This window comes from Salmonella sp. 2020_1395 (assembly GCF_043848115.1).
GTDB lineage: Bacteria > Pseudomonadota > Gammaproteobacteria > Enterobacterales > Enterobacteriaceae > Salmonella > Salmonella enterica.
In genome coordinates this window covers 112,925-340,342 of sequence record NZ_JBCMFH010000001.1, presented here as the reverse complement: position 1 = coordinate 340,342, position 227,418 = coordinate 112,925, and the positions used below count along the sequence as shown (strand labels likewise).

General features: G+C 50.7%; 232 protein-coding genes, 3 tRNA genes, 1 other RNA gene, 4 pseudogenes and 1 other annotated feature (2 of these 241 only partly in view). Of the genes and pseudogenes, 107 read left to right on the top strand and 133 right to left on the bottom strand.

The genetic code is table 11. The annotated features are described in order from the left end of the window. A protein-coding gene (locus tag ACH0WD_RS01800) for an MFS transporter (protein WP_000091785.1) crosses the window boundary here: on the top strand, positions 1-935 show its 3' portion. 319 nt of this gene lie to the left of the window's left edge; 935 of the gene's 1,254 nt are visible here — the last part of the coding sequence; the start codon falls outside the window, past its left edge; the stop codon is at positions 933-935. A 66-nt stretch (positions 936-1,001) separates the two neighbouring features. Here the strand turns inward: ACH0WD_RS01800 and ACH0WD_RS01795 are convergent, their stop codons facing one another. Further along, positions 1,002-1,094, bottom strand: coding sequence for a KPN_01571 family protein (locus tag ACH0WD_RS01795; RefSeq protein WP_001068154.1), 93 nt, complete (start codon positions 1,092-1,094; stop codon positions 1,002-1,004). Between the two features lie 235 nt (positions 1,095-1,329). On the opposite strand from ACH0WD_RS01795, the gene asr reads away from it, so the two are divergent. Both asr and ACH0WD_RS01785 read left to right on the top strand, forming a co-directional pair. Beyond that, a complete protein-coding gene (asr, locus tag ACH0WD_RS01790) occupies positions 1,330-1,578 on the top strand; it encodes an acid resistance repetitive basic protein Asr (protein ID WP_000756317.1) in 249 nt (82 codons plus the stop codon). A gap of 268 nt (positions 1,579-1,846) precedes the next feature. Continuing rightward, positions 1,847-2,668: a serine protease gene (locus ACH0WD_RS01785; protein WP_000549647.1), complete on the top strand. Its 822-nt coding sequence runs from the start codon at positions 1,847-1,849 to the stop codon at positions 2,666-2,668. Between the two features lie 34 nt (positions 2,669-2,702). Here ACH0WD_RS01785 and mdtI read toward each other — a convergent pair whose 3' ends face one another. Next, on the bottom strand, positions 2,703-3,032 hold the full coding sequence (gene mdtI / locus ACH0WD_RS01780) for a multidrug/spermidine efflux SMR transporter subunit MdtI (protein ID WP_001183821.1): 330 nt from the start codon (positions 3,030-3,032) through the stop codon (positions 2,703-2,705). Next, positions 3,019-3,381, bottom strand: coding sequence for a multidrug/spermidine efflux SMR transporter subunit MdtJ (mdtJ, locus tag ACH0WD_RS01775; RefSeq protein WP_000500277.1), 363 nt, complete (start codon positions 3,379-3,381; stop codon positions 3,019-3,021). Before mdtJ ends, mdtI begins: the two co-directional genes overlap by 14 nt. Before the next feature lie 417 nt (positions 3,382-3,798). On the opposite strand from mdtJ, the gene ACH0WD_RS01770 reads away from it, so the two are divergent. Next, positions 3,799-4,833, top strand: coding sequence for an AI-2E family transporter (locus ACH0WD_RS01770; RefSeq protein WP_001118267.1), 1,035 nt, complete (start codon positions 3,799-3,801; stop codon positions 4,831-4,833). Between the two features lie 174 nt (positions 4,834-5,007). Here the strand turns inward: ACH0WD_RS01770 and pntB are convergent, their stop codons facing one another. Together pntB and pntA are read right to left on the bottom strand one after the other, a co-directional pair. Continuing rightward, positions 5,008-6,396 carry a Re/Si-specific NAD(P)(+) transhydrogenase subunit beta gene (pntB, locus tag ACH0WD_RS01765; protein WP_000014056.1) on the bottom strand — a complete coding sequence of 463 codons (1,389 nt, stop codon included), beginning with the start codon at positions 6,394-6,396 and terminating at the stop codon, positions 5,008-5,010. A 10-nt stretch (positions 6,397-6,406) separates the two neighbouring features. Further along, the gene (gene pntA, locus ACH0WD_RS01760) at positions 6,407-7,936 is read right to left on the bottom strand and encodes a Re/Si-specific NAD(P)(+) transhydrogenase subunit alpha (protein ID WP_001219354.1); all 1,530 of its coding nucleotides are present in this window, start codon (positions 7,934-7,936) and stop codon (positions 6,407-6,409) included. 526 nt (positions 7,937-8,462) lie between these two features. Between pntA and ydgH the strand changes: the two genes are divergently transcribed. Continuing rightward, positions 8,463-9,407: a DUF1471 family protein YdgH gene (gene ydgH, locus ACH0WD_RS01755; RefSeq protein ID WP_000769294.1), complete on the top strand. Its 945-nt coding sequence runs from the start codon at positions 8,463-8,465 to the stop codon at positions 9,405-9,407. 298 nt (positions 9,408-9,705) lie between these two features. Further along, positions 9,706-11,088, top strand: coding sequence for an amino acid permease (locus ACH0WD_RS01750; protein ID WP_000412353.1), 1,383 nt, complete (start codon positions 9,706-9,708; stop codon positions 11,086-11,088). Positions 11,089-11,149: 61 nt separating this feature from the next. Here the strand turns inward: ACH0WD_RS01750 and ACH0WD_RS01745 are convergent, their stop codons facing one another. Then, positions 11,150-11,485 (bottom strand): GlpM family protein, encoded by a 336-nt coding sequence (locus tag ACH0WD_RS01745; RefSeq protein WP_000524877.1) that lies wholly within the window; start codon positions 11,483-11,485, stop codon positions 11,150-11,152. Positions 11,486-11,611: 126 nt separating this feature from the next. Between ACH0WD_RS01745 and rstA the strand changes: the two genes are divergently transcribed. The 5 genes from rstA to tus all read left to right on the top strand — a co-directional run bounded on the left by rstA (position 11,612) and on the right by tus (position 18,265). Beyond that, a complete protein-coding gene (gene rstA, locus ACH0WD_RS01740) occupies positions 11,612-12,343 on the top strand; it encodes a two-component system response regulator RstA (RefSeq protein ID WP_001080048.1) in 732 nt (243 codons plus the stop codon). A 479-nt stretch (positions 12,344-12,822) separates the two neighbouring features. Beyond that, a complete protein-coding gene (gene ompS2 / locus ACH0WD_RS01735) occupies positions 12,823-13,989 on the top strand; it encodes a porin OmpS2 (RefSeq protein WP_000824318.1) in 1,167 nt (388 codons plus the stop codon). 152 nt (positions 13,990-14,141) lie between these two features. Continuing rightward, the gene (locus ACH0WD_RS01730; protein WP_000928661.1) at positions 14,142-15,848 is read left to right on the top strand and encodes an amidohydrolase; all 1,707 of its coding nucleotides are present in this window, start codon (positions 14,142-14,144) and stop codon (positions 15,846-15,848) included. Between the two features lie 110 nt (positions 15,849-15,958). Continuing rightward, positions 15,959-17,260: a two-component system sensor histidine kinase RstB gene (gene rstB / locus ACH0WD_RS01725; protein ID WP_000732942.1), complete on the top strand. Its 1,302-nt coding sequence runs from the start codon at positions 15,959-15,961 to the stop codon at positions 17,258-17,260. A gap of 75 nt (positions 17,261-17,335) precedes the next feature. Then, complete coding sequence (tus, locus tag ACH0WD_RS01720) at positions 17,336-18,265, top strand: DNA replication terminus site-binding protein (protein ID WP_000092487.1); 930 nt, start codon at positions 17,336-17,338, stop codon at positions 18,263-18,265. On the opposite strand, the gene fumC is transcribed toward tus, so the two are convergent. After that, a complete protein-coding gene (fumC, locus tag ACH0WD_RS01715) occupies positions 18,262-19,665 on the bottom strand; it encodes a class II fumarate hydratase (RefSeq protein WP_000259121.1) in 1,404 nt (467 codons plus the stop codon). The genes tus and fumC overlap by 4 nt on opposite strands. Before the next feature lie 167 nt (positions 19,666-19,832). Next, complete coding sequence (gene fumB, locus ACH0WD_RS01710; RefSeq protein WP_000066597.1) at positions 19,833-21,479, bottom strand: class I fumarate hydratase; 1,647 nt, start codon at positions 21,477-21,479, stop codon at positions 19,833-19,835. A gap of 199 nt (positions 21,480-21,678) precedes the next feature. Here fumB and manA point away from each other — a divergent pair, with 199 nt between their 5' ends. Together manA and ACH0WD_RS01700 are read left to right on the top strand one after the other, a co-directional pair. Next, positions 21,679-22,854 carry a mannose-6-phosphate isomerase gene (gene manA / locus ACH0WD_RS01705; protein ID WP_001170625.1) on the top strand — a complete coding sequence of 392 codons (1,176 nt, stop codon included), beginning with the start codon at positions 21,679-21,681 and terminating at the stop codon, positions 22,852-22,854. Positions 22,855-22,956: 102 nt separating this feature from the next. Beyond that, positions 22,957-24,465, top strand: a complete 1,509-nt coding sequence (locus tag ACH0WD_RS01700) for a YdgA family protein (protein ID WP_000753334.1) — start codon at positions 22,957-22,959, stop codon at positions 24,463-24,465. Positions 24,466-24,522: 57 nt separating this feature from the next. Here ACH0WD_RS01700 and malI read toward each other — a convergent pair. Beyond that, positions 24,523-25,125 (bottom strand): annotated as a pseudogene (malI, locus tag ACH0WD_RS01695) (Mal regulon transcriptional regulator MalI); the annotation flags it as partial. Positions 25,126-25,143: 18 nt separating this feature from the next. Between malI and ACH0WD_RS01690 the strand changes: the two are divergent. Further along, a pseudogene (locus tag ACH0WD_RS01690) lies at positions 25,144-25,518 on the top strand (aminotransferase class I/II-fold pyridoxal phosphate-dependent enzyme); the annotation flags it as partial. A gap of 217 nt (positions 25,519-25,735) precedes the next feature. After that, the gene (gene add / locus ACH0WD_RS01685) at positions 25,736-26,737 is read left to right on the top strand and encodes an adenosine deaminase (RefSeq protein ID WP_000565565.1); all 1,002 of its coding nucleotides are present in this window, start codon (positions 25,736-25,738) and stop codon (positions 26,735-26,737) included. Positions 26,738-26,811: 74 nt separating this feature from the next. Here the strand turns inward: add and ACH0WD_RS01680 are convergent, their stop codons facing one another. Beyond that, positions 26,812-27,852, bottom strand: coding sequence for an oxidoreductase (locus ACH0WD_RS01680; protein WP_000998242.1), 1,041 nt, complete (start codon positions 27,850-27,852; stop codon positions 26,812-26,814). A 207-nt stretch (positions 27,853-28,059) separates the two neighbouring features. Between ACH0WD_RS01680 and blr the strand changes: the two genes are divergently transcribed. The 12 genes from blr to gstA all read left to right on the top strand — a co-directional run bounded on the left by blr (position 28,060) and on the right by gstA (position 38,492). Then, a complete protein-coding gene (blr, locus tag ACH0WD_RS01675; RefSeq protein ID WP_001708800.1) occupies positions 28,060-28,185 on the top strand; it encodes a division septum protein Blr in 126 nt (41 codons plus the stop codon). 296 nt (positions 28,186-28,481) lie between these two features. Then, positions 28,482-28,697 carry a transcription modulator YdgT gene (gene ydgT / locus ACH0WD_RS01670; RefSeq protein ID WP_000217946.1) on the top strand — a complete coding sequence of 72 codons (216 nt, stop codon included), beginning with the start codon at positions 28,482-28,484 and terminating at the stop codon, positions 28,695-28,697. 88 nt (positions 28,698-28,785) lie between these two features. After that, complete coding sequence (locus ACH0WD_RS01665) at positions 28,786-29,226, top strand: DUF2569 domain-containing protein (RefSeq protein ID WP_000214061.1); 441 nt, start codon at positions 28,786-28,788, stop codon at positions 29,224-29,226. 76 nt (positions 29,227-29,302) lie between these two features. Then, positions 29,303-29,884, top strand: a complete 582-nt coding sequence (gene rsxA / locus ACH0WD_RS01660) for an electron transport complex subunit RsxA (protein WP_000133179.1) — start codon at positions 29,303-29,305, stop codon at positions 29,882-29,884. Continuing rightward, the gene (rsxB, locus tag ACH0WD_RS01655; RefSeq protein ID WP_001092600.1) at positions 29,884-30,462 is read left to right on the top strand and encodes an electron transport complex subunit RsxB; all 579 of its coding nucleotides are present in this window, start codon (positions 29,884-29,886) and stop codon (positions 30,460-30,462) included. The genes rsxA and rsxB overlap by 1 nt, the downstream gene beginning before the upstream one ends. Further along, complete coding sequence (rsxC, locus tag ACH0WD_RS01650; protein ID WP_000915659.1) at positions 30,455-32,662, top strand: electron transport complex subunit RsxC; 2,208 nt, start codon at positions 30,455-30,457, stop codon at positions 32,660-32,662. The genes rsxB and rsxC overlap by 8 nt, the downstream gene beginning before the upstream one ends. Continuing rightward, positions 32,663-33,721, top strand: coding sequence for an electron transport complex subunit RsxD (gene rsxD / locus ACH0WD_RS01645; protein WP_000231963.1), 1,059 nt, complete (start codon positions 32,663-32,665; stop codon positions 33,719-33,721). A gap of 3 nt (positions 33,722-33,724) precedes the next feature. After that, on the top strand, positions 33,725-34,345 hold the full coding sequence (gene rsxG / locus ACH0WD_RS01640) for an electron transport complex subunit RsxG (RefSeq protein WP_000920822.1): 621 nt from the start codon (positions 33,725-33,727) through the stop codon (positions 34,343-34,345). Positions 34,346-34,347: 2 nt separating this feature from the next. After that, positions 34,348-35,040 (top strand): electron transport complex subunit E, encoded by a 693-nt coding sequence (locus ACH0WD_RS01635; RefSeq protein ID WP_001289628.1) that lies wholly within the window; start codon positions 34,348-34,350, stop codon positions 35,038-35,040. Then, positions 35,040-35,675 carry an endonuclease III gene (gene nth / locus ACH0WD_RS01630; RefSeq protein WP_001030318.1) on the top strand — a complete coding sequence of 212 codons (636 nt, stop codon included), beginning with the start codon at positions 35,040-35,042 and terminating at the stop codon, positions 35,673-35,675. The genes ACH0WD_RS01635 and nth overlap by 1 nt, the downstream gene beginning before the upstream one ends. Before the next feature lie 601 nt (positions 35,676-36,276). Next, positions 36,277-37,782 (top strand): dipeptide/tripeptide permease DtpA, encoded by a 1,506-nt coding sequence (dtpA, locus tag ACH0WD_RS01625; protein ID WP_000100911.1) that lies wholly within the window; start codon positions 36,277-36,279, stop codon positions 37,780-37,782. Positions 37,783-37,886: 104 nt separating this feature from the next. Continuing rightward, positions 37,887-38,492 carry a glutathione transferase GstA gene (gstA, locus tag ACH0WD_RS01620; RefSeq protein ID WP_000765727.1) on the top strand — a complete coding sequence of 202 codons (606 nt, stop codon included), beginning with the start codon at positions 37,887-37,889 and terminating at the stop codon, positions 38,490-38,492. 58 nt (positions 38,493-38,550) lie between these two features. Here gstA and pdxY read toward each other — a convergent pair whose 3' ends face one another. From pdxY to anmK, 5 genes are all read right to left on the bottom strand, one after another. Further along, positions 38,551-39,411, bottom strand: coding sequence for a pyridoxal kinase PdxY (pdxY, locus tag ACH0WD_RS01615; protein ID WP_000789736.1), 861 nt, complete (start codon positions 39,409-39,411; stop codon positions 38,551-38,553). A 59-nt stretch (positions 39,412-39,470) separates the two neighbouring features. After that, the gene (gene tyrS / locus ACH0WD_RS01610; RefSeq protein WP_000168626.1) at positions 39,471-40,745 is read right to left on the bottom strand and encodes a tyrosine--tRNA ligase; all 1,275 of its coding nucleotides are present in this window, start codon (positions 40,743-40,745) and stop codon (positions 39,471-39,473) included. A gap of 126 nt (positions 40,746-40,871) precedes the next feature. Continuing rightward, positions 40,872-41,528: a pyridoxamine 5'-phosphate oxidase gene (gene pdxH, locus ACH0WD_RS01605; protein ID WP_001282334.1), complete on the bottom strand. Its 657-nt coding sequence runs from the start codon at positions 41,526-41,528 to the stop codon at positions 40,872-40,874. A 58-nt stretch (positions 41,529-41,586) separates the two neighbouring features. Beyond that, positions 41,587-41,916, bottom strand: coding sequence for a C-type lysozyme inhibitor (gene mliC / locus ACH0WD_RS01600; RefSeq protein WP_001132086.1), 330 nt, complete (start codon positions 41,914-41,916; stop codon positions 41,587-41,589). Positions 41,917-42,003: 87 nt separating this feature from the next. Further along, entirely contained in the window at positions 42,004-43,125 is a 1,122-nt protein-coding gene (anmK, locus tag ACH0WD_RS01595; RefSeq protein WP_000835021.1) for an anhydro-N-acetylmuramic acid kinase, read from the bottom strand. Positions 43,126-43,397: 272 nt separating this feature from the next. Between anmK and slyB the strand changes: the two genes are divergently transcribed. Then, positions 43,398-43,865 carry an outer membrane lipoprotein SlyB gene (gene slyB, locus ACH0WD_RS01590; RefSeq protein WP_000597179.1) on the top strand — a complete coding sequence of 156 codons (468 nt, stop codon included), beginning with the start codon at positions 43,398-43,400 and terminating at the stop codon, positions 43,863-43,865. Positions 43,866-43,912: 47 nt separating this feature from the next. Here slyB and slyA read toward each other — a convergent pair whose 3' ends face one another. Continuing rightward, positions 43,913-44,353, bottom strand: a complete 441-nt coding sequence (gene slyA / locus ACH0WD_RS01585; RefSeq protein WP_000764554.1) for a transcriptional regulator SlyA — start codon at positions 44,351-44,353, stop codon at positions 43,913-43,915. Between the two features lie 194 nt (positions 44,354-44,547). On the opposite strand from slyA, the gene ACH0WD_RS01580 reads away from it, so the two are divergent. Genes ACH0WD_RS01580 through ACH0WD_RS01570 form a run of 3 tightly spaced genes read left to right on the top strand, consistent with a single transcriptional unit; the run spans position 44,548 to position 47,686 of the window. After that, a complete protein-coding gene (locus ACH0WD_RS01580; RefSeq protein ID WP_000649755.1) occupies positions 44,548-44,784 on the top strand; it encodes a DUF1656 domain-containing protein in 237 nt (78 codons plus the stop codon). 2 nt (positions 44,785-44,786) lie between these two features. Beyond that, positions 44,787-45,647: an HlyD family secretion protein gene (locus ACH0WD_RS01575; protein WP_001538147.1), complete on the top strand. Its 861-nt coding sequence runs from the start codon at positions 44,787-44,789 to the stop codon at positions 45,645-45,647. Further along, the gene (locus tag ACH0WD_RS01570; protein WP_000777633.1) at positions 45,647-47,686 is read left to right on the top strand and encodes an FUSC family protein; all 2,040 of its coding nucleotides are present in this window, start codon (positions 45,647-45,649) and stop codon (positions 47,684-47,686) included. The genes ACH0WD_RS01575 and ACH0WD_RS01570 overlap by 1 nt, the downstream gene beginning before the upstream one ends. Here ACH0WD_RS01570 and sodC2 read toward each other — a convergent pair. From sodC2 to ACH0WD_RS01555, 3 genes are all read right to left on the bottom strand, one after another. Further along, positions 47,662-48,183 carry a superoxide dismutase [Cu-Zn] SodC2 gene (gene sodC2, locus ACH0WD_RS01565; protein ID WP_000826828.1) on the bottom strand — a complete coding sequence of 174 codons (522 nt, stop codon included), beginning with the start codon at positions 48,181-48,183 and terminating at the stop codon, positions 47,662-47,664. The genes ACH0WD_RS01570 and sodC2 overlap by 25 nt on opposite strands. 79 nt (positions 48,184-48,262) lie before the next feature. Further along, complete coding sequence (locus ACH0WD_RS01560; protein ID WP_000250721.1) at positions 48,263-49,159, bottom strand: aldo/keto reductase family oxidoreductase; 897 nt, start codon at positions 49,157-49,159, stop codon at positions 48,263-48,265. A 50-nt stretch (positions 49,160-49,209) separates the two neighbouring features. Then, positions 49,210-49,449: a DUF1289 domain-containing protein gene (locus ACH0WD_RS01555; protein WP_001538148.1), complete on the bottom strand. Its 240-nt coding sequence runs from the start codon at positions 49,447-49,449 to the stop codon at positions 49,210-49,212. A 102-nt stretch (positions 49,450-49,551) separates the two neighbouring features. Here ACH0WD_RS01555 and ACH0WD_RS01550 point away from each other — a divergent pair, with 102 nt between their 5' ends. The 4 genes from ACH0WD_RS01550 to rnt all read left to right on the top strand — a co-directional run bounded on the left by ACH0WD_RS01550 (position 49,552) and on the right by rnt (position 52,531). After that, positions 49,552-50,151 carry a TetR/AcrR family transcriptional regulator gene (locus tag ACH0WD_RS01550; RefSeq protein ID WP_001041825.1) on the top strand — a complete coding sequence of 200 codons (600 nt, stop codon included), beginning with the start codon at positions 49,552-49,554 and terminating at the stop codon, positions 50,149-50,151. 58 nt (positions 50,152-50,209) lie between these two features. After that, positions 50,210-51,307: an alkene reductase gene (locus ACH0WD_RS01545; RefSeq protein WP_000092927.1), complete on the top strand. Its 1,098-nt coding sequence runs from the start codon at positions 50,210-50,212 to the stop codon at positions 51,305-51,307. 68 nt (positions 51,308-51,375) lie between these two features. Next, positions 51,376-51,783, top strand: a complete 408-nt coding sequence (gene gloA / locus ACH0WD_RS01540) for a lactoylglutathione lyase (RefSeq protein ID WP_001237787.1) — start codon at positions 51,376-51,378, stop codon at positions 51,781-51,783. Between the two features lie 100 nt (positions 51,784-51,883). Continuing rightward, a complete protein-coding gene (gene rnt / locus ACH0WD_RS01535; protein ID WP_001282267.1) occupies positions 51,884-52,531 on the top strand; it encodes a ribonuclease T in 648 nt (215 codons plus the stop codon). A gap of 76 nt (positions 52,532-52,607) precedes the next feature. On the opposite strand, the gene grxD is transcribed toward rnt, so the two are convergent. Next, positions 52,608-52,955 carry a monothiol glutaredoxin 4 gene (grxD, locus tag ACH0WD_RS01530; protein ID WP_000108176.1) on the bottom strand — a complete coding sequence of 116 codons (348 nt, stop codon included), beginning with the start codon at positions 52,953-52,955 and terminating at the stop codon, positions 52,608-52,610. Between the two features lie 334 nt (positions 52,956-53,289). On the opposite strand from grxD, the gene ACH0WD_RS01525 reads away from it, so the two are divergent. Together ACH0WD_RS01525 and sodB are read left to right on the top strand one after the other, a co-directional pair. Further along, complete coding sequence (locus ACH0WD_RS01525; RefSeq protein ID WP_001747632.1) at positions 53,290-54,111, top strand: C40 family peptidase; 822 nt, start codon at positions 53,290-53,292, stop codon at positions 54,109-54,111. 126 nt (positions 54,112-54,237) lie between these two features. After that, positions 54,238-54,819, top strand: coding sequence for a superoxide dismutase [Fe] (gene sodB / locus ACH0WD_RS01520; protein ID WP_000007294.1), 582 nt, complete (start codon positions 54,238-54,240; stop codon positions 54,817-54,819). 82 nt (positions 54,820-54,901) lie between these two features. Here sodB and ACH0WD_RS01515 read toward each other — a convergent pair whose 3' ends face one another. Next, positions 54,902-54,991 (bottom strand): YnhF family membrane protein, encoded by a 90-nt coding sequence (locus tag ACH0WD_RS01515; protein WP_000102277.1) that lies wholly within the window; start codon positions 54,989-54,991, stop codon positions 54,902-54,904. A 295-nt stretch (positions 54,992-55,286) separates the two neighbouring features. Between ACH0WD_RS01515 and purR the strand changes: the two genes are divergently transcribed. Then, a complete protein-coding gene (purR, locus tag ACH0WD_RS01510; RefSeq protein ID WP_000190992.1) occupies positions 55,287-56,312 on the top strand; it encodes an HTH-type transcriptional repressor PurR in 1,026 nt (341 codons plus the stop codon). Here the strand turns inward: purR and punR are convergent. Then, positions 56,309-57,241, bottom strand: a complete 933-nt coding sequence (gene punR, locus ACH0WD_RS01505; RefSeq protein ID WP_000269523.1) for a DNA-binding transcriptional activator PunR — start codon at positions 57,239-57,241, stop codon at positions 56,309-56,311. The two genes, purR and punR, sit on opposite strands and share 4 nt — an antisense overlap. 112 nt (positions 57,242-57,353) lie before the next feature. Here punR and punC point away from each other — a divergent pair, with 112 nt between their 5' ends. Further along, on the top strand, positions 57,354-58,559 hold the full coding sequence (punC, locus tag ACH0WD_RS01500; protein WP_001182319.1) for a purine nucleoside transporter PunC: 1,206 nt from the start codon (positions 57,354-57,356) through the stop codon (positions 58,557-58,559). A 289-nt stretch (positions 58,560-58,848) separates the two neighbouring features. Then, positions 58,849-59,997 carry a cyclopropane fatty acyl phospholipid synthase gene (cfa, locus tag ACH0WD_RS01495; protein ID WP_000098879.1) on the top strand — a complete coding sequence of 383 codons (1,149 nt, stop codon included), beginning with the start codon at positions 58,849-58,851 and terminating at the stop codon, positions 59,995-59,997. A 41-nt stretch (positions 59,998-60,038) separates the two neighbouring features. Here cfa and ACH0WD_RS01490 read toward each other — a convergent pair whose 3' ends face one another. Next, a complete protein-coding gene (locus ACH0WD_RS01490; RefSeq protein ID WP_000493971.1) occupies positions 60,039-60,680 on the bottom strand; it encodes a riboflavin synthase in 642 nt (213 codons plus the stop codon). Between the two features lie 216 nt (positions 60,681-60,896). On the opposite strand from ACH0WD_RS01490, the gene mdtK reads away from it, so the two are divergent. The 3 genes from mdtK (at position 60,897) to ACH0WD_RS01475 (ending at position 62,585) form a co-directional block, all read left to right on the top strand. Further along, a complete protein-coding gene (gene mdtK, locus ACH0WD_RS01485; protein ID WP_001175081.1) occupies positions 60,897-62,270 on the top strand; it encodes a multidrug efflux MATE transporter MdtK in 1,374 nt (457 codons plus the stop codon). Between the two features lie 151 nt (positions 62,271-62,421). Next, positions 62,422-62,498: transfer RNA gene (locus ACH0WD_RS01480), tRNA-Val, on the top strand. Positions 62,499-62,508: 10 nt separating this feature from the next. Further along, positions 62,509-62,585, top strand: a tRNA-Val gene (locus ACH0WD_RS01475). 157 nt (positions 62,586-62,742) lie between these two features. On the opposite strand, the gene ssaU is transcribed toward ACH0WD_RS01475, so the two are convergent. From ssaU to spiC, 30 genes are all read right to left on the bottom strand, one after another. Next, on the bottom strand, positions 62,743-63,801 hold the full coding sequence (gene ssaU / locus ACH0WD_RS01470) for an SPI-2 type III secretion system apparatus protein SsaU (RefSeq protein WP_001291715.1): 1,059 nt from the start codon (positions 63,799-63,801) through the stop codon (positions 62,743-62,745). Then, a complete protein-coding gene (ssaT, locus tag ACH0WD_RS01465; RefSeq protein ID WP_000068763.1) occupies positions 63,798-64,577 on the bottom strand; it encodes an SPI-2 type III secretion system apparatus protein SsaT in 780 nt (259 codons plus the stop codon). The genes ssaU and ssaT overlap by 4 nt, the downstream gene beginning before the upstream one ends. After that, positions 64,578-64,844 carry an SPI-2 type III secretion system apparatus protein SsaS gene (gene ssas / locus ACH0WD_RS01460; protein ID WP_000999982.1) on the bottom strand — a complete coding sequence of 89 codons (267 nt, stop codon included), beginning with the start codon at positions 64,842-64,844 and terminating at the stop codon, positions 64,578-64,580. Continuing rightward, entirely contained in the window at positions 64,841-65,488 is a 648-nt protein-coding gene (gene ssaR, locus ACH0WD_RS01455; protein ID WP_000056366.1) for an SPI-2 type III secretion system export apparatus protein SsaR, read from the bottom strand. The genes ssas and ssaR overlap by 4 nt, the downstream gene beginning before the upstream one ends. 67 nt (positions 65,489-65,555) lie before the next feature. Continuing rightward, complete coding sequence (gene ssaQ, locus ACH0WD_RS01450) at positions 65,556-66,524, bottom strand: SPI-2 type III secretion system cytoplasmic ring protein SsaQ (RefSeq protein ID WP_000944180.1); 969 nt, start codon at positions 66,522-66,524, stop codon at positions 65,556-65,558. Then, positions 66,505-66,879, bottom strand: a complete 375-nt coding sequence (gene ssaP, locus ACH0WD_RS01445) for an SPI-2 type III secretion system apparatus protein SsaP (protein WP_001223311.1) — start codon at positions 66,877-66,879, stop codon at positions 66,505-66,507. Before ssaP ends, ssaQ begins: the two co-directional genes overlap by 20 nt. After that, entirely contained in the window at positions 66,860-67,237 is a 378-nt protein-coding gene (gene ssaO, locus ACH0WD_RS01440) for an SPI-2 type III secretion system apparatus protein SsaO (RefSeq protein ID WP_000449089.1), read from the bottom strand. The genes ssaP and ssaO overlap by 20 nt, the downstream gene beginning before the upstream one ends. 2 nt (positions 67,238-67,239) lie before the next feature. After that, a complete protein-coding gene (gene ssaN / locus ACH0WD_RS01435) occupies positions 67,240-68,541 on the bottom strand; it encodes a SctN family type III secretion system ATPase SsaN (protein WP_000787210.1) in 1,302 nt (433 codons plus the stop codon). Next, the gene (gene ssaV, locus ACH0WD_RS01430; RefSeq protein ID WP_001258219.1) at positions 68,531-70,576 is read right to left on the bottom strand and encodes an SPI-2 type III secretion system apparatus protein SsaV; all 2,046 of its coding nucleotides are present in this window, start codon (positions 70,574-70,576) and stop codon (positions 68,531-68,533) included. The genes ssaN and ssaV overlap by 11 nt, the downstream gene beginning before the upstream one ends. Continuing rightward, the gene (ssaM, locus tag ACH0WD_RS01425; RefSeq protein WP_000383700.1) at positions 70,561-70,929 is read right to left on the bottom strand and encodes an SPI-2 type III secretion system apparatus protein SsaM; all 369 of its coding nucleotides are present in this window, start codon (positions 70,927-70,929) and stop codon (positions 70,561-70,563) included. The genes ssaV and ssaM overlap by 16 nt, the downstream gene beginning before the upstream one ends. Positions 70,930-70,986: 57 nt before the next feature. Next, positions 70,987-72,003 carry an SPI-2 type III secretion system apparatus protein SsaL gene (gene ssaL / locus ACH0WD_RS01420; RefSeq protein WP_000238886.1) on the bottom strand — a complete coding sequence of 339 codons (1,017 nt, stop codon included), beginning with the start codon at positions 72,001-72,003 and terminating at the stop codon, positions 70,987-70,989. Then, positions 71,969-72,643, bottom strand: a complete 675-nt coding sequence (gene ssaK, locus ACH0WD_RS01415) for an SPI-2 type III secretion system apparatus protein SsaK (protein WP_006684004.1) — start codon at positions 72,641-72,643, stop codon at positions 71,969-71,971. Before ssaK ends, ssaL begins: the two co-directional genes overlap by 35 nt. Beyond that, positions 72,640-73,188: a type III secretion system domain-containing protein gene (locus ACH0WD_RS01410; protein ID WP_001531605.1), complete on the bottom strand. Its 549-nt coding sequence runs from the start codon at positions 73,186-73,188 to the stop codon at positions 72,640-72,642. The genes ssaK and ACH0WD_RS01410 overlap by 4 nt, the downstream gene beginning before the upstream one ends. Positions 73,189-73,205: 17 nt before the next feature. Next, complete coding sequence (ssaJ, locus tag ACH0WD_RS01405) at positions 73,206-73,955, bottom strand: SPI-2 type III secretion system apparatus lipoprotein SsaJ (protein ID WP_000868145.1); 750 nt, start codon at positions 73,953-73,955, stop codon at positions 73,206-73,208. Next, on the bottom strand, positions 73,952-74,200 hold the full coding sequence (ssaI, locus tag ACH0WD_RS01400) for a SctI family type III secretion system inner rod subunit SsaI (protein ID WP_001747633.1): 249 nt from the start codon (positions 74,198-74,200) through the stop codon (positions 73,952-73,954). The genes ssaJ and ssaI overlap by 4 nt, the downstream gene beginning before the upstream one ends. An 11-nt stretch (positions 74,201-74,211) precedes the next feature. Further along, entirely contained in the window at positions 74,212-74,502 is a 291-nt protein-coding gene (locus tag ACH0WD_RS01395; RefSeq protein WP_000444713.1) for an EscG/YscG/SsaH family type III secretion system needle protein co-chaperone, read from the bottom strand. Continuing rightward, positions 74,480-74,695, bottom strand: coding sequence for a type III secretion system needle filament protein SsaG (gene ssaG, locus ACH0WD_RS01390; protein ID WP_000350226.1), 216 nt, complete (start codon positions 74,693-74,695; stop codon positions 74,480-74,482). The genes ACH0WD_RS01395 and ssaG overlap by 23 nt, the downstream gene beginning before the upstream one ends. Before the next feature lie 93 nt (positions 74,696-74,788). Continuing rightward, positions 74,789-75,478, bottom strand: a complete 690-nt coding sequence (sseG, locus tag ACH0WD_RS01385) for a pathogenicity island 2 effector protein SseG (RefSeq protein WP_000805832.1) — start codon at positions 75,476-75,478, stop codon at positions 74,789-74,791. Then, complete coding sequence (gene sseF, locus ACH0WD_RS01380) at positions 75,475-76,257, bottom strand: type III secretion systems effector SseF (RefSeq protein ID WP_000690709.1); 783 nt, start codon at positions 76,255-76,257, stop codon at positions 75,475-75,477. The genes sseG and sseF overlap by 4 nt, the downstream gene beginning before the upstream one ends. 15 nt (positions 76,258-76,272) lie before the next feature. After that, entirely contained in the window at positions 76,273-76,707 is a 435-nt protein-coding gene (gene sscB, locus ACH0WD_RS01375) for a SycD/LcrH family type III secretion system chaperone SscB (protein ID WP_000979963.1), read from the bottom strand. A gap of 51 nt (positions 76,708-76,758) precedes the next feature. Further along, complete coding sequence (gene sseE, locus ACH0WD_RS01370; protein WP_000249608.1) at positions 76,759-77,175, bottom strand: LcrR family type III secretion system chaperone SseE; 417 nt, start codon at positions 77,173-77,175, stop codon at positions 76,759-76,761. Between the two features lie 2 nt (positions 77,176-77,177). Beyond that, positions 77,178-77,765 (bottom strand): SPI-2 type III secretion system translocon protein SseD, encoded by a 588-nt coding sequence (gene sseD, locus ACH0WD_RS01365; protein ID WP_000388333.1) that lies wholly within the window; start codon positions 77,763-77,765, stop codon positions 77,178-77,180. A 15-nt stretch (positions 77,766-77,780) separates the two neighbouring features. Beyond that, a complete protein-coding gene (sseC, locus tag ACH0WD_RS01360) occupies positions 77,781-79,235 on the bottom strand; it encodes an SPI-2 type III secretion system translocon protein SseC (RefSeq protein ID WP_001079745.1) in 1,455 nt (484 codons plus the stop codon). 2 nt (positions 79,236-79,237) lie between these two features. Next, positions 79,238-79,711: a SycD/LcrH family type III secretion system chaperone SscA gene (gene sscA, locus ACH0WD_RS01355; protein WP_000711023.1), complete on the bottom strand. Its 474-nt coding sequence runs from the start codon at positions 79,709-79,711 to the stop codon at positions 79,238-79,240. Then, on the bottom strand, positions 79,708-80,298 hold the full coding sequence (gene sseB / locus ACH0WD_RS01350) for an SPI-2 type III secretion system translocon protein SseB (RefSeq protein ID WP_000094419.1): 591 nt from the start codon (positions 80,296-80,298) through the stop codon (positions 79,708-79,710). Before sseB ends, sscA begins: the two co-directional genes overlap by 4 nt. A gap of 6 nt (positions 80,299-80,304) precedes the next feature. Next, the gene (gene sseA, locus ACH0WD_RS01345) at positions 80,305-80,631 is read right to left on the bottom strand and encodes an SPI-2 type III secretion system chaperone SseA (RefSeq protein WP_000972855.1); all 327 of its coding nucleotides are present in this window, start codon (positions 80,629-80,631) and stop codon (positions 80,305-80,307) included. A 262-nt stretch (positions 80,632-80,893) separates the two neighbouring features. Next, positions 80,894-81,136 carry a YscE family type III secretion system co-chaperone SsaE gene (ssaE, locus tag ACH0WD_RS01340; protein ID WP_000210204.1) on the bottom strand — a complete coding sequence of 81 codons (243 nt, stop codon included), beginning with the start codon at positions 81,134-81,136 and terminating at the stop codon, positions 80,894-80,896. A gap of 7 nt (positions 81,137-81,143) precedes the next feature. Beyond that, positions 81,144-82,355, bottom strand: coding sequence for a SctD family type III secretion system inner membrane ring subunit SsaD (gene ssaD, locus ACH0WD_RS01335; RefSeq protein ID WP_172480763.1), 1,212 nt, complete (start codon positions 82,353-82,355; stop codon positions 81,144-81,146). Further along, positions 82,336-83,829 (bottom strand): SPI-2 type III secretion system protein SpiA, encoded by a 1,494-nt coding sequence (gene spiA / locus ACH0WD_RS01330; RefSeq protein ID WP_000636797.1) that lies wholly within the window; start codon positions 83,827-83,829, stop codon positions 82,336-82,338. Before spiA ends, ssaD begins: the two co-directional genes overlap by 20 nt. Position 83,830: 1 nt before the next feature. After that, a complete protein-coding gene (spiC, locus tag ACH0WD_RS01325) occupies positions 83,831-84,232 on the bottom strand; it encodes an SPI-2 type III secretion system protein SpiC (RefSeq protein WP_001747634.1) in 402 nt (133 codons plus the stop codon). A 400-nt stretch (positions 84,233-84,632) separates the two neighbouring features. Here spiC and ACH0WD_RS01320 point away from each other — a divergent pair, with 400 nt between their 5' ends. The 4 genes from ACH0WD_RS01320 to mlrB all read left to right on the top strand — a co-directional run bounded on the left by ACH0WD_RS01320 (position 84,633) and on the right by mlrB (position 90,102). Continuing rightward, positions 84,633-87,395, top strand: a complete 2,763-nt coding sequence (locus tag ACH0WD_RS01320) for a two component system sensor kinase (RefSeq protein WP_001050767.1) — start codon at positions 84,633-84,635, stop codon at positions 87,393-87,395. A gap of 30 nt (positions 87,396-87,425) precedes the next feature. After that, positions 87,426-88,064, top strand: a complete 639-nt coding sequence (locus ACH0WD_RS01315; protein WP_000666334.1) for a two component system response regulator — start codon at positions 87,426-87,428, stop codon at positions 88,062-88,064. Positions 88,065-88,242: 178 nt separating this feature from the next. Next, positions 88,243-88,971, top strand: coding sequence for a MerR family transcriptional regulator (locus ACH0WD_RS01310; protein WP_000122320.1), 729 nt, complete (start codon positions 88,243-88,245; stop codon positions 88,969-88,971). Between the two features lie 171 nt (positions 88,972-89,142). After that, positions 89,143-90,102 carry a transcriptional regulator MlrB gene (mlrB, locus tag ACH0WD_RS01305; RefSeq protein ID WP_001060717.1) on the top strand — a complete coding sequence of 320 codons (960 nt, stop codon included), beginning with the start codon at positions 89,143-89,145 and terminating at the stop codon, positions 90,100-90,102. 95 nt (positions 90,103-90,197) lie between these two features. On the opposite strand, the gene fumD is transcribed toward mlrB, so the two are convergent. The 3 genes from fumD to ttrS all read right to left on the bottom strand — a co-directional run bounded on the left by fumD (position 90,198) and on the right by ttrS (position 92,881). Further along, complete coding sequence (gene fumD, locus ACH0WD_RS01300; RefSeq protein ID WP_000165779.1) at positions 90,198-90,410, bottom strand: fumarate hydratase FumD; 213 nt, start codon at positions 90,408-90,410, stop codon at positions 90,198-90,200. A 97-nt stretch (positions 90,411-90,507) separates the two neighbouring features. Then, entirely contained in the window at positions 90,508-91,128 is a 621-nt protein-coding gene (ttrR, locus tag ACH0WD_RS01295; RefSeq protein ID WP_000190927.1) for a tetrathionate respiration response regulator TtrR, read from the bottom strand. Further along, the gene (gene ttrS / locus ACH0WD_RS01290; protein WP_001214406.1) at positions 91,103-92,881 is read right to left on the bottom strand and encodes a tetrathionate respiration histidine kinase TtrS; all 1,779 of its coding nucleotides are present in this window, start codon (positions 92,879-92,881) and stop codon (positions 91,103-91,105) included. Before ttrS ends, ttrR begins: the two co-directional genes overlap by 26 nt. Before the next feature lie 181 nt (positions 92,882-93,062). Here ttrS and ttrB point away from each other — a divergent pair, with 181 nt between their 5' ends. From ttrB to ACH0WD_RS01240, 10 genes are all read left to right on the top strand, one after another. Beyond that, positions 93,063-93,797 (top strand): tetrathionate reductase subunit TtrB, encoded by a 735-nt coding sequence (ttrB, locus tag ACH0WD_RS01285; protein WP_001527654.1) that lies wholly within the window; start codon positions 93,063-93,065, stop codon positions 93,795-93,797. Then, on the top strand, positions 93,798-94,820 hold the full coding sequence (gene ttrC / locus ACH0WD_RS01280) for a tetrathionate reductase subunit TtrC (RefSeq protein WP_000149757.1): 1,023 nt from the start codon (positions 93,798-93,800) through the stop codon (positions 94,818-94,820). After that, positions 94,813-97,875 carry a tetrathionate reductase subunit TtrA gene (gene ttrA / locus ACH0WD_RS01275; protein WP_000002369.1) on the top strand — a complete coding sequence of 1,021 codons (3,063 nt, stop codon included), beginning with the start codon at positions 94,813-94,815 and terminating at the stop codon, positions 97,873-97,875. Before ttrC ends, ttrA begins: the two co-directional genes overlap by 8 nt. 322 nt (positions 97,876-98,197) lie before the next feature. Then, a complete protein-coding gene (locus ACH0WD_RS01270) occupies positions 98,198-99,424 on the top strand; it encodes a PfkB family carbohydrate kinase (RefSeq protein ID WP_000471815.1) in 1,227 nt (408 codons plus the stop codon). Positions 99,425-99,435: 11 nt separating this feature from the next. Continuing rightward, positions 99,436-100,173, top strand: a complete 738-nt coding sequence (locus tag ACH0WD_RS01265) for a glutamine amidotransferase (RefSeq protein WP_000697187.1) — start codon at positions 99,436-99,438, stop codon at positions 100,171-100,173. A 58-nt stretch (positions 100,174-100,231) separates the two neighbouring features. Next, positions 100,232-101,125 carry a proline iminopeptidase-family hydrolase gene (locus ACH0WD_RS01260; RefSeq protein ID WP_001000508.1) on the top strand — a complete coding sequence of 298 codons (894 nt, stop codon included), beginning with the start codon at positions 100,232-100,234 and terminating at the stop codon, positions 101,123-101,125. A gap of 21 nt (positions 101,126-101,146) precedes the next feature. Further along, positions 101,147-102,490, top strand: coding sequence for an APC family permease (locus tag ACH0WD_RS01255; RefSeq protein WP_000756089.1), 1,344 nt, complete (start codon positions 101,147-101,149; stop codon positions 102,488-102,490). Between the two features lie 401 nt (positions 102,491-102,891). After that, the gene (gene pykF / locus ACH0WD_RS01250) at positions 102,892-104,304 is read left to right on the top strand and encodes a pyruvate kinase PykF (RefSeq protein WP_000751447.1); all 1,413 of its coding nucleotides are present in this window, start codon (positions 102,892-102,894) and stop codon (positions 104,302-104,304) included. 310 nt (positions 104,305-104,614) lie between these two features. After that, positions 104,615-104,851: a murein lipoprotein Lpp gene (gene lpp, locus ACH0WD_RS01245; RefSeq protein ID WP_001082307.1), complete on the top strand. Its 237-nt coding sequence runs from the start codon at positions 104,615-104,617 to the stop codon at positions 104,849-104,851. Positions 104,852-104,933: 82 nt separating this feature from the next. Further along, positions 104,934-105,173 (top strand): major outer membrane lipoprotein, encoded by a 240-nt coding sequence (locus tag ACH0WD_RS01240; protein WP_001082327.1) that lies wholly within the window; start codon positions 104,934-104,936, stop codon positions 105,171-105,173. A 66-nt stretch (positions 105,174-105,239) separates the two neighbouring features. Here ACH0WD_RS01240 and ACH0WD_RS01235 read toward each other — a convergent pair whose 3' ends face one another. From ACH0WD_RS01235 to sufA, 7 genes are all read right to left on the bottom strand, one after another. Beyond that, positions 105,240-106,241, bottom strand: coding sequence for a L,D-transpeptidase family protein (locus ACH0WD_RS01235; protein ID WP_000817060.1), 1,002 nt, complete (start codon positions 106,239-106,241; stop codon positions 105,240-105,242). A 154-nt stretch (positions 106,242-106,395) separates the two neighbouring features. After that, complete coding sequence (gene sufE, locus ACH0WD_RS01230) at positions 106,396-106,812, bottom strand: cysteine desulfuration protein SufE (RefSeq protein ID WP_000729470.1); 417 nt, start codon at positions 106,810-106,812, stop codon at positions 106,396-106,398. A gap of 12 nt (positions 106,813-106,824) precedes the next feature. Further along, on the bottom strand, positions 106,825-108,045 hold the full coding sequence (gene sufS, locus ACH0WD_RS01225; protein WP_000143862.1) for a cysteine desulfurase SufS: 1,221 nt from the start codon (positions 108,043-108,045) through the stop codon (positions 106,825-106,827). After that, positions 108,042-109,313: a Fe-S cluster assembly protein SufD gene (gene sufD, locus ACH0WD_RS01220; RefSeq protein ID WP_000907922.1), complete on the bottom strand. Its 1,272-nt coding sequence runs from the start codon at positions 109,311-109,313 to the stop codon at positions 108,042-108,044. Before sufD ends, sufS begins: the two co-directional genes overlap by 4 nt. Continuing rightward, complete coding sequence (gene sufC / locus ACH0WD_RS01215; RefSeq protein ID WP_000948902.1) at positions 109,288-110,034, bottom strand: Fe-S cluster assembly ATPase SufC; 747 nt, start codon at positions 110,032-110,034, stop codon at positions 109,288-109,290. Before sufC ends, sufD begins: the two co-directional genes overlap by 26 nt. Before the next feature lie 16 nt (positions 110,035-110,050). Beyond that, on the bottom strand, positions 110,051-111,538 hold the full coding sequence (sufB, locus tag ACH0WD_RS01210) for a Fe-S cluster assembly protein SufB (protein WP_000089383.1): 1,488 nt from the start codon (positions 111,536-111,538) through the stop codon (positions 110,051-110,053). An 8-nt stretch (positions 111,539-111,546) separates the two neighbouring features. Continuing rightward, positions 111,547-111,915 (bottom strand): Fe-S cluster assembly scaffold SufA, encoded by a 369-nt coding sequence (gene sufA / locus ACH0WD_RS01205; RefSeq protein WP_000418973.1) that lies wholly within the window; start codon positions 111,913-111,915, stop codon positions 111,547-111,549. Between the two features lie 427 nt (positions 111,916-112,342). Between sufA and ACH0WD_RS01200 the strand changes: the two genes are divergently transcribed. Continuing rightward, the gene (locus tag ACH0WD_RS01200) at positions 112,343-113,689 is read left to right on the top strand and encodes an L-cystine transporter (RefSeq protein ID WP_000261864.1); all 1,347 of its coding nucleotides are present in this window, start codon (positions 112,343-112,345) and stop codon (positions 113,687-113,689) included. A 287-nt stretch (positions 113,690-113,976) separates the two neighbouring features. On the opposite strand, the gene ACH0WD_RS01195 is transcribed toward ACH0WD_RS01200, so the two are convergent. The 3 genes from ACH0WD_RS01195 to ACH0WD_RS01185 all read right to left on the bottom strand — a co-directional run bounded on the left by ACH0WD_RS01195 (position 113,977) and on the right by ACH0WD_RS01185 (position 117,727). Continuing rightward, positions 113,977-114,165 carry a YdiH family protein gene (locus ACH0WD_RS01195; protein ID WP_001537749.1) on the bottom strand — a complete coding sequence of 63 codons (189 nt, stop codon included), beginning with the start codon at positions 114,163-114,165 and terminating at the stop codon, positions 113,977-113,979. 98 nt (positions 114,166-114,263) lie between these two features. Continuing rightward, entirely contained in the window at positions 114,264-114,674 is a 411-nt protein-coding gene (menI, locus tag ACH0WD_RS01190) for a 1,4-dihydroxy-2-naphthoyl-CoA hydrolase (RefSeq protein ID WP_000637930.1), read from the bottom strand. After that, positions 114,671-117,727, bottom strand: a complete 3,057-nt coding sequence (locus ACH0WD_RS01185) for an FAD-binding and (Fe-S)-binding domain-containing protein (protein ID WP_000612912.1) — start codon at positions 117,725-117,727, stop codon at positions 114,671-114,673. The genes menI and ACH0WD_RS01185 overlap by 4 nt, the downstream gene beginning before the upstream one ends. A gap of 264 nt (positions 117,728-117,991) precedes the next feature. Between ACH0WD_RS01185 and ydiK the strand changes: the two genes are divergently transcribed. The 9 genes from ydiK to ACH0WD_RS01140 all read left to right on the top strand — a co-directional run bounded on the left by ydiK (position 117,992) and on the right by ACH0WD_RS01140 (position 127,528). Then, a complete protein-coding gene (gene ydiK / locus ACH0WD_RS01180) occupies positions 117,992-119,110 on the top strand; it encodes an AI-2E family transporter YdiK (RefSeq protein ID WP_000248613.1) in 1,119 nt (372 codons plus the stop codon). Positions 119,111-119,292: 182 nt separating this feature from the next. Continuing rightward, positions 119,293-119,400, top strand: an RNA gene (rprA, locus tag ACH0WD_RS01175) — antisense sRNA RprA. 167 nt (positions 119,401-119,567) lie between these two features. Next, a complete protein-coding gene (locus ACH0WD_RS01170) occupies positions 119,568-119,927 on the top strand; it encodes a YdiL family protein (RefSeq protein WP_000980455.1) in 360 nt (119 codons plus the stop codon). A 140-nt stretch (positions 119,928-120,067) separates the two neighbouring features. After that, a complete protein-coding gene (locus ACH0WD_RS01165) occupies positions 120,068-121,279 on the top strand; it encodes an MFS transporter (RefSeq protein WP_000797668.1) in 1,212 nt (403 codons plus the stop codon). Between the two features lie 363 nt (positions 121,280-121,642). Continuing rightward, positions 121,643-122,878 (top strand): MFS transporter, encoded by a 1,236-nt coding sequence (locus ACH0WD_RS01160; RefSeq protein WP_000081209.1) that lies wholly within the window; start codon positions 121,643-121,645, stop codon positions 122,876-122,878. 66 nt (positions 122,879-122,944) lie between these two features. Then, positions 122,945-123,811 carry a quinate/shikimate dehydrogenase gene (ydiB, locus tag ACH0WD_RS01155; protein ID WP_000383488.1) on the top strand — a complete coding sequence of 289 codons (867 nt, stop codon included), beginning with the start codon at positions 122,945-122,947 and terminating at the stop codon, positions 123,809-123,811. 44 nt (positions 123,812-123,855) lie between these two features. After that, complete coding sequence (gene aroD / locus ACH0WD_RS01150) at positions 123,856-124,614, top strand: type I 3-dehydroquinate dehydratase (protein WP_000860221.1); 759 nt, start codon at positions 123,856-123,858, stop codon at positions 124,612-124,614. Between the two features lie 153 nt (positions 124,615-124,767). Continuing rightward, a complete protein-coding gene (locus ACH0WD_RS01145; RefSeq protein WP_000773595.1) occupies positions 124,768-126,363 on the top strand; it encodes an acyl CoA:acetate/3-ketoacid CoA transferase in 1,596 nt (531 codons plus the stop codon). A gap of 13 nt (positions 126,364-126,376) precedes the next feature. Beyond that, positions 126,377-127,528 carry an acyl-CoA dehydrogenase gene (locus ACH0WD_RS01140; RefSeq protein ID WP_000347819.1) on the top strand — a complete coding sequence of 384 codons (1,152 nt, stop codon included), beginning with the start codon at positions 126,377-126,379 and terminating at the stop codon, positions 127,526-127,528. 75 nt (positions 127,529-127,603) lie between these two features. On the opposite strand, the gene ACH0WD_RS01135 is transcribed toward ACH0WD_RS01140, so the two are convergent. Beyond that, positions 127,604-128,494, bottom strand: coding sequence for an AraC family transcriptional regulator (locus ACH0WD_RS01135; protein WP_000284832.1), 891 nt, complete (start codon positions 128,492-128,494; stop codon positions 127,604-127,606). 462 nt (positions 128,495-128,956) lie between these two features. Between ACH0WD_RS01135 and ACH0WD_RS01130 the strand changes: the two genes are divergently transcribed. The 5 genes from ACH0WD_RS01130 (at position 128,957) to fadK (ending at position 134,041) form a co-directional block, all read left to right on the top strand. Next, positions 128,957-129,721: an electron transfer flavoprotein gene (locus ACH0WD_RS01130; RefSeq protein ID WP_000692096.1), complete on the top strand. Its 765-nt coding sequence runs from the start codon at positions 128,957-128,959 to the stop codon at positions 129,719-129,721. A 21-nt stretch (positions 129,722-129,742) separates the two neighbouring features. Beyond that, positions 129,743-130,678 (top strand): electron transfer flavoprotein subunit alpha, encoded by a 936-nt coding sequence (locus tag ACH0WD_RS01125; protein ID WP_001015886.1) that lies wholly within the window; start codon positions 129,743-129,745, stop codon positions 130,676-130,678. Between the two features lie 56 nt (positions 130,679-130,734). Further along, on the top strand, positions 130,735-132,021 hold the full coding sequence (locus ACH0WD_RS01120; RefSeq protein ID WP_001278555.1) for an FAD-dependent oxidoreductase: 1,287 nt from the start codon (positions 130,735-130,737) through the stop codon (positions 132,019-132,021). After that, on the top strand, positions 132,018-132,311 hold the full coding sequence (locus ACH0WD_RS01115) for a ferredoxin family protein (RefSeq protein WP_000093362.1): 294 nt from the start codon (positions 132,018-132,020) through the stop codon (positions 132,309-132,311). Before ACH0WD_RS01120 ends, ACH0WD_RS01115 begins: the two co-directional genes overlap by 4 nt. An 89-nt stretch (positions 132,312-132,400) precedes the next feature. Next, positions 132,401-134,041, top strand: coding sequence for a medium-chain fatty-acid--CoA ligase (gene fadK, locus ACH0WD_RS01110; RefSeq protein WP_000117492.1), 1,641 nt, complete (start codon positions 132,401-132,403; stop codon positions 134,039-134,041). Between the two features lie 41 nt (positions 134,042-134,082). Here fadK and ppsA read toward each other — a convergent pair whose 3' ends face one another. After that, on the bottom strand, positions 134,083-136,461 hold the full coding sequence (gene ppsA / locus ACH0WD_RS01105) for a phosphoenolpyruvate synthase (protein ID WP_000069335.1): 2,379 nt from the start codon (positions 136,459-136,461) through the stop codon (positions 134,083-134,085). A 336-nt stretch (positions 136,462-136,797) separates the two neighbouring features. Here ppsA and ppsR point away from each other — a divergent pair, with 336 nt between their 5' ends. From ppsR to hemP, 3 genes are all read left to right on the top strand, one after another. After that, positions 136,798-137,631 (top strand): posphoenolpyruvate synthetase regulatory kinase/phosphorylase PpsR, encoded by an 834-nt coding sequence (gene ppsR / locus ACH0WD_RS01100; protein ID WP_000370992.1) that lies wholly within the window; start codon positions 136,798-136,800, stop codon positions 137,629-137,631. Positions 137,632-137,786: 155 nt separating this feature from the next. Beyond that, a complete protein-coding gene (gene aroH / locus ACH0WD_RS01095; protein ID WP_001082196.1) occupies positions 137,787-138,833 on the top strand; it encodes a 3-deoxy-7-phosphoheptulonate synthase AroH in 1,047 nt (348 codons plus the stop codon). 156 nt (positions 138,834-138,989) lie between these two features. Then, on the top strand, positions 138,990-139,181 hold the full coding sequence (hemP, locus tag ACH0WD_RS01090) for a hemin uptake protein HemP (protein ID WP_000089118.1): 192 nt from the start codon (positions 138,990-138,992) through the stop codon (positions 139,179-139,181). Positions 139,182-139,216: 35 nt separating this feature from the next. Here the strand turns inward: hemP and selO are convergent, their stop codons facing one another. The 14 genes from selO to thrS all read right to left on the bottom strand — a co-directional run bounded on the left by selO (position 139,217) and on the right by thrS (position 152,030). Further along, entirely contained in the window at positions 139,217-140,659 is a 1,443-nt protein-coding gene (selO, locus tag ACH0WD_RS01085; protein ID WP_000175661.1) for a protein adenylyltransferase SelO, read from the bottom strand. Between the two features lie 61 nt (positions 140,660-140,720). Further along, on the bottom strand, positions 140,721-141,434 hold the full coding sequence (ydiV, locus tag ACH0WD_RS01080; RefSeq protein WP_000562015.1) for an anti-FlhDC factor YdiV: 714 nt from the start codon (positions 141,432-141,434) through the stop codon (positions 140,721-140,723). A 313-nt stretch (positions 141,435-141,747) separates the two neighbouring features. After that, positions 141,748-142,212: a C40 family peptidase gene (locus ACH0WD_RS01075; RefSeq protein WP_001213256.1), complete on the bottom strand. Its 465-nt coding sequence runs from the start codon at positions 142,210-142,212 to the stop codon at positions 141,748-141,750. A 76-nt stretch (positions 142,213-142,288) separates the two neighbouring features. Beyond that, positions 142,289-143,038: a vitamin B12 ABC transporter ATP-binding protein BtuD gene (gene btuD / locus ACH0WD_RS01070; protein ID WP_000080613.1), complete on the bottom strand. Its 750-nt coding sequence runs from the start codon at positions 143,036-143,038 to the stop codon at positions 142,289-142,291. Then, positions 143,038-143,589: a glutathione peroxidase gene (locus tag ACH0WD_RS01065; protein ID WP_001181566.1), complete on the bottom strand. Its 552-nt coding sequence runs from the start codon at positions 143,587-143,589 to the stop codon at positions 143,038-143,040. Before ACH0WD_RS01065 ends, btuD begins: the two co-directional genes overlap by 1 nt. Positions 143,590-143,680: 91 nt before the next feature. Further along, complete coding sequence (gene btuC / locus ACH0WD_RS01060; RefSeq protein ID WP_000954984.1) at positions 143,681-144,661, bottom strand: vitamin B12 ABC transporter permease BtuC; 981 nt, start codon at positions 144,659-144,661, stop codon at positions 143,681-143,683. A gap of 202 nt (positions 144,662-144,863) precedes the next feature. Then, a complete protein-coding gene (ihfA, locus tag ACH0WD_RS01055; protein ID WP_001229266.1) occupies positions 144,864-145,163 on the bottom strand; it encodes an integration host factor subunit alpha in 300 nt (99 codons plus the stop codon). 4 nt (positions 145,164-145,167) lie between these two features. Next, on the bottom strand, positions 145,168-147,555 hold the full coding sequence (gene pheT / locus ACH0WD_RS01050) for a phenylalanine--tRNA ligase subunit beta (protein WP_000672402.1): 2,388 nt from the start codon (positions 147,553-147,555) through the stop codon (positions 145,168-145,170). A 15-nt stretch (positions 147,556-147,570) separates the two neighbouring features. Beyond that, complete coding sequence (gene pheS, locus ACH0WD_RS01045) at positions 147,571-148,554, bottom strand: phenylalanine--tRNA ligase subunit alpha (protein WP_000018570.1); 984 nt, start codon at positions 148,552-148,554, stop codon at positions 147,571-147,573. A gap of 62 nt (positions 148,555-148,616) precedes the next feature. Next, positions 148,617-148,740 (bottom strand) — a sequence feature (Phe leader region). Beyond that, positions 148,691-148,735, bottom strand: a complete 45-nt coding sequence (pheM, locus tag ACH0WD_RS01040) for a pheST operon leader peptide PheM (protein WP_001386830.1) — start codon at positions 148,733-148,735, stop codon at positions 148,691-148,693. It overlaps the preceding feature by 45 nt. Positions 148,741-148,855: 115 nt before the next feature. Then, a complete protein-coding gene (gene rplT / locus ACH0WD_RS01035; RefSeq protein WP_000124850.1) occupies positions 148,856-149,212 on the bottom strand; it encodes a 50S ribosomal protein L20 in 357 nt (118 codons plus the stop codon). 50 nt (positions 149,213-149,262) lie between these two features. Continuing rightward, positions 149,263-149,460, bottom strand: a complete 198-nt coding sequence (gene rpmI / locus ACH0WD_RS01030) for a 50S ribosomal protein L35 (RefSeq protein WP_001124225.1) — start codon at positions 149,458-149,460, stop codon at positions 149,263-149,265. A 95-nt stretch (positions 149,461-149,555) separates the two neighbouring features. Then, the gene (infC, locus tag ACH0WD_RS01025) at positions 149,556-150,098 is read right to left on the bottom strand and encodes a translation initiation factor IF-3 (protein ID WP_001574431.1); all 543 of its coding nucleotides are present in this window, start codon (positions 150,096-150,098) and stop codon (positions 149,556-149,558) included. A gap of 3 nt (positions 150,099-150,101) precedes the next feature. Beyond that, positions 150,102-152,030, bottom strand: coding sequence for a threonine--tRNA ligase (thrS, locus tag ACH0WD_RS01020; protein ID WP_001144226.1), 1,929 nt, complete (start codon positions 152,028-152,030; stop codon positions 150,102-150,104). 897 nt (positions 152,031-152,927) lie between these two features. Here thrS and ACH0WD_RS01015 point away from each other — a divergent pair. Continuing rightward, positions 152,928-154,151 carry an O-antigen polymerase gene (locus tag ACH0WD_RS01015; RefSeq protein ID WP_001747716.1) on the top strand — a complete coding sequence of 408 codons (1,224 nt, stop codon included), beginning with the start codon at positions 152,928-152,930 and terminating at the stop codon, positions 154,149-154,151. Positions 154,152-154,457: 306 nt separating this feature from the next. On the opposite strand, the pseudogene ACH0WD_RS01010 reads toward ACH0WD_RS01015, so the two are convergent. The 3 genes and pseudogenes from ACH0WD_RS01010 to ACH0WD_RS01000 all read right to left on the bottom strand — a co-directional run bounded on the left by ACH0WD_RS01010 (position 154,458) and on the right by ACH0WD_RS01000 (position 156,001). After that, positions 154,458-154,663 (bottom strand): annotated as a pseudogene (locus ACH0WD_RS01010) (hypothetical protein). Positions 154,664-154,835: 172 nt separating this feature from the next. After that, positions 154,836-155,690, bottom strand: a complete 855-nt coding sequence (locus ACH0WD_RS01005) for a DNA/RNA non-specific endonuclease (RefSeq protein ID WP_001033542.1) — start codon at positions 155,688-155,690, stop codon at positions 154,836-154,838. Continuing rightward, positions 155,687-156,001: a hypothetical protein gene (locus ACH0WD_RS01000; protein WP_000916615.1), complete on the bottom strand. Its 315-nt coding sequence runs from the start codon at positions 155,999-156,001 to the stop codon at positions 155,687-155,689. The genes ACH0WD_RS01005 and ACH0WD_RS01000 overlap by 4 nt, the downstream gene beginning before the upstream one ends. A 142-nt stretch (positions 156,002-156,143) precedes the next feature. Here ACH0WD_RS01000 and ACH0WD_RS00995 point away from each other — a divergent pair, with 142 nt between their 5' ends. Continuing rightward, complete coding sequence (locus tag ACH0WD_RS00995; protein ID WP_001046434.1) at positions 156,144-157,103, top strand: lipid A deacylase LpxR family protein; 960 nt, start codon at positions 156,144-156,146, stop codon at positions 157,101-157,103. 48 nt (positions 157,104-157,151) lie between these two features. On the opposite strand, the gene ACH0WD_RS00990 is transcribed toward ACH0WD_RS00995, so the two are convergent. After that, positions 157,152-157,910 (bottom strand): YdiY family protein, encoded by a 759-nt coding sequence (locus ACH0WD_RS00990; RefSeq protein ID WP_000770984.1) that lies wholly within the window; start codon positions 157,908-157,910, stop codon positions 157,152-157,154. Between the two features lie 288 nt (positions 157,911-158,198). Between ACH0WD_RS00990 and pfkB the strand changes: the two genes are divergently transcribed. The 3 genes from pfkB to ACH0WD_RS00975 all read left to right on the top strand — a co-directional run bounded on the left by pfkB (position 158,199) and on the right by ACH0WD_RS00975 (position 160,485). Next, complete coding sequence (pfkB, locus tag ACH0WD_RS00985) at positions 158,199-159,131, top strand: 6-phosphofructokinase II (RefSeq protein ID WP_000251707.1); 933 nt, start codon at positions 158,199-158,201, stop codon at positions 159,129-159,131. A gap of 96 nt (positions 159,132-159,227) precedes the next feature. Continuing rightward, complete coding sequence (gene ghoS, locus ACH0WD_RS00980; RefSeq protein ID WP_000146133.1) at positions 159,228-159,518, top strand: type V toxin-antitoxin system endoribonuclease antitoxin GhoS; 291 nt, start codon at positions 159,228-159,230, stop codon at positions 159,516-159,518. Positions 159,519-159,624: 106 nt separating this feature from the next. Next, a complete protein-coding gene (locus ACH0WD_RS00975) occupies positions 159,625-160,485 on the top strand; it encodes a fructosamine kinase family protein (RefSeq protein ID WP_000267686.1) in 861 nt (286 codons plus the stop codon). Positions 160,486-160,527: 42 nt separating this feature from the next. Here ACH0WD_RS00975 and ACH0WD_RS00970 read toward each other — a convergent pair whose 3' ends face one another. Continuing rightward, a complete protein-coding gene (locus ACH0WD_RS00970; protein ID WP_000222158.1) occupies positions 160,528-161,064 on the bottom strand; it encodes a YniB family protein in 537 nt (178 codons plus the stop codon). A gap of 148 nt (positions 161,065-161,212) precedes the next feature. Here ACH0WD_RS00970 and hxpB point away from each other — a divergent pair, with 148 nt between their 5' ends. From hxpB to tcyP, 3 genes are all read left to right on the top strand, one after another. Then, positions 161,213-161,881: a hexitol phosphatase HxpB gene (gene hxpB, locus ACH0WD_RS00965; RefSeq protein ID WP_000106854.1), complete on the top strand. Its 669-nt coding sequence runs from the start codon at positions 161,213-161,215 to the stop codon at positions 161,879-161,881. A 137-nt stretch (positions 161,882-162,018) separates the two neighbouring features. After that, complete coding sequence (locus ACH0WD_RS00960) at positions 162,019-162,618, top strand: metal-dependent hydrolase (RefSeq protein WP_000505804.1); 600 nt, start codon at positions 162,019-162,021, stop codon at positions 162,616-162,618. A gap of 136 nt (positions 162,619-162,754) precedes the next feature. After that, positions 162,755-164,146 carry a cystine/sulfocysteine:cation symporter gene (tcyP, locus tag ACH0WD_RS00955; protein WP_001010654.1) on the top strand — a complete coding sequence of 464 codons (1,392 nt, stop codon included), beginning with the start codon at positions 162,755-162,757 and terminating at the stop codon, positions 164,144-164,146. Positions 164,147-164,248: 102 nt separating this feature from the next. On the opposite strand, the gene cedA is transcribed toward tcyP, so the two are convergent. Beyond that, positions 164,249-164,491, bottom strand: coding sequence for a cell division activator CedA (gene cedA, locus ACH0WD_RS00950; RefSeq protein WP_000977510.1), 243 nt, complete (start codon positions 164,489-164,491; stop codon positions 164,249-164,251). Between the two features lie 216 nt (positions 164,492-164,707). Here cedA and katE point away from each other — a divergent pair, with 216 nt between their 5' ends. Then, a complete protein-coding gene (gene katE / locus ACH0WD_RS00945; protein WP_000019105.1) occupies positions 164,708-166,960 on the top strand; it encodes a catalase HPII in 2,253 nt (750 codons plus the stop codon). A gap of 43 nt (positions 166,961-167,003) precedes the next feature. Here the strand turns inward: katE and chbG are convergent, their stop codons facing one another. From chbG to osmE, 7 genes are all read right to left on the bottom strand, one after another. After that, on the bottom strand, positions 167,004-167,762 hold the full coding sequence (chbG, locus tag ACH0WD_RS00940) for a chitin disaccharide deacetylase (protein ID WP_000442730.1): 759 nt from the start codon (positions 167,760-167,762) through the stop codon (positions 167,004-167,006). Positions 167,763-167,774: 12 nt separating this feature from the next. After that, on the bottom strand, positions 167,775-169,130 hold the full coding sequence (locus ACH0WD_RS00935; protein WP_000078778.1) for a 6-phospho-beta-glucosidase: 1,356 nt from the start codon (positions 169,128-169,130) through the stop codon (positions 167,775-167,777). Between the two features lie 124 nt (positions 169,131-169,254). After that, positions 169,255-170,097, bottom strand: coding sequence for a transcriptional regulator ChbR (chbR, locus tag ACH0WD_RS00930; RefSeq protein ID WP_000983393.1), 843 nt, complete (start codon positions 170,095-170,097; stop codon positions 169,255-169,257). Between the two features lie 10 nt (positions 170,098-170,107). Then, positions 170,108-170,455, bottom strand: a complete 348-nt coding sequence (gene chbA / locus ACH0WD_RS00925) for a PTS N,N'-diacetylchitobiose transporter subunit IIA (RefSeq protein WP_000459883.1) — start codon at positions 170,453-170,455, stop codon at positions 170,108-170,110. A 50-nt stretch (positions 170,456-170,505) separates the two neighbouring features. Continuing rightward, complete coding sequence (gene chbC, locus ACH0WD_RS00920; RefSeq protein ID WP_000073063.1) at positions 170,506-171,864, bottom strand: PTS N,N'-diacetylchitobiose transporter subunit IIC; 1,359 nt, start codon at positions 171,862-171,864, stop codon at positions 170,506-170,508. A gap of 82 nt (positions 171,865-171,946) precedes the next feature. After that, on the bottom strand, positions 171,947-172,267 hold the full coding sequence (gene chbB / locus ACH0WD_RS00915; RefSeq protein ID WP_000412161.1) for a PTS N,N'-diacetylchitobiose transporter subunit IIB: 321 nt from the start codon (positions 172,265-172,267) through the stop codon (positions 171,947-171,949). A gap of 300 nt (positions 172,268-172,567) precedes the next feature. Continuing rightward, entirely contained in the window at positions 172,568-172,909 is a 342-nt protein-coding gene (osmE, locus tag ACH0WD_RS00910; protein ID WP_001039301.1) for an osmotically-inducible lipoprotein OsmE, read from the bottom strand. A 218-nt stretch (positions 172,910-173,127) separates the two neighbouring features. Between osmE and nadE the strand changes: the two genes are divergently transcribed. Further along, positions 173,128-173,955 carry an ammonia-dependent NAD(+) synthetase gene (gene nadE / locus ACH0WD_RS00905; protein ID WP_000174979.1) on the top strand — a complete coding sequence of 276 codons (828 nt, stop codon included), beginning with the start codon at positions 173,128-173,130 and terminating at the stop codon, positions 173,953-173,955. Positions 173,956-174,075: 120 nt separating this feature from the next. Beyond that, complete coding sequence (cho, locus tag ACH0WD_RS00900; RefSeq protein ID WP_001747715.1) at positions 174,076-174,957, top strand: excinuclease Cho; 882 nt, start codon at positions 174,076-174,078, stop codon at positions 174,955-174,957. A 74-nt stretch (positions 174,958-175,031) separates the two neighbouring features. Here cho and spy read toward each other — a convergent pair whose 3' ends face one another. The 6 genes from spy to ACH0WD_RS00870 all read right to left on the bottom strand — a co-directional run bounded on the left by spy (position 175,032) and on the right by ACH0WD_RS00870 (position 181,880). Further along, positions 175,032-175,517, bottom strand: coding sequence for an ATP-independent periplasmic protein-refolding chaperone Spy (gene spy, locus ACH0WD_RS00895; protein WP_001229001.1), 486 nt, complete (start codon positions 175,515-175,517; stop codon positions 175,032-175,034). A 335-nt stretch (positions 175,518-175,852) separates the two neighbouring features. Then, the gene (gene astE / locus ACH0WD_RS00890) at positions 175,853-176,821 is read right to left on the bottom strand and encodes a succinylglutamate desuccinylase (protein ID WP_000368450.1); all 969 of its coding nucleotides are present in this window, start codon (positions 176,819-176,821) and stop codon (positions 175,853-175,855) included. After that, positions 176,814-178,157: an N-succinylarginine dihydrolase gene (astB, locus tag ACH0WD_RS00885; protein WP_000123949.1), complete on the bottom strand. Its 1,344-nt coding sequence runs from the start codon at positions 178,155-178,157 to the stop codon at positions 176,814-176,816. Before astB ends, astE begins: the two co-directional genes overlap by 8 nt. Beyond that, complete coding sequence (gene astD / locus ACH0WD_RS00880) at positions 178,154-179,632, bottom strand: succinylglutamate-semialdehyde dehydrogenase (protein WP_000177283.1); 1,479 nt, start codon at positions 179,630-179,632, stop codon at positions 178,154-178,156. Before astD ends, astB begins: the two co-directional genes overlap by 4 nt. Further along, complete coding sequence (gene astA, locus ACH0WD_RS00875) at positions 179,629-180,663, bottom strand: arginine N-succinyltransferase (RefSeq protein WP_001263885.1); 1,035 nt, start codon at positions 180,661-180,663, stop codon at positions 179,629-179,631. The genes astD and astA overlap by 4 nt, the downstream gene beginning before the upstream one ends. Further along, complete coding sequence (locus ACH0WD_RS00870; protein WP_000059490.1) at positions 180,654-181,880, bottom strand: aspartate aminotransferase family protein; 1,227 nt, start codon at positions 181,878-181,880, stop codon at positions 180,654-180,656. Before ACH0WD_RS00870 ends, astA begins: the two co-directional genes overlap by 10 nt. Before the next feature lie 445 nt (positions 181,881-182,325). Here ACH0WD_RS00870 and xthA point away from each other — a divergent pair, with 445 nt between their 5' ends. Beyond that, on the top strand, positions 182,326-183,132 hold the full coding sequence (gene xthA / locus ACH0WD_RS00865) for an exodeoxyribonuclease III (protein WP_000673954.1): 807 nt from the start codon (positions 182,326-182,328) through the stop codon (positions 183,130-183,132). Between the two features lie 72 nt (positions 183,133-183,204). Further along, a complete protein-coding gene (locus ACH0WD_RS00860; protein WP_000592136.1) occupies positions 183,205-183,621 on the top strand; it encodes a pyrimidine (deoxy)nucleoside triphosphate diphosphatase in 417 nt (138 codons plus the stop codon). Here ACH0WD_RS00860 and ACH0WD_RS00855 read toward each other — a convergent pair. Beyond that, entirely contained in the window at positions 183,581-183,856 is a 276-nt protein-coding gene (locus ACH0WD_RS00855; RefSeq protein WP_000336847.1) for a YnjH family protein, read from the bottom strand. The two genes, ACH0WD_RS00860 and ACH0WD_RS00855, sit on opposite strands and share 41 nt — an antisense overlap. A gap of 238 nt (positions 183,857-184,094) precedes the next feature. On the opposite strand from ACH0WD_RS00855, the gene gdhA reads away from it, so the two are divergent. Further along, positions 184,095-185,438 carry an NADP-specific glutamate dehydrogenase gene (gdhA, locus tag ACH0WD_RS00850; RefSeq protein WP_000372865.1) on the top strand — a complete coding sequence of 448 codons (1,344 nt, stop codon included), beginning with the start codon at positions 184,095-184,097 and terminating at the stop codon, positions 185,436-185,438. Between the two features lie 29 nt (positions 185,439-185,467). Here the strand turns inward: gdhA and topB are convergent, their stop codons facing one another. The 3 genes from topB to ACH0WD_RS00835 all read right to left on the bottom strand — a co-directional run bounded on the left by topB (position 185,468) and on the right by ACH0WD_RS00835 (position 189,134). Beyond that, on the bottom strand, positions 185,468-187,417 hold the full coding sequence (gene topB, locus ACH0WD_RS00845; protein WP_001235860.1) for a DNA topoisomerase III: 1,950 nt from the start codon (positions 187,415-187,417) through the stop codon (positions 185,468-185,470). Between the two features lie 4 nt (positions 187,418-187,421). Further along, positions 187,422-188,465 carry a selenide, water dikinase SelD gene (gene selD / locus ACH0WD_RS00840; protein WP_001294888.1) on the bottom strand — a complete coding sequence of 348 codons (1,044 nt, stop codon included), beginning with the start codon at positions 188,463-188,465 and terminating at the stop codon, positions 187,422-187,424. Positions 188,466-188,582: 117 nt separating this feature from the next. Further along, positions 188,583-189,134, bottom strand: coding sequence for an NAD(P)H nitroreductase (locus tag ACH0WD_RS00835; RefSeq protein WP_000339309.1), 552 nt, complete (start codon positions 189,132-189,134; stop codon positions 188,583-188,585). A gap of 173 nt (positions 189,135-189,307) precedes the next feature. Between ACH0WD_RS00835 and sppA the strand changes: the two genes are divergently transcribed. The 3 genes from sppA (at position 189,308) to pncA (ending at position 192,959) form a co-directional block, all read left to right on the top strand. Beyond that, positions 189,308-191,164, top strand: a complete 1,857-nt coding sequence (gene sppA, locus ACH0WD_RS00830) for a signal peptide peptidase SppA (protein ID WP_001259874.1) — start codon at positions 189,308-189,310, stop codon at positions 191,162-191,164. A gap of 95 nt (positions 191,165-191,259) precedes the next feature. Further along, positions 191,260-192,276 (top strand): asparaginase, encoded by a 1,017-nt coding sequence (gene ansA / locus ACH0WD_RS00825; RefSeq protein WP_001170134.1) that lies wholly within the window; start codon positions 191,260-191,262, stop codon positions 192,274-192,276. 26 nt (positions 192,277-192,302) lie between these two features. Further along, positions 192,303-192,959, top strand: coding sequence for a bifunctional nicotinamidase/pyrazinamidase (gene pncA, locus ACH0WD_RS00820; RefSeq protein ID WP_000184707.1), 657 nt, complete (start codon positions 192,303-192,305; stop codon positions 192,957-192,959). A 350-nt stretch (positions 192,960-193,309) separates the two neighbouring features. Here pncA and ACH0WD_RS00815 read toward each other — a convergent pair whose 3' ends face one another. Together ACH0WD_RS00815 and msrB are read right to left on the bottom strand one after the other, a co-directional pair. After that, on the bottom strand, positions 193,310-193,588 hold the full coding sequence (locus ACH0WD_RS00815; RefSeq protein ID WP_001046864.1) for a YeaC family protein: 279 nt from the start codon (positions 193,586-193,588) through the stop codon (positions 193,310-193,312). A gap of 41 nt (positions 193,589-193,629) precedes the next feature. Next, on the bottom strand, positions 193,630-194,043 hold the full coding sequence (msrB, locus tag ACH0WD_RS00810) for a peptide-methionine (R)-S-oxide reductase MsrB (RefSeq protein ID WP_001537757.1): 414 nt from the start codon (positions 194,041-194,043) through the stop codon (positions 193,630-193,632). A gap of 341 nt (positions 194,044-194,384) precedes the next feature. Here msrB and gapA point away from each other — a divergent pair, with 341 nt between their 5' ends. Then, positions 194,385-195,380 carry a glyceraldehyde-3-phosphate dehydrogenase gene (gene gapA, locus ACH0WD_RS00805; protein ID WP_000153505.1) on the top strand — a complete coding sequence of 332 codons (996 nt, stop codon included), beginning with the start codon at positions 194,385-194,387 and terminating at the stop codon, positions 195,378-195,380. A 334-nt stretch (positions 195,381-195,714) separates the two neighbouring features. After that, positions 195,715-196,599 (top strand): D-hexose-6-phosphate mutarotase, encoded by an 885-nt coding sequence (locus ACH0WD_RS00800; protein WP_000608659.1) that lies wholly within the window; start codon positions 195,715-195,717, stop codon positions 196,597-196,599. 98 nt (positions 196,600-196,697) lie between these two features. On the opposite strand, the gene ACH0WD_RS00795 is transcribed toward ACH0WD_RS00800, so the two are convergent. The 3 genes from ACH0WD_RS00795 to ACH0WD_RS00785 all read right to left on the bottom strand — a co-directional run bounded on the left by ACH0WD_RS00795 (position 196,698) and on the right by ACH0WD_RS00785 (position 199,884). Further along, a complete protein-coding gene (locus ACH0WD_RS00795; protein WP_000843751.1) occupies positions 196,698-197,555 on the bottom strand; it encodes an aldo/keto reductase in 858 nt (285 codons plus the stop codon). A 96-nt stretch (positions 197,556-197,651) separates the two neighbouring features. Continuing rightward, a complete protein-coding gene (locus ACH0WD_RS00790) occupies positions 197,652-198,848 on the bottom strand; it encodes an anaerobic sulfatase maturase (protein ID WP_000029242.1) in 1,197 nt (398 codons plus the stop codon). A 289-nt stretch (positions 198,849-199,137) separates the two neighbouring features. Continuing rightward, positions 199,138-199,884 (bottom strand): MipA/OmpV family protein, encoded by a 747-nt coding sequence (locus tag ACH0WD_RS00785; RefSeq protein ID WP_000163762.1) that lies wholly within the window; start codon positions 199,882-199,884, stop codon positions 199,138-199,140. A gap of 426 nt (positions 199,885-200,310) precedes the next feature. Here ACH0WD_RS00785 and yeaG point away from each other — a divergent pair, with 426 nt between their 5' ends. Together yeaG and ACH0WD_RS00775 are read left to right on the top strand one after the other, a co-directional pair. After that, positions 200,311-202,245, top strand: a complete 1,935-nt coding sequence (yeaG, locus tag ACH0WD_RS00780) for a protein kinase YeaG (RefSeq protein ID WP_001518010.1) — start codon at positions 200,311-200,313, stop codon at positions 202,243-202,245. A 122-nt stretch (positions 202,246-202,367) separates the two neighbouring features. Further along, on the top strand, positions 202,368-203,654 hold the full coding sequence (locus ACH0WD_RS00775) for a YeaH/YhbH family protein (RefSeq protein ID WP_000219714.1): 1,287 nt from the start codon (positions 202,368-202,370) through the stop codon (positions 203,652-203,654). A 153-nt stretch (positions 203,655-203,807) separates the two neighbouring features. Here the strand turns inward: ACH0WD_RS00775 and ACH0WD_RS00770 are convergent, their stop codons facing one another. Continuing rightward, a complete protein-coding gene (locus ACH0WD_RS00770) occupies positions 203,808-204,026 on the bottom strand; it encodes a hypothetical protein (RefSeq protein WP_000976278.1) in 219 nt (72 codons plus the stop codon). Between the two features lie 299 nt (positions 204,027-204,325). Between ACH0WD_RS00770 and dgcJ the strand changes: the two genes are divergently transcribed. Next, positions 204,326-205,819, top strand: a complete 1,494-nt coding sequence (gene dgcJ / locus ACH0WD_RS00765; protein WP_001048656.1) for a diguanylate cyclase DgcJ — start codon at positions 204,326-204,328, stop codon at positions 205,817-205,819. Positions 205,820-205,868: 49 nt separating this feature from the next. Beyond that, entirely contained in the window at positions 205,869-206,387 is a 519-nt protein-coding gene (locus ACH0WD_RS00760; protein ID WP_161976081.1) for a YbaK/prolyl-tRNA synthetase associated domain-containing protein, read from the top strand. Between the two features lie 128 nt (positions 206,388-206,515). Here ACH0WD_RS00760 and yoaI read toward each other — a convergent pair whose 3' ends face one another. Next, positions 206,516-206,638 (bottom strand): small membrane protein YoaI, encoded by a 123-nt coding sequence (gene yoaI / locus ACH0WD_RS00755; RefSeq protein WP_000272240.1) that lies wholly within the window; start codon positions 206,636-206,638, stop codon positions 206,516-206,518. 205 nt (positions 206,639-206,843) lie between these two features. Here yoaI and ACH0WD_RS00750 point away from each other — a divergent pair, with 205 nt between their 5' ends. Then, positions 206,844-207,290, top strand: coding sequence for a DUF441 domain-containing protein (locus ACH0WD_RS00750; RefSeq protein ID WP_000460698.1), 447 nt, complete (start codon positions 206,844-206,846; stop codon positions 207,288-207,290). Here the strand turns inward: ACH0WD_RS00750 and ACH0WD_RS00745 are convergent. Further along, positions 207,270-208,064, bottom strand: a complete 795-nt coding sequence (locus ACH0WD_RS00745; RefSeq protein WP_000579791.1) for a helix-turn-helix transcriptional regulator — start codon at positions 208,062-208,064, stop codon at positions 207,270-207,272. The two genes, ACH0WD_RS00750 and ACH0WD_RS00745, sit on opposite strands and share 21 nt — an antisense overlap. A 100-nt stretch (positions 208,065-208,164) precedes the next feature. Between ACH0WD_RS00745 and ACH0WD_RS00740 the strand changes: the two genes are divergently transcribed. Both ACH0WD_RS00740 and ACH0WD_RS00735 read left to right on the top strand, forming a co-directional pair. Further along, positions 208,165-209,349, top strand: a complete 1,185-nt coding sequence (locus ACH0WD_RS00740) for a CynX/NimT family MFS transporter (protein ID WP_000205342.1) — start codon at positions 208,165-208,167, stop codon at positions 209,347-209,349. A gap of 118 nt (positions 209,350-209,467) precedes the next feature. After that, on the top strand, positions 209,468-209,815 hold the full coding sequence (locus tag ACH0WD_RS00735) for a DUF488 domain-containing protein (RefSeq protein ID WP_001222532.1): 348 nt from the start codon (positions 209,468-209,470) through the stop codon (positions 209,813-209,815). On the opposite strand, the gene ACH0WD_RS00730 is transcribed toward ACH0WD_RS00735, so the two are convergent. Then, positions 209,801-210,112: a hypothetical protein gene (locus tag ACH0WD_RS00730; protein ID WP_000487131.1), complete on the bottom strand. Its 312-nt coding sequence runs from the start codon at positions 210,110-210,112 to the stop codon at positions 209,801-209,803. The two genes, ACH0WD_RS00735 and ACH0WD_RS00730, sit on opposite strands and share 15 nt — an antisense overlap. Positions 210,113-210,180: 68 nt before the next feature. After that, positions 210,181-210,432 carry a DUF333 domain-containing protein gene (locus ACH0WD_RS00725; protein ID WP_000673492.1) on the bottom strand — a complete coding sequence of 84 codons (252 nt, stop codon included), beginning with the start codon at positions 210,430-210,432 and terminating at the stop codon, positions 210,181-210,183. A gap of 195 nt (positions 210,433-210,627) precedes the next feature. Here ACH0WD_RS00725 and ACH0WD_RS00720 point away from each other — a divergent pair, with 195 nt between their 5' ends. After that, positions 210,628-210,726, top strand: coding sequence for a YoaK family small membrane protein (locus tag ACH0WD_RS00720; RefSeq protein WP_001589065.1), 99 nt, complete (start codon positions 210,628-210,630; stop codon positions 210,724-210,726). Between the two features lie 138 nt (positions 210,727-210,864). Here ACH0WD_RS00720 and ACH0WD_RS00715 read toward each other — a convergent pair whose 3' ends face one another. The 6 genes from ACH0WD_RS00715 to ACH0WD_RS00690 form a co-directional block, all read right to left on the bottom strand. After that, positions 210,865-211,113 carry a GlsB/YeaQ/YmgE family stress response membrane protein gene (locus ACH0WD_RS00715; RefSeq protein ID WP_000512149.1) on the bottom strand — a complete coding sequence of 83 codons (249 nt, stop codon included), beginning with the start codon at positions 211,111-211,113 and terminating at the stop codon, positions 210,865-210,867. A gap of 313 nt (positions 211,114-211,426) precedes the next feature. Further along, positions 211,427-212,068 (bottom strand): hypothetical protein, encoded by a 642-nt coding sequence (locus tag ACH0WD_RS00710; RefSeq protein WP_001669273.1) that lies wholly within the window; start codon positions 212,066-212,068, stop codon positions 211,427-211,429. A gap of 229 nt (positions 212,069-212,297) precedes the next feature. Continuing rightward, entirely contained in the window at positions 212,298-212,480 is a 183-nt protein-coding gene (locus ACH0WD_RS00705) for a DUF1869 domain-containing protein (RefSeq protein ID WP_000513733.1), read from the bottom strand. 2 nt (positions 212,481-212,482) lie between these two features. Further along, positions 212,483-212,845 carry a DUF1971 domain-containing protein YeaR gene (gene yeaR / locus ACH0WD_RS00700; RefSeq protein WP_001248993.1) on the bottom strand — a complete coding sequence of 121 codons (363 nt, stop codon included), beginning with the start codon at positions 212,843-212,845 and terminating at the stop codon, positions 212,483-212,485. Positions 212,846-213,017: 172 nt separating this feature from the next. Then, on the bottom strand, positions 213,018-213,656 hold the full coding sequence (gene leuE, locus ACH0WD_RS00695; RefSeq protein ID WP_000457190.1) for a leucine efflux protein LeuE: 639 nt from the start codon (positions 213,654-213,656) through the stop codon (positions 213,018-213,020). Positions 213,657-213,853: 197 nt separating this feature from the next. Then, a complete protein-coding gene (locus ACH0WD_RS00690) occupies positions 213,854-214,399 on the bottom strand; it encodes a chorismate mutase (RefSeq protein ID WP_000617976.1) in 546 nt (181 codons plus the stop codon). An 82-nt stretch (positions 214,400-214,481) separates the two neighbouring features. Between ACH0WD_RS00690 and ACH0WD_RS00685 the strand changes: the two are divergent. Together ACH0WD_RS00685 and ACH0WD_RS00680 are read left to right on the top strand one after the other, a co-directional pair. Then, positions 214,482-214,636: pseudogene (locus ACH0WD_RS00685) on the top strand (hypothetical protein). 79 nt (positions 214,637-214,715) lie between these two features. Continuing rightward, a complete protein-coding gene (locus ACH0WD_RS00680) occupies positions 214,716-214,964 on the top strand; it encodes a biofilm/acid-resistance regulator YmgB/AriR (RefSeq protein WP_000208086.1) in 249 nt (82 codons plus the stop codon). 254 nt (positions 214,965-215,218) lie between these two features. Here the strand turns inward: ACH0WD_RS00680 and ACH0WD_RS00675 are convergent, their stop codons facing one another. The 6 genes from ACH0WD_RS00675 to ACH0WD_RS00650 all read right to left on the bottom strand — a co-directional run bounded on the left by ACH0WD_RS00675 (position 215,219) and on the right by ACH0WD_RS00650 (position 218,941). Further along, entirely contained in the window at positions 215,219-216,067 is an 849-nt protein-coding gene (locus tag ACH0WD_RS00675) for a MerR family transcriptional regulator (RefSeq protein WP_000190266.1), read from the bottom strand. Between the two features lie 68 nt (positions 216,068-216,135). Then, entirely contained in the window at positions 216,136-216,729 is a 594-nt protein-coding gene (locus ACH0WD_RS00670) for a helix-turn-helix transcriptional regulator (protein ID WP_001738208.1), read from the bottom strand. Positions 216,730-216,873: 144 nt separating this feature from the next. Then, entirely contained in the window at positions 216,874-217,662 is a 789-nt protein-coding gene (gene aadA, locus ACH0WD_RS00665) for a cryptic aminoglycoside nucleotidyltransferase ANT(3'')/ANT(9) (RefSeq protein WP_000175801.1), read from the bottom strand. 108 nt (positions 217,663-217,770) lie between these two features. Further along, the gene (gene zinT / locus ACH0WD_RS00660) at positions 217,771-218,418 is read right to left on the bottom strand and encodes a metal-binding protein ZinT (protein ID WP_001537483.1); all 648 of its coding nucleotides are present in this window, start codon (positions 218,416-218,418) and stop codon (positions 217,771-217,773) included. 111 nt (positions 218,419-218,529) lie between these two features. Next, positions 218,530-218,606: transfer RNA gene (locus ACH0WD_RS00655), tRNA-Arg, on the bottom strand. Positions 218,607-218,614: 8 nt separating this feature from the next. Beyond that, positions 218,615-218,941, bottom strand: coding sequence for a four-helix bundle copper-binding protein (locus ACH0WD_RS00650; RefSeq protein ID WP_001183699.1), 327 nt, complete (start codon positions 218,939-218,941; stop codon positions 218,615-218,617). 193 nt (positions 218,942-219,134) lie between these two features. Here ACH0WD_RS00650 and ACH0WD_RS00645 point away from each other — a divergent pair, with 193 nt between their 5' ends. Next, complete coding sequence (locus ACH0WD_RS00645; protein WP_000456065.1) at positions 219,135-220,268, top strand: mechanosensitive ion channel family protein; 1,134 nt, start codon at positions 219,135-219,137, stop codon at positions 220,266-220,268. 81 nt (positions 220,269-220,349) lie between these two features. On the opposite strand, the gene ACH0WD_RS00640 is transcribed toward ACH0WD_RS00645, so the two are convergent. Genes ACH0WD_RS00640 through ACH0WD_RS00620 form a run of 5 tightly spaced genes read right to left on the bottom strand, consistent with a single transcriptional unit; the run spans position 220,350 to position 225,135 of the window. Next, complete coding sequence (locus ACH0WD_RS00640; protein ID WP_000947454.1) at positions 220,350-220,940, bottom strand: ATP-binding cassette domain-containing protein; 591 nt, start codon at positions 220,938-220,940, stop codon at positions 220,350-220,352. Then, positions 220,934-221,731 carry an ATP-binding cassette domain-containing protein gene (locus ACH0WD_RS00635; protein ID WP_000950205.1) on the bottom strand — a complete coding sequence of 266 codons (798 nt, stop codon included), beginning with the start codon at positions 221,729-221,731 and terminating at the stop codon, positions 220,934-220,936. The genes ACH0WD_RS00640 and ACH0WD_RS00635 overlap by 7 nt, the downstream gene beginning before the upstream one ends. Then, positions 221,725-222,537: an ABC transporter permease gene (locus tag ACH0WD_RS00630; RefSeq protein WP_000966636.1), complete on the bottom strand. Its 813-nt coding sequence runs from the start codon at positions 222,535-222,537 to the stop codon at positions 221,725-221,727. Before ACH0WD_RS00630 ends, ACH0WD_RS00635 begins: the two co-directional genes overlap by 7 nt. Next, positions 222,527-223,501 carry an ABC transporter permease gene (locus tag ACH0WD_RS00625; protein ID WP_001520270.1) on the bottom strand — a complete coding sequence of 325 codons (975 nt, stop codon included), beginning with the start codon at positions 223,499-223,501 and terminating at the stop codon, positions 222,527-222,529. The genes ACH0WD_RS00630 and ACH0WD_RS00625 overlap by 11 nt, the downstream gene beginning before the upstream one ends. Beyond that, positions 223,501-225,135: an ABC transporter substrate-binding protein gene (locus ACH0WD_RS00620; RefSeq protein ID WP_000946099.1), complete on the bottom strand. Its 1,635-nt coding sequence runs from the start codon at positions 225,133-225,135 to the stop codon at positions 223,501-223,503. The genes ACH0WD_RS00625 and ACH0WD_RS00620 overlap by 1 nt, the downstream gene beginning before the upstream one ends. 681 nt (positions 225,136-225,816) lie before the next feature. Between ACH0WD_RS00620 and ACH0WD_RS00615 the strand changes: the two genes are divergently transcribed. Further along, the gene (locus ACH0WD_RS00615; protein WP_000182479.1) at positions 225,817-226,131 is read left to right on the top strand and encodes a TRL-like family protein; all 315 of its coding nucleotides are present in this window, start codon (positions 225,817-225,819) and stop codon (positions 226,129-226,131) included. A gap of 148 nt (positions 226,132-226,279) precedes the next feature. Then, on the top strand, positions 226,280-226,810 hold the full coding sequence (locus ACH0WD_RS00610) for a cytochrome b (protein ID WP_000929972.1): 531 nt from the start codon (positions 226,280-226,282) through the stop codon (positions 226,808-226,810). An 82-nt stretch (positions 226,811-226,892) separates the two neighbouring features. Here ACH0WD_RS00610 and ACH0WD_RS00605 read toward each other — a convergent pair whose 3' ends face one another. Further along, positions 226,893-227,418, bottom strand: partial view of an exo-alpha-sialidase gene (locus tag ACH0WD_RS00605; protein WP_000780158.1) — the 3' portion only. It continues 518 nt past the right edge of the window; 526 of the gene's 1,044 nt are visible here — the last part of the coding sequence; its start codon lies beyond the right edge, outside the window; it ends in the stop codon at positions 226,893-226,895.

Here is a 227,418-nt window from a genome sequence, read left to right as displayed (position 1 = left end):
CCTTGTTATTAGCCTCCTGCTGCACATTGTTATCAACCATGATGACCAGCTGGCATGGTATTCTGATTATGCGTGCGCTGATCGGTCTGTCGTTAAGCGGCGTCGCCGCGGTGGGAATGACCTACCTGAGCGAAGAAATCCATCCCAGCTTTGTCGCTTTCTCCATGGGGCTCTATATTAGCGGTAATTCCATCGGCGGGATGAGCGGGCGTTTATTAAGCGGCGTCATGACCGACTTTTTTAACTGGCGCATCGCGCTGGCGGCCATCGGATGCTTTGCGCTGGCGTCCGCGCTGATGTTCTGGAAGATTTTACCCGCCTCGCAACATTTCCGTCCCACGTCGCTACGGCCTAAAACGCTATTTATTAATTTCCGTCTCCACTGGCGCGATCGGGGGTTACCTCTGCTGTTTGCAGAAGGTTTTTTACTGATGGGCGCGTTCGTCACCCTGTTTAACTACATTGGTTATCGCCTGATGCTCTCCCCCTGGGAATTAAGCCAGGCCGTGGTCGGACTGTTATCCGTAGCCTATCTCACCGGCACGTGGAGCTCGCCGAAAGCTGGCGCAATGACCTCACGCTATGGCCGGGGGCCGGTGATGCTGTTCTCTATCGCAGTAATGCTGGGCGGGCTTTTACTGACGCTTTTTACCTCGCTTTGGCTGATTTTTGCCGGGATGCTGCTTTTTTCCGCCGGCTTTTTCGCCGCGCACTCCGTGGCCAGTAGTTGGATTGGCCCGCGTGCGCGCCGGGCGAAGGGACAGGCCTCGTCACTTTATCTTTTCAGCTATTATCTGGGGTCCAGTATCGCCGGGACGCTAGGCGGCGTATTCTGGCATAGTTACGGCTGGAACGGCGTAGGCGGTTTTATCGCGCTAATGCTGGTGCTGGCCATCATGGTCGGGACGCGGTTACATCATCGTCTTCACGCCTGAAAAGAAATAATCCGGCGATAGCAACGTGCGCTATCGCCGGGCTGGTTTCACGCCACGACTCACTGTTTACCACAGACCTGTCAAGCTTGATACTCCCATGACTTCTCTGATTGCATCCAGCGCCAGAAGCGTAAATACCACCCAGATTATCGGATTCATATACGGTGTACTTGTTATTCTGGAGAGCGAATATTACCGACTCTGCGACCAAAAATAACGGCCGGTAACGTAAAGCTACCTATTATGGTGGGGGCTGACATCGCGTTACCGGGGGATTGTACATAGCGTTACATGCCGAAACCAATCACTCACGGAAGCCTTTTGATAACAGCGATATAGTCATTTCACCGGCCCCGCAGTGGGGTTGAATGAAAACCAAATCGAGGGTATCAAAATGAAAAAAGTATTAGCTCTGGTTGTTGCCGCTGCAATGGGTCTCTCTTCCGCAGCATTCGCGGCTGAGACTGCAACGCCTGCGAAAACCGCAACGCCTGCCAAAACAACCCAGACCACCCAGCACCACAAAAAGCAGCATAAGAAAACCGTTGAGCAAAAAGCGCAGGCGGCTAAAAAGCACCAGAAAAAAGGTGGTAAAGCGCCAGCCAAAACCACGTCAAAACCAACTACTCAACCGGCTGCGTAAGTCGTAACATGCTGCGGCGCGCCCCCGCGCCCGTTTTTACGGCGCTAAATTGTTCTGGTTTAGCGCCGCCTTCCGGGAGGGCAAAAAAGTGTCTCGCTACCGCTTTGAGCTCATTCTTATCGTGCTTATTTTATGCGCCGTTATTGCCACGCATTTCTATCTTTCCTGAGTGTAGTTATCTGATTTTACTCCCACTTTCTTACCGTCACGTCTATAGTAGTACTGAGGGTTTGTTGTTAATAATCATAATTACCCACCAGAGTGTGATATGCATAAAACCATTGCTGTATTACTGGGCATAGTGTGTTTTTTACCGGTTATGGCGAAAGCCAGGGGGGCTGAAACAGACGCCACGGATGCCAGCGACGTCAAAACGCTTTTTTTTAACCATGACGATCGGGTGCCCGTCGCCGATCCTACCCAATCGCCGTGGGATGCCATCGGGCAACTAGAGACCGCCAGCGGTAATTTGTGTACGGCAACACTTATCTCCCCGCATATCGCCCTGACAGCAGGTCACTGCCTGCTAACGCCACCGAAAGGAAAACCAGACAAGGCGGTTGCGCTGCGTTTTGTGGCGCGAAAAGGAGTATGGCGCTATGAAATCCACGGCATTGAAGGCCGCGTTGAACCGTCGCTGGGCCGACGCCTGAAAGCGGATGGCGATGGCTGGATTGTGCCGCCTGCCGCGGCAAGCTGGGATTTTGGTCTGATAATATTGCGCTACCCACCTTCCGGTATCACGCCAGTGCCTTTATTTACCGGCGATAAAGCGGCGCTCACTGCGGCGTTGAAAGCCGCAGACCGAAAAGTCACGCAGTCTGGTTATCCGGAAGATCATCTGAATGCGCTCTATTCCCATCAGGATTGCGTCGTGACCGGCTGGGCGCAGAATGCCGTACTCTCACACCAGTGCGACACGTTACCTGGCGACAGCGGCTCGCCGCTCTTATTGCACACGGATAGCGGATGGCAGCTTATTGGCGTACAAAGCTCCGCCCCTGCGGCTAAAGATCGCTGGCGCGCCGATAACCGCGCCATATCCGTCACCGGCTTTCGCGATAAGCTGAAAGCTCTGGCGCAGGATTAATGCGGGAATCGCTGCCTGACCGGCAGCGATCGTCTCAGGCAAATTTGATCATGACCATTCCGGCGAGCAGCAATATCACGCCAACCCAGCCTTTGGGATTTAAGCGCTGGCCGAAGAGCACCCAGCCCGCCGCCAGCGTGGCGGCAATACCAAAACCGCCCCATAGCGCATACGCCACCGACAGGTCTATCCCTTTAACCGCCTGGGAAAGCGCGCTGAAGGCGGCCAGAACAGCGGCAAGCGATAAGATGCCATAGCATTTACGGCGAAAGCCGTCCGAAAATTTCAACAGTACGTTAGCCGCGATTTCCAGCATTATTGCCAGCCCAAGCCAGGCGCCGTGTATCCATTCAAATTGTTGCACGAGCCGCCTCCTTCACCGGTTTGCCGGGTTTACGCGTCCCTGATTTGATCAATACGATGCCGGCGACCAGCGTCAGCAAGCCGGCAATCTTCATGGTTGATAATGCTTCATCAAATAGCAGCACGCTAAAAATGGTAATAAATAAAATGCCGATCCCTTCCCATAAGGCATACGCTACACCCAGGGCAATCTTTTTTACCGCAAAAGAAAGAAATATATATGACAGCGTGATCATCACCAGCATTAAAATAAAACCCGCATTGCCATTACCCACGCTAGCCCATTTCATTGAGAGCGTGCCGGTAATTTCAGTCGCGATAGCCAGAGCTAATAAAATCCAGTAAAACATGACACTTCTCCTGCATGAGAATATACTCTTTCGAGTCTGCTGCACGCAGCAAACTAAAAAATAAAATCAGTTAGCACAGCGCATTGCGCCAGCTCAGGCAGAAGTGAGAGACTAAAGTGCGTTACGCCAGTGCTGCTCGCCGATAAGCAGGAAAAAGGAGGTAGAGTGAAGATGCGTTTGCGTGGAGAAAAAAGCGCTGAACATATTGTCCATAATATTACAATTATCCGCAGTGTTGCTTCTCGTCATCGCGGATGATAATTGTCCTCGGTAGTTGAACACGCCTGATTTGTATCATAAGCCAGGAATTAACTCAAAATATTTTCACTTCTTTACCTGAAGTGTTTGATTTTAACCAGAACAGGTCGACCGACATCACATTATTATTCGTGTCGGCATCAGAAAACAGGGACTGATATGGCAAAACCGATCATCACGCTCAATGGTCTAAAAATCGTCATTATGCTGGGAATGCTGGTAGTTATTCTGAGCGGTATCCGCTTCGCCGCAGATATCATTGTTCCCTTTATTTTGGCGTTATTTATTGCAGTCGTTCTCAATCCCGTTGTGCAACGGATGACCCGATGCCGAATTCCGCGCGTTATCGCCGTATCATTGCTCATTGTGATTATTGTTATGTTAATGGTACTGCTACTGGCCTATTTGGGGACATCATTAAATGAACTGGCTCGTACCCTACCGCAATATCGCTCCTCATTGGTGATACCGTTGCAACGTATTGAACCGTGGTTACAGCGAGCAGGCATTGGCGTGTCGGTTGATGAGCTGGCGAAATATATCGATCCAAACGCCGCCATGACTCTGGTAACGAACCTGCTCACCCAACTGTCCAATGCCATGTCGTCCATCTTTTTATTGTTATTGACCGTGGTATTTATGCTGCTGGAGGTTCCACAATTGCCTGAAAAACTGCAGCAGATGATGAGCCGTCCGGCGGAAGGCATGGCGGCAATTCAACGCGCGCTTGATAGCGTTTCCCATTATCTGGTGTTAAAAACAGCGATCAGTATCGTGACGGGGCTGGTCGCATGGGGAATGCTGGCCGCGCTGGATGTTCGCTTCGCCTTTGTCTGGGGTCTACTGGCCTTCGCGCTGAACTATATCCCTAATATTGGATCTGTGCTCGCTGCCCTGCCGCCCATTATTCAGGTGCTGGTATTTAACGGGTTTTATGATGCGCTGCTGGTGCTGGCAGGCTATCTGCTGATTAATCTGGTCTTCGGCAATATCCTTGAGCCACGTATCATGGGACGTGGTTTAGGCCTTTCAACCTTAGTGGTATTTTTGTCGTTAATTTTCTGGGGCTGGCTATTAGGTCCGGTGGGCATGTTGCTCTCCGTTCCGTTAACCATCATTGTCAAAATCGCCCTCGAACAGACCACCGGCGGGCAGAGTATCGCCGTTCTGCTTAGCGATTTAAACAAAAGATAAAATGCAATACATACACAAAATCATTCAAGATGCATCGCGTCGGCAAGGGAAGAAATCCCCGGGAGCATAGATAACGATGTGACCGGGGTTTCTGAGCGCAGCCAACAAAGAGGCAGCTTAAAGGATGAAGTTTATAAAAACGGCCTCCGAAGAGGCCGCCGCACGTTTAAAAGATTAAAGCGCTTTCAGAATTGCATCCACGCTGGCTTTGGCATCGCCAAACAGCATTTGCGTATTCTCTTTAAAGAACAGTGGGTTCTGCACACCAGCATAACCGGTATTCATTGAACGCTTAAAGACCACGACATTCTGTGCTTTCCACACTTCGAGAACCGGCATACCGGCGATCGGGCTGCGGGGATCGTCTTGCGCCGCCGGGTTCACCGTATCGTTCGCGCCAATCACCAGCACGGTATCGGTATCGGCGAAATCATCGTTGATCTCGTCCATTTCCAGCACGATGTCATAAGGCACTTTCGCCTCCGCCAACAGCACGTTCATATGCCCCGGCAGGCGACCCGCCACCGGATGAATGCCGAAACGCACGTTGATACCGCGTGCACGCAGTTTTTCGGTGATTTCCGCCACCGGATACTGCGCCTGCGCCACCGCCATCCCGTACCCCGGCGTAATAATGACGGAGTGGGAGTTTTTCAGCATCTCAGCGGTCTCTTCCGCCGTAATTTCGCGATGTTCGCCAGCTTCCTGATCGTCGCCCGTTGAGGAGCCGTCGGTACCGAACCCACCAGCAATAACGCTGATGAAAGAGCGGTTCATCGCTTTACACATAATGTAAGACAGGATCGCGCCTGACGAACCGACCAGCGCGCCGGTCACAATCAGCAAATCGTTGCTCAACATGAAGCCAGCCGCCGCGGCAGCCCAACCGGAATAGGAGTTCAGCATTGAAACAACCACCGGCATGTCCGCCCCGCCGATAGAAGCGACCAGATGCCAACCAAACGCCAGCGCGATAATGGTCATCAGCAGCAGCGCCAGAACCTGTAGACCCACGCTTTCGGTACGAACAAAAACCAGCAGCAACAGGAAAGAAACAACCAGCGCCGCCAGGTTCATTTTGTGACGGTTAGGCAACATCAACGGCTTAGAAGAGATTTTGCCGCGCAGTTTACCAAACGCTACGATCGATCCAGTGAAAGTGACTGCGCCAATAAAGATACCGAGGAAGACTTCGGTCAGATGGATATTCACCAGCACCGGCGCCAGACTGGCGTCATGGTACAGATAGCTGTTAAAGCCAACCAGTACCGCCGCCAGGCCCACGAAACTGTGCAGAATCGCGACCAGCTCCGGCATCTCGGTCATCTCAACTTTTTTCGCCATGCGGATGCCAATCGCGCCGCCAATAATCATGGCGACCAGAATCCATGCCACGTTGCCGGTATCCGGCCCGAAAATGGTCGCCAGCAACGCGATCGCCATCCCGGCAATACCGAAGTTATTCCCCTGGCGGGACGTTTCATGCTTTGAAAGCCCGGCAAGACTGAAAATAAACAGGATCGCGGCAACAATGTATGCAGCTGTAACTAATCCTCCAGACATGTGTTACCCCTTAGTTTTTCCGGAACATTTTCAGCATACGCTGAGTCACGGTGAAGCCACCGAAAATATTAATGCTGGCGATAAGCACCGCGATAAAGCTCAGGAAGCTGACCCAGCCGCCCTGACCAATTTGCAATAATGCCCCGACAACAATAATCCCTGAAATTGCGTTGGTCACCGACATTAATGGCGTATGAAGCGCATGAGACACGTTCCACACCACGTAATAACCAACCACGCAGGCGAGCGCAAACACGGTAAAATGGCCGAGGAACTCTTTTGGCGCGACATCGGCCAGCCAGCCAAAAAGAATGATCGCCAGCGCCATTAACGCATACTTCCGCCAGGGTGAAGCGGGCTTTTCCGGCTCTTTTGGTGCAGGTGCTGCTTTAGGCGCGGCCTGTGGCTGCGCGGAAACCTGGATTGGCGGCGCAGGCCAGGTAATGTCGCCGTCGCGAATCACCGTCACGCCACGGATCACGACATCGTCAAAATCCACGTCAATATTGCCGTCTTTCTCTTTGCACAGCAGCTTCAGCAGGTTAACCAGGTTGGTGCCATAAAGCTGGGATGACTGCGTCGGCAAACGCCCCGGTAGATCGGTGTAGCCAATCACTTTTACGCCATTGTCCGTCGTCACAACCTGATTGGCGACGGTATATTCGCAGTTACCGCCATTCTGCGCGGCCAGGTCGACAATCACGCTGCCGGCCTTCATAGAATCGACCATATCGCGGGTAATCAGCTTCGGCGCTGGTTTGCCCGGAATCAACGCGGTGGTAACGATGATATCGACCTCTTTGGCCTGGGCGGCAAAGAGCGCCATTTCCGCTTTGATAAACGCCTCGGACATCACTTTGGCGTAACCATCGCCGCTACCGGCTTCCTCTTTAAAATCCAGTTCGAGGAACTCAGCCCCCATACTCTGGACCTGCTCTTTGACTTCAGGACGAGTGTCAAACGCGCGGACAATCGCCCCCAGGCTGTTTGCCGCGCCGATAGCCGCAAGACCGGCAACGCCCGCGCCAATCACCATCACCTTCGCCGGCGGCACTTTCCCGGCGGCGGTGATTTGGCCGGTAAAGAAGCGCCCAAATTCATGCGCGGCCTCTACAATGGCGCGATAACCCGCGATATTCGCCATTGAGCTTAACGCGTCGAGCGACTGCGCGCGGGAAATACGCGGCACGGAGTCCATCGCCATCACCGTGACCTTACGTTCGGCAAGTTTCTCCATTAACCCAGGATTTTGCGCAGGCCAGATAAAACTGACCAGCGTAGTCCCGGGGTTCAGTAAAGCGATTTCATCTTCTTCAGGCGCATTAACCTTGAGAATAATTTCCGACTGCCAGATAGCATTGCCGTCTACAATATCCGCGCCAGCCTGCGCAAACGCTTTGTCGTCAAAACTTGCCAGTTGACCCGCCCCGCTTTCGATAGCGACGCTAAACCCCAGCTTCAGTAGCTGCTCTACCGTTTTCGGCGTCGCAGCGACACGGGTTTCATTGGGTAACCGCTCTTTTGGTATGCCAATTCGCATAAATGTTCCCTTCCATCGGTATTTTTGATGATGGTTTGTCAGTAAGCGCGAGAAGCGTACGCCTGCCCGCGTTTGAGGTAAATGTTACCCCAGCAGAATAAAACCGTTACAAACTCTCTATAACCTACTGAAAATAACGCCTGTGATCTAGCGCCAAAAAACAGAATTTTTTATCAAATTTGCAAAACATGAACGATTCAGCCGCTAAGCAGCCATAATGCCTTGAAAATGGCCTGCGAGGGCTGATAATTCGCTCAAATTTGACAGCAAAACATCATTAAACCCCTGGTGAGATCAAGAAATTAACATTAAATTAACTTATTAAATTTATGCGCTTCATTAGCTTAGCCGCCCGGACGCCGTTTTTTTCGACATATCGGCAAATGTTATCATCAAAGATAGGATACATGACACGATGCGTGAAAAATCCCGCAGACATCCATATGGTTTAAATGCAATAATCAGCCACGTTTCTAGTCAATAACAATACCAGTACCTGGTTTGCGCAAGGCGAAGGATTATTTTTATGAAGCTTAAGAACACTCTCCTGGCGTCGGCTCTGCTTTCTGCGGCTGCTTTTTCTGTCCATGCAGCAACAGAACTGACGCCGGAGCAAGCGGCTGCACTAAAACCTTATGACCGCATCGTTATTACCGGTCGTTTTAATGCTATTGGCGATGCGGTCTCCGCCGTGTCCCGCCGCGCAGATAAAGAAGGCGCAGCCTCCTTCTATGTTGTCGACACCTCGGAGTTCGGCAACAGTGGTAACTGGCGTGTTGTGGCGGACGTGTATAAAGCCGACGCGCCGAAAGCCGACGCGCCCAAAAATCGTGTCATTAATGGCATCGTGGAATTACCGAAAGACCAGGCCGTACAATTAGAACCGTATGACACCGTCACCGTTCAGGGCTTCTACCGTAGCCAGCCGGAAGTTAACGATGCCATTACGAAAGCGGCGAAACAAAAAGGCGCATACGCTTTCTATATTGTTCGTCAGATAGATGCGAATCAGGGCGGAAACCAGCGCATCACTGCATTTATCTATAAACAAGATGCGAAAAAACGCATCGTCCAGAGCCCGGACGCTATTCCGGCAGACTCTGAAGCTGGCCGCGCCGCGCTGGCTCAGGGCGGCGAAGCTGCGAAGAAAGTCGAAATTCCAGGCGTCGCCACGTCAGCCTCGCCGAGCGCCGAAGTAGGCCGTTTCTTCGAAACGCAATCCTCCAAAGGCGGGCGTTACACTGTCACACTACCGGATGGCACAAAAGTTGAGGAGCTGAATAAAGCGACGGCTGCGATGATGGTGCCTTTCGACAGCGTTAAGTTCACCGGCAACTACGGCAATATGACAGAAATCTCCTACCAGGTCGCCAAACGCGCGGCGAAGAAAGGCGCTAAGTATTATCATATTACGCGTCAGTGGCAGGAGCGCGGCAATAACATCACCATCAGCGCCGACCTCTATAAATAAGGCGCGCGTCGCCATCAGGCTTTCTCGCCGGATGGCGGCATACCTGCCTTATCAGGCCTACACAATCGTTCAACGGCAGGCCTGATAAGCCGCCATCCGGCACTTTCTCGCGGGATGCCAGTTCCGTCAAATATCGCGATGAATCTCACTTTTCGCTTTTTTGGCGATAAATCTTATCCAGGCCGTTGCATGCGGTCCCTTCTCTCCGTAAAATCCCGCGCCTTAGTGGCTTTCACCATTTTTATGCGTTTTGCCATAATAATTATTCTTCCAATTTCATTTTTATAGCTGGATACCAATGGAAAAAAAACTGGGACTGAGCGCGCTGACCGCGCTGGTTTTAAGCTCAATGCTTGGCGCAGGTGTTTTCAGCCTGCCCCAGAATATGGCCGCCGTTGCCAGTCCGGCTGCGTTGTTAATTGGCTGGGCCATTACCGGCGTGGGGATACTCTTACTGGCATTCGCCATGTTAATCCTCACGCGCATTCGCTCCGAGCTTGACGGCGGTATCTTTACTTACGCCCGCGAAGGCTTCGGCGAACTGATTGGCTTTTGTTCTGCCTGGGGCTATTGGCTGTGCGCGGTCATCGCCAACGTATCCTATTTGGTTATCGTTTTTTCAGCGCTGAGTTTCTTTACCGATACGCCTGCCCTGCGTCTGTTTGGCGACGGTAATACCTGGCAGGCTATTGTCGGCGCTTCAGTCCTGCTCTGGATTGTCCATTTCCTCATCCTGCGCGGCGTACAAACGGCAGCCAGCATCAATCTGGTTGCGACTCTGGCGAAACTGTTGCCGCTCGGCGCGTTTATTGTGCTGGCTATCATGATGTTCAAACTGGATACCTTCACACTGGACTTCACTGGTGTTGAACTCGGTATTCCCGTATGGGAACAGGTCAAGAACACCATGCTTATTACGCTGTGGGTGTTTATTGGCGTTGAAGGCGCCGTCGTCGTCTCGGCCCGAGCGAAAAATAAACGCGATGTAGGCCGCGCCACGCTACTGGCGGTACTCGCAGCGCTGGGAATATATCTCCTGGTCACGCTGCTTTCTCTTGGCGTTCTTGCGCGTCCGGAACTGGCGGAGATGCGCAACCCGTCGATGGCCGGTCTGATGGTGAAAATGATGGGGCCGTGGGGAGAAATTATTATTGCAGCGGGACTGATTGTGTCTGTCTGCGGGGCTTATCTAAGCTGGACTATCATGGCGGCGGAGGTGCCGTTTCTGGCGGCAGCCTATAAATCCTTCCCGGGCATCTTCGCGCGACAAAATGCGCAAGGCGCGCCTTCTGCGTCGTTATGGCTCACCAATATCTGTGTGCAAATCTGTCTGGTGCTGATCTGGCTGACCGGTTCGGACTACAACACACTATTGACGATTGCGTCAGAAATGATTCTGGTGCCCTACTTTCTGGTCGGCGCATTTCTGCTGAAGATTGCAACACGTCCCCTCCATCGGGCGGTCGGTATCGGAGCCTGTATTTATGGCTTATGGTTATTATATGCGTCGGGTCCCATGCACCTGCTGTTGTCCGTCGTGCTGTACGCGCCTGGATTACTGGTTTTCCTGTATGCGCGTCGGACGCACAAGCATGACAACGTGTTAAATCGTCAGGAAGTCGTGCTGATTGGTTTATTGCTGGTCGCAGCGGTTCCGGCTACGTGGATGCTGGTGGGTTAACGACCACCCCATCGTAATACATACGGATATTACGATGGGGAAACCACTGCCTTTGCCAATACTAATGCCATTTAATCCAGCAAAAAATCAGCAGCCACGCGCTTAGCCCCCAGCAGACCACCGCACCGCCAAGCGCGACGGGCAGGCGCATCACGCCGCTGAAATACCATAGCGTTGCAAGATAAATGAAATAAGGAATGATCGACCACATGCTAAAGACGATGGTGGTACGCATCGCGTCGATGCCCCGCTCGCTGGCCACGATATAGTGCGCGATAAGCGCAAACGTTGGAAACAGAGGAATTAATCCGGCGATATAATAATTTTTCGTTTTTGACAGCAGACCAATCAATACGACGACCAGCGCCCCCAGGGCAGCTTTAATCACGAGTCCCATTACCTTGCCTTAACACGCTAATAACAACAGCGTGTAGCATAACGGAACCGCTCTCGTTTAGAAAAGATTTATGGAAGGGAAAACAGAGGCGGTGTATGTTGGCGTTTTCTATTCTCCATTTATAATATGAACCGCATTGTATTTGTTGAAGACGACGCTGAAGTGGGTTCTCTCATTGCCGCTTATCTGGCGAAACATGATATTGATGTCATTGTTGAGCCGCGTGGTGACCGGGCGGAGGATCTTATCCTCACCACTCAGCCCGACCTGGTTTTACTGGATATTATGCTTCCAGGTAAAGATGGCATGACGATATGCCGCGATTTACGCCACCGCTGGCAAGGCCCGATTGTCCTGCTCACCTCGCTGGACAGTGATATGAATCATATTCTGGCGCTGGAGATGGGCGCCTGCGACTACATCCTCAAAACCACGCCTCCGGCCGTTTTGCTGGCGCGTCTGCGCTTACACCTGCGGCAAAGCGAACAAACGCAACAGGCAAAAAGTCTTCAGGAGAGCGCGCTTACGCCGCATAAAGCGCTGCGTTTTGGCGCGTTAACCATCGATCCCCTTAACCGGGCGGTCCAGCTCAATGGCGATTTCATATCGCTCTCCACCGCCGATTTTGAATTGCTCTGGGAACTGGCGACACACGCCGGACAAATTATGGATCGCGACGCGTTGCTAAAAACGCTGCGCGGCGTCAATTATGATGGTCTGGATCGCAGCGTGGATGTGGCGATTTCCCGCCTGCGTAAGAAACTGCTGGATAGCGCTGCTGAGCCCTATCGTATAAAGACCATTCGCAATAAAGGCTATCTTTTTGCCCCTCATGCCTGGGACGAAACGACGGGATAAGTTAGCCGACAGATTTTACCTGCCTTTATCAAGTCATAGTGGCGATGCTCATCACCGCCACTGTTCAAAAAACAGACATTGTATAAATGGATGCTATTTTTATTAGTCGGAACAGCCCCTTTATTACCGTTTTCTCTGCGTTGCGGTTCATGATTACGTCTTTTTCGCTCAAGAAAATTAAATTAAAAAAACTCGAAGCCAGTTCACAAAATTGATAACAGAATGTCTGCCCGCCGCTATATTGCCATCTTTTTTCGCAAATTGTGAAATAAAACAAATCACAACCATGAATATATAATAACAAATATATTCACCATAAATATATGCGTTTCCGATAGTAACTTTTGTATTAATTAATAACATATAAGAAAAGTTAGCATTTGCTGAAATAATATTATTCAGATTAGGATGCCTTTGATTCAACGAATCTGTAGAAGTTCAATCTTTTGCAAATAAGTTAAGTTTTTAAGGATAAAAAAATGAAAAGAAAAGTATTGGCACTTGTCATCCCGGCTCTGCTGGCTGCTGGCGCAGCACACGCCGCTGAAATTTATAACAAAGACGGCAACAAACTGGACCTTTACGGGAAAGTAGACGGCCTGCACTATTTCTCTGATGACTCTTCTAAAGATGGCGATCAGACCTATATGCGTGTAGGCTTTAAAGGCGAAACGCAGATTAACGACCAACTGACCGGTTACGGCCAGTGGGAATATAACGTTCAGGCTAACACTACCGAAGGCGAAGGCGCTAATTCCTGGACTCGTCTGGCATTCGCCGGCCTGAAATTCGGCGACTACGGCTCATTCGACTATGGTCGTAACTACGGCGTCCTGTACGACGTGGAAGGCTGGACCGATATGCTGCCTGAGTTCGGCGGCGACTCCTATACTTACGCTGACAACTACATGACCGGTCGTGCTAACGGCGTGGCCACCTACCGTAACACTGATTTCTTCGGTCTGGTAGACGGTCTGAACTTCGCGTTGCAATATCAGGGTAAAAATGAAAGACAAAGCGCTGACGATGTAAATATCGGTACCAATAACCGTAATGATAGCGACGATATTCGTTACGATAACGGTGATGGCTTCGGTATTTCTACTACCTATGATATTGGTATGGGCTTCAGCGCAGGCGCTGCATATACCACTTCCGATCGTACTAATGAGCAAGTCAATGCTAGCAGCACGATTGCTGGCCGCACGATTGCTGGCGGCGACAAAGCGGATGCATGGACAGCTGGCTTGAAATATGATGCCAACAACATCTATTTAGCGACTATGTATTCTGAAACCCGTAATATGACGCCTTATGGTAAAACGGACAAGGGTTATGATGGCGGCGTAGCAAACAAAACGCAAAACTTCGAAGTTACAGCCCAATATCAATTTGATTTCGGTCTGCGCCCGGCGGTTTCTTTCCTGATGTCTAAAGGTAAAGATCTGACCTATAACAACGTTAATGGCGATGATAAAGACCTGGTTAAATATGCTGATGTAGGTGCTACCTACTATTTCAACAAAAACTTCTCCACCTATGTTGATTATAAAATCAACCTGCTGGATGACGACGACCCGTTCTATAAAGATGCCGGTATCAGCACTGATGATATCGTCGCGCTGGGTATGGTTTACCAGTTCTAATTATTCATTAACTCTTCTCAAGCCCGCCGTTTCGGCGGGCTTTTCTTTTTTCATTACCACCGTTCTAAAAACAGAACGCACTGTTCCCTGGGCACAGATTGAACAATTCTTGTTCGCTCTCTATGGTTTGCTTATCGCCCGACAAAAGGAACATGCTAATGATCAGTCTCGTCCCGCCTCTGCTTTCCAGAACCGCGCTTCTCTTTCTGCTCATGGCCACAGGCGCAGCCACCGCCGCCCGCCCGGCAGCGGATATTATTTTGCATAACGGTAATATCATCACTCTGAATGATGCCCAGCCGCAGGCCAGCGCGCTGGCGATTTCCGGCTCGCGGATTGTGGCGATTGGCGATGATACGGCGACAAATGAATGGCGCGGCGACCATACCCGTACCATCGATTTACAGGGTAAAACCGTGATACCCGGCCTGACCGATACCCATATCCACGCCATTCGCGGCGGACAAACCTGGACATTCGAAACCTACTGGTACGACAGCCCTTCGCTTAAAGACGCGCTGGATAAATTACGCGCCGACGCTAACCGTCGTCCCCACGATCAATGGGTAGCCGTAGTGGGATCGTGGATACCGGCGCAATTTGCAGAAAACCGGGCGCCGACGGTAGCCGAATTGAGCCACGCCCTTCCCGATCATCCGGCTTATATTCAGTATCTGTACGACTATGCGTTAGTGAATCAGCGCGGTATAGACGTACTTGGCCTTAACGACACCCCTCCTCCTGATTTAGCGGGAATCCGCGTAGAGCGCGACGCAAAAGGTAGCGCCACGGGGAAATTATTTGCTGACATCGCCGCGTTCAATCAGCTTTTTGCCAGCATAAGTAGTAACGCCGATCGTGAGGGTGGTCTGCGGCAATTTTTCGCTGATATGAACGCTCGCGGCGTGACCGGCATCATTGACCCCTCTGCCGGGCCTGCCGCCGCTTATGAGCCTTTATTTGCAATGCGAAACCAGGGGGATTTACCGCTGCGCGTGGGGTATCGCATTCCGGTACAGCCAGAAGCGAAAGGTCATGAAGCGCAGTGGTTCAGCAACCTGATGGCCTTTCGCCCGGCGCGTGCCGATGACGGGCAACTGGCTTTTCTTGGCCTGGGGGAAAGCCTGGTGGCCGGAATGAATGACGGCGTGCGGATGGCCCCAGGGTTTTCTTCCTCAGAACAGGACAAAACCGCGCTTCGCCAGGTCGCGACGTTTGCGGCAAAACGGGGAATACCGCTTGAGATCCACGCCTATACCGATGACAGCGCCGACGCGATATTGACGATTTTTGAGCAGGTAGCGCAGCAGTACGATCTGCGCCCTCTCCGCTGGTCTATTGCGCACCTGAATACCGGTTCGCCACAGACGCTTGAGCGAATGCGTAAGCTGGGTCTGGCATACACTGTGCAAATGGGGCCTTACTTTGAGGGGCTTGCCATCCGTGACGCCAATCCACCCGGCGCGACGGACAATTCGCCGCCGGTTCGACTGGCGCTGGATAAAGGGCTTGTCGTGGCTGGCGGCACCGATTCGACGCGTATTGGCATTGCCGGTGTCTGGCACGCTATCGAATATCATATCACCGGTATAGCGTCAGGCGGTTCCGTGCGTAAACCCGCCAGCGAGCGGCTCACGCGTCTGGAAGCGCTAGCGTTATATACACGTCATGCCGCCTGGCTCGCCTTTGCCGAACAACACCGGGGCCAGCTTAGCGTCGGAAAACAGGCCGATCTGGCGGTACTCAATCAGCCATTTATGACGATGCCCGAAGACAGAATTGATACCATTCGCGCTGTTTTGACGCTTGTCGATGGACGCATTGTTCACGAAAGTCCGGACCTTAACGCCGGACAATGAGGTTGTCAGTTGACGCAAAGCCTGCTTTTATAACCCACCAGCGGCGCTGACGAGAAATCTTTTCCGCCAGCGCCGCGATAGAGTTAATGTGTTGATATCCGGTGGCGTTGATGAAAAAGCTGTTTGTGCAGTTTTACCTTTTGCTGTTCGTCTGTTTTCTGGTCATGACCTTATTGGTCGGACTGGTGTACAAATTCACCGCCGAACGCGCGGGCAGACAATCGCTCGACGATCTGATGAAAAGTTCGCTCTATCTGATGCGCAGCGAACTGCGGGAAATTCCGCCGCGTGAATGGGGGAAAACGTTAAAAGAGATGGACCTGAACCTCTCTTTCGATTTACGCGTTGAACCGTTAAATCACTATAAGCTTGATGCCGCCACCACGCAGCGGCTGCGTGAAGGCGATATTGTCGCGCTTGACGATCAATACACCTTTATTCAGCGTATCCCACGCAGCCATTACGTCCTGGCGGTCGGCCCGGTTCCCTACCTCTATTTCCTGCATCAAATGCGACTGCTGGATATCGCCTTAATGGCGCTCATTGCCTTTTCTCTCGCCTTTCCTGTGTTTATCTGGATGCGCCCGCACTGGCAAGAAATGCTCAGGCTCGAATCCGCCGCGCAGCGCTTTGGCGAGGGTCATTTGACTGAACGCCTGCACTTCGATAATGGCTCCAGTTTCGAACGTCTGGGCGTCGCGTTCAACCAGATGGCGGATAACATTAATGCCCTGATCGCCAGTAAAAAACAGCTGATTGACGGTATCGCCCATGAGCTTCGCACGCCGCTGGTACGTTTACGCTATCGGCTTGAAATGAGTGAAAATCTGACACCGCCGGAATCACAGGCGCTCAATCGCGATATTGGTCAACTGGAAGCGCTGATTGAAGAACTGCTCACCTATGCGCGCCTTGACCGACCACAAAATGAACTGATGTTGACCGAACCCGACCTCCCCGCCTGGTTGCTCGCGCATTTGCAGGATGTGCAGAGCGTGACCCCGGAACGCGCCGTAAACCTTCTCACATGTGTAATCGGCGATTATGGCGCGCTTGATATGCGGTTAATGTCGCGAGTGCTGGATAACCTGCTGAATAATGCGTTGCGCTACAGTCATACCACCGTTCAGGTCAGTCTGTTACTCGACGGCAGTCAGGCAACGCTGATAGTCGAAGATGATGGCCCCGGCATTGAAGCGGATGCGCGTGAGCGCATATTTGAACCTTTTGTCAGACTCGACCCCAGTAGAGACCGGGCGACAGGCGGCTGCGGGCTTGGACTCGCCATCGTACACTCTATCGCCCTGGCGATGGGCGGTAGCGTCGTCTGTGACGAGAGCGAACTGGGCGGCGCAAAATTTAGCTTTCGCTGGCCGGTCTGGCACGCGATGCCCGACATGACCGCTGCCTGACGCATTTTGCACGCTGGTTGAGCGGCGGGAACTGTGCTATACAGATAGTATGTTGTAACTAAAGTGAGTGATACCATGTCCCGCTACGATCTCGTTGAACGCCTGAATGGCACTTTTCGCCAGATAGAACAACACCTGGCGGCGCTGACGGATAATCTACAGCAGCATTCGCTACTTATCGCCCGTGTCTTTTCACTGCCGCAGGTGACCAAAGAGGCGGAACATGCGCCGCTGGATACTATCGAGGTAACGCAACATCTGGGGAAAGAGGCCGAAGCGCTGGCGCTACGTCACTATCGCCATTTGTTTATTCAACAGCAGTCCGAAAACCGCAGCAGTAAAGCCGCCGTCCGCCTGCCTGGCGTCTTATGCTATCAAGTGGATAATGCGATACAGTTAGATCTGGAAAATCAGATACAGCGCATTAACCAGTTGAAAACCACCTTCGAGCAGATGGTTACGGTAGAGTCCGGTCTTCCCTCAGCGGCACGTTTTGAGTGGGTGCATCGGCATCTCCCCGGCTTAATTACGCTGAACGCTTACCGCACGCTGACGCTTATCAATAACCCCGCCACCATACGTTTCGGCTGGGCAAATAAACATATTATTAAAAATTTAAGCCGGGATGAGGTTCTGAGCCAGTTGAAAAAAAGCCTCGCGTCGCCGCGCAGCGTCCCGCCGTGGACGCGCGAACAATGGCAATTCAAGCTGGAACGGGAATATCAGGATATCGCTGCCTTACCACAGCAGGCCCGACTCAAGATTAAGCGTCCGGTTAAAGTACAGCCGATCGCCCGCATCTGGTATAAAGGCCAGCAGAAACAGGTGCAACACGCCTGCCCCACGCCGATTATCGCGTTAATCAACACGGACAACGGCGCTGGCGTGCCGGATATTGGCGGGCTGGAAAACTATGACGCCGACAATATTCAGCACCGTTTTAAACCACAGGCGCAGCCGCTGCGACTGATTATTCCGCGACTGCACCTGTATGTGGCGGATTAACGTCCCGGCGTCATACTGCCAACCATCAACTCCGGACGTACCCAGGCGTCGAACTCCTCGTCGCTAAGGTATCCTAATGCCACGGCTGAGGCTTTGAGCGTCAGCCCTTCTTTATGCGCCTTCTTCGCAATCTCCGCCGCTTTATCGTAACCGATGTGCGTATTGAGCGCAGTGACCAGCATCAGCGACTCATTCAGCAACTGCGTAATACGCTCGCGGTTTGGCTCGATTCCTGACGCACAGTGTTTATTAAAACTCTCCATGCCATCGGCCAGCAGGCGCACCGTTTGCAGAAAATTATGAATAACCATCGGACGATAGACGTTGAGCTCAAAGTTGCCCGATGCGCCCCCCATATTGATGGCCACATCGTTACCCATTACCTGGCAACATAGCATCGTTACCGCTTCACACTGGGTCGGGTTCACTTTACCAGGCATAATGGAACTGCCTGGCTCATTCTCCGGGATAGCAATCTCGCCAATGCCGCAGCGCGGGCCGGACGCCAGCCAGCGAACATCGTTGGCGATTTTCATCAGCGAGGCCGCCAGTCCTTTTAATGCGCCATGCGCCTGTACCAACGCGTCACAGGTCGCCAGCGCTTCGAATTTATTCGGGGCGGTAACAAACGGCGCCGCGGTAATCGTCGCCAGTTCCTCGGCCACGCGCCGGGCATATTCCGGGTGGGTATTAAGCCCTGTCCCTACTGCGGTTCCGCCGAGCGCCAGTTCCGCGACGTGCGGTAAACTGTGCTCAATGTGTCTGAGGTTATGTTCCAGCATGGCTACCCAACCGGAAATCTCCTGGCCTAAGGTGAGCGGCGTCGCGTCCTGCAGGTGAGTACGGCCAATTTTGACAATATCGGCGAAAGCGTGGGATTTATCGCGAAGCGTATCCGTTAATGCGGATAATTGCGGGATGAGGTGTTCGCGTAACGCCAGTAACGCCGCCACGTGCATGGCGGTTGGGAACACATCGTTTGAGCTTTGACTCTTATTGACGTCATCATTGGGATGCACCTTGCGTTCCATACCGCGAACGCCGCCCAAAATCTCACTGGCGCGGTTCGCTAACACCTCATTCATATTCATGTTGCTTTGCGTACCGGACCCGGTCTGCCAAATCGCCAGCGGAAACTCATCAGCATGTTTTCCCGCCAGCACTTCATCAGCCGCCTGGATAATCGCGCTGGCTTTTTCCGCCGCCAACAACCCTAAGTCCTGGTTGACCTTCGCAGCAGCGCGCTTGGTCAACGCCAGAGCGTGAATGAGCGAGACAGGCATTTTCTCCGTGGAAATCCGAAAATGCTCCAGCGAACGTTGAGTCTGCGCTCCCCACAGTTTATCTGCCGGGACTTCAATCGCGCCCATTGAATCTTTCTCGCGGCGTACCGTTACCATTACCTGCTCCTTACTCAAGTTGATGAGATCATGTGTCGACATTGCTCACATGTTTGCGGTCTTATGAGTATTAACGATAACAACACAACGGTGTAGACCGGATAAGGCGCTTGCGCCGTTCTCCGGCAAAATAGCGAATCATGTTACCGCCCCGCAGGGCGGCGACATTACTTAACGCAGCGCGCGCACTGCGATGACTGAATCTGCTGGAAGAAATCGTTACCTTTATCATCCACCAGAATGAAGGCCGGAAAATCCTCCACTTCAATTTTCCAGATAGCCTCCATACCCAGTTCAGGATATTCCACGCACTCCAGGCGCTTGATACTACCCTGCGCCAGAACGGCTGCCGGGCCGCCGATACTGCCCAGGTAGAAGCCGCCATGTTTCTTACAGGCATCGGTCACCTGCTGGCTGCGGTTGCCTTTCGCCAGCATGATCATACTGCCGCCCTGCGACTGGAGCTGATCAACATAAGAGTCCATCCGTCCTGCGGTAGTCGGCCCAAGCGACCCGGAGGCGTACCCTTCCGGCGTTTTTGCCGGCCCCGCATAATAGATAGGATGATCTTTGATGTACTGCGGCAAACCTTCGCCTCTGTCCATCCGTTCTTTCAGTTTAGCGTGCGCGATGTCGCGGCCCACAATAATCGTGCCGTTCAGCGACAGGCGCGTTGATACCGGATACTGCGACAGTTGTTGCAGTATCTCGCTCATGGGACGGTTAAGATCAACGCGCACCGCCTCGCCCTCTCCCGCCTGGCGCAACGCCTCAGGAATATATTTACCGGGATTGCGCTCCAGCTTCTCGATCCAGATCCCGTCCCGGTTGATCTTCGCTTTAATGTTTCGATCCGCGGAGCAGGACACGCCCATACCTACCGGACACGATGCCCCGTGGCGCGGCAATCGGATGACACGAATATCGTGAGCGAAATATTTGCCGCCGAACTGCGCGCCTAAGCCAAGATTTTGCGCCTCAAACAACAATTCTTTTTCCAGCTCAATATCGCGGAAGGCCTGCCCGTGTTCATTGCCTTCGGTCGGTAGCGCATCATAGTATTTTGCCGAGGCCAGCTTAACGGTCTTCAGGTTCGCTTCCGCCGAGGTGCCGCCAATGACAAACGCGATGTGATACGGCGGACAAGCGGCGGTGCCCAGCGTACGCATCTTATCAACGAGATAATTTTTGAGCTTACCCGGCGTCAGAAGCGCTTTTGTCTCCTGATAGAGGTAGGTTTTATTCGCCGATCCGCCGCCTTTAGCGATACAGAGGAATTTATATTCATCGCCATCGACGCTGTAGAGATCGATCTGCGCCGGCAGATTAGTACCGGTATTGACCTCTTTGTACATATCCAGCGCCGCGTTTTGCGAATAGCGCAGGTTATCTTCGATATAGGTGTTATATACGCCGCGAGCCAGCGCCGCTTCATCACCTCCGCCAGTCCAGACGCGTTGGCCTTTTTTGCCGACAATAATGGCCGTACCGGTATCCTGGCAGGTGGGCAACACGCCCTTGGCCGCAATATCGGAGTTTCGCAGGAATTGCAGCGCGACATATTTGTCGTTTTCACTGGCCTGCGGATCGCGCAGAATATCCGCCACCTGCTGCTGATGCGCGGGACGTAACATAAAAGACGCATCGTGGAAGGCCTGACGCGCCAACAGCGTTAGCGCTTCCGGCGCGACTTTCAGGATCTCTTGTCCTTCAAATTCGGCGACGGAAACATGTTCGCTGGTCAACAAGTAGTACTCGGTATCGTCCTTTTTGAGGGGAAAAGGGTCTTGATAAAAGAAGGGTTTGTTTGACATTGTGCTCTCACTTACCGCTCGGTATGGTTATTCTCTGGGCAGGTGTTCCATTGCCCGACTCAAAGCGAGTAACACTATCCTACACAATTTTTTAACAAAAACTGAGACAAGTACGACTTTTTACGCCCGGAGGTTACTTCATGCGGGTTTCTTGGTTTAATACCTCCCATTGATCTCCACATTGAAACAGGGCTTGATAATGCAAAAACTCATTAACTCAGTGCAAAACTATGCCTGGGGAAGTAAAACTGCGTTAACGGAACTTTATGGCATCGCCAATCCGCAGCAGCAGCCAATGGCTGAACTCTGGATGGGCGCGCATCCCAAAAGCAGCTCGCGAATCACCACCGCCAACGGCGAAACCGTCTCCCTGCGTGACGCCATCGAAAAGAATAAAACCGCCATGCTGGGCGAAGCGGTAGCCAACCGTTTCGGCGAACTGCCGTTTCTGTTTAAAGTACTGTGCGCCGCGCAGCCGCTCTCTATTCAAGTGCACCCGAATAAGCGCAATTCCGAAATCGGTTTCGCGAAAGAAAATGCGGCGGGTATCCCCATGGATGCCGCAGAGCGGAACTATAAAGATCCTAACCATAAACCAGAGCTGGTTTTTGCCCTGACGCCTTTCCTGGCGATGAACGCGTTCCGCGAATTTTCTGACATTGTCTCTTTACTGCAACCTGTCGCCGGCGCGCATTCCGCTATCGCCCACTTTTTGCAGGCGCCGAATGCTGAACGTCTGAGCCAGCTTTTCGCCAGCCTGTTGAATATGCAAGGCGAAGAAAAATCCCGCGCGTTAGCCGTACTCAAAGCGGCGCTTAACAGCCAGCAAGGCGAACCGTGGCAAACGATCCGCGTGATTTCAGAGTATTATCCTGACGACAGCGGGCTTTTCTCTCCTTTGTTGCTGAATGTGGTCAAACTGAATCCCGGCGAGGCGATGTTCCTGTTTGCCGAAACGCCTCATGCTTATCTGCAGGGCGTTGCGCTGGAAGTCATGGCGAACTCCGATAACGTTCTGCGCGCTGGCCTTACGCCAAAATATATCGACATCCCTGAGCTGGTCGCGAACGTGAAGTTCGAACCTAAACCTGCCAGCGAGTTGCTGACTGCCCCGGTGAAAAGCGGCGCGGAGCTGGACTTCCCAATTCCGGTTGACGATTTTGCTTTTTCACTGCACGACCTGGCGCTTCAGGAGACGAGCATCGGCCAACACAGCGCCGCGATTCTGTTCTGCGTTGAGGGTGAGGCGGTGTTACGTAAAGATGAACAGCGTCTGGTACTGAAGCCGGGTGAATCGGCCTTTATCGGCGCGGATGAGTCTCCGGTTAACGCCAGCGGCACGGGCCGTTTAGCGCGTGTTTATAACAAGCTGTAGCAACGTACTGAATTTTTTAACAACTCTTGCTAAGCTTATAACAGACGTAAAACTCCTCCAGGCGGTTTAATCCGCCTGGTTTCATTTTTATGGACAATTGATATGAAAAAAACACTGGTAGCTGCAGGTGTAGTAATTGCACTTGGCATCGTCTGGACAGGCGGCGCCTGGTATACGGGGAAAAAGCTGGAGAACCATCTTGCAGAAATGGTGACTCAGGCCAATGAACAGCTCAAGCGTACTGCGCCGGAGGCCGGTGTCGAATTAAGTTATCAAAACTACCAGCGTGGCGTGTTCAGTAGCCATCTGCAACTGGTTGTCAAACCGGTTGCCGGCGCAGACACTACCTGGTTGAAGCCCGGGCAAAGCATTGTGCTGGACGAGTCCGTTTCACATGGCCCCTTCCCGCTCGCCCAGCTCAAAACGCTCAATCTGATCCCTTCTATGGCGTCGGTAAAAACCACCCTGGTGAATAACGATGCGGCAAAACCCCTCTTTGATATCGCGAAAGGCGACACGCCCTTTGTTATCAATACCCGCATTGGTTATGGCGGCGATACCCGCTCCGATATCTCTCTCAAGCCGTTAAACTACGAGAATGCCGGTGAAAAGGTCGCCTTTAGCGGCGGCGAGTTCCAGCTTAACGCCGATAAAGACGGTAATGTGGTTTCGCTGTCAGGCGAAGCGCAGAGCGGCCTGGTCGATGCCGTTAACGAATATAATCAGAAGGTCCAACTCACCTTTAATAATTTGAAAACCGACGGTACCAGTAAACTGGCAAGCTTTGGCGAACGTGTGGGCGACCAAAAGTTAACGCTGGATAAACTGTCCATCGCCATTGAGGGTAAAGAGATGGCGGTGCTGGAAGGGATGGAAATTGCCGGCAAGTCCGATCTCGTCAACGACGGAAAAACCATTAACAGCCAGTTGGATTACTCGCTTAACAGCCTGAAAGTGCAGAATCAGGATTTGGGCAGCGGTAAATTAACGCTGAAAGTCGGTCAAATCGACGGCGAAGCCTGGCACCAGTTTAGTCAGCAATATCATGCGCAAACGCAGGCGCTGCTGAATCAGCCGGACGTAGCGCAGAATCCTGAGCTTTATCAGCAAAAAGTCACCGAAGCGTTCTTTAGCGCTCTCCCCGTGCTGTTAAAAGGCGATCCGGTACTGACTCTGGCGCCGCTTAGCTGGAAAAACGCCAAAGGGGAAACCACGCTGAATCTGTCGCTGTTCCTCAAAGATCCGGCAACCACAACGGCACAACCACAAACGCTGGCGCAGGAAGTCGACCGCTCCGTGAAATCGCTGGATGCGAAACTGGCAATTCCGATGGACATGGCGGTCGAGTTTATGACGCAGATAGCAAAACTGGAAGGCTATCAGCAGGATGATGCGGAAAAACTGGCAAAACAGCAGGTGCAGGGGCTGTCCGCAATGGGTCAGATGTTCCGACTGACAACGCTGAAGGATAATACTATCGCCTCCAGTTTGCAGTACGCCAATGGCCAGATCACGCTCAACGGACAAAAAATGCCGTTGGAAGACTTTGTCGGCCTGTTTGGAATGCCGGCGCTTTCCGTACCGGACGTTCCGGCGCTGCCTCAACAATAATCGCCTTGCCGGGTGTCGCGACGCTGCACCCGGTCTGCGCCGAACGACGCGCAGCCTCTACTTTTGCGTTACCAGGCGAGCGGCTATCGTTTGACTCCGCACATGGTGCTCGTCGTGAGCAATACGCTGCAATATTCGTTCGGCCAGGGTATAGCCTATTTCTCGCGCCGGCGTACTGGCCCAGATAATCGGCAGGTCGTCGAGGGCGTTCTCCGCCACATCAGCAAACGCCGCCAGCGACACCTGCTGCTCGAAATAACGATCGACACCGCTCTCGCCACTCTGTCGTCCGGCTCTCAGCAGGCCAAACCACGCCCCCATCGCAATGGTTTCGTTGTAACAAACGACAGCGCTAATGGTCGGATTGTATCGCAACAGCGCGGTAATGCTTTCTGCTGCCTGTTTCTGACTGGAAGCGCATTCCACGACCCACTCGCTGTGAAACGGTAGACCGTATTTTAACAACGTCGCGCAATAGCCGCCCACGCGCTCCGCGCGGGTTAAAGATGCGCTTTGTCCTCCCAGCCAGGCGATGCGCTGATGGCCCTGACGAATAAGGTACTCCGTCAGGAGTTGCGCCGCCTGCATGTTGTCAGGCCGAACGGTATCCGCATCATCAAGATAGCTGGCGCGTGACGCAAACACCACCGGAATTCCTTGTGCGTCGGCCTGCGCTCTTCTTCGCCAGCGGTGCTCTCGCTCACGGCGCATATTGCCGCGTATCAGCACGGCGCGCCGTGGCTGGATGCGTTACGCGCCTCGCTGGCGGCTAATATGCGCTATATTGAGCAGGCGCTGAATGGCGCCTTTCCGACGTTGAACTGGCAAGCGCCGCCATCGACCTATCTGGCCTGGATTGATCTCCGTCCACTCGGCATTGACGATCAAAAATTACAGCACACGCTCATTCATCAGGAGAAAGTCGCCATTATGCCCGGCGATACCTATGGCGCAGAAGGCCGGGGATTTGTGCGTCTGAATGCCGGATGCCCTCGCCTGAAACTTGAAAAAGGCGTCAACGGATTGATTAACGCTATCCGCACCGTTCGCTGATACTGTCTACAGGCGGGGGGTTGACCCTTTATCCTGAGAGGCGATAACAGAGACGCCCCCCGTGAGCTGACCGGGGGCGCGTTAAAGAGAATGATACAAAATTTCTTCCGCGCTCTCGCGAAGTTGCAACGTAATGACTCCGTTTTTGCAAAATTTCCAGAGCATTATCAATCTGTAGTATAATGGTGCGCACTTTTATTAAAAATTGAGTGCGCCCATGATTGATATTACGCTTCCTTTGACTGACATCCACCGCCACCTTGATGGCAACATTCGCGCCCAAACAATTCTGGATCTTGGTCGGCAGTTCAACATCGCCCTTCCCGCCCAAACGCTGGAAACGCTGATTCCGCATGTCCAGGTCACCTCAACCGAACCCGATTTAGTGAGCTTTCTCACGAAGCTCGATTGGGGGGTAAAAGTCCTGGCATCGCTTGACGCCTGCCGCCGTGTGGCCTTTGAAAATATTGAAGATGCCGCACGTAACGGCCTGCATTACGTCGAGCTTCGCTTTTCGCCCGGCTATATGGCGATGGCGCATCAGTTACCGATCGCAGGCGTGGTTGAAGCCGTTATCGACGGTGTACGCGACGGCTGTAACACGTTTGGCGTCGAGGCACGACTCATTGGCATTATGAGCCGTACCTTCGGCGAGGCGGCATGTTTACAGGAGCTTGATGCGCTGCTGGCGCACAGAGAGAAAATCACCGCGCTGGATTTAGCCGGTGATGAGCTGGGCTTTCCCGGCAGTCTGTTTTTGTCGCACTTTAATCGGGCGCGCGATGCGGGCTGGCATATTACCGTTCACGCTGGCGAAGCCGCAGGGCCGGAAAGTATCTGGCAGGCGATTCGCGAACTGGGGGCCGAACGTATCGGACATGGCGTAAAAGCTGTCGAAGATCGCGCGTTAATGGATTTTCTTGCACAGCAGCGTATCGGTATTGAATCCTGTCTGACCTCGAATATTCAGACCAGTACCGTCGCATCGCTGGCAGATCATCCGCTCAAAACCTTCCTTGAGCATGGCGTTCTCGCCAGTCTTAATACGGACGATCCGGCTGTTCAGGGCGTAGATATTATCCATGAATATCACGTCGCCGCGCCAGCGGCAGGATTGAGCCGCGAACAGATTCGCCAGGCGCAGATTAACGGTCTGGAAATCGCCTTTCTGAGCGATGGCGAAAAACGTGCGCTGCGCGAAAAAGTGGCCGCGGCGTAAAATTGCTTTATTGATGCTAACGCCCTCTCTCCGCCTGCGGTTTAATGCTATCCCAGGCGGAGAAATGCGACATCTCAGGCAAGACACAGCGTCGCGCGATGTTTTGCCGATTCCATGCCCAGTTCAATCAACTCCATAATTTGAATCGCCTGGCTTGCCGGCACGGGATTTTCACCGTTACCGTTTAACGCATCGCGGATAGCGGCATAATATGCCGGATAGTTACCCGGCAACGTAAGCCAGTTCTCTTCTTTGCGCGTCTCTCCCTCAACCAGGGTCAATACGCCGTCACGCATGTCATATCCCCAGTCTTCCTGCGGTAAACGCTCGCCGTTTTTTAACCGTTCTTCCTGGGGATCGAGGCCATATTTTACATAGCTACCGCGCGAACCATGAACGATGTATCGCGCGGATTCCGCCGCGGCCAGCATCGTACCGTGCAAAATCACGCGGCGCTGGGGGTAGGATAAAATCGCGTGGAAATAATCTGTAGACTGCGCGCCCGGACGCAGTTGCGCTAAATCCACCGTCATGCTGACCGGCAGGCCAAAAAGTTGAATGGCCTGATCCAACAAGTGCGGCGCCAGATCGTACCAGATACCACTTCCCGGCCCGCCTTGTTCGCGCCAGCGGTCGCGCACCTGGGGACGGAAGCGATCAAAGTGGGATTCAAACAAGGACACCTCGCCGAGCACGCCATCCGCCAGCAAGGCCTTCAGCGTCAAAAAATCGCTGTCCCAGCGTCGGTTGTGGAAGACGGAAAGTACCCGGCCAGTGCTCCGCGCAAGCGCATCCAACTCTCGCGCCTGTGACAGTGTCACGGTAAAGGGTTTATCAACCACCACATGCTTACCGGCTTCCAGCGCAGCTTTCGCCAGCGGGAAATGGGTATCGTTGGGCGTCGGGATCACGATCAGGTCGATATGCGGATCGTTAAATAAATGTCGGGGCTCAGAGACCACGGAAACCGCCGGCCAATCTGCTTTCACTTTTGTTTCATCGCTGCTGGATACCGCCGCAAGCTCTAGCCCTGGCGTTCCCATAATTAAGGGCGCATGAAAGGTTTTACTGGCGTAGCCATAACCGATTAACCCAACGCGGATTTTGTCATTCATCTCACTGCCTCCGGTTTTAGATATCGCTATTCCACACCATCGTGCGATTAGCCGCAATAGCGTCCTGACCATCAACGTAGCATCAAATGATTAACTTGTTACAGAACAGAGGCTGAAATCGTTTCCCTCCCTCTTGCCGACCGTTCGCCAGGAAAGTAACATTTACCCCCTGTGTTTATGGATAAATCAAAGCAAATGTCGTCAATAATGAATCGTCTTATTGAATTAACTGGGTGGATAGTTCTCGTTATCTCAGTCATTCTTTTAGGTATTGCCAACCATATTGACAATTACCAACCACCAGAGCCCACGGCTTCCGTTCAGAAGAAGTAAGCGTCAGATAATGTAAAGGCATTTTCGCGTGGTACGGTAAGCGGCGCCCCGGGGGTGCAAAGAAAAGTCAAAAACCGGCAAAAAAAACGAAATATGTCCTATCTGGTCTGACGTTTATTGCCTGTTGTAGGAAAGCGCGTTAACCTTTCGCCCCAGGCGCCATGTGGCGCCTGACTCTTTACCGGTAAGAATATTCCCTTTTTACCTGCACCCCTGACCTCTCACTGGTGCGGTTTTGTTTATTTTTTATCAGTGACTACTCCGTTGGCATTATATTTAATATGGATCAACTTTATATGACTGTTCAGGATTATCTATTAAAATTCCGCAAAATTAGTTCGCTCGAAAGTCTGGAAAAACTGTTCGACCACCTTAACTATACCCTTACTGATGACATGGACATTGTTAATATGTATCGCGCTGCAGATCACCGCCGTGCCGAACTGGTTTCCGGAGGACGCCTGTTTGATGTAGGTCAGGTTCCGCAATCCGTCTGGCGCTATGTGCAATAAAGAAAGTAGCGTTTAACATCAAAAACCTTATAATATTTGCCCCAAAATGAGCGGCATGACCGTTAACGCGCGTAACCCCGGAGAAGATATGACTACAACACCGCCACAACGAATTGGAGGCTGGCTTCTTGGCCCGTTAGCCTGGCTGTTAGTCGCGTTGTTGAGCGCCTCGCTGGCGTTATTACTCTACGTTATGGCGCTTGCCACACCGCAAACGTTCAAGACGCTTAGCGGACAGGAAACCGGTAATTTACTGCTATGGGGCATTTCATTTATTACCGCTATCGCCATGTGGTACTATACCCTGTGGTTGACGATCGCATTCTTCAAGCGCAGACGCTGCGTGCCGAAGCATTACATTATCTGGCTGCTGGTGTCGGTGTTACTGGCGGTTAAAGCATTTGCCTTTTCGCCCGTCTCAGATGCCTTTGCCGTGCGTCAGTTACTCTTCCCACTGTTGGCGACGGCGCTCATTGTGCCTTATCTCAAACGTTCAGCGCGCGTCAAAACAACGTTTGTTAATCCGTAATAACCCTACAGTTAACCTGTTGTCGCCTGTGGTAGTTTGACAGATAATAGGCGGCTTTTTTATTTCAGGCCGAAACATGACTGATTACCTGCTGCTCTTTGTCGGAACTGTACTGGTCAATAACTTTGTACTGGTCAAATTCCTGGGCCTTTGTCCCTTTATGGGCGTATCCAAAAAACTGGAAACCGCCATGGGGATGGGCCTCGCGACGACCTTTGTCATGACGCTGGCGTCGATATGCGCCTGGCTTATCGACACCTGGATACTTATTCCGCTGGATCTGATTTATCTGCGGACGCTGGCCTTTATCCTCGTCATTGCTGTGGTCGTGCAATTTACCGAAATGGTTGTGCGGAAAACCAGCCCGGCGTTATACCGCTTGTTAGGCATCTTCTTACCACTGATTACCACTAACTGTGCGGTTCTGGGCGTAGCGTTACTGAATATTAATCTCGGTCATCACTTTCTTCAGTCGGCGCTGTACGGATTTTCCGCCGCCGTCGGTTTTTCATTAGTGATGGTTCTGTTTGCCGCCATCCGCGAACGCCTTGCCGTGGCGGATGTGCCCGCCCCTTTTCGTGGTAACGCGATAGCATTGATTACCGCAGGGTTAATGTCTTTGGCCTTTATGGGCTTTAGTGGTTTGGTGAAGTTGTAATGAATACTATCTGGATTGCCGTTGGCGCCCTGACCCTTCTGGGCCTGGTGTTCGGCGCCATTCTGGGTTATGCCTCCCGCCGATTCGCGGTTGAAGATGATCCGGTTGTTGAAAAAATCGATGCGATTTTGCCGCAGAGCCAGTGTGGTCAGTGCGGCTATCCCGGCTGTCGCCCCTACGCCGAAGCCGTGGGCCTCCAGGGCGAGAAAATCAATCGTTGCGCGCCCGGCGGCGAAGCCGTCATGCTGAAAATGGCAGAGTTGCTAAACGTAGAGCCGCAACCATGCGATGGTGAAGAACAGCAGGCTGCGCCAGTACGTATGCTGGCAGTTATTGATGAAAATAACTGCATTGGCTGCACAAAATGCATTCAGGCCTGCCCGGTTGACGCCATCGTTGGCGCAACGCGCGCCATGCACACGGTCATGAGCGATCTCTGTACTGGCTGTAATCTGTGCGTCGATCCGTGTCCGACGCACTGCATCGAATTACGTCCGGTGAATGAGACGCCCGACAGTTGGAAATGGGATTTGAACACCATTCCCGTTCGCATCATTCCCGTGGAACAACATGCTTAAACTATTTTCCGCTTTCAGAAAAGATAAAATCTGGGATTTCGACGGTGGTATTCATCCGCCCGAAATGAAGACCCAGTCAAACGGCACGCCGCTGCGCCAGGTGCCTTTAGCGCCGCGCTTTGTTATCCCTTTAAAACAGCACATTGGCGCTGAGGGCGAGCTGTGCGTTAGCGTCGGCGATCGCGTGCTACGCGGCCAGGCGCTGACCCGTGGACGTGGGAGAATGCTGCCGGTACACGCGCCCACCTCCGGGACGGTTATCGCTATTGCCCCCCACTCGACGGCACATCCTTCGGCGCTGGCGGAGTTAAGCGTCATCATTGATGCCGACGGCGAGGACCGCTGGATTGAACGCGAGGGCTGGTCTGATTACCGCGCCCACAGCCGTGAAGCGCTCATTGAACGCATTCATCAGTATGGCGTTGCCGGGCTTGGCGGCGCAGGGTTTCCCACCGGCGTTAAATTGCAGGGCGGCGGCGATAAAATCACCACGCTTATTATCAATGCCGCAGAGTGCGAACCTTACATTACGGCGGACGATCGTTTGATGCAGGACTGCGCCGCGCAGATTGTGGAAGGTATTCGCATCCTGGCGCATATTCTGCAACCGCGTGAGGTATTAATCGGCATTGAAGATAACAAACCGCAGGCTATTTCCATGCTGCGCGCCGTACTGGCTGACGCCCACGATATTTCGTTACGTGTGATCCCAACCAAATACCCTTCCGGCGGCGCAAAACAGCTCACCCAAATACTGACGGGAAAACAGGTTCCCCACGGCGGGCGATCCTCTGATATTGGCGTGCTGATGCAAAACGTCGGTACGGCTTATGCCGTTAAACGCGCCGTGGTTGACGGCGAACCGATCACAGAACGCGTCGTCACCTTAACGGGTGAAGCGGTAAGCCGTCCGGGTAACGTCTGGGCGCGGCTCGGCACTCCCGTTCGTCATTTGCTTAACGATGCCGGGTTCTGCCCTTCTGCTGACCAGATGGTCATCATGGGCGGCCCGTTGATGGGATTCACCCTTCCCTGGCTTGACGTACCGGTCGTAAAAATCACCAACTGCCTGCTGGCGCCATCCGTGACTGAAATGGGAGCGCCTCAGGAAGAGAAAAGCTGTATTCGTTGCAGCGCTTGCGCTGACGCCTGCCCTGCCGACCTTTTACCGCAGCAGCTTTATTGGTTCAGCAAAGGGCAGCAGCATGACAAGGCTACCGCTCACCATATTGCTGATTGTATAGAATGCGGCGCCTGCGCCTGGGTCTGCCCGAGTAATATTCCGCTCGTCCAATATTTCCGTCAGGAAAAAGCGGAGATTAATGCGATCAGGCTTGAAGAAAAACGCGCCGCCGAAGCCAAAGCACGTTTTGAGGCTCGTCAGGCAAGACTGGAGCGCGAAAAAGCCGCCCGCCTTGCACGTCATAAGAGCGCAGCGGTACAACCAGCGGCAAAAGATCAGGATGCCATTGCCGCTGCGCTGGCGCGGGTAAAAGAGAAACAGGCGCAGGCCACGCAACCGGTGGTTATTCAGGCGGGTAGTCTGCCAGACAATAGCGCCGTCATCGCGGCCCGTGAAGCGCGTAAAGCGCAAGCGCGCGCTAAACAAGCCGCTCATCCGGTGGCTGACAGCGCGATATCCGGCGGCGACCCGCGTAAAGCCGCAGTGGAGGCGGCTATCGCTCGCGCCAAAGCCCGCAAACAGGAGCAGCAGGCCGGAAGCGAACCTGCCGAACCGGTCGATCCGCGCAAAGCCGCGGTGGAGGCGGCCATCGCCCGCGCCAAAGCCCGCAAACAGGAGCAGCAGGCCGGAAGCGAACCTGCCGAAGCGGTCGACCCGCGCAAAGCCGCGGTGGAGGCGGCCATCGCCCGCGCCAAAGCCCGCAAGCAGGAGCAGCAGGCCGGAGGCGAACCTGCCGAAGCGGTCGACCCGCGCAAAGCCGCGGTGGAAGCGGCTATCGCCCGCGCCAAAGCCCGCAAGCAGGAGCAGCAGACCGGAAGCGAACCTGCCGAACCGGTAGACCCGCGCAAAGCCGCGGTGGAAGCGGCTATCGCCCGCGCCAAAGCCCGTAAGCAGGAGCAGCAGACCGGAAGCGAACCTGCCGAACCGGCCGACCCGCGTAAAGCCGCGGTTGCTGCGGCTATCGCCCGCGTTCAGGCAAAAAAAGCAGCACAGCAGCAGGTTGTTAACGAGGACTAAATGGTATTCAGAATCGCAAGCTCGCCTTATACCCATAACCAGCGCCAGACATCGCGAATCATGTTGCTGGTAGTAATCGCCGCTCTGCCGGGGATTGCCGCGCAGACGTGGTTTTTTGGTTGGGGAACGCTTTTCCAGATCGTTCTGGCAGCCATCACAGCGCTCGTCGCGGAAGCCATTGTCCTCAGGCTGCGCAAACAATCGGTCGCCAGTCACCTGCAGGATTATTCCGCGTTGTTGACGGGGCTTTTGCTGGCGGTCAGCATCCCTCCGCTCGCGCCCTGGTGGATGGTCGTACTGGGAACCGGATTCGCCATTATTATCGCTAAACAGTTATATGGCGGGCTGGGACAAAACCCCTTTAATCCGGCCATGATCGGCTACGTGGTGCTATTAATTTCCTTTCCGGTGCAAATGACAAGCTGGTTGCCGCCTTATGAAATAGCCGCAACAACGCCCGATATGCTGGACACGTTGCGGATGATTTTTACCGGGCATACCGCCAGCGGCGGCGATATGACGCTGCTACGTATCGGTATTGACGGTATCAGCCAGGCGACGCCGCTGGATACGTTTAAAACGTCCTTGCGCGCCGGGCACTCCGTTGAGCAAATCATGCAGTACCCGATATACAGCGGCGCGCTGGCTGGCGTGGGCTGGCAGTGGGTTAACCTCGCCTGGCTTGTCGGCGGCGTATTCCTGCTGTGGCAAAAAGCCATCCGCTGGCATATCCCGGTCAGTTTTCTGCTGACGCTGGCGCTATGCGCCGCGTTAGGTTGGCTTTTCTCGCCCGCTACGCTGGCCTCGCCGCAGCTTCATCTGCTGTCAGGCGCCACCATGCTGGGCGCATTTTTTATCTTGACGGATCCGGTTACCGCCTCCACGACCAACCGTGGACGTTTAATTTTCGGCGCGCTGGCTGGGGTATTAGTGTGGCTGATTCGTAGCTTCGGCGGCTATCCGGACGGCGTTGCTTTTGCTGTCCTGTTGGCGAATATCACGGTTCCTCTGATCGACTACTACACGCGCCCCCGCGTCTATGGACATCGCAAAGGATAAACCATGCTGAAAACGATTCGTAAACACGGTATTACGCTGGCGCTTTTTGCCGCAGGTTCTACGGGATTGACCGCGGTGATTAATCAGATGACAAAATCAACCATCCACGAACAAGCGCTGCAACAACAGCATGCCCTGTTCGATCAGGTATTGCCGCCAGATCGTTACAATAATAATCTGCAAGAGAGCTGTTATCTGGTCGATGCGCCCGCCCTCGGCAAAGGCACACACCGTGTTTTTATCGCTCGCAAGGATGATAAACCCGTAGCGGCCATCATTGAGGCCACCGCCCCAGATGGCTATTCCGGCGCTATCCAGCTTATTGTTGGCGCAGATTTCAACGGTACCGTCCTGGGGACGCGTGTGACGGAACATCATGAGACGCCAGGGTTAGGTGATAAAATTGAGCGCCGTTTGTCTGACTGGATTACCCACTTTAGCGGTAAAACCATCAGCGGTGAAAATGATACGCACTGGGCGGTGAAAAAAGATGGCGGTGATTTTGATCAATTTACCGGGGCGACAATAACGCCGCGTGCCGTAGTGAATGCGGTTAAACGCGCCGGGCTGTACGCCGAATCACTGCCCGCTCAGCTCCCCCATTTAACCGCCTGTGGAGAATAACCATGAGCGAAATAAAAGACATTGTTGTTCAGGGGTTATGGAAAAATAACTCTGCTCTGGTGCAGCTACTTGGCCTGTGCCCTTTACTGGCGGTGACGTCTACGGCAACCAACGCTCTGGGGCTGGGTCTGGCCACAACGCTGGTATTAACGCTGACCAACCTTACGGTGTCCGCACTACGTCGCTGGACGCCGGCAGAAATCCGTATCCCGATTTACGTTATGATCATTGCTTCGGTGGTAAGCGCAGTACAGATGCTGATCAATGCGTATGCGTTCGGTTTGTATCAGTCTTTAGGGATTTTTATTCCGCTGATTGTAACGAACTGCATTGTTGTCGGTCGCGCCGAAGCGTTTGCCGCGAAAAAAGGACCGTGGCTTTCCGCGTTGGACGGTTTTTCCATCGGCATGGGCGCGACAGGCGCGATGTTCGTGCTGGGTTCGCTGCGCGAGATCCTCGGGAATGGTACGCTTTTCGATGGCGCGGATAGCCTGCTGGGAGGCTGGGCAAAAGTATTACGGGTCGAGATATTTCACACCGACTCGCCTTTCCTGCTGGCGATGCTGCCGCCAGGCGCGTTTATCGGCCTGGGACTCATGCTGGCGGTAAAATATCTTATTGATGAAAAAATGAAGAAACGCCGCGCCGAAACCGCGCCTTCCGCAGTTCCGGCAGGTGAAACAGGGAAAGTCTGATGAACAAAGCAAAAAGGCTGGAAATTCTGACGCGCCTGCGCGACAACAATCCGCACCCCACAACGGAACTCAATTTCACGTCGCCGTTTGAGTTGCTGATTGCCGTGTTGCTTTCCGCGCAGGCAACCGACGTCAGCGTGAACAAGGCTACCGCCAAACTTTACCCGGTCGCCAATACGCCAGCCGCGATGCTGGAACTGGGCGTAGAAGGCGTGAAATCCTATATCAAAACCATCGGTTTATTTAACAGTAAAGCGGAAAACGTGATTAAGACCTGCCGTATTTTACTGGACAAGCATAATGGCGAAGTGCCGGAGGATCGGGCGGCGCTGGAAGCGCTTCCCGGCGTGGGGCGTAAAACCGCTAACGTAGTACTAAATACCGCCTTCGGCTGGCCGACCATCGCCGTTGATACGCATATATTTCGTGTATGCAACCGAACACAGTTCGCGCCGGGTAAAAATGTCGAGCAGGTAGAAGAGAAGTTGCTGAAAGTGGTGCCGAATGAGTTCAAAGTGGACTGCCATCACTGGTTAATTTTGCATGGCCGCTATACCTGTATCGCCCGAAAACCCCGCTGCGGCTCCTGCCTCATTGAAGATCTTTGCGAATACAAAGAAAAAGTCGATATTTGATATGGTCGGAGTGCGTCCGTCACGCCAGCGCGCTCCCACCTTCGGCCTGGATCTATTTTAGCCATCAATCATTCCAGTCTTTGTCCTTTTTCTGATGTAATGTGCTTTCGTTTTCACTCCACGTCAGGTTAATCATTTTTTTAATCGCAAAAAATTCTATCTATCCGTGATCAGGATCACTTTGATAACTTCATGTGAAATTTAATGACATCTAAGGTTACATTTACAACCGGATAGACTGACGCCCCGTTTTCACTACAAAACATTACTCTGCCATTTTTTCAGATAATGGCCTATATCACTGCTTTTCACCTTAAATAGCAGAAGATATCGCCTTTCACCCAAACTAATGGCCTTTTTGCAGTGTAAAAATCTGCCATTCTTCAAATGAAGAAATTTAACGCTGGATAACATTTCTGACATCGGACGATTCAACCAGAAGAGTTATATGTAACAGATTATTACAAAGCTCTTGTCTGGAGAGGAAAGATAGTGAACATTACCTGCCGTTTCCCCTCCAATATAACAATCGGACGGATGAGTCTGACTCATCACGCGCCAGACAATCCCTGTTAATACGGGGCGTAAAAAAGAGGTAAAAGTGTCTACTGCAAACAAAAAACCAACTGAAAGCGTCAGTTTGAACGCTTTCAAACAACCGAAGGCGTTCTATCTCATCTTCTCAATAGAGTTATGGGAGCGTTTTGGTTATTACGGCCTGCAAGGCATTATGGCCGTCTACCTGGTAAAACAACTGGGTATGTCAGAAGCGGATTCCATCACCCTTTTCTCTTCCTTCAGTGCGCTGGTGTACGGCCTGGTCGCCATTGGCGGTTGGTTAGGTGATAAAATTCTGGGCACCAAACGCGTTATTATGCTGGGTGCCGTGGTGCTGGCTATCGGTTATGCGCTGGTCGCATGGTCTGGTCATGACGCTGGCATCGTCTATATGGGCATGGCGGCTATCGCTGTGGGTAACGGTCTGTTTAAAGCTAACCCGTCTTCCCTGCTGTCTACCTGTTACGCGAAGGACGATCCGCGTCTCGACGGCGCATTTACGATGTATTATATGTCCGTCAACATCGGCTCCTTCTTCTCTATGCTGGCGACGCCGTGGCTGGCGGCGCGTTATGGCTGGAGCACCGCGTTTGCGCTTAGCGTCGTCGGTATGCTGATAACCGTCGTTAACTTTGCTTTCTGCCAGCGCTGGGTGAAAAGCTACGGTTCCAAACCCGACTTTGAACCGATCAACTTCCGTAATCTGCTGCTGACAATCGTCGGTATTGTCGTTCTGATTGCGGTCGCCACCTGGCTGCTGCACAACCAGGATATCGCGCGTATGGTGCTGGGCGTAATCGCTCTTGGCATCGTCATTATCTTCGGTAAAGAAGCGTTTTCCATGCACGGCGCGGCTCGCCGTAAAATGATCGTCGCCTTTATTTTGATGCTGCAGGCGATTATCTTCTTCGTACTGTACAGCCAGATGCCGACGTCGCTGAACTTCTTTGCCATTCGTAACGTCGAGCACTCTATTCTCGGTATCGCGTTCGAACCGGAACAGTATCAGGCGCTGAACCCATTCTGGATCATTATCGGCAGCCCGATTCTGGCCGCTATCTATAACAGGATGGGCGATACGCTGCCGATGCCGATGAAATTCGCCATTGGTATGGTGCTGTGTTCCGGCGCGTTCCTGATTCTGCCGCTGGGCGCCAAATTTGCGAACGATGCCGGCATCGTATCCGTAAACTGGCTGATCGCAAGCTACGGCCTGCAAAGTATCGGTGAGCTGATGATCTCCGGTCTGGGACTGGCAATGGTCGCACAGTTGGTTCCGCAGCGTCTGATGGGTTTCATCATGGGTAGCTGGTTCCTGACAACGGCAGGCGCTAACATCATCGGCGGTTATGTCGCCAACCTGATGGCTGTGCCGAGCGACGTGACTGACCCACTGATGTCCCTGGAAGTCTATGGTCGCGTATTTATGCAGATTGGCATAGCAACCGCCGTTATCGCCGTCCTGATGCTGCTGACAGCGCCTAAGCTGAACCGTATGACCCAGGACGATGATACCGCTGAAAAAGGCTCTAAAGCCGCTACAGTTTAATTTTCCGGGAAACAACATTCAGGCCGCTAACTGTGCGTTAGCGGCTTTTTTTTTGCTCGTCCCCGCACTACCATACTTTAAACCTCAGCAAAAAGGAGTTACCGATGAAACTGTTCTACAAACCGGGTGCCTGCTCTCTTGCTTCCCATATTACCCTGCGCGAAATTGGCAAAGACTTTACGCTTGATGGCGTCGATCTCGCAAAAAAACGCCTGGAAAACGGTGATGATTACCTGGCAGTCAACCCTAAAGGACAGGTTCCGGCTCTGCTGCTGGATGACGGCACACTGTTGACTGAAGGCGTCGCCATTATGCAGTACCTCGCCGACAGCGTTCCCGACCGCCAGCTTCTGGCGCCGGTAAGTAGTCTTGCTCGCTATCATACGCTGGAATGGCTCAACTATATTGCAACGGAACTGCATAAAGGCTTTACCCCGCTGTTCCGCCCTGACACGCCGGAAACACTCAAACCCGCCGTTCGCGCCGGTCTGGAAAAGAAATTGCAGTATGTGGATGAGTCGCTTTCAGACGACCAGTGGATTTGCGGCCAGCGTTTTACCATCGCAGACGCTTATCTGTTTACCGTATTGCGTTGGGCCTATGGCGTAAAACTGAATATGGACGGGTTGACGCATATTGAAAGTTATATGCAGCGTGTCGCAAAAAGACCGACCGTTGCGGCAGCGCTTAAAGCGGAAGGACTGAATTAATGTCATGTTGCCGGATAGCTCGCTGTACCGCCATCCGGCCTCTTTTTAGCAGCAATAATTACAGCCGCGTTGCGCTGAAGTAATGTTCAGGGTTAGCGATCCTGTCCTGGGCCGCCACGACCTGCAGTTCGTACTCCTGCATCGTTTTGGTGGCGATCATAATCTCATAGACTGCCGCCGTAACGTGCTCCAGCGCCTGCTGCAACGTCGCGCCCTGCAAAAGTTTGACCAGCAATAAACCACTGGTGACATCGCCAACGCCAACCGGCTGACGTGAGCCGAAATCCACCAGCGGACGGCTAATATGCCAGGCTTCCTGCGCTGTCACCAGCAGCATTTCAAAGCGCTCTGAACTGTAACCGGCGCGGGCGAGATGTTTTACCAGTACAATTTCTGGCCCCTGAGCAATCAGTTCACGCGCCGCCTGCACGGCGTCATTCACATTATTCACGCTATGTTTGCTGAGAATTTCCAGTTCAATCAGGTTAGGCGCGATAATATCGCTGGCGGGTAGCGCATAACGCACATGGAACTCTGCGACGCCAGGCGCCACGATACAGCCCTTTTCCGGATGCCCCATCACGGGATCGCAGAAATATTTTGCCTGCGGATTTGCCGCTTTAACCTGGCGCACAATACCGAGAATGTGTTCTCCCTGCTCGGCAGATCCCAGGTAACCGCTAAGTACGGCGTCGCAGTGCGCTAACTGGCCAATGTCCGCAATCCCCTGGACAATCTCAGTCAGATGGCTGGGCGGCATAACACAGCCGGTCCATTTACCATATTGCGTGTGGTTAGAAAACTGAACGGTATTCAGCGGCCAAACATTCGCGCCAAGACGGCGCATGGGAAATTCGGCGGCGCTGTTGCCCGCATGTCCGAAAACAACATGGGACTGGATAGCGAGGATATTCTTCATTTTTTTACCTGAACATCAAAAATAAGGGAGTGATTTCTCACTCCCTGTTACTTAATGCCTTATTTCCAGCAAATCAGACAATAGTTCTTTTTGCCGCGACGTAATAAGGTATAGCGGCCAAACAGACGGTCCTCATCGTTAAAGATGTATTCAGGATCGGATTGTTTTTCACCATTGATAGTGACAGCGTTGGAGGCGATAGTCTTACGCGCCTGACCACGCGACGGCTGGAGTTCGGCGTCTACCAGCGCCTGCATCAGGTCGGCGCCTTTTTCCATTTCAACCATCGGTACGCCGTCCTGCGCCAACTGCTCAAAGTCAGCTTCGCTCAGCGCGCTCAGTGAACCGCTGAACAGGCATTCGGTGATCCGTTTCGCCGCAACCAGCCCCTCTTCACCATGAACCAGGCGCGTCACCTGCTCGGCCAGCACATACTGCGCGCGCGGCGCTTTACCGCTGTTTTTATCTTCTTCTTCCAGGGCATTGATCTCTTCAATGTCCATAAAAGTGAAGAATTTCAGGAAGCGATAAACATCGGCATCTGCGGTGTTAATCCAGAACTGGTAGAATTTGTACGGACTGGTTTTCTTCGGATCCAGCCAGACAGCGCCGCCTTCGGTTTTACCGAATTTCGTGCCGTCAGCTTTGGTGATCAGTGGAACGGTCAAACCAAATACCTGATTCTGGTGCAGGCGACGGGTCAGGTCGATACCGGAAGTGATGTTCCCCCACTGGTCAGAACCGCCAATCTGTAAGGCAACGCCGTGCAGTTTATTCAGACAAGCGAAGTCGTACCCCTGTAGCAGGTTATAAGAGAACTCCGTGAAAGAGATACCCTGATCGTCACGGTTCAGACGCTGCTTCACCGCTTCTTTGTTGATCATCTGATTAACGGAAAAATGTTTACCGATATCGCGCAGGAAAGTCAGCACATTCATGCTGCCGAACCAGTCATAGTTATTGGCCGCGATGGCGGAGTTTTCGCCGCAATCAAAGTCCAGGAATGGGGCAACCTGTTTACGAATTTTCGCCACCCACTCCTGAACGGTCTCTTCAGTGTTCAGTTTACGCTCGGCGGCTTTAAAGCTCGGGTCGCCAATCAGACCGGTCGCGCCGCCTACCAGCGCAACAGGTTTGTGCCCTGCCTGCTGGAAGCGTTTCAGGCATAACAATGGAACCAGATGCCCCAAATGCAAGCTGTCAGCGGTAGGATCGAAGCCGCAATAGAGCGCGATCGGGCCTTGCGCCAGTCGCTCTGCCAACGCGTCTTCGTCCGTCACCTGGGCTACCAGCCCCCGCTCTTGCAATTGTTTAATCAAGTTACTGCTTGCCATCAAAATCTCCATGTATAAAACGACTGCACCTTTGCCGGTACACGACTTTTCGCCAGACGCGAAAGAGACATAGCATAAAACGGCGGATTCATCCGCACCAGTGCTTAAAACAAGATTTTTGCATCTTTAGGGCGCAAGACGGTCGATTTTCCATGCGCCGTCGTCGCGTTGGTATAAAAAGCGATCGTGCAGACGATGTTCGCCGCCCTGCCAGAACTCCATCTGTTCAATACTCACGCGAAAACCGCCCCAGAAGCTGGGTAGCGGCACTTCGCCCTGTTGAAACTTCTGCTTGAGCTCCAGGAATTTGCTTTCGAGGATACCGCGCGCGGAAATGCGGCTGGATTGTTTAGAGACCCATGCGCCGATCTGGCTGTCGCGCGGACGGCTGTGGAAATACCTCACCACCTCAAGTGTGGAGAGACGCTCGGCTTTGCCTGTCACCATCACCTGGCGTTCAAGCATATGCCAGGGAAATAACAGACTGATACGCGGATTGTGCTCAATTTGATGCGCCTTGCGGCTTCCCAGGTTGGTATAAAAGACCAGGCCTTTTTCATCATAATGCTTGAGCAACACAATACGCTGGTACGGTTGCCCCTTGTCATCTACGGTCGCCACGACCATTGCCGTCGGATCGGCCAGTCTGGCGTCGCACGCTTGCCCAAGCCAGCGCTCAAATAAGGTTAACGGTTCAGCGGGTAAATCGCGGCGACGCAAGCCGCCTTTCGTGTATTCACGGCGCAGATGCGCGATCTGCTGCAATTGGTCGTTATCAGACATGGCGTTGATCAGAAATAATCAGTGGGTGGCGCTATTGTGCGCCCCCATACTGAAAATCTCAACGCTTCGGATTTTGTAACTGACAGTTATTAAGCACAATTCTGTCTCGTTTATAGACCGTGGCGCTCTCGCCTTGCGACCAGAAAACATAAATCCCGTCGGTATAACGCGCGCCCGAGGCCGAGATTCCTTGCTTCAGGGTCAGCAGCTTATTGTCATAGACAAAACTGACCTCTTCACGCGGGTTATTGACTTTAACGGTAAGCGGCTTCTCATCACACTGGTATTCCAGCGTATCCGTTTGCATACGTTCAACAAATTGTTGATAAACGCTACAGCCGGTCAGCAGCACAGGTAAACACATTATTGCGATCTTTTTCATAGGCATATCCCGAAAGCTCTCCTGCTTCTGGAAGGGCAAACGCCCCTTCCTGACCTTGCTAGTTTACCGATATAGGGTCCGGGAAAAATTCAGTTAACTCTGAGTTATTGGGTTAGCCGGGTAAATAGCGCCTAAAACACTGGCTTCTGTAGCCCCCGTCACGGAAGGTAAATTTCCCGGCAGGCCCGCGAGCGTTCGCCAGGCAAGCCAGGCAAAGGCCAGCGCTTCCATATCATCGCCGCTGATCCCCGCCTTATCGGTGGTCGAAACCTCGATACCGGGCAACAGCGCCGCCAGACGGGCCATCACTAACGGATTCCGGCTTCCGCCGCCACAAACCATCAGCCGCTCGCAGCCGCCATTGAGCAGCACCTGTTGGGCGATGGAGACCGCCGTCAGCTCCGCCAGCGTGGCCTGTACATCGCGCGCGTCTGCGCCAGGGAAAGCCGTAAGATGACGCTCTAACCAGCCATAGTTGAAATATTCGCGTCCTGTACTTTTGGGCGCCGACGCAGCAAAGTACGGATCGCGCAACATCTTTTGCAGCAATGGAAGAATAACCTGACCTTCTTTCGCCCATGCCGCGTCTTTGTCGTAGGGCTGCGCGCATTGTCGCCAAATCCACGCATCCATCAACATATTACCCGGCCCCGTGTCGTACCCGCGCACCGCCTGTCCGGGGAAAAGCAGAGATAAATTGGCGATGCCGCCGATATTCAGGACCATACGTTTTTCCGTCGGATGTCCCAACAGCGCGTGATGGAAAGCGGGCACCAGCGGCGCGCCTTGTCCGCCCAGCGCAATATCCCGCCGCCGAAAATCGCCGACCACTGTAATCCCCGTATGGGCGACGATGTGATTATTATCGCCAATTTGCAGCGTATGCGGGGCCTCGCCGGTCGGCTCATGCCAGACCGTTTGCCCATGACAACCAATGGCGACGATATCCCGCGGCTGCAAACGTTGTTGCGCTAACAGCGCATTAACCGCCTGTGCAAAAAGCCGGCCTAACTGGGTATCCAGCTGGCCGAGTTGCGAGAGCGTAAGCGGTTGTCCCTGGCAAATATCGAGAATGCCTTTTTTCAGATGAACGGGAATGGGCCAGGTGAGACTTGCCTGTTGCGCAACCATGGTTTCATCAATTGCCGCCAGTACAACATCCACGCCATCAAGGCTGGTCCCGGACATAACGCCAATAAAACGGCCCGATTTCATACCTCTTCCTTATTAAGCTGGGTTAAGCCTTAACACTCGGCATAACGTATTTTGCAATGCGATGCCCGCGTCACGTTTTTTGCCGTGCCGTCCACGGATATCAATAACCTATCTTTTCTTGCTTCCCACTTCGTTTAAGATTAGTTAATTAACTTCTGATTATGATTTTTACATTCTTTCGGCAGAAGATATGACCTTAACTGCATAAATGCCATATAATTTAGCTATAGGGATGCTGAAATAGCGTTTCGTGAAGAACAGGAGATGGGTAAATGATTAAACGTGTACTGGCCGTTTCACTGATGGGGTTATCCTTAGCTGGGTGTGTTAACAATGATAGCCTTTCGGGTGATGTTTATACCGCATCCGAGGCTAAACAAGTTCAGAATGTAACGTACGGTACTATCGTTAACGTTCGTCCGGTTCAAATTCAGGGCGGTGATGATTCTAACGTGATTGGCGCTATCGGCGGCGCGGTGTTGGGCGGATTCCTCGGCAACACTATCGGCGGTGGTACGGGTCGTTCACTGGCGACCGCGGCAGGCGCGGTGGCTGGCGGCGTAGCGGGCCAGGGCGTCCAGAGCGCAATGAATAAAACCCAGGGTGTGGAACTGGAAATTCGTAAAGACGATGGCAACACCATTATGGTTGTGCAGAAACAAGGAAATACGCGTTTCTCGGCAGGTCAGCGTGTCGTGCTGGCCAGCAATGGCAGCCAGGTTACTGTCTCTCCACGCTAAACCAGGCTTTACGTGTGGTCACATGGCCACACGTATGCCCCTGCACCTCAATCGTGAGAGTGCAATTCCATAATGTTGTGTTCAAGTTTAGCGACAAGTTTAATCAGAAGCTCAATCTCCTCTGAAGAAATCCCAGCCAAAATTTCACCGCGCGTTTTATGAATGACCTCTTCCATCTCAGCGATCAGCGGCTCCGCTTTTTCGGTCAGTTTAATCCGCTTAGCGCGACGATCGCTGGCGCAGGTTTGCCGCGAAATTAGCCCCTTATCTTCAAGTTGATCCAACGTGCGTACCAGCGATGGCTGCTCAATGCCTATCGCTTTAGCCAATTGAATCTGCGACTGGTCAGGCGGCAATTGATGAATATTGTGCAACGTGACCCAATGTGTCTGCGTCAATTCCAGAGGCTTGAGGCGATGGTCAATCAGAGCACGCCAAATGCGCACCAACCGTGCCAGATCAGAACCTAGTGGCGATTCCAATTTCATCTCCTTATAATTAGCTTGCTAAGTTATTATGCTGATTTTAGAATAGTGTGCAGTATTTGTATTCTCAAAACAAATGTATTGCTAAATTTGCTTACCAATAGACATTTTTTCAGACATAGTGCGCACCTGGCACCTGTAGCTTCAGTTTTGGCTAAAACTAAAGTATCGATGTCTGACGCAAAGGAACATTGCTTGTGAAGTGTATACTCAACGCCACAGGATTGCCCTTACAAGATCTCATGTTGGGAGCATCTGTTTACTTTCCGCCATTCTTTAAAGCCTTTGCGCTTGGGTTCGTTATCTGGTTGTTTATTCACCGACTCCTGCGTGACCGGATATACTCTGATGAAATCTGGCATCCCCTGTTAATGGATCTCTCCCTCTTTACGCTTTGCGTATGTCTGGGCCTCGTTTTACTGATCGCGTGGTAAATATGTCGTTAAAAACAATAAAATATTTTTCTACTCTCATTGTCGCCGTTGTCGCCGTTCTGGCCGCGTGGTGGTTATGGAATTACTATATGCAGTCACCGTGGACGCGCGATGGTAAAATCCGCGCGGAACAGGTCAGCGTAACGCCGCAGGTTTCTGGCAGCATTACCCAACTCAATATCAAAGATAATCAGTTCGTCAACGCCGGGGACGTTCTCTTTGTCATTGATAAAACGCCCTTCCATATTGCAGAACTTAACGCGCAGGCGCAGTTGGCCAAAGCGCAGTCCGATCTGGCAAAAGCGAATAATGAAGCCGATCGACGTCGACATTTATCGCGTAACTACATCTCTGCTGAAGATCTGGATAGCGCCAATCTGAATGTTAAAGCGATGCAGGCCAGCGTAGATGTCGCACTGGCAACGTTAAAACAGGCGCAGTGGCAGCTTAGCCAGACGGAAGTAAAAGCGCCGGTATCCGGCTGGGTGACCAACCTTTCCACGCGTACCGGTGATTATGCCAGTACCGGTAAGCCACTTTTCGCCCTGGTAGATAGCCATTCATTTTATGTAATGGGATATTTCGAAGAAACCAAACTACGCCACATCCGCGAAGGTGAGCCTGCATTAATAACACTGTATAGTGGCAATGTTAAGTTACAGGGTCACGTTGGCAGTATCGGGCGCGCTATTTACGACCAAAGCGTGGAAAGTGACTCCGGTTTAGTGCCCGATATCAAACCCAACGTACCGTGGGTACGTCTGGCGCAACGCGTACCGGTACGTATCGAATTTGACGCTTTGCCGCAGGATATCACGCTCGTCTCCGGCACTACCTGCAGCGTAGCCATTGGACAGCGGTAATGAAACTCTCCCTGCCAGCCCTGCGAAATACGCCCTGGTTTAAAGCGACCTCCGGCCAGTGGCGTTACGCGTTGCGCAATACCATTGCCATGTGTCTCGCGCTGACATTCGCTTATTATCTCAATCTGGATGAGCCCTACTGGGCGATGACTTCGGCCGCAGTGGTGAGCTTTCCGACCGTAGGCGGCGTAATCAGTAAAAGTCTGGGGCGTATTGCCGGGAGTTTACTCGGCGCGACCGCCGCGTTGATTATTGCCGGCCATACGCTGAATGAACCCTGGTTGTTCTTATTTAGCATGGCCGCCTGGATCGGTTTTTGTACCTGGGCCTGCGCGCATTTTACCAATAATGTCGCTTATGCTTTCCAGTTGTCCGGCTACACGGCGGCGATCATCGCGTTCCCGATGGTTAATATTGTAGAAATCACGCAGTTGTGGGATATCGCCCAGGCACGTGTATGTGAAGTTATCGTCGGCATCCTCTGTGGCGGCATGATGATGATGATCCTACCCAGCACATCGGATGGCACTGCCCTGCTCACCGCGTTGAAAAACATGCATGCGCGCTTGCTGGAACATGCCAGTCTACTGTGGCAGCCGGAGACTACCGACGCTATCCGCTCCGCGCATGAGGGCGTGATTGGGCAAATCCTGACCATGAACCTGCTGCGTATTCAGGCCTTCTGGAGTCACTACCGTTTTCGCCGCCAGAATGCATTGCTAAATGCATTATTACACCAGCAATTACGGCTAACCAGCGTGATCTCCAGTCTGCGTAGAATGCTTTTAAACTGGCCGACGCCGCCGGAAAACAGCCGCGAAGTCATTGAACAACTCTTAGCTGAGTTGGCAAAACCGCGCGCGGACAGCTACACCGTGGCGCGGATTATTGCGCCGCTACGCCCGCAGGATGAACAGGATTATCGTCACCTCGCGTTCTGGCAGCGATTACGCTATTTTTGCCACTTATATCTGCGCAGCAGCCGTCAGTTATATCTGATCGAAAGCGGCGCGCCGGTGGATCAAATCCATATCCGCCGCACTCCCGGCCTTGCGCGGCATACGGATAACGCAGAGGCCATCTGGAGCGGCGTGCGTACCTTTTGCACGCTCACGGTGATTGGCGCCTGGAGTATTGGCGCGCAATGGGAATCCGGGCCTGGGGCATTAACCCTGGCGGCGATCAGTTGCGTTCTCTACTCCATCGTCGCCACGCCGTTTAAGTCGCTTTCCTTATTGATGCGTACTTTAGTGCTGCTGTCCTTATTCAGCTTCGTGGTGAAATTTGGCCTGATGGTGCAAATCACCGATCTGTGGCAATTCTTACTTTTCCTTTTTCCGCTGTTCGTCACGATGCAACTGCTTAAACTGCAGATGCCTAAGCTGGCGGGACTGTGGGGGCAGCTTATCGTCTTTATGGGCTCATTCATCGCCGTGACCAATCCTCCGGTGTACGACTTCGCCGACTTCCTTAACGATAATACCGCCAAGATCGTCGGCGTCGCGATTTCCTGGCTGGCGTTTGCGATTTTGCGCCCCGGTTCCGATGCCGTAAAAAGCCGCCGCCATATCCGCGCGCTACGCCGGGATTTCGTCGATCAGCTTAGCCGTCACCCTTCCCATAGCGAAAGCGAGTTTGAATCGCTGACCTATCATCACGTCAGTCAGCTCAGCAATAGCCAGGATGCGCTGGCGCGCCGGTGGTTATTACGTTGGGGAGTGGTACTGCTGAACTGCTCGCATGTGGTGTGGCAGCTGCGCGCCTGGGAGTCGCGTTCCGATCCGCTTTCCCGGGTGCGGGATATTTGTATATCCCTGCTGCGCGATGTGATGAGCGAGCGCGGCGTGCAGCAACGCCCGCTTGCCGTCACGCTACAGGAACTACAGCGTATCTGCGACACGCTCGCACATCATCATCAACCCGCCGCGCATGAGCTGGCGGCGATTATCTGGCGCTTACACTGTTCGCTGTCGCAGCTGGAACAGGCTCCAGCGCAGGGAACGCTGGCTCCAGGTTATTTAATGACGCCGCAGGCGTAACGCATTCCGCCGCCGCCGAGCGGTTTCGGCTGATCGGACATGTTATCGCCGCCCACATGGATCATGAGCGCTTTATCTTTCACTTCATCAAGAGACTTCAGACGCGGCGCAGTAACCGGTTCGGTGGCGATACCATCATTATTAACGACTAACACCGGGAGGTCGCCCAGATGCCCCTGGCCTTCCGGTCCTTCATGCTTGCCGGTATTTTGTGGGTCCAGATGACCACCAGCGGCTTCTGCGGCAACCGCTTTGCCGTCTTTAATCGCGGGCTGGCAGCTACCGTTGGCATGAATGTGAAAACCATGCTCGCCCGGCGGCAACGCTTTAAGGTGTGGGGTAAATTTTAAGCCACCTTCGGTTTCATCGATGACGACGGTGCCGATAGACTGTCCTACGCCTTGCGCCGTCACCAGGTTCATCTCTACTTTCTCGCTGTTGGCCTGCGCACCCGCACAGGCCAACAGCGTCACCATCGCTAAACTTAATCGCTTCATAAAACCTCCGTTACATGTGGTCGCCTGTTAAGTGTAAACCACTGGCGAAAACATGAACGGAAAGTCAACGAGTTGGCGATTACGGCACGTCATAACCCAGTGCCGCCTTGCGGATTCGGAACCACTGTTGACGCGACAATGACAGCGTTTCCGCTTCTAGTGCGGCGCGTACGCGTTCGATTTTACCCGAGCCAATAATCGGCAGCGGCTGCGACGGCAAACGTAAAATCCAGGCATAGACCACCTGTTCAATAGAACTGGCGTTGAGTTCTTGCGCGATAACGGAAAGTTCCTGGCGCAACGGCTGATAAGCCTCATCATTAAACAGCCGACCGCCGCCAAGACATGACCAGGCCATCGGACGAATACGCAGTTGCTGTAATTGATCTAATGTGCCGTCCAGCAACAAAGGCTGGTGAACCGGCGAGATCTCCACCTGGTTGGTCGCCAGGGTGAACGGCAGGCGCGATTGCAGCAACGTAAATTGCGCTGGCGTAAAATTAGAAACGCCAAAATGGCGCACTTTGCCGCTTTGATGCAGATGTTGAAACGCCTCGGCGACGTCATCCGCATCCATTAACGGATCGGGACGGTGAATTAACAACATATCCAGATAATCTGTCGCCAGATTTTTTAATGACTGTTCGGCGCTCAGAATAATATGGCGGCGATCGGTAATATAATGACCGAGCCTATTTTCCGCTCTGGCGGTGGTCGCAATACCGCATTTGGTAACGATTTGCAGTTTTTCCCGCAAATGCGGCGCCAGCGTTAGCGCCTCGCCAAACGCCGCTTCGCACTGATAACCGCCATAAATGTCCGCATGGTCAACGGTGGTGACGCCCAAATCCAGATGTTCTTCGATAAAACTCACTAACTGACGCGCGGACATATTCCAGTCCATCAAACGCCAGTAACCCATGACAAAACGCGAAAATTCCGGGCCTTGTGGAGCGATGGTGACACGCTGAACCATAACAGATTCCTCATAGAGAATAATGAGGTTGAGTATACGCAATTCCGCGTTTAAAAGAGTGAAGGTTGTTGAGGATCTTCCGATGGGAGAGGCTTATTTGCGCGTATTTTACGCAAGAAACGCTGGCGACAAAGCCGCAGTACATTTTGTTTCTCGGCATCGCTCATTTTTTGCCAGTTAAACCGTTCGTCGCGGCTGCGCATACATCCCCGACAAAAGCCACGCTCATCAGACTGGCAGATACCGCGACATGGGCTTGCTACAGGAAAAAACTCCAACTGCTCGGCCACATCCCCTCCTCAACGTTTGGCGCTTATGACTATTGAAGACGCTAACTGACATTATGGCAACTCTGCTTGCAGTAGACCGACTGGTCTACTATACTGCCTGTCATGAATAAGCAAACCGAACACGATACCCGCGAACATCTGCTGGCCACCGGCGAGCAGCTTTGTATGCAACGGGGTTTTACCGGCATGGGGCTTAGCGAGTTGCTCAAAACCGCCCAGGTGCCTAAAGGGTCGTTTTATCACTACTTTCGCTCGAAAGAAGCCTTCGGCGTCGCCATGCTTGAGCGACATTACGCCTGCTATCATCAGCGTCTTACGGCGCACTTCACCTCCGGTCCCGGTAATCATCGCGATCGTCTTCTCGCCTGGTATCAGGAAACGTTAAAGCAGTTTTGCCAGCAAGGCGCCATCAGCGGTTGCCTGACGGTGAAACTGTCAGCGGAGGTCTGCGATCTGTCGGAGGATATGCGCTCTACGATGGATAAAGGGGCGCAGGAGATCATGGCACTGCTTACACGCGCGCTGGAAGATGGTCGTAATAGCCACTGTTTACATTTCACCGGCCAGCCGTTGCCACAGGCGCAGGTACTTTATGCTCTGTGGCTGGGCGCCAATTTGCAGGCCAAAATATCCCGTAGCGCCGCGCCGCTGGAAAATGCGTTGGCGCATGTTAAGACCATCATTGCAACGCCTGAGCAGTAACAGGCGTTTTTATTTCCTTTATTACAAGACGACCGGTCTACTTATATCAGGAGCCACTATGTCATCAGCAAAACTGTTTACCCCCCTCAAGGTGGGTGCCATCACGGCGACAAATCGCGTATTTATGGCGCCTTTGACGCGTTTGCGGAGTATTGAACCGGGCGACATTCCTACGCCGTTAATGGCGGAATATTACCGTCAACGCGCCAGCGCCGGATTGATCATCAGCGAAGCCACACAAATCTCCGCACAGGCGAAAGGCTATGCCGGCGCACCGGGATTACACAGCGATGAGCAGATCGCCGCCTGGAAAAAAATCACTCAGGGAGTTCATGCTCAGGGTGGCCATATGGCGGTGCAACTGTGGCATACGGGCCGTATTTCACACGCCAGCCTGCAACCAGGCGGACAAGCGCCCGTCGCGCCATCCGCTATCAATGCGGGAACCCGCACCTCTTTGCGTGACGAAAACGGTCAGGCCATCCGCGTAGAAACTTCCACGCCGCGCGCGCTGGATACTCACGAGATCCCCGGGATCGTCAACGATTTCCGCCAGGCTATCGCCAATGCCCGAGAGGCAGGCTTCGATCTGGTGGAGCTGCACTCCGCGCACGGTTATCTGCTGCACCAGTTCCTCTCACCGTCTTCTAATCACCGTACCGATCAGTACGGCGGCAGCGTAGAGAATCGCGCCCGTCTGGTGCTGGAGGTGGTTGATGCCGGCATTAAGGAATGGGGCGCGGACCGTATCGGCATCCGCCTTTCTCCTGTCGGCACTTTCCAGAATGTCGATAACGGCCCGAATGAAGAAGCTGACGCCCTTTATCTGATTGAAGCGTTAGGCAAACGCGGCATTGCTTATCTGCATATGTCTGAACCAGACTGGGCGGGCGGCGAACCGTACAGCGACGCGTTCCGTGAAAAAGTGCGCGCACGTTTCCACGGTCCCATCATCGGCGCTGGCGCCTATACGCCAGAAAAAGCGGAAGATCTGATCGAAAAAGGGCTGATTGACGCCGTGGCGTTTGGTCGCGATTACATCGCTAACCCGGATCTGGTAGCGCGTCTGCAATGTAAAGCGAAACTCAATCCACAGCGTCCCGAAAGTTTTTATGGCGGCGGCGCGGAAGGCTACACTGACTACCCTACTCTGTAATTTCATTGATAGCGGCCTCACATCGCCGCTATACTTTGAATATCTTGACTATTTTAAGGACAACGAAAATGCGTTTATTGCATACTATGCTGCGCGTCGGCGATTTGCAGCGTTCCATCGCTTTTTACACTAACGTTCTGGGCATGAAATTGCTGCGTACCAGTGAGAATCCGGAATACAAATACTCGCTGGCCTTTGTGGGATATGGTCCGGAAACGGAAGAAGCGGTCATCGAACTAACCTATAACTGGGGCGTTGAGAGCTACGACATGGGCAATGCGTACGGGCATATCGCGCTGAGCGTTGACAATGCTGCTGAAGCCTGTGAACGCATTCGTCAAAACGGCGGCAACGTGACCCGTGAAGCGGGGCCGGTAAAAGGCGGTTCGACCATCATCGCCTTCGTTGAAGATCCGGATGGCTATAAAATCGAATTGATTGAAGCTAAAGACGCAGGCCGCGGTCTGGGTAACTGATCCCCCGCCGGGCGCAGGTCACTGCGCCCGTTGTTTTACTGCATCCCGGCGTAAAATTTGCCATAATACGCGCTGCATTTTTTCGTATTAAGAGACTCAGATGTCCGATAACGCTCAACTTTCCGGTCTGTGCGACCGTTTTCGTGGTTTTTATCCTGTCGTCATCGACGTTGAAACTGCAGGATTTAACGCTAAAACCGATGCGCTGCTCGAAATCGCCGCCATCACGCTGAAAATGGATGAACAAGGCTGGCTGATGCCGGACATGACGCTGCATTTCCATGTGGAGCCATTCGCTGGAGCCAACTTACAGCCGGAAGCGCTCGCGTTTAACGGTATCGATCCCTCTAACCCGCTACGCGGCGCGGTGAGTGAATATGAGGCGCTACACGCTATTTTCAAAATGGTGCGTAAAGGTATCAAAGACAGCGGTTGTAGCCGCGCCATTATGGTCGCGCATAACGCCACTTTTGATCACAGTTTTATGATGGCCGCCGCAGAGCGCGCCTCGCTGAAACGTAACCCGTTTCATCCGTTCGTCACCTTTGATACTGCGGCATTGAGCGGACTGGCGCTGGGACAAACGGTGTTATCAAAAGCGTGCCTGGCGGCAGGTATGGAGTTTGACGGCGAAAAGGCCCATTCCGCTTTGTATGATACCGAGCGGACAGCGGTGCTGTTTTGTGAAATCGTCAATCGCTGGAAGCGCCTGGGCGGCTGGCCGTTACCTTTGCCGACGGACAAATAACGAGGCTAACAACGCCGCTCTTGCTCACGATGGCGGTAAAAAGCGACCTTTACAGGTCGCTTTCCTCTTGCACAGATTACTCTGCGTCCGGCTCCTGAGTTTTATATTTTGCCGCAGTTTCTTTAATAAGCTGCTGCAGCTCGCCACGCTGATACATTTCAATCACAATATCACACCCGCCGACCAGCTCGCCGTCCACCCACAGTTGTGGGAATGTCGGCCAGTTGGCGTATTTCGGTAATTCAGCGCGAATATCCGGGTTTTGCAGGATATCAACATAGGCAAAACGTTCCCCGCAGGCTGAAAGCGCCTGAACGGCCTGCGCAGAGAAACCACAGCTTGGCAGTTTCGGTGAACCTTTCATATACAGGAGAATCGGGTTTTCAGCGATCTGGCGCTGAATTTTTTCGATAGTGGTGCTCATTGTCTCGCTTCCTTAAACTACTTTTACGACCGAAGCCTGTCATTGTAACGGGTCAGGCTGGCAACGGAAAATAACATTTTCATCATGCCTTATTATTTTACCGTCTGCGGGAATAAGTTGTATACAAAATATCTTTTAAGCGGGTTGCCGAGCAGTGATTTGTAGATAACGCGTTTGTGTTTAGCATTAATTGCTATTTTTTTACATCTGTTAACGAAACACAGCTTCAGAAACCAAAAGCAATTACCAATCTGTGCTTTTGTAGATTAGAATTATCAGGTTTTGTAAATCATACGCAGGCATGAATCGCCTGCCTTTAACAGAGGATTGCTCAGTGGCGCGGATAAACAAAATCTCGATCACGCTCTGTGCTTTACTTTTTACTACTCTCCCCTTTACGCCAATGGCCCATGCTTCCAGGCAAGCCAAAGCGACGCCTGCTGTTTCTCATGTCACGAAAACGGCAGATAAAAAGAAAAGCACAACGAAAAAGATCAGTAAAAACAGCAAAAAAAACGTAAAAAAAACCTCAAAAACCAGCCGTTCTTCTTCCGCTTCTACGCCAAAACGTACCACCGCCTCCACGAAATCTCGTCATACGACGCATCGTCGTAACAGAACCGCGCCCACGTCAATCGCCGCCCTCGACGTAACGGAAAAATGCACGACGCGTAAAGGCCGTAAGCCGCACTGCGTGAAGGGGAAAGGAACATTGCCGGTCTCTATTGCCGATGCGCATCGTGCAAAAGTACAAAAAGCGACGAAAACCGCGATGTCCAAACTCATGAATCAGATTGGTAAACCGTATCACTGGGGAGGCGCGTCGCCGCGCACCGGTTTTGATTGCAGCGGTCTGGTTTATTATGCCTATAAAGATTTAGTGAAGATCCGTATCCCCCGAACGGCGAATGAGATGTATCACCTGCGTGACGCGGCGCCCATTGAGCGTAGCGAGTTGAAAAACGGCGATCTGGTGTTCTTCCGTACGCAGGGGCGCGGCACCGCCGATCACGTTGGCGTCTATGTCGGCAACGGTAAGTTTATTCAGTCCCCGCGCAGCGGTCAGGAAATTAAGATCACCTCACTGAACGAAGAGTACTGGCAACGTCATTATGTCGGCGCTCGTCGGGTGATGACGCCTAAAACAATTCGCTAATATTTTATCCTGTCGTTTAACGACAGGATAACTTCTTCTTTTGCGCCACCTCTCAATTTGCTACCCTATCCTTACGCGCACCAGGGTTATTGTGCGTGCGCAATATTAATAATAAGGAGAGAAGCAATGTCGTTCGAATTACCTGCATTACCGTATGCCAAAGATGCTCTGGCGCCGCATATTTCTGCTGAGACGCTGGAATATCACTATGGCAAACATCATCAGACTTACGTGACCAATCTTAACAATTTGATCAAAGGCACGGCGTTTGAAGGCAAATCGCTGGAAGAGATCGTACGCGCCTCCGAAGGCGGTATCTTTAATAACGCCGCTCAGGTGTGGAACCACACCTTCTACTGGAACTGCCTGGCGCCAAACGCTGGCGGCGAACCGACCGGGAAACTGGCTGATGCTATCGCGGCATCTTTTGGCAGCTTCGCGGAATTTAAAGCGCAGTTCACCGATGCCGCTATCAAAAACTTTGGTTCCGGATGGACATGGCTGGTAAAAAGCGCTGATGGCAAACTGGCTATCGTTTCTACCTCAAATGCCGGTACGCCGCTGACTACGGATGCAACGCCGTTGCTGACGGTTGATGTGTGGGAACACGCGTATTACATCGACTACCGCAACGCCCGTCCAAACTATCTGGAGCATTTCTGGGCGCTGGTTAACTGGGAATTTGTTGCGAAAAATCTCGCCGCATAAGTCTGAGTACGCAGAAGGTACGCCTTCTGCGTTTTAGAGAGGGATAGAATAGAGGAGACGCCCACCCTCAGAAGAGAGGAAATCAGTGCAGAGCGGCCGTTAATCCACCTGCGACAATCACGCCCAGAACAATCAGCGTAGTAATCAACGAAAATTTCAGGTCGGTACTCATCAAGTTTTCTCCTTTTTATTCCCACACAAAAAGTGATATAGCGCATTTTTGCACATTCCCGCACAAAAATCTCTCATGTTTTATATTGATAACTGTTTTTAACGCTTCCCCTTTTCCTCAAGATCAGACAAAATTCCAGGCTTACTGAATTAGCGTAACGGCCATTGACCCCTTCCTGACGTTCCGTGTCGTTTTTCCGGCGTGCCGCAACCCTGATGTTGCGATTAGGGTGTGTGTAGGCAAACGTTTACCTGGCGTTTCTCAGGAGCTTAGCGAGGGTCTGGAGTGAAATGTAATGGCAACAATTAAAGATGTAGCGAAACGAGCAAACGTTTCCACTACAACTGTATCACACGTAATCAACAAAACGCGTTTTGTCGCTGAAGAAACGCGTAACGCGGTCTGGGCGGCAATTAAAGAGCTGCACTACTCTCCCAGCGCCGTCGCGCGTAGCCTGAAGGTTAACCATACCAAGTCGATAGGCTTACTGGCGACCAGCAGCGAAGCGGCCTATTTTGCCGAAATTATCGAGGCAGTTGAAAAAAACTGTTTCCAGAAAGGCTATACGCTGATTTTAGGCAACGCCTGGAATAACCTGGAAAAACAGCGCGCCTACCTGTCCATGATGGCGCAAAAGCGCGTGGATGGCCTACTGGTGATGTGTTCTGAGTATCCAGAACCTCTGCTTTCCATGCTGGAAGAGTATCGCCATATTCCGATGGTGGTGATGGACTGGGGTGAAGCGAAGGCCGATTTTACCGACACGGTGATTGATAACGCCTTTGCAGGCGGCTATATGGCGGGTCGTTATCTGGTTGAACGCGGCCACCGGGATATCGGCGTTATTCCCGGCCCGCTGGAGCGCAACACCGGCGCGGGCCGGCTGGCAGGCTTTATGAAAGCTATGGAGGAGGCGCTGATCAACGTGCCGGACAACTGGATTGTTCAGGGCGACTTCGAGCCGGAATCCGGTTACCACGCGATGCAGCAAATCTTATCGCAGTCACATCGCCCTACCGCCGTTTTCTGCGGCGGCGATATTATGGCGATGGGCGCGCTTTGCGCGGCTGACGAAATGGGGCTTCGCGTACCGCAGGACGTTTCGGTGATCGGTTATGACAATGTGCGTAACGCCCGTTTCTTTACCCCGGCGCTGACGACGATTCACCAGCCCAAAGACTCTTTAGGCGAAACCGCATTTAATATGCTACTGGATCGCATCGTCAATAAGCGTGAAGAGTCACAGTCTATTGAAGTTCATCCACGCCTGGTTGAGCGTCGCTCGGTCGCTGACGGCCCGTTCCGCGACTATCGGCGTTAATCCCCACTGTCGGGAGCCTCTTCTGGCTCCCGCAGCCACTCCCGATTCAACGTTTCGCTATCGCCCAAATAGTCCAGCAGCCATGCCAGCGCGGGCGAGGCTTCGTTTTGCTGCCACGTCACGCAACAGGCCGCATCGGGAAACGGATTCTCTAACGTCAGCGCCACCCATTTTCCGCTGTCTATCCACTGTCGGGCAAAATGCGTCGGCACCATTCCCACGCATAGTCCTGCCGACAGGCAGGTTGCCGATGACTCCCAGTCCGGTACGACGACCCTTTTTTGGTTATCCAGCAGCCAGGTAATCCGTTTCGGTAAGGTTCGCGAAGTGTCTTCCCTGACCAGCGACGGCCAGTTGCGCAGGGTATCATCGCTTAACGGCCCAGGCATCGACGCCAGCGGGTGATCGCTTGCCACTACGCAGCTCCAGCTCAGGGTCCCCATATCCCGAAAAGCGTAACGCCCCCCTACCGGAATCGCCTGCGTCGCCCCAATCGCCAGTTCGACACGCCCGTCGGAGAGCGCGTCCCAGACGCCGTTAAACACCTCCTGAAAAACCAGCAGTTCAACATCGTCAAAATGGCGATAGAAATCGACGATCATCTGCCGGGTACGTTCTGGTCTGACGATATTGTCCACCGCAATAGCTAACTGCCCGCGCCAGCCATTAGCAATTTGCTGACACTGCTGGCGAGTGATCTGCATTTTTTTGATAACAGAACGCCCTTCTTTTAAAAACCAGACGCCAGCAGGCGTCAGTTCAACATCACGGTGACGTCGTACAAAAAGCGGTACGGCCAGCCACTCCTCTAGCTGACGAACGGTATAACTGACTGCTGAAGGCACACGGTGCAGTTCCTGCGCCGCCGCGCTAAAACTGCCATTGCGCGCCACGGCGTCAACCACTTCAAGCGAGTATTCCGACCACATAATTTGCCTACAAAAATTTTGAATTCACTGGACAAATATTAACGTTTCACAACCGTAATTTCACTCCCTACACTCTGCGACAATGTCTGTCTGATAAGAAAGAGAAACAAATATGCAACCTGGAAAAGGTTTTTTAGTCTGGTTAGCCGGTCTTAGCGTGCTGGGATTTCTGGCTACGGACATGTACCTGCCCGCGTTTGCCGCCATACAGGCGGATTTACAAACGCCTGCCGCCGCTGTCAGCGCCAGCCTCAGCCTGTTTTTAGCTGGCTTTGCCGTCGCGCAACTACTTTGGGGACCGCTATCGGATCGTTATGGCCGTAAACCGATTTTACTGCTGGGGTTATCTATCTTTGCGCTCGGAAGTCTGGGGATGCTGTGGGTAGAAAGCGCGGCAGCACTGCTGACGCTGCGCTTTGTGCAGGCCGTCGGCGTTTGTGCGGCAACGGTAATCTGGCAAGCGCTGGTGACCGATTATTATCCTTCGCAAAAAATTAACCGTATCTTCGCCACTATCATGCCACTGGTGGGATTATCCCCGGCGCTTGCGCCCTTACTGGGAAGCTGGATACTGACGCATTTCTCATGGCAGGCGATTTTCGCCACCCTGTTCGTGATTACGTTGTTGCTGATGTTGCCGGCGCTGCGCTTAAAACCATCGGTAAAAGCGCGTACCGAGGGACAGGATAAACTCACTTTCGCGACGTTGTTACGCTCTAAAACCTATCGCGGTAATGTGCTGATTTATGCCGCCTGTTCCGCCAGCTTTTTTGCGTGGCTAACAGGGTCGCCGTTTATTCTCAGCGCGATGGGTTACAGCCCGGCAGTGATTGGCCTGAGCTATGTTCCGCAAACCATCGCTTTTCTGATTGGCGGATATGGTTGCCGCGCGGCGCTACAAAAATGGCAGGGCTACCAATTGCTTCCGTGGCTGTTAGGGCTGTACGCGCTGAGCGTTATCGCCACCTGGGGAGCGGGCCTTCTGAATAATACCTCACTGGTGGAGATCCTGATTCCTTTCTGCGTAATGGCGATTGCTAATGGCGCAATTTACCCTATCGTCGTCGCGCAAGCGTTACGCCCTTTCCCTCAAGCCACGGGGCGCGCTGCGGCGCTACAAAATACGCTGCAGCTGGGGTTATGTTTCCTGGCAAGCCTGGTGGTTTCATGGCTCATCAGCACGCCGCTGCTGACCACCACCAGCGTAATGCTCTCTACCGTTGTTCTGGCGGCGTTAGGCTACAAAATGCAGTCTCATGCAGATTGCGCTGAGACCGGGTTTCCCCATGCCAATGTCGCCCACGACAAGTCTCACTAAAGGCTTGTTAACCGCTGGTAATTAGCACGCTAACAATTTTCGGTTGAATCATCAAAAATTGCGGCCTATACTGATTCACGGTTGTTTATATTACGATAATTATTAGGCATTAACGGGAACCGGAGCGTTCCCGATTCACCATGGATGGCCTTTTCGGCAAGGGCTCCTCCCTTCCTCTGTTCTACGTCGGATAACTGGCTCACGGAATTGTCCGTGGGATTTCTCACAAAGCCAAAAAAGCGTCTACGCTGTTTTAAGGTTCTGATCACCGTCCAGTGATGGAGAAACTATGAGTTCATCGTGTATAGAAGAAGTCAGCGTACCGGATGATAACTGGTACCGAATCGCCAACGAATTGTTAAGTCGCGCGGATATTACAATTAATGGTTCCGCCCCGTCTGACATTCGTGTTAAGAATCCCGATTTTTTTAAACGCGTCCTTCAGGAAGGATCGTTGGGGTTAGGTGAGAGTTACATGGATGGCTGGTGGGAATGCGAGCGTCTGGATATTTTCTTCAGCAAAGTCTTACGTGCCGGTCTTGAAAATCAACTCCCCCACCATGTTAAAGATACGCTCCGCATCCTCGGCGCGCGTCTGATTAATCTACAAAGTAAAAAACGCGCCTGGATTGTCGGCAAGGAACATTACGATCTTGGTAATGACCTTTTTTCCCGTATGCTCGATCCCTATATGCAATATTCTTGCGCCTACTGGAAAGATGCCGATACGCTGGAAGCGGCACAGCAAGCCAAGCTGAAATTAATTTGCGAAAAGCTACAGCTACAACCGGGGATGCGTGTGCTGGATATCGGCTGCGGCTGGGGCGGCCTGTCGCAATATATGGCGACCCATTATGGCGTTAGCGTGGTGGGCGTAACGATCTCCGCTGAACAACAAAAAATGGCGCAGACGCGTTGCGAAGGTCTGGATGTCTCCATTCTCCTCGAAGATTATCGCGACCTTAACGATCAGTTTGACCGAATCGTCTCTGTCGGCATGTTCGAACATGTCGGGCCAAAAAACTACAACACCTATTTTGAGGTTGTTGACAGGAATTTAAAACCGGATGGTCTTTTCCTGCTCCATACTATTGGTTCTAAAAAAACCGATCATAATGTCGATCCGTGGATCAATAAGTATATTTTCCCCAACGGTTGTTTGCCGTCTGTTCGTCAAATCGCCGAGGCCAGCGAATCACACTTTGTAATGGAAGACTGGCATAACTTTGGCGCCGACTATGACACGACTCTGATGGCGTGGCATGAGCGCTTTATCAATGCCTGGCCAGAGATTGCGGGCAATTATAACGAGCGCTTTAAACGTATGTTCAGCTATTATCTCAATGCCTGCGCGGGTGCGTTTCGCGCGCGTGATATCCAGCTTTGGCAGGTGGTATTTACGCGCGGCGTTGAAAACGGTCTGCGCGTTCCTCGCTAATCATCGCCCCCGCATTTCATGCGGGGGAATCTTATTTTCCGTTAGCCAATGTCGGCCTGATTTCTGACCGCATTTTCTCGTGCAGCCAGTACGCGTTCTACGGTATCGACAACCGCCTGCGTTTGCGGATCGATCTCGATATTCACACGCTCACCCAGTTTTTTTCTGCCAAGCGTAGTACGCTCCAGCGTTTCCGGAATGAGATGCACGCAGAAGCGAGTTGGCGTTACCTCGCCGACGGTTAAACTGATGCCGTCGACGCCGATAAAGCCTTTGTACAGGATATACTTCATCAGGGACGCATCCTGCACTTTAAACCACACCTGATGGTTATTTTCTGAGGTCAGGATTTTCGCGATCTCTGCCGTCGTAATAATATGCCCCGACATCAGATGTCCACCGATTTCATCGCTGAATTTGGCGGCGCGCTCTACGTTGACCTCATCACCTACCCTCAACGCGCCCAGATTGGTGATGCGCAACGTTTCTTTCATCAGATCAAAGCTTATCTGGTTGCCGTTTATTTCAGTCACCGTCAAACAGCATCCGTTATGCGCTACCGACGCCCCCGTCTCCAGCCCCTCCAGCATGTAGTCCGGTAACGTCACCACATGGGTGCGAAAGTTGGGTTTTTCATCAATCGATACCAGTTTCGCGGTACCCTGTACGATCCCCGTAAACATATCTTCAACTCCTGAAATAAATAAAAGCAGAACTGTTCAGCACAATAGCAGGTGGAAAAACAGCTTGCCAGCAATGCGCCGTTAACAACTGTTTTTTCGCTGGAGAAATAGTAATACCCCGCTACAATAGACTGAAATTTCCCCTGCTATTTCTTTTGGCTGCCACTACGGCGGCTTTTTAGTCTTTCATATAACAACAAAATAAAAGGTGAATACGTGCAGAAGTATACCAGTGAAGCGCGTCAGTTATTAGCGTTAGCGATACCGGTGATCCTTGCGCAAGTGGCACAGACCGCAATGGGATTCGTCGATACCGTCATGGCAGGAGGCTATAGCGCTACGGACATGGCTGCCGTCGCTATCGGCACCTCTATCTGGCTTCCCGCCATTTTGTTTGGTCACGGCTTACTGCTGGCCTTGACGCCTGTGATTGCGCAACTCAATGGCTCCGGCCGTCGTGAGCGTATCGCGCATCAGGTTCGACAAGGGTTCTGGCTGGCGGGCTTTGTCTCCGTGCTGGTGATGATCGTCTTGTGGAATGCCGGATACATTATCCGCTCCATGCATAATATTGATCCGGCGCTGGCCGATAAAGCCGTGGGTTATCTTCGCGCGCTGCTGTGGGGCGCGCCAGGATACCTTTTCTTTCAGGTAGCGCGAAACCAGTGCGAAGGTCTGGCCAAAACCAAACCGGGTATGGTGATGGGATTTTTGGGCCTGCTGGTAAATATTCCGGTGAACTATATTTTTATCTATGGCCATTTTGGTATGCCGGAACTCGGCGGTATCGGCTGCGGCGTTGCGACCGCGGCGGTCTATTGGGTGATGTTTATCGCCATGCTTTCTTACATTAAACACGCGCGTTCAATGCGTGATATTCGTAATGAAACAGGCTTTGGCAAACCCGATAGCGTCGTCATGAAGCGCCTGATTCAACTAGGGTTGCCGATTGCGCTGGCGCTGTTCTTTGAAGTGACGTTGTTTGCGGTCGTTGCGCTGTTGGTTTCGCCATTAGGTATTGTGGATGTCGCGGGTCATCAGATTGCGCTTAACTTTAGCTCGCTGATGTTCGTGCTGCCGATGTCGCTGGCTGCGGCGGTAACGATTCGAGTGGGTTATCGTCTGGGCCAGGGCTCAACGCTGGATGCGCAAACCGCAGCGCGTACCGGTTTAGGCGTTGGCATTTGTATGGCTGTGGTTACCGCGATCTTTACCGTTACTCTGCGTAAGCATATTGCTTTGCTCTACAATGACAACCCTGAGGTCGTGGCGCTTGCCGCGCAATTAATGCTGCTCGCTGCGGTTTATCAGATTTCCGACTCTATACAGGTTATCGGCAGCGGTATTCTGCGCGGTTATAAAGATACGCGTTCCATCTTTTTTATCACCTTTACCGCCTACTGGGTGTTAGGTTTACCCAGCGGTTATATCCTGGCGTTAACGGATCTGGTGGTTGATCGTATGGGACCGGCGGGCTTCTGGATGGGGTTCATCATCGGCCTGACCTCGGCGGCGGTGTTAATGATGCTACGGATGCGCTATCTACAACGTCAGCCGTCCGCCATCATTTTGCAGCGCGCTGCGCGATAATACGACGATAGCCGTCGCATGGCGGCTATTTTCTCGACATGTTGCATATTTCCACCGCAATCAGGTGATTTCAGGAAGAAAATTGCGATTTCCCTCTTGCCTCATTGCAGTTGTGACGCTAATATTCGTCCCCGTTGTCACCTACAACGTTGCGTTCATAGCTCAGTTGGTTAGAGCACCACCTTGACATGGTGGGGGTCGTTGGTTCGAGTCCAATTGAACGCACCATCATTTTAATGCGTCTGTAGCTCAGTTGGTTAGAGCACCACCTTGACATGGTGGGGGTCGATGGTTCGAGTCCATTCAGACGCACCAATCCATTATCTTGTTTAATTTTATAATACGCTATCTGGTGCTTGTGCCAGACTAAAAGCGATTATTTTCAGTCTCTCACCTTTATCGTCAAGCGCTGCTCTGTACGCTATTACCCTCTTAACCTTCGCAGTGGCCTGAAGAAGCATACCAAAGGCATTTATGGTGTTTCGGTAGAATGCGCATAATCTATCTTCATCACCATACGTAACAAGGCTGCAACGGGTTCAAATAACGTTTCAGGAATTTTATCTCCGCGTTCCACTTCAAAAAATAATGAGCGGGCCAACTCAACATTTTCAACAACGGGGATGCAGTTGCGTTCAGCGATGTTAACAATATAGTTAGCTTGAGCATCACTGCCTTTTTCCAGGACGCGTGGTATTGGCATATCGGTGGGATGATAGCCAAGACAAACCGCAATATGCGTTGGATTACGCACTACCGCAACAGATTGTTTAACAGATTGAGCTAAACTCCCACTTTGTATTTCACTCTGCATTTCCCGACGCCGCGTCTTCATTTGAGGGTCGCCCTCCAGATCTTTATGCTCCTGTTTTACGTCATCTTTACTCATTTTTAGATCTTTTCTAATCTTATAATATTGAAAAGAATAGTCCAGTATGCCAACGACGATATAAAAAGCCATCACCCCTACCCATAACCATTTTATTAAAGAAGAAACCACAAGCACGCCACAGGCTAACCCACAGTACGGTAGCGCCCGAAAAGTACTGGCATAATAATAAAAGAAAAAGGCAAAGATAAGAGATAGCATGATAACTTTCAGGCTGGATTTACATAATTCTACTACGCTATGCAAAGAGAATATCTGCTTAAAATTACTTACCGGATTTATATGCTCGCTTTTAAAACCAATGGCTTTGCTGGCAATAACCACCCCCACCTGAAGAAACACGCTACCCACAGTAGCAACTATTACCCCAGCGCCCAGAAACAGCAGTGCAGAAGTCAATGACTCTATTAAAGCATGACTCAATTGCGTTAATGCATAAGAAAATGGTTTATTTACTAATTGTAATGTGAAAGTTATTGACTCAATCAGTATCAAAATCATCTTTTCAGTAAAGAAATGAAAATACAAATAAAGCGCAATCAGCTGAAATAATGATGTTATTTCGATACTTTTGACGACCTGCCCTTCCTTACGACCATCACGTAATTTCTTTTCTGTAGGCTGTTCTGTTTTCTCGCTCATACAGATGGAAACCAGTCTTTTAGATAAATATAAAACTTATCGCTTTCAACCAAATAGTGATGAAGAGCATAAGGGAATGAGATCAGGAGCGTGAGTAGAACTAATATACTTTTGAGCGGCATTGAGAAGAAAAACACATTCAGTTGTTGTGCCGACCGATTTAAAAGACCTAAAGCCAGATCGGCTAATACCATACATATTATGGCAGGAACAGAGAAACTGACACATAATTGATAAAGCGTTCTCCACTCTGCCTGGATATATTTTAAAAATTGCCGGTCAAATAATAAAGTACGCCCTGGTGGTAAATATTGATATGACTCATACAGAATATTTAATATAAACTCCATGCCGCCGCTTATAAAGAAAATAACACACAAAAACTGGCTGAAAAGCAAGCCAAAAAGTGAGGTTTCAGCTTCCATTGTAGAATTGAATATCGTACCCATTGTCGCGCCACGTAAAGTATCAAGCAGAAACCCCGCCATATCAACGGCCCAAAAGGGAACCGCCGCACAAAACCCAATTAAAAAACCAATAATCACCTCTCCAGTGACTAACCCTAACCAACTGTAATCTTTACCAATATGCATCATAATCTTCTGCTGGTAAATGATTGGTAATATCGGAAAGGTAAGTGACATAAGCACGCCATTACGTAAAAGTGCGGCCCCTAAACTGCCACTTTTTAATAAGGGAAGTAATAAAGAAAGGCTCAATGGTCGAATAAAAGCCACAGCCAATGCAATAAGCCACTCATTTACCTGTTGTGCCATTCAACCATGCTCTCCAATTCGTAACATTATCTGCCGGGTATAATTCAACAGGATACCGCTAAGCCATGGGTAGCTGACCATTAAGGTTATTGCAATTGCCAATAATTTAATCATGAACTGTAGCGTTTGGTCCTGTATTTGAGTCAAGGCCTGAACAAGGCTTACGATGACACCAACTACCGATGCCACCAACACCACCGGCATAGACGTAAAAAGGACGATCCATAAAAGTTGCGTTACAAATTGCGTCAATTCAGAATCATTCATGAAAAGCTCTGTACCAATTTCGCCAGTGTCAGATCCCAACCGCCTGCCAGTAAAAATATTAGCAGCTTAAACGGTAATGAAATGGTCATCGGCGACACCATCATCATCCCCATAGCCAGCAGTATATTTGAAATAAGCAGGTCAATAGCCAGAAAGGGAAGATAAATAAGTAATCCAATCCGAAATGCCTGCGTTAACTGACTCACCGTAAATGCCGGAATTAATATGAGCAAAGAATCAGGTTTTATCTTTCTTTTTATGTCTTCAGGCCAGGTTCGTTTTATCAAATTCCGAAAATAATTGGCTTCCTTCTCTTCAGAGTTTTTTTGCAAAAACTGTCGATAAGGCGCTAATGCTTTACTGTCCCACTCAGACGTCCAGAAAGGAGCGCCAGCGACCTGAACCGGATGCCAGCGCTCTTTTACAGCTAATAGCGTCGGCCCCATAATGAATAAGGAAAGTACAAGCGCAAGGCCATACAGTGCGATATTTGGGGGAACTTGTTGAATACCCAGAGCATTTCGTAAAATCGAAAATACCACCGCCAGTTTAAGGAAAGAAGTTCCCATGACGATAATGAGAGGCAGTATTGAAAGCAGAAACAATATACCAATCAGTTGCAAAGGCGAATCGGGTAAAGACATACTGTATCTCTCATGACACGACCTGGAACGCTATTATATTGTTCGCATATTATTTTTCTTATCAGGTTTACGCTGTATTTTTGGAAAGATACCAACGTGTAATACGCACCATAAATTCATTGCCACAGGCAATCAACTCACCTTGCCCAATAATACGGTCATTTACTCTTATCGTCACCTCTGGCGCAAAACATCCCCCTACAGGCAAAACGTCCCCCGTTTTAAGTTGTCGTAATTGTCCAATTTCCAGACTCGCACGTCCGACCTCAAAGAGCACCTGTTGTGGTATCTGCTCAAGTTCGACTGAAGACGTTCCGTCACTCTTTGACATTGGGCTCCCTGACGCAAGTAGCGTTTCGATATCCTGGACTAATTCGTCAAATTTCATCGTGTTATCCTCTGTCAGCAACACCCTTGCGTAGATTCCCCCAGGTAGTTGAATAGCAAAAAAACCGAGTCTGATGTCGCCGAAGCAATGAATCCGAACGCCCATGCCGATTTCGATAGACTCAAGTTCAATTAATGTAAGCTGGCACCAGCCTGAATATACAGGGACTACCACAGGAGGGGCAGGATAAATCTGTTGACGCTCAGCAGAAAGCTCTCCGACTATATTGCGCAGAAAACCCGTTGGCCATGTAAAAATAATGCTATGGAACTCATGTTCTTCAACTGTCCATTTAATATGCAACGCTAACTGATGTGGTAGATTACTGCAGGATGTTGGCGGTTCGTTCTGACAGAGGGTGGCATCACTGGCTTGCAATAACGGCGCCAGCCCCCATTCAGCTATTCCGTATAGCAATTCAGGATCGATAACCGATCGATTAGCGGTGCCAATTAACCCTTCACACCAGCGCTGCCAGCATTGTTCTGCAATCCACACCCTACCCAGCTCATTATGATAATGTATGGTAAATAATGTCCCTTGCTGTACTGGATATTGTTGCATACTCAATGTCAGCTCACCAATGGTAGCGCCTTGCGTTGGAAGCATCTCCATCCACGGACGCTCTTCATTCGCTATTCTTAACATAGAATATCTCCAGGGAAATTATATACCCCATATGCAACAACTGAGACTCCAGCCACTGCTTTAGCACTTTCATCGAACGGTAAATTTCATGATGAGGGACATTGACTCTTAACTGGATTAGCCCCCCTGATTCACATACTTCACACTCTACACCGTCAAGATAACCGCCACTAACACGATAACGTTGCGTGAAAACCATGTTCTTATTCAATGCTGCAGGAGGATTATTCTCACCAATGGGTAATGCCTGGTGCATGAGTTGTTCAAAGTCCATACGTTCCGCCTCCGCCTCGTTCTCATCCTGATAAGACTGGCATGGCAACCCAAGACTTCCCTCAACTTTGGTAATACGCATCGCTTAATACCATAGTAATTTTTTCTTTCTTTTTCATAAGCGCATTAAAATTCTTCTGTAATTCGCTTCGCCGGGAGACAAGCTGCTGATACTGATTCTCTAACTGCTGCCGTTGCGTCAAAAAGCTCTGCGCCTGAGTGAATAACCCGGCCATTTGTTGTTTCTTATCCAACAATAAATGACAAGATAACGTACCTTGCCAGCCCATTAATTCTTTCAGTCTGGTAGACACTGCTAAAGCGCGCGTCTGGCAAATCTGCTGTTCAGTAATAATCGCCTGTTGCTGCTGATCAAGTACGGTAAGTTTGCCGCGTAATTGCTTTTCACGCCGCGCGATTATCTCCAGCAAAGTTTCCATGATCACTCGGTGAGTATTTGGTGTAATTTTTCTATGAGTAGCTCGGGTCCGCATACTTCATCCTTACTTTGTCGCAAAAATGTGCAAATATCCGGATAGGTATCAATGGCTTTGTCAGTATCAGTATCAACTCCTCGCTGGTATTCCCCAATGCGTATTAATAGTTCAACCTCCTGGTAAAGCGCCAGGCACCGTCGCAATATCGCCGCCAGTTGACGATGCTCATGGCTGGTAACGACTGGAAAAACGCGGCTGAGCGTTGCCAACACGTCAATGGCAGGATAATGCCCCCTCTCTGCAAGCCGTCGGGATAGCACAATATGTCCGTCAAGCAGTGAACGGACTTCATCCGCCAACGGCTCATTCATATCATCGCCTTCCACCAGTACCGTATAAAATGCGGTAATACTGCCTTTTTCCCCCATTCCTGTACGTTCTAAAAGTCGTGGCAATGCACTAAATACGCCTGGCGGATATTCTCCAGAAACCGCGGTCTCTCCGGCGGCCAGAGCGATTTCCCGTGCGGCCCTGGCATAACGCGTCAGTGAGTCGGCAAGCAAGACGACTCGCTTTCCATTATCGCGAAAAAATTCTGCTATCGTGGTGGCCACAAACAGCGCCCTCACTCGCTCTAAGGCGGGTCTGTCAGAGGTTGCGACAACAATGACACAACGTTTTCGGGTCTCTTCAGACAGTGTAAAATCGATGAACTCGCGGACTTCTCGTCCACGTTCACCAATTAACACCAGAACATTGCAGTCTGCGTCTGGCGCATTACACAGCATCGCCAGAAGCGTGCTTTTCCCCACGCCAGGAGCAGAAAAAATCCCCACTCGTTGCCCTTCGCCACAGGTCGCAACGCTATCAATAGCGCGAATCCCCGTCATTAATGGTTGAGTGATAGGCTGTCGAACCATTGCGGGAGGAGGCATTGCATCATAGTCTTTCCAGCAGACGTCGGGCAGTTCGCGGCCATCAAGGGGACGACCAAAACCATCAATGACTCGCCCTAATAACGCTTCGCCCACGGGAACCTGATGGCGTCGCCTTAAGGCCATCACTTGCTGCCCGCAGTGAAGTCCGATAGTACTCGTAAAAGGAGATAGCAAAGCTTTGCTGCCATTAATCCCCACGACTTCAGCAAGTTCTTCTCCAGGCTTTATACAGCACAACTCACCCATAAATACCCCAGGCAACCACGCATTTAACAACGTTGCGCTGACATCCTGAATTCGGCCCCATCGACAATAACCATCGGGGGGCGGATATTTCAGCCTCAGACGTTGCATCAATTCATTCTTCATTGTCCGCCAACTCCTCTTCGCTAAGGTCAATACTTTCTACCACTTGTATAAGGCTCTCCTCTCCTAATTCCTGCCATGACAAAATCGGTACGTCGAACAAGGTGGCTTCTGTAATTTTTCGCAAGAAACGTCGGGTGTCGACAGAAGTGACAATGAATAATTTGGTTGACTGCTTCAGCGCCTGCTCGATAAGTTGCAGAATCTGCGTCTTATGACGAGACGACAGCGCAGTATAGGTCCCCATTGCCGTCTGGCGAATGGATTCACGCACGAGGTTCTCAATACCTTCGCCGATCCGCAAAATCGGCAGCGGTTTTCCTTCCGGATTAAGACGACGCAGAATATGACGGCGAAGCGCGATACGGACATATTCTGTCAACATCAGGACATCTTTTTCGCGTGGTGCCCAGTCAATTAAGGTGCCGAAAATAAGACGTAAATCTCTAATAGAAACCCGCTCTGATACAAGCCGCTGCAAAGTTTCAGCGATTTTATTAATGGGTAGCTGGCGCTGAAGCTCTTTCACCAGCTCAGAGTAGTTTTTTTCCATCGCATTCATTAGATAACGCGTTTCCTGAACACCAATAAACTCTCCCATATGCCGAAGCAGGATACATTTTAATAAGGCGGAGATACGTTGGCTGCCCGCGAAAACGTCCAGTCCAAAACCTTGCGCCTTATGGGCCATGTCTTTTGTAAGCCAACAGATCTGTCCCATCCCGTTCGGTAACGTCTGGCTGTCACCCACCACACTAGCGTCCGCGCCTATCAATAAATAATCCGCCTGGGCGGGAATAGATAAACTAAATACGGGTTCCTGATATAGCAGTACCGTTAATTTTTCGGTGGGTTCAGGCAAAACTTCAATATTCACCTCAGGGAGAGGGACGCCGGTATCCTCAAATAAAAACCATCGCATGGCGTCAATATCACGAATCAGGTCGGCAGAATGTAACGTCGGAGTAAGACGTAAGATTAGAGGACATGCGCCGGGAACCATACTATCTTTTTCCGGCGCTTCGACGCCATTTGCGGAAACCACAGACTTTTTGCGGCGAATGAGGATAATTGGCAATGCTAACAACGCTGAAAAGAAAGCGAGAGTGATAAAAGGAAAGCCAGGAATTAAAGCGAGGAGCATTAAAACCACAGCAGTTAATATGAGCGACTGAGGTTGTCTGGCAATTTGAGAACTCAACTCTGTCGCCAGGTTCTGGCGTTTCTCACCCGGCACACGGGTGACAATAATTCCCGCGCTAAGGGAAATCAGCAGCGATGGAATTTGCCCACATAAACCATCTCCGATTGAAAGTACGCTATAAGTGTGAACAGCCTCACTCATCGACATATCATATTGCACGATAGCGATAATGATACCGCCGATAATGTTCACCAGAACAACAATAATACCGGCAATCGTATCGCCTTTAACAAATTTCATCGCACCGTCCATCGCACCGAGAAAGCGGCTTTCCTGCTGGACGTGCTGTCTTAATGTACGGGCATGGTCTGCATCGATAACTCCGGCACGCAAATCGCCATCGATACTCATTTGTTTGCCTGGCATCCCATCAAGCGAGAAACGTGCGCTAACTTCCGCCACCCTCTCGATACCTTTTGTAATGACAATAAACTGCACGATAGTAATGATGGTAAATACGACCAACCCAACGGTGAGATTTCCTCCTACGACAAACTTACCGAAAGCATCCACAATATTACCGGCATTATGTTGTAACAGTACCAGCCGTGATGTGCTGATTGTGAGTGACAAACGATATAATGTAGTAATAAGTAATAAAGACGGAAATACCGATAAATCGAGAGGGTCACTAAGATAAATAGCAATTAAGAGCAGGATCACTGAAAACATAAGGTTGATAGTAATCAGGATATCAACCATCCAGGTCGGTAAAGGTAACAGCATCATCACAATAGCGATTAATAACACCGTCGCCAGAACCATATCCTGCCGACCCGCGCATACACTGAGCCACTGTTGCGCCCTGATTCCCTCACCTAACCATGAACGCATTGCGACTCCAGAAATTTTATTTGTCGATGATGTAATCGTAACCAGAGCTCGGCGGAGCTGGAAAGAGGAGGAGAACAACTCATTGCAAGCCCATCGCGCAACAAAAATAATCGTTGAGGAATACCCTGGAACGCTGCAGGTTTCCAGTGAGTTAAGGCTTTAAAAAGCAGATCTTCGTCTAAGAAGGTTTGCTTGAGTATCTGACATAAGTGAATACGACCGTTATGATAGTTTAGATAGGTTTCATATTGTCCTTGCCGCCAGAACATATTGGTTGCTAAAGGCCGTTCAGCTAATCCTGCTAATTGAATAAAAAGCTGAATATTACGTTCAGTAATAAGATCCCAATCCATCCTGCCGCCTCATGATGAGCCAGAACGCCAATTTACCTAAATATTGAAAGCCAGGTATCAGAATAAAACCTGATTTACCTTTACTTCACGAAGCGTTTCGAGAATTTGTTCACGTTGATCTTCGTCGTTAAAACAGTTATCAGGTATCAACATAAACTGCGCATCAAGTTGTTGGAGTAACCGATTGAACATCTTCGATGAAGAAACTATAGCGGTAAGTCTATCAAGCAACCAATCACTGAAAAGCCAGCGCTCACAAATGATATCGAGTAGTAGCGGCAGTAATGTATTAGGCGGCAACTGGCAAATCCACTCCTCACGCTGGCACTCTTTTTCAAGGCCAAGGAATAACAACAAACGACGCAAACGTACTAATGCTGCGGCCAAACGACTTTGCTCCGAGGGTTCGATGCATATGCTAAGTTCAAAGGCTATTGCTCTTAGCAAAATACGGACCCGTTCACAGCGATCCGGCCAGTCTGCCACTCGTCTGAACCACTGCGATAAGGGCATTTCATCGTTGTCTATCGCCTGTTGCATAAAACGCTTCAGCGAGGACAGCGTAGCGGTATCCACTTCGCCAAGTTCCAGTAAACTAAAAACGGCAAGTTCCCATCCCTCCTCCGCTGTAAGCGTATCCAGTTGCGATTGCAAATCGCGTTTTTTCTTTTTTGACAACCCGCCGGCAGTAAGCGCCATTGCAAGAGCGATAATTTGATACGCATTCTGTAAATCAGGATCACTATTCTCTTCAGTAAGCGGACGCAACGTTGCCCCATTATCCTCCTGTATTTGTTTTATCAAACGCAGCAAAGCCTGCTGTCTGCGCTCCAGTTTCTCAGCATCCGTGAATTTATAACTTTCGCGCAGTTTACCACTCAACGCCATTCCTATTTCTTCCATCGTCTCATAGAGCGCTGCCCCCGTCGTTTCCTGTAACTCCTGGAGAGCTAACATTGAAGGCGAAATAACCTCTTGTTCCTCTATAACCTGACCAGGGGTAAATGCTGTAGGGGGCGTCATTTTTATCTCATTAATTTTAATATTCATCGCTACCTCTTTTATCTTCACCATTACGTAACCATTTCAGTAACGCGTTGAAATGACGAGAAAGTGAAAATTCAACGGCATATCGTGTTGAGGAAAGTTCAGCCTGATCGGGAGAGAAACCAGACTCGATAATCAACGTAAACCGCTTGCCAAAAGTTTCACGCATCAATGCCTCTTTTTCAGGATGAATACGCAAATAAAGCGCTCCCTCTTCCGCCATAGCCGTGGTCTGGCGTGCCAGACGATGGCACATAACACTGTCTACCGACTGTTGGTCGAACCAGGCCAACAGAACCTGTTCTATACTATTTTTAATATGATGCGCTGCTTGATCGACCAATGAACGAAATTGATTTTCATCTTCTTGTAAATGTTTTACATGCTGTTCCAGCCATTCCACTTCCATTTTTTCCAGCGTATTTTTACGCAACCACGCTAGTTCTTGTTGCTGCTCAACTTTCTGTTCACGCTGATAACGATAGGCGTCTCGGATGATTTTTTCAGCCTTACGGTAAGCGGAGCTCACAATAGCATGTGAAACTCTCTTAGCTTGTTGCTCTTGTGCAAATAAAGTTAATTGTAATGTTATCCACTGTGACTCAATAATATTTCGAGCGGGTAGCTTATGGTTAATTTCCGTCAGAGGAAGTGAAGTAAAACTCATAGCAAATGCTCCATGAAGATAATCTCAGTAAGAGAAGTCTTCGGCCAAAGTATACGCTGCGGAGGGGGTAATAATACTAATAGCGCATGTAAAACCGCATCATCATGCGCTTCCCGATTAAGAATGGCGGTACCGATCTGCAATGCAGTTTGTTGCATCACTTGCGGAGGAAGTAATTTGCCATCTCTTTGCCCCAACCAACCATATAGCTGCCAGATCTCATCCTCGCTAAACCACTGTAGAAGCAATTGCCGATACTCTGGTAGCATAAAATAGTCACTACACCTGAGTTTGAATAATCCCAGCCCAAAGGCAAATGCCGATATACGCGGCGCAAGACGAACCTGCCGTTTTTGCCTGTCATTTAAACAGGCTGGAATAACAGAGCTTCCTCTTAGTCTATTTAACGCTCTGTCAAGAAGACGATCCAACTCGGGCCGATCGCCATAACGCCAGCAGTTTGAAGGATGAAAACCCAGCTTATCCAGCCATTCCGGTACAGCGTAACGAGCAGGTTGCCAGAAATAACGATAAAGTTGCAACACCTCGGGATCAGGTCGGCTCAAAAACGGCGTCTCAGGCAAAAATAGCCGATCAGGATACCCACTCCTAATAACAGTCCTGTCAACGATAACATCAACTGATAAGGGTATTTCATCAACCACTTCACCACCTTCCCTTTATTGGCGTTGATCACGTCCATAATCCAGAATGTTTGCCTCGCGGGTACGTCAGGTACCATTCTGAATTCAGCAGGCTGCATCAAGATACTAATCTTACTGTATTGCAACCCAGGGATTGACATCTCTATTAAATCTTTAATTTTTACCCGAAAGGCCTCCATATTGACCTGAGGTGAATATTTTATAAATACGGCAACTGAGCTCGGAGAAGCGTTACTTCCCTCATCATAAGTCGGTAGCGCAATGGTCACTTTTGCATTAATTACGCCCTCCATCTGACTCAGCATTCCTTCAATTCTTTGTTCTTTTAAAAAATTAATCTTCTGCTGTTCTTCCTGGGGTGATACCACTAACTGATTAGCCGGAAACATCTTATCCGCCGTTGTAAACTGCCGATGCGGATAACCGTTAAGTCTAAGTAGCTCAACCGCATTAATAAACTGTGACTGCTCGACACGTAAGGTTACACCATCCTCTTCCTGTTTTTTTTCCGCATCAATATGATGCTGCATAAGTAATGCCAGCATTTGATTCGCCTCATCTTCTGGCAATGAGCGATAAAGATCCACATCACATGCCGTAAGAAAGAACGTAAGGACAGTAAGAAATACTATACGCTGAACCTTCATGTCATGCTATCCAGCTTATTAAGCGCTTGCGATGCTGCGCCTGATATTCTGGCAAGATAATCGACGCCTACCGTTAACTGCATATAATTCATTTGACTGGTCAACATAACCTGCGGTAATAAAGCACTGGCGTTACTGGTGGATGCTTCATTTTTCAGCAATTGTTCAAAAAAATTAATTTGCTCCTGGCTCGGTTCTGCAGAGGACTTTACATAAGATTGAGTGCTTACAGGCACTACGCTCATATCAGAAATATTCAATTTTCAAATCCCTCATTTGGTGCAGGAAATAACAGGCGCAGCGCCATAGCCTCTGGCAAATCAATATCCGATAAAATTTTTGCGGCTTTTAGCGGCTCATTTAAACCCGCCAACAATAATGCCAGACATACCAACTGTAATTTTTTATCCGGAACAATAACCGTTAGCGCTGGTAACATCGCATGTACCTGGGAAATCAGGCTATGGTTAACGCCCGCAAACATGATTTCCAGCAGCAACCGTCGAACATCGTCGCTAATAACTTCAGATTTTAGCAATGATTCCACTAAGCATATCCTTGATCATTTTGATCAGTGAACTTTCGTAATTAATAAATGTAGAATACTGCTGTAAGGCAAATTGCGCTTTAATCATCGATTCTGGGTTGAGCAAATCATTACCATTCATTTTGTCATTAATGGCCTGACCTGCCTGGTGCGCCATGTGGGAGAGCATATCCACTAATTGTGCAATATCCATAATGCTTTTCCTTAAAATAAAAACATCATAAGGATACTGGCAACATAGCAAAATTTAGAAAGCAATGAACATCCGGTATATACCTGAAAACGATTACTCCGGCGCACGTTGTTCTGGCGTCACCTGAGCCAGCAAACGATATAATGGGCTGCTGACCTGCATACCGGTCATTGCCATCCCATCCATACCGAAGCGAGTAAAACCCATTAGTCCGTAGGTAATATCATTAAGACGCTCTAATAAATGAAGCTGTAGTCCCAAACTACCACTCCAGTATGAATGCGTCATTACCGTCGCGGTTAAGGCTAATCTACCGCCCAGGGAGACGGCTTTAGCAATCGCCATACTTTTGCGTTGATTGGCGAAACAATTAGCAATATAAAAAACGGCATTGCCTATACTGTCGTGAGCCATAGGTAAATGATGTTTATGATGGTAGATAAGACAGGCGACATCCGCGATGGCAATAGCAAGGCCAATTCCCGCCAGGGCTAAGAGCGGTGCGCCTCCACCACTTAGCACTGTTAATGCTATTCCAGCGGAACAGCATAAAATCTGTCCGCCCAAAATGACCGTTTGCCAACTAAAAATTTCTTTTGGAAAACACTCTATCACTCGTTTCGCAAGTCCGGCCAATAACCGCTCTTTTCCTTGTTGAGGACCTATTCTACCACTCTCCATATTGGTTTCCGGATGTGGCAATGAGGGACATGGAGGTGATTCCTCAGGCGCGTTAACAGGACGTTGCCCTGCTACCTGAGCATTTGGGCTAACAGGTTTCATGGTTCTCCCCGAGATGTATGACCAGAACTGTCCATTAATGCAGGTGCAGTAGCAGATTGACAGAGCGATGCCATTTGTTCCGCCAATAACGCACTGGGATCGGCATGAAGTTCATCAACAGAATTTTCCTGATCGTCGCCAGAGGGGCGGGCAAGGCAATAATCCAGTACCGCACCTATCGCCGTCAGGCTAACGGAGGTAATTACACTCCCCATGTCCAAAGAGGCTGCTATATTTTCAGCCGTGGGCAGTGGAAACTGTAGGGGTAAAACCAACATAGAAATAGCGATTCCTGAACGTATTAATAAAGAAAGACAATTAGCAAGAGTGTTAGCGCAGTTAAGACTTGCCCCACATTTTAAGGCCAGCGCACTGACCACAAGAGCAACGCTATCACTGGCGGTTTGTAACGGCTCCTTTTGCTGACATATCAATTGATAATTATGATACGCACAGCAAGCATCCCCAATAGCAATCACGAGCGCCGCCCCCGCAAGAATAGCAATGGGTAATCCTGCCCCGCCAGAAATTACCGCTGCAGCAACCGATAATCCAAACACGACTGTCGCGCCCAGCGCACGAATAGTGTATTGCATAAAATGTATAGCATAATCCCTCTGCTGCCTTATTTGTTCAGGCGTAAGCAGCACAGGGGCTGCGGGGGTGCCAGGGGCTGGAATTTCAGGGGGAGGAAACGATGCCTCCTTCGCTTGTATATCGGAAGGAGGACTATTACCATCGACTATATTGCTTGCCGCTGACGGAATATGAATTTTCATATTTCGTTCTGTTATTTAAGCAATAAGAGTATCAACCATTATTTGCGCATTCTGGCGAATCTCACTCCATGAGGCATCCGCATAACTCATCTTGATTGCGGTTTGAAAAGCCTCTCTCGCCAACCCGGGTTCCCCCATCATTTTGAGACAGACGCCCGTTTGGTAAACCGGTTCTGGATGGCTGGCATCCAGCATCAAGGCATGTCCATAGAAATTAATGGCCGTCGTGTATTCTTTAAGCATCATCCAGGTGCCAGCCAATGCAATATGGGCACGCCAACTCCATGGCTGGGCCATCACCAGCCAGCTAAAATCGATTACGGCGCGCGAATAATCCCCCTCCTGCCATGAGGCGTAACCACTGGCATAAACGGTTTCCGGATCAACGGATAAGAGCTGTTTCAGAATGTCTTCGGGTATTTTATTTTTCTGATCTTCTTTCATCATCATACCTATTGATTGTTATTTTCACGTGATAATGATTTACGTCAGGAAGGTCATTTAAAAACGTCGCTGGATAAGATGCTCGGCGGATAAAATTGTCCAGTTATCGCCATCAAGCTGTGTAAAGGTCGCTCCCATTACTGTCAGGATGCGCAATAATTTCCTGCGTAGCATGGCTTTTTTTTCATCCAGAACGTCGGTGATTATCAACATCTTTAAACATGTTAACTGCGGGTGATGCACAAATATCCCGCGTAAAAGTCTCAGTAAGTGAAACAATTGCTGTGGTCGAGGTTGCCCGGGCGTCAGGCGCCTGAACTCACAAATAATCATTTCTTTTGCCTCAATACGATAGATCACCAGGTAAGGCGATAATATAAACTGCTGCCCAAGTAATATGGCGGTCTCCCCTAAATATGCAGGCTCAGTAAACACCTGATGCCGACGCAACCATTGCTCTATTTCTTGCACCATATTTACCTCGTTAATGCCCGGAGTATTTCAGCAAGAACCGCGACCAGTGACGACCCCACGCCCATGATTTGCTGCATAATTTCAGCTGCTTTCTCCATAATTTCCGCCAGGGATTTATTATAGGATTGGGCCCCATTTTGTTGCAGGTCGGCAATCGCTTTATCTTGATCACTTTGACGTTGCGCTGCACCGGCCCCCAGGCCCATGACGCCTCCAGCAGTGTGGCCTACGGCTTGACCCGCTATAAGGCCGGTTTCCCCGCCTACGGCCCCTAATCCTATCGTCAGCACGCCCGACAATATTGCACCACCCGCAGTAATCATTGATGCTCTAAACGCTTCATCAATTGTTTTCATTTGCGTCTGTAAAACATTGACTTGCAGTTCCCAGCCCAGCCGTTGTTTTACTACGTTATAGCTGCGCATGATATCGCGCAACTTTTTGGCAAGCTCCATTAGCTTCATCCAGATATCATCAAATAACAGAAGCATTGATTCAGTACCCATTCCCTCCCCGGAGGGAGATTGACTGGAAGAAGACGTTAACCAGGAAGGCGCTGGTAATACCAGTGCTACGTTACTCGCTTCCATATTTTTATCCTCAGATTAAGCGCGACAGCCAGCTATTCTCGCCTGAACGCTACTATAGTGATCAATGGTATCTAATACATCTCTAAGCGCGGCACCGCTCCCCTTATAAAGCTCCTCTAAGCGTTTTTGTTCTATCTTTTTCTGGTTTTCTGTTTGTTGCATTATGAAATCCAGAAACCGTTGCTGAGTTATTAATTGCTCTATTTTCTTTTCGATCTTCGCTTTTTCTGTGTTAACCATGCCAGTATTCATCTGATTGGCGCCCTCGGTTGCACATCTGATAGCCTGTAAGCCTTTAAATGAACAATCACTCAGTAAGGCATACAGGATTTTTTTGAACATATTCCAGAGAACTTTATTACGAAAATTTTTTAACAGAAACTTTCCCCCTTCCTGCGCACATTTTTCCAGGGCTTCTTTTGCCGCTTCTTTTGCCATGGCTTTCACCCCCTCTTTCGTAAAACTTTTTCCCGCGCTTCGCGTCATATTATTTTCTACCTTACGAGAAAACTCAGCAGACTCCTCTTCCATCTCGCCCGGCGAAACCATTTCACGTTCAATCGCCTCAAATTGTTTGGAAAAATTTTCGCTCACCTCTTCGCCAAACTTTTCAGCCAACTCCTCTATTTCTCCTTCCCCTGCACCTACCATACGCTCAACCATTTCTTCGCCTAAGCCGGAGTCAAGAACTTTTGCAGCTGCGCCAGATAAGCCTCTCGTCTCCATAAAAGCACGACCAATCTGGAAAACATCCAGTGCCATCGCGACGACTTCACAACCAACTTGAATTTTACTTGCCACGTCAATAATCGCCTGACAGGTATCGTGGTCAGCACCGCACATCATTGCCGTTTCGGCTCCGGCTTTAACCATTCCTGCACAACCTGCGGCTATATAAGCTACGCCGCTAGCCATTTCTGCGGGATTACCGGACAGAAAACCCTCCACAACTTTTAAGGCGCCAATCACGGTTTCAAATATGCCGGTAAGCCAGTCAAAAATAGCGCCAAAAATGCCCGCTTTACGCGCTTTATCCTCCTGCTCTATCGCTTTCTGGATCTGCTCCTGATACTCCTTTACCTGCTTATTACGCAATGCATTTTGCACCTCAGTTGCCCGCTCAAGCTGTTGGCATAACGATTGGGCGTTATTACCAAAGACGTTGAGTATTAATGTCGTCATCATCATTGATAAAACAGCGGGATTGGTCTGCAAAAAGTCAGGCAATGATGGACGCTTATGATCTCCGGGTACGGCATCAAGCAGTTGCTTCAACGCATTGCTTGCCTCCTGAAGACTAATTTTCCCTGATAACAGGCACGCGGCGTTGCCATCGCCAAAAGTAGAATTCACACGATGCTGGCGCTTTCCCAGCGAACCCGAGGAAACGCAACTGACATTGCTTAAGTGATGATGTGTTAAGGCGGTTACTCCTGCAGCGCTGTCGCTATTACTGTGAATTCGATTCATTTTTAGCTCCTGTCAGAAAGTTGCTGTAACATCTTTTCTGCACGCAGTCGGAGAATTTGATGTTCACTGACCTCGCCGCAAATACGCACCACGGCCTTTAACGCTTTTATTGCATAACAAACGTTATCACACGCGAGGTAGCATTCCGCTGCGGCCCATGGCGCCTGCGGCGCATCAATCTTAATTTGCGCCGCGCGTCCATAAGCGTATATCGCTTCCCCCCAATGTTTTTGGGCCTGGCAGCATTCCCCTAACCGAAACCAGTAGTCAAATGACCAGGCATCATATATCGTCAGCAATTGAAAAAGTCGCGCTGCGCCGGCGAACTCTTTTACCTCCATAAGCTGCATGGCATAGCGATACAGAGTATTAAGCGGCTGTGTAACATCGTCATCCAACAACATACGCAGCGAGCCGCCACGCCGGAAAAATCGCATCGTGTCATGAGCCTGTTGTAGGGTCGGGTCTTTTTTCATGAGTACGTTTTCTGCGCTATCATACTGGAAATTTCCCCCCACTTGCTGATAAGCCCCGTCAGTTGGGTAAGGACAGCGTTAAGCTCCTGAGTCATTTTTTGAATTATTATCTGCCCCTGACTCATAAGATCGGTATTCCGGTTGGCGTCATTATCCAAAGCCGCTTTGATCGCCTGTAGGCCACCTTTATCCAGCTTCCCATGATCGCCATATTTAGCCATATATTCATCAATGGTCAGACCATCGATGAGAATACCGTGTTCACGCATGTATATAATGACATCCTCAGGCACCTCCTCTTTGGTTTTAGCATCTCCCTTGGCTGCTTTAGCAATCACCTCATCCATCTCATTTGACTTTTCCTGGGTATTTCTGGCACGTTCAGCGTTCTGCTGGACTTCAATAAATTTATCGTTTGCGATAGCCTGAATAACCATAAGGAGAATAAGCAAAACACCATACCCTTCGGCAAACGGATTTTGCTGGGATAAGTCATCCTGCCCCCCGGTATCAGTGTTACTGACGCCGAAGCTATTTTTAAACACAATAGGGTTTTGATTTCCCCATAAGATGTTTCCTGAAGACATTATGCTTTACCTTTTTGTTTTTCCTGACGGTATCTCCACCGGGGCTTGAGCATTAAGTTGTTTCAGTCGTACTTCAAGTTGTTTAAACAAACTTACTATTTTCTTTAAATCCTTCTCGGCCTCCTGGTTAACCCCGGCAACGCCTTGTGGAAATAGGTTATGAAGAATACTCTCTGTCTCTCTGCTTTTTTTGGGGCTCTCTGCCCTTTCAGCAAGCTGTTGACTCACCTTAGCCCGGATTTGGTGAAATTTTTTAAGACAGTGATTTAGCTGCATATAACTTTGCTCTAAATCACGATATTCACTAAACGCAGCCTTTTTCTTTATCATCATTCCCCTCCATATACACGATAGATAATTAACGTGCTAACTAAGAGCCTATCCCATTAGGGCTATTTTACTTGCCATTGTGGTCCTGGGCAGTGCTCGCCAAAACGCGTTAGCGTTTTGAACGCCGCTAGCGGCGGCCCGAAGGGCGAGCGTAGCGAGTCAAACCTCACGTGCTACGTGTACGCTCCGGTTTTTGCGCGCTGTCCGTGTCCAGGCTGGCTGCGCCAATAACGCCTGGTGGGATAGGCTCTAAGATATTTTTACTTTACTCTTGCTCACTCACTACAAGTGCGCTGTTATGGTAACGATAATAAATAATGTTGATGATATTTTCGGCCTGCTCGATCGCTTCAAGCAATAAGGTGTTTTGCTGATATTGCTGCGGATCCTGTAACCTACCGTTGTTCTCTTCTAACTGTTTCCGGGCAGCCCTTAATTGTAAAATTATGCCTTTGGCCTCTTCACGCGAATGAAGCAGCAAATCTTCTAACCGGGTCAGAGTTGTCATTTTCCACTCACTTAAAATCTAATGGATAGTTAATCAAAGTATCATAATGTTTAATCGTTACCACATCGGCACTCAGATGGACAATTTCTCCCCCATTGGGTAACAATGCCCCTACACGTAAACGCTCTTTATTCGTCAGTAATAAGTAATTACCATGGCGACTCTGTACAAAGCCAGCCACTGGCGCAGGCAGATACTTGCTTTCATCATGAGAAGGCGCAATATCCTGATAAATTAAAGAAAGAGCGGGGTCCTTTTTCTTTAATGCTGCTAACGTTTCTTGCAAAATGCGTTGATGAGATTCATCCAGTACACCACTGATAACAAAAGAGCGCCGCATTGGCGTAACATTGACAAGGCCCACTAAACCGTTCTCTATTATCGCAGAAATAATATCATCCCCCTGAGACTGATGAGAATGACTAATCTGCCAGTGCAATAACCCGGGAATATCTGCAAGTAATGGTTGAACCTTACGCCATTGCTGATCCATTTGTATATCATCATGAATTAACACGCTTCCCGGCCCTTCGCTGGATACTTCAGCATGCGGGTAACCCATTTTTATCAAAACATCCTGCACTTCTCGTATCAATAAGTCATCACAGATTACACCATCCCGATACATGACCCCCCATGATTCGAGAGTCGCTCTCACCTTTTGCATCTGTTCGCTTGACGCGCAATAACCGGACAACTGCAGGCTTCCATCTTCTTTCCATTGCACCCGCACATAATGAATATTGCTTTTGTCTAATAAAAACTTAACCCGCAAAGGTAAATCATTTACCGTTTCAGGCTGACCGCCAATACTTAACAGGACACCCATTCCACCGATGAAAATCAAGAATACACCAGCCAACCACCAGTAGCCTGATCTGGAAACGGGTATTTGATAATCAGCAAGTTCACAATCCTGTTTACCAAACGCGATAGCCACTCCCGCAACCTGCAAAACCCCACTGGATGGTAGCGGCTTATTTGGATTAAATCTGCGGCCATTAACTCTAACTCTGGCTTTCCCGGCATCAACAAATAAACTATCTGCCTGTTCTCTCAGAATAATTTTTTCATTTATAGTAAGCGGAATACAAATATCGCATCCTTTCTCCCCCAGTGACAGGTTACCTTCATTCAGCCATACTTCCCGGCCTTGTAAAACGTGACCTAAAAAACGTATTTTCCAGGAGTTCTTTGGATTAACCATGAGATATGCCATTATTTACTACTGAGGCTTTAATCAAAAACAGCCTGATTACACTATGTACTTGAGTCGTATCATTGCGAAACAAATGGCCTACGACAGGAATATCGCCCAATAAAGGGATTTTGTTTTGCGAGTGGATTTGTTTACCTTGTTTAAATCCTCCCAGCAATAGACTTTGTCCGGCCAATAATGTGGCTTGCGAAGCAATTTCAGAATTTTGCACTTCGGGTAGCGGATCTGTTTCGCTTTGCGTATCACTTTGTTGTCCATCCTGAATATTAAGATTAAGCATTATTTTTTGCGTGCCATTGTCATTTAACAAGCGAGGTGTAACGCGCAACAAAGAACCCGTAGTGATGGATTCAAGTTTAGCCACTTTTTCTCCCTGCAGTTTGGTATAGAAAGTAATATTTTTATCCAGCACAGCCTGGATATTATTTAAAGTCACCACAGATGGCTGGGAAAGTACATAAGCCTGAGAGCTTTTTTCCAGGGCATTCAAACGCACCATAAAGTTTGAGGTATCGCTGATTACCGTTGAAAAACCGCTAGCACCGCCGTCATTCAAACCTGTATTGAACGCAATTTTCTTGCCACCCAGCGACACTGCCGTTCCCCAGTCGATGCCTAACTGGTTAATATCTCCAGCATTAACATCGATAATTTTCACCGAAATCTCTATCATCTGCTGGCGTTGATCTAATTCTGTGATGAGTTTCCGATACCCGGCCATATTGGCCGCATAATCACGAACGATCACTGCATTCTGGCGTGGGTCGGCAGCAAACATGGGCAATGCCTGTGTAGCGGGTGAACCATTGTTCGTCGATGACGCCGGGACGCTGGTTTTACTCATCTCACGCAATACACTCACGACCCCAGGAACCACGACGGACTGATCGCGATATTGGTATTGGGTATCCATCGCAGTGGCATACTTAAGCGTGTATATACTTACACTCACCGCACTGTCTTTTCGTTTGATTAACGCATTATCCAGCACTGAAGCTAATTGACTAATACGAGTCAGACAGCTGGGAACACCGCTCACCTCCACAGCTCTGGTACCGGTAATTTCTTTAACCTCGCATCCCGGTGATGAAAGGATATTCTGGCTGCGTAAGTAATGAATGAACCGCCCAGTAGATAAAATATTGAAAGTGATAACCTGATGTTTTAATAACGATGCAGGATATACATATAACATGCTGCCATCAAACCAGGTAAGCAAATCATATTGTGCTGCCAGGTTATTCAAAATATCGACCGGTGGTCCAGGCGGAATTTTTCCACTAAATGTAGCTGTTATCAATGGGCTAATAGTAATAGCCGTATCATAGTTCTCTGAGAGCAGATGTAAAACCTCTGCTAATGGCATTTGTCTGGCATAAAGGGTGAAGTCATTACCTTTCCATGATAACTCATCACTCTTTGCTGTATTGAGTATAAATAGTAAAATTAAGATTAAACGTTTATTTACTATCATTTTATACCCCACCCGAATAAAGTTTATGGTGATTGCGTATTACATTTTTTAAAATGCAAGTTAAAGCCAGGTGTTTTTCTATCTCAATAGCAATAAGCTCACAGCTACTACTTGTGGTATAATAACCGTTTAACCATCCCCCATCCGCTGTGAGCTGTATAGCATAATCATGGACGTCCGGGTGTGCTGCAAGCAGTAGTGTCACATAGGCAAGACAAGGCTTAGGTAAGCTTTCCAGGTCATTTAAGAACAAAGAAATAGAAAATGCTTCTGAGAAAATTTCTCCTCTGGCAGGATGCCCATCAATAGTCATTATCCAGGATCGGCTATTACCTTCGGCCTTGATATCCTGAATTAATGGAATGCCTTTTAAAACTGCCAGCATGAATCCCTCCTCAGACATAAATGGGAGTTTCTATCAAATTCGCTCACAACCACATCCGTAAAAAGCCTGATTCACATTTATTTCGACTATACTCTTCTTGTACAATATCAGGATGCTGTCTACATATACCTTGTCACAGGCGATTCTATCATTCGGATTTTCCGATAAATTCACAATTACACTTTCAGCATTGACATAAAAAATTACAATTTGAAAAATTATTTATTAAATAAACTGTTACGATGTTTTTACATCGCCACCTTATTAAAAAGTAATTGTAGTCATCGACTGGGTTATATATGAAGAAATTTATCTTCCTAATGATAACACCATCGATTAATCTTCTGATGAAACTATATGTACTGCGATAGTGATCAAGTGCCAAAGATTTTGCAACAGGCAACTGGAGGAAAGCATTATGAATTTGCTCAATCTCAAGAATACGCTGCAAACATCTTTAGTAATCAGGCTAACTTTTTTATTTTTATTAACAACAATAATTATTTGGCTGCTATCTGTGCTTACCGCAGCTTATATATCAATGGTTCAGAAACGGCAGCATATAATAGAGGACTTATCCGTTCTATCCGAGATGAATATTGTACTAAGCAATCAACGGTTTGAAGAGGCTGAACGTGACGCTAAAAATTTAATGTATCAATGCTCATTAGCGACTGAGATTCATCATAACGATATTTTCCCTGAGGTGAGCCGGCATCTTTCTGTCGGTCCTTCAAATTGCACGCCGACGCTAAACGGAGAGAAGCACCGTCTCTTTCTGCAGTCCTCTGATATCGATGAAAAAAGCTTTCGTCGCGATAGTTTTATTCTTAACCATAAAAATGAGATTTCGTTATTATCTACTGATAACCCTTCAGATTATTCAACTCTACAGCCTTTAACGCGAAAAAGCTTTCCTTTATACCCAACCCATGCCGGGTTTTACTGGAGTGAACCAGAATACATAAACGGCAAAGGATGGCACGCTTCCGTTGCGGTTGCCGATCAGCAAGGCGTATTTTTTGGGGTAACGGTTAAACTTCCCGATCTCATTACTAAGAGCTACCTACCATTAGATGATAGTATTCGAGTATGGCTGGATCAAAACAACCACTTATTGCCGTTTTCATACATCCCGCAAAAAATACGTACACAGTTAGAAAATGTAACGCTGCATGATGGATGGCAGCAAATTCCCGGATTTCTGATATTACGCACAACCTTGCATGGCCCCGGATGGAGTCTGGTTACGCTGTACCCATACGGTAATCTACATAATCGCATCTTAAAAATTATCCTTCAACAAATCCCCTTTACATTAACAGCATTGGTGTTGATGACGTCGGCTTTTTGCTGGTTACTACATCGCTCACTGGCCAAACCGTTATGGCGTTTTGTCGATGTCATTAATAAAACCGCAACTGCACCGCTGAGCACACGTTTACCAGCACAACGACTGGATGAATTAGATAGTATTGCCGGTGCTTTTAACCAACTGCTTGATACTCTACAAGTCCAATACGACAATCTGGAAAACAAAGTCGCAGAGCGCACCCAGGCGCTAAATGAAGCAAAAAAACGCGCTGAGCAAGCTAACAAACGTAAAAGCATTCATCTTACGGTAATAAGTCATGAGTTACGTACTCCGATGAATGGCGTACTCGGTGCGATTGAATTATTACAAACCACCCCTTTAAACATAGAGCAGCAAGGATTAGCTGATACCGCCAGGAATTGTACACTGTCTTTGTTAGCTATTATTAATAATCTGCTGGATTTTTCACGCATCGAGTCTGGTCATTTCACATTACATATGGAAGAAACAGCGTTACTGCCGTTACTGGACCAGGCAATGCAAACCATCCAGGGGCCGGCGCAAAGCAAAAAACTGTCATTACGTACTTTTGTCGGTCAACATGTCCCTCTCTATTTTCATACCGACAGTATCCGTTTACGGCAAATTTTGGTTAATTTACTCGGGAACGCGGTAAAATTTACCGAAACCGGAGGGATACGTCTGACGGTCAAGCGTCATGAGGAACAATTAATATTTCTGGTTAGCGATAGCGGTAAAGGGATTGAAATACAGCAGCAGTCTCAAATCTTTACTGCTTTTTATCAAGCAGACACAAATTCGCAAGGCACAGGAATTGGACTGACTATTGCGTCAAGCCTGGCTAAAATGATGGGCGGTAATCTGACACTAAAAAGTGTCCCCGGGGTTGGAACCTGTGTCTCGCTAGTATTACCCTTACAAGAATACCAGCCGCCTCAACCAATTAAAGGGACGCTGTCAGCGCCGTTCTGCCTGCATCGGCAACTGGCTTGCTGGGGAATACGCGGCGAGCCACCCCACCAGCAAAATGCGCTTCTCAACGCAGAGCTTTTGTATTTCCCCGGAAAACTCTACGACCTGGCGCAACAGTTAATATTGTGTACACCAAATATGCCAGTAATAAATAATTTGTTACCACCCTGGCAGTTGCAGATTCTTTTGGTTGATGATGCCGATATTAATCGGGATATCATCGGCAAAATGCTTGTCAGCCTGGGCCAACACGTCACTATTGCCGCCAGTAGTAACGAGGCTCTGACTTTATCACAACAGCAACGATTCGATTTAGTACTGATTGACATTAGAATGCCAGAAATAGATGGTATTGAATGTGTACAATTATGGCACGATGAGCCGAATAATTTAGATCCTGACTGCATGTTTGTGGCGCTATCCGCTAGCGTAGCGACAGAAGATATTCATCGTTGTAAAAAAAATGGGATTCATCATTACATTACCAAACCAGTGACGTTGGCTACCTTAGCTCGCTATATCAGTATTGCCGCAGAATACCAGCTTTTACGAAATATAGAGCTACAGGAGCAGGATCCAAGTCGCTGCTCAGCGCTACTGGCGACAGATGATATGGTCATTAATAGCAAGATTTTCCAATCACTGGACCTCTTGCTGGCTGATATTGAAAATGCCGTATCGGCTGGACAAAAAATCGATCAGTTAATTCACACATTAAAAGGCTGTTTAGGTCAAATAGGGCAGACTGAATTGGTATGCTATGTCATAGACATTGAGAATCGCGTAAAAATGGGGAAAATCATCGCGCTGGAGGAACTAACCGACTTACGCCAGAAAATACGTATGATCTTCAAAAACTACACCATTACTTAATATTATCTTAATTTTCGCGAGGGCAGCAAAATGAAAGAATATAAGATCTTATTAGTAGACGATCATGAAATCATCATTAACGGCATTATGAATGCCTTATTACCCTGGCCTCATTTTAAAATTGTAGAGCATGTTAAAAATGGTCTTGAGGTTTATAATGCCTGTTGCGCATACGAGCCTGACATACTTATCCTTGATCTTAGTCTACCTGGCATCAATGGCCTGGATATCATTCCTCAATTACATCAGCGTTGGCCAGCAATGAATATTCTGGTTTACACAGCATACCAACAAGAGTATATGACCATTAAAACTTTAGCCGCAGGTGCTAATGGCTATGTTTTAAAAAGCAGTAGTCAGCAAGTTCTGTTAGCGGCATTGCAAACAGTCGCAGTAAACAAGCGTTACATTGACCCGACGTTGAATCGGGAAGCTATCCTGGCTGAATTAAAGGCTGACACGACCAATCATCAACTGCTTACTTTGCGCGAGCGTCAGGTTCTTAAACTTATTGACGAGGGGTATACCAATCATGGGATCAGCGAAAAGCTACATATCAGTATAAAAACCGTCGAAACACATCGGATGAATATGATGAGAAAGCTACAGGTTCATAAAGTGACAGAGTTACTTAACTGCGCCCGAAGAATGAGGTTAATAGAGTATTAACCAGGGGCATCCGATGGTATTAAGCATTGGTCATATTTTGATGAGCCTTACGCCACGCAGTATTGCTCATCATCGACAAAATCCATACGGATGCCCTGGTATGCCGCACCATTTATCACTACCTTAGTCTTCATTTAATCATGATATAGTAGAATCCCCTTATTTAACGGGCTTTACCATGTCGTATTCTATCGGCGAATTTGCCAGACTATGCGGTATCAATGCCGCCACGCTAAGGGCATGGCAGCGACGCTATGGTTTATTGAAACCGCAGCGTACTGATGGCGGGCATCGCTTATACAGCGATGACGATATTCGACAAGCGCTTAGCATCCTCGACTGGGTGAGAAAAGGCGTACCGATAAGCCAGGTCAAACCCTTACTGTCGCGTCCGGTCATTCGCCTGGGCGATAACTGGATAACGATTCAGGAGACGATGCTTCAACATCTCCACGAAGGGCGAATTGACGCGCTGCGGCAGTTGATTTATGACTGTGGCCGGGAATATCCCCGCGCAGAACTGGTGACCCATTTATTGCGTCCGTTGCGCAGCAAAGTGTCCGCGCATCTTCCCGCCGTGATGACGCTGCGCGAAATACTGGATGGCATCATTATTGCTTACACCTCTTTTTGCCTTGAAGGCGACAGAAAAGCACCTGGCAACAATGCTTTTATTAGCGGATGGCATCTCTCGGATCACTGTGAAATCTGGCTGGAAGCGTTGACTCGTACCGGACAAGAGCTGCGGCTCAATGTGCTTCCCTCTCCACCAGCCGTTCTGGCGCCCGAGCTGTTCGCCCAGAGAAAATGGTTCCTGGTGACCACCGGCAAGCTCACTGCCGGGCAGAAAAAACAGCTTGCCCAGTGGCGCAACGTGGTCGCTTCGCTGGAGGTTATCACACTATAAGCGCTGAAATAGATTTCTTCCCCTCATTCTATCTTATTGATATTTAAATACATAAAAAAAATCTCCGCGAAAACTTAGACAAAAAAACAAAGTTGTGTAAGTTTTAAATCAGCGTGAGATAACATTTTGCGCCATTGGCGTCAGTCGTCGTACTTTCAATAAGGGGGAATCATGAATAACAAACCCGTAGTCGGCATTAGCGGATGTCTGACTGGCGCCGCGGTACGCTTTGATGGCGGACATAAGCGTATGGATTTCGTCATGAACTCTCTGGCACCGTGGGTGGCCTACAAACCGATCTGCCCGGAGGTGGCGATCGGCCTGCCCGTGCCCCGCCCTGCGCTGCGTCTTATCCAGACGACCTGTGGCGACATTCGGATGCGCTATAGCCATGCCCCGCACGATGACGTCACCGAGCGAATGAATGCCTTTGCCGATCGGTTTCTGCCAACAATAGGCGAGCTGGCGGGGTTTATTGTGTGTGCAAAATCGCCCAGTTGCGGAATGGAGCGCGTTCGCCTGTATGATGAAAAGGGTAACAGGGGCCGCAAAGCTGGCACGGGGCTGTTTACCGCCGCGATGATGGACAAATATCCCTGGCTGCCGATAGAGGAAGATGGTCGCCTGCACGATCCGGTACTACGCGAGAATTTCATCGCACGTATCTTCGCGCTACATGAATTAAATGCGCTACGCGCGCAGGGCTTGAGTCGTCACAGTTTGCTCGCGTTTCATAGCCGATACAAACTTCAGCTTCTCGCCCACCACCAGGCCGGCTACCGCGAAATTGGCCCTTTCGTCGCGCGTCTGCATGAGTGGGACGATCTGGATGCCTTCTTTGTCCGATACAGAGAAAAACTGATGGCTATCCTGCGCCACCCCGCTTCACGTAAAAATCACACCAATGTGCTGATGCATATCCAGGGCTATTTTCACCGCGCGTTGAACAGCAGGCAACGCGCGGAATTACGCGAGGTGATTCTCGGCTACCGGGCGGGCCGACTACCTATCCTGGCACCGTTAACGCTGCTGAAGCACTATCTGGCGGAACATCCGGATGACTATCTACGCAGCCAGAATTATTTTGAGCCGTACCCTGATACATTAGGGCTGCGCCTAGCCATCACCTGATAACCTTGCGCATCGCTAACGGCGGGTAACCAGCCCGCCATGGTGACAATCGCGACAATTCAAAGGCGATGTCGTTATTGCCACCCTGATAGCGGCTATGACCGCGCCAGAGCGTTAATCACGGTTTCCATAGCCTGTTTTTCTAACGCGCTACGTTGGATGCGTTGATTCGCCAGCGCGGTTCTTAACACGCCCGCAATAACAATATATTTAGGCTCCTGCCCCAGATCGCGCATTTCCAGCACGACCTTGCCCACCACCCGGCACATCTCGCGGTACAGTTCGTCATCTTTTGTCGGTTTTGTCATACGTTTTACTCGTCGCCAGCTCAAACCAACAGAATATAACAGTCTTCTCAATTAAACAAAATTTGATGCAAATCAAAGAAATAACGCAGTTTATTATTCATGGCTCATACGTTGTTCGTATTCTGGTCTCTGGCGAGGCCATTTTTTCGAAGCGTCTAATCAGTTCCGCCAGGCTACCGGCCTGCATTTTTTCCATGACTCTGGCGCGGTGCACCTCTACGGTACGCACCGCGATATTCATCGCTTCCGCAATTTCACGGTTCATAAACCCTTTTGCCACCAGGCTGGCCAGCTCACGCTCTTTCGGCGTCAACTGCTGGTAACACAGTATAATCTCACGGCGCGCCACCGCTGCCGATGAAACCGTCAGCGCACGCTCCAGCGCCGCCTGTAGCGGTTTTACCGATACCGGTTTTTGCAGAAAATCGACGGCGCCGCGTTTCATCTGCTCCACGGCCATCGGTACATCGCCATGCCCGGTAAGAAAAACAACCGCCAGGGTACTTCCGCACTGGCGCAACGCATCATGAACGCCCTGCCCATCCAGTACCGGCATTCGCATATCCAGTAATACGACCCCGGCCTGATACAGACTGGCCTGCGCCAAAAAATCCGCCCCCTGCGTCCAGCATTTTACGTCATATCCCAGACTTTCCAGTAAAAACGCGCACGCGTTAGTGACCGCCGTATCATCATCCAGTAGATGAATTGTCGCCATCCCTGCCCCCATGTTCATGTAAGAAATGTATCGTGACCACCGTTCCCGACAGACCGTCCGGCGCGGTCTGGTTCCTGATGCTGATATCGCCCCGCCCATACCGCACCAGCCGCTGGCAAATCGCCAGCCCTAAGCCCATCCCCTCTTTGCGGGTGGTCATAAACGGCTGAAACGCCTGACGTAATAGCGCCTCGTCGATTCCCCCGGCGTTATCCTGTAAAACGATGCTGATGCCGTTTTCAGTGCGTTCAGCAACGATCCATAAATGGGTGGCGCCCGCCTGAGCCGCATTAAGAATGATATTCGCCAGCACCTGTTCCAGCAGCACTGACGGCAGCGTTACGCGCAGCGCAGCGCTAACCTCGGTATGCAGAGTCACTGTCGGAAATTGTTGCGCCATACGCAACAATTGCCAGACATGATCAATCGCCTCGCGAATGGCTATGGCCTTCCACGCTTCGGTTAGCACCGGGTTGCCCTGCGCCTGGCTGACCCAGTGACGCAGGTTACGCAGAGTATCCGCACCGCGTTGCGCCTGCTGGTCAATCTGCTCCAGCGCCGGCAGCAAGGGATGCTGTTCATCTGCAGCGCGCAGTCGAATCAGGCACCCCTGGGCATAATGTCGAATCGCGGAAAGCGGCTGATTAAGCTCATGGGCAAACCCGGAGGTCATTTCACCCAACACGCTCATTTGCCGGGCGGTTTCCAGCGCCCGCTCATGCTGATGAAGAACTACGCTATTACGTTCCAGTTGCTTTCCACGTCGACGCACCAGCAGCATGACCCAAATATAATTGAGCGTGAGCAACAGGAACGCCAAAATCACGCCGCCGACCATTAGCTGGTGCTGGATTAACCAACTTTTGACATCCAGCCACAGTCGACGCTGCTGAGGGTGCTGACGAACATCACGCAGCAACGCTTCCACCTGACTGGTCGACGCTGGCGCGCCCCAGTGAAATGACGCGGCGGCGGGCGCGTTGAATAGCGCTCGCGTTACGCGATCCGCCAGCGCATCGCTTACCGCAGGTAGCGCCGCGAACGACCAGTCAGGATATAACGGCGTACTGGTTAAGCAAGGCAGGGGCGTCGGTCGGGCAAGCAGCGCGATAAAGTCCTTTTTATTAATCAATCCTTCCTGATCCATATTTTCTAACAGGCACACTGGCACAATTGCCGCCTGCACCGCTTTTTCGCGCAGCATATAGACTAAGGCATCGCCAGGAAATCCGGTAAAACGGAGATGAAAATCGCGCTCCGGGCGTAAGCCCGCGTCGCTGAGCGCTTTATAGCCTAATAAATAGCCGCCAAACGCCTGAGCATCAATCGCGCCGACTGTCTTACCGATGAGATCATGCGCCGTGGTGATGCCGCTATCGCGCCGGGTCAAAATCACGCTGCCAATAACATTGCTCACCGCTTTCCCATCGCGCGTGGAGCGCAGGGAAGCTAACCAGCGGAGCGGCGCATGGCTGTTCAGTTGGACAAATTGCGCCGGGTTGGTTATCACAAACTGCACGGTTCCCTGGTTAACGGCCTCCTGCATTTGATGCAGATCCAGCGGCTGGATGTGAAAGGTTTCGCCTGGAAGCTGTTGGCTTAATGTCTTTGCCAACGGTTGCCAGTGGCTACGCGTAGACGCCTCGCCGCGCATGGCCAAAATACCGATATTCCACGTCCCTGCCCACGCGCCATGACAAAGTAGCCCTACTGCCGCCAACACCGCCAGGCGCCTTACGGTTTTACCTCTCACCCCAATATCCCTGTCAATTATGTTGTTTTAGATCAACAACAAGCCGGGTATGTGGTTAACCACAATAGAGCGCACCCCGCCTCGATTTTTACACTGTAAATCATCAACATTTTTTATTCATTACACATGAACCAACATCGTGACAAATGTTTCATTGTTGGCAATGTGGACGGGAGTCAATATGGACAGCAGTAAACGGCAATTTCTCCAGCAGCTCGGCGTCCTGACCGCTGGCGCCTCGCTGGTTCCGCTGGCTGAAGCGAAATTTCCTTTTTCGCCGGAGCGGCATGAAGGCTCTCCCCGACACCGTTACGCCATGCTTATCGACCTGCGGCGTTGTATCGGCTGTCAGTCCTGTACCGTAAGTTGCACTATTGAAAACCAAACGCCGCAGGGCGCGTTTCGTACGACCGTGAACCAATACCAGGTCCAGCGTGAAGGTAGTCAGGAAGTCACGAATGTGCTGTTGCCGCGTCTGTGCAACCATTGCGATAACCCCCCCTGTGTGCCGGTCTGCCCGGTACAAGCCACCTTTCAGCGGGAAGATGGCATTGTGGTGGTGGATAACAAACGCTGCGTCGGCTGCGCCTATTGTGTCCAGGCGTGTCCTTACGACGCCCGATTTATCAATCATGAAACGCAAACTGCCGATAAATGCACGTTTTGCGTCCATCGTCTGGAAGCCGGGCTGTTACCCGCTTGCGTAGAGTCCTGCGTCGGCGGCGCGCGTATTATTGGCGATATCAAAGATCCCCATAGCCGCATCTCCACCATGCTTCATCAACATCGCGACGCTATCAAGGTATTAAAGCCGGAAAACGGCACGTCGCCCCATGTTTTCTACCTGGGTCTGGACGACGCCTTTGTCACCCCATTAATGGGCCGTGCGCAGCCCGCGCTTTGGCAGGAGGTCTGAATGACGCATTCACTCATCATTGAAGAAGTGCTGGCTCACCCGCAGGACATTAGCTGGCTGCCGTGGGCGGTACAATATTTCTTTTTTATTGGTATTGCCGCCTGCGCCGCACTGTTTGCCTGTTATCTTCACTGGCGGAAAAAAGACGCCGCAACAGAAGAAAATCGGGCATTACTGATTGCCATTACCTGTGCGATTACCGCACCGTTGGCGCTGACGGCGGATCTGCACCAGACCGCCCGCGTCTGGCATTTCTATGCCTGGCCGACGCCCTGGTCGTGGATGCCCTGGGGAGCGTTATTCCTGCCGCTGTTTACCGGGTTTCTCGCGCTGTGGTTCCTGGCGCAGCAAATAAAACGATTATTCAATAAAAGTTACAACGTCACTAAATGGTTGGCGTTAGCCAGCGCGCTTTGCGCGGTGGGCCTGTTGATTTATACCGGCCGCGAAGTCTCCGTTGTGCTGGCGCGCCCAATCTGGTTTAGCTACGCCTTCCCCGTGGCGATGTTTCTTAGCGCCTTACAGGCGTTCTTCGCGCTGATGATTGTCGCCGCCCGACGCGACTCGGTAAGGCTGCCAAAAATATTGTGGGGACAAATCTGGACGCTGGCGGCGCTGGGGCTGGTTGTGGCCATGTGGGTTAGCGGCGATACGCTTTCCGGCACGGCAATCCGTCAGTGGATTACTGTCGCCCTGTCAGCCAAATATTACGCTGTCGGCTGGCTAGCGCTGTGGGTATTCACACTACTGTTCTGTAGCCTGGCGCTACGTCATCCGTTATCGCAGCTAAGACGCGTCCTGCTGGTTCTGAGCGCGCTGGCGCTATGTTGGCTGATGCGCTGGACATTGTTGATTCAGGTACAAACCGTACCCAAGTTCAACGCGCAATTTAACCCTTACTCGTTACCAGGCGGAACGGATGGCTGGCTGGCTATTCTCGGCACCTTCGGCCTGTGGATAGCGCTACTGATTATTATTCGTGAAACGCTGAACGGACTCACCAGGAGATTACAACATGGCTAATTTAACCCGTCGTCAGTGGCTAAAAGTCGGTCTCGCCGTCGGTGGGATGGTCACTTTTGGTCTGAGCTACCGTGATGTGGCGAAACGCGCAATTGATGGCCTGTTAAACGGGACATCCGGCAAGGTAACGCGCGACCGCATCTTTGGCAATGCGTTAATTCCGGAGGCGCAGGCGCAAACGCACTGGCAGCAAAATCCACAACAAACCATCGCCATGACGCAATGCTTCGGCTGTTGGACACAGTGCGGTATCCGCGCCCGGGTTAATGCCGATGGCAAAGTGATACGCATCGCCGGCAATCCCTATCACCCCTTGTCGCAGGAACACCCGATTGACTCGTCCGTCCCTTTTAGCGAAGCCATGGAGCAACTGGCGGGAGAAAGCGGTCTTGACGCCCGCTCAACCGCCTGCGCGCGCGGCGCCACGCTGCTGGAAAGCCTGTACAGTCCGCTGCGACTGCTTGAACCGATGAAACGCGTGGGTAAACGCGGCGAAGGGAAATGGCAGCGCATCAGCTTTGAGCAGCTTATTGAAGAGGTCGTGGAAGGCGGCGATCTGTTTGGTGAAGGTCATGTGGACGGACTGCGCGCGATTCATGCGCCGGATACGCCAATTGACGCAAAGCACCCCAGTTTCGGGCCCAAAACCAATCAGTTACTGGTCACGAATACCAGCGACGAAGGCCGCGATGCGTTTCTGCGTCGTTTTGCGCTAAATAGCTTCGGCAGCAAAAATTTCGGCGCGCATGGCGCCTACTGTGGACTGGCTTACCGGGCCGGCTCCGGGGCGCTGATGGGCGATCTGGATAAAAACCCGCATGTCAAACCCGACTGGGAAAACGTGGAGTTTGCGCTCTTTATGGGCACCTCCCCGGCACAGTCCGGCAATCCGTTTAAACGCCAGGCGCGTCAGTTGGCGAGCGCCCGGCTGCGTGAGAATTTTCAATACGTCGTGGTCGCCCCTGCCCTGCCCTTATCAACGGTGCTCGCCGATCCTCGCGGTCGCTGGCAACCGGTCATGCCCGGCAGCGATTCGGCGCTGGCAATGGGGATGATCCGCTGGATCATGGATAATCAACGTTATAATGCTGATTATCTGGCGATTCCCGGCGTACAAGCGATGCAGCAGGCCGGCGAGCAAAGTTGGACCAACGCCACGCACCTGGTCATTGCGGATGAACTGCCGACGCTTGCCGGACAACACCTGACGCTGCGCCATCTTACGCCCGATGGCGAAGAGACCCCCGTCGTGCTGAATACCGACGGCGAGTTGGTCGATGCGTCCACTTGCCGACAGGCACGGCTTTTCGTGACGCAGTACGTTACGCTCGCCGACGGCCAACGGGTCACGGTGAAGAGCGGGTTGCAACGCCTGAAAGAGGCGGCAGAAAAGCTCTCGTTGGCGCAATACAGCGAACAGTGCGGCGTGCCGGAAGCGCAAATTATCGCGCTGGCGGAAACCTTTACCGGTCACGGACGTAAAGCCGCGGTCATCAGTCACGGCGGCATGATGGCCGGCAATGGGTTTTATAACGCCTGGTCGGTCATGATGCTTAACGCGCTGATCGGCAACCTCAGCTTGTCCGGCGGCGTCTTTGTCGGCGGCGGCAAATTCAACGGCGTTAGCGACGGCCCCCGCTACAACATGAACAGTTTTGCCGGAAAAGTGAAACCGTCCGGATTAAGTATTGCCCGTAGCAAAACCGCTTATGAAGCATCGGAAGAATACCGCGACAAAATTGCCGGCGGGCAATCCCCTTATCCAGCCAAAGCGCCGTGGTATCCCTTTGTGGCAGGCCAGCTTACCGAACTGTTGACCTCCGCGCTCGAAGGCTATCCTTATCCGCTTAAAGCCTGGATTTCCAATATGAGCAACCCGTTTTACGGTGTTCCCGGTCTACGCGCCGTGGCGGAAGAAAAGCTAAAAGACCCTCGCCGACTGCCGCTCTTTATCGCGATTGACGCCTTTATGAATGAAACGACGGCGCTGGCGGATTACATTGTGCCGGATACGCACAATTTTGAGAGCTGGGGCTTTACGGCGCCCTGGGGCGGCGTAGCCAGTAAAGCCACTACCGCCCGCTGGCCGGTTGTCGCCCCCGCCACTCACCGAACGGCGGACGGGCAACCTGTCTCAATGGAAGCCTTTTGTATTGCGGTAGCAAAACGGCTCCATCTGCCCGGCTTCGGCGACCGGGCGATAACCGATCCGCAGGGCAATGCTTTTCCACTGAACCGGGCGGAAGACTTCTATCTGCGCGTAGCCGCTAATATCGCCTTTATGGGCAAGACGCCGGTCGCGCCGGCAAATCAGGAAGATATTACACTTACCGGCGTCAGCCGCATTCTGCCAGCAATTCAGCACACGCTTAAAGCTGATGAGGTCGGTCGCGTGGCGTTTATCTACTCGCGTGGCGGCCGGTTTGCGCCCGAGGATAGCGGCTATACGGAGCAACGGTTAGGTAACGCGTGGAAAAAACCCTTACAGATCTGGAATGCAGATGTCGCCGCCCACCGTCACGCCATCACCGGGGAGCGTTTCAGCGGTTGCCCGGTCTGGTATCCGGCGCGTTTGTCAGATGGTCGTGCGATTGACGACCAGTTTCCCATTGGGCAATGGCCGCTGAAACTGATTTCATTTAAATCAAATACCATGTCCAGCTCAACAGCCGTCATCCCGCGCTTACACCATGTGAAGCCAGCAAACCTGGTGGCGCTGAATCCGCAAGACGGCGAGCGTTATGGACTGCAACATGGCGATCGGGTACGGATCATTACGCCGGGCGGTCAGGTCGTGGCGCAAATCAGTTTGTTAAATGGCGTGATGCCAGGCGTCATCGCCATCGAACACGGATATGGCCACCGCGAGATGGGCGCAACGCAGCACTCTCTGGACGGCGTGCCTATGCCGTATGATCCACAAATCAGGGCAGGCATAAATCTTAACGATCTGGGCTTTGCCGATCCGACAAGAACCATTACCAACACCTGGCTCGACTGGGTTTCTGGCGCGGCGGTACGTCAGGGGCTGCCGGCAAAAATCGAGCGTATATAACCCCAGGGCCGGAGAGCGATATCGTCTTATTTCGTCGAGGGTAGCGACTGATAAGCGAACGCTGTCCGGCTGCATATACTCACTGAATCGTGCAAGCCCAACTATTTTACGTTCACCCCGTCATATTACATAGAAAATATATGACAACACTCACAAAACTATTTTCCCCTTCTGTAAGCAATTAATATTTAACACATTGGCTGCGCTTCTGATTATTGACATTCATTTGGGGTTACTTCCGGTTGACCGCATAATCTGTGATTGAATTCACCGCATGACAACATTGCCATAAATACAATTCAACTCACTACCCGGAGGCAATATGTTTAAAGAAGAAAGACGTCATGCCATCATTAATTTACTGATAAAGGATAATAGTGTTAGCGTCAGTAAACTTTCAGACCTTTATAAGGTTAGCCAGGAGACTATTCGTTCCGATCTACGCTATTTCCAGAAATCAGGTATGCTTCAGCGTTGCTATGGCGGAGGAATTTTAAACCGTGACGCGCTGAGTAAGCTTATCACTGAAAATAAGATTGATATTTCCAGCACTATCGCCACACCAATCCATCAGGATGCAAAACTGCGCCGGGAAAACACAAAAAAAGCAGGCAAGGTGTGTGTTTTAGGCTCATTCAATATTGATGTTTCAGCAACCGTGCCGTGGTTTCCACAAAGCGGAGAATCCATTCTGGCCAGTCAATTTGGATTCTATCCTGGCGGTAAAGGAGCCAACCAGGCTTTAGCGGCGAACAATGCCGGCGCTGCGGCACATTTTATTTTTAAAGTGGGCAAAGATCAGTTCAGCGCATTTGCTATGAATCATATTATTCAATCAGGTATCGCCTCATACAGCGCGTATCAAACAGATAAAGCGCCCACCGGTAGCGCATTGATCTATGTCTCCGCCGTGGATGGCGATAATATTATCGCCATCTACCCTGGCGCCAATATGATGCTCACCACGCAAGAGATTAACGAGCAACACCGTTATATCGCCGAGTCTGACGTTATGTTAATGCAGCTCGAAACGAACATTGAAGCGTTGACTGAATTTATTCGCCTGGGCAAACAAGAAAATAAAATGATCATGCTGAATCCTGCCCCCTATACGAAACAGGTGACGCATTTATTATCTGATATTGACATCATCACGCCGAATGAAACTGAAGCCTCTTTTTTATCCGGCGTAACCATTACTGATATTAATGATGCGAAAAAAGCCGGAAATATTATTCTGCAATCCGGGGTGAAAAAAGTCATCATTACCCTTGGCGCCCGTGGATCTCTGCTCTGTGAGCACGCCCGCACGTTGTATATTCCTGCGTGGAGCGCCGTGGTAAAAGATGCCGCCGGGGCCGGTGACGCTTTTAATGGCGCCTTAGCCGCCGCGCTGGCGCGACAAGCAGACATGGTCGCAGCCATTCAATATGCCTCCGCTTTCGCTTCTCTGGCGGTGGAACAAGTCGGTGCGTCGAGTATGCCTCAGCACTTGCAGGTTTTACATCGAATGCGTACCCAATCTAATAAAGTCATTCACATTAATTAACAGGTGACATAATGAAAATTTTATTTATTGGCGAATCCTGGCACATTCATATGATTCACTCTAAAGGTTTTGATAGCTTTACATCGAGCAAATACGAAGAAGGCGCAGACTATTTATTATCCTGCTTACGTCAGGGTAATATCGATGTAGACTACATGCCTGCCCATATTGTGCAAACTCGTTTTCCACAAACCGCCGAAGCATTAGCCTGCTATGATGCGATCGTCATCAGTGATATCGGTAGCAATACGTTCCTGCTACAAAACAGAACGTTTTATAATATGGACATTATTCCTGATGCATTACAACTTATCGCCGATTATGTTGCTGAGGGCGGCGGTCTGTTGATGATCGGCGGGTATTTATCCTTTACGGGAATAGAAGCAAAAGCCAATTATAAAAATACGGTTCTGGCGGAGGTATTGCCGGTTGATATGCTGGATGTAGATGACCGCGTAGAACTACCGCAAGGATGTAAAGCAGTAAATACTGCGGTAGAGCATGTTATTACCCAGCCATTTAGCGAATGGCCGCCGCTATTGGGCTATAACAAGCTTATCGCCAAAGAAAATAGTCAGGTCCTTGCTGAAATTAATGGCGATCCACTGTTAGTTATGGGTACTTACCATAAAGGGAAAGTATGTTGCTTTGCCAGTGATTGTTCGCCGCACTGGGGAAGTCCGCAGTTTCTGCAATGGGAACATTACGCCACCTTCTGGTGTAATGTTTTACACACAATAAAAAAATAATATTATCCAGGCGAATATAAATTTCGCCTGCCCTGCCACACACTGAGTCATTAAGAATATGAATGATACTTATCTCTATGGCGAAATGTTTTCTGAAAACATATTGACAAGCTATCGGATTTATGGAGACAGAAAATCATTACTCACGCCGCTCATTATCCTTCACGGCGGCCCTTCTGGCGGCTTTGATTATTTATTAAATTATCGCCGTCTGGCTGATGACGGGCGCATGGTAATATTTTACGATCAATATGGCTGCGGTCGTTCAACGCATTTTCCTCATGCCGACGCGTCTTTCTGGACTATTGCGCGTTATCTCCGTCAATTAACCCAATTAATTCATCACCTGGGTATTGGACACGGGTATTCGATACTGGGACATTCCTGGGGCGGAATGCTTGCCGCAGAGCACGCCTGCTTACAGCCTGCCGGGCTTCGCGGGACGATACTGGCCAGTTCGCCGGCCAGTATCGCCCTGTGGCAACAGGAAGCCATACGGCTCTTTAACGCTCTGACGCCAATGTCCGATGACGATATCAAAAACGTCATTATGCCCGCCGTCATTTATCAAAACCCACCGGAACAGCTGGTCGCTTATTATGCCAGGCACGTTTATACCCTCGCGGAAGAAGCCGTTCATGTTCAGCGATCTAATGCGCAGTTCGCCGCCGACCCTACGGGTTATCACATTTTATGGGGAACCAATGAACTGGCGGCAAATGGCAAACTTGCCGACTGGGATATTACGCCCCATTTGTGCCAGATACGCTGTCCTGTTCTGGTACTACGCGGCGAAAACGATCAGGCAACCGAGCGCGTCGTCTCTCCGCTGCTCTCTCACATTTCAGACTGCCGCGCGGTCACTATTCCTGGCAGCAGCCATAACCCGCATGAAGAAAATATCGCGCCCTGCCTCGCAGCGGTAAGCGCGTTTTTACGCGATCTGGCATAAAAAGCCATTAAGGTATTTATCATGAAAAAAGTCAAAAAATTGTCTCTTACCGATTTAGTGCTTTATGGTCTGGTGTTTATGGTGCCTATCGCGCCAGTCTCTCTTTATGGCGTCGTTTATAATCTTTCGCACGGTATGGTTGCGCTGGTTTATATTATTGGCGCGATCGCGATGTTTTTTACCGCGTACAGCTACTCTACCTTATCGCAACATATCTCCTCGTCGGGTTCGGCCTATGCGTATGCTGGCGTATGCATTAATCCCGCCGTAGGGTTTCTGACCGGATGGATATTACTGCTGGATTATCTTTTGTTCCCTACGCTCGTGGCAGTGCTGGGCGGCGTCGCGGTCCACGCTATTTTACCGCAAATCCCGGTCTGGGTCTGGCCGTTGATTTATGTGGCTATTGGCACCGGAGTCAACTATCTCGGGATACAGCAAACGGCGAAATTCGATAAGTTACTGGTCTTTATTCAACTCGGTATTCTGGCGATTTTCGTGCTACTCATTGTCCGTCTGATGCTGCTGGACAGTAGTCAGATAACGCTTTCCTTCCGGCCTTTTTTCGATTCACAGTGGTTCACCCCAGGGCTCATCGCGACGGCGATTTCGGTGGCGGCGCTGAACTTTCTCGGCTTTGACGCTATCAGTACATTAAGTGAAGAAAGCGAAGGCGGGGGACGCGCCGTCAGTAAAGCAACGCTGTTGGCGTTAGTTTTGGCGACGGTACTGTTTATTATCGTTGTGGCGTTTGCGGCGTTCGCCACCGGTAATGTCGACCGCTTCGCGGAAGGCAATGCGACGAATGAAGCATTTTTCACCATTGCCGGCAACGTTGGCGGTATCTGGCTCAAAGTGGCATTTTCCATCATTGTGGCGTTTGTGTGCGCCGTCGGCAACATTATTACCGCGCAAACGGCGGTGTCCAGAGTGTTATTTTCAATGGGGCGCGACCGAATGTTGCCCGCCTTCCTCGCTCACGTCCATACCACGCGTAAAACGCCGGATTACGCCATTCTGTTTACCGGCGGCGTCACCCTGCTGCTCAGCTACCTGTTTTCCGGCAAGATTGAATCTATCTCCACGCTGGTGAACTTTGGCGCGCTTTTCGCTTTTTTTGTCGTGAACCTGTGTGTGTTTATCCTGTTCAATTTCCGGATGAAAGCCCAGCGGCGCATTTTCGCCCATGTCATTTCGCCGATCATGGGGATGATCGTCATCGGCTACGTCTGTTTAAACATGAACATTCACGCTCTGATACTCGGAATTAGCTGGGCGGCGATCGGGATAGCGATTCTGTGCTATCGAAAAGCACACAACCAAAACATCGCCATCGACCTGGAAGGCAAAAAGTTGCTCGATTGACATTATGCGCAACAACACCCATTGTTGCGCAACGCCGCCCCTGTTCGGGCGGCGTCATCGCCAGCGACATCGTAAACAGCGTAATAACAAACCGTTGTGGATCTGCACAGATGTCTTTTGAAACAGGGTTTTCATTTTCCTTTTTTGTAAATTTCAGCGTATAATGCGCGCCAATTGTCTCTTGAATGGTTTCAGCGCATTGGACTGTAAAACTCAACGACTAAAATTATCCCCTTCCCGTTGGGCTGAAACGCGAGCACACATTCCTCTGCACGCTCTTTCGATGTCACCTATCCTTAGAGCGAGGCATCATCACTTTAGCAACACAGGCTTAGCTTCCGGGCCGTGCGCGCCCGAAGCCAGATTTCCATATCCTCCTCAACTTAAAGACTAAGACTGTCATGAAAAAGACGAAAATTGTTTGTACTATCGGTCCGAAAACCGAATCCGAAGAGATGTTAAGCAAAATGCTGGACGCGGGCATGAACGTGATGCGTCTGAACTTCTCTCATGGCGATTATGCAGAACACGGTCAGCGTATCCAGAACTTGCGCAACGTGATGAGCAAAACTGGTAAAAAAGCCGCTATTCTGCTTGATACTAAAGGACCAGAAATCCGCACCATTAAACTGGAAGGCGGTAACGACGTTTCGCTGAAAGCGGGCCAAACCTTTACTTTTACCACCGACAAATCCGTGGTCGGTAATAATGAAATCGTTGCCGTCACCTATGAAGGCTTCACCAGCGACCTGAGCGTTGGCAACACCGTCCTGGTTGACGATGGTCTGATCGGTATGGAAGTGACCGCCATCGAAGGCAATAAAGTCATTTGTAAGGTGCTGAACAACGGCGATCTGGGCGAGAACAAAGGCGTTAACCTGCCGGGCGTTTCTATTGCTCTGCCGGCGCTGGCTGAAAAAGACAAACAGGACCTGATCTTCGGTTGCGAACAGGGCGTTGACTTTGTTGCGGCCTCCTTTATCCGTAAACGTTCTGACGTTGTCGAAATTCGCGAGCATCTGAAAGCCCACGGCGGCGAAAACATCCAGATTATCTCTAAGATCGAAAACCAGGAAGGCCTGAACAACTTCGATGAAATTCTCGAAGCTTCTGACGGCATCATGGTTGCGCGTGGCGACCTGGGCGTAGAAATCCCGGTTGAAGAAGTGATCTTTGCGCAGAAAATGATGATCGAAAAATGTATCCGCGCACGTAAAGTCGTGATCACCGCGACTCAGATGCTGGATTCTATGATCAAAAACCCGCGTCCGACCCGCGCAGAAGCAGGCGACGTTGCGAACGCCATCCTCGACGGTACGGATGCGGTTATGCTGTCCGGCGAATCCGCAAAAGGGAAATACCCGCTGGAAGCCGTTTCTATCATGGCGACCATCTGCGAACGTACCGACCGCGTCATGAACAGCCGTCTGGACTACAACAACGACAGCCGTAAACTGCGCATTACGGAAGCAGTATGCCGCGGCGCGGTAGAAACCGCCGAAAAACTGGAAGCGCCGCTGATCGTGGTAGCGACCCAGGGCGGTAAATCCGCTCGCGCCGTGCGTAAATACTTCCCGGACGCCACCATCCTGGCATTGACCACCAATGAAGTGACCGCCCGCCAGTTAGTACTGAGCAAAGGCGTGGTATCGCAGCTGGTGAAAGAAATCAATTCTACTGATGATTTCTACCGTCTGGGCAAAGATGTCGCCCTGCAAAGCGGCCTCGCCCAGAAAGGCGACGTCGTAGTGATGGTCTCCGGCGCGCTGGTTCCAAGCGGCACCACTAACACCGCCTCTGTTCACGTACTGTAATAATTGTTGTGTGAATTAATTTGTTTAAAAAAGCGCCCTTCCGGCGCTTTTTTTATTTAATCGATAGCCACTATTAATAAAAAAATCAAATCGGATTTTACTATCTAATTGCGGATTATCTAAGAAGAATCCGATGGAAGCCCCCTGTTTTCTTTCGGTTTTTTAGGGACTTTCATGCATTTCGATGCTTCTTTGAGCGAACGATCAAAAATAAGTGCATTCCCATCAAAAAAATATTCTCAACATAAAAAAGTTTGTGTAATACTTGTAACGCTACATGGAGATTAACTCAATCTAGAGGGTATTAATAATGAATCGTACTAAACTGGTACTGGGCGCGGTAATCCTGGGTTCTACTCTGCTGGCTGGTTGCTCCAGCAACGCTAAAATCGATCAGCTGTCTTCTGACGTTCAGACTCTGAACGCTAAAGTTGACCAGCTGAGCAACGACGTGAACGCAATGCGTTCCGACGTTCAGGCTGCTAAAGACGACGCAGCTCGCGCTAACCAGCGTCTGGACAACCAGGCTACTAAATACCGTAAGTAATAGTACCTGCGTAATAAAAATGGCGCACATCGTGCGCCATTTTTTTCACCCATATAACCACACAAAATATAAGGTTATTGTTATGAACCGCACTAACAAACTGATCTTAGGTGCAGTAGTTCTGGGTTCCACGTTACTGGCAGGTTGTTCAAGCAACGCTAAAATCGATCAGTTGTCTTCCGATGTACAGACGCTGAGCGCTAAAGTTGAGCAACTGAGTAATGATGTAAATGCAATGCGTTCCGACGTTCAGGCTGCTAAAGACGACGCAGCTCGCGCGAACCAGCGTCTGGATAACAAAGTATTCCGCATCTGTAAATGATTTGACGCACGATATAAAATGGCGCACATCGTGCGCCATTTTTTTGTCCGTCGTTTGCTGCGAAGGCTACTGCGTGACGCGCGTTTGCCCCTCTTCTCCGACAAAACCGTTCTGAGCGGATTCGACTGCGGTCGTATTTACCGCTGGCGTCTGCCCGGCGCTCACGCTGACTGGATACCCGGCTCGCCGGTATAGCGCCTTATCGACCAGGCGACTATCCACCCCTTGCGCGTTTCTGAACGCGGTAAATTCCGCAGGCAACACATAGGGCATCGTCTGCACGTTTTGCTCTTCTTCCGGCGATAGCGGCCTGTGTACCTCTACATAACGAATGCCATTCGGCTCGACAGAGAATTTCACCGGCTGGTTAATCACTTTTACCGGCGTCCCCGTTCTGACCTGCGCAAATAACGCCTTGATGTCCGGCGCGTTCATGCGAATGCAACCGGAACTCACGCGCAGACCCACGCTATCCGGCGCGCTGGTGCCATGAATGAGATATTCCCCATTACCGTGCGCCAGACGCAGCGCATAGCGTCCCAGCGGGTTATTTGGCCCGGCAGGGATCACTGGCGGCAGCGTGATCCCCCGCTCAAGCGAACGTTGGCGTATGCCCGCCGTCGGCGTCCACGTCGGGTTGGGGATCTTTTGCCCTATCCGGGTGTCCATGACGGGAGTTTCCAGTCCCTGCAAACCGATGCCGATGGGATACACCTGAACGCGGTTTTCTCCCGGCGGGTAATAATACAACCGTAGCTCCGCGAGGTTGACGATAACACCTTCCCTGGGCGCATCCGGCAATAGCATCTGCGAGGGAATGGTAATTAGCGTACCGGGCTTAGGCACTGGCGCAATCGTATTGTTCGCCTCAAGAATGAGCATCGCCGCCGTATCAAAACGCCGGGCGATAGCCTGCAGGTTTTTATCACCTTCCTGTACGGTATAGGTTTGATTCTGACCAATAAGACGGCTGCCTTCGGGCGGTAATGGATAATCAACCGCCCAGGCTGCCTGTAGCGCGCTATACGCGCCGATAATAGTTAGCGTAATGAAAGACGCACGTTTCATACCAAACCTCCTGTATTCCTGGTGATGTCCTCTGCGACGGCTGATAGCGCTTCGCTTATCAGAACAACAAAATACACGCTCTGTCCACTCTGGATAAAGCGACGTCGCCGTCCGACAAAGGATTTGACATCAGGTAGAACGCTGTCTGTACAGTTTAGCTAAGAGTGGCGGCCTTAGCGCGAATTGCGCGAATCATTGCTTCCAGCCCCTGAGAACGAGAAGGCGTGAGGTGCTGCGTAAGCGCCATTTTTTCGAACCATGGCCGGACATCAAAATGCACAATATCCTGCGCCGTCATCTGGTGGTACAAAATAAATACCACCGCCATAAGGCCTTTAACGATCGCCGCGTCGCTGTCGCCCTGCAATTCGATAATGCCGTTGGCGTTTCGCCGCATCACGATCCACACCTGGCTCTGACAGCCATGAATCGTATTTTGCGGATTGCGATCCTGCGGATTTAACTCCGCCAGGCGCTGCCCCAACTCAATAATATATAAATATTTCTCTTCCCAATTAGCGCAACGCGTAAAGTTACGCAGCAATTTTTCTTTATCCGGTAGCGCAGCCATAAAACCTCACTGTTATCCCAATAAGCGGTGGATACGCGTTAATCCTGCCACCAGTCGGTCCACTTCTTCATGGGTGTTATACATCGCCAGCGAAGCCCGGCACATTGCTGGCACGCCATACCAGGCCATGAGCGGCATCGCGCAGTGATGCCCCGTTCGTACCGCGATACCGTAATTATCAAGAAAGCTACCGACGTCGTAAGCATGGTGGTTACCCAGATTAAACGCGATGACGCCCAACCGCTGCGCCGGGCCATATAGCGTGATATCAGGCACCTGCGCCAGTTGCTCCAGCGCATAGCGCATCAGCATCTGCTCATAATCGCCAATCTTATCCAGTCCCAGCGACGTCACATAGTCAATCGCCGCGCCCAGACCGATGATGCCGCCAGTATTCGGCGTTCCCGCCTCAAAACGCCAGGGCGCTTTCGCCCATGTCGTTCCCTGCGTCAGGCTGACGGTCGAAATCATCGACCCGCCCCCTTCCCACGGCGGCATTTCTTGCAGCAACGCCTCTTTAACATACAGAATGCCGATGCCGGTCGGCCCGTAAAGTTTATGGCCGGAGAAAACGTAAAAATCGCAGTCCAGCGCCTGGACGTCAACAGCATGGTGCATCACGGCCTGGGCGCCATCCACCAGCACTTTCGCCCCATGCTGGCGCGCCAGCGCAATCATGTCCGGCAGCGGGTTTTCCGTCCCCAGCACATTGGAAACATGGGTAATGGCCAGCAGTCGGGTCCGGTCATCGAACAGCGCAGCTAAGGTCTCCAGCCGCAGCGTACCGTCAGGATGCAACGGGATCACGCGCAGTTCAGCGCCTTTGCGCTCGCACAGCATCTGCCAGGGAACGATGTTGGCGTGATGCTCCATCTCGCTGATGATAATGTTATCCCCGGCGCGAATATTTTCCGTTCCCCAACTGTTGGCGACAAGGTTAATGCCCTCCGTCGTACCGCGCACGAAAACCAGTTCTTCTGCGGAGCGGGCGTTAATAAACCGCGACGCCTGCTTACGCACATTCTCCATGCTTTCGGTCGCCTGTGCGCTTAACGTATGGATACCTCGATGTACCGCAGCATAGCCGTGACGGTAGAAGGCAGATTCAGCGTCAATCACCTGATTGGGTTTTTGAGCGCTGGCTGCGCTGTCCAGGTAAGCCAGCGGCAGGCCGTTAACTTCACGCTGCAGTATGGGAAAATCCGCCCGTACTTTTTCTACAGGAAATGTCATACCAGGCCTCCGGGCAGTCGCTGACCGATTCGCGCCAGCACCTGCTGTTTAAGGGCGCTATCATGGATAGCTTCCGTTAACTCTGCGGCAAACGCGTAAAGAATCATGTGCCGCGCCTCCTGCTGCCTGATGCCGCGTGATTGCAGATAAAACATCTGCTCATCGTCAATACGCCCGATTGTCGCGCCGTGGCTGCACTTCACGTCATCGGCATAGATCTCTAATTGCGGTTTGGTATCGACTTCAGCCAGTTTCCCCAACAACAGGTTATTATTGGTCATCTGGCCGTCGGTTTTAATGGCGTGTTGCGCCACGTTAATCAGGCCATTAAAGACCGCGCGTCCTTTGTCGCTGACGATGGTCTTGTGCAACTGGCGGCTGTTACAGTAGCCTTTGTTATGTTCCAGCCATGTCCGCGTATCGCAGACTTCATTTTTCACCGGCATCGCCAGACTATTCAGTCGAAGCGTCGCGTTTTCACCATTCAGTTGTGAGCTGCTGTGGTGACGTAGTACTGCGGCGCCCAGCAGAAAACTGTGGCTAAACGCCGAGGCGTCTGTCGCCAGCAGAAGATCGTTATGCGCAAAGTGATAGCTGGACGCATTTTCAAACGCCAGTTTGATATGGCGCAGTTGCGCATTGTCTGCAACGTTCATCGTCAGACGCGCGCCGGTAAAATGTTTTGCCGCTGTAAGGCTGACATAATGCTCAATAACCGTCGCTTCCGCGCCTTCCGCCAGCGCCAGATGGTGGCGATAATGCGCGGTATTCAGCTCGTCGCCATCCACGCCCTGCGTGATATGCATTAACAGTAGGGGCCTGGTCGGACGCTGATTTCGCCGGACCTGTATATACGTGACACATTGCGCCAGGCTTTCCGTCAGATGCAGAAAAACCTCGGGATGTACCGGCGCGGCAAGCGTCTGGCGCTCATCCCTGACGCTAACGTCAAATCCGCTGTTTTGCGTGCTATCACTGAGCTCTGGCATAAACCGACCATCGACAAACACCAGCCGCACGGCATCGATTTGCAGCGCCAGCGCATCACGCTGTGCGGCGCTGATAGTCGCACACTGCTGGATAAACTGGCTATGGGTTAAGCCCTCCAGCGGCGTGTATTTCCAGTCTTCATGTTTACGCGTCGGCAATCCCAGACGTAACATCTGTTGTAAATGTTTTCTTGCTTGCTCAGTTCGACTTTCTCCTTTTTCTTCAAAGAGATGCTGCCATTGCTGTAGCGCTTTACTGCTGTTCGGTAAGCCAGCCATAACCCTGCTCCTCCAGTTGTTTGACCAGAGTAAAATCGCCGGATCGGACAATTCGCCCCTGATAGAGGACATGGACGTAATCAGGCTTGATGTAGTCCAGTATGCGCTGATAGTGGGTCACGATAATAAAAGCGCGTTTATCGTCGCGTAACGCGTTGACGCCTTCCGCCACAATTTTCAACGCATCGATATCCAGTCCGGAGTCCGACTCATCAAGGATGCACAGTTCCGGCTCCAGCACCGCCATTTGCAAAATATCATTGCGCTTTTTCTCCCCGCCGGAAAAACCGACGTTTACCGAACGGGTCAGTAAATCTTCCGGCATTTTCAGCAATGCGATCTTTTCTTCCATCAGATCCTGAAAATCAAAGCGATCCAACGACGCCTGCCCGCGGTAGGCGCGCACGGCATTCAGCGCGGTTTGCAGGAAAAACTGGTTACTGACGCCGGGGATTTCTACCGGGTACTGGAAGGCCATAAAAATCCCTTCGCCCGCCCGTTCCTCCGGCGACAGTTCAAGCAGATCTTTACCCTTGAACGTAACCGAGCCGCCGGTGACCTCATAATCTTCACGTCCCGCCAGGGTGGCGGAGAGCGTGCTTTTCCCGGAACCGTTCGGCCCCATAATGGCGTGAACTTCGCCGGGGCGAATCTCCAGATTCAGGCCACGCAAAATCGCTTTTTCTTCCACACTGACCTGTAAATCTTTAATGCTTAACATGGGTTTTCCTTCATCATTAACCGACGCTGTGCTCAAGGCTAATCGCCAGCAGTTTTTGCGCTTCAACGGCGAACTCCAGCGGTAGTTCCGAGAAAACGTCTTTGCAGAAACCGTTGACGATCATCGAAATAGCGTCTTCTTCGCTGATGCCGCGTTGCAAACAATAGAAAAGCTGATCTTCACCGATGCGTGATGTTGTCGCTTCGTGCTCCAGCTGCGCGCTGTTATTGCGGCATTCAACATACGGGAACGTATGCGCGCCGCAGTCCGCGCCAATCAACATGGAGTCGCATTGGGTGAAATTTCGGGCGTTGGTCGCCGTCGGCATAATTTTTACCAACCCACGGTAGCTGTTCTGGCTGTGGCCGGCGGAAATGCCTTTTGAGATAATGGTTGAGCGCGTGTTTTTACCGATATGGATCATTTTGGTGCCGGTGTCAGCCTGCTGATGTCCACTGGTCAGCGCAACGGAATAGAACTCGCCGATAGAATTATCACCGCGCAGGATACAGCTCGGGTATTTCCAGGTAATCGCCGAACCGGTTTCCGACTGGGTCCACGACATCTTGCTGTTTTCCCCTTCGCACAACGCCCGCTTGGTCACAAAATTCAGAATGCCGCCCGTGTTGTTGTCGCCCGGGAACCAGTTTTGTACGGTGGAATATTTTACTTCAGCATCTTTATGGATGATGACTTCCACTACCGCGGCGTGAAGCTGATAACTGTCGCGTACGGGCGCGGAGCAGCCTTCGATATAACTCACATAGCTGCCTTCATCCGCCACCAGAATCGTGCGCTCAAACTGACCGGTTTTCTCAGCGTTAATGCGAAAATAGGTGGATAACTCCATTGGGCAACGCACGCCTTTAGGAACATAGATAAATGTCCCATCGGAAGCGACTGCCGCATTCAGCGCGGCAAAAAAGTTATCGTTCCCCGGCACGACGGTGCCAAGATATTTCCTGACCAGGTCAGGGTGATCGTGTATCGCTTCGCCAAAAGAACAGAAAATAATGCCCTGTTCCGCCAGTTTTTCACGGTATGTGGTCGCTACGGAGACCGAGTCAAAAATCGCATCGACGGCGACCTCTTTCCCTTCGCGAACCGGAACGCCAAGCTGCTCGAAGGCGTCTTCAACCTCTTTACTCAAAAAGGTATTCGCGCCCGTTTGCTGTACGGCTCCCGGCTGGGAAACGCAGCTATCGTCGCAGTTTCCGCATGATGGCGCAGAGTAATAGCTGTAGTCCTGATAGTTCAGTTTATCGTAGTGCGCCTTCAGCCAGTGCGGTTCATCCATGTCCAGCCAGGCTCTATAGGCATTGAGACGAAATTCCAGCATCCACTCTGGTTCGTTACGCTTTGCGGAAATCGCGCGCACCACCTCTTCGCTGATGCCTTTTGCCAGTTCATCAGTGGGTAATTGCGTGAAAAATCCTTCTTTGTAATTAAGGCGTCCGCCTGTCCAGATGCCGACCTCTTCCGTTGCTTCAGTATTACGAGACATAGTACCGCCTATACCCCAAAACTTTCGCCGCAGCCGCATTCATTCTGGGCTTTGGGGTTATGAAATTTAAATAACTGGTTCAGCCCTTCCTGTACGTAATCCACTTCTGTTCCGTCAATAAAAGGCATCGCCTGTAACGGTGCGAAAAGCTTTGCGCCTTCGGCTTCAAAAACCAGATCGTCTTTATCCGGCTCCCGAACGGTATCCAGAACATAGCCGAATCCGGCACATCCCGTCTGTTTTACGCTTAACCGCACGCCCAACATGCCCGGCTGCTTTGCTGCCAGTTCACGTATGTGCGCTGCCGCCGCTGGCGTTAGCGTCAGCCCTTGCCAGGGGAAGTCCTCCGGGTTAAACGTGCCTGAATGCAATTCCATAGAGTTACCTCGCGTTCTAAATCACCAGGATATAACAGCATGTTAGTGATAATGATTATCACTTCAACCCCTTAACCGCAGGGGCTTTCCAACAAATGGTTATATTGAGCGCCTTTTATTAAGCATAGACCCTGTCCGTCAGGTCATACGACAGACAAAAAAATCGCTTAACTTCTTGATAAATAATGATTTATAAAATATTAACCGTTCTGACAGGTCAAAAACGAAAAGATGTATAGAAAATGACTATTTAATTAATAGGCTGTCGACATTGCCGGGCGGCGAGGTCAGAACCCCATTTTTTGTATGGATACCTGGCGTTGCGCTCTTTATAATCCGCTGCGGTTCTATAACTCAGTTTGAGCTATAGGTTTATGTAAACTCTTTCCGGCATTTCAGGTGCTGAATGAGGCAAGAGGCTTAAAATATGGTTGTTACGCTCGCGTATATCGCACTTTTTTTGGTTTTCTCGTGGGTCATCTTGAGAATTAATCAAAAAAGCGATTCCCTGTCGAAAAGCGTTTTTATCGCTATCTTTTTAGGGGCTGTTATTGGTTTATCCCTGCATTTTATTTCAGCAAATCACACTAAAACTATTATCGAATGGTACAGCATCGTCGGCAATGGTTACGTCCACCTGCTAAAACTGGTCGCTATACCGCTAATTTTTATTTCTATTCTTTCCGCCATCAATAAACTGGAAAATAGCGCCGGCATCGGAAAAATGTCGCTGACGATCGTCGGATGCATGTTATGCCTGGTGATGGTTGCCGGTTTTATCGGATTACTGACCGCTCATGTGCTGGGGCTTGACGCCAGCGCTTTTGTGCACATGCCGTCAATGTTAACTACGGAAGAAGTCAATAAGACTGCCGCGGTGTCGATTCCCCAGTTAGTGACATCGCTGATTCCGACTAATATTTTTCTTGATCTTACGGGGGCCAGAAGTGTTTCCGTTATCGGCATCGTTATCTTCACGCTAATAGCGGGGATCGCTCTGTTAAAGGTCAAAAAAGAGGCGCCTGAAGAAGGTCAGAAATTAAGCGCAGGCATTAACGCTATTCAGATCTGGGTCATGAAGATGGTACGTATCGTTATTGCATTAACGCCCTATGGCGTCATGGCATTAATGACTACCGTATTTTCATCATACCACCTTGAACAATTCGCCAGCTTACTTGGTTTTATCGGCGCCTGTTACATCGCGATTTTCATGATGTTTATCGTGCACGCCATCTTGCTGATCCTCAGCGGTAATAATCCAGCGCGTTATTTCAGAATGGTCTGGCCCGTCTTAACCTTTGCGTTTGTTTCCCGCAGCAGCGCAGCCTCTATCCCGCTGGCCATTTCCGCCCAGGAAAAATTTGGCGTACAAAGCACTATTGCCAATATTTCCGCCTCGTTTGGCTCCAGTATGGGGCAAAATGGCTGCGCCGGGATTTATCCGGCTATTATGGTAGCGATGATTGCGCCCACCATCGGCATTGATCCGCTCTCGCTACATTTTCTGGCCGCGATGTTGCCTGCCATTGCGCTAGGGTCTATTGGCGTAGCCGGCGTCGGCGGCGGCGGTACGTTCGCGGCGCTGATTGTCCTGTCGACGTTGAATTTTCCCGTTGCGCTGGTCGGTATTTTTATTGCCATCGAACCTATCGTTGATATGGCCCGCACGGCACTGAACGTTAACGGATCGATGATGTCAGGTGTGCTGGCTAACCGTATTTTGAATAATCATACGGCTGACGACATGCCAGCGGTTATTGACAGACCTTAGTTTTTTACGCGCCCGGAAAAGAAAAACCCTTAAGTCTGTTCAATACAGGCTTAAGGGTTCCGGCCCCATCCGGCGCTTATCTCCGGCACTCTTAATGGCTTAGCTCTTGAAGGGGCATAAGAATAATCTCATAAAGAGCGCGCGCCTTTTTAGCACAAATGGCGATCTGTATTTTTTTTAAACAAAATCAAGGGGGTTATCTATTACCTGGGGACAGGGTCTGGTGAGATTGCCTGGTAACATAGCCGGATGGCGGCTAACGCCTTATCCGGCCTACACAGACTTTATTAATGCACGCCCAACCGCCAGGCGAAATAGATCTCTTCTTTCAGTTCGGTTGCAGAGAGGGTGAGGAGATCGGCAAACTCTAACTCCAGCTGTTTTAAACGCTTCAAATACTGCGCGGGAGAAAGTTCGGTTTTATCACGGCGTAAAAATTCAATCGCCAGTTGGGTTGGGTCTAAATCAGTAGACATATCATCCTCGCTTATGTGTAAACGTGCACAGTATATCACCTTTTTCTGCGCACATTTTGACCAAAAGCAATATGCATCACACTTTTATGGTGACAACGTCACACAATCGCCGTAGTAAGGCGCGAAGAACAGCACAGACGTCCCTGTTCATCAAAGATCTCTATCTGCCAGACCTGATGGCGAGCCCCAGTATGCAACGCTTTACAGACGCCTCGTACGCGCCCCTGACGCGCCGACCGTACATGGTTGGCATTCACCTCCAGCCCCACCACCTTTTGCTCCCCCTGCGTACACAGATAGCCTGCGACCGAGCCGATACTTTCCGCCAGCACCACAGACGCTCCGCCATGCAGCAAGCCGAACGGCTGTTTGGTGCGATGATCGACGGGCATTGTCGCTTCCAGCGTATCGTCCCCAATACGCTCAAAGCGGATATCAAGCAGGCCAACCATATTCCCTTCCCCCATCGCATTAAGCGCATCGAGGGTCACTTCACGTTTCCAGATCAACCTATAATCTCCAGTAATGCCTGCAACGGGTGACGCACGCCCGTACCTTCAATGCGTTTAACCTGGCTTCGGCAGGAATAGCCGGTTGCCAGGCAGCGGTTTCGCGGTAGACGTTGCATCGCCTGATGCCAGGATAGCTCATAAATTCCCAGCGAATTTTTATGATTGGTGAGTTCATGTCCATAAGTGCCCGCCATACCGCAGCAGCCTACGCTGACATTTTCCAGCTTCGCGCCAAAATGGGCAAAGATGGCGGCCCACTGCGCAGGCGCGCCGGGTAAAGCCGTGACTTCCGTACAATGACCAAAAAAGTACCACGGTTCGCCGCTCACCTCGACGGACAGTCTTGCATTTATTTCCTGCGCCAGCCATTCATTCACCAGCAACACATGAAAATCGCCGCGCTGTTCGCCCAGCGCCAGTTTGTATTCGTCGCGATAACACAGAACCAGCGCCGGATCGACGCCCACCATCGGCATCCCCAACGCGGCGATCCGATTAAGGAACTCAGAGGTTTTTTTCGCCGTTTTCGCAAAGCGATTAAGAAAACCTTTAATATGCTGCGCCTTACCATTCGGCGAGAACGGTAACAATACCGGCCTCCTGCCCAGCTTTTCCGCCAGGCGGATAAAGTCCGCCACGACCCGGGCGTCGTAGTAGCTGGTAAACGGATCCTGAACCACCAGTACCGTTTTCGCTTTTTGCTCGGCGCTCATGCGTTCCAGTTGCTCAAGCGTCATATTGGCAGACGGATGGCCCACCAGTTGCTGTTGCAATGAAGGGGCAGAAAGCAGAGGTAAATCCACCATACCGATATGTTTTTTCGCCAGATTGCGAACCATCGGTTGGTTAATAAAAAAGTTAAAGGTCTTTGGCGCACGCGCCATCAGCGGCGCGTAGGTCTCGACCGTCGCCACCAGATGATCGCGTACCGGACGCAGATAACGCGTATGGTAAAGCTGTAAGAAACGTGAACGAAACTCCGGAACATCGATTTTAATCGGACACTGGGTCGTACAGGCTTTACACGCCAGACAGCCGGACATGGCCTCTTTAACTTCATGGGAAAAGTCATACTCGCCTTTGCGTTTGTGCCAACTATTCCGGGTGCGGGCAATCAGCGTGCGTAAGCTGGCGCGTTTTTCCGGCAACTCCTTTTCCAGCTTCAGCGGATCGACGCCGCGATCGGCCAATAGACGGAGCCATTCCCGTACCAGCGTCGCCCGCCCTTTCGGCGAGTGGATCCGGTTAAGGCTAATTTTCATCGACGGGCACATCGGGCTTTTCGCATCGAAATTAAAGCACAGGCCGTTACCATTACACTCCATAGCGCCGCGCCAGGTCTGCCGTACCGCCAGCGGGATTTGCCGATCCCAGGTGCCGCGTTTTACCGCATCCACCTTCATCATCGGCGCCTCTATCCCTTGCGGCGGACAGATTTTACCCGGGTTAAGTCGATTATGCGGATCAAAAGCCGCTTTTATTTTGCGCAGCTCGCCATACAGAACTTCGCCGAAAAAGGCCGGGCTGTATTCCGCACGAAAACCTTTTCCATGCTCGCCCCACAACAGCCCGCCGTATCTGGCGGTCAGCGCGACGACCTCATCGGAGATCTGTTTCATCAACAGTTCCTGCTGCGGATCGCACATATCCAGCGCCGGACGCACATGCAGCACCCCGGCATCCACGTGGCCGAACATGCCGTAACTTAAGCCATGACCATCCAGCAGGGCGCGAAATTCGGCGATGTAATCGGCCAGATGTTCAGGCGGCACGCAGGTATCTTCCGCAAAAGGAATCGGTTTGGCAGCGCCTTTCGCATTACCCAGCAGCCCTACCGCTTTTTTACGCATCGCGTAAATACGCTCAATACCCGTCAAATCGGTACAAAGTTGCCAGCCGATCACGCCCGCTTCCGCACGCGCCATCAGGCCATCCAGCCGGTGGCACAGCGCCTCGACCTGTCCGTCAATAAGCGCTTCATCGTCACCCGCGAATTCCACGATATTCAGGCCAAGCATCTCTTTATCCGGCACATCGGTAATCAATTCGCTAACGGAGTGCCAGACAATATCTTCCCGCGCGAGGTTAAGGACTTTGGAATCGACCGTCTCGACGGATAAGGCGCGCGCATCAACCATAAAAGGGGCGTTACGCAGCGCGGAATCAAAGGAGTCGTATTTTACATTCACCAGACGGCGGACTTTGGGTATCGGGGTAATATCCAGCCGGGCTTCAGTAATAAACGCCAGCGTCCCTTCCGACCCCGTTAAGATGCGGGTAAGATCGAAGCGGGTCATGTCATCGTTAAAGACGTGGCGTAAATCGTAGCCTGTCAGGAAGCGATTGAGCTTTGGAAAGCTATCGAGGATAAGTTGACGGTTTTCCAGGCAGGACTGATAGACGGTCTGATAGATGTGGCCTGGCGTCGTCGTGTTTTCACCCAACGTCCGGGCAAGCTCTACGGGCATCGATTGCGTGTCAAGGATATCGCCCCCCAACAATACGGCCCGTATGCCTAAGACGTGATCTGACGTTTTCCCATAGACCAGCGAACCCTGACCAGAGGCATCGGTATTAATCATACCGCCAAGCGTGGCGCGATTACTGGTGGAAAGTTCCGGCGCAAAAAAATAGCCATACGGCTTTAACGCTTGATTAAGCTGATCTTTTATCACTCCCGCCTCTACCCGCACCCATCCCTCTTCAGGATTAATTTCAATAATGCGGTTCATATAGCGGGACATATCAACAATAATGCCCTGGTTTAGCGCCTGGCCATTCGTGCCAGTACCGCCGCCTCGAGGGGTAAATATCAGCGACGTAAAGCGCGGCTCCGCCGCCAGACGGGCAAGAAGCGCGACATCCGCCGTAGAACGGGGAAACACAACAGCATCGGGAAGAAGCTGGTAGATACTGTTATCGGTCGACATTGTCAGACGGTCGGCATAGCTGGTTGCCGTATCGCCCGTAAACCCTTGCTGCTCCAGCGCCTGCAAAAAATTGAGCACCAGCTGAACGACGCCGGGTGCCTGAGAAATTTGTGGAATCATTATATTGACCTTTTCCTGCGGTCTATGTTGTGAACGGTGGCGCCCAACCCGGCGAGCGCGAGCGGTCTACGCACAGGAAGGGATGCTTAATCGTTTGCGTGTTGCGTTATTTGTTGTATCACATTTTTTTCCTGTGCGCCCAACAGAATTACATGCAGAATCGGCCTGTTAAAAACCGCTGAAATTGCTCATCATTATAGGGTGTGGTTTGCATGTTCACGTCGCGCCAACGTTCTGGCGCAAAGACAAAGGTGAAAAGTATTTATGGTAAATGTTCGTCAGCCCAGGGATATTGCGCAAGTGCTGCTATCGGTGCTGTTTTTAGCCATCATGATTGTGGCCTGTTTGTGGATAGTACAGCCTTTTATTTTGGGGTTTGCATGGGCAGGTACGATTGTTATCGCGACCTGGCCCGTTTTGCTGAAATTACAAAAAATATTGTGGGGCCGCCGCTCGCTTGCCGTACTGGTCATGACGCTGCTGTTAGTGCTGCTCTTCGTTATTCCCGTCGCCTTGCTGGTGAACAGCATTGTCGATGGTAGCGGCCCGCTCATCCATGCAGTGACCGGCGGCGATATGACGCTACCCGATCTGGCATGGTTAAATAATATTCCGTTGGTTGGCGCCAAACTGTATGCCGGATGGCATAGCCTGCTGGATATGGGCGGTAGCGCTATTATGGCGAAAGTGCGGCCTTATATCGGCACAACCACGACCTGGTTTGTCGGTCAGGCGGCGCATATCGGACGCTTTATGATGCACTGCGCCCTGATGCTGTTGTTTAGCGCCCTGCTTTACTGGCGCGGCGAACAAGTGGCGATGGGAATACGCCATTTTGCCTGTCGTCTCGCGGCTAAACGCGGCGATGCGGCGGTTCTGCTGGCTGCCCAGGCGATCCGCGCCGTGGCGCTTGGCGTGGTGGTCACCGCGCTGGTACAGGCGGTACTTGGCGGCATCGGGCTGGCGATTTCCGGCGTGCCTTACGCTACCCTGTTGACGGTAGTGATGATCCTTTCGTGTCTGGTTCAGTTGGGGCCGTTGCCGGTATTGATTCCAGCCATTATCTGGCTTTACTGGACAGGCGACACCACCTGGGGCACCGTGCTGCTGGTTTGGAGCGCCGTCGTCGGCACTCTGGATAACGTGATTCGCCCGGTACTCATCCGCATGGGTGCCGATTTACCGCTGCTTCTGATCCTTTCCGGGGTAATCGGCGGCCTGATTGCATTCGGTATGATTGGTCTGTTTATTGGACCGGTGCTTCTGGCCGTGACCTGGCGTTTGTTCTCCGCATGGGTACATGAAGTTCCGGCGCCGACGAATGAACCAGAGGAGATCCTTGAAGAGCTGGATGACATCGAGGAAGCCAACAAGCAGTCATAATCCCGTCGGGCGGCATTGCCGCCCGATGCTTTAGCGACGTTTATCAATTCAACGCACACCTCATTTTGATTCGCCCGTCTGTTCCCCGCCGCATCTCATTTCTGTCGCAAATCCGTTACAGTTTTTAAACTATTGAGACGAATCTGATCGACGCAAAAAGTGCTCATGCCTACTATTAGCACACGGTTATAAATCAACACATTGATTTATAAGCATGGAAATCCCCTGAGTGAAACAACGAATTGCTGTGTGTAGTCTTTGCCCGTCTCCTACGATGGGCTTTTTTTTTAACTTTTTTCGCTGCATTGTTACATAAGCCAGCTCCCGTTTCCCTTCAACACCGCGATATCTGCAACGAACAAATAATATTGCACAAAATAGTGTGATTCTGTTCAAGTCGAAACGGTGTCGGTGGTGCTATTTATAGCATCACTTTTTTCATATAAAAGCCTAAAAAATGATGAACGCGTTAGAACTACAAGCACTACGGCGTATTTTTGATATGACGATTGAAGAATGCACAATCTATATCACCCAGGATAATAATTCGGCAACCTGGCAACGATGGGAAGCTGGCGACACTCCCATCTCTCCAGAAATCATTGCCAGGCTAAAGGAAATGAAAGCCAGGAGACAGCGACGAATTAACGCCATTGTTGACAAAATAAATAACCGCATCGGCAATAATACAATGCGTTACTTCCCTGATTTATCTTCTTTTCAGTCCATTTATACAGAGGGGGATTTTATCGAGTGGAAAATTTATCAATCTGTTGCTGCCGAACTTTTCGCACATGATCTGGAGCGGCTGTGTTAGACGTAAACTTTATCGCCGCATCGTATTGATACCGGATAGAAAACCACACAATCACGACATTGACTTGTCACCCTATCCAATATGCTTCCTGCCTGTGTATACCACTGTAACGTTCAGGCGGCATCTCTGAGTCAGATAATATGAAAAATCGTTATTTCCCTACCGCTGTAGGGTTGTATTTTAATTACTTTGTACATGGCATGGGGGTTATCCTGATGAGCCTGAACATGTCATCGCTTGAACAGCAATGGCATACCAGTGCCGCAGGCGTATCTATTGTGATCTCTTCGCTTGGGATTGGCCGGCTAAGCGTTTTGTTAATCGCCGGTATGCTTTCCGATCGCTTTGGTCGCCGTCCTTTTATCATTCTGGGGACCGCCTGTTACCTAATTTTTTTCATTGGCATTCTTTATGCTCAGACGATTTTTGTCGCTTATGCCTGTGGCTTTTTAGCGGGTATGGCCAACAGTTTTTTAGATGCAGGTACCTATCCCAGTTTGATGGAAGCCTTCCCTCGCTCCCCCAGTACGGCAAATATTCTGATCAAAGCATTTGTCTCTGGCGGGCAATTCTTGTTGCCCATTATTATCAGTTTATTAGTCTGGGCTAATATGTGGTTTGGCTGGTCCTTCCTGCTTGCCGGGGCGATCATGCTTATTAATGCTCTGTTTTTATTACGCTGCCCTTTTCCACCCTATCCTGGTCGGATATTGAAACCCAAAATCTCGCAAGCGCCTGTTGCAGGCGTACATCATTGCTCCCTCATCGATCTGATCAGCTACACCCTTTATGGCTATATCTCGATGGCAACCTTTTACCTTATCAGCCAGTGGCTGGCGCAGTATGGACAGTTCGTCGCAGGAATGTCGTATACCCAATCCATCAAACTGTTAAGTATTTATACCTGCGGATCGCTACTGTGCGTTTTTATTACTGCCCCGCTGGTCAGAAAAACAATTCGCTCTACCACATTATTGATGTTTTATACCTTTATCTCTTTTATTGCGCTTCTGACGGTCTGCCTGCATCCTCAGGTCTATGTTGTTATGATCTTCGCATTCGTCATTGGATTCTCTTCCGCCGGTGGCGTAGTACAAATCGGCCTGACGCTGATGGCGGCCCGTTTTCCACAGGAGAAAGGTAAAGCGACCGGCATTTATTACAGCGCCGGCAGTATCGCGACGTTCACTATTCCGTTGATCACAGCGCGGATTTCAGAAATGAGCATTGCACATATTATGTGGTTTGATACCGGTATCGCCGCAGCGGGATTTCTCCTCGCACTGTTCATCGGTTACCGAAGTCGGGCTGAATCACAACATCACGCTGAAGCAGCGTCAACTGCGCAATAAATGTTAGCGTGCCAACTGCAATATTATTGCCTTGCTATGCAAAATAAAACGTTAGCCATTATCACCGGGAAACAAAAAATGTAATTTTCGTGTTAATTATTATTCATTATCTTCACACTTATCAGAAAAATTGCGATGAGCATCACGAGTTATATGTGTTAAACAACAAATTCGCAGCAATTTTTATATTTCCCGGCTAACAAATGAAATGCTATCAATGCAATAAACCTGGCATTTTAAACGCCATGTTATGTACATATAACGACAGTACCGACTTATAGTGTTACTGAACAATCGCTGCATGTAGTAAAGCAGTAATAAGCAGGACATTGAATCAAACCATCAGCAAGGAGCTGTGAACAAATGTCTCAGAACAAGGCTCGCAACATGCCATATTTGCTGGCTGTTATCTGCATTTATTTTAGTTACTTTCTCCACGGCATGAGTGTTATTACACTAGCCCAGAACATGACCTCCCTTGCACAGAAATTCTCCACGGATAGTGCCGGTATTGCCTATTTAATCTCTGGCATTGGTCTTGGTCGTCTGGTCAGTATTTTATTCTTTGGCGTACTGTCCGATAAATTTGGCCGTCGGGCAATAATACTGCTTGGCGCCGTACTATATATGCTGTTTTTCTTCGGTATTCCCGCCAGTCCTAACCTGATGATCGCTTTCATATTAGCGGTGTGTGTCGGCGTGGCGAACTCCGCGCTGGATACCGGCGGATACCCTGCATTAATGGAGTGTTTTCCCAAAGCATCGGGCTCGGCAGTTATTCTGGTTAAAGCGATGGTCTCTTTTGGGCAAATGATTTACCCCCTTATCGTCAGCGCCTTGTTAGTCAACCATATCTGGTACGGCTACGCGGTGGTAATCCCCGGTATCCTTTTCGTCCTCATCACGTTGATGCTGTTGAAAAGCCGTTTTCCCAGCCAACTTGTCGATGCCAGTATTGCGAAAGAATTACCCCAGATGAACAGTACTCCCCTCGTCTGGCTGGAAGGCGTAGCTTCCGTTTTATTTGGCGTCGCCGCGTTCTCAACCTTCTATGTGATTGTGGTCTGGATGCCTAAATATGCGATGGCCTTCGCCGGAATGGCGGAATCCGACGCGCTGAAAACCATCTCTTATTACAGTATGGGATCGTTGGTTTGCGTGTTTATTTTTGCCGCATTGCTGAAAAAAATGGTTCGCCCTATCTGGGCCAATGTTTTCAATGCCGGGCTGGCGACACTCACCGCTGCGGCAATTTACCTGTATCCCTCTCCACTGATCTGTAATGCTGGCGCCTTCGTGATTGGTTTTTCCGCTGCTGGAGGTATTTTACAATTAGGTGTATCGGTAATGTCGGAATTTTTCCCTAAGAGTAAAGCTAAAGTCACCAGTATATATATGATGATGGGGGGCGTAGCTAACTTTATTATTCCACTGATCACCGGTTATCTCTCTACTATTGGCCTGCAATATATCATTTTGTTAGATTTTGCCTTTGCACTACTGACATTTATCACCGCCATTATTGTATTTATTCGCTATTATCGCGTATTTAAGATCCCGCAAAACGATGTCCGATTTGGCGAGCGTTATTTCCAGTAAAAATGTTAACGATGCGCAACAGGCATGCGCCCTGCTCTGCACTGTCCACTTATTAAGGAGTATAAAATGGATGTTACCGCAAAATATGAATTAATTGGTCTTATGGCGTATCCTATCCGTCATAGCTTATCGCCCGAAATGCAAAACAAAGCGTTAGAAAAAGCGGGGCTACCGTATACCTATATGGCTTTCGAAGTGGATAACACGACGTTTGCCAGCGCCATTGAAGGACTGAAAGCATTAAAAATGCGCGGTACGGGCGTCTCCATGCCAAACAAACAGCTCGCGTGTGAGTATGTCGATGAATTAACGCCAGCAGCAAAACTGGTTGGCGCTATCAACACCATTGTTAACGATGACGGCTATCTACGCGGCTACAACACGGATGGTACGGGCCATATTCGGGCAATTAAAGAAAGCGGTTTCGATATTCGGGGAAAAACCATGGTGCTGCTCGGCGCGGGAGGCGCGGCTACCGCCATTGGCGCCCAGGCAGCCATTGAAGGCATTAAGGAAATTAAACTGTTTAACCGTAAAGATGACTTTTTCGAAAAAGCGGTTGCCTTTGCGAAGCGGGTGAATGAAAACACCGATTGCGTCGTTACCGTCACCGATCTTGCCGATCAGCACGCTTTTACTGAAGCGCTTGCCAGCGCAGATATTCTGACGAACGGCACCAAAGTTGGCATGAAACCATTGGAGAACGAATCCCTGATCGGCGATGTTTCCCTGCTCCGCCCTGAATTGCTGGTCACCGAATGTGTTTATAATCCGCATATGACAAAGTTATTGCAGCAGGCGCAACAAGCTGGTTGCAAAACAATTGATGGTTACGGCATGTTGTTATGGCAAGGAGCCGAACAGTTTGAACTGTGGACAGGAAAAGCATTTCCATTGGACTATGTGAAGCAGGTGATGGGATTCACAGCCTGACCGGTAAAATTATAATTGCGACGAATGACAATGAAGGGTACCAAATGAAAACCGTAACTGTAAGAGATCTCGTGGTTGGCGAAGGCGCGCCAAAGATCATTGTGTCGCTAATGGGAAAAACCATTACCGATGTGAAATCGGAAGCACTCGCCTACCGTGAAGCGGATTTCGATATTCTGGAGTGGCGCGTTGACCATTTTGCCAACGTGACAACGGCGGAAAGCGTACTTGAGGCCGCCGGCGCCATCCGGGAGATTATTACCGATAAGCCCTTGCTATTTACCTTCCGCAGCGCGAAAGAAGGCGGCGAACAGGCACTAACCACCGAACAGTATATCGCTCTGAATCGTGCAGCGGTTGACAGCGGTCTGGTCGATATGATCGATCTTGAGCTTTTTACCGGCGACGATGAGGTGAAAGCCACCGTCGGCTATGCTCATCAACACAACGTTGCGGTGATCATGTCTAACCATGATTTTCATAAAACGCCCGCAGCGGAAGAGATTGTTCAGCGTCTGCGTAAAATGCAGGAACTGGGCGCCGATATTCCGAAGATCGCCGTCATGCCGCAGACTAAAGCCGATGTCCTGACCTTACTTACCGCCACTGTAGAAATGCAGGAGCGCTATGCGGATCGTCCGATTATTACCATGTCGATGTCGAAAACCGGGGTAATATCTCGTCTTGCCGGCGAAGTGTTCGGTTCTGCAGCAACGTTTGGCGCGGTGAAAAAAGCATCTGCGCCGGGACAAATATCGGTAGCCGATCTGCGTACCGTATTAACTATATTGCACCAGGCGTAATACTTTATCGTGTGGCGGAATATTCTCTTTCTGCCACAATAAAATAAATAGTTATCTGACATGAATATGTTCCATATTCATTGAAAGCCGCTGTCTTTATTACCTTAACACGGTTATATCGATATTGCTTTCAGGGATAATAGTGGAGTAAATATGAAACTCAATAAGCCATCACGCATTAATGGCCGCGTTCCCGTGCTCTCTGCACAAGAAGCAGTAAATTATATCCCGGACGAGGCCACTTTATGTATTCTGGGCGCAGGCGGCGGCATTCTCGAAGCGACAACATTAATTACCGCACTGGCAGATAAATATAAAACAACCCAGTCACCACGAGACTTATCTATTATTAGCCCTACCGGATTAGGTGACCGCGCCGATCGCGGCATCAGCCCGCTGGCGCAGGAGGGATTGGTAAAATGGGCGCTATGCGGACATTGGGGGCAATCTCCCCGTATTTCTGAACTGGCTGAACAAAATAAAATCGCCGCCTATAACTACCCACAAGGCGTATTAACCCAGACGCTGCGCGCCAGCGCCGCACACCAGCCGGGTATTCTGAGCGATATCGGTATTGGTACCTTTGTCGACCCTCGCCAACAGGGCGGAAAATTAAACGACGTGACTAAAGAAGATCTCATTAAGCTGGTAGAGATCGATAATAAAGAATATCTCTATTATAAAGCGATAGCGCCTAATGTGGCTTTTATCCGCGCCACCACCTGCGACAGCGAAGGCTATGCATCATTTGAAGATGAGGTGATGTATCTTGATGCGCTGGTGATCGCCCAGGCCGTTCACAATAATGGCGGTATTGTAATGATGCAGGTGCAGAAAATGGTAAAAAAAGCCACGCTGCATCCAAAATCCGTGCGTATTCCCGGCTATCTGGTGGATATTGTGGTTGTCGACGCCGACCAGACGCAACTGTATGGCGGCGCGCCGGTGAACCGATTTATCTCCGGGGATTTTACTCTTGATGATAGTACCCAGCTTACCCTGCCCCTTAATCAGCGCAAGCTGGTAGCCCGACGCGCGCTGTTTGAAATGCGTAAAGGCGCGGTAGGCAATGTGGGCGTAGGCATTGCCGACGGTATTGGTCTGGTCGCTCGCGAGGAAGGCTGCGCCGATGACTTCGTGCTGACCGTGGAAACAGGCCCGGTGGGCGGTATTACCTCTCAGGGCGTGGCCTTCGGTGCCAATGTCAATACCCGCGCGATCCTTGATATGACCTCACAATTTGATTTTTATCACGGCGGTGGGCTCGATGTCTGCTATTTAAGTTTTGCCGAAGTGGATCAACACGGTAATGTCGGTGTACATAAATTCAACGGCAAAATTATGGGCACCGGCGGGTTTATCGATATTAGCGCAACGTCGCAAAAAATTATTTTCTGCGGAACTCTGACGGCCGGAAGTTTAAAAACTGAAATTACCGATGGCAAATTAAATATTCTGCAGGAAGGTCGCGTCAAAAAATTCGTCAGCGAACTGCCGGAAATTACGTTCAGTGGAAAAATTGCGCTTGAGCGCGGGTTAGATGTGCGTTACATCACTGAACGTGCGGTTTTCACTCTCAAACAAGATGGCCTGCATTTAATTGAAATTGCGCCTGGCGTCGATCTGCAACGGGATATTCTTGACAAGATGGATTTTTCACCGGTTATCTCACCAGATTTAAAACTGATGGACACAAGATTATTTACCGATAGCACTATGGGATTCACGCTTCCTGACGCAACACATTAAAAGGAGTACAAATATGGATTTTTCATTAACTGAAGAACAAGAACTATTACTGGCCAGTATTCGCGAGTTAATCACCAGCAATTTTCCGGAAGAGTATTTCCGTACCTGCGATCAAACGGGCACCTATCCCAAAGAATTTATGCAGGCGCTGGCGGAAAACGGTATTTCGATGCTGGGCGTCCCGGAAGAATTCGGCGGCATTCCGGCTGACTATGTAACGCAAATGCTGGCGCTGATGGAAATCTCAAAATGCGGTGCTCCGGCCTTTTTGATTACCAACGGCCAATGCATTCACAGTATGCGCCGTTTTGGTTCCGCAGAACAACTGCGTAAAACAGCAGAAAGTACTCTGGCCACCGGCGATCCAGCATATGCGCTAGCTTTAACAGAACCTGGCGCGGGATCTGATAATAATAGCGCCACAACAACCTGGACGCGTAAAAACGGCAAGGTTTATCTTAACGGTCAGAAAACGTTTATCACCGGTGCAAAAGAATATCCTTACATGCTGGTTCTGGCGCGCGATACGGAGCCAAAAGATCCTAAAAAAGCGTTCACGCTTTGGTGGGTGGACTCAAATAAACCGGGCATAAAGATTAATCCGCTGCACAAAATTGGCTGGCACATGTTGAGTACATGCGAAGTTTATCTCGATAATGTCGAGGTGGACGAAAGCGACCGGGTCGGTGAAGAAGGCATGGGTTTCCTCAATGTCATGTACAATTTTGAAATGGAGCGTTTGATTAATGCGGCGCGCAGTACAGGTTTCGCCGAATGCGCATTTGAAGATGCCGCCCGTTACGCCAACCAGCGTATCGCCTTTGGTAAACCCATCGGCCATAACCAGATGATCCAGGAAAAGCTGGCGTTAATGGCCATCAAAATCGAAAACATGCGCAATATGGTGTTGAAAGTCGCCTGGCAGGCCGATCGGGAAGAGTCACTGCGTACCAGCGCCGCGCTGGCTAAGCTGTACTGCGCACGCACAGCGATGGAAGTGATTGACGATGCGATTCAGATTATGGGTGGGCTTGGTTATACTGACGAAGCCCGTGTCTCCCGCTTCTGGCGCGATGTTCGCTGCGAACGTATCGGTGGCGGCACGGATGAAATTATGATCTATGTGGCAGGACGCCAGATTCTGAAAGACTATCAGAACAAGTAAGGATCGTACCGGAACGTCTTATTCGGCCTGACTGCTTTACGGCATCAGGCCGAATAAATCAGATAAATTTCGCCGTCAGGTATTTGGCAGCAAATACGCCTGCTCAACCAGACTATTTTTAAATTGCTTACGATAATCGTTGGGAGAACATCCTACATGCCGCATAAACAATTTGGCAAAATGGTCCACATTTTCATATCCTACCCGCCATGAAATTTCTGCCAGTGGCGACTCAGTGTTTGTCAGCGCAAACTTGGCCTCGGTCATACGTCGTTGAATAACATAGTTGATAGGAGATATATGATATTCCTTGGCAAATTCATGGCATATATAACTGACGCTGGCGCGAAATTTTTTCGATAGCTGGTCAAGCGTGATTTTTTCACGATAATTATTATTGAGATAAACAAGCACATCCTTAATTAATACATCTTTTTTAATGTAGCCTTGTTCAGAACGATAGGCATTTTTAAAATTTTCATAGTAAAGTGCGGTCAGAGTGTAAGCAAATGCATCGTATACAGAGGAAGCCAATACGTTTTTCCCCTGCGGAAGTAACACGCTTAATTCATTAAAGATACTTTTAATGACCTCTTTTCCCTGAACCACGGAAACCACCGGACAGGAATGACTCTGCAATAGTTGGTTTTCTTCCCAACCTGGAAAACAAAACCCATACAGCGCACAGGTATAGGTGGTAGCCGGCGAATTGCTGTCGGATGCTACAGCGTGTAGCCGCCCCCGCTCAACGACGACAATATCGTCCGCATGCGCGACGTAGAGTGAAGAGTCAATAATTAACCTGGCTATCCCTTTTTTGACGTAAATAAGCTCTGTTTCATTATCATGCATATGATGGCCAGACTCCCAGTTTGGATCATCGCTAATGACAAAACGTGAAAATCGAGGGGTCTTGTCCTGTTCAAAAATCGTCTCCGCGGCGGAGTCAAAACAGCGCTGATACATAATAACCTCTGTCAGGTTTAAAAAGATAACCAGGATAAAATAAAGCGAGCGTCAGTGTTGTACAACCGTGGAGATTACCAGCAAAACAAGATTATTCGTTCCGAATGCAAGATATTATGTTCTTTTGCAGACAGCTCAGATTACCTGTCGATAGCGTATTATCAGACAAAAATACATAGCCGACATATCTTTGATGTTTTCTTTTAACCTCACAGAAACAACATCGCACGTTTCATGTTAAAAAATGATGATATGCTTCGCACTTATTATTCTCACTACCGTATTTATATTTTTATGACGCCCTTTTCAGATGGTTGCTAACGATTCTCTGTTCGCAGATTTTTTGTGCAAGATTGTTGGCAAGGAAAACAGATTGACCCATCGTAAACCTCTTCAGACTGCCGCAGACTATTTTCAGTCAGATTTACGTTACTTATCCGCACGCGACTCACTGGAGATGCAATGAAAATAATAACCTGCTTTAAGTTGGTGCCTGAAGAACAGGACATTACCGTGACCCCGGAGCATTCGCTCAATTTTGATCGTGCCGAGGCCAAAATCAGCCAGTTTGATTTAAATGCAATTGAGGCCGCCGCGCAGTTAGCTGGCGATGGCGACGAGATCGCCGCGCTCACCGTCGGCGGCTCTCTGTTACAAAATTCAAAAGTCCGCAAAGATGTGTTATCCCGCGGGCCGGATGCGCTTTTTATGGTTCAGGATGCGCAACTGGAGCACGCCCTGCCCAAAGAAACCGCGCTGGCGCTAGCATCCGCGGCGGAGAAAATTGGCTTTGACCTGCTGCTCTTCGGGGAGGGCTCCGGCGATATTTATGCCCAACAGGTGGGCCTGCTGACTGGCGAACTCCTGAAACTCCCCGTCATCAACGCAGTAAGCCATATTCAACGCGACGGCGACAAAATCATCGTTGAACGCACACTGGAAGAAGACGTTGAAATTATCGAGCTCACGCTGCCCGCGGTGCTTTGCGTGACCTCAGATATTAACGTTCCACGCATCCCGTCAATGAAAGCCATTCTCGGCGCCGGGAAAAAAGCCGTTACGTCGTGGCTGGCGAGCGATATCCACTGGACCCCAACCACGCCAATGGCGGAACTGGTCGCCATCTCGGTACCGCCGCAGACAGAACGCAAGCATATCATTCTCGATAACGATTCGCCGGAAGCCATTACCGCACTGGCCGACCATTTGAAAAAATCCCTGAACTAAACCCAACGGAGAAAAATTATCATGAATCATTTAGCTAACGTATGGGTATTTAGCGATAACGTAGAGCGTTATGCTGAATTAATGACCGGCGCGCGGCAGTGGGGAGAAAAAGTTTACGCCATCGTGCAAGGAAACACGGAGATCAACTACGTGAAAGCGCTTGGCGCTGATGAGATAGTCGTTCTTGAATCGCATACGGATTTGCAGCGCGTGGAAAACTATGCCGAAACGCTGGCCTCGTTATTAGGCGACCAAAATGGGCTGCTGCTCATGGCGGCGACCAAGCGCTGTAAAGCGCTGGGCGCCCGGCTGAGCATCCAGCTTAACGCCGTGATGGTGAACGACGCGACGTCTATTGACCTCCTCGACGGGACGCTACACGCAGAGCATCGCATGTACGGCGGACTTGCTTTCGGCAAAGAGAAATTAAACAGTCCGCAGGCGATTATTACGCTGGCACCCGGCGTGCTGGAACCCGCCGCCCCTCACCCCGGTCATACTTGCCCGCAGACCACGCTGGCATATATTGCCCCACGCCACGAGGTATTGTGCCAGCAGCGGCGCGCGAAATCGTTAAGCAGCGTCGATTTGAGCAAAGCCAAACGGGTCATCGGCGTAGGACGAGGTCTGGCGGCGCAAAGCGATCTGGATATGGTGCATAAACTGGCGGCCGTTCTCGGCGCAGAAGTAGGCTGTTCCCGCCCCATTGCGGAAGGTGAAAACTGGATGGAACGTGAGCGTTATATTGGCGTATCCGGCGTTCTGTTGAAATCCGATCTCTATCTGACGCTGGGCATTTCCGGCCAAATTCAACATATGGTGGGTGGAAACGGCGCAAAAATTATTGTCGCAATTAACAAAGATAAAAACGCGCCCATTTTCAATTATGCCGATTATGGCCTGGTGGGCGATATCTATAAGGTTGTTCCTGCCCTCATCGACCAGTTAAGCCGCTAATTCCTTTTTCAACGCACATCTCCCGTCGTCGATACGGCGGGAAAGGAGCATAAAGCATGTCGGATGATAAATTTGACGCTATTGTGGTGGGCGCAGGCGTAGCAGGAACGGTCGCCGCGTATGTGATGGCAAAAGCGGGACTGGATGTACTGGTTATTGAACGCGGAAACAGCGCGGGCAGCAAAAATATGACCGGTGGCCGGCTCTACGCTCACAGTATCGAAAGTATTATGCCGGGATTCGCAACGTCCGCCCCCATCGAACGTGTCGTTACCCGTGAAAAAATCTCCTTTTTAACCGAAGAAAGCGCCGTCACACTTGATTTTCACCGCGCGCCCCCTACTCCGCCCCTTACGTCATATACCGTACTGCGCAACAAACTGGACCCGTGGCTAATGGCGCAGGCGGAGCAGGCTGGCGCGCAGTTTATCCCAGGTGTACGGGTCGACGCTCTGGTACGTGAAGGCAATCGCGTCACTGGCGTTCAGGCCGGGGATGATATTCTTGATGCGAATATTGTGATTCTCGCGGACGGCGTGAATTCCATGCTGGGCCGTTCACTGGACATGGTGCCTGCCTCGTCTGCGCATCACTATGCCGTCGGCGTAAAAGAGTTGATTGGGCTCTCTCCGGCACTTATTGAAGAGCGCTTTAATCTGGCGTCCCATGAAGGCGCCGCCTGGTTATTCGCTGGCGCGCCCTCCAACGGGCTCATGGGCGGCGGGTTTCTTTATACCAACCGCGATTCGGTTTCTCTGGGGCTGGTATGTGGCCTGGGCGACATTGCTCACGCGACCAAAAGCGTACCGCAAATGCTGGAAGATTTTAAACAGCATCCGGCAATACGCCCTTTGATTCAGGGGGGAACGCTGCTTGAATACTCCGCTCATATGGTGCCCGAAGGCGGCATAGCAATGATGCCGGAGCTGGCAAATGACGGCGTGATGATTGTCGGCGACGCCGCCGGTCTTTGCCTGAATCTCGGTTATACCGTCCGCGGCATGGATTTAGCCATCGCGTCCGCGCAAGCGGCCGCTCAAACCGCCATTGACGCTAAAGCGCGGCAAGATTTTTCCGCCGCGAGTCTTGCCGGTTACAAACGCGCGCTGGAGAAAAACGGCGTGTTACGCGATATGCGGCATTTCCGCAAACTCCCCGGATTAATGGAAAACCCACGGCTTTTTACCGAGTACCCGCGAATGGCGGCAAACATTGTGGGCGATCTGTTCACCGTTGATGGCGGTCCAGTCCCACCGTTGCGTAAAACTATCCTGTCACATGCGAAAAAAATTGGACTGGTGAATCTATTAAAAGACGGCATAAAAGGGGCTACGGCATTATGAGTTCGGACAATAAGGTGAATGTTGACGTCAAATTGGGCGTAAATAAATTTTACGTAGATGAAGGACACCCACATATCATTTTGCGCTCCTCGCCTGACATGCAGGAGTTTAATAAATTAATAAAAGCCTGCCCTGCCGGACTCTATAAGCTGGACGATGCGGGAAATATTCATTTTGACTCCGCGGGCTGCCTGGAATGCGGGACCTGCAGGGTTCTCTGCGGCAATACTCTTCTCGAAAAATGGGAATACCCGGCGGGAACGTTCGGCGTTGAGTTTCGCTACGGCTGACGCTCTGAAACACCGGATAACGACGCTACGGCGTCTTATTCGGCTTGCCCCCGGAGATTACGTCATTTGTATTAATAGAGAACAAGTCAATGAGTGTTACATTAACGTTTGACGCCGCAAGGCGGAAAACCTATCGCGAGTCCGGCTACTGGGGCGATGCTTCACTGGGCGACTACTGGCGGCAAACCGCACGTGCCGTACCCGATAAAATCGCCGTGGTCGATAATCATGGCGCGTCCTGGACCTACGCCGCACTCGACTGCGCGGCAAGCCGCCTGGCAAACTGGTTACTGTCTCAGGGGATTCAACCGGGCGATCGCGTGGCCTTTCAGCTTCCGGGCTGGTGTGAGTTTACCCTCATTTATCTGGCCTGCCTGAAAACGGGCGCGGTATCTGTCCCGCTACTTCCCGCCTGGCGAGAAGCAGAGCTGGTTTGGGTGCTGAACAAATGTCAGGCTAAAATATTCTTCGCCCCCACCGTATTCAAACAGAATCGTCCGGTCGATCTTATCCTTCCGCTACAAAATCAACTGCGCCATCTGACGCATATTGTCGGCGTGGATAAACTGGCGCCTGCCACCACAGCGCTTGCGCTTAGTCAAATCATCGACCGCAGCGAACCGTTGCAGTCAGACATTAACATTCACGGTGATGAACTGGCGGCAGTGCTGTTTACCTCCGGCACAGAAGGAATGCCGAAAGGGGTGATGTTGACCCACAATAATATTCTTGCCAGCGAACGGGCGTATTGCGCGCGGTTGAATTTAACCTGGCAAGATGTGTTCCTGATGCCTGCGCCACTGGGCCACGCCACCGGATTTTTACACGGCGTCACCGCGCCCTTTTTAATCGGGGCGCGTAGCGTATTGCTGGACATCTTTACCCCAGAAGCCTGCCTTACCTTATTAGCGCAGCAACGCTGTACCTGTATGTCAGGCGCGACGCCGTTTATTTACGATCTGCTTTGTGCCGTTGAGCAACAGCCTGCCGACCTCTCCTCACTGCGATTCTTCTTATGCGGCGGCACGACTATTCCCAAAAAGGTTGCCCGCGACTGCCAGCAGCGCGGTATCAAATTATTGAGTATTTACGGTTCTACAGAAAGTTCTCCACACTCGATGGTTAATCTGGGTGATTCGACTTCACGCATGATGAACACCGATGGTTATGCCGCCACCGGTGTAGAAATTAAAATCGTGGATGAAGATCGCAATACGCTTCCAGCAGGCCACGAAGGCGAAGAAGCCTCGCGCGGGCCAAACGTTTTTATGGGATACCTGGACGAGCCGGAACTTACCGCCCGCGCACTGGATAATGAGGGCTGGTATTACAGCGGCGACCTCTGCCGCATGGATGAAGACGGTTATATCAAAATTACCGGGCGCAAAAAGGATATTATTATACGTGGAGGTGAAAATATCAGCAGTCGCGAGGTGGAGGATATTTTATTGCAACACCCCCGCATACACGATGCTTGCGTCGTTGCTATGCCTGATGAACGCTTAGGCGAACGTTCATGCGCGTATGTAGTCTTAAAACCGCCGCACCTTTCGCTGACGCTGGAAGAGGTGATCGCTTTTTTCAGTCGAAAACGGGTAGCGAAGTATAAATATCCGGAACGGATCGTCATCGTAGAAAAACTGCCCAGAACCGCCTCTGGCAAAGTGCAGAAGTTTCTGTTGCGGCAGGATATTATTGAGCGGCTGCGCCAGGAGCACACTGCGGTATAAATTGCCGGATGGCGACGTTAACGCCGCCATCCGGTATTACACTACTTCTTCAGTTCCGCCAGACTCAGCCAGGTCTGAACCACGGTGTCCGGGTTCAGCGACAGGCTGTCGATCCCCTCTTCCATCAGCCAGGCGGCAAAGTCTTCATGGTCGGACGGACCCTGACCACAAATTCCAACATATTTGCCCTGTTTTTTCGCCGCGCGGATCGCCATCGACAGCAGCGCTTTCACCGCGTCGTTACGCTCGTCAAACAGTTCAGACACCACGCCGGAATCGCGATCCAGCCCCAGCGCCAGCTGCGTCATGTCGTTAGAACCAATCGAGAAGCCATCAAAATACTCGAGGAACTGTTCAGCCAGCAAGGCATTGGACGGGATCTCGCACATCATGATGATCTTCAGCCCGTTCTCGCCGCGTTTAAGCCCCTGGCGCGCCAGCTCTTCGATGACCGCTTTCGCCTGGTCGACCGTCCGCACGAACGGGATCATGATTTCGACGTTGGTAAGGCCCATATCGTTGCGCACGCGTTTCACCGCTTCGCATTCCAGCGCAAAACAATCGCGGAAACTTTCTGCGACGTAACGACCCGCGCCGCGGAAGCCCAGCATCGGGTTTTCTTCATGCGGCTCATAGCGTTCGCCGCCGACCAGGTTGGCGTATTCGTTGGACTTAAAGTCAGACAGGCGAACGATGACGCGTTTCGGGTAGAAGGCGGCGCCTAACGTCGCGATCCCTTCCGTCAGTCGACCAACGTAAAATTCACGCGGCGAGTCAAACCCTTTCATCATCTCACGAATGTCGTTTTGCAGCGCGGCATCCTGGTCGTCAAACTCCAGCAGCGCGCGCGGGTGAACGCCAATCATACGGTTAATGATGAATTCCAGTCGCGCCAGACCTACACCTTCATTCGGCAGGCAGGCAAAGTCAAATGCTCTGTCCGGGTTGCCGACGTTCATCATGACCTTCAGCGGTAGCTCTGGCATGGTATCTACGCTGGAGCTTTTTACGCTGAAATCCAGCATGTCGGCATACACATAACCGGTATCACCTTCCGCACAGGAGACGGTTACTTTCTCGCCATCTTTCATGCGTTCGGTGGCGTCGCCGCAGCCGACTACCGCCGGAATGCCCAATTCGCGGGCGATAATCGCCGCGTGACAGGTGCGCCCGCCACGGTTAGTGACAATCGCCGCCGCTTTTTTCATGATCGGTTCCCAGTCCGGGTCGGTCATATCGGTGACAAGCACATCGCCAGGCTCAATACGGTTCATTTCGCCGATATCGTGAATAACTTTTACCGTACCTGCGCCGATACGATGACCAATGGCGCGACCTTCGGCAATGATTTTCCCCTGCGCATGTAGCGTATAACGCTCCATCACCTGGCCACGGGAGCGCACGGTTTCCGGACGTGCCTGCACAATAAAGAGCTTACCGGTATGACCGTCTTTCGCCCATTCGATATCCATCGGACGACCATAGTGCCGCTCAATCTGCACCGCTTGTTTCGCCAGTTCCTGCACTTCTTCGTTGGTGAGCGAGAAAATGTCGCGCTGTTCCTGCGGCACATCTTCAATCTTCACTTGCTTGCCGTGCTCCTGGGTGGCGGCGTAAACCATGCGGATTTTTTTCGACCCCATGGTGCGGCGTACGATGGCCGGACGGCCTGCCGCCAGGGTTGGCTTATGGACATAAAATTCATCCGGGTTAACCGCGCCCTGCACCACCATTTCACCCAGTCCCCATGCCGAGGTGATAAAGACCACCTGGTCAAAGCCGGATTCGGTATCGATAGAGAACATCACCCCTGACGAGGCGAGATCGGAGCGAACCATCCGCTGCACGCCAGCGGAAAGCGCTACGCCGCGATGATCATATCCCTGGTGAACGCGATAAGAGATGGCGCGATCGTTAAACAGAGAAGCAAATACGTGTTTCACTGCCACCAGTACCGCGTCGAAGCCCTGAACGTTAAGAAACGTTTCCTGTTGACCCGCAAACGAAGCATCTGGCATATCTTCCGCCGTGGCGGAGGAACGCACGGCAAAAGAGGCATTTTCATCATCCGACGAAAGCTGCGCATAGGCATCGCGGATGGCGTTTTCCAGCGCCGGCTGGAAAGGAGTGTCGATAATCCACTGGCGGATCTGCGCGCCCGCTTTCGCCAGCTGGGAGACATCATCAATATCTGTCTTATCCAGCAGCTCATAAATGCGCTGGTTTACGCCGCTTTGATCCAAAAACTGGTTAAACGCATCGGCAGTGGTTGCAAAACCATTCGGAACGGATACGCCCATGCCGGAAAGGTTAGTAATCATTTCACCCAGGGAGGCATTTTTGCCCCCAACTCTGTCTACATCATTCATGCCGAGTTGGTTATACCAAAGCACCAGCGGTGACGAGCCATTGTTGGACATCGAACAATCCTTTTGTGATAAATGAACGAGTTTAAGAAACACATAGTTGCGTATTTATCCTGGCATACTTAAACCCGCGAAAAAAACGGTGAATCGTTCAAGCAAATTTATTTTTTCATTTTTTCAGATTGTTTACGTAGTTGCGCAAACCCGCGCATAGCACGGCATTCCCTTAATCACCCACGGTATAAACTGCGTTTCCAGGAAATGAAACATGCTTTTCATTAATTATAAAAAGCGCCTGTCATTTTATAAAATAAGCGACAAGTTATACGTTTCCCGTTACTTTTAATTTATGCTTTCAGATAATTATGTTTACTCTTCAGGATGAACAGAATGGATAATGTTGTTGATCGCCATGTTTTCTATATTTCTGATGGTACCGCCATCACCGCCGAGGTCCTGGGTCACGCGGTTATGTCGCAGTTTCCGGTGACGATCAGCAGCATCACGCTGCCATTCGTGGAGAACGAAAGTCGCGCCCGCGCCGTCAAAGACCAAATTGACGCCATTTATCAGCAAACCGGCGTTCGCCCGCTGGTGTTTTACTCGATTGTTTTACCTGAAATTCGCGCCATCATCTTACAGAGCGAAGGTTTCTGCCAGGATATCGTCCAGGCGCTGGTGGCGCCGCTTCAGCAGGAGATGAAACTGGATCCGACACCGATCGCTCATCGTACTCATGGGCTTAATCCGGGTAACCTGAACAAGTATGACGCCCGTATTGCCGCTATCGATTATACCCTGGCGCATGATGATGGCATTTCATTGCGCAACCTCGATCAGGCCCAGGTCATTTTACTTGGCGTTTCGCGCTGTGGAAAAACGCCCACCAGCCTCTATCTGGCGATGCAATTCGGTATTCGTGCGGCTAACTACCCTTTCATCGCCGATGATATGGATAATTTGACACTGCCCACATCGTTAAAACCGCTACAACATAAACTGTTCGGCCTGACAATTGACCCTGAACGCCTGGCGGCAATTCGCGAAGAACGCCGTGAAAACAGTCGCTATGCCTCGTTGCGTCAGTGCCGCATGGAAGTGGCGGAGGTTGAAGCGCTGTATCGTAAGAATCAGATCCCCTGCCTGAACAGCACCAATTATTCCGTTGAAGAGATAGCCACCAAGATTCTCGACATTATGGGGCTTAACCGCAGGATGTACTAGCAAACTAGTTTAATGGGTTGGTTTTTGTTATCATGCCGTTCTGCCTGCGAGGTGTGACACGCCTCGCACTTGAAATCAGCAGGGATTGGTTTATCGTGATGCCCATCACTTCCCGGTAGTCCTGCCGTTGAAGCAACAAATTTCTGAGACTTGTAATGAACAGAACCGACGAACTCCGTACTGCGCGTATCGACAGCCTGGTAACACCGACCGAACTCGCGCAGCGGTATCCTGTATCGTCCTCCGTCGCCAGTCATGTTACCGACTCCCGACGCCGGATAGAAAAGATTTTAAATGGTGAAGATCCACGGCTACTGGTCGTCATTGGCCCCTGTTCGATTCACGATCTGAATGCTGCCATGGAATACGCGACGCAGCTCCAGGCACAACGCCAAAAGCATCAGGCGCGTCTGGAAATCGTCATGCGCACCTATTTTGAAAAACCGCGCACCGTCGTGGGATGGAAAGGCCTGATTTCCGATCCTGACTTGAATGGAAGTTACCGCGTCAATTATGGGCTTGAACTGGCGCGTCGCTTGCTATTGCAGGTGAACGAACTGGGAGTACCGACTGCCACAGAGTTTCTTGATATGGTCACCGGCCAGTTTATTGCCGATCTGATCAGTTGGGGAGCGATTGGCGCGCGTACCACCGAAAGCCAAATCCATCGGGAAATGGCTTCCGCGCTATCTTGTCCGGTCGGCTTTAAAAATGGTACGGATGGCAATACTCGCATTGCCGTTGACGCTATTCGCGCCTCCCGCGCCAGCCATATGTTTCTCTCGCCGGATAAAGACGGACAGATGACTATCTACCAGACGAGTGGCAACCCGTATGGGCACATCATCATGCGCGGCGGTAAAAAACCGAACTACCACGCTGAAGATATTGCCGCCGCCTGCGACACGTTGCATGAATTTGATCTGCCGGAACATCTGGTCGTCGACTTCAGCCACGGCAACTGTCAAAAACAGCATCGCCGCCAGTTGGAGGTATGTGATGATATTTGCCAGCAGATTCGTAATGGCTCCACGGCAATTGCCGGGATTATGGCCGAGAGTTTTTTACGGGAAGGCACGCAAAAAATTATCAGCGGTCAACCATTAATCTATGGTCAGTCCATTACCGATCCCTGCCTGAACTGGGAAGATACGGAAGTTCTGTTGGAAAAACTGGCCGCGGCGGTAGATAGCCGCTTTTAATAGCTCGCCCATCCTGCCGGGATGGGCGTTTCTTCGATGCGTTACCCGCCCTTTTCTCTCCCCGCGCGTATATCACTCCACAGAATTAGCACTTGCTGTTATCGCATTAATTATTGATAATAATAATCATTGTGAGTTTGATTATTAATAAATAACATGTCGCGTATGGATAACACCGAGCTGCCTCACCCTAAGGAAATGGACAATGAAACGCTTCTCCCTGCCGCTGAACGGCGCGTCAACAGTCAGGCGCTATTAGGTCCGGACGGCAAAGTCATTATCGATCACAACGGTCAGGAGTATCTGTTGCGCAAAACTCAGGCCGGTAAACTACTGTTAACCAAATAGCGCTCCCGCCAGCAGACGATGCTGCTGGCATCAGGCTAACTTGAACAACTGACCTCCAGCCGCTTTCCCCACTCCGGCGGTCGGCTGGCATAGTCATCATCTCGATCGGTAAAAGGTTGACGTAAAACTTCATGCAACCGATGCAGTTCCGCCATGTCTCCTTGTTCAGCCGCATCTATCGCGCGTTGCGCCAGCCAGTTGCGCAACACAACCGCAGGATTCACGCGTTGCATCTGCTGCTGGCGCAGCGCGTCATCAACCGCCTCTGTGCGCAATCGCGCCCGGTAGCGGTCGAACCAGGCATCGAACGCCGCGCGATCGATAAACGTATCCCGCAACGGCGAGGAAGCGCTCTGTTGCTCCGTATGGCTTAACATCCGAAATGTACGGGTATAGTCACTCCCTTCGCGCGCCATCAGACTAAACAATTCATTCAGTAAAGCGTTATCGTCTTTTTGCTCGGTAAAGAAGCCCAGCTTCTGGCGCATTCGCTGCCCATAGTGCGTTAACAACGCGTCCTGGTAGCGATCCAGCGCTCTGTTTAACGCGTCGATCTCAATAAAAGGGGTTAACGTCTGCGCCAGACGTTGTAAATTCCACAGCGCCACCGACGGTTGATTATCGAAGCGGTAACGTCCCTGATGATCGGAATGGTTACCAATGAAGCCGGGATCGTAGTCATCGAGAAAACCAAAGGGACCATAGTCGATGGTCAGCCCCAGAATCGACATGTTATCCGTATTCATAACGCCGTGCGAAAAACCGACGGTTTGCCACTCGGCGATGAGTCTTCCGGTACGCGCCGCCACCTCTTCAAACCACAAAGCATATTTTTCCGGGACATCCTGCCATTGCGGCCAGTAATGATGAATAGCGAAATCAGCCAGTTGCTGAACTTTTTCCGGCTCACGGCGGTAGTAGAAATGTTCGAAATGACCAAAACGCATATGACTTTGCGCCAGACGCATTAACATCGCGCCCGTTTCCTGCGTCTCTCGCTGAACCGGCGTATCGCTGGCTACGATAGATAACGCGCGCGTCGTGGGAATACCCAGATAATGCATGGCTTCGCTGGCAAGGCTTTCTCGTATGGTTGAACGCAGGACGGCGCGCCCATCCCCCATTCGCGAATAGGGTGTTAATCCGGCGCCTTTCAGATGCCAGTCGAGGGTCGAGCCATCCGCCAGGAGCTGTTCACCCAGCAAAATACCGCGTCCGTCGCCTAGCTGTCCCGCCCAGACGCCGAACTGATGCCCGCTATATACCTGCGCGACAGGCGACATACCGGGTAATAAGGTTTCGCCGCCCCAAACGCCAGCGCCATTAGTAGCGTCAAATAACGACGCGGGAATGGCTAACTGCTGCGCCAGTTCGTCGTTATACCAAATCAGTCGCGCATTTTTTAACGGTGTGGGTAAAAGCGCGGTATACGTTGCTGGCAGTTCATCGCGCCAACGGGCAGTAAAAGACAGGGTCATAGGGCCTCCTGTCTTCAGTGTAGACGGTTAATCACCGGTTAAACACCGGCAAACAGAAAGGTTATCGCTGAACGAGTTTAATGAGCTGGCTTACCGGCACCGAAGGCCATAGCCCGCCCTGGAATGCGCTAAACCCCAATGGCGCTGCGCGCGCAAACATCGCCTCAGTATCAATACCGGCAATCATCAGCGACTCGCAGCTGGAGGAGATCTGGGCAACGATAGCGTGCATGAATGGTTCGAATGAGATCATTTCAGCTCGCTGCTGAATAAAATTTTTATCCAACATGACTCGTTTGAAAAGCCCATCGAAAATAGCTTTAGTCGACGCCTCGCCTGCCCCAAAATTTGCCAGCATTAATGGGAAATGCATTGCCAGATTAGCTAACGTTTCATTGTTTTTGCCCTGGTTTAATCCAGGATAATTCTCATTTATAGCTAATTCAAGAAACGGAAAGCGCGCTGCCCGGGAAAAAAGTTCGCTATCTAATAATAATAAGTCACTAATTGCAGGCGGTAAATTAAGCCATGCAATAAGTTTATGCTGAATAAAAAAGTGCTGACAGGTTTCTAACAACGCCAGTTTTTCAACAAACAGACAGTATTGTTCCTCCACCGAAAGGCGAGGCGCTACCAACTCAGTCGGCATCCGCACGGCGCCGTCTTCAGAGGCAAACGTTGCAATAATCTCCAAACCAACAAGCCGAGCGTTTTCATCCATGACGGGAAGGAAAAAGAGTTCGGAATGGTAAAGCTCATCAAGTGAAGCAATCATTACGCCAGTCCCATGGTTAGGGCGCTATTCGCCATCCAGTCACTACGGACGGAAACAGACGTAACTTCAGATACTAATTGAAGCGTCATCATTTTTCTTGTTTACCGGTAAACCGGTTCCTTTTTTTAACTTACTCTGATTATAAACCAATATTCAATCTTGTACTTTTAACAGGGCGTGAACACGCCCGTTTTTAATAAAAGTACGTTTGTAAATGCTACGGTTATATCATTATATATGATGACAACAGATGTCATAAGTTCAACCGGCGATATGTTAAAAATAGACTATAAAATTTATATCGTCTGCGAGGTTAAATTCGCCGTGCCTGCCAGAAGTTTTTTCGCCAGTACACATTATCCAGCGATGAACGCATCACGCCACGACTGGTAGAGGCATGAATAAACTCATTATTTGTATCGTAAATACCAACATGTAAACCACTTTCGCCCGAACCGGTTTTAAAGAAAACCAAATCTCCGGGCAGCAATTCATCTTTATCGATTCTGGTGCCGATTTTTGATTGTTCACGCGTATCACGAGGCAACTGCAAATCAAACTTGTCGCGCATAGTGACTACCACAAAGCCGGAACAGTCCACGCCTCTGCGACTCATGCCGCCGTAACGGTATGGCGTACCGCGCCAGGACTGCAACTGATCGTTCAGACCCGCAATGACGGTAATGGAGTCTGATAATCTGGCATTTGGCGCCGGTGCCCGATGAGTACTGCATCCTGCCAGGAACAATGCTGTGATAACAAGAAGCCAAAAACGCATGCCGCAACAATCCTCTGTTTTTATTTTGGTATTAATTTAGCGTCGAAATTACCTGCTTTTCAAGAAACGATTTTACTTAAGTGGCCGAAATGAGCATTGGATGCCCCTCGACGTCGAGTCGTCGAAAGCGCAGACCGTAGGCTTGCGCCAGATAAGAGGGGGTGAGCACCTCTTCCCGGCGGCCGCAGGCAATGAGTTTACCGCGCTTTAGTAACCAGGCTTTATGCGCATGGCGCAGCGTGTGGTTCAGATCGTGGCTACTCATCACAATCGCAATTCCTGCCTGACACAAATGATGTAATACCCGATCCAGAGCGTTTTGTTGCGCAACATCGAGACTGTTCATCGGCTCATCAAGCAGCAATAATTGACCGACCGGATTAGCGTTGGGATGAATTTGTAGTACAACGGCAGCAAGGCGAACACGCTGCCACTCGCCACCGGAAAGCTGATTCACGCTTCGCCCCAGTTTGTCGCCCAATCCAAGCATATCGGCCACCTCGTTAAGCTGCCCGGTTCGCGTTTTATCAGGTTGATGCAATGTCAGGTAATGCCAGACCGGCATGGCGAACGGCGGATTTTGCTGTTGCGCAAGATAAGCGCGGTGTTGGGCAAGCGTTGCCGTCGCCCATGCCTCCAGCGGCGCTCCGCCAAACCTGATGCTCCCCTCGCCGGAGGTTAACCCCGCCATACGCGCCAGTAGCGTGCTTTTCCCGGCACCGTTCGGCCCGACAAGATGAAGGATCTCTCCTGCGCTTACTTCGCCGGAAAGCGGCCCCAGGCGGGTGCTCTCGGCGACATCCTTTAATTGCATCAATTGAGACATTATTTTTCCAACGCGATTTTTATGCTTTCCATCACAATAGGATCTTCAGGCGTCATATCCGGCGAAAAACGCTGTACCACCTGACCATCCCGGCCTACCAAAAATTTTTCAAAATTCCACAGAATATCATCCGGATAGAGTGGCGTACGCCCTTTGCTTACCATCCGTTCGTAAAAGCCGCTCTTCTCCGGCGCGACTGCCGTTGGCGCAGCGGCTATCAGTTTTTGATACAGCGGATGGCGCGCGTCGCCATTCACATCAATTTTACTGAACATCGGGAACGTGACGCCCCAGGTGCTGGCACAATAGGTTTTAATCTCCTCTTCGCTGCCTGGCTCCTGCCCCATAAACTGGTTGCAGGGAAAACCCAACACGACAAACCCCTGATCTGCCCACGCCTTCTGGATATTTTCCAACTGTTCATATTGCGGCGTCAGGCCACATCTGGAGGCGACGTTTACAATGAGCAGCACTTTTCCGGCGTATTTTTCAAGTGTAGTGACCTCTCCATCAATCGTCGTAACGTGAGTATTAAGAAGCGAGTTTTGCATGGTGTCTCCCTGATGTCGGTAGAATAGCGGGTTTCATCGTTAGCCTTTAATCATAGACTGCGAATGATGAAAGCAGTTGTTTACCGATGCGCTAACGCGCGGATTTGAGTAGCAGCCAGATAAACACTGGTGCCCCCAATGTGGCGGTGACCACCCCGATAGGCAGTTCAGCCGACGCCAGCGCCAGTCGGGCGACCACATCAGCCAATAGCAGGGCGATAGCCCCGGCCAGCGCGCAGCCGGGAAGTAAAACCCGGTGATCGGTTAAACCACATAAGCGCAGGATGTGCGGAATAACCAGACCGATAAAACCAATCGCCCCCGCCATCGCCACGCTGACGCCCACCATCCAGCCGGTGGCGACGACCAACAAATTGCGCCAGAACCACAGCGGCAGGCCAAGCTGCCGCGCCGAGGTTTCCCCTAGCGCCAGCATATTCAGCGGTTGCGACTGGCAACATATCCAGATCAGTACCGGGATGAGCGCAATCATTAGCCAGCTCTGCTGCCAGTCAACGCCGCCAAATCCTCCCATCATCCAGTACATTAATTGCCGCAGATCGAAAGAGGTGGAAAAATAGATAGCCCACGTCATCAGCGCGCTACAGATAATGCCCAGCGCGACGCCCGCCAACAACAAGCGGCTGGTAGAGAGATGGCGGCGCGCAAAACGCAGCAGGATTAACGTAATAATGAGCGCGCCGGCTATAGCGCACAGTCCCAACGCCCATCCAGGCAGTTGCCCCTGCCCCAGTAAGACGGCGGCAATAAGCCCAACACCGGCCCCATTCGAAACGCCGAGCAGGCCCGGTTCAGCAAGTGGGTTTTCAAACAGCGCCTGCATCACAGCGCCAGATAGTGCCAGCGCAGCGCCAACCAGCAATACCGCGAGCGTGCGGGGAAGGCGAATTTGCCAGACAAACAGTTCCCCCCGGGCGCTTAACCAGTCACCGGGGGCAATCCACTGTTCGCCTGCGCATAAGCTCAGAAGTGTAGCCAGTAGCACCAGCAGTGACAGGCTCAGAAGCCAGCGAACGTTTCGTCGCTGTTGTTGGCGGGCAAAAGTCAGCATGTTATCCATTCAGCTGAAAAGAGGTAGCGTGATTTTACGGTGGGTATCCTTTACTTGAAAGAAAAAAGGCCGCAATGCGGCCTTTTTAGTTATACGGGTCATCTTTCAGGCTGACAGATACGCTGTCATCCCGCTGATCTACTTTCGGGATGGCAGCGTATCTGCCGCAATACACCCTGATGGATGTTATGCCTGGATCTGATTACTCTTCTTTGGGCGAAGCGTTTTCGACCCGGCTCTTTAACTTCTGCCCGGGTCTGAAGGTCACCACGCGCCGTGCTGTAATAGGAATATCTTCACCCGTTTTCGGGTTACGCCCCGGACGTTGATTTTTATCACGCAGATCGAAGTTACCAAAACCAGAGAGTTTCACCTGCTCACCGTTTTCCAGAGCACGACGGATCTCTTCGAAAAACAGTTCAACCAGTTCTTTGGCATCCCGCTTGCTAAGCCCAAGCTTATCAAACAGATATTCTGACATTTCAGCTTTTGTAAGCGCCATAGGTTCAATCCCTCAATGATGCCTGGAATCGCTCTTTTAATGCCTCTACACATTTGGCGACGGTAGCGGCAATCTCCTCTTCTTCGAGTGTACGGTTGGTATCCTGAAGGATCAGGCTGATAGCGAGGCTCTTATAACCCTCCGCAACACCCTTACCGCGGTACACGTCAAATAAGTTTACGCCAACTACCTGATTTACGCCAACTTTCTTACATTCGGATAAAATATCCGCTGCGGGAACGTTTTCTGCAACAACAACCGCAATATCGCGACGGTTGGCCGGGAAGCGTGAAATCTCCCGCGCCTGCGGCACGATACGGTCTGCGAGCTTATTCCATTCCAGTTCAAACACCAGCGTACGACCATTCAGATCCAGTTTACGTTCCAGTTCAGGGTGAACAACCCCAATAAAACCAATACGTTCATCTTTCAGATAAATCGCCGCAGACTGTCCCGGATGCAGAGCCGGATTCATCTCCGCCTTAAACTGGATATCACCCAGTTTGCCGGTTAAATCCAATACTGCTTCCAGATCGCCTTTCAAATCATAGAAATCAACGGTCTCTTTTGCCAGGTTCCAGTGCTCATCATAGCGGTTACCGCAAATCACGCCAGCCAGCATCAGATCCTGTCGAATACCCAGATTGGCTTGTGTATCCGGAACGAAACGTAAACCGGTTTCAAAAATACGCACGCGATTCTGCTGACGGTTTTGGTTATAGACCACCGTCGCCAACAATCCGCTCCACAGAGACAGACGCATCGCCGACATCTCAACGGAGATAGGGTTTGGCAGCAGCAGCGCTTCTGCGCCTGGATGGATGAGCTGTTGTACTTTAGGATCGACAAAGCTATAGGTAATCACTTCCTGATAGCCTTTGTCGTTCAGCATGGTTTTAACCCGCTTCAACGACAGATCGGCTTCACGGTGCGTCCCCATGATTAAACCGGCCTGGATTGGCTCGTCCGGAATATTGTTATAGCCGTAAACGCGGGCCACCTCTTCCACCAGATCTTCTTCAATTTCCATATCGAAACGCCAGGTCGGCGCTACGGCTTTCCACTCGTCCTGCCCTTCGGTCACTTCACAGCCCAGACGACGCAGAATATCACTGACCTGCTCATCCGCAATATGATGCCCGATCAGGCGATCCAGTTTACTGCGACGCAGCGTAATGGTGGCGCGTTTCGGCAACGTTGCTTCGTTGCTCACATCAATTATCGGACCCGCATCACCGCCACAGATATCAAGAAGCAGACGAGTAGCGCGCTCTATCGCTTTATATTGCAGCGCCGGGTCCACCCCGCGCTCGTAGCGGTGAGACGCATCGGTATGCAGACCGTGGCGGCGAGCGCGACCGGTGATAGACAGCGGATTAAAGTACGCACATTCCAGCAGCACATTTTGCGTTTCGCCGTTCACGCCGGAATGTTCGCCGCCAAAAATACCGGCTATCCCCAGCGCCTTATGGTGATCGGCGATCACCAGCGTATCCGCATTTAACGTCGCTTCGCTACCGTCCAGCAGGACGACGGTTTCACCCTCTTTTGCCATCCGCACGACAATACCGCCATCAATGCGATCTTTATCGAAAGCATGCATTGGCTGACCCAGTTCGAGCAGCACATAGTTCGTGACGTCAACCACCGCATCGATGGAGCGAATACCGCAGCGACGCAGTTTCTCTTTCATCCACAGCGGCGTCGGCGCGTTAACATTGATGCCTTTTACCACCCGGCCAAGATAGCGTGGACACGCATCAGCAGCCTCTACTGTAATCGGCAGCGTATCGCTGATGGTTGCCGTAACCGGCGCCATTTCAGGCTCCTGGAGCGGCGCTTTGTTCAGTACCGCCACATCACGCGCAACGCCGATGATACCTAAGCAATCCGCACGGTTCGGCGTGACGCTAATTTCGATGGTATTGTCGTCAAGCTTCAGGTATTCACGGATATCGGTACCCAGCGGCGCATCCGCCGGCAGTTCGATAATGCCGCTGTGATCGTCGGAAATCCCCAGTTCGGAGAAGGAGCACAGCATCCCTTCAGACGGCTCGCCGCGCAGTTTCGCCGCTTTAATTTTGAAATCGCCCGGCAGAATAGCGCCAATGGTGGCCACCGCTACTTTCAGCCCCTGACGACAGTTTGGCGCGCCGCAGACGATATCCAACAGGCGTTCTCCGCCAACGTTGACTTTCGTTACACGCAATTTGTCAGCGTTCGGATGCTGGGCGCACTCAACCACTTCCCCAACCACAACGCCATTGAAGCTTCCCGCGACCGGCTCAACGCCGTCTACTTCCAGGCCAGCCATCGTAATCTGGTTAGCCAACGCATCGCTATCAATTGCCGGGTTAACCCACTCGCGTAACCACAGTTCGCTGAATTTCATTGTTTTATCCTGCCTTTATTTAAACTGTTTGAGGAAACGCAGATCGTTTTCGAAGAATGAACGCAGGTCGGTGACGCCGTAACGCAACATGGTCAGACGTTCCATCCCCATACCAAAAGCGAAGCCAGAATAGATTTCCGGATCGATACCGACATTACGCAGCACATTCGGATGCACCATCCCGCAGCCCAGCACTTCCAGCCATTTGCCGTTTTTACCCATCACATCCACTTCTGCAGAAGGCTCGGTAAACGGAAAATAAGAAGGACGGAAGCGAATCTGCAGATCCTCCTCAAAGAAATTGCGCAGGAAGTCGTGCAGCGTACCTTTGAGGTTGGTGAAGCTGATGTTGGTATCAACAATCAGACCTTCCATCTGATGGAACATCGGAGTATGCGTCTGGTCGTAGTCATTACGGTATACACGGCCCGGCGCAATAATACGGATCGGCGGTTGCTGCGCTTTCATCGTCCGGATCTGGACGCCAGACGTCTGGGTCCGCAGCAGACGGGTCGCGTCAAACCAGAAGGTATCATGATCGGCGCGGGCCGGATGATGACCCGGAATGTTTAACGCATCGAAGTTATGGTAGTCATCTTCGATTTCCGGGCCAGTCGCCACGGTAAAACCAAGCTCGCCGAAGAAACTTTCAATACGGTCAATGGTACGCGTGACCGGATGCAGACCGCCGTTCTCAATACGGCGCCCCGGCAGGGAGATATCGATGGTTTCAGCGGCCAGACGGGCGTTAAGCGCTGCGCTTTCCAGCTCGGCTTTACGCGCGTTAAGAGCCTGTTGTACCTGCTCTTTCGCGGCGTTAATGACTGCCCCGGCTGCCGGACGCTCTTCCGGCGGCAGATCGCGTAGGGTCGTCATCTGAAGGGTTAAATGCCCTTTCTTGCCCAAATATTCGACGCGTACATTGTCTAACGCGGCAACATCTGACGCCTGGTTAATGGCGGCCGCTGCATTGGCAACCAGCTCTGCGAGATGTGACATGGTTTTCCTCATTGTGTCGGTGAAGACACCGGTTCATTGGACGTAATCTCTCGATTTCAGATACAAAAAAAGCCTCCATCAGGAGGCTTTTTTGCGCTGTTTTTCGTTTCGTTTTTCACGCGCTAGCCTCCTGGGATCAGGTGCTAAAGTAAAAAAAGAAACGGAAAATAGCAGCGTTCATGCTTGCGTTACCTTATGTGGTAAAACCGAATATCCTTTATTGAAAAGGGTTACAGGTCAATTGTCAACTCACTGAACAGTAAATAAAAGAGAGGGAGCCAGGCTCCCTCTTTTCACTGGCTTATGCCAGAGCTGCTTTCGCTTTTTCAACCAGCGCGGTGAACGCGACTTTGTCGAATACGGCGATATCAGCCAGGATCTTACGGTCGATTTCAACAGAGGCTTTTTTCAGGCCGTTGATGAATTTGCTGTAAGAAATACCGTTCTGACGTGCTGCTGCGTTGATACGCGCAATCCACAGTTGACGGAACTGACGCTTACGTTGACGACGGTCACGGTAAGCATACTGACCAGCTTTGATAACTGCCTGGAAGGCAACGCGGTATACGCGAGAACGCGCACCGTAGTAGCCTTTGGCTTGTTTCAAAATTTTCTTGTGACGTGCGCGTGCAATTACACCACGTTTTACGCGAGCCATATGTGCTCTCCTGTATCTATTCTAATTAAAAAGTTAAAAACGTTAACGGCTTATGCGTACGGCAGGCACGCGATAACCAGGCCCAGATCGCCTTTAGAAACCATGGCTTTCGGACGCAGGTGACGTTTACGTTTAGTCGCTTTTTTGGTCAGAATGTGACGCAGGTTAGCGTGCTTGTGCTTAAAACCACCTTTACCGGTTTTTTTGAAGCGCTTAGCAGCACCGCGTACGGTCTTAATTTTTGGCATTTTAATAACTTCCACTTCGCATTGTTAATAAACGAAACATAGGCGAACAAAACCTGTGAAGCCCGAAGGCTTCACAGAATTGTTACTTGAAGGCCTTACTGTTTCTTCTTAGGAGCAAGCACCATGATCATCTGACGGCCTTCGATCTTCGTTGGGAAGGATTCGACCACTGCCAGTTCTTGCAAATCGTCTTTCACGCGATTAAGCACTTCCATACCGATTTGCTGGTGGGCCATTTCACGACCGCGGAAACGCAGCGTGATTTTGGCCTTATCGCCCTCTTCGAGAAAGCGAATCAGGCTGCGGAGTTTTACCTGATAGTCGCCTTCATCTGTCCCAGGACGGAATTTAATTTCCTTCACCTGGATAACTTTTTGCTTTTTCTTCTGTTCCTTAGAAGACTTACTCTTTTCATAGAGGAATTTGCCGTAATCCATTATACGACAAACCGGCGGCTCGGCGTTAGGGCTGATTTCGACTAAGTCTACTCCGGCTTCTTCAGCTTTTTCCAGAGCTTCTCTCAGACTCACAATACCAAGCTGCTCGCCTTCCAGACCTGTTAAGCGAACTTCTTGCGCGCGAATTTCGCTATTAATACGATTCGGACGCGCCGTTTGAACTCGTTTTCCGCCTTTAATACTTTATTCCTCCAGTTGTTGAAGACTGCGGCTGCGAATCTCTTGTTGCAGCTTCTCAATCACGTCATTTACGTCCAGACTGCCCAGGTCTTTACCGCGGCGGGTGCGAACGGCAACTTTGCCTGCTTCCACCTCTTTATCACCACAGACCAACATATAAGGGACACGACGTAAAGTGTGCTCGCGGATTTTAAAGCCAATCTTCTCATTTCTCAAGTCTGCTTTTACACGAATGCCCGCATTTTGTAGTTTCTGCGTCAATTCGTTAACGTATTCAGACTGCGAATCGGTAATATTCATCACGACTACCTGAACAGGCGCGAGCCATGTCGGGAAGAAACCAGCGAACTCTTCGGTCAGGATACCGATGAAGCGTTCCATCGACCCAAGAATCGCACGGTGAATCATTACCGGCACCTTACGCTCGTTGTCTTCGCCTACATAGGAGGCGCTCAGACGAGACGGTAAGGAGAAGTCCAGCTGTACTGTACCGCACTGCCATGCACGATCGAGGCAGTCATATAAGGTAAATTCAATTTTCGGACCGTAGAATGCGCCTTCACCCAGTTGATACTCAAACGGGATATTATTTTCTTCCAGCGCAACCGCCAGATCCGCCTCAGCACGATCCCACATCTCATCGCTGCCGATACGCTTATCAGGACGAGTGGAAAGCTTGACGACGATCTTCTCGAAGCCAAAGGTGCTGTACATATCGTAGACCATACGAATACAAGCGTTAACTTCATCGCGGATCTGCTCTTCGGTGCAGAAGATATGCGCATCATCCTGCGTAAAGCCGCGTACGCGCATCAGACCATGCAGCGCGCCTGATGGCTCGTTACGGTGGCAGCTACCGAATTCCGCCATACGCAGCGGCAAATCACGATAGGATTTCAGACCCTGGTTAAAGATCTGAACGTGGCCCGGGCAGTTCATCGGCTTGATGCAATATTCGCGGTTTTCTGAAGATGTGGTGAACATCGCATCTTTATAGTTGTCCCAGTGCCCGGTTTTTTCCCACAGCACACGGTCCATCATGAACGGGCCTTTAACTTCTTGATACTGGTACTCTTTGAGTTTAGAACGAACAAAGACCTCCAGCTCGCGGAAGATAGTCCAGCCGTCGTTATGCCAGAACACCATGCCCGGCGCTTCTTCCTGCATATGATACAGGTCGAGCTGCTTACCAATTTTACGGTGGTCGCGTTTTGCGGCCTCTTCCAGGCGCTGCAGATAAGCGTTCAGGGCTTTTTTATCTGCCCATGCCGTACCGTAAATACGCTGCAACATCTTATTATTGCTGTCACCGCGCCAGTATGCGCCGGCAGTTTTCATCAGTTTAAAGTGATGGCAGAAACGCATATTCGGCACGTGCGGACCACGACACATGTCGACATATTCTTCATGATGGTACAAGCCTGGCTTGTCATCATGAGCAATGTTTTCATCAAGAATGGAAACTTTGTAGCTTTCACCACGCTTCACGAAGGTTTCACGCGCTTCGTGCCAGCTGACTTTCTTCTTGATAACGTCGTAATTTTTCTCGGCGAGCTCATGCATCCGCTTTTCGAGCGCTTCGACATCTTCCTGAGTTAGCGTGCGGTCAAGATCAACGTCATAGTAAAAACCGTTGTCGACAACCGGGCCGATCGCCATTTTCGTGTGCGGCCAAAGTTGCTTGATAGCGTGACCTAACAGATGCGCGCAAGAGTGACGAATGATCTCCAGACCCTCTTCATCTTTTGCGGTGATGATGGAAAGCGTCGCATCATTTTCAATCAGATCGGAAGCATCAACCAGCTCGCCATTCACACGGCCCGCAATGGTGGCTTTCGCCAGGCCAGGACCAATGTCCAGAGCAACATCCATCGGGCTTACAGGGTGGTCATAATGGCGTTGGCTGCCATCAGGAAGAGTAATAACAGGCATGTAATATCCTTATTTGCAGTGGTGACCCATACGCAAGATCACATACAAAGAGAAAATGAATTTATTGACAGTGAGTTGTGTATCCATCTAGCCAACCATTGCTAAATTGGCGCACAACCTTCGACACAGACGAAAATCGCTATTTTCGTCCGGCATGACGATGGTAACACTAAAAAAAGGGAGATTGCATCTTTCTGTTCTACAGAACCTGAATCCCAACACACTACCCAGCACGCGTATCGTTAATGATGTACATGGTCACTCTGAGTCTCGACTTACTGCCACCGTATGAGTCATTCACATCAGATAGCTTTCGACGACCGCTATCTATATTCTTCAGATGGGGACCTGGCAGCATGCGATAACGCACAATACGAAACCCACTTTCCAAAGCACATACCAGCAAAGAGCCATTACATGCTGCTATGAAGCTTCTATAACTAGCAACGTCTCCCTTATGATGCCGTACTTGTAATTCGTCTGTGTTGCTTGAAGTATGTCGCGGCACGATGTGAGATGAGTTACTCGTCGAGTGATAGCCCTTTCTCTGTATAGTCTTTTACAGGACTCGGGAACCTCATGATGAATCTTCGAATACCACTGTATATAAACGCAGTAACAATCATGCGTAATTATCAAAAGCATTTACATTGCTTGATGTTTGTGCTGCAAACGCTTGATAGCTTCATGCTATCGGAGGCGCAGTAGATAGGAGTGTTAATGAGTGTTAATATGTCAATAACACGGTTTTGATATCGGGAAGATAGTGATGAGTAATGATTATAGACTACCAGATTCAGAATATCTTGCCAGAGGATTTTCCGTACCACACCTTGTTTGCCTGATGGCAATATTATTAATATTTTTAATACTAAGCATTTTTTCTAAAGGCTCTATATGCTTATAATTTCATACATTGTATTATGCTTATTATTTATAGTTTATCTCTATACTCTTTCCGTAAGAATTGAGGGGAAAATAATAAATGTAATGGTCCCATACCTGATAATAACAGTGCCTACACTGTACGTGTTTGAAGGTATATTTGTATACCTCTCAGAGGTGCGGAAGTATACAGTGGAATATTTGTTTTTCTATACTTGCTATATAACATACATAGCATCATTTGTTATTTCTTATCTTTACACACAAAGAAAACCTATATACAACAAATCAAACACAAAAAATAAACCAAGGTATGTGTTTACTTCATTGTTATTCACCTTCCTTGCTTTTATCATTTACCTTCCAGTGTTGATGGAGTTCAGAGAGTACATACTTAGCCCAAGAAGAATATACGAATTAACCAGAACAGGGTATGGTATATACTTCTATCCTTCATTAATGTTTTCTCTTGTCGCTTCTATTTGCGCGTTCTTTACATACAAAAAATCAAAGTTATTTTGTATTTCCATAGTTTTATTTAACTGTATACTTATTTTCTTGCATGGTAACAAAGGACCAATATTTAGTATATTTATAGCATTCATCCTTTATCTTTCATATATTGAAAATAAAAAAATTAAATTTATGTTCCTGGTGAAATCGTTTGCTGTTATAGCAGTCATTGTAACGGCATTCTTTGCATATACGTTTACTGATGGGAATCCGATAGAAAATATGGCGAATTACTCGGATTATACCCGTAATGCTGTTCTTGTTGCTTCCTCAAACTTTGACTTTATGTACGGAAAATTACTAATGGAGAGCGAGGTTTACTCGAGGATTCCGAGGGCTATTTGGCCTGATAAGCCTGAAGATTTTGGCGCATTGTATCTGGCAAAAGTATTTTTCCCTGATGCATTCTACAGAAATCAGGGCGCTCCTGCTTTCGGGTATGGTGAACTATACGCAGATTTCGGGCTTTTTACACCAGTTTGGTTAGTTATATCTGGAGTATTTAAAGGCGTCCTGGCTAAGTATTTCTCCAATAAAACTCAGGAAACAAAATCAGCGCATTATTTCATAATGTTCCTATTTTGCATTGGAATAAGTGTGATTCCTGTTAGCATGGGATGGTTGTTCCCTGAGCATTTGATGATTGCCTTTATGGTATACATTGCATCTTCCTTTATTTTTTCAGCGCATATAAGATTCGTTTTACTAAGAAGCGATAAATAAGTTATACGGCGGCAATGCCGCCGTTTTATTTAGTTTTGGAGCGTAAATCTTGTTGGGTTTGCTGAACAGCATTACCAACGTAAATTACTTTTGATGCATTCATGATAGTGCTTGAGTTTCCTAATAATGATTTATGAATAGCCCCTCAATTATGTATTTCTCGCCGCCGGTTACTATTAGTCCTGCCGCTACTCCGCCCTAATCCACATGTACTCATATGCGGATCATCCCGAGATTATCACCGTAATATTATCTACCATTGATACCAATAAACTCTGTGTTATGAATGACAGTTCCCTGCTTAAGTTAGATTAGGTATACACATCTTACGGCGCGAAAGGGAACAATGTGAAACGGTATGAAACATATATATCCGCTATTACCAGTAATGACGCGGAACTGGTGAAACAGGTTTAAACGAACGTGAATGGATGTGAATGAAGGATTGTACTTATACGCAAGATCACATACAAAGAGAAAATGAATTTATTGACAGTGAGTTGTGTATCCATCTAGCCAACCATTGCTAAATTGGCGCACAACCTTCGACACAGACGAAAATCGCTATTTTCGTCCGGCATGACGATGGTAACACTAAAAAAAGGGAGATTGCATCACTCTGTAGCAAATCAAGACCCTTGACAGGATTTCTCCATTATCTTTCTACGCGCCGTATAGCGCTTCTCATCGACAACCTAACTTCTGCGCCAGACTCCCCTTTGTCGTTTTCACCTCGCTGGCTACCGCTTCAGGCAAGGCAGACCACAGCGTCAGCACTGGCTTCGTTTTATGTTCGATAGCCTCCACGGTAACCTGATAGTCGCAAAAATTCGCCGAACGGGGTGTATTCTGATCCATAATAAACGCAGCGTAATTTCCTTCACTTTTTGACGGCGCCGTTCCGGTGAATAAAACCTTCCAGTACCCGCTGGGAATTTCTACCGTCGCATCTTCTGGCAATGTGGCGATATGCCGCTCAAAAAGGGGGCCGGTCACTACGTGCACTACAGATACATCAGCCTGTTTGGCAAGTTCGCGCACCCGGTTTTCCAGTGCAGCCCATGCTCCCTGGTTCAGGGCGGATTTCTGCGGCGTAATATTCGATAAATAATTTAACGACGGCCAGTCCGAAACGCCGCCCAATCCTGCCAACGGCGCCTGGTGTCCCCTGTCGACTTTTAATAGCGCATGGGCATTTTTATAGGCGGAAGGGGCCAACGTATCCGAGGGCGGTAAATCGGGGTCCTGCGCCCAGTTCCGCGGGCGACCGCTTGCCTGGCTGGTCTTTGTCACGCTATAGGCAACCCAGTTGGCAAATTTCGTGGCGCTATTATTATTGAGCGTATAGACATGGCGATAGATTGTTTGTTGACTTCCTCCTTGAGGACAGCCAACGCTACAGTTATCAGGTTGCTGAACGAGTACGTTACGATGGGGTAACTCGGGTGCCGATGTTGTATCCTGGGGAGGATACGATGTAGTACATGCGCTTAATAATACTACGGGCAGTAATTTTAGCAGATTAATGATTTTATTCATTTTTTCTTCCTTAATAATAACCGCCCTAATAATTTAGATGGCAATAATTTGGTTGTATTACCCTGCCAGCCGTTAGATGCGCTCATCATTAAAGACAACACTATCACGGTAAAAATTAATAACAGATAAACATCGAAGCCATCAAAGAAAATGAGCTCAAAAGAATACAACATGATATTCATGTTGATACCAAAAAACATCGTATTATATGCATAATCGTGAAGCCAATAATTTCTCGCACTCAGATAGCGAATGAAAAATGGATATTCAATAATATCTGGCGCATGTTTTTTAACACCATTTTTCAACATTAAGGCAACGTATCCTCTCAATGACTCGCTGCTGGCAGGAGTTTAGTTATATTTAAAGGTTTAATAAGCACTGCGCATCATGCTGCTGTGCTTATTACTTTGTAAAAATAAGAGTATTCACTTTCATATTCAGGGGTAAAAAGTGAACAAATACAGCTATTGCGCAACGATGATTGCCGCCATACTCAGTACGACCACAATGGCCAATGCCAGTAGCCTTGCTATTTCAGTGGCGAATGATGATGCAGGTATATTTCAACCATCCTTAAATGCCCTTTATGGGCACAAGGCTGCAGACCGGGGTGATTATACTGCCGGGCTCTTTTTAGGCTACAGCCACGATCTCACTGACGCCAGTCAACTCTCTTTTCATATCGCGCAAGATATTTATTCTCCATCAGGTGCCAATAAGAGAAAGCCTGAAGCCGTCAAAGGCGACCGCGCGTTCAGCGCCTTTCTTCATACCGGACTGGAGTGGAATTCATTAGCCACCAATTGGTTACGTTATCGTTTAGGTACCGATATTGGCGTTATTGGTCCTGACGCAGGCGGTCAGGAGGTTCAGAATCGGGCGCATCGAATAATAGGCGCAGAAAAATACCCTGCCTGGCAGGATCAAATTGAAAACCGTTATGGTTATACGGCAAAAGGAATGGTGTCCCTTACGCCAGCTATTGATATTCTGGGCGTCAATGTGGGCTTCTATCCAGAAGTCTCTGCTGTCGGCGGCAATCTCTTCCAGTATTTGGGGTACGGCGCAACCGTTGCGCTGGGAAATGATAAGACCTTCAACTCTGATAATGGGTTTGGGTTACTGTCCCGCCGAGGGTTAATACACACTCAAAAAGAGGGATTGATCTATAAAGTATTTGCTGGCGTTGAGCGCAGGGAAGTTGATAAAAACTACACGTTACAGGGGAAAACGCTGCAAACAAAAATGGAAACGGTGGATATTAATAAAACCGTGGATGAATATCGCGTCGGTGCCACCATCGGCTATTCTCCCGTCGCATTTTCTCTTTCTTTAAACAAAGTCACGTCGGAATTTCGCACCGGAGACGACTATTCTTATATCAACGGCGACATCACCTTCTTCTTCTGAGGTGTCACCACGGAATAACCGGGTTACGTAACGTAACCCGGCGCAATATTACATCTTATAGCCCAGCGTTACCGTAGTGCGACGATCGGTATGTTCCGGCGCTGATTCAGGCGGCTGCGAGTTCCACGTTAAATTATACCCCACCTTTAGACCAAAATGTTCGTTAATGGCGACATTGAGGGCTGTTTCCGAATTTAGTGTGGTGTCTTCTGCGCCAAATACTGACACCCCCTGTGTAAACTTAGCATTGTCAGTTAACTGCCAGGCATAGCTGCCGGAAGCATAACCCAACGGCTGCGTTTCAGTGGTATCGTCCGTATGTTCGTCATAGCGAACCCCAGGACCGAATTCAAAACGGAAGCTGTGCACTGGACCATTAAGGAACTGCCGCCCGTAACCGGCGGTCAGTACGTCGCGCTGACGATAACCGTTGAAACGGTCTGTCAGCCAACTGGCCTGGCCAAAGGTATAATCATAATCCGTCATATTAAAACGGTTACGCACGCCTACCGCATATTTTTCTGAAGAGCGTTCATCATTAGAGGAGGTATTGCTGGCATTGCCCCATAATGACCAGGCGGTACGTTGTCCATACCAGGTCATCGCCGTGTCAGCCGTTAAGGAAGAACTTTTAGTATTGCCTGACTGAGCAAGGTAGCCCGCATTCAGATTACCTTCAAAAGGTTTTTTCGCGGTGGAGGGATCATCCATGACAGTAAAAACGGAATCATCGGCGGCGGCATACAGAGACGCGAACACGCCACCCGCCAGCATAACTACAGCGGGTACTGCCTTCAAAAGCTTCATTTATATAGAGTCCGTACAACTAAAAAAGAGACCACGACGGTCCCGGAAACTTTCATAGGGATCAATGACAAACGCCCCTGGAAAGGTAGCGAATTATAAGAAGCCCCGAATAACATAGCAATCAATTACTATTTCATTTTTTGAATAAGAACCCTCCCGAAGCATTCATTTATTTATATAACTTTACATCGTACTTCTTTAAATAAAGATCCGGAAAATCATATTGTTAATTCCTTCACTTTCCGGGGATTAAGTGCCAGACTGAAATCAGCCTAACAGGAGGTAACGATGGTACGTATCTATACGTTGACGCTTGCGCCCTCTCTCGATAGCGCAACAATCACGCCGCAAATTTATCCCGAAGGTAAACTGCGGTGCTCCGCGCCGGTATTCGAACCCGGCGGCGGGGGTATTAATGTCGCTCGCGCCATTGCGCATCTTGGCGGCACCGCGACCGCAATTTTCCCGGCTGGCGGCGCTACCGGCGAACATCTGGTCGCACTACTGGCTGACGAAAATGTCCCCGTGTCTACCGTCGATGCGAAAGACTGGACGCGTCAGAACCTGCACGTCCACGTCGAGTCCAGCGGCGAACAGTATCGTTTTGTTATGCCCGGCGCCACGCTGGACGATGACGAATTTCGCCAGCTTGAAGAACAGGTACTGGAAATTGAATCCGGGGCAATTCTGGTTATCAGCGGCAGCCTTCCGCCCGGCGTTAAGGTCGAGAAACTCACGCAACTGATTTCCGCCGCACAGAAGCAAGGCATTCGCTGCATTATTGATAGCTCTGGCGACGCGCTCACCGCCGCGCTGGCGCTTGGCGATATCGAACTGGTGAAACCTAACCTGAAAGAATTGAGCGCGTTAGTCAATCGCGATCTGACGCAGCCTGATGATGTGCGTAAAGCGGCCCAGGAATTAGTGCAAAGCGGCAAGGCTCGCCGGGTAGTGGTCTCTCTGGGGCCGCAAGGGGCGCTGGGCATAGACAGTGAGAATTGCATCCAGGTTGTTCCTCCCCCGGTGAAAAGTCAAAGTACTGTCGGCGCAGGCGACAGTATGGTAGGCGCGATGACGTTAAAACTGGCGCAAGACGCGTCGCTGGAAGAGATGGTGCGCTTCGGTGTGGCGGCAGGCAGCGCTGCTACGCTCAATCAAGGTACGCGTCTGTGTTCCCGTGACGATACCCAAAAAATATACGCCTATCTTTCCGCGCAATAATCGTTTCCCCCTCGGCGAGGGGGATACCGGAAAATCGGTTAACGGGCGGCGCATCCGCCGCTGTTAAAAACACAGTTGCTCCCAACGAGGTGAACGATGGCCAGTGGCGATATTACCCGTTATGTTATTACCGTAACCTTCCATGAAGATTCCCTGACCGAGATTAACGAACTCAATAATCATCTGACGCGCAGCGGTTTTTTGCTGACATTAACGGACGATGAAGGGAATGTGCATGAGCTCGGCACCAATACGTTTGGCTTTGTTAGCGCTCAGAGCGCTGATGAAATCAAAGCGCTTGTCGCCGGACTTGCGAAAAGCGCGTTAGATAAGGATGTCGACATTACCGTGGCGACCTGGGAGGCGTGGAGTAAAAACGCACAATAAGTGCCATTCCCGCCGCGGCGCGTCCGCGATGTGCGTTAGTTCGTATTTTTCAACCGCATTTTTGCGCTAACCTTATGATCTGGCAGACAACGTGGGGAGAGACATTATGTGGCAAGCTATCAGTCGTCTTTTAAGCGAGCAAGTCGGTGAAGGCGAAATCGAACTGCGTAATGAACTGCCAGGCGGAGAAGTTCATGCCGCATGGCATTTACGTTATGCAGGCCATGATTTTTTCGTGAAGTGCGATGAACGAGAAATGCTTCGCGGTTTTACCGCTGAAGCCGATCAGCTGGAGCTGCTCTCCCGCAGTAAAACCGTTGTTGTGCCTAAGGTATGGGCGGTAGGTTCGGATCGGGATTACAGCTTTTTAGTCATGGACTACCTCTCGCCCCGCCCGCTGGATGCCCATAATGCGTTTATTCTTGGGCAACAGCTGGCGCGTCTACATCAATGGAGCGATCAACCTCAATTCGGCCTCGATTTTGACAACGCGCTCTCTACCACGCCGCAGCCGAATACCTGGCAACGCCGTTGGTCGACTTTTTTCGCCGAACAGCGCATTGGCTGGCAGCTTGAACTCGCCGCGGAAAAAGGCATTACTTTTGGTAATATTGACGCCATTGTTGAACATGTTCAGCAACGTCTGGCGTCGCATCAACCGCAGCCTTCTCTTTTGCATGGCGATCTATGGTCGGCGAACTGCGCGCTTGGCCCTGACGGCCCCTATATCTTCGATCCAGCCTGCTATTGGGGTGACAGAGAATGCGATCTGGCGATGCTGCCACTGCATACCGATCAGCCACCGCAGATTTATGACGGCTATCAGTCCGTTTCGCCGCTACCGCTGGATTTTCTCGACAGGCAGCCGATTTACCAGCTCTACACCCTGCTTAATCGGGCAAGGCTGTTTGGCGGTCAGCACCTGGCTACTGCGCAAAAAGCGATGGATCGGCTGCTTGCGGTATAGGTACAGCCCATGCCGGATACGGGCTATCCGGCATTTTTCAGTTTACATGAAACCTAACAAGGAAAAGAAAAAGTAGCCGAGCACGATAATAATGACCGGCAAAATATAGAGCGGGAAAAACTGTAAAAAGATGGTATGGTGCGGCACCACGATACGTGACTCTATCTGCTCACGCGTTAGTCCTTCCGCGCCTTTTGCTTTTTCCAGGATCAACTGATCTTCCACGCCTTCACGTAAAAAACGTGACTGGCGGCTCATTCTGGCGCCGGAATCCTGCATCGCCAGCCCGACAAAAATCAGAATAAAAATGAGCCAGAAACCGATATTCAGGCTTCCCTGAAAATTCGGCGTCGGCGAGTTGTACCAAAAAACATTCAGAAACGGCGTATTCACGCGCATCATGTCTATCATTACGTGGGTAAAATCCAACATTACCGCATTTATCCCCTCCTGCTTTTCACTGTGCGCATACATAAATTTAAGGACTGAGATGAGCGTGGAAAGCAGTGCCGGAATAAAAATAACCCACCCAACAACTCTTTTTAGGATTGCAATGCGTCCAGCTTGTTGATACGTCATGAGTTCCCCTTGATAAAGACGCGTCGTTTTGGCCTAAGTCTACCTGTTGATTCCCGTTTTCGCCTGATCTTTAAGGGCGATATACTAAGAACATGGTCATAATGAACGCTTAATTCGTTATTTTTTAATCTCAACAGGAGAGGTTGTGATGTCAACCCCACGTCAAATTCTTGCTGCAATTTTCGATATGGATGGACTACTGATCGATTCCGAACCGCTCTGGGATCGCGCTGAACTGGACGTGATGGCAAGTTTAGGCGTAGATATTACTCGGCGCCATGAGTTACCAGACACGCTTGGGCTACGCATTGATATGGTTGTCGATCTCTGGTTTGCGCAGCAACCGTGGAGCGGCCCCGATCGCCAGGAAGTGACAAACCGTGTTATTGCCCGCGCGATTACGCTTATCGAAGAGACGCGCCCTCTTTTGCCGGGTGTGCGCGAGGCCGTGGCACTGTGTAAAGCGCAGGGGCTATTAGTGGGGCTTGCCTCGGCATCGCCGCTGCATATGCTGGAAAAAGTGCTCACCATGTTTGAACTGCGCGACAGTTTTGACGCGCTGGCTTCTGCGGAAAAATTGCCCTACAGCAAACCGCACCCGCAGGTCTATCTGGATTGTGCGGCCAAATTAGGCGTTGATCCATTAACCTGCGTGGCGCTGGAAGATTCGGTGAATGGTTTAATCGCGGCAAAGGCGGCGCGAATGCGCGCCATTGTGGTGCCAGCAGAAGAAAACCAGCATGATCCGCGCTTTGCGCTGGCGAATGTCAAACTTAACTCACTGACAGAGCTGACGGCGGCGCATCTACTCGGTTAAGATGTTTCCGAAACAAAGTCAACGGGCAATTAGCCGTTGAGCCAGACGGCAAGCGGCTTTGACAGAGACAAAGAGTTACAACGTCACCACTTCCGCCTACTGTATAAAAACCCTATACTGTATGAATTGACAGTTTAATGGGTTTTATCATGACGGCGGAAGGACATCTTCTTTTTTCTATAGCCAGCGCGGTTTTCGCCAAGAATGCCGAGTTAACGCCCGTCCTTGCGCACGGCGACTGGTGGCATATTATTCCTTCGGCTATTTTGACCTGTCTGCTGCCGGATATCGACCACCCCAAATCTTTTCTTGGTCAGCGCCTGAAATGGGTATCAAAACCAATCGCCCGCGCGTTCGGTCACCGGGGGTTTACCCATAGTCTGCTGGCGGTCTTTGCCCTACTGGCGACCTTTTATCTCAAGGTACCGGATACGTGGATTATCCCGGCGGATGCGCTGCAAGGCATGGTACTTGGCTATTTAAGCCATATCGTCGCGGATATGCTCACCCCCGCAGGCGTTCCCTTACTGTGGCCGTGCCGCTGGCGTTTCCGCCTGCCTATTCTGGCGCCGCGCAAAGGCAATCAGCTGGAGCGATTTTTATGTATGGCGTTGTTTGCCTGGGCGGTGTGGATGCCGCAGTCCATGCCGGAAAACAACGTCATACGCTGGTCTTCGCAGATGATCACTATCCTGCAAATGCAGTTCAATCGTTTTATAAATCACCAGATTGATTAGTAAATCAACGCCAAAGTCATTTTTGGCATAAACCATTCCATTTGAATATAAGAGCCAGCTCACAGTTCTGCTAATCTTGCGCGAACAGAATCGCTAAAACACAGCGCTTCATAATAAAAAAATCAGGAGAACGGGGATGAATTTTCCATTAATTGCGAACATTGCGGTGTTCGTCATTCTGCTGTTTGTACTGGCGCAGGCCCGTCATAAACAGTGGAGTCTGGCTAAAAAAGTGCTTGTCGGCCTTGTGATGGGCGTGATCTTTGGTCTGGCCCTGCACACCATTTATGGCGCTGACAGTCAGGTGTTAAAAGACTCCATTCAGTGGTTCAATATTGTCGGCAACGGCTATGTGCAATTGCTACAAATGATTGTGATGCCGCTGGTATTCGCCTCTATTTTAAGCGCCGTGGCACGACTGCATAACGCCTCTCAATTGGGGAAAATCAGTTTTCTGACTATCGGCACGCTGCTGTTTACTACCCTTATCGCAGCGCTGGTGGGCGTGCTGGTCACCAATCTGTTCGGACTGACGGCGGAAGGTCTGGTTCAGGGCGGCGCGGAAACCGCGCGTCTGAATGCCATTGAGACGAGCTATGTCGGCAAAGTGGCCGATCTCAGCGTGCCGCAACTGGTGCTGTCTTTTGTACCGAAAAATCCGTTTGCGGATCTGACTGGCGCAAATCCTACGTCTATTATCAGCGTGGTGATTTTCGCCGCATTCCTGGGCGTGGCCGCGCTTAAACTGCTGAAAGATGATGCGCCAAAAGGCGAGCGTGTGCTTGTTGCTATCGATACCCTGCAAAGCTGGGTGATGAAGCTGGTGCGTCTGGTGATGCAACTTACGCCTTACGGCGTACTGGCGCTGATGACGAAAGTGGTTGCCGGCTCTAATTTGCAGGACATCATTAAGCTTGGAAGCTTCGTGGTAGCGTCATATCTTGGTCTGGCGATAATGTTTGTGGTTCACGGCATATTATTGGGCGTGAACGGGATTAGCCCGCTGAAATATTTCCGCAAGGTGTGGCCGGTGCTGACATTTGCCTTTACCAGCCGCTCCAGCGCCGCCTCCATTCCACTTAATGTCGAAGCGCAAACCCGCCGCCTGGGCGTGCCGGAGTCCATCGCCAGCTTTGCTGCCTCTTTTGGCGCGACCATCGGCCAAAACGGTTGTGCCGGTCTTTATCCTGCAATGTTAGCGGTAATGGTTGCGCCGACGGTCGGCATCAACCCCTTAGACCCCGTATGGATAGCCACGCTGGTGGGTATCGTTACCGTAAGTTCGGCGGGTGTTGCCGGCGTTGGCGGCGGCGCGACCTTCGCCGCGCTGATTGTGCTGCCTGCCATGGGCTTACCGGTCACGCTGGTCGCGCTGTTAATCTCCGTCGAACCGTTGATTGATATGGGCCGTACCGCACTGAACGTGAGCGGCTCAATGACCGCGGGTACGCTGACCAGCCAGTGGCTGAAGCAGACCGATAAAACCATTCTCGATAGCGAAGAAGACGCTGAACTGGCGCATCGATAATACATTATCGGGAGTTCACATCGTCTGAGACACGACGATCAGCAACTCAAAATGTCTGTCACTAAAAACGCCGGTCTCCAGTACCGGCGTTTTGTTTTTTTCTTAGTCAGCGATTTCGTTTTCTTGGCGAACCTGATTCGCCCAACGTTGCGCCGATTCTGGCACGCTAAAGGCGGGCGACCGTTGAAATGACTCCCCCGTCAGAACAAAGGCAACATATTTACCGCGCAGTATCCAGACGTCGCGAAACGTATCCATTTTTATCGCATGTTCCGGCGGCGCGGGTTCAACACGCGGAATATAGCTAATAATCTGGCGATTTTGCTGGCGAAGAGGTTTCATCATTAATGCTTCACTAAAAGAGGCTAAGGCTAAAAATCAGAAAAACACTATTTTAGCCGATCTTCGCCCCCGACGTCCTGTTCCGCGCGTGCGATTTCCCTGTTATACCCTGTCTGCTGTTCCGCTCTCCCCCGGCATAATTGCTGAAATGTTCTATAGTTAGAGTGATTTTGACTACTACCACGCCCATTTCAGTGATGAAAGCAGGAGACGAGTTCAATGTCGCATAATGAGAAATCCCCCCATCAGTCCCCCGTGCATGATACCCGTGAATCACAGCCCGGCCTGGACTCCCTGGCGCCGTCAGACGGTTCACATCGCCCCACGCCAGAACCGACGCCGCCGGGCGCGCAACCAACGGCCCCCGGCAGCTTAAAAGCGCCCGAGACCGCGAATGATAAGCTCACTGCCCTCGACGCCTTTCGTAAAGGCAGCGAAAATTATGCGCTGACCACCAATCAGGGCGTGCGCATCGCCGACGATCAAAATTCTCTTCGCGCCGGCAGCCGTGGCCCTACGCTGTTGGAAGATTTTATCCTGCGCGAAAAAATTACCCACTTTGACCATGAGCGTATCCCGGAGAGGATCGTTCACGCCCGCGGATCTGCAGCGCACGGCTATTTCCAGCCATATAAAGACCTGAGCGACATCACGAAAGCCGCGTTTCTGTGCGATCCACAGAAAATTACCCCGGTCTTTGTTCGCTTTTCGACAGTACAGGGCGGCGCGGGATCTGCTGATACCGTACGTGATATCCGCGGTTTTGCGACCAAATTTTATACCGAAGAGGGAATTTTCGATCTCGTCGGTAATAACACGCCGATCTTTTTTATCCAGGATGCGCATAAGTTTCCGGATTTTGTGCACGCCGTTAAGCCCGAACCACATTGGGCTATTCCGCAAGGACAGAGCGCGCACGACACCTTCTGGGACTATGTTTCCTTACAGCCTGAGACGCTGCACAACGTCATGTGGGCAATGTCGGATCGCGGTATTCCACGGAGTTATCGGACGATGGAAGGGTTCGGCATTCACACCTTCCGTCTGATCAATGCACAAGGGAAAGCGACCTTTGTCCGTTTCCACTGGAAACCGTTGGCAGGTAAAGCCTCGCTGGTGTGGGATGAGTCACAAAAACTGACCGGTCGCGATCCGGATTTTCACCGCAGGGATCTGTGGGAGGCCATCGAAGCGGGCGATTTCCCGGAATACGAGCTGGGCCTACAACTCATTGCCGAAGAGGATGAATTTAAATTCGATTTTGATCTGCTCGATCCGACCAAACTGATTCCGGAAGAGTTGGTGCCAGTACAACGCGTCGGCAAAATGGTGTTAAACCGTAATCCGGATAACTTTTTCGCTGAAAACGAACAGGCGGCATTTCATCCAGGGCATATTGTTCCCGGCATTGATTTTACCAACGATCCGCTGTTACAGGGGCGTCTGTTCTCTTATACCGACACGCAAATCAGTCGTCTGGGCGGGCCAAACTTCCACGAAATTCCGATTAACCGCCCTACCTGCCCCTACCATAACTTCCAGCGTGACGGTATGCACCGGATGGATATCGACACCAATCCGGCGAACTATGAACCAAACTCCATTAATGACAACTGGCCGCGCGAAACGCCGCCAGCGCCAAAACGCGGCGGCTTCGAATCATACCAGGAACGCGTGGATGGCAATAAAATCCGCGAACGCAGCCCCTCTTTCGGTGAATATTACTCGCATCCTCGCCTGTTCTGGCTCAGTCAGACGCCGATAGAACAGCAGCATATTATTGACGCGTTCAGCTTTGAACTGGGTAAAGTCGCCCGCGCGTATATTCGGGAGCGGGTGGTCGATCAGTTAGCGCATATTGATGTTACGCTGGCTCAGGGCGTCGCGCATAATCTCGGTTTTGCACTCACCCATGAGCAAACGCAAATTGCCCCGCCTCCTGATGTCAACGGTCTGAAAAAAGATCCGGCGCTCAGCCTGTATGCGGTGCCGGACGGCGATGTTAAAGGCCGAGTGGTCGCTATTCTGCTGAACGACAAGGTTAACGCCGCCGAACTGTTGACCATTTTGCAGGCTTTAAAAGCCAAAGGCGTCCACGCAAAACTGCTCTATTCACGGATGGGTGAAGTAACGGCTGATGACGGTTCAACATTAACTATTGCGGCAACCTTTGCCGGCGCGCCGTCGCTAACGGTCGATGCGGTAATAGTACCGTGCGGCAATATTGCCGATATCGAGAGTTGCGGCGATGCCCGTTACTACCTTCTGGAAGCCTACAAACATCTGAAGCCCATCGCACTGGCAGGCGACGCCCGACGGTTTAAGGCGCTTTTAAACATTGATAGCCAGGGGGAAGAAGGACTTGTTGAGGCAGATAACGTTGACCACCACTTTATGGACACTCTGCTGACGCTGATGGCAGCACATCGTGTCTGGTCGCGTGCGGGGAAAATTAACGCGATTCCTGCATAAACAGCAAAAAATGCGGCGCATTCTTGCGCCGCAAACTCAGGAGCTAAATATCAAGAAAACTGCCAGGACGATATCCACGTTCCGCAATCGCTGCCTTGAGTGACGCAGACGTCAACACCTCCAGTTCAGTTAAGCGGGGGTAACAATAGGCGCTCTGGCGAATAATGTTGTCCACAAACGCCGGATGACACATCACCTCCAGCGAGGCCTCTCCTCGATGCGCCGAGGCATCCAAAATGCGTAAAAAGCATGCTTCGGTGATCTCCTCGCCGTAAAATTCACTACTAAATCCTTGAGTGCTGCGCAAATCCGACGGCAGATCGTCTGCATTCAACACCGTCTGGCGGTCAATACGTAACGCAATCCCGCGCTGCGCCGCAAAGCGAGCGACGATGGGGAAAATTTGCGGGAACATATGCACATGATGGTGGCTGTCGAGATGCGTTGGCTCGCGGCCAAATACGTCGATGAAACGCTGATACTGACACGCCAGTTCATGCGCAATTTCATCCAGCGGAAGCGTATCCTCCTCCGCCATTTGCCAGATCCATTTCCCCAACAGGCCGTCTCGCGTCAGGCCCGGCATCTCTGACACCGGTTTGCCTAACGTCAAAACAAAATGCATTCCCACCCCAAGCGCAGGCAGCTCGCGGCTAAGCTGCGCCGCATGATCAATAGCCTCGCCATTGACCAGCGCCGTCGTGGAGGTCACAACGCCGTTGCGATATGCTTCAACAATGCCGTAATTTTGCCCTTTACTCAGGCCAAAATCATCGGCATTCACAATCAACACGCGTTCCATAGCCTACCTCTGTCAGTGGTGCTTACCTTTCAGCGCTTCGATGCAAGCGGCAAAATTAGGCAGCCATTTTTCATGCGCCAGAATGAGTTCACGCGCCAGGACTTCTGCGTCGCGGTCGGAATGCACCAGCGGACTCAGGTTAAGCGCCAGCAGCACATCATTAAAGTTTCCGCTCAGCGCCGCATTGCTGGCCGCGACCTCAAATCCTTTAATAGTGTGGATAAGCCCCAGCACTTTTTCGTCAAAACGGGTGATACGCGGGTGCGGCGTCGCGCCATTGCGTCCCAGAATGCAGGTCATTTCCACCGCCCAGTCCGCCGGGATATTCTCGACATGCCCATGATGTGGAATATTAACGTAATGCTCAGTCTGCTTGTCATTATAAATAGCGTTAATGACTTCACAAGCGGCATCGGAATAATAAGCGCCGCCGCGTTGCTCAAGCTCTTTCGGCTTCACGTTTAGCTCAGGATTTTTGTACAAGTCGAAGAGTTGTTTCTCCACTTTTTGTACGACCTGAGCGCGCGCGCCGCCTTTGTAATATTCGCCCATTTCAATCGCCAACATCTCTTTTTGCTTGAAGTAATACAACAAATAAGAGCACGGCAGCATGTTCAGCGAGCGAATCAATCCTTCACTAAACGGCAGATCAAAGATATTTTTTACGGTTGACGCTTTCAACTGACCGGACGCCACGCCATCCAGTAATTCTGCGAACCGTGAGGTACCATTCACCAGCACGTCTTTAATAAAGACCATATGGTTTAGACCAAACAGGTCAATGGAAAGATCGTCATTCTCATTCAGCGCCAGCACGTCATGAATAAACATTTTCATGCCGACAGGAATATTACATACGCCGATGAATTTTTTAAAGTTGGTATGACGATAAACCGCTTCCGTCACCATCCCCGCCGGGTTAGTAAAGTTAATGACCCACGCATTCGGACATAATTCTTCAACATCCTTAATGATGTCAAAAATAACCGGAATGGTACGCAACCCTTTAAATAAACCGCCAGCGCCGTTGGTTTCTTGCCCCAGATAGCCGTGGCTAAGCGGGATACGCTCGTCCAGCTCACGGGCTTTGAGTTGACCAACGCGTAGCTGGGTAGTGACAAAATTAGCGTCTTTCAGCGCTTCCCGGCGATCCAGCGTTTTATACAATTTTAGCGGAACGCCTGCTTTATCAATCATTCGCTGGCAGAGATCATAAATAATGCCCAGCTTCTCTTTCCCGTCTTCAACATCAACCAGCCATAATTCGGTGACAGGTAATTCATGGTAGCGCTTAATAAAGCCTTCAAGTAATTCAGGGGTGTAGCTGCTCCCGCCACCAATAGTGACGACTTTTAATTTCTGGCTCATAATATCTCCCTTCAGTGTATGACACTGATATGTATTACGCTATGCCCGCTCGTAAGAAATAGCGTGACGTTCCCCGCGCTATTGGGGCAAGCGTGAAATGTAATTAATCGAGCAATGCAAACCGTTACTCATTAATTTCCGTCAATCGCTTCCGATAACTATTCGGCGTAAATGAGGTCATCTTCTTAAACGTTTTAATAAACAGACTTGGACTGCTATACCCGGCTTCATAAGCAATATCCGTAACCGAATAGTTGGTCATTTCCAACTGTTTCTTGGCAAAATTAATGCGAATCTCATTAATGATTTGCATCGGCGTTTTGCTGTAATAACGTCGGGTGGCGCGCGTCAGATACTCCTGGGATTTTGCCGACAGGCGCACCATATTTTCCAGCGCATGTTCGCCAAACTGCGTTTTATCATGCATTATCTCCACGGTTGCTTTCAGCCATTGTGGAATATCATCATAAACCTGCTCTTCGCGGTAATGACGTAAGCGGTTTATAATATAAAATGTCACCACTTCGATAAATTCGTCGAGCCCATTGCCGCGAAAATTCAACGACGCAATCACCGTTTCAATATAGGTAAGGAAGGTGCTATTCGCCCTATATACCTGCGATGCCACAAAACAAAACGGCAGTAACGGAAGATAATGCTGTTCAAAAAAACGTTTACTAATTCCTACGTTCAGAATACGCGTTGCGCCAAACTCATAGAAACTTTGGTGATTCGACCCCACCGGGATAAAAACAAAATCTCCACGTTCCAGCAGCACACGCTTCCCGTTAATCTCCTGGTAATAACGTCCGGTTAATACCAGGGTAAATTCATAATAGTCGTGCTGATGCAGCCCGGTGACGCTTTCCGTCTTGTTATAGATAAACACATGGAAATTTTTGCCATTGAAGAGCTGCTGCTCATAAACCGTTTTGATTTCCGTTGCGTTAACCTGTAGCTGCATCATCCGCCCCCTGTTATTTCAGTTTCTCATGGAGCTCAATCAACTCAGCGATCAGTTCACGAGCCAGCATTGAGGTCATCAAATGATCCTGAGCGTGAACCAGGACCAGACTGACTTTCATTTTGCCTTCGCCCTGATCGCCTTCGATGAGTTTTGTCTGCACAAGATGCGCTTCATTGAGCGCTATGCGCGACTGGTCCATCATCGCTTTCGCCGCCTCAAAGTCGCCTTCTTTCGCTTTTCTGAGCGCGCCATATGCCAGGCTGCGCGCCTGACCAGAATTGATGATAAGCCCCATAACGACTTCTTCGAGTTCCTCAGCCGCTGTCTGGTTATCTACAACATTTTCAAGATCAAACATAGTCTTTCCTCTGATTCAGCCCGGCATGGCATCCCATGCCGACGCGGAGTTTAGAATTTCAGTGCGTTAGCGATATCTTCTTCGCTTTCTTCCTGCTCAATGGCGTTCTGCGCTTTGTTAGCCACCACCACGAAGGGGAGATAAATCAGGGTAGCGACCGCCAGGTTAAATAGCGCAACCAGTAATGCGGCGACGCTGCCGTTGGTGTTAAAGAACGCCCCCAGCCCGGTTGGCATGGTCCACGGCGCAATATTGGTAATCGGCGGAATAATACCCAAATAGTAAGCCACCAGCGTAATCGCCGCCAGAATCGGCTGTACCAGAATGAAGGGGATAAACATCACCGGGTTCATAATAATCGGCAGGCCAAACAGGATGGGTTCGTTAATCTGGAAGATACCTGACGGCAGCGCCAGTTTTGCCACCTGGCGATAGTCCGCGCGACGGGATGCCAGGAAGATAGCGATGATCAGACCCAGCGTTGCGCCGCTGCCACCGAGGAAGATATAAGAATCCAGCATCGGTTTCGCCCAGATATGGAACGTTTTACCGGCTTCCAGCGCCGCATCGACGGAGCCATACTGCTGGTAAATAGAGATGTTTTCCAGCGCCCAGGGCGTCATGATGCCGCTATCCAGCGCGGTCAGCGCCAGCGAACCATGAATACCAAAGAACCACAGCAGCGGTACAAAAATGACATATGCCCACCCTACCACGCTACCCAGCGATGCCAGCGGCGTAGAGATAGTGTCCATAATAATCTGATGGAAGTTAGAACCGTAATTAGACAGCGCCCAGGCAATAATCCCCATAATAGAGAGAATAATAAAGCCGGGAATTAATGCTGAGAATGAACGAGACACCGAAGCCGGTACGCTGTCCGGTAGCTTAATCACCCAGTTGCGCCGGACAATAAATGTAAACATCTCCGCGACCACCAGGCCAATAATAATACCGGAGATAATATTCGCGCCGCCCAGCCAGTTAGCGCCTACGGCATAGGCCTCGCCGACACTATACGGCGTTACGGTCATAAATGCCGCCACGGAAAGCAATCCGGCGGCCAGCGCATCAACCTTGCGCTCTTCCGCCAGCGCCATGCCGATAAAAAATGGCGCCATGAGCGACATAATGCCCAATGTGCCGTTATAGACGTTCCCGCCGATGCCTTTCAATCCATTAAGAGTTTCAATGGTTGAGGCATCAAGCCGAATGCCCATGGAATAAAAAAACGACCCCTCCCCAAAGCTCAGGAAAACGTTATTAATTAATACAAACATCGCCCCCGCAAGGGTTAATGGCATTAAACGAATAAAGCCGTTCTTGATTGCATTAACGTGTGGCTGCTTTCCTATTTTTACAGCAAAAGGAAGGAGTACCTTTTCAAGTGAAGCAATAACGTTACTCATAGAAAAATACCCTTAAATACCGCAATAAAATATTGCGGTTAGTGTATGAAATAACTCTTTGACGGGAAAAATTAAAAAATAATTAATTCGCGGCGGCTTTTTTAATTGCCGCTACCGCAGCTTTAAGCACGCCTAAGCCATCTACCTTGCCGTACAACATTGAATCAATGACTTCTACCGGTTTACCGGGTAATAAACGCTGAATTTCGGGGAGCATATAAGCAATTTGCGGGCCTAATAACACGACGTCCGCTGCCGGGCCTTTTTCACCGGCCAGGGTTTCAGGGAATGCTTCAATAATCACCGGCACTTCATATTTTTCAGCCTGAGCGCGCATTTTTGATACCAGTAACGATGTTGACATGCCCGCAGAACAAAACAGATAAATGTGTTTCTTTTCCATAAAAACCTTCCTCATGTGCGATTATCTGTCAACCAGATACGCCGCAAGCCTCAACCTGCATCCATACTCTGGGCGACTTGCGTAACCGGATTTACTTTTTTAGGTGGCTGAAATGAGTATACGGGATCGGACCGCCGGATGGTATTTCCTTGACCCACTAAATTGTCTCTCATTGACCTGGCGTTATGACCCCCCTCACATTTCGGGCAAATAATTCGCGATAATAAATAAGGTTATGGCAGGCACAAAAAAACCGGCTCGCAGGCCGGTTTCCTTGAATGTTCAGGCAATGTACAGTTGTTACTGCTTCGGCGCCTGTGGGTCAGTGTCGTACTCCGCACAGGTCTGGTAGCCGGAGTTAATCACGTGCCCGGTATCATCCAGCGCAACAAAGTAGGTTTCCGCTTTACCATCACGTTGACCCAGGATGTAGGTCTGACAGGTACCACGCGCATGAATCATGCTCACTTCAGATGACGGTTTGCCCGCAATCTGCGCAACTTGCGCCCTGCTCATTCCTTTTTTAACATCTTTAACGACAGGCTCAACAAATTGGTCTTTTGTACGATCATACGCCGTACAGCCTGCCAGCATAGTCATTACCGCCGCTGCGCTTAAAATTCCTGCTACGTTCTTGTTCATTTTCCGTCCTCTTGTTTATCAGCGTGTTATGTAAGCCTGGAATACATCAGAACATTTTTCAAGCCGCGCCTCGCCACAAAAAGTCTTTCGGAAAATTCTCTAACGCAGCGATATGTTGTTTTAAACACCGCTTAGCCCGCCAAACCTTGTCGTTTCAGCGGCGAAGGGTTAGCTTTAACAGGGTAAAGATTCATTTTTTTAATGTCGAAGGGGGTTAAATGACTCTGCAGCAAGAGATAATCCAGGCGCTTGGCGCGAAACCGCATATCAACCCTGAAGAAGAAATTCGCCGCAGCGTGGATTTTCTTAAAGCGTACCTGAAAACCTATCCCTTTTTGAAATCGCTGGTGTTAGGCATCAGCGGCGGGCAGGATTCGACGCTGGCCGGGAAACTCAGCCAGATGGCTATCGCCGAATTGCGGGAAGAGACCGGTGATAATGCGCTGCAGTTTATCGCCGTTCGTCTGCCTTATGGCGCGCAGGCCGATGAACAGGATTGCCAGGACGCCATCGCTTTTATTCAGCCGGACAGAGTACTCACCGTCAATATTAAAGGCGCCGTCCTCGCCAGCGAGCAGGCGCTGCGCGAAGCGGGAATTGAGCTGAGCGATTTTGTTCGCGGCAATGAAAAAGCGCGTGAGCGAATGAAAGCGCAATATAGCATCGCCGGTATGACTCACGGCGTCGTGGTGGGCACCGACCATGCGGCGGAAGCGATAACCGGGTTCTTCACCAAATATGGCGATGGCGGTACCGATATTAACCCGCTTCATCGCCTTAACAAACGCCAGGGCAAACAGCTTCTCGCAGCACTGGGCTGTCCTGAGCATCTGTATAAAAAAGTCCCCACCGCCGATTTGGAAGACGACCGCCCTTCACTGCCTGATGAAGCCGCGCTGGGCGTAACGTATGACAATATTGACGATTACCTGGAAGGCAAAACGCTGGACTCCGCCATCGCTAAAACTATCGAAGGCTGGTATGTAAAAACTGAACATAAGCGCCGTTTGCCGATTACGGTATTCGACGACTTTTGGAAAAAGTAATCGTACTTCTACTGTTGTGCCGGATATCGCTCTTCTATCCGGCCTCCTCTCTTCCCAGCCTCTTTTTTAATCACCCACCCGCTGTTATACTGGATGAATAACCAGTTAACGGAGATCACTGTGGTACGGCGTCAATCAGCCCCCCGCCTTGAGTTTGAAGCGGCGGCCATTTACGAATATCCAGAACATTTACGTCCTTTCCTCAGCGAATTGCCAGCCTTACCGGGCGTCTATGTATTTCATAGCGAAAGCGATACGCTGCCGCTTTATATCGGTAAAAGCGTGAATATTCGCAGCCGGGTGCTTTCACATCTGCGAACGCCTGACGAGGCCACTATGCTGCGACAGGCGCGGCGGATAAGCTGGATCTGCACCGCTGGGGAAATGGGCGCGTTGCTGCTGGAGGCACGGCTGATCAAAGAACAACAGCCGCTGTTTAACAAGCGGTTACGTCGTAATCGCCAGCTTTGCTCGCTACAGTTGAGCGAACAAAAGATTGAGGTCGTTTCCGCCCGCAGCGTCGATTTTTCCCATGAGCCAAACCTGTTTGGCCTCTTCGCCAACCGTCGGGCGGCGCTGCAAAGCTTACAGAACCTCGCCGATGAACAAAAATTGTGTTATGGCCTGCTGGGGCTTGAACCGGTAAGCCGTGGGCGCGCCTGTTTTCGTTTCGCTCTGAAGCGCTGCGCTGGCGCGTGCTGTGGGCAAGAAACCCCGCAGGCGCATTTTCTTCGTCTGCAGGCCTCGCTGGAACGGTTACGTGTGGTTTGCTGGCCCTGGAAAGGCGCTATCGCGTTAAAAGAGAGCCGCCCACAAATGACCCAGTTCCACATTATCAACAATTGGTTATGGCTGGGGGCGGTACCCTCGCTGGATGAGGCCGCCACCCTGGTGCGCACACCTGCGGGTTTTGATCAGGACGGCTATAAGATTCTCTGTAAACCGTTAATGTCAGGTCAATATGAGATCATTGAACTGCACACCGACTGTCGCCAGTCATAAAGAAAACCGCCGATCCTGTCCACCTCAACGATTGTGTTGTCGACAAGACCGGCGGTCTTAAATTATGCGGAAAGTTATTCTGCCGCAGCAGGCATTTTACCTTCTTGCGCCGGGCGTTCTGTCAGACGCTTCTCAAAATTAGCGTTATATTGCTTTTTCTGCTCCGGCGTCAGAACGTTATAAATTTTATTCTGGGTTTCCATATGCGCCAGCATATTGGCCTTGCGCTGCGCTTCCATTTTCGTAATTTGCGCTTCGGCTTTGGCTTTATCGAAGGTATCGCTGGCAATAATATCATGCATGGCGCGACGCTCTTCCAGCGGCGGACGTTTCATTTGCTCGCGCTGCGCTTTCATAATGTCGCGAATTTGTTGCTTCTGTGCGTCCGTCAGGTTCAGGTTTTTAAACATCATATCGTGATGTGGGCCAAATTTACCTTTATGCTGCATCATTGGCTTCGCATCCGCTGGCGCGGCGGTGGTAGTCTCGGCGGCATGAGCCAGATTCGCAGCACCCATCGCCAGGGTAGAGGCAACAAATAGAGCAGTCAGTTTACGCATATTTCCATCCTTCCTTTCAGTTATTTTTACGGCATATTTAAAACAGCGCCGTGTTGTCGTGATTAACTTTAACCGTCTTAGCGTCAATTAGTCAGAACAACGGTAAAACAATGAAAGTATAAAAAACACTTTTTCGCCAATTGTGAAGAAAAAAAGAATAAATTGCGCAGAGTTGAAAGAGAAATATACAACAGCATGATATAGCAGCAATTATGCAGAACTATAACGCAGCAACGCTTATTAATAAAGCAATTCTCCAGGAATAATCCGTAATAGCATGAAACTGTGTCCCAAATCATCCCTGTAATCCTAACGTGAGCTTACAGGGACATTTATCAGGGCAGTCTTTCCAGCATTAATCCAGCCCGCAATCCGCAGGCGACAGAGGGATTAGGAAAGAGAACATATTCAACGTCATGCGTCACCGTCACGCGCTTATCCCCCTCCTCGGCCAGCAACGTTCCCTTCGCAAAGGCAGTAAAATTCAGCGTTTGCGCATCCATATAAAGCGCGAACTTGTCGCTGTGACGCGTGATTTGCGACACCACCCGATAGCGTAGCGGCGGCGAAGACGAGGTTGACGTTTCGACACCGCTCAGCAGCGCCGACAACGCCTGCGAGGTTACATTGAACTGCGTCAGATCGTTTTGCCCAAACGGCAACGCCTTTCCCAACTCCAGCGTACAGGAAAGCGCGCCGAAATGTTCAGAGCTAAAGTGCGTAAACGTACCGCCGGGCGCCTGATGAAATACCAACGCCTCCAGTCCTGCCGCGCCCAGCCACGCCAGAAAATCTGTCTCCCACGGGCGGTCGCGCTGCGGTAATACGCCAAAACGCAAATGATGCGAGCCACGAATGGCGGTATGCAGATCCAGATGCCAGCGTACCCGCGCCTGACCAGAGGAAAAGAAGGTCTCCAGACTTAGCTCCAGCTCACGCGCCCGCCGCGTTTCATCGCTTTCGGCAAAGGACTGCCAACGCCCGCCAAACATACGGTTCATATCGCTGTGACAATAGCGTATTCCCGCCGCCAGCGCCTGCGGATTGCCGAGTACCACCAGCATTCGCCACGTTAACGTCAAGCTGCCTGAATACAGCGCCGACAGCAGCTTATCCAGCATCTCGACCGGCGCGGTTTCATTACCGTGTATCCCCGCAGAAAGAATTAACGCACGGTCGACCGGCGCATCGGGCGTGAGTTCAAGCAGACCATGGCCTAACCAGCGCCAGCGAAAACCCGCGCCCTTCCCCTGCGTCACCCGTGGTGTCGTGCCGCTTAGCGTCAACGCCAGAAAGTTATCCATCAGCCGCCCCCGTTTGCTGGAAAGGATAAACCGACCCCAAATCCAGCAGACGCGTTAACACATCCAGCGCCTCCCGGCCTTCTCGCAATAATAACGGATCGGCCAGATCGGCAGCGGTCAGGCGATCGCGATAATAACGATCCGCCCACGCGTTAAGGGCCGTAAACAGAGCGTCATTCATCATTACCGCTGGATTCACCGCCCGTCGTTCTTCTTCTGTTAACACCACGCGTAATCGCAGACAGGCCGGGCCGCCGCCGTTGGCCATACTTTCTCGCAAATCAAACACCTGCATCGCGCTGATGGGGTTATCCTCCGCCACCAGCTTATTCAGATAGCGCCAGACGCCGACATGGTCCTGACATTCCCGCGGCAACACTAACAGCATTGAGCCGTCGTCACGGCTTAACAACTGACTATTAAACAGGTAGGTGGCCACAGCATCTGATACAGAAACCTCTCCGGCGGGCACCTCTATCGCCATAAAACCGTCAACGCGCGTACGCAACTGATTAATGAGCACTTTCTGCCGGGCAAATGCCGCTTCGTGACAAAACAATACCTGTCGATTCGAAACGGCGATGACATCATTATGGAATACGCCTTGATCGATGACCTCCGGGTTTTGCTGAGCGAAGATAACCTGTTGCGGATTCACCTGATTAAGACGCGCCACGGCCTCGCTGGCTTCGCGGCTCTGGCGCGCCGGATAACGAGCGGGTCGTATTTCATTCTCCTCTTCGCGCCCATAGACAAAAAGCTGCACGCCTGCCGAACCATACTCGCCGCCAAGACGGTTATGATTCGCCGCGCCTTCATCTCCCAATAATGCGACCTGCGGTAACGCGCTATGCACTGAAAACTGACTTTCATCGCGAAATATGGCGCGTAGCAGCGCTTCGGTAACAGGCGCCTCAAGAGCGCGATGAAATTTATTGTTTAAATTCGCCACCGTCAGGTGAACTTTCCCGTCCAGCGCGTCTGCCGATGGGCAAACCGTCGCCGCATTCGCAACCCACATTGGCGACGCGGAACTCACGCTGGAAAGCCAGCGTGGCGCCTGACGCGCAACCTTATCCAGAATCTGCTCATCGCTACCCGTGAAGCCGAGCTGACGCAACGCCGGAATAAAAGGCCGCTCATGCGGCGGGATCACCGCCTGGGGAAAGCCGGCATCCGCCAAAGCCTTCATCTTTAGCAGCCCCTGCTTTACTGCCAGACGAGGATTCGACACCTGAAAACGGTGGCGGGTCGATGCCTCATTGCCGAAGGATAGCCCGGCATAATGGTGCGTAAGCCCCACCAGCCCGTCAAAATTAACTTCATGCGCCGTCATACCGCCTCCCTGCGAGAAAAGTCGAGGCCGGGGCTTAATGTCGCAGGCAACGTCAGTTCGGGAGACTCCAGACTAGCCATCGGCCAGGCGCAATAATCGGCGGCATACCAGGCGCTGGGTCGATGGTTGCCAGACGCGCCGACACCACCAAACGGCGCAGTACTCGCTGCCCCGGTGAGCGGTTTATTCCAGTTAACGATCCCTGCCCGTGCCTCCAGCAAGAGCTGTTCGAACTGCGCGCGATCCGTCGACACCAGCCCACACGACAGACCAAAACGGGTATTATTCGCCAGACGAATCGCCTCATCGAAATGCGCATAACGCCAGACGTTCAGCAGCGGACCAAACACCTCTTCATCCGGCACATCCGCGACGCCGGTCAGCTCAATGATGCCAGGCGTCAGCAGAGAGGTTCCCTCTTTGACCTTCCGCGGCGCCAGTAGCGTGCGACCGCCTAATGCCTCTCGTTGACGCCAGGCCTCCATCACATGCTGTGCCGCCTGCGCTGAAATCAGTCCGCCGATAAACGGCTGCGGATCGTCGTCCCATCTGCCGGGCTGCAGACGTCCGGCGACGTCAACCAGCCGCGCCAGAAATGCATCTCCCTGCGCACCCTGTTTTACCAGAAGGCGTCGCGCGCAGGTGCAGCGCTGTCCGGCGGTAATAAACGCCGATTGCAGCGTCAGATGTACCGCCGCATCCATATTTGTCGCATCCTCAATAATGAGCGGGTTGTTTCCGCCCATTTCAAGGGCCAGGATTTTTTCCGGCTGGCCGGATAGCTGGCGATGAAGCTGATATCCGGTACTGGCGCTGCCGGTAAACAGCAGTCCGTCGAGATCGTCGAGCGAACTCAGCGCTTGTCCGATCTCCCGGCCGCCCTGCACCAGATTAAGAACGCCTGCCGGTAGCCCCGCCCGTTCCCAGAGTTTTATTACCGTTTCCCCGGTCCATGGCGTTAGCTCGCTAGGTTTGAAAATCAGCGTATTGCCTGCCAGCAACGCGGGCACAATATGGCCATTCGGTAAATGGCCGGGAAAGTTATAAGGGCCGAATACCGCCAGCACACCGTGAGGACGATGGCGCAAAGTCGCGGCGCCATCGACAAGTTCGCTTTTTTGTTCGCCTGTTCTGGCGTGGTAAGCCTTAATCGAGATGGCAATCTTATTGATCATCGCCGTCACTTCCGTTGCCGCCTCCCAGCGCGGTTTACCGGTTTCACGCGCGATGACCTCCGTGAGATCGGCTTTATGCGCCTCCAGCAGGGCGGCAAATTTCTCTACGATAGCCTGTCGTGCCGCAAAAGGCTGTCTGGCCCAACGAGGAAACGCCTCACGCGCCGCCTGACAGGCCTCGGCGACCTGTGCCGCATTAGCGTCATTCCCCTGCCAAAGTATCTCCGCGCTCACCGGGTTCGTTTTGCGGCGGCGTTCGCCCTGACCGGTTATCCAGTCGCCGTTTATCCATAGCGTCATACGGTTTTCTCCTCAGCGCAAAGGCGTACCAGCCGAACGTGGTCGCCCGCGCGACATTTCAGCGCATCCAACTGCGCGGCGGTCAGTACAAGTCGTGAAGTCTGCGGATCGGCACGCACCAGCGCGGCCCGAAAGTGGTGATAGTTTTCATTGGCGACCAGACATGCCGGATAGTCGCCAGGCGCGGGTTGCCCTTCCGCGACTTCCACCAGTCGGCTTTTACGAATAGCCCGCACGCGGTCAATATCACACTCCAGCGTCGGCCCACCGTCGAAGATGTCGATATAGTGGCGATAGCGAAAGCCTTCCTTTTCCAGCACCGCGCGGGCTGGCGCCGTTTGCGGGTGGACTTCGCCAATCACGGCCTGTGCCTCTTCAGATAAGAAGTGGGTATAAATAGGATGTTTGGGCATCAGCTCGGCGATAAACGCTTTTTGCCCGGTACCGCATAAAAAATCCGCCCGGCTGAAATCCATAGAGAAAAAGCGTTTGCCGAGACTTTGCCAGAAGGGAGAATAACCGTGCTCGTCAATGACGCCGCGCATTTCCGCCACCACTTTCTCATTGAATTTATCGCGAAACGCGGCCATAAACATAAAGCGCGATTTTGACAACAGGTAGCCGTTACCCTCTTTACGCCATTCGGGATCGAGAAACAGCGTGCAAAGCTCACTGCTACCAGTGTGATCATTACTCAGGAATAATGTTGGCAACGCGTTATATACATTCAGCTCTTTGGAGGCATGAACCAGCGTACCGACACGATAGTTATACCAGGGGTCGTTAAGACCGACCGCGACCTCAATGGCGCAGATCCCGCCGACCTCACCCGTTTCACTGTCCTCGAGAACGAATACATACCCTTGTTCGCCTTTTGGCAGCTCGTCGGACCAGGTTTTTAGCGCGCGTTCAATGCGGGCCGCCAGCGTCGCTTCATTTGCCGGTAGCGAGGTTAAGCCGCCGCCCGTTTTGCCTGCAAGCTGCATCAGCGCGGCGATATCCGCATGTTCGACAGGACGAATCACCCGCATGATGCGCCTCCCGCCTGAAGGCGTTCGCACGCCAGGGCAAAACGATCAAGCCCGGTGGCTATCTCCTCGTCGCTCACATTTAACGCTGGCGCAAAACGCACCACGTCGCCACCGGCAATGAGCACCATCACGCCTGCTTTTGCCGCTTCCTGGGCGATGAGTTTGGCTTTTCCGGCAAACTTCGTCTGTAGCACACAGCCAAGCAGTAGCCCCAGCCCGCGAATTTCACTGAACATGCCAAAACGCACATTAAGGGTATTTAGACGTTCAATAAACGCATCGTGGCGCTGTCTGACGCCGTTTTGCATCTCCGGCGTATTGATGATATCCAGTACTTTTCCGGCAACTGCCGTCGCCAGCGGATTACCGCCGTAGGTGGTGCCATGCGTGCCTGGCGTCATAACGCTGGCATAGTCTTGCGTGGTCAGCATCGCGCCGATCGGGAAGCCCCCACCCAACGCTTTAGCAGTCGTCAGGATATCGGGCGTAACGCCATAATGCATATATGCATACAGTTCGCCGGTACGTCCGACGCCCGTCTGCACCTCATCAAAAATCAGTAACGCCTGATGCCGGTCGCACAATTCACGCAGCCCCTGCAAAAAAGCTTTCGTGGCGGGGATCACGCCGCCCTCGCCCTGCACAGGCTCTACGATTACGGCGCAGGTATTGTCATCAATTAGCGCGCTGGCGGAGTTCAGATCGTTATAGGCTGCATGACGAATATCCGGCGGCAGCGGCGCAAAGTCCTGTGAATAGGTGGGTTGACCGCCAGCGCTGACGGTAAAGAGCGTGCGACCATGGAACGCGTTTTTAAAGGCCACAATGCCGCTTTTATGATTGCCGACACGATCGTGGGCATATTTGCGTGCCAGTTTTAATGCTGCTTCATTTGCTTCAGCGCCTGAATTACAAAAGAAAACGCGTTCGGCGAAGGTCGCGTCAATCAGTTTTTTCGCCAGTCGAAGCGCCGGTTCATTGGTGTAACCGTTCCCGGTATGCCAGAAGCGATTCGCCTGTTCATTTAACGCCTCGCGCAGCGCCGGATGCGCATGTCCCAAGGCGTTGACCGCGATCCCGCCAGCAAAATCAATGTACTCTTTCCCCTGCTGATCCCACAGGCGTGAGCCTTCTCCGCGTACAGGAATAAAAGGCGCGGGAATGTATACTGGCACCATCCATTCATCAAAGTTTTCACGCGTAACTGACAGAGACATAGCGACCTCTTTTGGTAAAAATAAAGTTATTTATATGTTAATTAATATGAGTGTTTGCGCTGTAAATGTAGATTGCAGCATTCGTGCCAGCCAGCGTTAACATTGCATAAACAGAAGTGATAAACGGTAAATCAATGGGTTACAGCGTAGCGATATTCACTTTTACTGCATGAAAAGTGAATATTTCCGCATAATCGGTGGCTAAAAAGAGGAAAAAGCGAAATATTATTCAGTTGCCAAATATAATTCTGGAATTGTGATCTTATACGAAATTTACTGGAAATTACCGCCCCGTTCTGGCGCATCTGCACGCAAACCGTGCCATTTTCGCGCTATAGAAAACACCATACGCTTCCATTGGCCGAATCTGACGATGAGTGGCAGTCACCCGGTAAAATTTCTGTTACCATCCCAACACGATTCACCTTGCAAAGTGGCAGTGACTATGAAATTTGTCTCTTTTAATATCAACGGCCTGCGCGCCCGTCCCCATCAGCTTGAAGCGATTGTCGAAAAACACCAGCCCGATGTGATCGGTCTACAGGAGACAAAAGTCCACGACGAAATGTTCCCGCTCGAAGAGGTCGCGAAGCTGGGCTATAACGTTTTCTATCATGGACAAAAGGGCCATTACGGCGTCGCGCTGCTAACAAAAGCCACGCCCATTTCCGTCAGACGCGGTTTCCCGGATGATGGCGAAGAGGCGCAACGCCGCATTATCATGGCGGAAATCCCCTCACCGCTGGGTAATATCACCGTCATTAACGGCTATTTCCCGCAGGGGGAAAGCCGGGATCATCCGTTGAAGTTCCCCGCGAAAGCGCAGTTTTATCAGAACTTGCAAAACTATCTTGAAACGGAACTCAAGTGCGATAATCCGGTATTAATTATGGGCGACATGAATATCAGCCCGACCGATCTGGATATTGGCATCGGCGAAGAGAACCGCAAACGCTGGCTGCGTACCGGTAAATGCTCCTTCCTGCCGGAGGAGCGTGAATGGATGTCGCGGTTACTGAAGTGGGGATTAGTGGACACGTTCCGTCAGGCGAATCCGCAAACGATGGATAAATTTTCGTGGTTTGATTACCGCTCAAAAGGTTTCGTGGATAATCGCGGACTGCGTATCGACCTCTTGCTGGCAAGCGCTCCGCTGGCGGAACGTTGCGCAGAAACCGGTATAGACTACGACATTCGCAGTATGGAAAAACCCTCCGACCATGCGCCGGTCTGGGCGACGTTTCGTGTTTGATTCCGCTTTCTGATTAACCGTAAGGCCGGGATAGCGCGACGCTTCCCGGCAGGAATAACGACCTTAACGACAATGATAAAAAAACTCGATGTTGTTGCCGCCATCATTGAACGCGACGGCAAAATTCTGCTGGCCCAGCGCCCAGCTCATGCGGATCAAGCCGGTTTATGGGAGTTTGCTGGCGGTAAAGTCGAACCCGGCGAAACCCAGCCGCAGGCGCTTATCCGCGAGCTACGCGAAGAGTTAGGGATTGACGCCACGCCCGGCGTCTATATCGCCAGTCATCAACGCGACGTGTCTGGCCGACGAATTCATTTGCACGCCTGGCATGTGCCTGCGTTTAACGGTCTGATACGTGCGCTGGAACATCAGGCATTAGCCTGGTGTACGCCGGAAGAGGCGCTGGAGTACCCCCTCGCCCCGGCGGATATTCCGCTATTGCAGGCGTTTATGGCTTTACGCGACGCCAGACTAACGGATTCGTGCTGATGGTTTTTTCGTCACGCTGGCACTGGAGCAAGACGCCTTCCACTTTTATTACCGCGCCTTCGGAGTAATTCTGATCCTGGTAAACGCAGCACTGAATGCAGGGCTGGGACGACTGACCGCGCGTGCTGAAAACTTCCGGCGGGACATTCACCTGAATATCAGGACGACTGTTCTGGTTTGCCAGCCCGACCATTGGCATTATCGCCATCACGGCGACCACGAGGCTTCGGCACATAGGATTTCCTTATTTTTCTAAGTATATTCTCAGTATAACGGTAAGCCGCCGTGAAAACTTTAATCCTCTTTTGTCATCGCTTTTAGTTATGACCCTCGCCCCGTTATGAATTTACTTAGCAGCGTCATTTTTTTCTTGCTTACCGTCACATTGCTGATGGTATAGTCGAAAACTGCAAATACATATTCTGATAAAACGCAAATACAACCACATTAATATATAAGAGGTTTTTATATCTATGGATCAGACATGTTCTCTGGAATCGTTCCTCAACCATGTACAAAAGCGCGACCCGCATCAAACCGAGTTCGCGCAAGCCGTCCGTGAAGTCATGACCACCCTGTGGCCGTTTCTTGAACAAAACCCCCGTTACCGCCACATGTCTTTACTGGAACGTTTGGTTGAACCAGAGCGCGTAATTCAGTTTCGCGTAGTGTGGCTGGACGACAAAAACCAGGTGCAGGTAAATCGCGCCTGGCGCGTGCAGTTCAACTCTGCTATCGGCCCCTATAAAGGCGGTATGCGCTTCCATCCTTCGGTAAACCTTTCCATCCTTAAGTTCCTCGGCTTTGAGCAAACCTTTAAAAATGCCCTCACCACGTTGCCGATGGGCGGCGGTAAAGGCGGCAGCGATTTCGATCCGAAAGGGAAAAGCGAAGGCGAAGTGATGCGTTTCTGCCAGGCGCTAATGACTGAACTGTATCGCCATTTAGGGCCGGATACCGACGTGCCTGCCGGGGATATCGGCGTGGGCGGGCGCGAAGTGGGCTTTATGGCGGGAATGATGCGCAAGCTTTCCAATAACAGCGCCTGCGTCTTCACCGGCAAAGGGCTTTCCTTCGGCGGCAGCCTGATTCGTCCGGAGGCGACGGGCTATGGCCTGGTCTACTTCACCGAAGCGATGCTTAAACGTCATGGTCTCGGTTTTGAAGGGATGCGCGTCGCCGTGTCCGGCTCCGGCAACGTAGCGCAATACGCCATTGAGAAAGCGATGGCCTTTGGCGCGCGCGTGGTTACCGCGTCGGATTCGAGCGGGACGGTGGTCGATGAAAGTGGCTTCACGCCAGAGAAGCTGGCGCGTCTGTGTGAAATTAAAGCCAGCCGTGACGGTCGCGTCGCTGACTACGCCCGTGAGTTTGGCTTAACCTATCTGGAAGGCCAGCAGCCCTGGAGCGTACCGGTGGATATCGCCCTGCCATGCGCGACGCAGAACGAACTGGACGTTGACGCCGCGCGCGTACTGATTGCCAATGGCGTAAAAGCCGTGGCGGAAGGGGCAAATATGCCAACCACGATTGAAGCGACCGATCTCTTCCTTGAAGCGGGCGTACTGTTTGCGCCGGGTAAAGCCGCCAACGCGGGCGGCGTGGCGACATCGGGGCTGGAAATGGCGCAGAACGCCGCGCGGTTGAGCTGGAAAGCCGAGAAAGTGGACGCCCGTCTGCATCACATTATGCTGGACATCCACCACGCCTGTGTCGAGTACGGCGGCGACAATAAGCATACCAACTACGTTCAGGGCGCCAACATCGCCGGTTTCGTGAAAGTCGCCGACGCCATGCTGGCGCAGGGCGTCATTTAATCCCGTCGTCAGGCCAGATAGCTTTACGCTTATTCGGTCTGACGGCCTGTCTCCTCAGCAGGCGGGCTTTTTTTGCCCGCTCGCTTACGCGGCGCGCTCTTTTTCTTTTCTCCGCCGCCTGGCGCGACTATCCCTCTGAAGCGCTTCACCGGCGTGCGCTTAGCCTGCTCGATCAGCTGATATAACGTGTCGACCAGCGGTTGCATGAAATCCTGGTAACGGCACTGCTTTTCGCTGATTTGCGTCAAAACAGATTCCCAGTGCGCGGTCATATCTGGACGGGCCGCCATTTCCGGCAGCGAATGTATTAACGCTTTGCCAGCATCGGTAGAATGAATGTAGCGCCCTTTTTTGGTCAGAAAGCTACGTTTGAACAGCAGCTCAATAATCCCGGCGCGCGTGGCTTCCGTCCCCAGCCCATCGGTCGCGCGCAGGATCTTTTTCAGATCTTTATCCTGCACGAAGCGGGCAATTCCGGTCATCGCGGAAAGCAATGTCGCATCGGTGAAATGACGCGGCGGCTGGGTTTGGCGTTCGACCACTTCCCCCTTTTCACACAGCAACTCATCACCTTTGGCGACAACTGGCAGCGGCGTACCGTCGTTTTCCTCGTCGCGCTCTTTACTGCCCAGTAACGTCCGCCAACCGGCCTCCGCCAGAAAACGCGCTTTGGCGACAAATTTCCCTTTGGCGATTTCCAGTTCAATAACGCATTTACGAAACACCGCGTCCGGGCAGAACTGCATCAGATACTGACGCGCAATCAGGGTGTACACTTTCGCTTCGTTTTCCGTCAGATGGACAGAAGAACTGCGCGCCGTCGGGATAATCGCGTGGTGCGCATCCACTTTTTTGTCATCCCAGCAGCGATTGCGCGTATCAGGATTAACCACAGACTGCGGCAGTAAATCCGGGGCGTGGACGCTAATCGCGTTCATGACCGCCTGCCGTCCGGCAAAGTGTTCTTCCGGCAGATAACGGCAGTCGGAACGCGGATAGGTAATCAGTTTGTGGGTTTCATAGAGCTTCTGACAAATATCAAGCACGTTTTGCGCGCTCAGGCCAAAGCGTTTGGCGGCTTCAATCTGTAGCGCCGAGAGCGAAAACGGCAGCGGCGCGGATTCTGATTCCCGTTTATCATTATAACTGGTTACCAGCGCGGGCTGACCGTTGATTCGGTTCACTACATGCTCCGCCAGCGGACGATGAAGCAAGCGCCCCTCTTCATCCTGATAAGGTTCGCACGCCTCGCTCGGCTGCCAGATAGCGGTAAAACGCTCGTCGGCAGGCGTAACGATGTGCGCCTTCACTTCAAAGAAGTCTTTGGCGACAAAGTTCTCAATCTCTTCGTCTCGCCGCACCACCAGCCCCAGTACCGGCGTCTGCACGCGTCCCACGGATAACACGCCCTGATAGCCGGCATTACGGCCCAGGATCGTGTAAGCGCGGGTCATATTAATGCCATACAGCCAGTCCGCTCGCGCTCGCGCCAGCGCGGAGACGCACAGCGGCACGAAGTCGCTGTTCGCTCGCAGCCTGTCGATAGCACGCTCGACCGCCTGCGGGTTAAGGTCGTTTATCAGACAACGCCGCACCTGCTGGCGCTTTTCGGCAGGAAGCTGGAGATAATCCAGCACTTCATCAACCAGAAGCTGCCCTTCGCGATCCGGGTCGCCGGCGTGAATAATTTCACCGGCTTGATGCAAAAAGCGCTTAATCACATTGAGCTGTTTGGTGACGGAAGGACGAGGCTGAAGCTGCCATTTTTCCGGCACGATAGGCAGGTCAGCCAGATTCCAGCGCGCATAACGGCTGTCATACGCATCCGGCTGCGCCTGTTCCAGCAAATGACCAATACACCAGGTGACGACCTGCCCGTTTCCGCACTCAATAAAACCATCGCCTTTACGGTGCGGTTTTGGCAGCACATCCGCAATGGCGCGCCCCAGACTCGGTTTTTCGGCAATAAACAACCGCATCAGGTTAACGAATCTCAACCATAGCGCGACCGCCGCGGGCCTCGACCAGTTCGCCAATCGCGGTCAGATCGATACCAAATTCCGCCGCGGTGGCTTTAACATCGTCTTCGGCGTCCGGCGTTACCGCCAACAACAGACCGCCTGACGTTTGCGGATCGCACAGCAGGCTACGAACTTCACGCGACATGTCGCCCATCAAATGACCATAGCTGGCGAAGTTGCGCTCTGTGCCGCCCGGTACGGCGCCCAGAGCAATATACTCTTCCACGCCCGGCAGTTTAGGGATGTCCTGATAGCAAAGCAGCGCCTGCACGCCTGCGCCCTGGCACATCTCGCTCAGGTGCCCCAGCAGGCCAAAACCGGTAACGTCAGTCATGGCTTTTACGCCGTCGATATTGGCAAACGCCGCGCCAGCAATGTTCATCCGACACATGACTTCCGTCGCCAGCCCCTGATGTTCAGGCTTAAGCAGCGATTTTTTCTCGGCGGTGGTCAACACGCCAATCCCCAACGGTTTGGTCAGAAAGAGTTTGCATCCCGCCTGCGCGGTACTGTTTTTCTTCACCCGTTCGGTCGGCACTACGCCTGTGACCGCGAGACCAAAGATCGGCTCCGGGGCGTCAATAGAGTGTCCGCCCGCCAGCGCGATACCGGCCTGACGGCAGGCAAAACGCCCCCCCTCGGTCACTTCACGCGCAATATCGGGCGACAGGGTATTAATCGGCCAGCCAAGGATCGCGATCGCCATAATCGGTTTGCCGCCCATCGCAAAAATATCGCTGATGGCGTTTGTTGCCGCAATGCGGCCAAAATCAAACGGGTTATCGACTATCGGCATAAAGAAGTCGGTGGTGCTGATAATACTGGTGCCATTACCCAGATCGTAAACCGCCGCATCATCGCGGGTTTCATTACCCACCAGCAGGTTCGGGTCGACGAACTTCGCCTGCTCGCTATGCAGGATAGTCTCCAGCACTTTAGGGGAAATTTTACAACCGCAACCAGCGCCGTGGCTGTATTGCGTTAAACGAATGGCTTGTTCGCTCATGGACATCTCCTGTCATTGCATTCGCGCTATGGTAGCGCTCATTCCCTGATGTGGTAAGTATCACTGTCTGAATTACCGCGCCTTTGCTCAGAATCCAGACAGTTTTATCCCTCAGCGTCAGAAATAACGCACAAACGGCGTGGGGTCGGGGGTACTGATCGTCGTTGACGCTTTGAGCTGCGGCGTGCCGAGATAGAGAAAACCAACAATTTTATCCTGCGGGCGGCACTCAAAGGCTTCCCGCACGATAACGCTCTCCGTTAATGCGCCGCTACGCCAGATACCATTAAACCCTTGCGCAATCGCCGCCATTTGCATCGCCATCACCGCGCATCCGGCAGACATCTCCTGTTCCCACACCGGAACCTTATGGTTTTCTTCGCATTTCGCCACCACGGTAATAATCAGCGGCGCGCGAAACGGCGCATTACGCGCTTTTTCGATCGCTTTCTCATCGGCCCCGGCAGCGACAGCGCCTTGTTCAAGTACGGCGCTGAAGCGGTCGCGCCCCTCTCCTTCAATCACAAAAAAACGCCATGGCTGTAGAGATTTATGATCGGGAACACGCATTCCCGCCCGCAGAATGTTCTGTAATTGCTCTCCGACAGGCGCCGGTTCTGCGAGACGAGAGGCGCTACGACGGTTGACCAGCAGTTCTAGTGCATCCATTTGATTAACTCCAGCAATGATATTTATTCACAAAATTAACACGGGAGCAGATTTTGTTACAGCGCAGGCAGTGATTCCTGCTGACAACTGCCTGATGGGTCATTACGATAGCCACATCTTAATGCTTTATCCTCACCAAGGTACAAGCGTTGTTACTCAGATAGGAAGAATACATGCGAACCCTGTGGCGATTTATTGCCGGATTTTTTAAATGGACGTGGCGAGTGTTGAACTTCGTCCGTGAAATGGTACTCAACCTGTTCTTTATTTTTCTGGTCCTGGTGGGCGTTGGGATCTGGATGCAGATCGGTAACGGCAGCAACAGTGAGCAAACGGCGCGCGGCGCTTTGCTGCTGGATATTTCCGGCGTCATTGTGGATAAACCCTCCACCAATCACCGTCTGGGCGCGCTGGGACGCCAGTTATTTGGCGCCAGCTCCGACCGTCTGCAGGAAAACTCCCTGTTTGACATCGTCAACGCTATTCGTCAGGCGAAAGATGACCGTAACATCACTGGTATCGTTCTGGATCTGAAAAACTTCACCGGTGCCGATCAGCCGTCAATGCGCTATATCGGTAAAGCGCTGCGCGAATTCCGCGACAGCGGCAAACCGGTTTTCGCCGTGGGTGAAAACTACAGCCAGGGTCAGTATTACCTCGCCAGTTTCGCCAATAAAATTTGGCTTTCCCCACAGGGTCAGGTAGACCTTCACGGCTTCGCTACGAATGGCCTGTACTACAAAACGCTGCTGGATAAACTGAAAGTCTCTACCCACGTTTTCCGGGTCGGCACCTATAAATCCGCCGTCGAGCCGTTTATCCGCGACGATATGTCGCCCGCCGCCCGCGAGGCCGACAGCCGCTGGATAGGCGAACTGTGGCAGAACTACCTGCATACCGTTTCCGCCAATCGCCAGATTTCGCCGCAACAACTCTTCCCCGGCGCGCAGGCTATTATCGACGGGTTAACCAGCGTGGGCGGCGACACCGCCAAATATGCGCTCGACCATAAACTGGTGGACGCCCTCGCCTCCAGCGCAGATGTTGAAAAAGCGCTGACGAAGCAGTTTGGCTGGAGCAAAACCGAAAATAACTATCGCGCGATCAGCTATTACGATTATTCGCTGAAAACGCCTGCGGATACCGGCGGTACTATTGCGGTTATTTTCGCCAATGGCGCGATTATGGATGGCGAAGAAACGCCAGGGAATGTCGGCGGCGACACTACGGCATCGCAGATCCGCGACGCACGCCTTGATCCTAAAGTGAAAGCGATTGTGCTGCGCGTCAATAGCCCAGGCGGTAGCGTCAACGCCTCCGAAGTTATCCGCGCCGAACTGGCGGCGGCAAGAGCGGCTGGCAAACCGGTGGTGGTCTCAATGGGCGGTATGGCGGCCTCCGGCGGTTACTGGATCTCTACGCCGGCAAACTATATCGTGGCCAGCCCCAGCACGCTGACGGGTTCAATTGGCATCTTCGGCGTCATCAATACGGTGGAAAACAGCCTGTCGTCGATTGGCGTACACAGCGACGGCGTTTCCACCTCGCCGCTGGCGGATATTTCGATGACCAAAGCGCTGTCACCGGAAGTGCAGCAGATGATGCAACTCAGTATTGAGTACGGCTACAAACGCTTTATCACGCTGGTGGCAGACGCGCGTAAGCGTACGCCGGAGCAGATTGATAAAATCGCACAAGGCCATGTCTGGACCGGAGAAGACGCGAAAGCCAATGGTCTGGTGGACAGTCTTGGCGACTTTGACGACGCCGTCGCCAAAGCGGCGGAGCTGGCGAAACTGAAACAGTGGCATCTTGATTACTATCAGGACGAACCGACGGTCCTTGATATGGTCATGGACAGTATGACCGGATCAGTACGCGCCATGCTGCCGGAGGCCATTCAGGCGATGCTCCCGGCGCCGCTCGTTTCCGCCGCCAACACGGTGAAGGCCGAGGGGGATAAACTGGCGGCATTTAACGATCCGCAAAACCGTTATGCGTTCTGTTTGACTTGCGCGAACGTTCGCTAATGCTTCATCAATAGCCATACCGGATGGCGGCGTCTGCTCATAGCCGCCATCCGATAATCATTAATACGTCCTTCGCGACACGACTGAACATTATCATGCAAAAGAAATCAATTTACGTTGCCTATACCGGCGGTACTATCGGTATGCAGCGCTCAGATAAAGGGTATATCCCGGTGTCCGGGCACCTTCAGCGCCAGCTGGCGCTGATGCCGGAATTCCACCGCCCGGAGATGCCGGATTTTACCATCCATGAATATGCCCCGCTGATGGATTCATCAGATATGACGCCGGAAGACTGGCAGCATATCGCTGCAGATATCAAAGCGCACTACGATGAGTATGACGGTTTTGTTATTCTGCACGGCACCGACACGATGGCGTTTACCGCATCGGCGCTCTCTTTCATGCTGGAAAATCTGGGCAAACCGGTCATTGTGACAGGGTCACAAATTCCGCTGGCTGAGCTGCGCTCCGACGGGCAAATTAATTTGCTGAATGCGCTTTATGTCGCCGCCAACTATCCTATTAATGAAGTAACGCTGTTTTTTAATAATCGTCTGTTCCGCGGTAATCGCACGACCAAAGCCCATGCGGATGGGTTTGACGCTTTTGCCTCTCCCAATCTGCCGCCCTTGCTGGAAGCAGGAATTCACATTCGCCGTTTAAATACGCCTCCCGCGCCCTACGGTTCTGGTGAATTAATCGTTCACCCTATTACGCCGCAGCCGATAGGCGTAGTGACGATTTATCCGGGGATTTCCGCCGAGGTAGTACGTAACTTTCTGCGTCAGCCGGTAAAAGCGCTGATTCTGCGCTCTTATGGCGTAGGCAACGCGCCGCAAAATAAAGCGTTTTTACAGGAGCTGAAAGAGGCCAGTTCGCGCGGCATCGTGGTGGTTAACCTGACGCAATGCATGTCAGGGCGAGTCAATATGGGCGGGTACGCTACCGGTAATGCGCTGGCGCACGCTGGCGTGATTGGCGGTGCCGATATGACCGTCGAAGCTACCTTAACCAAACTGCATTATTTGTTAAGCCAGGGTCTGGACACTCAGGCGATTCGTAGCGCGATGGCGCAAAACTTGCGTGGTGAATTGACGCCGGATGATTAAAAAATCCCGACGACAAGGAGAAGATAATGACAAACCGGGCCTTATTACTGGTCGACTTGCAAAACGACTTTTGCGCCGGCGGCGCGCTGGCTGTAGCGGAAGGCGACAGCACCATCGACATCGCCAACGCTCTTATTGACTGGTGCCAGCCCCGGCAGATTCCGGTGCTGGCCAGCCAGGACTGGCATCCCGCGCAGCATGGCAGCTTCGCCAGCCAGCATCAGGCGGAACCCTATAGTCAGGGAAAGCTGGACGGGCTGCCGCAAACGCTCTGGCCGGATCACTGCGTTCAACATACCGACGGCGCGGCGTTACATCCCCTGCTTAACCAACATGCGATTGACGCCTGCATCTATAAGGGTGAAAACCCGCTGATTGATAGCTACAGTGCGTTTTTTGACAACGAACATCGGCAGAAAACTACCCTTGATACCTGGCTTCGCGAGCATGACGTTACCGAGCTTATCGTGATGGGGTTGGCGACCGATTACTGCGTAAAATTTACGGTGCTGGATGCGCTAGAGTTGGGCTATGCCGTTAACGTTATCACCGATGGCTGTCGCGGCGTGAATATTCACCCGCAGGATAGCGCACACGCGTTTATGGAGATGGCGGCGGCAGGCGCGACGCTGTATACGCTGGCAGACTGGGAAGAGACGCAGGGCCAGGCTGTCGCCAGGTAGCGGAGCAGGTATCGTATCCGGTCAATACATCACGCAACGGTGAGACCATTGCATAGATCTTTGGGCCGGATACGTCACGCCAGCATCGCTACCAGGCAAAGCTCAACGCAGGCTGGAGAGCGCTTCTAACGAAACAGATTAAAAAGCGCGGGCTGGCTGGCGCAAGTTCTGGGAATAGGCCGCCGATGACAATAATCAGTTAGCGAAACAGTTGGCGGACTCGATGTACATTAAGCGTTAATGGGTAAAAATATGGCGGGCCTGTGCCTGGCAGCAATGAGCAGGCCCGGTAAGCACAACGCATCGGCAATGAAACCGCCGGATGGCGACTACCTCTTATCCGGCTGTCGTTACTGCATTTTCAATGTCGCAATCGGCTTTGACGTAATACCGAAATCCGCTTTGAGCTGCTGCTTGCTTTTCATCACCATCTGACCGTGAGTATCGATCGTCATATGTTGCGCTTCGGTATTGTGCCGCGCCTGCCATAGCATCACCAGTTGCAGGCTGTTTTCTTTCTGTTCCGGCGTCAACGCCACGCCATCCGGCCATTTACCCAGCTCAACGGCGGTGGATAAACGTTGATACACTTCCGGCGTCATGCTGTTAATGATCTCATCAAGATTCATGATGTGTCCGCTCCTGTGGAATAATTTGCTGAATCGTTTTTTCAGCCTTTCAGTTGATCGCCGTTTTTCTCGTCAGAAAAGGCCAGCGAGGCCGAATTAACGCAATAGCGCTCACCGGTTGGCTGCGGACCATCCGGGAAAACGTGTCCGAGATGCGCATCGCAGTTACCGCAACGAATTTCGACACGCTGCATGCCATGAGAAAAATCGTCTATGTAACGAATCGCCTCTTCGCTGACAGGCTGGTAAAAGCTAGGCCAGCCGCAGCCTGAATCGTATTTGGTGTGGGAGTGAAAAAGCGGCATATCACAGACCAGGCAGTGATAAACCCCATCGCGTTTATTATGTAGCAGGCGTCCGGTAAATGGCGGTTCTGTGCCACGATCCTGCGTCACGTAGAATTGCATTTCGGACAATTTTTTCTTGAGTTCTTCTGCTGAAGGTTGGTTAGCCATTTGCTCACATCTCACTTTAAACGTGCTCACATTGCCTGACCGATTCTAACAAAACATTAACACCTCAGTACCAACTTTTGTTCTAAACTTGATCATTGCGAAATGGCGGCTCACGAATCGTGACTGATGTCACATTATTATCTCGGTTGCCCTTTAAAATTCGGGGCGGCGCCCCCATGTGGTTTCAAGCCGAAAGGAAGAGTGAGGCGAATCAGCCGCGCAAAGGTTGTGCAGAGGATTGATTTGTCGCAATGATTGACACGATTCCGCTTGACGCTGCGTAAGGTTTTTGTAATTTTACAGGCAACCTTTTATTCACTAACAAATAGCTGGTGGAATATATGACTATCAAAGTAGGTATCAACGGTTTTGGCCGTATCGGTCGCATTGTTTTCCGTGCTGCTCAGAAACGTTCTGACATCGAGATCGTTGCAATCAACGACCTGTTAGACGCAGAGTACATGGCATACATGCTGAAATATGACTCCACTCACGGCCGTTTCGACGGTACTGTTGAAGTGAAAGACGGTCATCTGATCGTTAACGGTAAAAAAATCCGTGTTACCGCTGAACGCGATCCGGCTAACCTGAAATGGGACGAAGTTGGTGTTGACGTAGTGGCTGAAGCTACCGGTATCTTCCTGACTGACGAAACCGCGCGTAAACACATCACCGCTGGCGCGAAAAAAGTGGTTCTGACGGGTCCGTCTAAAGACAACACCCCAATGTTTGTTAAAGGCGCTAACTTTGACAAATACGAAGGCCAGGACATCGTTTCCAACGCTTCCTGCACCACCAACTGCCTGGCGCCGCTGGCTAAAGTTATCAACGACAACTTCGGCATCATCGAAGGTCTGATGACTACTGTTCACGCGACTACCGCAACCCAGAAAACCGTTGACGGCCCGTCTCACAAAGACTGGCGCGGCGGCCGCGGCGCATCTCAGAACATCATCCCGTCCTCTACTGGCGCTGCTAAAGCGGTAGGTAAAGTACTGCCGGAACTGAATGGCAAACTGACTGGTATGGCGTTCCGCGTTCCTACTCCGAACGTATCCGTTGTTGACCTGACCGTTCGTCTGGAAAAAGCGGCTACCTACGAGCAGATCAAAGCTGCTGTTAAAGCTGCTGCCGAAGGCGAAATGAAAGGCGTTCTGGGTTACACCGAAGACGACGTTGTATCTACCGATTTCAACGGCGAAGTATGCACTTCCGTGTTCGATGCTAAAGCAGGCATCGCGCTGAACGACAACTTCGTGAAACTGGTCTCCTGGTACGATAACGAAACCGGTTACTCCAACAAAGTACTGGACCTGATTGCTCACATCTCCAAATAAGTTGAGATGACACAGTCATTGGTAAGAGCGACTCAGGTCGCTCTTTTTTTTGCTTAAAGATATACCCGTCATACTTCAAGTTGCAGGTGTGTTGGCTATGCTTTCTCACCCGAATCACTGACGGAAGTCGAACTTATCGGGATGAATCAGGGATGTCCATGTCCCTGGCCGGAGATGACCTACGGTTGTTCAAATTCGTTCCCGATGAATTTGTCGTTCACTTGCCGCGTTACTCGGCCTGCGTCCTCGCCTCTACGGGCCAGCGCAAGCACTGATCAAGGCACAATCGCCTTGTCATGCAACTCGAATTATTTAGGGTTAAGAGGATTGCGTAATGATTAATAAAATTTTTGCCCTCCCGGTTATCGAACAGCTTACCCCTGTCCTTTCCCGTCGTCAGCTTGATGACCTGGATCTGATCGTCGTTGACCATCCGCAGGTTAAAGCCTCTTTTGCATTACAGGGCGCGCACCTTCTCTCCTGGAAACCCGTTGGCGAGGAAGAGGTATTGTGGCTCAGTAATAATACGCCTTTCAAAACCGGCGTGGCGCTACGCGGCGGTGTACCGATCTGCTGGCCCTGGTTTGGACCTGCGGCTCAACAGGGTCTGCCGTCACACGGCTTTGCGCGTAATCTACCGTGGGCGCTAAAAGCGCATAATGAAGATGATAATGGCGTAATGCTGACATTTGAGCTGCAAAGCAGTGAGGCCACCCGGAAATACTGGCCGCACGATTTCACGCTGCTGGCACGTTTTAAAGTGGGCAAAACCTGTGAAATTGAACTGGAAGCGCATGGCGAGTTTGCAACCACATCAGCGCTCCACAGCTATTTTAACGTTGGCGACATCGCCAACGTTAAGGTCAGCGGACTCGGCGATCGGTTTATTGATAAAGTTAACGACGCTAAAGAAGGTGTCCTGGCCGACGGTATACAAACCTTTCCGGACCGTACCGATCGCGTTTACCTCAATCCTGAAGCATGTAGCGTGATCCACGATGCGACATTAAACCGCACGATTGATGTGGTCCACCACCATCACCTTAACGTCGTAGGCTGGAACCCTGGCCCGGCGTTGTCCGTCAGCATGGGCGACATGCCGGATGACGGCTATAAAACGTTTGTCTGCGTTGAAACGGTTTACGCTACTGCGCCGCAACAAGCCACAGAAGAAAAACCCTCTCGTCTGGCGCAGACTATCTGCGTCGCTAAACGCTAAAAGTGAATGGATAACGGCGTTGCTATAGGATCTGAAAGGCGTCAGCCGCCATCAGGCATGACCTGCCGGATGGCGGCGCTTACACATTTTATCCGGCGTCACACCATATCCAACGCGGTTTTCCCTTTTGGCGCAGGCCAGGCGTTGTCCAGTAAGGCAAGTTCGTTTGCTGACAAGGCGATCTCAAGCGCCGCCGCATTTTGCTTCACGTGTTCTGTACTTCCGGCTTTCGGGATCGCCATCACGCCCGGATGCGCAATCACCCACGTCAGTAAGATTTGCGCCGCCGTTGCGTTATGCGCTTGCGCAATTTCATTCACCACCGGATGATTCAGTAAACCGCTACGTAACCGGCCAGCCTGCGCCAGCGGGCTATAGGCCATCACTGGCATTCGCTGTTGTTGACACCACGGCAATAAATCATACTCAATACCGCGTGACGCCAGATGATAGAGCACCTGATTTGTCGCGCATTGCTGTCCCCCAGGGATGCGCCACAGCGCCTGCATATCGTCATAATCAAGATTAGAGACTCCCCAACGGCGAATTTTCCCCTGCGCGATTAGCCGCTCCATACCTTCAACGGTCTCTTCGAATGAAAAGCTTCCGGCCCAGTGCAATAGATAGAGATCGAGATAATCTGTTTTCAGACGACGCAGGCTTTCCTCACAGGCGGCAACTATCTTCTGGCCGCCAGCGTTCCACGGGTACACTTTTGACACCAGAAATGCCTCATCGCGTCGCCCTGCTAACGCCTCGCCCACGACCTTTTCCGCCCCGCCGTCGGCATACATTTCCGCCGTATCAATAAGGCGTAACCCCAAATCCAGCCCCGCGCGCAACGCCGAAACCTCGCGCTGACGTTGATCCGCGCGCTCGCCCATATACCATGTTCCCTGTCCTATGGCAGGAAGCGTCACCTGCCCGCAAAACGTTACGTTTTTCACTGATTTCATTTCCTTTTCAAGGTCACTCGACGGTAAAACAATACAGGACTCTTAGCCCCTACGGTAATGTCCGGCATCATACCGCGCAAGGGGGCGATTTTCTTGTCACTGACGAACGTCATCCGCAATCATGTCGACGATGCGAGTAATATGCGCGGCGGGTCGCTGATTCAGTAATAATTGCCGCATCACATTCATATAGGGCGTCACATGTTGAAAGAACTCCAGATATCCTTTACAGAGATAATTTTGCCGTTCGCCGCCGTCCATGCAAATTCGATGTTTCGGACAACCGCCGTGACAGGCAAAGCGCCACGTACAGTTCTGGCAGCGTGAGGAAAGGTTTGCTTTAGCCGCGCCAAACTGCTGCTGAAAAGGAGAGGCCGCCATTTCTTCTAAAGAGTGTTGCTGCAGATTGCCCAGTTTATAGGCGGGAAAAACAAAATGGTCGCAGCTAAACACGTCGCCATTCTGCTCCACCAGCAAACTTTGCCCGCAGGTCGACTGCATCGTACAAAGCGTGGCGGGCTCCCCCATCCAGACGCCAAGTAAGTTGTCAAAAAGCTGTACGAATATGCGTCCGACATCGTGACGTATCCATTGATCAAAAACATCGCACATAAAGGCGCCCCACCCTTCAGGCGTGACGGAAAAGGGCATCAGCGAAGGCGAATCTTCATTGTCAGATAACGTCAAAGAACGCTGCGCTTTTTGCGCGAGCGGCTCAACAATGGGAATAAATTGCAGGTGTTTACTTTCCAGTTCCTGCGTCAAAAAATGATAAATAGCGTTGCCATGACGGCATGATGCATCATTCACGACAGTGAGCGTATTGAACTCGACATCATTTGCCTGCAGAAGGCGGATAGCATTCACGACTCGGGAAAAAGACGCCCGCCCTGACGGCGTTCTCCGGTAATTATCATGAACGACTTGCGGCCCATCAATCGATATACCAATCAGGAACTGGTGCTGCGCAAAGAAAGCCGCCCACTCTTCATTGATTAATACGCCATTGGTTTGCAGACTGTTGTAAATAGTTTTGCCGTTGGCATAGCGTTGCTGCAAGCACACCACTTTTTGGTAAAAAGAAAGACCGCATAGCGTCGGCTCTCCCCCCTGCCAACAAAACGAGACCTCTGATGATGGCGTATCATCAATTACCCGGCGGATATACGTCTCCAGCACATCGTCAGACATGACGCGCTGGCCCCGGGGTTTATCAAGATAGAAACAGTACTTGCAGGATAAGTTACACAGACTGCCGCTGGGCTTGGCTACGGTATTGAATACTATGCTCATTCGTCTTACTCGCTGTGAAGAATGGGTATAGCATAAGCGGGACGTGACAGGGCGATATCAGCCAGCATTGCAACAATTATTACGCTAATTGTTAGCGCAGTTGTAATCACCTGGATTTTTCATATAAAAGGCTAGTTTTTTAAATTGATGTAACAAAGTATAAATCACGTAAGGCTGCGCCATCCCCGGTCAACAGCGCATTTATGCAAGCCGCCATGTTCGCGTTTCAGACAGCACAAAGCCCGCATAACGCAGGCTTTGTCGTGGTTTTTCCGGCAAATTCAATCAATCAGAATCTATAGGTCACGCCAGTAGAAAGGATACCGGTCCAGGATTTATCCACCATCGGGCTGTCGGTAATTTCATCCGACAGGCGGGTGTAGCGCGCAGTACCATATACGCTCCAGTTACCGGCGAAATTATAGTTAGCGCTCAGTTCAAGATACGGGTTCCAGCTATCGTTCGGGTTATAGCCGCGCAGGCCGCTACGCGAAGATTCTTTACGTGATACGCCGTAATAGTAATCGTTCTGGTTCTCGCTATTCCATTCAACCCCGATACCAGGCGTTAAGGTCAGCCCGCCATTGGTATACCGATACAGCCAGGCCAGATCCCAGACAATACCGTTACTGTTATCCAACGTATCCCCTGCCAGTGAGGTACGCAGGAATCCATACTGGGTGTGATGCGCATACGAAACGCCCGCCATCATAGTACTTTTACGCCTGTCCAGACGACGCAACTGATGGTCATCGCTGTCGCCCGGTTTGAAGTACATCGGGGACCAGTATGCCATGATTGACAACTTATCGGCATTGTCATTCCACAAGTAGTACCCGCCGCCCAGACCACGGAACCAGAAGTTTTCGCTTTCATAAGCGATGACCGGTATCGGATAAACATCGCTATCGTAATCTTTATAAGGGTGTTCAACCACACCAACGCCTGCGCCCAACGTCAGGTTGCTTTCAGCGTGCGCGACGCTGGCGGATGTTGCAATAAACACGCCAAGAGCCAGAAGTTTAAGTTTGGTCACAATCCATAATTCCTTATTCAAATGTTCTGCGGCAAAAGTGTAACCGCCAATACCTGTAAGCCCAACTATTTTACACAATGTAACCGTTTAATATCACCATCACCGATTATTTTCAGATGATCGGCTGATGATCGTTATGTGACCGGGAACGCTTTTTCTGATATCCACCAGCCTTTTCTACCTGATGAGTTATTGATATGTCATCGAAATCCACTGACGCGTACAGGCAAGTTTTGCAAATGCCATCTACGCTTAATGTTAAGAAGGTGTATCACCGGACACGTTGATCTTCTGACCAATAAAATGGCATGAGAGTTGCTTTTTTTTCCTTAGCAGAGACGGCGTTCAGTCTACCTCTTCCGGGAGCCTCTACTATTCATATGAACGGCTCTTAACATGTGCGAAAAAACGAAAGGATGGCATATCATGAATATATTCGATCACTATCGCCAGCGTTACGAAGCTGCCAAGGACGAAGAGTTCACACTGCAGGATTTTCTTACCATTTGTCGGCAAGATCGCAGTGCTTATGCCAACGCGGCAGAGCGGCTATTAATGGCTATCGGCGAGCCTAATATGGTCGACACTGCCCAGGAACCCCGACTTTCCCGACTCTTCTCCAACCGGGTTATTGCTCGCTATCCTGCGTTTGAAGAGTTTTACGGCATGGAAGACGCGATTGAACAGATTGTCTCTTATCTGAAACATGCGGCGCAAGGGCTGGAAGAGAAGAAGCAAATTCTCTATTTGCTGGGACCTGTGGGGGGTGGCAAATCATCGCTCGCTGAACGGCTGAAATCGCTAATGCAGCGCGTGCCAATTTATGTTTTAAGCGCCAACGGCGAGCGTAGTCCGGTCAACGATCATCCGTTATGCCTGTTTAATCCGCAGGAAGATGCGCAGATTCTGGAAAAAGAGTACGGTATTCCGCGCCGCTATCTCGGTACGATTATGTCCCCGTGGGCGGCCAAACGCCTGCATGAGTTTGGCGGCGATATTACTAAATTCCGCGTGGTGAAAGTCTGGCCCTCCATTCTGGAGCAGATTGCCATCGCCAAAACGGAACCCGGCGATGAAAACAACCAGGATATTTCGGCGCTGGTCGGTAAAGTGGATATTCGTAAACTCGAACATCACGCCCAGAACGATCCGGATGCGTATGGTTACTCTGGCGCGCTGTGCCGCGCTAACCAGGGGATCATGGAGTTCGTCGAGATGTTTAAAGCGCCTATTAAGGTGCTGCACCCCTTGCTGACCGCAACTCAGGAAGGTAACTACAATGGTACGGAAGGTATTTCCGCCCTGCCCTTTAATGGCATCATACTTGCCCACTCAAACGAATCTGAATGGGTGACTTTCCGTAACAATAAAAATAACGAAGCGTTCCTCGACCGTGTCTATATTGTGAAGGTGCCTTATTGCCTGCGAATCTCCGAAGAGATCAAAATCTACGAGAAACTACTTAATCATAGCGAGCTGGCTCATGCGCCCTGCGCGCCGGGCACATTGGAAACGCTTTCGCGCTTCTCGATTCTCTCCCGCCTGAAAGAGCCGGAAAATTCCAGTATTTACTCGAAAATGCGCGTTTATGACGGTGAAAGCCTGAAAGATACCGACCCTAAAGCCAAATCGTACCAGGAGTATCGCGACTATGCGGGCGTGGATGAAGGGATGAACGGTCTCTCCACCCGATTCGCCTTTAAGATCCTCTCCCGCGTATTCAACTTCGACCATGCGGAAGTAGCGGCAAACCCGGTACATCTGTTCTACGTTCTGGAACAACAAATCGAGCGTGAACAGTTCCCGCAGGAGCAGGCTGAGCGTTATCTGGAGTTCCTGAAAGGCTACCTGATCCCGAAATACGCCGAATTTATCGGCAAGGAGATCCAGACGGCCTATCTCGAATCTTACTCTGAGTACGGGCAGAACATTTTTGATCGTTACGTGACTTATGCGGATTTCTGGATTCAGGATCAGGAGTATCGCGACCCGGATACCGGTCAACTGTTCGATCGCGAGTCGCTGAACGCCGAACTGGAAAAAATTGAAAAACCAGCGGGTATCAGTAACCCGAAAGATTTCCGTAATGAGATAGTAAACTTTGTCCTGCGCGCCAGAGCCAACAATAGCGGCCGTAATCCAAACTGGACCAGTTACGAGAAGCTGCGCACGGTGATTGAGAAAAAAATGTTCTCTAATACTGAAGAGCTGTTGCCGGTCATTTCTTTTAACGCCAAAACGTCGACTGACGAGCAGAAAAAGCATGACGACTTTGTCGATCGGATGATGGAAAAAGGGTATACCCGTAAGCAGGTTCGTTTGCTGTGCGAGTGGTACCTGCGCGTGCGTAAATCGTCGTGATGTTAATGCCCGGTGGCGCTTGCGCTTACCGGGCCTACAAAGTAATGTTCTGTAGACTGGCTAAGCATTAGCGCTATCCGGCACTGACAGAACAGGCGCTCAGTTGGCAGTACGGGGGGCATATGACCTGGTTCATAGACCGACGTCTTAACGGCAAAAATAAAAGCACGGTGAATCGCCAGCGCTTTTTGCGTCGTTATAAAGCACAAATTAAGCAGTCGATTTCCGAAGCGATTAATAAACGCTCTGTGACCGATGTCGACAGCGGAGAGTCCGTCTCTATTCCAACCGATGATATTAGCGAACCGATGTTTCATCAGGGGCGCGGCGGTCTGCGCCATCGCGTCCATCCGGGTAACGATCACTTTATCCAGAATGATCGCATTGAGCGTCCGCAAGGCGGTGGCGGCGGCGGTTCCGGCAGCGGTCAAGGTCAGGCCAGCCAGGACGGTGAAGGCCAGGATGAGTTTGTTTTTCAGATTTCAAAAGATGAGTATCTGGATCTGCTCTTTGAAGATTTAGCGCTGCCTAATCTGAAGAAAAACCAGCATCGCCAGCTTAACGAGTATAAAACTCACCGCGCCGGTTTCACCTCAAACGGCGTACCGGCCAATATCAGCGTGGTACGTTCGCTACAAAACTCTCTGGCGCGCCGTACAGCAATGACGGCAGGAAAACGCCGCGAACTGCACGCGCTGGAAACGGAACTGGAGACCATCAGCCACAGCGAACCAGCGCAACTGCTTGAAGAGGAGCGGTTACGTCGGGAGATTGCCGAACTGCGGGCTAAAATCGAACGAGTGCCGTTTATCGACACCTTTGATTTACGCTATAAAAATTATGAAAAACGGCCTGAGCCCTCCAGCCAGGCGGTGATGTTCTGTCTGATGGACGTCTCGGGTTCGATGGACCAGGCAACCAAAGATATGGCCAAGCGTTTTTACATTCTGCTTTATCTGTTTTTGAGCCGAACGTATAAGAACGTAGAAGTGGTTTATATCCGCCACCATACCCAGGCGAAGGAAGTGGACGAACATGAGTTCTTTTATTCGCAAGAGACCGGGGGGACGATTGTCTCCAGCGCGCTTAAACTCATGGATGAAGTGGTTAAAGAGCGCTACGACCCGGGGCAGTGGAACATCTATGCGGCGCAAGCGTCAGACGGTGATAACTGGGCCGACGATTCACCGCTGTGTCATGAGATTCTGGCGAAAAAGCTGCTGCCGGTAGTGCGCTATTACAGCTATATCGAGATTACCCGCCGCGCCCACCAGACCTTATGGCGCGAGTATGAACATCTGCAGGCGACGTTCGATAACTTCGCCATGCAGCATATTCGCGATCAGGAGGATATTTATCCGGTATTCCGCGAATTGTTTCAGAAACAGAGCGCCAATCAAAGTGCATAACCCTAAACCTGCCCGTTGTTATTACGGGCAGGTTTATTAGCAACTTAACGTTCACCCTTCGCGACTGATATCATTATTCGCGTATAGCATGAATAAAGCTGTTCTGACCTATGTTACAAATTGATTCGTTAGCGCTATGCCTTTGCGTTAATATTACAAACACCACGGCCATTCCATGCCTGGCAACGGCGGCAACTCCATACCATCTGGATCAAAGAGAGTACACCAGTGTACATGTTCACCAACGGGCTTAACTTCAGCTGCTGGAACTCTTTCAGGCGCCTGGTCGTCTGCCATAACTGATGCGGAAAAACCCGCCGCCAATAATGTAAAAAGCGAGATAGCAGCCATTTCTTTCAACTTTTTCATCATTCCCCCTACAGGAATAAGAGAATAAATAGATTATCCTTACCGCTCGACGCTCCTTTCACTGTAATAATAATGGTTTTCCTATTTTTAAAAGAAATAACGTAACATCGTTACCTGAAAATTTACTTTCGCTACCATTAATAACCATTGAAAATATCAACACATCGAATTATTGCCGTAATTAAACCGAGAATGATTTTTATTCCATAACATCAACACGTTTTATTTTTAAACAGTCTATTAGAGGAATTCTCATCGCTATGGTAAACTAACGTATCCGACTTTCAGGGCTGTAGTTCATCATGAATTTGCATCATAAAGCGCTCAGGCACTTTATCTCGGCAAGCGTCATCGTTTTGACATCGTCCTTCCTGATTTACGAACTTATTGCCAGCGACAGGGCAATGAATGCCTATATGCGTTATATCATGGAGAGAGCCGATTCGTCGTTTTTGTACGATAAGTACCAGAATCAAAGCATCGCCGCACATTTGATGCGAACTTTTGAAGCGCCGGGAGACCCCGTCACCGCAGAAAAACGCCGCGCGTTTTGCGACGCCTTTGAGGCTATTAACGGTACGCACGGTGTCAACCTGACCCGGCATAATTACCCGGCGCTACATGGCACCCTGCAAACTGCCGCTACACAATGTACCGATAATCTTGATGACGCCCTTTTACTGCCTGCATTTGATCAGGCGGTAAGCATCAACCGTTCGCAGGACGACCACAGTCACGGGCTGGGCACACTGGAGCTTAAATTCCGTTATTACGTTGATTTAAATAAACATTATGTCTATTTCTATGATTTAATCAACTCACGGCGCTTCGCCATGCATCGTTGGACTTTTTTACAAAAAGGCACAATGGGTATTAACAGAAAAGATATAGATAAACTTTTTACCGGCCGTACGGTTATTTCAAGTATTTACATGGATGATATTACCCAGGAAAACGTCATGAGCTTTTTAACGCCAGTCTATCTGGCGGGAACGTTAAAAGGTATCGTGATGGTGGATGTTAACCAGGATAATTTAAAAAATATTTTTTATACCCAGGACCGTCCGCTGGTTTGGCGTTATCTTAACGTAACACTAAAGGATATGGACTCCGGAAAAGAAATTATTATTAATCAAAGCAAAAATAATCTGTTTCAATATGTGAATTATAGCCATGATATCCCGGGTGGACTGCGCGTTTCGTTGTCCCTTGATTTAACCTATTTCTTTGTCTCGTCCTGGAAAGCGCTGGCCTTTTACTTACTGGCAACGGCGCTCCTGCTTAATATGGTACGGATGCACTTTCGGCTTTATCGCAACGTCACACGCGAAAATATTAGCGATGCCATGACCGGGCTTTACAACCGTAAAATATTAACACCGGTGCTGGAACAGCGACTGCAACGCCTGGTCAATACCGGGACGCCGGTGACATTTGTCGCTATTGATTGCGATAGGTTAAAACTGATCAACGATACCCAGGGGCACCAGGAAGGCGACCGAATTATAACCCTGTTGGCGAAAGCGATTAAAACATCGATTCGTAAAAGCGATTACGCCATTCGCCTCGGCGGCGATGAGTTCTGTATTATTCTTGTTGATTACGCGGCGGATTTGGCTATCCATCTGCCAGAGCGTATTATTCGTAACCTGCAAATTATCGCACCGGATAAGACAGTCCATTTTTCTGCCGGGATTTATAATATGCAGCCCAATGATACGATTAATGATGCCTACCAGGCTTCCGATGCGCAGCTCTATCTGAACAAACAACAAAAACAACATCGTTCATCATAGTGCTTCGCAGTAAATGTTCATATTGCACCAGGAGTGAGAAATGGCCGAAATGACTGAAGTCGCGAAGGGTGTCGCTACACACCAACGTTTAGTGGCTTTATTAACCCAGGAGAACGCGCGCTATCGTGTGGTTAGCCATGAAGCGGTAGGGAAATGCGAAGCGGTATCTGAAATACGCGGTACTGCGCTGGGCCAGGGCGCAAAAGCGCTGGTCTGTAAAGTCAAAGGCAACGGCGTCAACCAGAACGTTCTTGCTATTCTGGCGGCCGATCAGCAAGCCGACCTCTCTCAGCTTGCTTCACATCTGGGCGGCTTACGCGCTTCCCTTGCCAGCCCGGCGGAAGTCGATATGCTGACCGGCTGCGTTTTTGGCGCGATCCCGCCTTTCAGTTTTCACCCCAATCTGAAACTGGTCGCCGATCCGCTCCTGTTTGAGCGTTTCGATGAAATTGCCTTTAATGCCGGCCTGCTGGAAAAATCAGTCATTATGAATACACAGGACTATCTGCGCATCGCCCGACCAGAACTGGCAGTCTTCCGCCGCTTTCAGTCATCGCCAACGGCTTAGAGCCTATCCCAGTAGGCGTTATTGGCGCAGCCAGTTTGGACACGGACAGCGCGCAAAAACCGGAGCGTACACGTAGTACGTGAGGATTTTGAGCACTGCCCAGGTCCAAAATGGCAAGTAAAATAGCCCTAATGGGATAGGCTCTTAGTCCCTTCCCCTTCAAGGAGCAATACAGACACAACGATAATGATAAAAATGGCGAAAAACGACGCCGTAATCATCAGCGCTTCAAGAAACGGTGGATCGTACATAATTGTATCCTCAGGAAGACAACAATGACGGTTCACCTGTTAGCAATACGCGGCGTTGATGGCAATTTAATGACAACGCCGTTTTTCACGTAGAGATTGTCTTTCAGGCAGTTGCCTGAAATCCGCATCAATCGTTAAAAAGGCCTGTGCGCTTTGCCGTTTGGGCGTAAAGTAGTCAGGCTTACTTTTTGGCAAGGAAACCATGATGTTTGATGTCACTCTGCTGATCCTGCTCGGACTGGCAGCTCTGGGATTTATCAGCCACAACACCACTGTCGCCGTCTCAATTCTGGTGCTGATTATTGTCCGCGTAACCCCGTTGAATACCTTTTTTCCCTGGATTGAAAAACAGGGGCTCACCGTCGGGATTATCATTCTGACCATCGGCGTGATGGCTCCCATCGCCAGCGGAACCCTACCGCCCTCCACATTGATCCACTCTTTTGTGAACTGGAAATCGCTGGTCGCGATTGCCGTCGGCGTTTTCGTCTCCTGGCTGGGCGGTCGCGGCATTACGCTGATGGGAAACCAACCGCAGCTCGTCGCCGGGCTGCTGGTCGGTACGGTACTTGGCGTCGCGCTGTTTCGCGGCGTGCCGGTCGGCCCACTGATTGCGGCGGGGCTGGTCTCTTTAATTGTGGGTAAGCAGTAACTCGCCCGTCAGATACTGGCCTGGCGTCTGCCCCAGGCCTTTTTTAAACATGGTAATGAATGCCGTGGTGGAATCATAACCCAGCATTTGCGCCGTCTGTTGTACATTACGTCCCGCGATCAGCGCTTGTAGCGCCAGGATTAATTGCAACTGATGACGCCAGCGACGAAAGCTTAGCCCCGTCTCTTTGACGACCAGCCGGGCAAGGTTACGCTCGCTCATCGCGAATACGCTGGCCCACTGCCCTAACGTATTCCATCGCGCGGGCTCCTGCGCCATTGTCTCAACCATTTGGCGAATTTTCGGATGCCCCGATACCGGTAATTGCAATTGTTCCTGCGGCTGCTGCGGCAGTTCATCAAATAACACCTGAATAAGGCACTGCGTTGGCATTTGCGCTCTTTCGGGATCGGTTCTGCGCGCCAGCGACAAAATCAACTCCCGGCATAACGGCGAAATTTTCAGCGTGCAGCAACGCTCCGGCATGACGACCGCTGCAGGTTCAATAAATAAAAAGCACAGCTCCGCCCCTGCGGTCACATGGTTACTGTGCGGCAGCGAGCCGGGGAGCCAGACGGCATACTGGGGCGGAACCATCCACATCGCATTTTCCACCTCGCAGGTAATCGCGCCGTGCAGAGCGAGAATCAACTGTCCCTTGCGATGCTGATGGCGAGGGCTAAACAGTTCATCATCCCTGGCGCGAATACAAAAGGCCACAGCGGCATCGTGGTGAAGGTCGGGATCGTAACCGTCCAGTCTCAGGCCAATCATTATATTGTCCGATTTTAGCGATAAATTGTCATTTTAGCTTGATTCATCCAAACAGTAAAAACTGTTAAGGTATCGCCTCGCCTGACGAGATGAGAAAACGATGACGACAGCCCTTTCACCACGCGGCAAACAGGGCGCTTTACTGATTGCCGGTATTTTGATGATAGCCACTACGCTGCGCGTAACATTTACCGGCGCTGCGCCGTTGCTGGAGACAATCCGTTCGGATTACGGTCTTTCCACCGCCCAGACGGGCCTGCTAACAACCTTGCCGCTTCTGGCGTTTGCGCTGGTTTCGCCGCTGGCGGCCGGTATTGCCCGCCGGTTTGGGATGGAACGCAGTCTGTTTGCCGCAATGCTGCTGATTTGCGCGGGTATTGCTCTCCGCTCCCTGCCCTCCGCTGCATTGTTGTTTGCCGGAACTGCCATTATTGGGTGCGGGATCGCGCTGGGTAATGTGCTGCTACCAGGATTGATTAAGCGCGATTTTTCACAACATGTCGCCAGGCTGACGGGCGCGTACTCATTGACGATGGGCGCCGCCGCCGCGTTGGGGTCTGCGCTGGTGGTTCCGCTGGCGTTGCACGGTTTTGGCTGGCGCGGCGCGCTGTTAATGCTGATGCTGTTTCCGCTGTTGGCGTTTCTTATCTGGTTGCCGCAGTGGCGCACTACCCGCTCAGCTAACCTGAGTAGCTCCCGGGCATTACATGAACGCGGTATCTGGCGTTCGCCTTTAGCCTGGCAAGTTACGTTGTTTCTGGGACTTAACTCACTGATTTATTATGTGATTATCGGCTGGTTACCAACAATACTCATCAGCCACGGTTACAGCGAAGCACAGGCAGGATCGCTACATGGCCTGCTGCAACTGGCGACCGCGGCGCCTGGGTTAGCTATTCCGCTTATTTTGCACCGCTTTAACGATCAACGCTGGATTGCCGCGCTGGTCTCACTCTTGTGCGCAGTGGGCGCGGCGGGGCTTTGGTTTGTGCCGGGCCAGGCTGTCATCTGGACGCTACTGTTCGGCTTCGGTTCAGGCGCGACGATGATCCTCGGCCTGACGTTTATCGGCCTGCGCGCCAGTTCGGCGCATCAGGCGGCGGCGCTTTCCGGCATGGCGCAGTCGGTCGGGTATTTACTGGCGGCATGTGGGCCGCCCGTCATGGGAAAACTTCATGATGCCAGCGGTAGCTGGTATCTACCGCTGTCAGGCGTGACGGTTCTGGCTATCATCATGGCGATTTTCGGCCTCTACGCCGGACGCGATCGAGAGATAGCGTCATAAATAAACCTGATACCCACTTGAATGCCTGATGACGCTTCGTTTATCAGGCCTGATCCATTAAAATCATTACCGCTATCCGACAAAAGTACCGTAAGCGACACCATCACAGGAGGGAAAAATGCGAATCCAGTGTAAGCGCGTCTATTTCCCGGCGGAAAAAGACGATGGTTATCGGGTATTGGTTGACAGGCTATGGCCGCGAGGCATTAAAAAATCGGCGCTGGTCTATGATGAATGGAATAAGGCCATTACGCCCTCAACCGAATTGCGCAAAGCCTTTCATAGCGAACTGATTGATTTTAACCACTTTGCGCAGCAATACCGGGCAGAACTTGCGCAACAGCATCAAGAAGGCAAACGGCTGGCGGATATTGCCCGACACCAGCCGCTAACGTTGCTATACGCCGCTAAAGATACTCGCCAGAACCATGCCATTGTGCTGGCAGAGTGGCTAAGAGAGCTGTGATTGTCGTGCCGCCGCCTGGCCTGGTTGTCTGTCCGGGGACAACGGCATCAAATGTTCTTCCCGCACCCAGGCAAAACCGTGCTGACCATCGGCGGAGGCTACGTCGCCCGTAACCAGCCACAGCGCCCGAGGCGCTTCTTTCGGCAGTAAGGTGACGTGTCCATTTACCGGGTTAATGAATTCATCTCCGGGTTGGCACAGGCAAAATAGCTCAACCGACTTACCAATATTCCGCCGTCCGGCGGGTGTTTTAGCGCCAATAACTATTGCCAACGCGCCCGGCTTTAACTGAAACATATTTTCTTGCGCCGCATGAAACTCATTATCAGATTGTTCTTAATCATATCCCGTCGGACCGCAGGTTGTCACTTTTTCGTATCAGGGTGCTCTCTGCGCCATAATGTCCACTCATCAATGATTTCGCCATTGGGCAATTTGCAATCGGAACGCACGCCTTGTGGGGTCTGCACCGGCATCAGCGTACCGCCCTGTTGCTCACAGTAGACGGCTGCCGGATTAGGCATCCCAATACGCGGCGGCCTGGGGGCGTTGGGTTGCGACGATGAACAAGCGCTCAGCAGCAATACGCCTGGCAACGCAATCCACGTAAATTTCATAACGACTCCTTAAAGCGATATTTTGTCCAGGATAACCTGGCGGGTACGCTATTTCCATACTTTCTGTCAGCGCTTTAGTGGGTGTTTATCCCGGGTTAAGTCAGTAATAGCCACGCCCTGTCACAAAGCAACCGACCTTTTGTCGCTGAGAAAACCCTGCTATTCTGGCGCCCCCTGAACAGTGAAGGTAATAGCATGAGAGTGGGTATCCTCTTCCCTGTCGTCATTTTCATTACGGCAATATTATTTTTGGCATGGTTTTTTATTGGCGGTTACGCCGCGCCAGGAGCATAACCATGAGGAAAACAACGATGGTGTTGATGGGCATCGCGCTAATTGCGGCGGCGGGTACCGAACTGGGCTGGTGGTAAATTCATTTTGAATAATAAAGGCTACCTGTCGTAGCCTTTATTATCTCTGAAAGTTCTGCGTTTAGCTTTTGATTTTTCTGTAGATTAACAGCACGACAATCGCGCCGATCACCGCGACTGCAAAGCTGCCGAAGTTGAAACCATCCACTTTGCCAAAGCCAAAGAACGTACTGATCCATCCTCCGACTACCGCACCAACGATCCCCAGAATGATCGTCATAAAGAATCCGCCGCCATCTTTACCTGGCATGATCCACTTAGCCAAAATACCCGCAATAAGTCCAAAAATAATCCATGAAAGAATGCCCATTTTTTCCTCACTTATGTCTTTACGTTAGCGGTTTATTTGCCGTTAAAAAGAATAGCACATCGTCAGGAAAGTGAAGTTTGTGATGTCCATCACCTTTTAGCGTCGTGGATAAAAGCGCATAAATATCAGGGTTGCAATCATTAATGATAACGATTATCTTTATCAACACCGAGTGGTTGAGTTTATAACCCACCTGTTCGGTACGACATTGCTCACATTGCTTCCAGTATTATTTGCCCGCCTCACCGAGTGCGGGCTTTTTTTGCTAACCGCTATCTATCCCATGTCGAATTCATGGTCTTTTTCAGCCGCGCTATTTTGCGTGATACGGGGTCATCTCCAGCGCCGTACATTCATCCTGCTTGTCCTGCTGCATAAACACCACGGTCACCATAAACAAACCGATCATAAATGGCACTTCATAAAGCTCTTCAATCAAATCTGTGTAACGAGCGTTATGCAGGAATATCGGCGACAACCACCGATGATGCTCGACAGTGTCGGAAATCAGATATGAACATGCCGTCACGGTAAACAGCCACAATGGCAGAGGAACGTCCCGCAGACGACGAACAATCTCCTTACGTAGCCCGGCAGAAAACAGGACTGGCAATACCAACGCAGCAATTAATAGCACTGAAATCGTTCTGAACAGCATACGCGGCTCGTCAGGGAAATAGTCACGCCCCCAACTGGTGCTTCTACCCAACAGCACCACCCACCAGACAACAGCCCATAGCCAAAACTGCTTTGCCCCTTCGGGACGGGAAAGTGGCCGTATATACCAGGCGGTAAATAGCGCCCCAAACAGTAACCATAACGCTTGTCCGTTTTCAATCCATCGGACCACCACGCCGTTAAGCAAAGGCAATTGCCAGTCCGCCGTAAACGGGATGACCACAGCGGCAAGCGCAAGAGTAAGTGCTGACGAAGTTAATCGGGTATCGAGTTTCATGATCATAAGACTCTTCTGGTTTTTAATACCCAATCATAAGTTTTATGAATACGCTCTCATTAGCAAACAATGCGATATTCTTAATGTTTTCTTAATGTTTCTTTTCAACCCATGTCTGATGTAAATAAACAGCGCTTTTCAATACGCAAAAACCGCATCACGCTGGCGACGCGCGATGCGGCTTCTGATTTAAAAAATCACTTTATATCAAATAGATACTACAAGATCCTTACCAACCGCAAACGTCGTGTTCGTTTTCGGTATCGTAGGAACGCACGGTATTGACCAAATCCTTCACAACTTCTGCTGCAACTTCAGGTACCAGCAACGTCATCGGTGCTTCCGTTTCATAGTCCACAGAGACGCCGTTGCTATTATTCGTGACCGTGACAGTATAAGTAGCTTTTCCCATTATTATTCTCTCCCGGCATGAATGACTTTTCGTGAGGTCGCCCCTTCCATCAGTACTTCCGGCGCGACAAAAAAGTCGATGTTAAAATAGGTATCATCCGTCATGACCTCAATATTGTGCCACTTTTCCGGAGGAAACACGCCAAACTCGCCGGCATTGATCACCATGATCTCTTCCGGCTCAGAGCAATGTTCATCAGCGTATCCGAGATATTTGACCGCCCCCTGCATCACCGAGAGACGAGGATAAACGCCGGGTCGCGTTCCCTTATCAAGGTGGCGTTCGAAAATTCCGGCAGGCGCCGTCTCTTTGTTCCAGAAGGGCGTGGAACGTGTATGGATATGATTTTGTGGAATTTGCCGCATTTGCTTCCCTCTTCCCGCAGGTTACTCAGCGATAATCTCATCGCTGTCGTAAAAAGGTTACGCTCCAAAAACAGCATTTTAAATACCATTTATTGGTTACTATTTTGCTGTTTTCCACGCAATAAAACCGAAAGGAGAGCAATGACCCGCCGTTGACGACGGGTCCAGGTGGTTAAGACTGGAGCGTTGCCAGGCGGGCGGCAAACCCGACGAAAAGAAGGCCAATCAACGAATTGCCCACTTTTGCCAGTTTCTTTTTGGTACCAATATAGTGGGTTACAAAAGCGCCAGAAAGAATTAAAAAGCTCAGATAGCAAAAACTGACGATTTCAAGGGTGGTGGCCAAAATAAAAAATGACACCCCAGTGTGCGGCGCAGTAACGTCAATAAATTGCACAAAAAAGGAAACATAAAAAAGTATGGCTTTAGGATTCGTCAGGCTAAGAATTAAAGCACGCTTAAAAATAGCGCCAAAAGGAACTACCGTTTCCGTCGCCGCACGCCCTTTTGAGGTCAGCGTGGCGTAAAGGATTTTTGCGCCAAGGTAGAGCAGATAAAACGCGCCGAGATAGCGAACAATGTTAAACAGAACCGGCGTTGTTTTGATCAGCGTCGCCACGCCCGCATACGCCAGAAACATTAATATCGCATCGCCGATAAACACGCCGCATGCGGCAAGATATCCTCCTTTAACCCCGCGTCCCACGCTATTTTTAAGCACAAAAAGCGTATTCGGCCCCGGTACCAGAACGATAAAAATCGCCCCGACCAGGTACGTCCAATAATTCAGAACACCATACTCCGCGAACACATTAACCTCTTCCTGAAAACATTTACGCTTAGCTGCGAAACAGTATGCTAACGAATGCACCGGAAGATGGGAAGCGAAACCACGTCTCTCCAGCCGCTATTCCGCCACGCTTATATCCCCATCACCCAAAAACGTTCTTGTATCGCGCCCCCCCGCAGGCAATCACCAGGTATTGGCCCACGTTTCCTCATGGGGAATTAACGCGCGCGTCGTACCAAAGATAGGGCTGCCAACACATCACTGATATCGCTCTCATTCAGATTCGGCGCATTAAAGTGCGTTCTCAGCCACACCATATCCTCATGGCTGAAAGCGCCGACCATCAGGCGCTGGCTGATAATGATCAACATTTGATTATCAAGTTGTCGAATACGTTGCCGGGTGACCGACAAGGTTTGTATCGGAAAGGAGGGTTCTGAGCCGGTTCGCCACTGCGCTAAATAGCGGTACTGTATCGCTTTACTGGCATCCATTAGCGAACGAATAAAAGGGATTATCGAATGCGGGTCCAGACCGTTATTTTTCGCTTCTTCTTCAGCCTCGGCAAAAACATTTTGTTCACGCGTGAAATCCTCTATCGGCAGATGGTGCTTCATTTTATAAGCAGCCACATCTTTCATTAATAACATGCGTTCATTGAGCGCGGTTAAGAGCGCGCCAAGCGATACCGACGTTACCGAATCGGCAAAAGTGGTGCTGCACATCAATAAAGAACAAAGAAAAATGGCGATATGACGAATCATTAATCAACCTCCTTTTACGGAGGCCTGACAGTAATTTACCTTTATTAAGATAACATTAAGTAATTATTACAGATTGGTATTAATGCTTATTCGTTTAAACTGGAGTGATAAAAAGAACAGGCCGTTGATTCTACGGAATCTTCACCTTCACTTAAAGTGTATAAAATATACAACAAATCACACAAATGTGATGCACATCACGTTTTTATGATTTTTTATTACGGTTTTATGATATAGGTCTAATTTTAATAGGTCACTAATTTCTCTCCCCCCGCTCAGGGAGATCGGCTTCAATTTACATCGAATATGGTGAAATATGACTACCATTACACTAGTCAACGAACAAAATAGTACTGGCAATCCTTTTTCTGCACATATGTTATGTGAACAGCGAGCTATTCAGGAAATTACTTACGAACTATTGCAATCGCAGCAGCATGTCTCAAATAAGGATATCATCGCCAAACTTATTGAAAAACTGGAAACAGAAAAAGACGTAGTGCAGCTTGATATTTACCGTAATGCCTTAGAAGCCGTTTTGTTTCAGACACCTGACGACATCTAATATATACCCAAAATAATTCGAGTTGCTTAAAGGCGGCAAGGGAGTCAGTCCCCAGGAGCATAGATAACTATGTGACTGGGGTGAACGACAAATCTGCCGGGAGCAGATGTGAACGTCGCGAGCGACGGCCCGTCAGGGCGAGGCCCATGGATGGGCCGAGTAATCCGTAGCCAACACATAAGCCACTTGAAGTATGAAGGGTATAAACAAGGGAGGGGGTTACTCCTCCCCTGTTCGTTAATAATGCAGATGCCTCAACGTGCGGTGCCTGATTTTTCGTAGCCGTTTGCATGGATTTGCGGTGCAACATGCTGCATGCTTTCTGGCATCTCATGCTGCCGGTATACGGCTGGCAGTAATGTTAAACCTGAACCATTTTTCACATGAAGACTAAATTTACCCGATTCTTTTAAAGCCTGAATAAGATTTTCCTGCGCGGGAGTTAATGTCTCATCATGCCACAGAACAATATGCTCGAAAGACGTTGATAAAAGATTGGGCATCGGCGCCTGCCAGGGGATGACTTCAACTCGCATACCTTCACTACAATATTTAATCGTTTCCAGCCATAGCTCAATGGGGTCGTTCAGCGAAAACGCAGCAATAAGCATTGTGCCTGCTGGCGCCTTTCGTACGCTACTTAGCTGGAACGTGGCGTATTCAATAATCGCAGTATCCAGTAATGCCTTTTCAAATCGGCGTGCATCATCATCGCCTGCGGACAACCACAGCCGTAAAGGACGCAGTATTGACTCAATGACGATACACGGCGGAATTTCCCGACCATAACGCCAGAGTAATTTTCGCAATTTGGCGGGTTCGAATTTTCTACACTGCGCTAAAATCTCTTCCTGGTAGAATAACCATCCCGAGCGGCAATGCGTTTCTTCACCATAGAGGGCAGGTTTAATCTCTTTTAATGAGAAGCCTTTGCTTAACGCGTCGATAATATGCTGTATTCTGATAGCATCTTCTATGCAATAAAAACGATTGCCAGCTTCATCTTTGGTAGGTTGAAGCAGGCCATAGCGTTCCCAGGACCTGATATTTGCTGTTGTGACACCACACTGCGCCGCCATTGCGCTAATACTAAAAGTAGCCATGCCTGTCTGGCCTCATGATGATGTAAGAAAGCATAGTGAACCTAAACGCCATCAGAAGCAAATCATTATTAAGCAATGACCTTACTATTTACACGGGAAATTACATTATCAACATTATTTATTGTAAGCCAGTGCGTAAAGGCTTTAGAGACGGACAGTATTTGATAATCCAGAACTGTTCTACAACCTAATTTAGTCAGAACATGGTAGCGTACTGAGTAAATAGTTTTTAAATGTACATTCAGCTCACAGCTTATTTGTCGGATATCCATTCCTTTAACAAGCATCGCCAAAACATTTCTTTCATTCGCGGTTAATCTGACTTTCTCTGACCTGGGGAAAAATTGACCAGCAGCGGCCAAAATCAGTAACTCACGCCACTCAGCAATAGAGGCATCGACCTTTATTCGATATATGACATGATGTTCATCAATAAAGTTATATTCATTATGGGTAACAATTCCAATGAGTACCGTTTTAAATGTGGAAGTAATATACTGCTGTACGGTGTAGTAATCGTCGATATCAAAAATAATATAATTTACGTTGCCAGCTATTATTGCGACGTCCTTAAATAAGGACTCCAGACCATAATTAAGAAACAGGTTTTCGCTCAATAGTCTTGTATCTGTCTTTAAAACAGATGATGCGGAACCAGTCATATCCACCTCAACAAAACGAGAGCCATGTGGGAATATCCATTCGATGGCCCGCATAAGATCATCTGCTTACTTCAGCGATGAGAACCTATTAAGTAGTAGTTGAGGAACGCCGTTTGCGCAACCTGACAGACGTCCTGGGGCATCTTATGTGAACTGCGTGGGGATGTGCGCTTTGGCAAAATCCACAAAGCGTACGACCGCAGGCAGCAAAATATGCCAGTCCTGCTGCTCCAGACCTAAATATTCACGCTGCGCCGCACGCAACGTAGCAGCATAATCTTCCGGCAACTGAGGTAACAGCCAGTCAGCCGCCGCATCCTTAGAGGTAAATCTCCCGGTAGAAAGGGTGTACCAGATACGCGCCAGGGTTAAAACAATATGATACTCATCTCCCTGCACATCTGCCGTGGATTGCCAAAGGTCGAGGGGATAACGCAAGGCCTTCAGCAACTGCGCCACAGGGGCTGGCGTGAACAGCCGTTCCGCGCGTTCGCCCTTTAGCGGTATACTGGTTTCCAGAATTTGGGTTATCAGTAACACAATGTCCCAGTCCTGCTGCGCTGGTTCATAAATCCCCTGACAAATGTCCTCTCTTAGCCACTCGCCAAATTGCATTTCCCTGGAAGGTGGAAAACACCAGGGAACCAGCTGCGAATAAAGCACGACAGTGACCTCCAGAGCGCGTTTTTCTGCCGACGCCCCCGGCGGCGATGAAAGCGCCAGCAATTCCTGCATCAGCGTTGCGCGTTGGGCCTCCGTCAGCGGCTGGCATATTGTCACCAGCAGATCAATGTCGCTGTTTGGCTTCAGACCGCCCGCGACAGCGGAACCATATAAATGAATAGCACGCAACGTATCGCCTGTGACACGAGTAATCAGGCGACATGCCGCTTCCGTTTGGCATTGAATCGAGGGCGGTATGGACAGCGTCATCATCGCTCCGGGGGCGCAGGTATTTTTTATATTGATTGCCAGAAATATGGCATAACGGCAGAAAAAAAGCTCGCTATTCATAGCGAGCTTTTAACATTGCAATCAGACTTAATGATGTAGCATTTCGTCAACGACCTCATTCGCCTTTAACTGATAAGGATAATAGGTAGGCCAGTTTTCCATCTCTTGCAGCAATGCCTGCTGCGAGGTATTTCCCATAAAGATATGGAAGTGCGCCGATTTGCGCGGGGCAATGATATGATCGCTAAACTGAACATATTTAGGCGCTTTGCTATTCGCATCTTTACATTCGAACAGGTAGCGCACCCCTTTTTTACCCGATGCGTAAGTCAGAATTTTATAGCCGGCATAATTGTATTTACAGGATGCAACGTTATTGTCGCGATGGAATTCTATAACGCCATTTTCAATGCCGATCGTCTCAACATTCGTCGCGTATCCTTTGCGATAATACGCTTTAATATCCTCAAACGTTTTCTCCGGGTCTTTCTTCGCCTTTTGCCTGAAGACAGGGTCCAGCTCGCCGCTGACCAGATAAGGATAGACGGATTGCCACATACCATCCCAGTCGGTGAGCGCGCGATCGCGTACATTAGCGTCATCAAACACACCCGCTGCCGCTTTTTGCTCAACCTCCGTCATCGGCGCGCCATGAGCATGATGACCATGCGCGAAGGCAGGACTATTTACCAACAGCATTCCCAGAAGCATTGTCAGTTTTTTTAAATGAATCACCAAAACGTTACCCTCATCTTTCTTAGAAAGATGATTGTTATATTATAACATTGCATTTATTTCAACAGAAACTCAGCGGCCACCGCGCAGGTGGCCTTTTTTGATATCAACTGGTCCGCCATCGAGGAATTGAACCCCGAACCTTAGAGGTAGAAGCTCTATGCTCTATCCGGTTGAGCTAATGGCGGAAGAAAAATTACGCGGCCATTTTAAGGCAGGCGTCTGCACATTGGCTGCATGCCCGCGCGCAATTCTGGCAATGGTCGTGATCGTGCCTTGCACACTCTTCGGCGCAGGCTTTGCAGATATCCGCGCACAGGCGGCATAATTTTTGTGAGTACTCGCTTTCCAATGCCATAAATTGCGCCGCCAGGCGACAAATGGCCGCACATTGCATATCTAACTGGATGCAGTGCTTCATCATTTCGACGTTATCTTCACGCAGACAAGAAGAGGCGCAGATATCACACGCCGCCGCGCATTCATAACACTGCTCAATACACTCACGATGTTCTTGTTGCATAAATGACTCCTTATTTTATTAAGAGGAGTAGATAAGTCTGCACAGAAACGCCGGGATAGCCAAACGGCTACCCCTCTTTTTCATACTTTTTGAACAAAAGTGCTGAATAAAACAGCAATAGTAAAGCCGGAAATCGGCCTCCGTGATGTGACGTCTATACTGTAATGTTCATCTGCTTTTCATCGGAGGTAAAATGGAGTATTTAGCACGACTAAATATCGTTGCGATGCTGATGTCAACGACGTTCTGGATCAATCTGGCGGTCGTTTTTTTCGTCACCCTTATTACTTACTGGCTCATCAACTGGCTACTTAATGTGGTCTATAAAGCGCTACAACGCCCGGATAAAAAGGATGATGCTCATGGGCGGCTGCGGCCTATTGTTTTCGAGATGCTGAAAAAGACCAGTAAGATGCTAATCTTTTTTGCCGCATTTCTCTTTAGCCTGCGCTTTGTCGCCCTGCCCGACCGGTTATTCTCTACCCTCTCTCACGCCTGGTTTTTAGTGGTTGCGATTCAAATGGCGATTTGGCTTGATCAGGGCGTACAGTCATGGATGCGTCATTTACTGTATGCCCCAGGCTCCAATAAAAACCCGGTGACGTTAGTCATTCTTGGTATGATTTTGCGCGTGCTCGTCTGGTCTATGATGTTGCTCTCCATCCTGGCGAACGTCGGCGTGGATATTACCGCACTGGTAGCCAGCCTCGGCGTGGGCGGTATTGCTATTGCCCTGGCGGTACAAACCGTTCTGAGCGATGTCTTCGCTTCGCTGTCGATTGGTTTCGATAAGCCCTTCGAGATCGGCGATTTCGTCGTCTTTAATGATGTAGCCGGTACGATTGAACATATCGGTTTGAAAACCACTCGCATCCGTAGCCTCAGCGGCGAACAGATCGTTTGTGCGAACGCGCAGTTGTTGCAGCAAACCATACATAACTATAAGCGAATGCAAACGCGTCGTATCGTGTTTACTTTTGGCGTCGCCACTGCGACACCGCCGGAAAAGTTACGCCTCATCGGCGATATGGTGAAAAAGATTATTACCGATGTCGGCGAAACACAATTCGACCGCGCCCATCTACTGGCCTTTGGTCAGGATCGGCTGACCTATGAGGTGGTGCATATCGTCAATACCGCGGATTACAATAAATACATGGATATTCAGCAAGAGATAAATATCCGTATTATTGAAAAACTCATTGAGAATGATATCGAACTGGCGCTGCCAAGTCTGGTCGTTAGAGCCCCTGTACAGGTTGAAGAGACCAGGGACTACAGTAATACCGCTGATGCAAAAAACGCAGATAAACGCGTCATGCAGTAAAATCTCTGCCGACAATACCGGGAACCCATGGGTTCCCGGTGCGTTAACGGCGACACGGCAATGCGGAGAAACGACTTGCGGCTATTCCACCTGTAAATGGCGGGTACAGACTTGATCAAGTAGCGCAGACTGATGACTAATCACCAACATCCCTAATGAACGGCTGCGGCACACCTCAAGCACGTATCCCCATATCGCTTTTTGAATAGACGGATCGAGTTGCGCCGTCATTTCGTCGGCAATCAGAAAACGCGTTCGTGGGTCAAGCGCGCGCAGTATCGCAATACGCGCCAACTCCCCGCCTGAGAGCTGCATTGGCCGACGCGTCAGCCACTCGGGCTGCACATGCAAACGCCTCATCGTTTCCAGGTCAGGCTGCCAGGCATCACGCACAGCGTCTCCGGCGCTTCGCCAGGGATTAAACGTCAGTTCAGGATGCTGGGGAACAAGCTGTACCGGACAATACTGATGCAGGGGTAACGGGCTGCCGTCCAGCAGAACGTCGCCCGCCGTCGGCTTTTGCCATCCGGCCAGGACGCGCCCCAACGTTGTTTTCCCCGTTCCGCTTGGCGCATGAATTCCTACCCGTTCACCGGCAGAAATCGTAAACGTCAGGTTCTGCCATAAGACTTTCCCGCCCTGACGAATAACGAGGTCGCGGCAGCTTAGCATTCTATTCCCTCTCCGGTCGGCATAAATAACGGGTTTAGTTCAGGCAATGCCTGCCATTGCCGTTTTAACGGCTCACTCATCTCTTCCGGCTGTAACTGCTCGCAGCGGATATTGTCCGTGATATAACCCTGATGCAGCGCCACAATGCGATCGGCATACCGCGCCGCCAGCAGCAGGTCATGAGTCACCCACAGCACGCCGCATCCCCGCTCGCAGAGACCTCGCAAGTGCTCAAGCAACTGGTTTGCCAGCGCCGTATCAAGCCAGGCGGTGATCTCATCCGCGAGAATATAACGTGCCTGGCTAAGCGAGGCGTGGCACGCCAGAATTCGTTTAGCCATCCCACCGGAGAGCTGGCGGGGAAAGCGTTCCAGGACTGTCGGTGCAAGATCGCTTTGCTGTAATAGCTGTACCATTTGCGTCTCATCCCAGGCGCGTCCGGTCAGATGACATGCTCTGTTCAAATGTTTTCTGATATTCAGCATGGGATTAAGCGCCTGTACCCCCTGCGGCACGTAGCTAAACGTATTGCCCCTAAGCTGCCTGATGGTATGTCTGTCCAGCCGGTTGCCATCAAGCGTAATCTCCCCCCGAAAGCGTAAATTTTCCGGCAGCAGATCGAGCAGACATTGCAGCAGCAGACTTTTGCCCTCCCCGCTGCCGCCAACCAATGCCACCATTTCGCCGGGCGCGATATCAAAAGAGACATTCTGTAATAACGGCGACCAGCGTCTCGCGCCATACCAGCGATAACGCGCACTTTCCAGCGTAACCTGTTGTAAACTCAGCATACGTCACTCCTTAGCCACAGCCGCTGAATGGCGCGCGCAAACTGATCGAAGAGCATCACCAGCGTGAATAACATTAGGCCGGGAAACAGCACCAGCCACCAGTTTCCATGGCTAATAAACCGTAACGCATCCGCCAGCAACAGCCCCAGCGAAGGCTCATGCGGCGCCAGCCCAAACCCCAGAAAACTTAACGCCGCGCTGTGCAATACCGCATGAGGAAACATCAATAACGTTCCCGTCAACCATTGCGGCAATAGCGCCGGAAAATAGTGATATCGCCAGCAATAAAGGTGTCCATGCCCCAGACGATAGGTCAATGTCAGGTAGTCACTCTGCGCTACCCGCTCCGCGTCGGCGCGCAGAATCAGCGCCAGACGGGGCCAGTGCGTTAACGCTACGGCCGCAATGACGCCGCTTTTACCGCCGCCGAGCGTAAAACAGATAAGGATCAGCAAAAGTAAATGCGGCATGGCGAGCATGGCATCGGTTATCAGCCGCATCAGGAGGTCCAGCCGGGGATGAATGCGCGCCGCTGCCGCCATCACTAGCGCGATAACGCCGCTGCACAGCGCAGCGCCAACGCCAATTTGTAAACTGGTGAAGGCCCCCTGAAAGCAACGAAGCCATACATCACGCCCCAGATTATCGGTGCCAAACCAGTGCTGGATATCAGGCGACAGATGCCGGGCAAGCAGATTAACCTCTGGCGGCTGGCTCAACGTGGCATAACCGTATCCGGCAATAAACAGCAGACAGGTAACGGAGAGGATCAGACGAAACAACGTCGGGGCAGGATTATAGAGCATCGGGACGCTCCAGCGATCGATTAAGCACCACCACAAGCCAGGCTGAAATCGTATTTCCGGCAAACACTAATAGCGTACAGAATAAAACGATCCCCATGAGTAGCGGGACATCGCCACGCAGGCCGGCATCGATAGTGGCCTGTCCCAGCCCCGGATACGCAAAGACTTTTTCTGCCAGTAACGCCCCCCCCATCAGTTCGCCCAGAGAAGCAAACTGTAAGCAGAGCGCTGGGGTAATCGCATGACGTAACACCTGGTGACGTAACAGCGACCATCCTTTATCCCCCTGAGCGCGCGCAAAACGAATAAATTCGCTCTTCATTACGCTGGCTATTTTTTCTCGCGTATGCAGCGCAATTTGCCCCATGCCCAACAGACTTAACGCACATACCGGCAACACAAGATGGCGTAAACGTTCCGATAAAAGAGCTGTTCCTGCATTATTTCCGGGGTCCCAGGCGCAACAAACAGGTAATACCGGCCAGCGGACGGCAAACAGCGCCAGCAGCAGCATTGCTATCCAGAAAGTGGGCAACGATGACAATAAGTAGCTGATACGGCAAATCATCTTATCCGGCCAGCGGTGGAGAAAACGTCCGGCCAGAAAACCCAATGTCACGCCCAGCACACCAGACAATAGCCAGGCGCCTGCCAGCAGCGCGAATGACGTCGCAAAACGTTCCCGGATCACGCTGGCGACAGGCATGTTGAACAGCATGGAATACCCCATGTCACCCTGGAGCAGACGCCAAAACCAGTGACCGAAACGCTCCCACAGCGGCTGGTCAAGCCCCCAGCGCGCCGCAATCCGCGCATATTGTTCTGGCGGAACATGGAGCAGATCGTTGCCAATATAAGCACGGATAGGATCAACGGGCGAAAAGCTAAGCAAAATGAAGGTGCCGGCAGCCACCAGCACCAACAGAATAATCAGCCGCAAAAAATGACTGAAGAACAATTTCATCACCGACAGGTCCAGGTCCAGTCATCAAGATTGTTTAACACCGACCAGCTACCGTGGATTTCTGGCGCGCCTTTTCCCAGATCAATACAGGGGTTGGCCAGATAGGTATGCTGAATATTAAGCAGCCATGCCCATGCCGCATCGCCCTGAACGCCCGCGCCCTGCTTCCCATCCCACTCAACCTGCTGCCAGAAAGGAATCGCCTTTTGCCAGTCAGGCGCATCTATAGCCTGTTTCAGATGTGCTTCTACCGCAGGGTTGCTGTAATAGCCCGGGTTATAATATTCCACACCAGCGGCTTTCCCACTGTAGTGATGGAAGAGTTCCATCGGGTCCAGACTTCCCCAGCCAAACAGCGTAGGGTTAGCGTGCATATGACGCTCTACAGTTTCCCAGCTTCCCGATTGCAACGAGACGACAATGCCTAAAGGCTGCAACATGGCGCGCACCGCCTCGGCCAGATCCCGTCGGGTGCTGTCGCCACTGGCATACCATAAGGTCAGACGCGCTTCTTTACCTGCTTTTTCACGCACGCCCGCACTGTTTATCTTCCAGCCAGCCTCTTCCAGGATGGCGCGCGCTTTTGCAATATCGCCATCGCTGAATATCACTGAAGGATTTTGCCACGGCAATCCCTGCACCGCGCTATAGGCGGGTATCGCATGGCCTTCCATCACCTGTTCCGCCAGTTGCTTACGATTAATGGCATAGTTAATTGCGCGTCTGATAGCGACATCAGCGGTCACATCGTTGCCGACAGGATAACCGTTAGCATCCTTTTTACCGGCAGGCACCATCGGGAAGACAATGCCCCGGTTTTCAACGCTATCGCGTACCCAGAGTTTAAGATTATCCTGCTGCGGGGCCACCGCCATAGAAGGGGCAATGCGCACCAGTCCCAACTGTCCGCTGCGCGCGGCAGCATAAGCATTATCTTCATCCAGAAAGACAAAAACCAGTCGGTTAAAGTCATTCTTTTTACCCGCATACCAGGGATTAGCTTCAACGATCAGTTGCTGACCCGGCTGAAAGCTGACCAGTCGGTATGGACCGGCGCCTATCGGTTCACGGGCGAACGTTTTTTCATCATAACGGCTGGCCGGAACAATCCCTAACGATCCTAATACATTCACAAAGGTGCTCTGCGGATGGCTCAGCGTCATCTCAATTCGGCGCGCATCCAGCGCTCGCGCATGACTAAAGTTGCCCATGTCAATTTTACCGCCGCTCTTCGCCGCTTTGTTATATGTAAAAACGACATCTTCGGCAGTTAATGGCGAGCCATCGGAGAATTTCAGATCGGGTTTTAAGGTCAGTATCCAGGTTTTACCATCGGGGCTGGTGTCCACTTTTTCCGTCAGTAAATTACCCCAACTCATATCGGCGTTTTGCTTGAGCAACGGCGCATGAAGCAATAAGTAACTGCCGTGGCTCCAGCCCAGCATAGGATCAAATCCTTCCGTTGGCTCAGGGCCAATGGCCAGCTTTAAGGTATGGCCATCTGCCGTGTCCGACGCGGCGAAAAGCGGCGAGGTGAATGCCAGAGCCATCGCGCACGTTATGAGCGCCAGTTTGCCTTTAATCATCAGTTTACCCCAGATTATACGTTGTTTTTGTTTCTCCCGGCGCAGCATAAACGTCGGGAGACCTCCTGAGGACGGCATTATGGCGAGCATTTGTAATGAAAAAATTGACGCAGAACAGAAAGTATGACGATCTTTTAAAAACATCATACGCACAAACGTCGGGAGCGCCAACGTGGGCTAAAGGCCGCTTTTGACGGGGATAAAACGCAAGGGAAATGACGCCAGGAATACCGGGTCAATTAACGCCATCTTATTCTCTTATTTCCTTTCTATTCTGTATTACGTCTTCCCATCCGACGCTGTTCATTTTCTCAACGTTATTAGTCAGTACTGAAACGTAAGAAGGTATCGTAATTAGCGCTTCCTGGCTTTAAACCTAAACCAATATTAAACGAACCGGGCGTTAATGAAACTTACCAGCAGAACGCCAGTCATATGGCAACCCGATGAAATGACATGCTATGGAGTCCAACCGAAAAATGTTAACGCCGCCAGGGCTCGTGATGATTTTTTTAGCCGTACTGTTCTCATTGCTGACAGGATGCGCAAGTTATAAAAACACGGCATGGGGAATATATCCGGCTTCAACGGATATTTGTCCATCAGGTACGACATCAACAGGAGGGTGCAAAGAGTAATATCGCATATTTAATATACACCACTTTTTAAATGACTGTCCGGACATTTTCGAACGGTAAGTTTTCTATTAATTTATAATGGACTAATCCCATGACAAATAAAAAACACATTTTTTCAATTATCTTTATTGGTTCTCTTTTAACGGGGTGTGCTACAGGACCATCACCGACAGGGATTGGCTTATATACGGATGTTAAAGGGCCAATTACTGCCACGAGTCTCCCGGCAACCAAAACCGGTAAAGCGTGTGCGCAAACGGTATTGGGTATTGTAAATACCGGCGACGCATCTATTGATTCAGCGAAAAAAGCGGGCGATATTTCTTTAGTGTCGAGTGTTGATTATGAAACTACAGGCTCATATCCGTTTTATGGTAAAACCTGTGTTGTCGTAAGAGGACAATAACAACAGTAAGCCGGCGATGCCGCCGGCTTTTTATCCCATTTTACGTGCCGCTATCTCTGTCTGTTCCTTGCGACTCAGCCCCCGCTTTAAGGTTCTGTTAAGATTTTACGCATACCCTACAAGCAGTTGTTAATAAAGGATAATAATAATGGCACATTTCTCAAGACTGCAAATAACGCTTCACTGGTTAACACTGCTCCTGACAGGCATCGCATATGCGGCTATTGAGTTACGGGGGTGGGCGCCAAAAGGCTCCAGCGTTTACCTGTTTATGAAAGACATGCACTATGACATGGGCGTTCTGGTCTGGGCGCTGATGTTTTTACGGTTATATCTTAAACACAAATACCCGGATCCGGTCATTACGCCTCCCCCTCCTCACTGGCAGCACGTAGCCGCTAAATTAATGCATATCGCGCTTTATCTCACTTTTCTCGCCTTGCCGCTGCTGGGCGTCGCGATGATGGCGTCAGGCGGGAAAAGCTGGGGCTTTTTTGGTTTTACTGTACCGGTATTTTTGACGCCAGATAGCACCCTAAAATCGGATATAAAGCGTATTCATGAAATGCTGGCCAATATCGGCTATTTCCTGATTGCCATGCATGCAGCAGCGGCGTTGTTTCACCATTACATACAAAAAGACGATACATTTTCAAGGATGTTACCCGGTAAATCATGACTATTTCGGCCATCCCGACGTGAGAGAGCACGCCGGGCAAGGCATTATTATTCCAGCGCTATCGGTTTCGACTGATAGCGCCTTATACCGTTTGTAATCGACAATATACGATATTTTTCCGGTTCCACGTGTAGGTGATATGTACGACGCCGCCCTCGCTAATAATAGCGGGATAAGAATACTCACCGTGGTCACTTTCCAGGTCCAGTAGCGGTAGCCATGATTCGCCATTATCCTGGGAAGCAATCAGTGAAAGCGGATAGCGCTTTCCCCAGTTGCCGTTGACCGGATTTAACGCAAGAATCAGCGTACCGTCCTGCATACTAACCAGATCGATACCACTATTATTATTCGGTAAAGATGTCGCGCGGGCAACAGACCAGGTAGCGCCATAGTCGATTGAATCACTGCGAAAAATTGCCCCGCGTGTGCTTCGTAACAACATATGGATATGCCCCGGAGAAGACTCCCACAGCGTAGGCTGAATAACGCCATCCCAGCGCAGGAGGTTTTCCAGACAACATTCCCACAACATCCCCTTTTTTACACCATCCCACAACGCTACGTTTGTCCCGGAAATAGCGTTATCAGGCTCCAGCGGAACAAAA

Excerpts from the sequence above, each read along its gene's own strand:
- ACH0WD_RS01795 (WP_001068154.1), bottom strand. The coding sequence starts at position 1,094 with ATGAATCCGATAATCTGGGTGGTATTTACGCTTCTGGCGCTGGATGCA.
- asr (WP_000756317.1), top strand. The coding sequence starts at position 1,330 with ATGAAAAAAGTATTAGCTCTGGTTGTTGCCGCTGCAATGGGTCTCTCT.
- ACH0WD_RS01785 (WP_000549647.1), top strand. The coding sequence starts at position 1,847 with ATGCATAAAACCATTGCTGTATTACTGGGCATAGTGTGTTTTTTACCG.
- mdtJ (WP_000500277.1), bottom strand. The coding sequence starts at position 3,381 with ATGTTTTACTGGATTTTATTAGCTCTGGCTATCGCGACTGAAATTACC.
- ACH0WD_RS01770 (WP_001118267.1), top strand. The coding sequence starts at position 3,799 with ATGGCAAAACCGATCATCACGCTCAATGGTCTAAAAATCGTCATTATG.
- pntB (WP_000014056.1), bottom strand. The coding sequence starts at position 6,396 with ATGTCTGGAGGATTAGTTACAGCTGCATACATTGTTGCCGCGATCCTG.
- pntA (WP_001219354.1), bottom strand. The coding sequence starts at position 7,936 with ATGCGAATTGGCATACCAAAAGAGCGGTTACCCAATGAAACCCGTGTC.
- ydgH (WP_000769294.1), top strand. The coding sequence starts at position 8,463 with ATGAAGCTTAAGAACACTCTCCTGGCGTCGGCTCTGCTTTCTGCGGCT.
- ACH0WD_RS01750 (WP_000412353.1), top strand. The coding sequence starts at position 9,706 with ATGGAAAAAAAACTGGGACTGAGCGCGCTGACCGCGCTGGTTTTAAGC.
- ACH0WD_RS01745 (WP_000524877.1), bottom strand. The coding sequence starts at position 11,485 with ATGGGACTCGTGATTAAAGCTGCCCTGGGGGCGCTGGTCGTCGTATTG.
- rstA (WP_001080048.1), top strand. The coding sequence starts at position 11,612 with ATGAACCGCATTGTATTTGTTGAAGACGACGCTGAAGTGGGTTCTCTC.
- ompS2 (WP_000824318.1), top strand. The coding sequence starts at position 12,823 with ATGAAAAGAAAAGTATTGGCACTTGTCATCCCGGCTCTGCTGGCTGCT.
- ACH0WD_RS01730 (WP_000928661.1), top strand. The coding sequence starts at position 14,142 with ATGCTAATGATCAGTCTCGTCCCGCCTCTGCTTTCCAGAACCGCGCTT.
- rstB (WP_000732942.1), top strand. The coding sequence starts at position 15,959 with ATGAAAAAGCTGTTTGTGCAGTTTTACCTTTTGCTGTTCGTCTGTTTT.
- tus (WP_000092487.1), top strand. The coding sequence starts at position 17,336 with ATGTCCCGCTACGATCTCGTTGAACGCCTGAATGGCACTTTTCGCCAG.
- fumC (WP_000259121.1), bottom strand. The coding sequence starts at position 19,665 with ATGGTAACGGTACGCCGCGAGAAAGATTCAATGGGCGCGATTGAAGTC.
- fumB (WP_000066597.1), bottom strand. The coding sequence starts at position 21,479 with ATGTCAAACAAACCCTTCTTTTATCAAGACCCTTTTCCCCTCAAAAAG.
- manA (WP_001170625.1), top strand. The coding sequence starts at position 21,679 with ATGCAAAAACTCATTAACTCAGTGCAAAACTATGCCTGGGGAAGTAAA.
- ACH0WD_RS01700 (WP_000753334.1), top strand. The coding sequence starts at position 22,957 with ATGAAAAAAACACTGGTAGCTGCAGGTGTAGTAATTGCACTTGGCATC.
- add (WP_000565565.1), top strand. The coding sequence starts at position 25,736 with ATGATTGATATTACGCTTCCTTTGACTGACATCCACCGCCACCTTGAT.
- ACH0WD_RS01680 (WP_000998242.1), bottom strand. The coding sequence starts at position 27,852 with ATGAATGACAAAATCCGCGTTGGGTTAATCGGTTATGGCTACGCCAGT.
- blr (WP_001708800.1), top strand. The coding sequence starts at position 28,060 with ATGAATCGTCTTATTGAATTAACTGGGTGGATAGTTCTCGTTATCTCA.
- ydgT (WP_000217946.1), top strand. The coding sequence starts at position 28,482 with ATGACTGTTCAGGATTATCTATTAAAATTCCGCAAAATTAGTTCGCTC.
- ACH0WD_RS01665 (WP_000214061.1), top strand. The coding sequence starts at position 28,786 with ATGACTACAACACCGCCACAACGAATTGGAGGCTGGCTTCTTGGCCCG.
- rsxA (WP_000133179.1), top strand. The coding sequence starts at position 29,303 with ATGACTGATTACCTGCTGCTCTTTGTCGGAACTGTACTGGTCAATAAC.
- rsxB (WP_001092600.1), top strand. The coding sequence starts at position 29,884 with ATGAATACTATCTGGATTGCCGTTGGCGCCCTGACCCTTCTGGGCCTG.
- rsxC (WP_000915659.1), top strand. The coding sequence starts at position 30,455 with ATGCTTAAACTATTTTCCGCTTTCAGAAAAGATAAAATCTGGGATTTC.
- rsxD (WP_000231963.1), top strand. The coding sequence starts at position 32,663 with ATGGTATTCAGAATCGCAAGCTCGCCTTATACCCATAACCAGCGCCAG.
- rsxG (WP_000920822.1), top strand. The coding sequence starts at position 33,725 with ATGCTGAAAACGATTCGTAAACACGGTATTACGCTGGCGCTTTTTGCC.
- ACH0WD_RS01635 (WP_001289628.1), top strand. The coding sequence starts at position 34,348 with ATGAGCGAAATAAAAGACATTGTTGTTCAGGGGTTATGGAAAAATAAC.
- nth (WP_001030318.1), top strand. The coding sequence starts at position 35,040 with ATGAACAAAGCAAAAAGGCTGGAAATTCTGACGCGCCTGCGCGACAAC.
- gstA (WP_000765727.1), top strand. The coding sequence starts at position 37,887 with ATGAAACTGTTCTACAAACCGGGTGCCTGCTCTCTTGCTTCCCATATT.
- pdxY (WP_000789736.1), bottom strand. The coding sequence starts at position 39,411 with ATGAAGAATATCCTCGCTATCCAGTCCCATGTTGTTTTCGGACATGCG.
- tyrS (WP_000168626.1), bottom strand. The coding sequence starts at position 40,745 with ATGGCAAGCAGTAACTTGATTAAACAATTGCAAGAGCGGGGGCTGGTA.
- pdxH (WP_001282334.1), bottom strand. The coding sequence starts at position 41,528 with ATGTCTGATAACGACCAATTGCAGCAGATCGCGCATCTGCGCCGTGAA.
- mliC (WP_001132086.1), bottom strand. The coding sequence starts at position 41,916 with ATGCCTATGAAAAAGATCGCAATAATGTGTTTACCTGTGCTGCTGACC.
- anmK (WP_000835021.1), bottom strand. The coding sequence starts at position 43,125 with ATGAAATCGGGCCGTTTTATTGGCGTTATGTCCGGGACCAGCCTTGAT.
- slyB (WP_000597179.1), top strand. The coding sequence starts at position 43,398 with ATGATTAAACGTGTACTGGCCGTTTCACTGATGGGGTTATCCTTAGCT.
- slyA (WP_000764554.1), bottom strand. The coding sequence starts at position 44,353 with ATGAAATTGGAATCGCCACTAGGTTCTGATCTGGCACGGTTGGTGCGC.
- ACH0WD_RS01575 (WP_001538147.1), top strand. The coding sequence starts at position 44,787 with ATGTCGTTAAAAACAATAAAATATTTTTCTACTCTCATTGTCGCCGTT.
- ACH0WD_RS01570 (WP_000777633.1), top strand. The coding sequence starts at position 45,647 with ATGAAACTCTCCCTGCCAGCCCTGCGAAATACGCCCTGGTTTAAAGCG.
- sodC2 (WP_000826828.1), bottom strand. The coding sequence starts at position 48,183 with ATGAAGCGATTAAGTTTAGCGATGGTGACGCTGTTGGCCTGTGCGGGT.
- ACH0WD_RS01560 (WP_000250721.1), bottom strand. The coding sequence starts at position 49,159 with ATGGTTCAGCGTGTCACCATCGCTCCACAAGGCCCGGAATTTTCGCGT.
- ACH0WD_RS01550 (WP_001041825.1), top strand. The coding sequence starts at position 49,552 with ATGAATAAGCAAACCGAACACGATACCCGCGAACATCTGCTGGCCACC.
- ACH0WD_RS01545 (WP_000092927.1), top strand. The coding sequence starts at position 50,210 with ATGTCATCAGCAAAACTGTTTACCCCCCTCAAGGTGGGTGCCATCACG.
- gloA (WP_001237787.1), top strand. The coding sequence starts at position 51,376 with ATGCGTTTATTGCATACTATGCTGCGCGTCGGCGATTTGCAGCGTTCC.
- rnt (WP_001282267.1), top strand. The coding sequence starts at position 51,884 with ATGTCCGATAACGCTCAACTTTCCGGTCTGTGCGACCGTTTTCGTGGT.
- grxD (WP_000108176.1), bottom strand. The coding sequence starts at position 52,955 with ATGAGCACCACTATCGAAAAAATTCAGCGCCAGATCGCTGAAAACCCG.
- sodB (WP_000007294.1), top strand. The coding sequence starts at position 54,238 with ATGTCGTTCGAATTACCTGCATTACCGTATGCCAAAGATGCTCTGGCG.
- ACH0WD_RS01515 (WP_000102277.1), bottom strand. The coding sequence starts at position 54,991 with ATGAGTACCGACCTGAAATTTTCGTTGATTACTACGCTGATTGTTCTG.
- purR (WP_000190992.1), top strand. The coding sequence starts at position 55,287 with ATGGCAACAATTAAAGATGTAGCGAAACGAGCAAACGTTTCCACTACA.
- punR (WP_000269523.1), bottom strand. The coding sequence starts at position 57,241 with ATGTGGTCGGAATACTCGCTTGAAGTGGTTGACGCCGTGGCGCGCAAT.
- punC (WP_001182319.1), top strand. The coding sequence starts at position 57,354 with ATGCAACCTGGAAAAGGTTTTTTAGTCTGGTTAGCCGGTCTTAGCGTG.
- cfa (WP_000098879.1), top strand. The coding sequence starts at position 58,849 with ATGAGTTCATCGTGTATAGAAGAAGTCAGCGTACCGGATGATAACTGG.
- ACH0WD_RS01490 (WP_000493971.1), bottom strand. The coding sequence starts at position 60,680 with ATGTTTACGGGGATCGTACAGGGTACCGCGAAACTGGTATCGATTGAT.
- ssaU (WP_001291715.1), bottom strand. The coding sequence starts at position 63,801 with ATGAGCGAGAAAACAGAACAGCCTACAGAAAAGAAATTACGTGATGGT.
- ssaT (WP_000068763.1), bottom strand. The coding sequence starts at position 64,577 with ATGGCACAACAGGTAAATGAGTGGCTTATTGCATTGGCTGTGGCTTTT.
- ssas (WP_000999982.1), bottom strand. The coding sequence starts at position 64,844 with ATGAATGATTCTGAATTGACGCAATTTGTAACGCAACTTTTATGGATC.
- ssaR (WP_000056366.1), bottom strand. The coding sequence starts at position 65,488 with ATGTCTTTACCCGATTCGCCTTTGCAACTGATTGGTATATTGTTTCTG.
- ssaQ (WP_000944180.1), bottom strand. The coding sequence starts at position 66,524 with ATGTTAAGAATAGCGAATGAAGAGCGTCCGTGGATGGAGATGCTTCCA.
- ssaP (WP_001223311.1), bottom strand. The coding sequence starts at position 66,879 with ATGCGTATTACCAAAGTTGAGGGAAGTCTTGGGTTGCCATGCCAGTCT.
- ssaO (WP_000449089.1), bottom strand. The coding sequence starts at position 67,237 with ATGGAAACTTTGCTGGAGATAATCGCGCGGCGTGAAAAGCAATTACGC.
- ssaN (WP_000787210.1), bottom strand. The coding sequence starts at position 68,541 with ATGAAGAATGAATTGATGCAACGTCTGAGGCTGAAATATCCGCCCCCC.
- ssaV (WP_001258219.1), bottom strand. The coding sequence starts at position 70,576 with ATGCGTTCATGGTTAGGTGAGGGAATCAGGGCGCAACAGTGGCTCAGT.
- ssaM (WP_000383700.1), bottom strand. The coding sequence starts at position 70,929 with ATGGATTGGGATCTTATTACTGAACGTAATATTCAGCTTTTTATTCAA.
- ssaL (WP_000238886.1), bottom strand. The coding sequence starts at position 72,003 with ATGGTGAAGATAAAAGAGGTAGCGATGAATATTAAAATTAATGAGATA.
- ssaK (WP_006684004.1), bottom strand. The coding sequence starts at position 72,643 with ATGAGTTTTACTTCACTTCCTCTGACGGAAATTAACCATAAGCTACCC.
- ssaJ (WP_000868145.1), bottom strand. The coding sequence starts at position 73,955 with ATGAAGGTTCAGCGTATAGTATTTCTTACTGTCCTTACGTTCTTTCTT.
- ssaI (WP_001747633.1), bottom strand. The coding sequence starts at position 74,200 with ATGAGCGTAGTGCCTGTAAGCACTCAATCTTATGTAAAGTCCTCTGCA.
- ssaG (WP_000350226.1), bottom strand. The coding sequence starts at position 74,695 with ATGGATATTGCACAATTAGTGGATATGCTCTCCCACATGGCGCACCAG.
- sseG (WP_000805832.1), bottom strand. The coding sequence starts at position 75,478 with ATGAAACCTGTTAGCCCAAATGCTCAGGTAGCAGGGCAACGTCCTGTT.
- sseF (WP_000690709.1), bottom strand. The coding sequence starts at position 76,257 with ATGAAAATTCATATTCCGTCAGCGGCAAGCAATATAGTCGATGGTAAT.
- sscB (WP_000979963.1), bottom strand. The coding sequence starts at position 76,707 with ATGATGATGAAAGAAGATCAGAAAAATAAAATACCCGAAGACATTCTG.
- sseE (WP_000249608.1), bottom strand. The coding sequence starts at position 77,175 with ATGGTGCAAGAAATAGAGCAATGGTTGCGTCGGCATCAGGTGTTTACT.
- sseD (WP_000388333.1), bottom strand. The coding sequence starts at position 77,765 with ATGGAAGCGAGTAACGTAGCACTGGTATTACCAGCGCCTTCCTGGTTA.
- sseC (WP_001079745.1), bottom strand. The coding sequence starts at position 79,235 with ATGAATCGAATTCACAGTAATAGCGACAGCGCTGCAGGAGTAACCGCC.
- sscA (WP_000711023.1), bottom strand. The coding sequence starts at position 79,711 with ATGAAAAAAGACCCGACCCTACAACAGGCTCATGACACGATGCGATTT.
- sseB (WP_000094419.1), bottom strand. The coding sequence starts at position 80,298 with ATGTCTTCAGGAAACATCTTATGGGGAAATCAAAACCCTATTGTGTTT.
- sseA (WP_000972855.1), bottom strand. The coding sequence starts at position 80,631 with ATGATGATAAAGAAAAAGGCTGCGTTTAGTGAATATCGTGATTTAGAG.
- ssaE (WP_000210204.1), bottom strand. The coding sequence starts at position 81,136 with ATGACAACTCTGACCCGGTTAGAAGATTTGCTGCTTCATTCGCGTGAA.
- ssaD (WP_172480763.1), bottom strand. The coding sequence starts at position 82,355 with ATGGCATATCTCATGGTTAATCCAAAGAACTCCTGGAAAATACGTTTT.
- spiA (WP_000636797.1), bottom strand. The coding sequence starts at position 83,829 with ATGATAGTAAATAAACGTTTAATCTTAATTTTACTATTTATACTCAAT.
- spiC (WP_001747634.1), bottom strand. The coding sequence starts at position 84,232 with ATGTCTGAGGAGGGATTCATGCTGGCAGTTTTAAAAGGCATTCCATTA.
- ACH0WD_RS01320 (WP_001050767.1), top strand. The coding sequence starts at position 84,633 with ATGAATTTGCTCAATCTCAAGAATACGCTGCAAACATCTTTAGTAATC.
- ACH0WD_RS01315 (WP_000666334.1), top strand. The coding sequence starts at position 87,426 with ATGAAAGAATATAAGATCTTATTAGTAGACGATCATGAAATCATCATT.
- ACH0WD_RS01310 (WP_000122320.1), top strand. The coding sequence starts at position 88,243 with ATGTCGTATTCTATCGGCGAATTTGCCAGACTATGCGGTATCAATGCC.
- mlrB (WP_001060717.1), top strand. The coding sequence starts at position 89,143 with ATGAATAACAAACCCGTAGTCGGCATTAGCGGATGTCTGACTGGCGCC.
- fumD (WP_000165779.1), bottom strand. The coding sequence starts at position 90,410 with ATGACAAAACCGACAAAAGATGACGAACTGTACCGCGAGATGTGCCGG.
- ttrR (WP_000190927.1), bottom strand. The coding sequence starts at position 91,128 with ATGGCGACAATTCATCTACTGGATGATGATACGGCGGTCACTAACGCG.
- ttrB (WP_001527654.1), top strand. The coding sequence starts at position 93,063 with ATGGACAGCAGTAAACGGCAATTTCTCCAGCAGCTCGGCGTCCTGACC.
- ttrC (WP_000149757.1), top strand. The coding sequence starts at position 93,798 with ATGACGCATTCACTCATCATTGAAGAAGTGCTGGCTCACCCGCAGGAC.
- ttrA (WP_000002369.1), top strand. The coding sequence starts at position 94,813 with ATGGCTAATTTAACCCGTCGTCAGTGGCTAAAAGTCGGTCTCGCCGTC.
- ACH0WD_RS01270 (WP_000471815.1), top strand. The coding sequence starts at position 98,198 with ATGTTTAAAGAAGAAAGACGTCATGCCATCATTAATTTACTGATAAAG.
- ACH0WD_RS01265 (WP_000697187.1), top strand. The coding sequence starts at position 99,436 with ATGAAAATTTTATTTATTGGCGAATCCTGGCACATTCATATGATTCAC.
- ACH0WD_RS01260 (WP_001000508.1), top strand. The coding sequence starts at position 100,232 with ATGAATGATACTTATCTCTATGGCGAAATGTTTTCTGAAAACATATTG.
- ACH0WD_RS01255 (WP_000756089.1), top strand. The coding sequence starts at position 101,147 with ATGAAAAAAGTCAAAAAATTGTCTCTTACCGATTTAGTGCTTTATGGT.
- pykF (WP_000751447.1), top strand. The coding sequence starts at position 102,892 with ATGAAAAAGACGAAAATTGTTTGTACTATCGGTCCGAAAACCGAATCC.
- lpp (WP_001082307.1), top strand. The coding sequence starts at position 104,615 with ATGAATCGTACTAAACTGGTACTGGGCGCGGTAATCCTGGGTTCTACT.
- ACH0WD_RS01240 (WP_001082327.1), top strand. The coding sequence starts at position 104,934 with ATGAACCGCACTAACAAACTGATCTTAGGTGCAGTAGTTCTGGGTTCC.
- ACH0WD_RS01235 (WP_000817060.1), bottom strand. The coding sequence starts at position 106,241 with ATGAAACGTGCGTCTTTCATTACGCTAACTATTATCGGCGCGTATAGC.
- sufE (WP_000729470.1), bottom strand. The coding sequence starts at position 106,812 with ATGGCTGCGCTACCGGATAAAGAAAAATTGCTGCGTAACTTTACGCGT.
- sufS (WP_000143862.1), bottom strand. The coding sequence starts at position 108,045 with ATGACATTTCCTGTAGAAAAAGTACGGGCGGATTTTCCCATACTGCAG.
- sufD (WP_000907922.1), bottom strand. The coding sequence starts at position 109,313 with ATGGCTGGCTTACCGAACAGCAGTAAAGCGCTACAGCAATGGCAGCAT.
- sufC (WP_000948902.1), bottom strand. The coding sequence starts at position 110,034 with ATGTTAAGCATTAAAGATTTACAGGTCAGTGTGGAAGAAAAAGCGATT.
- sufB (WP_000089383.1), bottom strand. The coding sequence starts at position 111,538 with ATGTCTCGTAATACTGAAGCAACGGAAGAGGTCGGCATCTGGACAGGC.
- sufA (WP_000418973.1), bottom strand. The coding sequence starts at position 111,915 with ATGGAATTGCATTCAGGCACGTTTAACCCGGAGGACTTCCCCTGGCAA.
- ACH0WD_RS01200 (WP_000261864.1), top strand. The coding sequence starts at position 112,343 with ATGGTTGTTACGCTCGCGTATATCGCACTTTTTTTGGTTTTCTCGTGG.
- ACH0WD_RS01195 (WP_001537749.1), bottom strand. The coding sequence starts at position 114,165 with ATGTCTACTGATTTAGACCCAACCCAACTGGCGATTGAATTTTTACGC.
- ACH0WD_RS01185 (WP_000612912.1), bottom strand. The coding sequence starts at position 117,727 with ATGATTCCACAAATTTCTCAGGCACCCGGCGTCGTTCAGCTGGTGCTC.
- ydiK (WP_000248613.1), top strand. The coding sequence starts at position 117,992 with ATGGTAAATGTTCGTCAGCCCAGGGATATTGCGCAAGTGCTGCTATCG.
- ACH0WD_RS01170 (WP_000980455.1), top strand. The coding sequence starts at position 119,568 with ATGATGAACGCGTTAGAACTACAAGCACTACGGCGTATTTTTGATATG.
- ACH0WD_RS01165 (WP_000797668.1), top strand. The coding sequence starts at position 120,068 with ATGAAAAATCGTTATTTCCCTACCGCTGTAGGGTTGTATTTTAATTAC.
- ACH0WD_RS01160 (WP_000081209.1), top strand. The coding sequence starts at position 121,643 with ATGTCTCAGAACAAGGCTCGCAACATGCCATATTTGCTGGCTGTTATC.
- ydiB (WP_000383488.1), top strand. The coding sequence starts at position 122,945 with ATGGATGTTACCGCAAAATATGAATTAATTGGTCTTATGGCGTATCCT.
- aroD (WP_000860221.1), top strand. The coding sequence starts at position 123,856 with ATGAAAACCGTAACTGTAAGAGATCTCGTGGTTGGCGAAGGCGCGCCA.
- ACH0WD_RS01145 (WP_000773595.1), top strand. The coding sequence starts at position 124,768 with ATGAAACTCAATAAGCCATCACGCATTAATGGCCGCGTTCCCGTGCTC.
- ACH0WD_RS01140 (WP_000347819.1), top strand. The coding sequence starts at position 126,377 with ATGGATTTTTCATTAACTGAAGAACAAGAACTATTACTGGCCAGTATT.
- ACH0WD_RS01135 (WP_000284832.1), bottom strand. The coding sequence starts at position 128,494 with ATGTATCAGCGCTGTTTTGACTCCGCCGCGGAGACGATTTTTGAACAG.
- ACH0WD_RS01130 (WP_000692096.1), top strand. The coding sequence starts at position 128,957 with ATGAAAATAATAACCTGCTTTAAGTTGGTGCCTGAAGAACAGGACATT.
- ACH0WD_RS01125 (WP_001015886.1), top strand. The coding sequence starts at position 129,743 with ATGAATCATTTAGCTAACGTATGGGTATTTAGCGATAACGTAGAGCGT.
- ACH0WD_RS01120 (WP_001278555.1), top strand. The coding sequence starts at position 130,735 with ATGTCGGATGATAAATTTGACGCTATTGTGGTGGGCGCAGGCGTAGCA.
- ACH0WD_RS01115 (WP_000093362.1), top strand. The coding sequence starts at position 132,018 with ATGAGTTCGGACAATAAGGTGAATGTTGACGTCAAATTGGGCGTAAAT.
- fadK (WP_000117492.1), top strand. The coding sequence starts at position 132,401 with ATGAGTGTTACATTAACGTTTGACGCCGCAAGGCGGAAAACCTATCGC.
- ppsA (WP_000069335.1), bottom strand. The coding sequence starts at position 136,461 with ATGTCCAACAATGGCTCGTCACCGCTGGTGCTTTGGTATAACCAACTC.
- ppsR (WP_000370992.1), top strand. The coding sequence starts at position 136,798 with ATGGATAATGTTGTTGATCGCCATGTTTTCTATATTTCTGATGGTACC.
- aroH (WP_001082196.1), top strand. The coding sequence starts at position 137,787 with ATGAACAGAACCGACGAACTCCGTACTGCGCGTATCGACAGCCTGGTA.
- hemP (WP_000089118.1), top strand. The coding sequence starts at position 138,990 with ATGTCGCGTATGGATAACACCGAGCTGCCTCACCCTAAGGAAATGGAC.
- selO (WP_000175661.1), bottom strand. The coding sequence starts at position 140,659 with ATGACCCTGTCTTTTACTGCCCGTTGGCGCGATGAACTGCCAGCAACG.
- ydiV (WP_000562015.1), bottom strand. The coding sequence starts at position 141,434 with ATGATTGCTTCACTTGATGAGCTTTACCATTCCGAACTCTTTTTCCTT.
- ACH0WD_RS01075 (WP_001213256.1), bottom strand. The coding sequence starts at position 142,212 with ATGCGTTTTTGGCTTCTTGTTATCACAGCATTGTTCCTGGCAGGATGC.
- btuD (WP_000080613.1), bottom strand. The coding sequence starts at position 143,038 with ATGTCTCAATTGATGCAATTAAAGGATGTCGCCGAGAGCACCCGCCTG.
- ACH0WD_RS01065 (WP_001181566.1), bottom strand. The coding sequence starts at position 143,589 with ATGCAAAACTCGCTTCTTAATACTCACGTTACGACGATTGATGGAGAG.
- btuC (WP_000954984.1), bottom strand. The coding sequence starts at position 144,661 with ATGCTGACTTTTGCCCGCCAACAACAGCGACGAAACGTTCGCTGGCTT.
- ihfA (WP_001229266.1), bottom strand. The coding sequence starts at position 145,163 with ATGGCGCTTACAAAAGCTGAAATGTCAGAATATCTGTTTGATAAGCTT.
- pheT (WP_000672402.1), bottom strand. The coding sequence starts at position 147,555 with ATGAAATTCAGCGAACTGTGGTTACGCGAGTGGGTTAACCCGGCAATT.
- pheS (WP_000018570.1), bottom strand. The coding sequence starts at position 148,554 with ATGTCACATCTCGCAGAGCTGGTTGCCAATGCAGCGGCCGCCATTAAC.
- rplT (WP_000124850.1), bottom strand. The coding sequence starts at position 149,212 with ATGGCTCGCGTAAAACGTGGTGTAATTGCACGCGCACGTCACAAGAAA.
- rpmI (WP_001124225.1), bottom strand. The coding sequence starts at position 149,460 with ATGCCAAAAATTAAGACCGTACGCGGTGCTGCTAAGCGCTTCAAAAAA.
- thrS (WP_001144226.1), bottom strand. The coding sequence starts at position 152,030 with ATGCCTGTTATTACTCTTCCTGATGGCAGCCAACGCCATTATGACCAC.
- ACH0WD_RS01015 (WP_001747716.1), top strand. The coding sequence starts at position 152,928 with ATGCTTATAATTTCATACATTGTATTATGCTTATTATTTATAGTTTAT.
- ACH0WD_RS01005 (WP_001033542.1), bottom strand. The coding sequence starts at position 155,690 with ATGAATAAAATCATTAATCTGCTAAAATTACTGCCCGTAGTATTATTA.
- ACH0WD_RS01000 (WP_000916615.1), bottom strand. The coding sequence starts at position 156,001 with ATGTTGAAAAATGGTGTTAAAAAACATGCGCCAGATATTATTGAATAT.
- ACH0WD_RS00990 (WP_000770984.1), bottom strand. The coding sequence starts at position 157,910 with ATGAAGCTTTTGAAGGCAGTACCCGCTGTAGTTATGCTGGCGGGTGGC.
- pfkB (WP_000251707.1), top strand. The coding sequence starts at position 158,199 with ATGGTACGTATCTATACGTTGACGCTTGCGCCCTCTCTCGATAGCGCA.
- ghoS (WP_000146133.1), top strand. The coding sequence starts at position 159,228 with ATGGCCAGTGGCGATATTACCCGTTATGTTATTACCGTAACCTTCCAT.
- ACH0WD_RS00975 (WP_000267686.1), top strand. The coding sequence starts at position 159,625 with ATGTGGCAAGCTATCAGTCGTCTTTTAAGCGAGCAAGTCGGTGAAGGC.
- ACH0WD_RS00970 (WP_000222158.1), bottom strand. The coding sequence starts at position 161,064 with ATGACGTATCAACAAGCTGGACGCATTGCAATCCTAAAAAGAGTTGTT.
- hxpB (WP_000106854.1), top strand. The coding sequence starts at position 161,213 with ATGTCAACCCCACGTCAAATTCTTGCTGCAATTTTCGATATGGATGGA.
- ACH0WD_RS00960 (WP_000505804.1), top strand. The coding sequence starts at position 162,019 with ATGGGTTTTATCATGACGGCGGAAGGACATCTTCTTTTTTCTATAGCC.
- tcyP (WP_001010654.1), top strand. The coding sequence starts at position 162,755 with ATGAATTTTCCATTAATTGCGAACATTGCGGTGTTCGTCATTCTGCTG.
- cedA (WP_000977510.1), bottom strand. The coding sequence starts at position 164,491 with ATGATGAAACCTCTTCGCCAGCAAAATCGCCAGATTATTAGCTATATT.
- katE (WP_000019105.1), top strand. The coding sequence starts at position 164,708 with ATGTCGCATAATGAGAAATCCCCCCATCAGTCCCCCGTGCATGATACC.
- chbG (WP_000442730.1), bottom strand. The coding sequence starts at position 167,762 with ATGGAACGCGTGTTGATTGTGAATGCCGATGATTTTGGCCTGAGTAAA.
- ACH0WD_RS00935 (WP_000078778.1), bottom strand. The coding sequence starts at position 169,130 with ATGAGCCAGAAATTAAAAGTCGTCACTATTGGTGGCGGGAGCAGCTAC.
- chbR (WP_000983393.1), bottom strand. The coding sequence starts at position 170,097 with ATGATGCAGCTACAGGTTAACGCAACGGAAATCAAAACGGTTTATGAG.
- chbA (WP_000459883.1), bottom strand. The coding sequence starts at position 170,455 with ATGTTTGATCTTGAAAATGTTGTAGATAACCAGACAGCGGCTGAGGAA.
- chbC (WP_000073063.1), bottom strand. The coding sequence starts at position 171,864 with ATGAGTAACGTTATTGCTTCACTTGAAAAGGTACTCCTTCCTTTTGCT.
- chbB (WP_000412161.1), bottom strand. The coding sequence starts at position 172,267 with ATGGAAAAGAAACACATTTATCTGTTTTGTTCTGCGGGCATGTCAACA.
- osmE (WP_001039301.1), bottom strand. The coding sequence starts at position 172,909 with ATGAACAAGAACGTAGCAGGAATTTTAAGCGCAGCGGCGGTAATGACT.
- nadE (WP_000174979.1), top strand. The coding sequence starts at position 173,128 with ATGACTCTGCAGCAAGAGATAATCCAGGCGCTTGGCGCGAAACCGCAT.
- spy (WP_001229001.1), bottom strand. The coding sequence starts at position 175,517 with ATGCGTAAACTGACTGCTCTATTTGTTGCCTCTACCCTGGCGATGGGT.
- astE (WP_000368450.1), bottom strand. The coding sequence starts at position 176,821 with ATGGATAACTTTCTGGCGTTGACGCTAAGCGGCACGACACCACGGGTG.
- astB (WP_000123949.1), bottom strand. The coding sequence starts at position 178,157 with ATGACGGCGCATGAAGTTAATTTTGACGGGCTGGTGGGGCTTACGCAC.
- astD (WP_000177283.1), bottom strand. The coding sequence starts at position 179,632 with ATGACGCTATGGATAAACGGCGACTGGATAACCGGTCAGGGCGAACGC.
- astA (WP_001263885.1), bottom strand. The coding sequence starts at position 180,663 with ATGCGGGTGATTCGTCCTGTCGAACATGCGGATATCGCCGCGCTGATG.
- ACH0WD_RS00870 (WP_000059490.1), bottom strand. The coding sequence starts at position 181,880 with ATGTCTCTGTCAGTTACGCGTGAAAACTTTGATGAATGGATGGTGCCA.
- xthA (WP_000673954.1), top strand. The coding sequence starts at position 182,326 with ATGAAATTTGTCTCTTTTAATATCAACGGCCTGCGCGCCCGTCCCCAT.
- ACH0WD_RS00860 (WP_000592136.1), top strand. The coding sequence starts at position 183,205 with ATGATAAAAAAACTCGATGTTGTTGCCGCCATCATTGAACGCGACGGC.
- ACH0WD_RS00855 (WP_000336847.1), bottom strand. The coding sequence starts at position 183,856 with ATGTGCCGAAGCCTCGTGGTCGCCGTGATGGCGATAATGCCAATGGTC.
- gdhA (WP_000372865.1), top strand. The coding sequence starts at position 184,095 with ATGGATCAGACATGTTCTCTGGAATCGTTCCTCAACCATGTACAAAAG.
- topB (WP_001235860.1), bottom strand. The coding sequence starts at position 187,417 with ATGCGGTTGTTTATTGCCGAAAAACCGAGTCTGGGGCGCGCCATTGCG.
- selD (WP_001294888.1), bottom strand. The coding sequence starts at position 188,465 with ATGAGCGAACAAGCCATTCGTTTAACGCAATACAGCCACGGCGCTGGT.
- ACH0WD_RS00835 (WP_000339309.1), bottom strand. The coding sequence starts at position 189,134 with ATGGATGCACTAGAACTGCTGGTCAACCGTCGTAGCGCCTCTCGTCTC.
- sppA (WP_001259874.1), top strand. The coding sequence starts at position 189,308 with ATGCGAACCCTGTGGCGATTTATTGCCGGATTTTTTAAATGGACGTGG.
- ansA (WP_001170134.1), top strand. The coding sequence starts at position 191,260 with ATGCAAAAGAAATCAATTTACGTTGCCTATACCGGCGGTACTATCGGT.
- pncA (WP_000184707.1), top strand. The coding sequence starts at position 192,303 with ATGACAAACCGGGCCTTATTACTGGTCGACTTGCAAAACGACTTTTGC.
- ACH0WD_RS00815 (WP_001046864.1), bottom strand. The coding sequence starts at position 193,588 with ATGAATCTTGATGAGATCATTAACAGCATGACGCCGGAAGTGTATCAA.
- msrB (WP_001537757.1), bottom strand. The coding sequence starts at position 194,043 with ATGGCTAACCAACCTTCAGCAGAAGAACTCAAGAAAAAATTGTCCGAA.
- gapA (WP_000153505.1), top strand. The coding sequence starts at position 194,385 with ATGACTATCAAAGTAGGTATCAACGGTTTTGGCCGTATCGGTCGCATT.
- ACH0WD_RS00800 (WP_000608659.1), top strand. The coding sequence starts at position 195,715 with ATGATTAATAAAATTTTTGCCCTCCCGGTTATCGAACAGCTTACCCCT.
- ACH0WD_RS00795 (WP_000843751.1), bottom strand. The coding sequence starts at position 197,555 with ATGAAATCAGTGAAAAACGTAACGTTTTGCGGGCAGGTGACGCTTCCT.
- ACH0WD_RS00790 (WP_000029242.1), bottom strand. The coding sequence starts at position 198,848 with ATGAGCATAGTATTCAATACCGTAGCCAAGCCCAGCGGCAGTCTGTGT.
- yeaG (WP_001518010.1), top strand. The coding sequence starts at position 200,311 with ATGAATATATTCGATCACTATCGCCAGCGTTACGAAGCTGCCAAGGAC.
- ACH0WD_RS00775 (WP_000219714.1), top strand. The coding sequence starts at position 202,368 with ATGACCTGGTTCATAGACCGACGTCTTAACGGCAAAAATAAAAGCACG.
- ACH0WD_RS00770 (WP_000976278.1), bottom strand. The coding sequence starts at position 204,026 with ATGATGAAAAAGTTGAAAGAAATGGCTGCTATCTCGCTTTTTACATTA.
- dgcJ (WP_001048656.1), top strand. The coding sequence starts at position 204,326 with ATGAATTTGCATCATAAAGCGCTCAGGCACTTTATCTCGGCAAGCGTC.
- ACH0WD_RS00760 (WP_161976081.1), top strand. The coding sequence starts at position 205,869 with ATGACTGAAGTCGCGAAGGGTGTCGCTACACACCAACGTTTAGTGGCT.
- yoaI (WP_000272240.1), bottom strand. The coding sequence starts at position 206,638 with ATGTACGATCCACCGTTTCTTGAAGCGCTGATGATTACGGCGTCGTTT.
- ACH0WD_RS00750 (WP_000460698.1), top strand. The coding sequence starts at position 206,844 with ATGTTTGATGTCACTCTGCTGATCCTGCTCGGACTGGCAGCTCTGGGA.
- ACH0WD_RS00745 (WP_000579791.1), bottom strand. The coding sequence starts at position 208,064 with ATGATTGGCCTGAGACTGGACGGTTACGATCCCGACCTTCACCACGAT.
- ACH0WD_RS00740 (WP_000205342.1), top strand. The coding sequence starts at position 208,165 with ATGACGACAGCCCTTTCACCACGCGGCAAACAGGGCGCTTTACTGATT.
- ACH0WD_RS00735 (WP_001222532.1), top strand. The coding sequence starts at position 209,468 with ATGCGAATCCAGTGTAAGCGCGTCTATTTCCCGGCGGAAAAAGACGAT.
- ACH0WD_RS00730 (WP_000487131.1), bottom strand. The coding sequence starts at position 210,112 with ATGTTTCAGTTAAAGCCGGGCGCGTTGGCAATAGTTATTGGCGCTAAA.
- ACH0WD_RS00725 (WP_000673492.1), bottom strand. The coding sequence starts at position 210,432 with ATGAAATTTACGTGGATTGCGTTGCCAGGCGTATTGCTGCTGAGCGCT.
- ACH0WD_RS00720 (WP_001589065.1), top strand. The coding sequence starts at position 210,628 with ATGAGAGTGGGTATCCTCTTCCCTGTCGTCATTTTCATTACGGCAATA.
- ACH0WD_RS00715 (WP_000512149.1), bottom strand. The coding sequence starts at position 211,113 with ATGGGCATTCTTTCATGGATTATTTTTGGACTTATTGCGGGTATTTTG.
- ACH0WD_RS00710 (WP_001669273.1), bottom strand. The coding sequence starts at position 212,068 with ATGAAACTCGATACCCGATTAACTTCGTCAGCACTTACTCTTGCGCTT.
- ACH0WD_RS00705 (WP_000513733.1), bottom strand. The coding sequence starts at position 212,480 with ATGGGAAAAGCTACTTATACTGTCACGGTCACGAATAATAGCAACGGC.
- yeaR (WP_001248993.1), bottom strand. The coding sequence starts at position 212,845 with ATGCGGCAAATTCCACAAAATCATATCCATACACGTTCCACGCCCTTC.
- ACH0WD_RS00690 (WP_000617976.1), bottom strand. The coding sequence starts at position 214,399 with ATGATTCGTCATATCGCCATTTTTCTTTGTTCTTTATTGATGTGCAGC.
- ACH0WD_RS00680 (WP_000208086.1), top strand. The coding sequence starts at position 214,716 with ATGACTACCATTACACTAGTCAACGAACAAAATAGTACTGGCAATCCT.
- ACH0WD_RS00675 (WP_000190266.1), bottom strand. The coding sequence starts at position 216,067 with ATGGCTACTTTTAGTATTAGCGCAATGGCGGCGCAGTGTGGTGTCACA.
- ACH0WD_RS00670 (WP_001738208.1), bottom strand. The coding sequence starts at position 216,729 with ATGACTGGTTCCGCATCATCTGTTTTAAAGACAGATACAAGACTATTG.
- aadA (WP_000175801.1), bottom strand. The coding sequence starts at position 217,662 with ATGACGCTGTCCATACCGCCCTCGATTCAATGCCAAACGGAAGCGGCA.
- ACH0WD_RS00650 (WP_001183699.1), bottom strand. The coding sequence starts at position 218,941 with ATGCAACAAGAACATCGTGAGTGTATTGAGCAGTGTTATGAATGCGCG.
- ACH0WD_RS00645 (WP_000456065.1), top strand. The coding sequence starts at position 219,135 with ATGGAGTATTTAGCACGACTAAATATCGTTGCGATGCTGATGTCAACG.
- ACH0WD_RS00640 (WP_000947454.1), bottom strand. The coding sequence starts at position 220,940 with ATGCTAAGCTGCCGCGACCTCGTTATTCGTCAGGGCGGGAAAGTCTTA.
- ACH0WD_RS00635 (WP_000950205.1), bottom strand. The coding sequence starts at position 221,731 with ATGCTGAGTTTACAACAGGTTACGCTGGAAAGTGCGCGTTATCGCTGG.
- ACH0WD_RS00630 (WP_000966636.1), bottom strand. The coding sequence starts at position 222,537 with ATGCTCTATAATCCTGCCCCGACGTTGTTTCGTCTGATCCTCTCCGTT.
- ACH0WD_RS00625 (WP_001520270.1), bottom strand. The coding sequence starts at position 223,501 with ATGAAATTGTTCTTCAGTCATTTTTTGCGGCTGATTATTCTGTTGGTG.
- ACH0WD_RS00620 (WP_000946099.1), bottom strand. The coding sequence starts at position 225,135 with ATGCTGCGCCGGGAGAAACAAAAACAACGTATAATCTGGGGTAAACTG.
- ACH0WD_RS00615 (WP_000182479.1), top strand. The coding sequence starts at position 225,817 with ATGACAAATAAAAAACACATTTTTTCAATTATCTTTATTGGTTCTCTT.
- ACH0WD_RS00610 (WP_000929972.1), top strand. The coding sequence starts at position 226,280 with ATGGCACATTTCTCAAGACTGCAAATAACGCTTCACTGGTTAACACTG.